The sequence below is a fragment of the Pseudomonas sp. LFS044 genome (genome assembly GCF_047978245.1).
GTDB lineage: Bacteria > Pseudomonadota > Gammaproteobacteria > Pseudomonadales > Pseudomonadaceae > Aquipseudomonas.
Window position 1 is genome coordinate 57,672 of the sequence record NZ_JBFPFX010000006.1, and the last position, 174,607, is coordinate 232,278.

The window sequence follows — 174,607 nt, forward strand, 5'->3', positions numbered from 1 at the left end:
GTACATGGACGGCGCCAACCTCAACGCCCAGGTCGGCCTGGCGCGGCCGGCGGACATCGGTGCCGACGTGTCGCACATGAACCTGCACAAGACCTTTTGCATCCCCCATGGTGGTGGCGGCCCTGGCATGGGGCCGATTGGCATTCGCGCCCACCTCACACCCTTCGTCGCCAGCCACCCGGTGGTGCCGGTACCGGGCCTGGACCCGAACAACACTGCGGTCAGCGCCGCCCCCTGGGGCAGCGCCAGCATTCTGCCGATCAGCTGGATGTACATCGCCATGATGGGCCCGCAACTGGCGGATGCCAGCGAAGTGGCGATTCTCTCGGCCAACTACCTGGCCAGCCAGCTGGGCGGTGCCTTCCCGGTGTTGTACCGGGGCCGCAACCAACGGGTGGCGCATGAGTGCATTCTTGACCTGCGGCCGCTCAAGGCACAGACCGGGATCAGCGAGGAGGATGTCGCCAAGCGCTTGATGGACTATGGCTTCCATGCCCCGACCATGTCATTCCCGGTACCGGGCACCCTGATGGTCGAGCCGACCGAGAGCGAGTCGAAGGCTGAGCTGGACAGGTTCGTCGAAGCGATGCTGGCGATCCGCGCGGAGATAGGCCAGGTGCAGGACGGCAACTGGCCGGCGGAGGACAACCCGCTGAAGCATGCCCCCCATACCCTGGCTGATGTGCTGGCACCGTGGAACCGGCCGTACAGCCTGGAGCAGGCCGTCGCCCCCAGCGCTCACGTACGCAAACACAAGTATTGGCCAGCGGTGAACCGGGTCGACAATGTGTATGGGGACAGGAACCTGTTTTGCGCGTGTGTGCCGGTGGAGGCGTATCGCTGATATCGGTGTTGGCGTCATCGCCGGCAAGCCGGCACCCACAGGTTCTGCACTGGATTTGAAGCGGCGGGGTTCTGTGGGAACGGGCTTGCGCGCGAAAAGGGCCGCGCAGTTATTCGGCTAACGAATTCTTGGCCAGAATGGCATTGGCCAGCTCCATGTCGCTGGCTTGCAGCCCTGGGTTCTCGGCCCGTACCTGGCGCATCGCTGCCTCAAGGTAGGGCCCGCGAATAGCGCCTTCGCTGGCCACGAAGCTGCCGGCGTCATCCTGCGCCGCGATGACCAGCTTGTGGTCCCTGGAGGTCAGGTAGGTCGATCCCGTGGTCGCGCCGGAAGAAATCACGTTGCGCCAGAAGGTGTCGGCAAAGGCGGAGCCAATGGGCAGCGAAAGCAGGGCAGCGGCTGCGATGGCGGTTTTGAGACGCATGATGAAACACCTCGAAGGGTGAGGGCTGATGTTGCCCGCTTTGATCGTGCCGGACGGGCGCAAGTTCCTTGTGCACAAGGGTTTTTCGCTCACGCGCAAACCCGCAACACCTCCTCGTAAAGGGTCAGCCCCCGAGCCACTTTGGCCTCGCCACAGCGGCGCAGATCCACTAAGCCTTCAGCCACGGCCTGTTGCCGCAAACTGGCCAGATCGACCCCGGCGCCGATTCGGGCACGCAGGTTTTCACTCGGCACCAGCAACTCGAACAGGCCTGTGCGGCCATGAAAGCCGGTACCCCGGCATAGCTGGCAGGGTTGGCTGCTGGCCGACGATGCGCTTCCCTGGCACTCACGGCACAGCAAGCGCACCAGGCGCTGGGCCATTACCCCGCCCAGGGTGGCCTTGATCAGGTAATCGGCCACGCCCAGTTCCAGCAGGCGGGTGATGGCGCCACAGGTATCGTTGGTGTGCAGGGTCGACAGCACCAGGTGCCCAGTGAGGGCCGCCTGCACCGCCACCAGGGCGGTTTCGCGATCGCGGATTTCGCCGATCATGATGATGTCAGGGTCCTGGCGCAGCAGGGCGCGCACGCCGTTGGCAAAGCCAAGGTCCAGCGCCGGTTGCACCTGCAGCTGGTTGAACGCCGGTTCAAGGCGCTCGATCGGGTCTTCGATGGTGCACAGGTTCACCTCGGGCGTGGCCAGCAGCTTGAGGCTGGCGTAGAGCGTGCTGGTCTTGCCCGAGCCGGTGGGGCCGGTGACCAGCAGGATGCCCTGGCGGCGCTGCAACAATGCTTGCCATTGCGCCAGTTGCTCACCTTCAAGGCCCAGGCGGTCAAAGTCTTCCTGCAGCTGCCGCGGATCGAACAGGCGCAGCACGATTTTTTCGCCGAAGGGAGTGGGCAGGGTCGACAGGCGCAGTTCTACTTGATTGCCACCTGGCAAGCCGGTGTTCACGCGGCCGTCCTGCGGGCGGCGTTTTTCCGCTACATCCATCCGCCCCAGGTGTTTCAAGCGGCTTACGACAGACAGCGTCACACTCGCCGGGAAGGCATAAACCGTGTGTAACAGCCCGTCTATGCGGTAGCGCAACCGGCCCTGCTCGCGGCGTGGCTCAAGGTGGATATCGCTGGCGCGCTGTTCGATAGCGTACTGCAGCAGCCAATCGACGATGTGCACGATATGCGCATCGTCGGCTGTCGCATCGCCCTGGCGTCTGCCGAGCTCCAGCAACTGCTCGAGCTCACCCAGGCTGGCCGACTGTTGATGCTGTGCGCCCTGCACTGAATAGGCCAGGCGGAACAGCGACTGGCCCAGCTGGCGCAGCTGCAGCGGGCTGGCCAGCACGCGTCGAATCGGTTTGCCCAGGCTGCGGGTCAGGTCGGTTTGCCAGTCGCACTGGTAGGGCTGGGCGCTGGCTACGGTGATGCCATCACTGTCGCTGGCCAGGATCAGAATGCCGTGGCGCTGAGCGAAGGCTGGCGATATCAGCCCGTTGATCTGGGACAGGTCGAGCTGCAGGGGGTCGATGCGTTGAAAGGGTTGGCCCACTTTGCTCGCAAGCCACTGGCACAGGGTGTCCAGATGCAGCCGTTGGCCGGTGCGCCGGCGGTCTTCGAGGTCAAGGGCAGCGATGGTTTCGAGGGGATGGCGGCCAGGGTGGGTGGTAGCCAGCTCCAGTACCTTGCCTGCGTCGCGGGCGCTCAGGTGCTGGTCGGCCTGCAGGGCATCCAGCAGGCGGTTGAGATCAAGGGATCGATCGTCGCAATTATGCATGGCGGCATCCGTGCCAGGTGATGAGTTCCTGGTGAAGGCTAGCCGGGGCAGCGTAAGCGCGCGCTGGTAAAGCGTTTCGGGATCTTGCCGAATGATGCTCAGGCGATTGCCAGTTCCACACGTGCCTGGTTCTCCAGGCTGACCTCTACGACGCACACCAGATTGCGCAATTTTTGCGCAATTACCTCGGCCCGATGCCAGCTCAACCCGCCGATACCGATTTCGACATCGAGCAGGTCTTCTTGTTGGCTCACTTGCACGCTGTGCGGTGTAAGAAACTGCAGGGCGAACAGGTTGAGTACGCGGCACAGGGTGTCTGGCTCGGCTTCGGCCTGCAGGTGATAACGCACGTTGCTGTGGCTGGCGTTGGCGGCCCAGACATCGGATCGGGGCAGGGGGCGTTCGAGTGCATTCATGCTGGTCTCCGCAATGGTGGGAGAAATTCTTGCACGTCCTTTCGGGCATTTTTTCGCTATGATTCAATCAATTTGCTTAGTACGCAGATTGATTGATTCGGTTAAGTGCGTTCAGAGGAATAAATAATGCAGGGCGAACTGGATGCTTACGATCGGCGCATTCTTGAACTGCTGCAAGAGGACGCTTCACTGTCCAGCGCACAGATTGCCGAGCGCGTGGGCTTGTCGCAGTCGCCCTGTTGGCGGCGGATTCAGCGGCTGAAGGAGGAGGGTGTGATCCGTGGCCAGGTCACCTTGCTCGACCGCAAGAAGGTCGGCCTGAACACGCAGATTTTTGCCGAGGTGAAACTCAACGCTCACGGCCGCTCCAACTTCACCGAATTCACCGAGGCGATCCGTGGCTTTCCGGAGGTACTGGAATGTTATGTGCTGATGGGTGCGGTCGACTTCCTGCTGCGTATCGTCACGCAGGATATTGAAGCCTATGAGCGGTTCTTCTTCGAAAAGCTGTCGAATGTGCCCGGGATTCAGGAGGTTAATTCGATAGTGGCGCTGTCGGAGATCAAATCCACCACCAGCCTGCCGCTGGGGCGCTGAAACTGGATGGAAGCAGCCTTGCCGGTCCGGGGGCCCGGCAAGGCTGCTCCTGCAGAGGCGGTCAAGCCTTCAACAAATGCTTCCAGCCACGGCTCTGATCAATCGCACGCGCCTGCTCGATACGGGCCTCCAGCAATTCGCCAGGCTCTTCGCCCAGTGGCAGCTCAGCCAGCTCATGCAGCTTTTTCAGGTCGCCATACAGGCGGTCCATCTGCGGCGCTTCAAGCACCTGGCGTGCATGGTGCAGCCAGGCGAGCAACTGCTCGATACGCGGCAGCTGTTCAGCCAGGTCTTCCGGGCGCTGGGTATACAGCGGCAACTTCAGTGCGCGCCCTTCTTCACCCAGCAGGTGTGCCAGCCAGCTGGCCAATTGTGCCTTGCCCTGGCGTTCGCCACGGCCCTTGCGCTCTGCGGTCCAGGCACGGGCCAGCAGCCAGCGCGAGGTTTCCAGCGAGAACTGGCCCCAGCGCACATCTTCGAGCTCTTCGAGGAATTGTTCGGGTGCTGCGCGACGGATGTCTTCATCGTCATTGCCGGCCTGCACCAATGGGCGCCAGTCTTCCAGCAGCGCGTCGAGGCTCGCGCGCAGGTCACGGGTGGTGGCGCGCGGCGCGGCCTGGCCAAGGCTGGCGACCAGGGCACGCAGTTCGGCCAGGGCCTGTACCCAATCCTGCAGCAGGCGCCAGTGGCCATTGTGGCGGTATTGCTCAGCCAGGCGCTGGCTGCTGCCGAGCAACTGCCAGGCCAGGGCGGTGAAGGCATCGTCCAGGGCCATTTCGGCGTCCAGTTCGGTGCTTGGCAGGCCCAGCTCGTAGCTGTCCGGCTGCAACAGGCGGTAGCCACGCTCGGCCTTGCTGATGTCGCACGGCATCAGCGGCAGGCTGGCAGCCAGCTCGGCAGCCAGTTCCAGCAGGGCTTCCGGGGCCCCTTCGCGCAGTTCCAGCTCCAGCTCGCAGATCTCTTCCTTGCGTTTACCAGCGATCACGAAGCCCTGGTCCAGCGCGGCCTCGATCACTACTTTGGATTTGCCACGGCCCCAGGCGATTTCAGCGAATTCGCGGGTGAAATCAGTGGTGAACAGCGGCTTGATGGTTTTCTTGTCTAGCTCACCCAGCTGCTCGGGCCAGCAGGTGGCGTCGAGCTTTTTCAGGTCGAGCTTGACCTTGTCCAGGTTCCACTCGAATTCGTTGCGCTCGGACAGCCCCGCGACGCTTTGGCCGCGGCATTTCAAGGTCTGGATGATTGCCTCGCCATCGCGGCGCAGGCGCAGCGCGACACGGGCGGCAGCAAGGTCGCGCTCCGGGGTGTCGAAGTACTGGTTGAGCAGTTCGCGGGTCTGCCAGCCGGACTTGTTGCGCTTTTTCAGCAGAGGGTGCTCGCGCAGTGCGGCCAGGGTGTCGCGGCTGGCGCGAAGCTTGAGTTCAGTTTCTTTGTGCATCGCAGGCTCGAAGGGAGGGCGTGATTGCCGTGCAGTCTACAGGACTGGGCCGGCTACGGTTTATTCCTTACGGCGGATGGCCCTATGATGGGCAACGCTTTCGAGGAGTACGCGCATGCCGTTGCCAACGCTGAAAGACCAGTTTGCCGCTTTGATTGCCGCGCCCTCGGTCAGTTGCACCCAACCCGCCCTGGACCAGTCCAACCGCCAGGTCATCGACCTGCTGGCCGGCTGGCTGGGTGACTTGGGGTTCAGCTGCGACATACAGCAGGTCAGCCCTGGCAAGTTCAACCTGTTGGCCAGCCGTGGCACTGGCCCGGGTGGGCTGGTGCTGGCCGGCCATAGCGACACGGTGCCGTATGACGAGCAGCTGTGGGCCAGCGACCCGCTCAAGCTGACTGAGGTCGACGGCCGCTGGGTGGGCCTGGGCAGCTGCGATATGAAAGGCTTTTTTGCGCTGGTTATCGAGGCGGTGATTCCACTGCTTGAGCATGATTTCAAGCAACCCTTGCTGATCCTTGCCACCTGCGATGAAGAAAGTTCGATGTCCGGCGCCCGCGCCCTGGCAGAGGCCGGCCAGCCGCTGGGCCGCGCCGCGGTGATCGGCGAGCCGACGGGCCTGCGGCCGATCCGCATGCACAAGGGCATTCTGATGGACCGCATCGATATCCTCGGGCGCAGTGGCCATTCGTCCGACCCCAGCCTGGGCCGCAGCGCGATGGAGGCCATGCATGAGGTGATGGGCGAGCTGATGGGCCTGCGCCGGCAGTGGCAGGAAACCTACCGCAACCCGCAGTTCACCGTGCCCACGCCGACCATGAACTTCGGCTGCATCCACGGCGGCGACAACCCCAACCGCATCTGCGGCCAGTGCGCCCTGGAATTCGACCTGCGCCCGCTACCGGGCATGGACGCCGAGCAACTGCGTGCCGCAATCCGTGAAAAATTGCGGCCGGTTGCCGAGCGCCATGAGGTGCGCATCGACTACGCGCCGCTGTTCCCCGAGGTGCCGCCGTTCGAGCAGGCGGCCGATGCCGAGCTGGTGCAAGTGGCCGAGCGCCTCACCGGCCATCGCGCCGAAGCGGTGGCGTTCGGCACCGAAGCGCCTTATCTTCAGCAGCTGGGTTGCCAGACCATCGTGCTTGGCCCAGGCGACATCGCCTGCGCCCACCAACCCGGCGAATACCTTGAAATGTCACGAATCGAGCCTACCGTGCGTCTATTGCGTGACTTGATCCGGCACTATTGCCTGAATTAAACGTCCACCTTGCTTATTCGTTCTTGCCTAGAGGAGACCGCGCGTGACCGCAAGCCTGTTCCGACGATGATCCTGAACGCCGTGTGATCCAACGTTCTCCGTCCACTTTATCCACAGGCCCTGTCATGCCCGATTACGTCAACTGGCTGCGTCATGCCTCCCCGTACATCAATGCCCATCGCGACTGCACTTTTGTGGTCATGCTCCCCGGCGATGGGGTAGAACACCCGAATTTCGGCAATATCGTCCATGACCTGGTGTTGCTGCACAGCCTCGGCGTACGCCTGGTGCTGGTGCATGGTTCGCGCCCGCAGATCGAGAGCCGCCTGGCGGCCCGTGGCCTGACCCCGCACTATCACCGCGGCCTGCGCATCACCGATGCGGCCACCCTGGACTGCGTGATCGACGCCGTGGGTGCCTTGCGCCTGGCCATCGAGGCTCGCCTGTCGATGGACATCGCGGCCTCACCGATGCAGGGTTCGCGCCTGCGTGTGGCCTGCGGCAACCTGGTGACGGCCCGCCCCATCGGCGTGCTCGAAGGGGTTGATTACCACCACACAGGCGAAGTCCGTCGCATCGACCGCAAGGGCATCAGCCGGCTGCTCGACGAGCGTTCCATCGTCTTGCTGTCGCCACTGGGCTACTCGCCAACGGGCGAGATCTTCAACCTGGCCTGCGAAGACGTGGCCACCCGTGCAGCCATCGAGCTGGGTGCCGACAAACTGCTGTTGTTCGGCGCCGAGCCCGGCTTGCTGGACGAGCAAGGCAAGCTGGTACGCGAGCTGCGTCCGCAGCACATCGCACCGCACCTGGCACGGCTGGGCAGCGATTATCAGGCTGAGCTGCTGGATGCCGCAGCCGAGGCCTGCAAGGGCGGCGTTGCCCGTAGCCACATCGTCAGCTACGCCGAAGACGGCGCGCTGCTCACCGAGCTGTTTACCCGCGGCGGTGGCGGCACGTTGGTGTCGCAGGAGCAGTTCGAGGTAGTGCGCGAGGCGACCATCGAAGATGTGGGCGGTTTGCTGGAGCTGATCAGCCCATTGGAAGAGCAGGGCATCCTGGTGCGGCGCTCGCGTGAGGTGCTGGAGCGGGAGATCGAACAGTTCAGTGTGGTCGAGCGCGAGGGCATGATCATCGCCTGCGCGGCGCTGTACCCGATTGCCGATTCGCAGGCCGGTGAACTGGCTTGTCTGGCGGTGAACCCGGAGTACCGCCATGGCGGGCGCGGTGACGAACTGCTGGAGCGGATCGAGAGTCGGGCGCGGCAGATGGGCCTGAATACGCTGTTCGTGCTCACCACGCGGACCGCGCACTGGTTCCGCGAGCGTGGTTTTGCGCCGAGTGGGGTGGAGCGGCTGCCGGCGGCGCGGGCTTCGCTGTACAACTACCAGCGTAATTCGAAGATCTTCGAGAAGACCCTGTAGGCGCGTGCCGGCCTATTCGCGGGCGACACCCATCCCAAGTAAAAACGCCGCCCCAGAGGGCGGCGTTTTCAGTTACACAGTATGCAGATACCAGTTGTACTCGAGGTCGGAGATCGAGTGCTCGAACTCTTCCAGCTCGCTCTCCTTGCACGCGACAAAGATGTCGATGTACTTCGGATCGATGTACTTGTTCAGGATCTCGCTGTCGTCCAGCTCGCGCAGGGCATCACGCAGGTTGTTCGGCAGGCTCTGCTCAAGCTGCTCATACGAGTTGCCTTCGATCGGCGCACCCGGCTCGACTTTGTTGGTCAGGCCATGGTGAACACCGGCCAGCACGGCCGCCATCATCAGGTACGGGTTGGCGTCGGCGCCGGCCACGCGGTGCTCCAGGCGTACGGCGTCTGCCGAACCTGTCGGCACGCGCAGGGCCACGGTGCGGTTGTCCAGGCCCCAGCTCGGCGCATTCGGCACATAGAACTGTGCGCCAAAGCGGCGGTACGAGTTGACGTTCGGGCAGAGGAACGCCATGGACGCTGGCAGGGTCTCGAGCACACCGCCGACAGCGTGACGTAGCGCGGCGTTCTGCTCGGGATCCTCGCTGGTGAAGATGTTGTTGCCATCCTTGTCCAGCACGGAAATGTGTACATGCAGGCCGTTGCCTGCCTGGCCCGGGTAGGGCTTGGCCATGAAGGTGGTGTCCATTTCATGGTCGTAGGCGATGTTCTTGATCAGCCGCTTGAGCAGCACTGCGTAGTCACAGGCCTTGAGCGGGTCGGCAACGTGGTGCAGGTTGACTTCGAACTGCGCCGGGGCGCTTTCCTTGACGATGGCATCGGCCGGAATGCCTTGCTCCTTGGCACCTTCGAGGATGTCCTGGAGGCAGTCGGCGTATTCGTCGAGGTCGTCGATCAGGTACACCTGGGTCGACTGCGGGCGCTTGCCCGAGATCGGCGAGCGGGGTGGCTGCGGGCGGCCATTCACGTTCTCCTGGTCGATCAGGTAGAACTCCAGCTCGAAGGCAGCGCAGATGGTCAGGCCCAGGTCGTCGAACTTGCTCACCACCTGACGCAGCACTTCACGCGGGTCGGCGAAGAACGGCTCGCCTTCGAGCTCGTGCATGGTCATCAGCAGCTGGGCGGTGGGGCGTTTCTGCCACGGCTCATTGCAGAGCGTGTCAGGGATCGGATAGCAGATGCGGTCAGCATCGCCGATGTCCAGGCCGAGCCCAGTGCTTTCGACGGTGGAACCGTTGATGTCCAGGGCGAAGAGGGAGGCCGGCAGGTTGATGCCTTTCTCGTAAACCTTGTGGAGGCTGGTGCGCTCAATGCGCTTGCCACGCACCACACCATTCATATCTGCAATCAGAAGGTCAACGTAGAGAACCTCAGGATGTTCCTTAAGGAACGCGTTCGCTTCGTTAAGCTGAACGGCACGCGGGGGTACCGACATGATGCAACACCTTTGTTGTTAAAAATATCAATCAAGGGGGGCTTGCAGGACCAGTCAATCGAAAAGCCCTACTGATGTCAAGCCAACCACATGATGCCCTGAAATGGCACATCTACGGCAGATTTGCTGCATATCGGGGCGTGCCATTATCCGCTATTTCCCTGTGAAAGGGCTATCTCCGACATGCCGTGTTTTATTTTTTACGGAGTGGTTGTGTAAAAAAATGAACAAGGCTAAGCTCGGTCACAACCCAAAACACAATAATACGAGGGTCACATGGTCCGCTTGTCGCGACCTGAAAGCACTGCCTTTGCAGTGTGCTCGGGCATCCCTGTCGTTCCTGCAAGCAGCAATCGCGCTGTGGCCGCCGTGGCCGCAATAATTGACGTTTTGCGCGCCTTGCCCACCCCTCGTAGCGCCGTTTCGCTTCCTTCGTTGTCTTGCTGCCCTCCACACTCATTTCGGACACGCTTGTTTTCAGTGTATCCACTGCGCTCCTGCGTGGGGGTTTTTGCTTTAGCAACTCACTCCATCCAGAATCAATGCGCGGACCACATTACCTCCTGAGGTATCTATGAGTAACAACCTCGACCAGCTCACCGATTGGTTGAAAGAGCACAAGATCACCGAAGTCGAATGCCTGATCAGCGACCTGACCGGCATCACCCGCGGCAAGATCTCACCGACCAACAAGTTCATCGCCGAAAAAGGCATGCGCCTGCCCGAGAGCGTGTTGCTGCAGACCGTGACCGGCGATTACGTCGATGACGACATCTATTACGAACTGCTCGACCCGGCCGACATCGACATGATCTGCCGCCCCGACGAGAACGCCGTGTTCCTCGTGCCGTGGGCCATCGAGCCGACCGCGCAGGTTATCCACGACACCTACGACAAGAAGGGCAACCCGGTCGAGCTGTCGCCGCGCAACGTCCTCAAGAAGGTCCTCCAGCTCTATAGCGAGAAGGGTTGGCAGCCGATCGTAGCGCCAGAGATGGAGTTCTACCTGACCAAGCGCAGCGAAGACCCTGACTTCCCGCTGCAACCGCCGGTTGGCCGTTCGGGCCGCCCGGAAACCGGCCGCCAGTCGTTTTCGATCGAGGCCGCCAACGAATTCGACCCGCTGTTCGAGGACGTCTACGACTGGTGCGAATTGCAGCAGCTGGACCTCGACACCCTGATTCACGAAGATGGCACGGCGCAGATGGAAATCAACTTCCGTCACGGTAACGCCCTGCACCTGGCCGACCAGATCCTGGTGTTCAAGCGCACCATGCGCGAGGCGGCGCTCAAGCACAATGTGGCCGCGACATTCATGGCCAAGCCGATGACCGGCGAGCCAGGCAGCGCCATGCACCTGCACCAGAGCGTGGTGGACGCGGTCACCGGCAAGAACATCTTCAGCAATGAAGACGGCAGCATGAGCGAGCTGTTCCTCAACCACATCGGTGGCCTGCAGAAGTTCATCCCCGAGGCGCTGCCGCTGTTCGCGCCCAACGTCAACTCGTTCCGCCGCTTCCTGCCCGACACCTCGGCGCCGGTGAACGTCGAATGGGGCGAGGAGAACCGCACCGTCGGCCTGCGCGTACCGGATGCCGGCCCGCAGAACCGCCGCGTTGAAAACCGCCTGCCCGGCGCCGATGCCAACCCCTACCTGGCCATCGCCGCCAGCCTGCTGTGCGGCTACATCGGCATGGTCGAAGGTATCGCTGCCAGCGCGCCGGTGCAGGGGCGTGGCTACGAGCGGCGCAACCTGCGCCTGCCGCTGACCATCGAAGATGCTCTGGAGCGCATGGAAGTCAGCCGCGCGCTGACCCAGTACCTGGGCAAGAAATTCATCACCGGCTACGTCGCCACCAAACGCGCCGAGCACGAGAACTTCAAGCGAGTCATCAGCTCCTGGGAGCGTGAGTTCCTGCTGTTTGCTGTGTGATCAACCCCTGAGGCCGCCCACCGGCGGCCTGTGGAACATGGAGAAGCACATGAGCGTCAAAAACCCGCAAACCCGTGAATGGCAAACCCTGAGCGGTGAGCACCACCTTGCACCTTTCAGTGACTACAAGCAGCTGAAGGAGAAGGGGCCGCGCATCATCACCAAGGCGCAGGGCGTGCATTTGTGGGACAGCGAGGGGAACGAGATCCTCGACGGCATGGCCGGCCTGTGGTGCGTGGCGGTCGGTTATGGCCGTGAAGAGCTGGTGCAGGCTGCCGAGAAGCAGATGCGCGAGCTGCCGTACTACAACCTGTTCTTCCAGACTGCCCACCCGCCCGCGCTGGAGCTGGCCAAGGCCATCGCCGACGTGGCGCCCGAGGGCATGACCCATGTGTTCTTCACCGGCTCCGGCTCTGAAGGCAACGACACCGTGCTGCGCATGGTCCGCCATTACTGGGCACTCAAGGGTAAACCCCACAAGCAGACCATCATTGGCCGCATCAACGGCTACCACGGCTCCACCTTCGCGGGTGCCTGCCTGGGCGGCATGAGCGGCATGCACGAACAGGGCGGCCTGCCGATCCCGGGCATCGTGCACATCCCGCAGCCGTACTGGTTCGGTGAAGGCGGCGACATGAGCCCCGACGAATTTGGCGTATGGGCTGCCGAGCAGCTTGAGAAAAAGATTCTGGAAGTCGGCGAAGACAATGTTGCTGCCTTCATCGCCGAGCCGATCCAGGGCGCCGGCGGCGTGATCATCCCGCCTGAGACCTACTGGCCGAGGGTGAAAGAGATTCTCGCGAAATACGACATCCTGTTCGTCGCTGACGAAGTGATCTGTGGTTTCGGCCGCACCGGCGAGTGGTTCGGCTCCGACTACTACGACCTCAAGCCCGACCTCATGACCATCGCCAAGGGCCTTACCTCCGGTTACATCCCCATGGGCGGTGTGATCGTGCGTGACAAGGTGGCCAAGGTGATCAGCGAAGGTGGCGACTTCAACCACGGCTTCACCTATTCAGGCCACCCGGTGGCGGCCGCAGTGGGCCTGGAAAACCTGCGCATCCTGCGCGACGAGAAGATCGTCGAGAAGGCCCGCACGGAAGTGGCACCCTACTTGCAAAAACGTCTGCGTGAGCTGCAGGACCACCCGCTGGTGGGCGAGGTACGCGGCCTGGGCCTGCTCGGCGCGATCGAGCTGGTCAAGGACAAAGCCACCCGCAGCCGTTACGAAGGCAAAGGCGTGGGCATGGTCTGCCGCAACTTCTGTTTCGACAACGGCCTGATCATGCGCGCGGTGGGCGACACCATGATCATCGCACCGCCTTTGGTGATCACCCATGCAGAGGTGGATGAGCTGGTGGAAAAGGCGCGCAAGTGCCTGGACCTGACCCTCGAAGCGATCCGGTGAGCCTTTGCTAGGCTAGCGTTGTGACATTAGTTGGTTACAAGGGGCTGCTTTCCTTGAAACAGCGCCTTGTAACTTGCCAGACTAGCGGCTGTTCCAGTCGCCCGGCGCTCTGCACCGTAGGTCCTGGCTGCTGAACAGATGGCTAAATAAAAATTCTGGAGCATGACGCATGAAGAAAATGGGCAAGACGTTGCTGGCCGCCGCCCTGATGGGTGCCATGGCCACCGCTGTACAGGCTGAAGACAAGGTGCTGAACGTCTACAACTGGTCGGACTACATCGCTCCGGACACCATCGCGAAGTTCGAAAAGCAGACCGGCATCAAGGTCAAGTACGACGTCTTCGACAGCAACGAAACCCTGGAAGCCAAGCTGCTGGCAGGCAAGTCGGGTTATGACGTGGTCGTACCGTCCAACAACTTCCTGGCCAAGCAGATCAAGGCTGGCGTTTACGAAGAGCTCGACCGCTCCAAGTTGCCGAACTGGAAAAACCTCGATGCAGACCTGCTCAAGGCCGTCGGTGACGCCAGTGACCAGGGCAACAAGCACGCCTTCCCGTACATGTGGGGTTCGATCGGCATCGGCTACAACCCCGAGAAGGTCAAGGCCGCACTGGGCGTGGACAAGATCGACTCGTGGGACGTGGTGTTCAAGCCTGAGAACATCGCCAAGCTCAAAAGCTGCGGCGTAAGCTTCCTGGATGCACCGACCGAGATGATCCCGGCCGCGCTGCACTACCTGGGCAAGCCGACCAACAGCACCACCAAAGAGGACCTGAAGGCCGCCGAGGACCTGTTCCTCAAGATCCGTCCTTCGATCACCTACTTCCACTCGTCCAAGTACATCGGCGACATGGCCAACGGCAACATCTGCGTAGCCGTCGGTTACTCGGGTGACCTGGAGCAGTCCAAGGCCCGCGCCCATGAAGCTGGCGACAAGGTCAAAGTGGACTACGTCATTCCGAAAGAAGGTGCAGGTACCTTCTACGACATGGTCGCCATCCCGAAAGATGCCGAGCACAAGGATGCCGCCTACCAGTTCATGAACTTCCTGCTGCAGCCGGAAATCATGGCTGAAATCACCAACGCCGTGCGCTTCCCGAATGGCAACGAGGCTGCTACCCCGTTGGTCGACAAGGCCATCACCAGCGACCCGAGCATCTATCCGCCGGCTGACGTGAAAAAACAACTGTACGCGATCGCCGCTCCCGAAGCTGCCGCCCAGCGTTTGATCACCCGCAGCTGGACCAAGATCAAGTCGGGCAAGTAAGCCTGATGCACAACCTCTGGGCCGGGGTTTTCCGGCCCAGAGCCAGTGAATGGCAATTGATGATTGCGGCATCGAGGCTGCGAAGGTAAGTTGCGCGCCGGTTTTGCCTCCGCCGCAGCGCTGCGCCGTTACCAAGGCACTGATTGTGAGGACACCCACTTGTCTATTTCTGTATTACGCAAAGCCTTGATGGCTGGAGCGGGCCTGACGCTGGCATGCAGCGTCCAAGCGGCGCCTACGGTGCATTTGTACAACTGGTCCGATTACATCGGCCCGACCACGTTGGCGGACTTCGAGAAGGCCACGGGGATCAAACCCGTGCAGGACGTTTTCGACTCCAACGAAACCCTGGAAGGCAAACTGTTGGCCGGCAACACCGGCTATGACGTGGTGGTGCCGTCCAACCATTTCCTCGGCAAGCAGATCAAGGCGGGCGCGTTCCAGAAGCTCGACAAGAACCTGCTGCCCAATTATTCCAACCTCGACCCAGCGTTGATGAAGCGCCTGGAGAAGAACGACCCGGGTAACCAGTACGCCGTACCTTACCTGTGGGGCACCAATGGCATCGGCTACAACGTCGACAAGGTGAAGGCCGCGCTGGGCGTGGACACCATCGACTCCTGGGCCGTGCTGTTCGAACCCGAGAACATGAAGAAGCTCTCCAAATGCGGCGTGGCCTTCCTCGACTCGGCGGACGAAATGCTGCCAGCGGTGCTCAACTACATGGGCCTCGACCCCAACAGCACCGACCCCAAGGATTATGCAAAGGCCGAGAAGAAGCTGCTGGCAGTGCGCCCGTACGTGACCTACTTCCACTCGTCCAAGTACATCACCGACCTGGCCAACGGCGATATCTGCGTCGCGGCAGGCTTCTCCGGTGATGTGTTCCAGGCCAAGGCCCGCGCTGAAGAAGCGAAGAAGGGCGTGAACCTGGCCTACGCCATTCCCAAGGAAGGCGGCAACCTCTGGTTCGACGTGCTGGCGATTCCCAAGGACGCCAAGAACGTCAAAGAGGCCCATGCCTTCATCAACTATTTGCTGAAACCTGAGGTTATCGCCCAGGTCAGTGATTACGTCGGTTACGCCAACCCGAACCCCAAGGCTGGCGACCTGATGGACCAGGCCGTGAGGACTGACGCCGCGGTTTACCCACCGCAGGAAGTGCTGGACAAGATGTTCGTCAACAGTGAGTTGCCGCCCAAGGTGCAACGTTTGATGACCCGCAGCTGGACCAAGGTCAAGTCGGGCAAGTAACAATCCAGGCCCGCCGCCAAAGCGGGGGCGGGCACACAAATCTTGTTGGGAGTTTCACTCATGGCAGTTGCCTCCGGTGCCTATAAGAAAGCCCTCGAGGGTGGCCAGCAACCCAAGCAGGTGCTGGTCAAGATCGACCGGGTCACGAAGAAGTTCGACGAAACCATCGCCGTAGACGATGTGTCGCTGGAAATCCGTAAAGGCGAGATCTTCGCCCTGCTGGGTGGCTCCGGTTCCGGCAAATCGACCTTGCTGCGCATGCTCGCCGGTTTCGAGCGGCCTACCGAAGGGCGCATCCTGCTCGACGGCGTCGACATCACCGACATGCCGCCTTACGAGCGGCCGATCAACATGATGTTCCAGTCCTACGCGCTGTTCCCGCACATGACCGTGGCGCAGAACATTGCCTTTGGCCTGCAGCAGGACAAACTGCCCAAAGCTGACATCGACGCCCGCGTGGCCGAAATGCTCAAGCTGGTGCACATGACCCAGTACGCCAAGCGCAAGCCGCACCAGTTGTCCGGTGGCCAGCGTCAGCGTGTGGCCCTGGCCCGTTCGCTGGCCAAACGCCCCAAGCTGCTGCTGCTCGACGAGCCGATGGGCGCGCTGGACAAGAAGCTGCGTTCGCAGATGCAGCTGGAGCTGGTCGAAATCATCGAACGCGTAGGCGTGACCTGCGTGATGGTGACCCACGACCAGGAAGAGGCCATGACCATGGCCCAGCGCATCGCCATCATGCACCTGGGCTGGATCGCCCAGATCGGCTCGCCTGTGGATATCTACGAGACGCCAACCAGCCGCCTGGTGTGCGAATTCATCGGCAACGTCAACCTGTTCGAGGGTGACGTGGTCGACGACGCCGAAGGCCACGCGATCATTGCCAGCCCGGAACTGGAGCGCAAGATCTACGTCGGCCACGGCATCACCACCTCGGTGGAAGACAAGCACATCACTTATGCGCTGCGCCCGGAAAAGCTGCTGGTAACCACCAAGCAGCCCGAGTTCGAGCACAACTGGTCGCGCGGCAAGGTCCACGACATCGCCTACCTGGGCGGCCACTCGGTGTTCTACGTCGAGCTGCCGAGCGGCAAGGTGGTGCAGTCGTTCGTCGCCAACGCCGAGCGCCAGGGCACGCGCCCGACCTGGGGCGATGAAGTGTACGTGTGGTGGGAAGATGACAGCGGCGTGGTACTGCGGTCATGAAACTGCGCAAGCTCAAGCGAGCCTTCCAGCGCTTGACCCCGGAGGGGCGGCACCTGGTGATCGGCGTGCCGTTCATCTGGCTGTTCCTGTTCTTCATGCTGCCGTTCTTCATCGTGTTGAAGATCAGCTTTGCCGAAGCCGACGTGGCGATCCCGCCGTATACCGAGATCTACAGCTACGTCGAAGACAAGATCCAGCTGGTGCTCAACCTGGCCAACTACGGCCTGTTGACCGAGGATGAGCTGTACATCTCGGCCTACCTGGGCTCGTTGAAGATGGCCTTCTTCAGCACCTTGCTGTGCCTGCTGATCGGCTACCCGATGGCCTACTCGATCGCCAACGCCAAGAAGGAAACCCAGACGGTTCTGCTGCTGCTGATCATGATGCCGACCTGGACCGCGATCCTGATCCGCGTCTATGCCTGGATGGGCATCCTCAGCAATAACGGGCTGCTCAACGGTTTCCTGATGTGGACCGGGCTGATCGACCAGCCGCTGCAGATCCTCAACACCAACCTGGCGGTGTATATCGGCGTGGTCTATTCGTACCTGCCGTTCATGATCCTGCCGCTGTTCGCCAACCTGGTGAAGCATGACCAGAGCCTGCTCGAAGCAGCATCGGACCTGGGCTCGAGCACCTTCAACAGCTTCTGGAAAATCACCGTGCCACTGTCGAAAAACGGCATCATCGCCGGCTGCATGCTGGTGTTCATCCCGGTGGTGGGCGAGTTCGTGATCCCGGAACTGCTGGGCGGCCCGGAAACCCTGATGATCGGTAAAGTGCTGTGGCAGGAGTTCTTCAACAACCGCGACTGGCCGGTGGCATCCGCCCTGGCGGTGGTGATGCTGGCGATCCTGATCGTGCCGATCCTGCTGTTCAACCGCAGCCAGGCCAAAGAAATGGAGGGCCGCGCATGAAACGCTTCAGTTTCTCCAAGCTGATGCTGGTGCTCGGCTTGCTGTTCATCTACCTGCCGATGCTGATTCTGGTGATCTACTCGTTCAACGCCTCCAAGCTGGTGACGGTGTGGGGTGGCTGGTCGATCAAGTGGTACGTCGGCCTGCTCGACAACACTCAGCTGATGGGTTCGGTGATGCGTTCGCTGGAAATCGCCTGCTATACGGCGGTGGCAGCGGTGGCGCTGGGTACCCTGGCGGCCTTCGTGCTGACCCGGGTCACCCGCTTCAAGGGCCGCACGCTGTTCGGTGGCCTGGTCACCGCGCCGCTGGTGATGCCCGAGGTGATCACCGGTCTGTCGCTGTTGCTGCTGTTCGTGGCGATGGCACAAATGATCGGCTGGCCGCAGGAGCGCGGTATCGTCACCATCTGGATCGCCCACACCACGTTCTGCGCGGCCTATGTGGCGGTGGTGGTGTCGGCGCGGCTGCGTGAGCTGGACCTGTCGATCGAAGAAGCTGCCATGGACCTGGGTGCCAAGCCGTGGAAGGTGTTCTTCCTGATCACCATCCCGATGATCGCGCCGTCGCTGGCAGCGGGCGGCATGATGTCGTTCGCCCTGTCGCTGGATGACCTGGTACTGGCCAGCTTCGTGTCCGGCCCTGGCTCGACCACCTTGCCGATGGAAGTGTTCTCGGCGGTGCGCCTGGGCGTCAAACCGGAAATCAACGCCGTGGCCAGCCTGATCCTGCTGTCGGTGTCGTTGGTGACCTTCTTCGTCTGGTTCTTCAGCCGCCGGGCCGAAGAACGTCGCCGCAAGGCGATCCAGCAGGCGATCGAAGAAGGTGCGGCGGCGAACGCCTCGCAGCCGCAGGTCAAGCGCCCGAGCCAGCTCACGGTTTCAGCGTGAGATAAAGCCTGTTCGCGGCCAGCCAGTGCCGCGAACAGGCCCGTGCAAGCTCCGCAATTGCCTGGCTCATACCCTCCAGTAAGTTTAGCGTCGTCGGCATATCATTATTGTCGACGCACAGTCGGCACCCTGGTGCTGAGCCAGCGTTGTCTGACGGTGTTACTAGTAGAGTTGGTAAAGGGTGAATTCAAAGCTCGGGCAGCGTCTACATAAGTGGGTGGGGGGACATCTAAAATTGGCGCTGGCTGAGCGCCATTAGACACAGAGCTATAAGGTGGAGGCATCTCATTGAGCCCGTACGCCGACCCTTCTGTATTCGAGAAACCCCAGCGATTAGTGACGTTATTGGACAGGCGTGGTTGGAGTTCCATAGATTGAGTGGGCCGAAGTCCGGCTGATTGACGTCGGAATGGTGAAAAATTGAATCTTCTTGCTGCAATGGCACCTCCCGTTAGAGCTAAACCGACGCCAGTTAAAACATAAGCTGCTATGGCCAAGTCCTTACGTGCTGTATCGGACTTTACAACATTCGCTGCAATTTCCAGTGCGGTTGCCGTTGCAAACGTGACCATTGATGCAGCGAATAAGAGCGTGTGGAAGGCAAAATGCCCCGAGGGATCAACGCGATTGACCGGATCCCCCGAGCAGTATCCATAAGCGTTCAGCCCGCCTTTATCGAACGGGCTAAGGTTATCAGCGTTGCAGAACCGCTTGAGCGTGGGGTTGAACAGGCGATAACCATTCCCCAACAAATAACCACCTGTTGCTGAGTCTAGTGGCTCGCCGTTGAATGCCAAGGGGTTATTCGCTTCGCTCTGGGGTGGGCGTCTGCCATAAGGGGTGTACGGGAACTGCGCCTTACCGGCAAGCCCCAACTCGGTGATGACCGTATTGGCGCTGTTCACCGCCATGATGGTATGCGTTGCCTCAGCACCTGATGTGGATTGTGCCAAGAGGCCATTTTTATGCTGGAAAACGGAGCGTGTTTCCGCGCCGCTGAGCTCGGTGGCTAAACGACCGTTTTGGTAAAAGCGGGAGGCTTTTTTAATGGTGGCCACGGGACTTTTCTCTCAGTCAAGGTCTGGCGAAAGAGCGCTTATCCAACGGTGCATTTGTCGAAGCGATCAGGTTGAGTAAATTGTGGAATGGCGGGCGACACCCGACTACTGGCAGAAATACTAGTTTTTCAATGACCTGACCTTGTTGGCGCTGCCTTGTGCCGGATGCACTGGCACCCCTCACCTCACGCACCCTCGCTCGTGATCTTTAGCGAACCCTGAACTACGCTGACTGTCGCATCTCACAAATCATTTGTGCGCAAGCTAGGAGCCTGCATGAGGGTGACGCGTCCACTGGTGCTGGCAGGCCTGAGTGTGCTGTACATGCTCACCGGCTGTGGCAAGCAAGAAACCCCCGAGACGCTGCCGCGGGTCGGCGTGCTGCAAGTACAACCTACTGACTTCGCGGCCAGGGTCACCCTGACCGGCGACGTACAGGCGCGGGTACAAACCGACTTGTCGTTCCGTGTCGGCGGCAAGATCATCTCGCGCAGCGTCGATGTGGGCGATCACGTCAAGGCCAACCAGGTGCTGGCGCGGCTCGACCCGAAAGACCTGCAGAACAATGTCGACTCGGCCAAGGCCGAGGTGTTTGCCGCCCAGGCACGTGTGACGCAGACCGCCGCCGCGTTTGTGCGCCAGCAAAAACTGCTGCCCAAGGGCTATACCAGCCAGAGCGAGTACGACGCCGCCGAGGCCGCGCTGCGCAGTAACCAGAGCGCGCTCAAGGCTGCCCAGGCGCAACTGGCCAACGCCAAGGAACAACTGAGCTATACCGCCTTGGTGTCCGAAGCCGATGGGGTGATTACCGAGCGCCAGGCCGAGGTCGGCCAAGTGGTGCAGGCCACCCAGCCGATCTTCGGCCTGGCCCGCGATGGCGACCGCGATGCGGTGTTCAACGTCTACGAATCGCTGCTGGTGGCACCGCCCAGCGACGCTGGCGTGATCGTCAGCCTGCTCGACGACCCCAAAGTGCAGGCCCAGGGCTTTGTCCGCGAAGTTACCCCGACGGTATCCGCGCAGAGCGGCACGGTGCAGGTCAAGGTGGCGCTGCGCAATGTGCCGCCAGCCATGCAGCTGGGCTCGCCCGTGACGGCCACGGCCAACGCCCAGGGGCGGCCTAGCATCGAACTGCCCTGGTCGGCCCTGACCAAGGAAGTGCACGCGCCGGCGGTATGGGTGGTGGGTGAGGGTGACAAGGTTGAATTGCGCAAGGTCCAGGTTACCCGCTACCTGACCGGCAAGATCGTCGTCGCCCAAGGCTTGAAAGGGGGCGAGACCGTTGTGGTCAGTGGTGGCCAGCTGTTGCATCCGGGCATGCAGGTTGAAAAAGTCGATGCCAAGGATGGAGGCTCCGCGCCATGAAACGACTATTGCTGATGTGCGCGGCCGGCTTGCTGTTGACCGCCTGTGGCAGCGAAGAAGAGCAACCCGAAGCCGTGCGCCCGGTGCTGTCGACCTTGGTCGAGGCCCAGGCGCAGTCACAACTGGGCCGCTTCGCCGGCACCATTCAGGCGCGTTTCGAAAGCACCTTGGGCTTTCGCGTATCCGGGCGCATCGCCCGGCGTTGGCTGGATGTCGGCGCCCAGGTGAAGCCCGGTGATACCCTGGCCACCCTTGACCCGACCGACCAGCAGAACCAGCTGCGCGCCGCCGAGGGCGACCTGGCCAGGGTTCAGGCGCAGTGGATCAACGCCCAGGCCAACGCACGCCGCCAGCAGCAGCTATATGACCGCGGCGTCGGCGCCCAGGCCCAGCTGGACATTGCCCAGACCGACCTGAAAACCACCGGTGCCAGCCTGGAGCAGGCCCGCTCGGCGGTCAGCCAGGCGCGCGATCAGCTCGATTACAGCACCTTGCGCAGCGACCATGCGGCGGTGATCACCGCCTGGCAGGCCGAAGCCGGGCAGACCGTCACGGCCGGGGAGGCCGTGGTCACCCTGGCCCGTCCAGACGTCAAGGAAGCGGTCATCGACCTGCCGATCAGCATCGCCGAAGCGTTGACCAAGGACCTTACGTTCACCGTTGCCTCGCAGCTGGATAGCAGCATCAACACCACGGCTACCCTGCGCGAGCTGGAACCCCAGGCCGACGCCGCAACGCGCACCCGCCGTGCCCGGCTGACCCTGGCCAGCACCCCGGCGGCGTTCCACCTGGGCACTGCGATCAGCGTAACCCTGACCTCGGCGATCACCCCACGCAGCGAACTGCCCCTGAGCGCGCTGCTCGAACGTGATGGCAAAACCCAGGTCTGGGTGATCGACCCACAACAGAAAACAGTCGCCACCCGTGACGTTACGCTTACCGAGCGCACTGGCGACAGCGTCCTGGTGAGCGCCGGCCTGCAACCCGGCGAGCGGGTGGTGACCGCCGGCGTGAACAGCCTCAAGCCCGGCCAGAAAGTTACATTCGACGAGGACGCGCAATGAAAGGAAGCTTCAACCTGTCCGAATGGGCGTTGCGCCACCAGTCCTTCGTCTGGTACCTGATGTTCGTCGGTTTGCTGATGGGGATTTTTTCCTATTTCAACCTGGGCCGTGAGGAAGACCCGTCGTTCACCATCAAGACCATGGTGATCCAGACCCGCTGGCCGGGTGCGACCCAGGACGAGACCCTCTACCAGGTCACCGACCGCATCGAGAAGAAGCTCGAAGAGCTCGACTCCCTCGACTACACCAAAAGCTACACCCGCCCCGGCGAGTCCACCGTCTACGTCTACCTGCGCGACACCACCAAGGCCGGCGACATCCCGGACATCTGGTACCAGGTGCGCAAGAAGATCCAGGACATTCGCGGCGAATTCCCCCAAGGCATCCAGGGGCCTGGTTTCAACGATGAATTCGGCGACGTGTTCGGTTCCATCTACGCCTTTACCGCCGACGGCCTGACTATGCGCCAACTGCGCGACTACGTGGAGCAGGCCCGGGCCGAGGTGCGCGAAGTCCCCAATATCGGCAAGATCGAACTGGTCGGCACCCAGGACGAGGTGTTGTACCTGAAGTTCTCCACCCGCAAGCTGGCGGCCCTGGGCATCGACCAGCGCCAAGTCATGCAGGCGCTGCAGCAACAGAACACGGTAACCCCAGCCGGGGTGATCGAAGCCGGGCCAGAGCGCATTTCTGTTCGTACAACCGGGCAGTTCGCCTCCGAGAAAGACCTGCAAACCGTCAACCTGCGGATCAACGACCGCTTCTTCCGCCTGGCCGATATCGCCGATATCGAGCGCGGCTACGTCGACCCGCCTTCGCCGATGTTCCGCTACAACGGCCAGTCCGCGATTGGCCTGGCGATCGGCATGAAGGCCGGTGGCAACATTCAGGTCTTCGGTGCCGCGCTGAAGCAGAAGATGGACAGCATCGTCAGCGAGCTGCCAGTTGGCGTAGGCGTGCACACCGTGTCCGACCAGGCGGTGGTGGTCAAGGACGCAGTGGGCGGCTTCACCAGCGCCCTGTTCGAGGCGGTGGTGATCGTGCTGGCGGTAAGCTTCGTCAGCCTGGGCGTACGCGCCGGGCTGGTGGTGGCCTGCTCGATCCCGCTGGTGCTGGCCATGGTCTTCGTGTTCATGGAATACAGCGGCATTACCATGCAGCGGATTTCGCTGGGGGCGCTGATCATTGCGCTTGGCCTGTTGGTGGACGATGCGATGATTACCGTCGAGGTAATGGTCACACGGCTGGAAATGGGCGAGAGCAAAGAGCAGGCGGCGACCTTTGCCTACACCTCTACGGCATTCCCCATGCTCACAGGCACCCTGGTGACCGTGGCCGGCTTCGTGCCGATCGGCCTCAATGCCAGTTCCGCCGGCGAGTACACCTATACCCTGTTCGCGGTGATCGCCGTGGCGTTGATCGTATCGTGGGTGGTGGCGGTTTTCTTCGCGCCGGTGCTCGGGGTGCATATTCTCAAGGCCGACAAGCTCAAGGCCCACGAGGCGGAGCCCGGCCGTGTCGGGCGGGCGTTCGAAGGCGGTTTGCTGTGGTGCATGCGCAACCGCTGGCTGACCATCATCGGCACCATCGTGCTGTTCGTCCTGGCGTTGGTCTGCATGCGCTTCGTGCAGAACCAGTTTTTCCCGTCTTCCGACCGCCCGGAAATCCTCGTCGACCTCAACCTGCCGCAAAACGCCTCGATCGAAGAGACGCGCAAAGTGGTCGACCGCCTGGAAGCCAGAATCAAGGACGACCCGGACATGGTGCGCTGGAGTACCTACATAGGCCAGGGCGCGATCCGCTTCTACCTGCCTCTGGACCAGCAACTGCAGAACCCGTACTACGCCCAGCTGGTCATCGTCAGCAAAGGCTTCGAGGAGCGCGCGGGCATGATGGCGCGCCTGCAGAAGTTGCTGCATGAAGAGTTCGTCGGCATCGGCAGCAATGTGCAGTCGCTGGAAATGGGCCCGCCGGTAGGCCGGCCGATCCAGTATCGCGTCAGCGGCAAGGACATCGACCAGGTGCGCAAGCACGCGATCGAGCTGGCCACATTGCTCGATGCCAACCAGCACATCGGCGAGATGATCTACGACTGGAACGAGCCCGGTAAGGTGCTGCGCATCGAAATCGCCCAGGACAAGGCGCGCCAGCTTGGGCTGTCGTCCGAAGACGTGGCCAACGTGATGAACAGCATTGTCAGCGGCGCACCGGTGACCGAGGTCAACGACAATATCTACCTGGTGGATGTGGTCGCCCGCGCCGTGGACAGCGAGCGGGGCTCGCCGGACACGCTGCAGAACCTGCAGATCGTCACCCCAAGCGGCACCTCGATACCGCTACTGGCCTTCGCCACCGTACGCTACGAACTGGAGCAGCCGTTGGTATGGCGCCGTGACCGCAAGCCGACCATCACGCTCAAGGCGTCGGTAAACGGGGACATCCAGCCCACCGACCTGGTGGCCCAGTTGAAGCCGAAGATCGATGAGTTCGCCAGCCAGTTGCCGGTCGGCTACGAAGTGGCCACGGGCGGTACGGTGGAGGAGAGCAGCAAGGCCCAGGGCCCGATCGCCAAGGTCATTCCGCTGATGCTGTTCCTCATGGCGACCTTCCTGATGGTCCAGCTGCACAGCGTGCAGAAGCTGTTCCTGGTGGTCAGCGTGGCGCCGCTGGGGCTGATCGGTGTGGTGCTGGCGCTGGTGCCGACCGGCACGCCGATGGGCTTTGTGGCGATTCTCGGGATTCTCGCCCTGGCCGGCATCATCATTCGTAACTCGGTGATCTTGGTGACCCAGATCGACGAGTTCGAAGCCCAGGGCTATTCACCGTGGGATGCGGTGGTGGAAGCTACCAACCACCGCCGCCGGCCAATTCTACTGACCGCCGCGGCAGCCAGCCTGGGCATGATCCCGATTGCCCGCGAAGTGTTCTGGGGCCCGATGGCCTACGCCATGATTGGCGGCATCATCAGTGCAACGTTGCTGACGCTGCTGTTCCTGCCGGCGCTGTATGTGGCCTGGTACAAAATCCGCGAACCTGAAAACGCTAGTAAAACCTGATTCTGAACCCTGTGGGAGCGGGCTTGCCCCGCGAATGCGATGGTGAATTCACCTAAGCATTCGCGGGGCAAGCCCGCTCCCACAAGTCTTCATGGCAAGTTTTTAAAATGGTTATATAAACATTCTTAAACAGTATTTTTAAGAATATCCGCGCCTCACTACTATTGCCCTCAAGCCAGGCGCAAACCCCTTCAAACCTCTGCCCGGCACCCTCACTCCAAGGAGAACGAGCATGAGTGCATCTCTGCGTAGCATCGACGGTCAGGACGAAGCCACCATTCTGCGTGAGATCCAGAGCGCCCTGCGCGATCTGCGTTTCGGTGCGGTGGAGATTACCGTGCATAACGCTCAGGTCGTGCAGATCGAGCGCAAGGAGAAGTTCCGCCTGCAACAGCCCGGCAACAAGCCCGGCTGATACCGCACCACACTCAAAACTAGAAAAATGCCAATCGGGAGCTTCACCATGTCCATCCGCCGTTATGCGCTCGCCGCCCTGGCCAGTGCCGTTTTTGCCGGTTCCGCCATCGCCAAGGACTACGAACTGTTGAACGTGTCCTATGACCCGACGCGCGAGCTGTATCAGCAGTACAACGCCGAATTCATCAAGCACTGGCAGCAAGCGCACCCGGACGACAAGGTGAAGATCCAGCAGTCCCACGGCGGCTCGGGCAAACAGGGGCGTGCGGTAATCGACGGCCTGCGCGCCGACGTGGTGACCCTGGCCCTGGCCGGCGACATCGACGAAATCGCCAAGCTCGGCAAGACCCTGCCGGAGAACTGGCAGACCCGCCTGCCGGACGCCAGCACCCCGTACACCTCGACCATCGTGTTCCTGGTACGCAAGGGCAACCCGAAAGGCATCAAGGACTGGGGCGACCTGATCAAGAAGGACGTCTCGGTCATTACTCCGAACCCTAAAACCTCCGGCGGCGCCCGCTGGAACTTCCTCGCAGCCTGGGCCTATGGCCTGAAGCAAGGTGGCGAAGCCAAAGCCACCGAATACGTGAAAGAGCTGTTCAAGCACGTGCCTGTACTGGATACCGGCGCCCGTGGTTCGACCATCACCTTCGTCAACAACGGCCAGGGCGATGTGCTGCTGGCCTGGGAAAACGAAGCGTTCCTGGCGCTGAAGGAAGACGGCGGCGCCGACAAGTTCGAAATCGTCGTGCCTTCGCTGTCGATCCTTGCCGAACCGCCAGTGGCTGTGGTCGACAAGAACGCGCAGAAAAAGGGTAACGAACAGATCGCCGAGGAATACCTCAAGCACCTGTACAGCCCGGCCGGCCAGAAAATCGCCGCCGAAAACTTCTACCGCCCACGTGACGCGAAAGTCGCTGCCGAATTCGGCAAGCAGTTCCCGAAACTGGATTTGGTAACCATCGACAAGGACTTCGGTGGCTGGAAGACTGCACAACCCAAGTTCTTCAACGACGGTGGTGTGTTCGACCAGATCTATCAGGCCCAGTAACTGGCCGAGGAAAAGCGGGGCCGCTTGGCGGCCCATCGCCGGCAAGCCAGCTCCTACAGGAATCGCGCAGCGCTCAGGCCTGTGGTAATCCTTTGGGAGCTGGCTTGCCGGCGAAGGGCTGCCCAGCTGCCCCGGGATTCAGAAGCTTGCACCAGCCCGGAATTATTTCCGGGCTTCGTGCGTTCAACCAGGGATATTTATGTCACGTCGCATTTCCCCCGTCATACCCGGCTTCGGGCTGACACTGGGCTACACCTTGGTGTACCTCAGCCTGATCGTGCTGATACCGCTCGCGGCCATGTTCATTCATGCCTCGCAGCTCACCTGGGAGCAGTTCTGGAACATCATCAGCGCGCCACGGGTCATCGCCGCGCTCAAGCTGAGTTTCGGCACCGCCCTGTTCGCCGCCATCATCAATGGCGTCATCGGTACCCTGCTGGCCTGGGTGCTGGTGCGCTATACCTTCCCTGGGCGCAAGATCATCGATGCGATGATCGACCTGCCGTTTGCCCTGCCCACCGCCGTAGCCGGTATCGCCCTGACCGCCTTGTATGCCCCTGCTGGCTGGGTGGGCCAGTTCGCCACCGACCTGGGCTTCAAGATCGCCTACACACCGTTGGGCATTACCCTGGCACTGACCTTCGTCACCCTGCCGTTCGTGGTGCGTACGGTGCAGCCGGTGCTGGCAGACATCCCGCGTGAAGTCGAAGAGGCTGCGGCCTGCCTGGGCGCAAAACCCCTGCAGGTGTTCCGCCACATCCTGGCGCCGGCTCTGTTGCCCGCCTGGCTCACCGGCTTTGCCCTGGCGTTTGCCCGAGGCGTCGGCGAGTACGGTTCGGTGATCTTCATTGCCGGCAACATGCCGATGAAAACCGAGATTCTGCCGCTGCTGATCATGGTCAAGCTCGACCAGTACGACTACACCGGCGCGACCGCCATCGGCGTGCTCATGCTGGTGGTTTCCTTCATCCTGCTGCTGCTGATCAACCTGCTGCAGCGCCGCATCGAAACCCCTTGAAGGAGGCCCGGCTATGTCCAGTTCATCCCTGAGCGCTACCGCCGCCGCCAACGCCGCACGGCGTGGCAGTGCCACCTCGCGGCGCATCCTGATCGGCCTTGGCTGGCTGGTGTTCGCGCTGTTCCTGTTGCTGCCGCTGGTGATTGTGGTGTCGCAGGCCTTGAAGAACGGCTTTGGTACGTTCTTCGAGGCGATCTTCGAGCCTGACGCGCTGTCTGCGCTCAAGCTGACCTTGCTCGCGGTGGTCATTTCCGTGCCGCTGAACCTGGTGTTCGGCGTAAGCGCTGCATGGTGCGTGAGCAAGTACACCTTCCGTGGCAAGAGCGTGCTGGTGACCCTGATCGACCTGCCGTTCTCGGTGTCGCCGGTCATTGCCGGCTTGGTCTACGTGCTGATGTTCGGCGCCCAGGGGCTGTTTGGGCCTTGGCTGCAGGACCACGATATCCAGATCGTCTTTGCCCTGCCGGGCATCGTGCTGGCGACCATCTTCGTCACTGTGCCATTCGTTGCCCGTGAACTGATCCCGCTGATGCAGGAGCAGGGCACCCAGGAGGAAGAAGCCGCACGCCTGCTGGGTGCCAACGGCTGGCAGATGTTCTGGCACGTGACCTTGCCGAACATCAAGTGGGGCCTGATCTATGGCGTGGTGCTGTGTACTGCGCGAGCCATGGGCGAGTTCGGCGCGGTGTCGGTGGTGTCGGGGCACATCCGCGGCGTCACCAACACCTTGCCGCTGCACGTGGAAATCCTCTACAACGAGTACAACCACGTCGCGGCCTTCAGCGTGGCCAGCCTGTTGCTGATCCTGGCGCTCTTCATCCTGCTGCTCAAGCAGTGGAGCGAGAACCGTATTAACCGCCTGCGCCATAGCGCCGCGGAGGAATGATTCATGTCGATCGAAGTTCGTAACGTCAGCAAGCGCTTCAACAGCTTCCAGGCCCTGGACAACATCAACCTGGATATCCACAGCGGCGAGCTGGTGGCCCTGCTGGGCCCGTCTGGCTGCGGCAAGACCACCCTGCTGCGTATCATCGCTGGCCTGGAAACGCCGGATGACGGCAGCATCGTGTTCCACGGCGAGGATGTGTCCGGCCACGATGTGCGTGATCGCAACGTCGGTTTCGTGTTCCAGCACTACGCGCTGTTCCGCCACATGAGCGTGTTCGACAACGTCGCGTTCGGCCTGCGCATGAAGCCCAAGGGCGAGCGCCCGAGCGAGAGCAAGATCGCCGAGAAGGTGCATGAGCTGCTGAACATGGTGCAGCTGGATTGGTTGTCCGACCGCTACCCTGAGCAGCTCTCCGGGGGCCAGCGCCAGCGTATCGCCCTGGCCCGTGCCCTGGCGGTGGAGCCCAAGGTGCTGCTGCTCGACGAGCCGTTCGGCGCCCTCGATGCCAAAGTGCGCAAGGAGCTGCGCCGCTGGCTGGCACGGCTGCATGAAGACATCAACCTGACTTCGGTATTCGTGACCCACGACCAGGAAGAAGCCATGGAAGTGGCGGACCGCATCGTGGTGATGAACAAGGGCGTGATCGAGCAGATCGGCTCGCCGGGCGAAGTGTACGAGAAGCCGGCCAACGACTTCGTCTACCACTTCCTCGGCGACTCCAATCGCCTGGCGCTCAGCGAAGGCAACCACGTGCTGTTCCGCCCGCACGAGGTGTCGTTGTCCCGCCATGAGACTGAAGGGCACCATGCCGCCGAGGTTCGTGATATTCGCCCGCTGGGGGCGACTACCCGGGTGACGTTGAAGGTGGAAGGGCAAAGCGAGTTGATCGAGGCCGAGGTGGTCAAGGACCACGACAGCCTGACTGGGCTGGCGCGGGGCGAGACGCTGTTCTTCAGGCCGAAGGTCTGGCAGAAGGTGGCGGATATCTGATCCCTCGGATCATCGAAAAGCCCGGGCATGGTCCCGGGCTTTTTTATTGCCCGTGTAAGAATCGCCGCCGCCCCCCTGTAGGAGCGGGTTTACCCGCGATCGAGGGCGCAGCCCTCGCGGCAAGCCGATGCCTTACAAGAATATTTTCCATGCCTGCAATGCATCGGTTTTGCGCTGCTATTACGAAACCCGCGAATCACGTGGCTTCCAAGCAACCACCCAAAACCAATATGCCTAAATGATCTAACTTTAATTTTAAACATTACTTTAAGAGATAAGCCTCTGGCCCCGATGATTCAGCCACACACCTGAATCAAGAACCCCAGGAGTTTGATCAATGGGTAATGTCCAGACGGCCGTCAGGGCCTACGACCAGCCATGGCGCCCGGCCCCGGGTGACCTGGTCGAGCTTGGACGGACACTTCGCCTGCCGCTGGGCCAGCTGCGGCTGCAACGCACGCCGGTCAGCGGCCTCAAGCGCCGCGACAAGCTGGCGTTGGGCTTGCTGGTGCTGGCCTTGCACGGCGCCGCCGCCTACTGGGTAAGCCAAGCCCCGACGCCTGAGCTGCCGGTAGTGCCGCCACAGATCCCACCCATGACCATCGAGTTCGCCGCACCTGCGCCGCCCGTGGTCGAGCCGCCACCACCGGCCCCGGCACCGCCGGTGGTGGAGCCACCGCCACCGGTCGTTGACGAGCTGGCCGCCAAGCCTAAACCCAAGCCAAAGCCGCTGCCCAAGCCCGTGGTCAAGCAGGCGCCCAAGCCGCCGCCCAAACCGGTCGAGGCACCACCCCCAGCGCCTGCGCCGGTGGCGGCCCCCGCACCGCCTGCGCCACCCGCGCCGGCGCCGGTAACGCCCGCTTCGGCCAACGCCGCGTACCTGAAGAACCCGGCGCCGGAGTACCCGCAGATGGCCCAGCGCCGCGGCTGGGAAGGCACCGTGCTGCTGCGAGTCGAGGTCTTGCCCAGCGGCAAGCCGGGGCAGATCCAGCTGCAGAAAAGCAGCGGTCGCGATGCCCTCGACGCCGCCGCCCTGGCTGCGGTCAAGCGTTGGAGTTTCGTACCCGCCAAGCAGGGCGATGTGGCCCAGGCCGGCTGGGTCAGTGTGCCGATCGATTTCAAGCTTCGTTGATTTTCGCCAGACCATTATTTGCAGAACATAGGAAGACACTCTCATGAGCCTGTTGGCATCCCCCCTCGAGTCCGTTGAAAGCGCAGTCATCTGGCTGCTGGTAGGTTTTTCTGTCGCTACCTGGGGCTTGGCCCTGGTCAAGGTCGTGCAGTTCGTGCGGCTGAAGAATCAGGACAAACGCTTCCACCAGCAATTCTGGGCAGCCTCGAGCCTGGATGCGGCGGCGCAAATCAGCCATGAGCTGCCTGGCCCGGCGGCCCGCGTTGCTCAGTCCGGTTATGCCGCGATTGCTGTCGGCGAGGCCCAGGCCAACGACCTGAGCCACGCGATCAACCACCAGGACCGCCTGGAACGTGCCCTGCGCCAGCAGATCGTGCGTGAGCGCCGCTCGCTGGAAACCGGCCTGGCCGTGGTGGCCAGTATCGGCAGCACCTCGCCGTTCATCGGCCTGTTCGGCACGGTGTGGGGCATCATGGAAGCCCTCAAGGGCATCAGCGCGGCAGGCTCGGCCAGCCTGGAAACCGTGGCGGGCCCCATCGGCGCGGCACTGGTCGCCACGGGTGTGGGTATCGCTGTCGCGGTGCCGGCGGTGTTGGTCTACAACTACTTCCTGCGCCGCCTCAAGCTGACCGCCGCCGACCTGGATGATTTCGCCCACGACTTCTATAGCCTGGCGCAGAAGAGTGCCTTCCGCGTACTGGTGCACCCCGCCGTGCAAAAGGCGCAGACCGGTTTCACCCAGCCGGTGAAGGAGGCGTCCTGATATGGCCTTTTCGACCCAGGACAACGACGAAGTCCTCAGTGAAATCAACGTCACGCCCCTGGTAGACGTCATGCTGGTGCTGCTGGTGGTGTTTATCGTCACCGCACCACTGCTGACCAACGCCATCCCCATCAACCTGCCCAAGACCGAGGCCGTGGCGCCGGTGGAGCAGAAGGACCCGCTGGTGGTGAGCATCGATGGCGGCGGCAAGCTGTTCATCAACAAGGACGAGATCCAGCCGGAGCTGCTGGAAACCAGCCTCAAGGCGGCCAAGGCCAAGGACGAACAAGTGCGTGTGCAGCTGCAGGCTGACGACGGCGTGAATTACGGCGAGGTGGCGCGAGCCATGGCCGCGATCGAACGTGCAGGCATCAGCAAACTGGCGGTGATCACCGCGCGCTGATCGGCAAACCCTCTTCAGGCAAGTGCTTATGGGCCTTATCTCTTGGCAGGGGTAGGCCCTTTTTTTATGGCAAATGAGTTTCCCAGAAATGCCTTATGGTTATTAATAAATAGCTTCTTATTCCTTTACGAATATAAACACCTCCCTATACTTGTCTCCAAGCACGCAAACTTACTGGAGGCGTCCCCATGCGCAATGAGTCGATTCGCTACCTGATTGTGCCGGGCTGGCAAGGATCGCCAGACAACCATTGGCAGAGTCACTGGCAGCGCACCTTGCCCAACAGCGCCCGGGTCGAGCAGCAGGACTGGCTGACTCCGCAGCGCCAGGACTGGGTGCAGGCGTTGGAGCAGGCGATCGCCGCTGAACGCTCGCCGGTGATTCTCATCGCCCACAGCCTGGGCTGCATCACGGTCGCCCACTGGGCCGAGCAGGCCAGCCCGGCCTTGCTGCGCCGAGTGCGTGGCGCGCTGTTGGTGGCACCGGCTGACGTCGAGCGGCCGACCTGCTCGCCCGCCTTGCGCAACTTCGCGCCGATCCCGCTGCAGGCGTTGCCATTCCCAAGCCAGGTGGTCAGCTCCGATAACGACCCGGCGGTGAACGTTCCGCGCGCGCTTTTCCTGGCCCAGGCCTGGGGGGCTGAAGCAGGGTTGTTGAGCAACGCCGGGCACATCAATGTGAAGTCTGGGCATGAACGCTGGGAGCAGGGCTTCGCCTACCTGTATCGCCTGCAAAGCCGGGTTGAGCAGCGCGCACTGCGCCGCGCCTGATCGGCCCTCCTGTTTATCGTTAGCCTGACGCCCGGCCGCTGGAGGCATGGGGCGGGAGTTCGTCATGACCTTTCAAAACCCGTTCGGCCAGCCCCTGCTGACCTTCCCTGAACTGGACAAGAGCCCACTGAGCATCCGTGCCAAGGCACTGGTGTTCATCGACCCGCGCTCGCAGCAGTTGCGCAAGGCCCTCGAGCGGTTGGCGCCGCAACCGCTGCCGGTGCTGATCCGCGGCGAGACCGGCACCGGCAAGGAGCTGCTGGCCCGGCAGATCCATCGCGCCAGCGACCGCGGCGGGCTGTTTGTTTCGGTCAACTGCGCGGCCATCAGCCACACCTACGCCGACGCCGAGCTGTTCGGCTACAGCGCCGGTGCTCACGGGGGAACTGCCAGCAGCCGTGCGGGTTGGTTCGGCTCGGCCAACGGCGGCACGCTGTACCTAGATGAGATCGCCGACTTGCCGTTGGCTATCCAGGGCAAGCTGCTGGCCGCACTGGAGAACCGCGAAGTCACCCGTGTCGGTGCGCAACAGCCGCAACCGGTAGATGTGCGCCTGGTGGCGGCGACCAGTATCGACCTGGCGCGGGTGGTGAAGGCCGGCAGGTTCAACGAACGCCTGTACCAGTACCTGCGCGAGGGTGCTTTGGAGCTGCCGCCGCTGCGTGAGCGCCGCGGCGATATCCTGCCGTTGGCTGAGTACTTCGTGGGTATCTACACCGCACGCCTGCAACGCCCGGTGCCACTGATCAGCGAAGCGGCCCAGCAGGTGCTGGAAGCCCACGCCTGGCCCGGCAACACTCGCGAGCTGGAGAACATCATCCACTTCGCCCTGCTGGTCAATGACAGTGACGAGATCCAGCCAGAAGACCTCGACCTGCCCAACCCCGCAGGCTAGACATCGCTCATAAGCAAAGTCGGTAATGGCAGTTTGTTTTTGGAATAAGTAGCTAATTAAAAGGTATTGTTGCGGAATAAAAAATCTCGGTATCTTCCGCCTCACGCCCGCTGATGAAACGGTTGGGCACCGACTTCGCCATCGCCGATGGCCAGAAACAGAACAAGGACCACCATGAAGAAGACCCTGCTGACCACGGCCCTGGCCGCCGCCCTGTCGTTCTCCGGCCTGGCTGCTGCCGCCGAGAAACTGGTGGTTGCCGCCACCCCGGTACCCCACGCTGAAATCCTCGAGCTGATCAAGCCGACCCTGGCCAAAGAGGGCGTGGACCTGGAAATCAAGGTCTTCACCGATTACGTGCAGCCAAACGTGCAAGTGGACCAGAAGCGCCTGGACGCCAACTACTTCCAGACCCTGCCGTACCTGAAGAGCTTCAACGAAGGTAAAGGCACCCACCTGGAAACCGTGATCGGCGTGCACGTGGAGCCATTCGGTGGCTACTCGAAGAAGATCAAGAACCTGTCCGAGCTGAAGGACGGCGCAACCGTTGCCATCCCTAACGAAGGCAGCAACAGCGGCCGTGCCCTGATCCTGCTGCAGAAGGCTGGCCTGATCACCTTGAAAGACCCGAAAAACGCCCTGGCCACCCCGAAGGACATTGCAGAGAACCCGAAGAAGCTGAAGTTCAAGGAGCTTGAATCGGCCATGCTGGCGCGGGTACTGGACCAGGTCGACCTGGACATGATCAACACCAACTACGCGCTGGAAGCTGGCCTGAACCCGGCCAAGGACGCGCTGGTAATCGAGGGTAGAGACTCGCCCTACGTGAACTTCCTGGTTGCCCGCCCGGACAACAAGGACAGCGAGGCTATCCAGAAGCTGGCCAAGGCCTTGACCAGCCCAGAGGTGAAGGAATTCATCGCCAAGAAGTACAGCGGTGCGGTGCTGCCGGCGTTCTGATTCGGCCCTGCATGAAAAACGCCGGCGCATTGCGTCGGCGTTTTTTTTGGTGCTGGCAGTGGTTGATGGGGTGGGTTCAGCGGCCCTTCGCGGGCAAGCCCGCTCCTACAGGCACCGCTTTGAGCGTACTCTGCGCCGGAATAACCCCCATCTGTGCCCGCTGGTACCGCCCCTCGATGTACCCCTCGGCCTGATCCGCATAGTGCCTGTCGAACGGCACCCCACTTTGCCCTACCGGGTTACTGGTCAGCGCCTGCCCGGCATCGGCAAAATCGATCAGCCGCCGGGTCGAAGGTCCATACGTCACTGGCCAGGGTGCCGGCCCGATCTTCGCCGACAGGTTATTGGGCACTTCATGAGTGCCGGGCGCCGCGAACGGCCCTACGTTGAACAGCAGGTTCAGCGGCTTCTTCACCCCCAGCGGATGGTTGTGCGTCAGCGTATGCGCCTTGCCCCATTGCCAGCTGGCCGGGTCTTTGCCGATGGTTTCACGCAGGTGCTTGAGCGTCTGCTGCCAGGCGTCACGCACGACGGCGGTGCGGTCGGTTGGTTGAGTGGCCCCGCGGGTGTTCCACCACGGCGATTCGGCATCGGCGGCCAGGCGTGGCAGGGCGGCGTCGATGGCGCGGGTGCTGATCAGCACCGGGAACCAGGTATCGCCGAGCTCGTCGTGCAGCGCGCCATACGCCAGCTGGTACAGGAACTGGTTGAACAGCGTGGCGCTGGTCGAGTCCAGCGGGTAGTCACCGCGCCAGGCTGCCAGTTGCTCGACCAGCTCCTTTTCCTCATCGCCCTGGGCGATGCCGCGCAGGGTCGCCAGTAACGGCGCCAGCGTGCGAGGGCCGTAGTCGTTGGCGGTGTCCAGTTGCAGCGCCTGGCTGTTTTCGGTGTCCCATTGCACATCCGGGTTGGCCAGCTGGCGGTCCAGCTGTCGGCCCCGGTCCGCAAGGTTGTAGTAGCCCGGTACCGGCACCACCGCTGGCGGCTGGTAGTTGGCCGAAACGATGTAGCCACTGGCCGGGTTTTCCTGCTGCGGGTTGACGCTGAAGGGGTAGAACCCCAGCTTGTCGGCCTGTGGGCTGGCACCCTCGAGGATGAAGGTCGGGTTGACGCCCTCCGGGCGGATCGGCAGTTGTGCCGCTGCCCACCAGCCGATATCGCCACGCGCGTTGGCCCAGACGAAGTTCAGCCCTGGCGCGTGTACCTTGGCGGCCGCCTCGCGCATCTTGGCCAAGGTGTCGGCGCGGTTGAGTTGGTAGAAACCTTCGAGGATCGGGTTGTGGGTCTCAAGGAATGCCCACCACATGGCGATGGGTGTGGCGCCGGCGGTTGCCCCTAGCACCTCGTTGACGATCGGCCCGTGAGGGGAGCGGCGCAGCTCGACGGTGACGGGCGGCTGGCCTTTGACGGCGATCTTCTGCTCGGTCTTTTCCAGGGTTCGCCATTGGCCATCGACCATGACCTGGTCGTTGTCGGCCGGGTTGACCTTCTCGGCAATCAGGTCCACATCGTCGTTCTGGAACATGGTCAGGCTCCAGCCGAAGTCGCGGTTGTGCCCGAGCAGCGCGAACGGGTTCAGCGCCTGGAAATAGCCATACAGGTTGAAGCCAGGCGCCGACAGCTCTGCCTCGTACCACACGGCCGGCACCGCGAAGCTGATGTGCGGGTCACCGGCCAGCAATGGCTTGCCGCTGCGAGTACGGCTACCTGCAATGGCCCAGGCGTTGCTGCCCTCGAACTGCGGGATACCGGCATCGCCAAGGGCCTCGTGGCTGAGCCGCGCCAGAGCTTCTAGGCTTTGCCAGTCTGCGGCGGCCAGTGGCGTGCGGATCGCACCGTCAGGGTGCCAGTCGAGGTCAAAGATTTTCAGGTACTGCGGGCCGAGCTGATCGCGGATGTAGGTGAGTGCAGGCTCGGTGCGGAACGCGGCAGCGAAGCTGTAGGCCAGGTAGCCGGCGATGCTCAAGGTGTCTTCGGCGGTGAACGGCCTGGGGGTGATGCCGATCAGGTCGAACTCCATGGGCTTGGGGTGGCTGGCCTGCCAAGCGTTGATGCCGTCAAGATAGGCTTGCAGGGCTTGCCATGCCGGTGACTGGCGGTCCAGCCGCTGCACCATCAAGGCAGCCTGGTCGCGGATGCGCAGGCTGCGAAACAGGGTGTCGGTGGGCAGCAGCTTGTCGCCCAGCACTTCGGCCAACTCGCCACGCGCCAGGCGGCGCATGATTTCCATCTGGAACAGCCGGTCCTGGGCATGCACGTAACCGAAGGCGCGGTACAGGTCCGCTTCGTTCTGCGCCTGCAGGTGCGGCACGCCGCGGGCGTCATAGCGCACGCTGACCGGGGCCTGCAGCCCGGCAATCGCCACCTCGCCGTCACGCTGCGGCAGCTTGCCATGCACGTACCAGTAACCAGCGCCGGCGGCCACGGCTACGACCACGGCCAACAGGGTCAGGCTGCGCTTCATCGAGACTCCTTGTGCATTCGAGCGGAAAATGTGGTCCGATCTTCGACGTATTCGCGAACAGAGCATAGCCCCCGACAGGAGATTCCAATGTTCCTCAGCGAAAAACAGAAAATGCTCAGCGGCCAGCCCTACCATGCCAGTTGCCCCGAGCTGCAGGCCGAGCAAATTGCCAGCAAGCACTGGATGCACCGTTACAACAGCAGCTTCGAGTTGCTCAATGGCCTTGGTTGACGGTTTTCTTGAGCTGGAACGCTCAAGTGGAAAATTGGAGTGGAGCGCCATCCTGCAGAAGATGGCGAGCGACCTTGGATTCTCGAAGATCCTGTTCGGCCTGTTGCCTAAGGACAGCCAGGACTACGAGAACGCCTTCATCGTCGGCAACTACCCGGCCGCCTGGCGCGAGCATTACGACCGGGCTGGCTACGCGCGGGTCGACCCGACGGTCAGTCACTGTACCCAGAGCGTACTGCCGATTTTCTGGGAACCGTCCATCTACCAGACGCGAAAGCAGCACGAGTTCTTCGAGGAAGCCTCGGCCGCCGGCCTGGTGTATGGGCTGACCATGCCGCTGCATGGTGCTCGCGGCGAACTCGGCGCGCTGAGCCTCAGCGTGGAAGCGGAAAACCGGGCCGAGGCCAACCGTTTCATAGAGTCGGTCCTGCCGACCCTGTGGATGCTCAAGGACTACGCACTGCAGAGCGGTGCCGGACTGGCCTTCGAACATCCGGTCAGCAAACCGGTGGTTCTGACCAGCCGGGAGAAGGAAGTGTTGCAGTGGTGCGCCATCGGCAAGACCAGTTGGGAGATATCGGTTATCTGCAACTGCTCGGAAGCCAATGTGAACTTCCATATGGGAAATATTCGGCGGAAGTTCGGTGTGACCTCCCGCCGCGTAGCGGCCATTATGGCCGTTAATTTGGGTCTTATTACTCTCTGAATGAAGCCCGCAACGGCTTGCTCGCCGAGCACTTCGGCCATGTGGGCGAGGGCACCGTGATTCGCCCGCCGTTCTTCTGTGACTACGGCTACAACATCAGTGTCGGCCGCAATACCTTCATGAACTTCAACTGCGTGATTCTCGACGTGCTGCCGGTGCGCATCGGCGATGACTGCCAGATCGGCCCGGCGGTGCAGATCTACACCGCCGACCACCCGCTTGACCCCGAGCAGCGCCGCAGCGGGCTGGAAAGCGGGCGGCCGGTGACCATCGGCGACAACGTGTGGATTGGCGGTGCGGCGATCATCCTGCCCGGGGTGACCATCGGCGACAACGCGGTGGTCGGCGCGGGCAGTGTGGTAACCCGCGATGTGCCGGCGGGCGCGGTGGTGGTGGGTAACCCGGCGCGGGTGCGTCAGCCGGCCCAAGGGCAGTAACAGCCAACTGCAAGCGTATTGGATGCGCTGACCTGGCGATCATCGAGCAGCGCTTTGAGGATCGGCTCGATGAAGCTGTTGCTGGCGTTGCACACCGCGCCTTCGCTGTAGGGGCCGAAATAGGCAAGGTTGCCCTGACGGTCCCAGATCGCCACGGCGGGGGAGGCGGGCAGCTGCTCGCTACCAGGCAGGTTGGCGATGGGTTGCAAGCGGGTGAGGTTGGCCGGCAACTGGCCCTGGCTACCGGGTTTTTGCACGAAGTGGAACGTGACATCAGCGCCTGCAAAGTGGCTGACCAGGTCGGCCAGATGCTGCTGGTTGCCGACATTGCAGGGGCAGGCCGGGTCCCAGAAATGCACCACGCGGATCGGGCCAGGGCCTGCGAGTGCCGCGGGCAGGCGCAACTGGCTGCCGTCGAACAGGGTGGCCTGGTTGTCGAAGGGGCGCAGGTAGCGGGACTGGAAATTGTCGTAGGCCCACCAGAGCACGGCGGCGCCGAGCAGCACCGCGGTGGCCATGATTACCCGTTTGATTGGCGTCTGCATGAAGAATTCGCTGTTGTTTTTGCTGGCCTCATCGCCGGCAAGCCGGCTCCCACAGGTACAGCGGCGGCTGTGGAGAACATGCGGTTCTTGTAGGAGCCGGCTTGCCGGCGATGAGGCCAGTTCAGGCAATAAAAGTGCCCAAGCTTGCCACGATGGAGCCAAGAGCTGAATATCCCAGATCAATACTCGCTTCGCTTTGGATGTACTTGATGCCTGTTGCTTTTCAGCCCGACCGCCTGCGCCCCACCCTCGAGCCCTTGAGCGCTCGCCAGCCCCTGTCTGCGCTGGCCCAGGACTACCAGCGTTTCTATGGCCTGGACCTGTCGGCGCAGAGCTGGCTGGGTGGCTTCCAGGCAGCGGGCTTCGAGCTGGTCGGGCAAGCCTGGCTGCCGCCGCAGCCTGTTGCGACGCTGTTTCTGCTGCATGGCTATTACGACCACATGGGCCTGTACCGGCATGTGATCGAATGGGCGTTGAAGCAGGGCTACGCAGTCATCAGTTGCGACCTGCCTGGGCACGGGTTGTCCAGCGGCGAGCGCGCCAGCATCACTGATTTCGCGCTGTACCAGCAGGTGCTGGACGCTTTGTTCGAGCAGGCGCGGAGCCTTGACCTGCCGCGACCGTGGCACATGTGCGGGCAAAGCACGGGCGGGGCGATTGCCGTGGACCACCTGCTGCACCAGGGCGCAAAAAGCCCGATCGATGGCCAGGTGATCCTGCTGGCGCCGCTGGTGCGCCCACGCGCCTGGCTGTGGTCGAAAGTCAGTTATCGGGTGCTGCGCCATTTCGTCAATGGCATCGAGCGGCGCTTCAGCGAAAACACCAACGACCCGGCGTTCCTGCCGTTTCTGCAGGCCGACCCGCTGCAACCGCGTCGCTTGCCGACCGCTTGGGTCGGCGCGCTGATGGCTTGGGTCAAGCGTATCGAAGCCGCACCGTGCAGTAAGCGGCAGCCTTTGATCGTTCAGGGGGAGGCGGATGGCACCGTGGACTGGCCCTATAACCTCAAGGTGCTCAAGGCCAAGTTCAGCGAACCGCAAATCCTCATGCTGCCCGAGGCTCGCCACCACCTGGCCAACGAGCTGCCGGGCATTCGCCAGCGCTACTTCGACTTCATCGATCAGCGCCTGGGCTGATTACTTGAGGTTGGCGCCGTTCTGGCCGACCGCCAGCCCTGCGCGCACGGCAGCCACGGCAGCCTGGTAATACGCCTTGCCTTCCGGCGATTCGGCAAAGGTGGCGAACTGCTCGAGTTCGGCGTCGGACAAGTCTCGGTAGACGTACAGCAAGGTGTTGTTGAGGTCCTCGCCAATCTGGCTCATCAGCCGCTGGCGCTGGCCGTCGAGCAGGCCCTGGGCCTGGCCGCCACCAAACAGGCCGGGGATCATCGAGCTCAAGCTGTCGGCAGCCACCCCGGCGATCGCCAGGCTGACCTCGGCACCCGCTTCGCGGGCCGGGAGTGCCTGGGCCAGGTGGCCGATGATCAGCAGGCGGTTGTCACTGGCCTGGATCTTCGGCAGGCCTTTGGCGTTCTTGGCCAACTGGTCCTTGCGCGTGGCCAGCAATTCGGCGGCGACGATCTTGCGCCCCAGCGGCGACTGGAAGAAGGCCAGCGCCGGCGCAGGGTTGGGCAAGGCGCTACGCAGCTGCGCCAGGGCACGGCGATCCATACCCTCGGCCTGGAAGCGCTGGTTGCTGTTGTTGACCAGCGCCTGGTAAACGGCAGGCGGCAGGCTGTTGCGGTAGCGCTGCTGGGCGGCGCTCACGGCATCATTGAAATGGGCGCGCTGGTCGGGCCAGCCGGCGGCCTTGTACAGTTGATCGAGGCTGTCTGCCCAGACAGGCATGGTGCAGATCATCAGCAGAAGCAGGGAAAACAGACGGCGCATTCAGGACTCCTGTCGGCAGATGGCTATTGTCCTTGGCTCGGCGTCGGTTTGTCGAGATACGCGCGTGATTCTCAGCCAAGTGGCGCTGTGCGAGTGCAGGGCTAATGGATATGATGCGCGCCATGCACATATCCCCTGAACACCCGATGCTTGCGGCCGTCGTCGACGATCTGGCCACCCATGGCTGGTCGCAGCAGGCCCTTTTTCTGCCTGGTGAACTGGTGCGTGCGCTAGCGGCCGAATGTCGGCGCCGTGATGCAGAAGGCCAGCTCAACCCTGCCGGGGTTGGGCGTGGCGTTTCCCAGGAGGTGCGCGAGGCGATCCGTGGCGACCAGATCGAGTGGATCGACCCCGGCCAGGCCGAGGCGTGTGACCAATACCTGGCGGCCATGGACCACGTGCGCCTGGCCATCAATCAGGGCTTGTTCCTCGGCCTTGAAGACTTTGAGTGCCATTTCGCCCTGTACCCACCGGGGGCGTTTTATCGCCGGCACCTGGACCGTTTTCGCGATGACGACCGGCGCATGGTTTCGGCGGTGCTCTACCTCAATGAGGACTGGCAGCCAGAGGATGGCGGCCAGTTGCGCATGTTCCTGGCTGACGATGTGGTGCACGACGTGCAGCCGGTGGCCGGCAGCCTGGTGATTTTCCTGTCGGGCGAGGTGCCGCACGAAGTCTTGCCGGCCGGACGCGAAAGGCTATCGCTGACAGGCTGGTTCCGGCGCCGTGGCAATGACCCGTTCTGACTTGCCCAGGGTGCTGGTCAGCGCCTGCCTGCTAGGGCAGCCGGTGCGTTATGACGGCCGAGCCAGCGGCCATCCTGATCTGTTGCAGCGCTGGCAGGCCGAAGGGCGTGTGGTGCCGTTGTGCCCGGAAGTGGCCGGCGGTTTGCCGACACCGCGCCCGGCGGCGGAAATCCCGGGTGGGCAGGGTGGCGCTGTGCTCGATGGTGGCGCGCAGGTAATCACGGTGAGTGGCGAGGATGTCAGTGCTGCGTTCCTGGCCGGTGCGCAGCAGGCGCTGGCGCTGGTGCGTCGGCATGGTATCCGGGTGGCGGTGCTCAAGGCTGGCAGCCCTTCGTGTGGCAACCGGTTGACCTACGATGGCACGTTTGCCGGGGTGAAGGTGCCGGGTGAAGGGGTGACTACGGCGCTGTTGCGGCGCGAGGGCGTGCTGGTGTTCAGCGAATTGGAGCTGGAAGAAGCGGAGCGAGCGTTGGCTGGGCTTTCAGCTTGATCCTGCTCCGCCCTCTTCGCGGGGCAAGCCCGCTCTCACAAATACCGCGCAATTCTGGGGAACTGTGACATATCTGTGGGAGCGGGCTTGCCGCGCGAAGAGGCCGGTACAGGCGACAAATCAGTTATTGCCCGGCAGCAGTCTCCTGCACACCCTTGAACCACTTCTGCTCAAGCTCTGCAGTACGGCCACTGTCCTTCAGCCGCTGCAGCGCGTTGTTCACTGCGCCCTCGAACGCGGGGTTGCCTTTCTGGAACGGGATCACCAGTTTCTTCTCGCCGAATGGCTGGCTGACATCGAACGGGGTGTCGGCCTTGGGTGCGCTGTCTGCCGGGGTCAGGGTGATGTCGTAGGTTCCACTTTGCACCCCTGGCAACGCTTCGGCGGCAGGGGTTTCGATGAATTCGGCGCGCAGGTCCAGCTCTTTTGCCAGCTCCTGGCCAAATTCGATGTCGAAACCGGTCAGGTGGTCGTTTTCCTTGAAGGCATAAGGCGAGTTGTCGGCCTGCACGGCAATGCGCAGTTCGCCCCGGTCGGCTATTTCGTCTATCAGCTCGGCTTGAGCCAATGGCGTGATGAGTACTGCCAGCAGTACGCCTATGGTCGAACGCATGTAAAGCCCCTTTCTTTGGCAAATGAATAACTTTCGCCACGACTTTCTTCCTCGTCGTGGTCGAGCGCAGCCTATGACCTTGAAGCCTTGGCGAGGTTTAACCCTAACTGAAATATTTCTCTTTGTGGGCTATGGTGAACGACCGCTGCCGTAGGAATTTTCTGGCGGCGGCTTTCAAGTGAATCACAGGAGAAGTGAATGAACAGCCTATTTTCGCGTGCTGCCGTTGCCGGTCTGCTGATGGGGGCCTCGCTATTGGCCACCGCTGCGGATGCGCTGAAGAGCCAGGAGCCGCCCAAGGATGCCAAGGTCTTCATCGTTTCCCCCGCCGATGGTGCAACGGTCGACAAGACCTTCACCGTCAAGTTCGGCATCGAAGGCATGGGGCTCAAGCCTGCGGGCGACCAGACGCCTCACACCGGCCACCACCACCTGCTGGTGGATGTCGACAAAGAACCGTTGGCTGACCAGCCACTGCCCACCAGCCTGATGCCCGAGAGCGGTGTTGCGCTGCCGGCGGGCCCACAGGTGCTGCACTTCGGCAAGGCACAGACCGAGGCCACCATTACCTTGACGCCGGGCAAGCACACCTTGCAGCTGGTGCTGGGCGACCAGTATCACGTGCCGTTCAAGCCAAGCGTCGAATCGAAGAAGATCACCGTTGAGGTGAAATAACCATCGCGAGCCTGTCTTCTGTAGGCGCGGCATTGCGTCGCGAAAGGCCTGCGAAGCGGGCCCAGGGCACAGAAGAACGAAAAAGGGAGGCCACCTGGGCCTCCCTTTTTTATGCAGCAATCACGCTCAGAACAGTACGCGCGAGCGGATGGTGCCTTTGACGTGCTGCAGTTTTTCTTGCGCCAGGTCGGAGTACTCGGCATCGACGTCGATGACCACGTAACCCACTTTCTCGTTGGTCTGCAGGAACTGACCGGAGATGTTGATCCCGTTCTCGGCGAAGACTTTGTTGATCTCGCTGAGCACGCCCGGGATGTTTTCGTGGATGTGCAGCAGGCGGTGCTTGCCTGGGTGCGCCGGCAGGGCCACTTCAGGGAAGTTGACCGAGGATACCGAGGTACCGTTATCGCTGTACTTGACCAGTTTCTCGGCCACTTCCAGGCCGATGTTGGCCTGGGCTTCGGCGGTGGAACCACCGATGTGCGGGGTCAGGATCACGTTATCCAGGCCGCGCAGCGGGCTTTCGAACTCTTCGTCGTTGGAACGCGGCTCGACCGGGAACACGTCGATGGCGGCGCCGATCAGGTGCTTGTCCTTGATCGCGGCGGCCAGGTGGTCCAGCTCGACAACGGTGCCACGGGCGGCGTTGATCAGGATCGCGCCCTTCTTCATCGCGCGGATTTCTTTCTCGCCGATCATCCACTGGGTGGATGGCAGCTCAGGCACATGCAGCGAAACGATGTCGGCCAGGCCCAGCAGCTCGTTGAGGCTCGCGACCTGAACGGCGTTACCCAGCGGCAGCTTGGTCAGCGGGTCGAAGAAGTACACCTGCATCCCGAGGTTTTCAGCCAGTACCGACAGTTGAGTACCGATCGAGCCGTAGCCGACGATGCCCAGCTTCTTGCCACGGATTTCGAACGAGTTGGCCGCGCTCTTGATCCAGCCGCCACGGTGGCAGGAGGCGTTTTTCTCGGGGATGCCGCGCAGCAGCAGGATGGCTTCGGCCAGCACCAGCTCGGCTACCGAACGGGTGTTGGAGTACGGGGCGTTGAATACGGCGATACCGCGCTCGCGGGCAGCTTCCAGGTCGACCTGGTTGGTGCCGATGCAGAAGCAGCCGACAGCGACCAGTTTCTTGGCGCAGTCGAAGATCTCTTCAGTCAGCTGGGTGCGCGAACGGATGCCGATGAAGTGGGCATCGGCGATCTTTTCCTTCAGCTCGGCTTCCGGCAGCGAACCCGTGAGGTATTCGATGTTGGTGTAGCCGGCAGCCTTGAGAGTATCGACCGCGTTCTGGTGCACACCTTCAAGAAGAAGGAAGCGGATCTTGCTCTTGTCGAGAGAAGTCTTGCTCATCTGCGTAAACCTGTATCCCGGAGAAAAATGGCGAGGGTGATGCTAGGCGCGGCGTGGGCCTTAGCATGAACAGCGGGAGGGCTATGCTAGCATACGCGACACAATCTGAGCTTATCCCGACAGGTGAAGAGTGCTCAGGGTGACTATGAATAAGTCGAGAGTTCCAGCGATGACCCACCCCGCTGTAATTGATGAACTGATGACCCTTGTCGACCCTGGCAAGGTCCTGACTGACGCGGCTTCCCTGGAAGCTTATGGCAAGGACTGGACCAAGCATTACCCGCCCGCACCCAGCGCCATCGTGTTCCCCAAAAGCGTGGAGCAGGTGCAGGCCATTGTCGGTTGGGCCAATCGCAATCACGTCGCGCTGGTGCCTTCCGGTGGCCGCACCGGGCTTTCCGGCGGTGCCGTGGCGGCCAATGGCGAGGTGGTGGTCGCCTTCGACTACATGAACCAGATTGTCGACTTCAATGCCTTCGACCGCACGGTGGTCTGCCAGCCAGGCGTCATCACCCGCCAGTTGCAGAACTTCGCCGAAGAGCAGGGCCTTTATTACCCGGTCGATTTCGCCTCCAGCGGCTCAAGCCAGATCGGCGGCAACATCGGCACCAACGCCGGCGGCATCAAGGTGATCCGCTATGGCATGACCCGCAACTGGGTTGCCGGCCTGAAGGTGGTCACGGGCAAGGGCGAGTTGCTGGAGCTGAACAAGGACTTGATCAAGAACGCCAGCGGGTATGACCTGCGCCAGCTGTTCATCGGCGCCGAAGGTACGCTGGGCTTCGTGGTCGAGGCGACCATGCGCCTGGACCGCGCCCCGCGCAACCTCACTGCGATGGTGCTGGGCACGCCGGACTTCGACTCGATCATGCCCGTGCTGCATGCCTTCCAGGGCAAACTCGACCTGACTGCGTTCGAGTTCTTTTCCGACAAGGGCCTGGCCAAGATCCTGGCCCGTGGCGACGTGCCGGCGCCGTTCGCCACCGACTGCCCGTTCTACGCTTTGCTGGAATTCGAAGCCAGCACAGAGGACGTGGCCAACGAAGCACTGGCCACCTTCGAGCACTGCGTCGAGCAGGGCTGGGTGTTGGACGGGGTGATGAGCCAGAGCGAGACCCAGCTGAAAAACCTGTGGAAGCTGCGCGAATACCTATCCGAGACCATCTCGCACTGGACGCCCTACAAGAACGACATCTCGGTCACGGTTTCCAAGGTGCCGGCGTTCCTGCGCGACATCGATGCCATCGTCAGCCAGCACTACCCCGACTACGAGGTGGTCTGGTACGGGCACATCGGCGACGGCAACCTGCACTTGAACATCCTCAAGCCCGAGCACATGAGCAAGGATGATTTCTTCGCCTCGTGCACCAAGGTCAACAAGTGGGTGTTCGAGATCGTCCAGCGTTACAACGGTTCGATCTCTGCCGAGCATGGCGTGGGCATGACCAAACGCGACTACCTGGGCTACAGCCGCTCGCCGGATGAAATTGCCTGCATGAAGGCAATTAAGGCCGTCTTCGACCCTAACGGCATCATGAATCCGGGTAAGATCTTCGCTCCTGAATAAAAAGCAGTAAGCAAAGGAGTCGGCCATGAGTTACCAGCACCAGTACGTAGACGGCACGCGCATTCACTTCCCGCTGGGCAAGGTGGTATGCATCGGCCGTAACTATGCCGAGCATGCCAAGGAACTGGACAACCCTATTCCGAGTGAACCGCTGCTGTTCATCAAACCGGGCAGCTGCGTGGTGCCGTTGGAAGGTGGGTTCAAGATCCCGACCGACCGTGGCTCGGTACACTACGAAGCGGAAATCGCCGTGCTGTTGGGCAAGTCGCTGTCTGCCCACGCCTCGGAAGAGGAAGTGCTGGATGCAATCTCCGGTTATGCCCCGGCGCTGGACCTGACCCTGCGCGACCTGCAGGCCAAGCTGAAGGAAAAGGGCCTGCCGTGGGAACTGGCCAAGAGCTTCGACGGTGCCTGCGTGCTGCCGCCGTTCGTATCGGCTGCCGCGTTCGAGGATGTGACCGATATCCCGGTGCGCCTGACCATCAACGGCGAAGTGCGTCAGGACGGTAATAGCTCGATGATGCTCAACCCGATCGTGCCGATCATCCAGTACATGGCCCGGCATTTCTCGCTGCAGGCGGGCGATGTGATCCTCACCGGTACGCCGGCAGGCGTCGGTCCGTTCAACGTCGGTGATGAGCTGGTGCTGGAATTGCCGGGTGTGAGCCGCTTCGAAAGCCGCGTGCTCTGATCTGATACCGCGCCCTTCGCGGGTAAACCCGCTCCTGCACGTACAGTGCCGCCTGTAGGAGCGGGCTTGCCCGCGATGAAGGCAACGCAATTTACCGATTTTTCACAACCCATCCGGATAATGCGCGAACCTTCGCTCAATCCTCAGGAACCCCTGCATGCCATCGCCTTCCACCGCTCCCGCATCCCCCAAGCGCCGCTTCTACCTGCGCTGGCCGTTTGGCCTGGCCGTGGCTGCGGTGATCGGCTATGGCGTGGCCGTGGCGATGCATTGGGACGACCGTGGCCTGCTGTGGATGAAAGAGAGCTTTGAAACCAGCGCCGAACGTAGCGAAAGCGTGTGGTTGCCGGATTACCAGGTCGACATCGATGCCAAGCCTATGCCCGGCATGGAAGATGACGAAGCCTCAGACGTAGCCTTCAACCCGCATACCCGCACCCTGTTCGTGGTAATGGGCAAAAACCCGTTCCTCGTCGAGCTGAACCTCGATGGCGATGTGTTGCGGCAGATCCCCCTGGTGGGCTGGAACAACCCGGAAGGTGTCGCCGTACTGGAAGATGGCCAGTTGGCAATCACCGATGAGCGCCTGCATGACCTGACCGTGGTCAAGGTAGATGCGCAGACCCGATCGCTGAACCATGCCGATTTCCCGAGCCATGACCTGGGCACGTCGGTAAAGAGCAACAAAGGCTTCGAAGCCATAGCCTGGGACCCGCTGCGCCAGCGCCTGGTGATTGGCGAAGAGCGCCCGCCGAAGCTCTACACCTGGAGCACCGATGGGCGCAGCCCACTCAAGGGTGGCAAGCAGGCGCTGGCCAGCGACGAACTCGACCTGCGCAACTTGTCGGCCCTGGGTGTAGACCCGCGCACGGGCCACCTGTTGGTGCTTTCGGCCGATTCCAACATGCTGCTCGAGCTCGATGAGCAGGGTCAGCAGGTCAGCTTCATGACGCTGCTGGGCGGCTTCAACGGCCTGAAGGACACCATCCCACGCGCCGAAGGCGTGGCCATGGATGACAAAGGCAACCTTTACATGGTCAGCGAGCCCGCGTTGTTCTACCGCTTCAGAAAAAACTGATATCAGAATCAGATCATTCTGATGCTGGCATTAAGCTTTACTTCAGTTGTTCGTGGTTAGATTCGCCGTCCTCAAACCGAGTCTGCCTTTATGCGTCGTTATGTCCGTCTGCCCCTTGTCCTGGCTGCCTGTGGCCTGCTCGCCGTGCTCGCTCTGGGCGTGGCCGAGCAGCAGTTTCGCTGGGCCGAGCGCGGCTGGTTCAACCTCAAGACCTGGTGGCAGCCTGCTGAGCAAAGCATGGGCCTGGACCGCTACCGGGTGGTGATCGAGGCGCAGCCGGTGGAAGGGCTGGACGATGATATTTCGGCACTGACCTACGACCCCGACCGCAAGACCTTGTTCACGGTCACCAACAAGCGTTCCGAGCTGATCGAACTGTCCCTGGACGGGCGCATTCTGCGCCGCGTTCCGCTGACCGGTTTTGGCGACCCGGAGGCGGTGGAGTATGTCGGCCCCAACAGCTTTGTGATCACCGACGAGCGCACGCAGCGGCTGATCCGCGTGCGCCTGGATGACGACACGTTGTTTCTCGATGCCCAGGATGCCGAGCAGCTGAGCCTGGGTATCGGCCTGAACGGCAACAAGGGCTTCGAGGGCCTGGCCTATGATTCAGCGGGCAAGCGCCTGTTTGTGGCCAAGGAGCGCGACCCGATGGTGATCTACGAGATTCACGGGTTTCCCCATTCCAACCCTCAGCAACCCTATGCGGTGCATGTGGTGCAGGATCGCAAACGTGATGCGCGGTTGTTCGTGAGGGATCTTTCGAGCCTGCAGTTCGACGAGCGCAGTGGGCATTTGCTGGCGTTGTCGGATGAGTCGCGGCTGGTGATTGAACTGGACGTGAAAGGCAAACCGCTGAGTACCCTGTCGTTGCGCAAGGGGTATCAGGGGCTGAAGCAGACTGTGCCGCAGGCGGAGGGGATTGCGATGGATGAAGCGGGGACCATTTATCTGGTCAGTGAGCCGAACCTGTTTTATGTGTTCAAGCAGCCGGTTGATTGAGTGTTCTTCTGGCCCCAATCGCCGGCAAGCCGGCTCCCACAGGTAATCCACAGTTATCAAAGGCTTTGGAGATCCGGTGGGAGCCGGCTTGCCGGCGATGGCTTTACTCGGCAGTAAGGTTCTTGACGCCTTCCGAAGTACCCAGCAGCAGCAAGTCCGCCGGCCGCGCCGCGAACAGGCCGTTGGTAACCACGCCGACGATCGCGTTGATTTGCGCTTCCAGCTCCACCGGGTTGGTGATCTGCAGGTTGTGAACGTCGAGGATGACGTTGCCGTTGTCGGTGACCACACCCTCACGGTAGACCGGGTCGCCGCCCAGCTTCACCAGTTGGCGCGCCACGTGGCTGCGGGCCATCGGGATGACTTCCACTGGCAGCGGGAAGGCGCCCAGCACCGGCACCAGCTTGCTCCCATCGGCGATGCAGATGAAGGTCTTGGCCACGGCCGCGACGATCTTCTCGCGGGTCAGCGCCGCACCGCCGCCTTTGATCAGGTTCAGGTGGGCGTCGCTTTCGTCGGCGCCGTCCACGTAGAACTCCAGCTCGCTGACGCTGTTCAGCTCGTAGACCGGGATACCATGGCCCTTCAGACGCTGGGCAGTGGCCTCGGAGCTGGCGACTGCACCGTCGAAGGCGGTCTTGTGCTGGGCCAGGGCGTCAATGAAGAAGTTGGCGGTCGAACCGGTACCGACGCCGACAACGCTCTTTTCATCCAGCTTGGGCAGAATGAAGTCGACAGCGGCCTGGGCGACGGCCTGTTTGAGTTGGTCCTGGGTCATGCGGGCTCCGAAAAGGGGCAGGGCGGTTTTCAAAGTTGCCTAGTATAACGGCTCGGGCGGCTTTGCTGTGGTCGCCCGACGTAGCGCTGGGGTAGACTCGCAGCCCTTGTCCCGCGGCCAGTGATGCTTTCCCGATGCTCGAACAGTACGTCAAGAAGATCCTCACCTCGCGCGTCTACGACGTCGCTGTCGAAACCCCGCTGCAGAACGCCGGGCAGCTGAGCAAGCGCCTGGGCAACCATATTCTGCTCAAGCGTGAAGACCTGCAGCCGGTGTTCTCCTTCAAGATCCGTGGGGCGTACAACAAGCTGGCGCAACTGAGCCCTGAAGAGTTGGCGCGTGGCGTGGTTACTGCTTCGGCCGGCAACCATGCCCAGGGCCTGGCCCTGGCCGCGCGTGAAATGGGCATCAAGGCCACCATCGTGATGCCCAAGACCACGCCGGAGATCAAGGTCGAAGGCGTGCGTTCGCGGGGCGGCAAGGTGGTCTTGCATGGCGATTCGTTCCCGGAGGCGCTGGCCTACTCGCTGAAGCTGGTCGATGAGAAGGGGTTGGTCTATGTCCACCCTTACGACGACCCGCACACCATCGCCGGCCAAGGCACCGTGGCCATGGAGATCCTGCGCCAGCATCCAGGCCAGCTGGACGCGATCTTCGTGCCGGTGGGCGGCGGCGGCCTGATCGCCGGCATCGCTGCCTACGTGAAATACCTGCGCCCGGAAATCAAGGTGATCGGCGTCGAGCCGGATGACTCCAACTGCCTGCAGGCGGCCATGGCCGCTGGCGAGCGCGTGGTACTGCCGCAGGTCGGGCTGTTTGCCGATGGCGTGGCGGTGGCGCAGATTGGCCAGCATACCTTTGATATCTGCCGGCTGTATGTGGATGACGTGGTGACTGTCAGCACTGACGAAATTTGTGCCGCAATCAAGGATATCTACGACGATACCCGCTCGATCACCGAACCTGCCGGCGCGTTGGGCGTCGCCGGTATCAAGAAGTACGTGGAGCTCACCGGTGTGAGCGGGCAGACGCTGGTCGCCATCGATTCGGGCGCCAACGTCAATTTCGACCGTCTGCGCCATGTCGCCGAGCGCGCCGAGCTGGGCGAGAAGCGCGAAGCAATCATAGCTGTGACCATCCCAGAGCGCCCGGGCAGCTTCAAGGCCTTCTGCGAGGCCATCGGCAAACGCCAGATCACCGAATTCAACTACCGCAAGCATACCTCCGACGAAGCCCACATCTTCGTTGGCGTGCAGACCCACCCGGAGAACGACCCGCGCGCTGCACTGGTGCAACAGTTGATCGATCAGGGTTTCCCGGTCACCGACCTGACCGACAACGAGCTCGCCAAGCTGCACATCCGCCATATGGTCGGCGGCCATTCGGCCGGTGCCAGCGACGAGATCGTGCTGCGCTTCGAATTCCCCGAGCGGCCGGGTGCGTTGTTCAACTTCCTCAACAAGTTGGGCGGGCGCTGGAATATCTCGATGTTCCACTACCGCAACCATGGCGCGGCTGACGGCCGTGTGGTCGCTGGGCTGCAGGTGCCAGAAGACGAGCGCCACCTGGTGCCGGCAGCGCTGGCCAAGATCGGTTACCCGTACTGGGATGAAACCGACAACCCGGCCTACCGGCTGTTCCTGGGTTAAGCGGCTAAGCTTGGGCTGATGGCCATTTTCGCGGGCTTACCCGCGAAAGAGGCGACGCGAAATAGCCTGCTGAAGGACAATTTGAAGATGGAACATCTGACCACCCTCAAGGCCCTGCACATCGTCGCTACCGCGCTGCTGCTTCTGGGCGCGCTGGGCCTGGCGATCTGGACCGTTCGCGCGCGCCGCCAGGGCGATGCCGAGGCCTATGCAAAACTGCTGCGTCGGCCGCTGGTGTTCGTCTGGCTGTTGATGGGCGCCTGCCTGGTGAGCATGCCCGTCACCGGCTGGTGGCTGGTGCACCTGGTGGGTTGGCCATTGGGGCAGACCTGGGTGCTGGCTTCAAGCGTCATCTATACGGTGGGCGCGTTTGCCGTGTGGTGGTTGCTGGTGCGCCTCAATCGGCTGCGCAAGGCCGAAGCGGTAGGGTTGCGGTTTACCCTGGCTTTGGCCGTTTTCAGCGGTGTTTGCTTTCTGTCCATTGCCGGGTTGATGGGCGCCAAGCCGGTCTGACAGCCTTCTGCTACACCGGCCGGCCTCTTCGCGGGGCAAGCCCGCTCCCGCAATGTCCTTGCAACACCGATCATTGTGGGAGCGGGCTTGCCCCGCGAAGAGGCCAGAACAGAACTGCCTCAATCTCTCAAAGAAACCACCGGCCAGCCGCGCCGTTCGGCCTCGGCCTGCAGGTTAGGGTCCGGGTCCACCGCCACCGCATGCGTCACGCGCTCCAGCAGGGGCAGGTCGTTCATCGAGTCGCTGTAGAAATAGCTGTCTTCCAGATCGAAGCCGTTCTCCAGCATCCAGCGCGCAAGCCGCGTCACCTTGCCTTCACGGAAACACGGTATATCGGTACTGCGCCCGGTATAGCGGCCATCGTGCATCTCGCATTCGGTCGCCAGCAGCACCCGCACGCCCAGGCGGCGGGCAATCGGTGCAGTGACGAAGCGGTTGGTGGCCGTAATGATCACCAGCTGGTCGCCGGCATCGCGGTGCTGCTGCAGCAAGGCCAATGCCTTGGGCAGGATGATCGGTTCGACGCAGTCACGCATGAAGTCGCGGTGCCATTGGTCGAGCTGGGCCGGCTCGGTCGCCGCGAGGATTTCCATGGAGAAGGCCAGGTAGGCCTGCAGGTCCAGGGTGCCGTTCAGGTAATCCTGATAGAAGGCATCGTTACGTTGTTTATAGGCGATCGGGTCCAGAATGCCCCGTTCGCACAAATAATCACCCCAGGCGTGGTCACTGTCGCCACCAAGGAGGGTATTGTCCAGGTCGAATAAAGCCAGGCGCATCGTGGTCACTCGCATCAGCCACAGGGTAGGCCCGCAGAATACGTAGTTTTCACCGCGCTGCACATAAGCTTGGTGGGCGCGTTGCTGCGCTCGCAGGCTTTGTGGAACAATGCGGTGACATGCGTTTGCGAGGTTGCTGCCGTGATCGACCCGGATGGTTTTCGCCCAAATGTCGGGATCATTCTCACGAATGATGCCGGGCAGGTGCTATGGGCTCGGCGGATCAACCAGGATGCCTGGCAATTCCCGCAGGGTGGTATCAACCCTGACGAGACGCCGGAAGATGCCCTGTACCGCGAGCTGAACGAAGAAGTTGGCCTTGAACGCGATGATGTGGAAATTCTTGCCTGCACCCGCGGCTGGTTGCGTTATCGTTTACCCCAGCGACTGGTCCGTACCCACAGCCAACCGCTGTGCATCGGCCAGAAGCAGAAATGGTTTTTGCTGCGCCTGGTGAGCAATGAGCAACGGGTGCGGATGGACCTGACCGGCAAGCCCGAATTCGACGGCTGGCGCTGGGTCAGCTATTGGTATCCGCTGGGCCAGGTGGTGACCTTCAAGCGTGAAGTGTACCGCCGTGCCCTGAAAGAGCTTGCACCGCGTCTTCTGACGCGCGACTGACGACGGAGTTCGACCCCGAGCCATGCTCAATACGCTGCGCAAGATCGTCCAGGAAGTGAACTCCGCCAAAGATCTCAAGACGGCGTTGGGCATCATCGTCTTGCGCGTGAAGGAAGCCATGGGCAGCCAGGTCTGCTCGGTCTACCTGCTCGACCCAGAAACCAACCGCTTCGTGCTGATGGCCAGCGAAGGCCTGAACAAGCGTTCCATCGGCAAGGTCAGCATGGCCCCCAACGAGGGCCTGGTCGGCCTGGTCGGTACCCGGGAAGAGCCGCTGAACCTGGAAAACGCTGCGGACCACCCGCGTTATCGCTATTTTGCCGAAACCGGCGAAGAAAAATTTGCCTCATTCCTCGGTGCGCCGATCATCCACCACCGCCGCGTGGTCGGCGTGTTGGTCATCCAGCAGAAAGAACGCCGCCAGTTCGACGAGGGCGAAGAAGCCTTCCTGGTGACCATGAGTGCTCAGCTCGCCGGGGTTATCGCCCACGCCGAGGCTACCGGCTCCATTCGTGGCCTGGGCCGCCAGGGCAAGGGCATCCAGGAAGCGCGCTTCGTTGGCGTGCCCGGCTCGCCGGGTGCCGCTGTCGGGCGTGCGGTGGTCATGCTGCCGCCGGCCGATCTGGAAGTGGTGCCAGACAAGACTGTCGAAGACATCGACGCCGAACTCAAACTGTTCAACAACGCCCTCGAAGGCGTGCGCGCCGACATGCGCAAGCTCTCGGCCAAGCTGGCTACCCAGCTGCGCCCCGAAGAGCGTGCGCTGTTCGACGTGTACCTGATGATGCTCGAAGACGCAGCCCTGGGCGGTGAGGTGACCGAAGTCATCAAGACCGGCCAGTGGGCGCAGGGCGCCTTGCGCCAGGTGGTTGGCGAGCACGTCAACCGCTTCGAATTGATGGACGACGATTACCTGCGCGAGCGCGCCTCGGACGTCAAGGACCTCGGCCGCCGCCTGCTGGCCTACCTGCAGGAAGCCCGCTCGCAGTCGTTGGTGTATGCCGACAACACCATTCTGGTCAGCGAAGAACTGACCCCGGCAATGCTCGGCGAAGTGCCGGAAGGCAAGCTGGTCGGCCTGGTGTCGGTGCTGGGTTCGGGCAACTCCCACGTCGCCATCCTGGCCCGTGCCATGGGCATTCCGACGGTCATGGGCCTGGTCGACCTGCCGTATTCCAAGGTCGACGGCATCGAGCTGATCGTCGACGGTTACAAGGGCGAGGTATTTACCAACCCCAGCGATGTACTGCGCAAGCAATACAGCGAAGTGGTCGAAGAAGAGCGCCAGCTGGCCCAGGGCCTCGACGCGCTGCGTGAGCTGCCGTGCGTCACCCTCGACGGCCACCGCATGCCCCTGTGGGTCAACACCGGCCTGCTCGCCGATGTGGCCCGTGCCCAGCAGCGTGGTGCCGAAGGCGTGGGCCTGTACCGCACCGAAGTGCCGTTCATGATCAACCAGCGCTTCCCCAGCGAGAAAGAACAGCTGGCGATTTATCGCGAACAACTGGCGGCCTTCCACCCGCTGCCGGTGACCATGCGCACCCTCGATATCGGCGGTGACAAGTCGCTGTCGTACTTCCCGATCAAGGAAGAAAACCCGTTTTTGGGCTGGCGCGGCATCCGCGTCACCCTCGACCACCCGGAAATCTTCCTGGTCCAGACCCGCGCCATGCTCAAGGCCAGCGAGGGCCTGAACAACCTGCGCATTCTGCTGCCGATGATCTCTGGCATTCACGAACTGGAAGAGGCGCTGCACCTGATCCACCGTGCCTGGGGCGAGGTGCGCGACGAAGGCACCGACGTGCCAATGCCGCCGGTGGGCGTGATGGTCGAAATTCCGGCTGCGGTGTACCAGACCAAGGAACTGGCGCGGCAGGTGGACTTCCTGTCGGTCGGCTCCAACGACCTGACTCAGTACCTGCTGGCAGTCGACCGCAACAACCCGCGGGTAGCCGACCTGTACGACTACCTGCACCCGGCCGTGTTGCAGGCCTTGAATACCGTGGTGCGCGATGCCCATGGGGAAGGCAAGCCGGTGAGTATTTGCGGCGAGATGGCCGGTGACCCCGCAGCGGCAATCCTGTTGATGGCCATGGGTTTCGACAGCCTGTCGATGAACGCCACCAACCTGCCGAAGGTGAAGTGGATGCTGCGCCAGATCAACATGAGCAAGGCCAAGGAATTGCTGGCCGATGCCATGAGCCATGACAACCCGCAGGTTATCCACAGCTCGCTGCAGCTGGCGCTGAAAAACCTTGGCCTGGCGCGGATGATCGGGCCTGGGGCCAACAAGACCCTTTGAGATCCCACTATGGCTCTGCCAACACCGAACATTGTGGGAGCGGGCTTGCCCCGCGAAAGGGCCGGAACAAACACCCTCAAACCCGCAGCTCTACCTCGCCAAGGTGCCCGCCAAACGGCCCGAAACTGCGTTCGGTCAGCCGTCGTTTCCCCTGATCATCCACAATCAGCACTGTACTGGCCCTTGTTCCATAGTTCTGACTGGCAATAAACACACTCGACAACAGCTTTTCCGTTGCCAGGCCCACGCCAGTTTCTGGCAGTTCCCCGTCCGACGCCGGCTCAGCATCAGCCAGCAGCGCCAGCAGTTGCTGCGGTTCAGCTGAGTCCAGCAACCTCTCCAGCCCACGGCGGGCCTTCACCAGTTTCGGCCACGGCGTATCCAGCCCGGCATTGGAAAGCCCGTACACCCCAGGCGCCAGCAGGCGCGGAGCCGCTTCGCGAGCATGCAGGTACCCCAGCTGGCGCCCATCGCCCACCAGCAGGTTGAACCCCGAATACTGTTTGCTGCGGCTTGCGACCTGGTCCAGGTAGGCCTCGACGCCAAGTTCACCCTGCAGATACCCGGCCACCAGTTCGCCGCGTGAGCGCGGACCCAAGGGTTGCCCCGGGTCGCGAATGTTGGTCAGCGCGGCAAACCGCCCCTGCGGCCCCACGCCCAGCCATGTGCCGCCAGCCTCCAGGTCGCGTCCGGCATGCACGCCGGGTGCATCTTCCCAGCCCGTCAGGGCTTGAGTGGGCCGGGCATAGAACTCGTCGCGGTTGGCCGCCACGATCAGCGGCAGGGCATGCCCCGGCCGCCAGGCGAATACGATCAGGCACATCGGTTGGGCCTCTGTGTTTTCTGCCACTCTACCCACTGCGGCGGTGGCGATCCATCCTGTCACAGAGTTCACTAGAGCCTCGTGCCCGGCTTCCGTTACCATGCCGGATTGTTTTTCTCGGGGACGACGAATGGAGTTCGCACTCTATCTGCTGTTGGGCGCCTGCGCAGGCGTGCTGGCGGGGCTGTTCGGCGTGGGCGGCGGCATCATCATCGTGCCGGTTCTGGTGTTCAGCTTCACCCTGCAGGGCTTCGACGCCTCGGTGCTTACCCACCTGGCGGTCGGTACTTCGCTGGCAACCATCGTCTTCACCTCCATCAACGCCGTGCTCGAGCACCATCGCCGGGGCGCGGTGCAATGGCCGATCTTCGCCTGGATGACCGTCGGTATCCTGCTCGGCGCCGGTGTGGGGGCCAAGACCGCCTCGCTGATCCAGGGCCCGCAGTTGCAGAAGATCATTGGCGTATTCGCGCTGATCATCGCGGCGCAGATGGCCTTGGACCTCAAACCCAAGGCCAGCCGTGGCATCCCTGGCAAGCCTGCGCTGATCGGTGCCGGTGGGGTGATCGGCTGGGCATCGGCGATCTTCGGTATCGGCGGTGGGTCGTTGACCGTGCCGTTCCTGACCTGGCGCAGCCTGCCGATGCAGCAGGCAGTGGCCACCTCGTCGGCCTGCGGCCTGCCGATCGCCATCGCCAGCGCCCTGAGCTTCATGTGGCTGGGCTGGCATGAAGAACACCTGCCTGCCCACAGCGTGGGCTACGTGTACCTGCCAGCGCTGGTCGGCATTGCCCTGACCAGCATGTTTTTTGCCCGCTTCGGCGCGCGCCTGGCGCACAAGTTGTCGCCGCGCCTGCTCAAGCGTCTGTTCGCCGCGCTGCTGTTCTGCGTTGGCCTGAGCTTTCTGATTTGAAACGAGAGGAATATGCATGCTGCCTTACCCGCAGATAGACCCCGTGGCCGTGGCCCTCGGGCCACTGAAAATCCACTGGTACGGCCTGATGTACCTGATCGGTATCGGCGGCGCCTGGTTGCTGGCCTCGCGCCGGCTCAACCGTTTCGACCCCACCTGGTCGCGTGAAAAGCTCTCCGACCTGGTGTTCTGGTTGTCGATGGGGGTGATCGTCGGTGGGCGTCTGGGTTACGTGCTGTTCTACGACCTGCACGCCTACTTGGCCAATCCGACGCTGATCTTCGAGGTGTGGAAGGGCGGCATGTCCTTCCACGGTGGCTTCATCGGCGTGATGCTGGCGGCGCTGTGGTTCGGCAAGCGCAACAACAAGTCGTTCTTCGAGCTCATGGACTTCGTCGCCCCGCTGGTGCCGATTGGCCTGGGTGCAGGGCGTATCGGCAACTTCATCAATGCCGAGCTGTGGGGCAAGGCAACCGACGTGCCGTGGGCGATGGTCTTCCCGCCGTTCAGCGACCCGGCCCAGTTGCCCCGTCATCCGTCGCAGCTGTACCAGTTTGCCCTGGAAGGTGTGGCATTATTCGTGATTCTCTGGTTGTACTCGCGCAAACCGCGCCCGACCATGGCCGTTTCCGGCATGTTCGCGCTGTTCTACGGGATTTTCCGGTTTATCGTGGAGTTCGTGCGAGTGCCTGACGCCCAGCTTGGCTACATCGCCTTCGGCTGGCTGACCATGGGTCAATTACTCTGCGTGCCGATGATCGCCGGTGGCCTGTTCTTGATCTGGTTGGCCTACAACCGCAAACCTACGGCAAAACCAGCCGTATGATTTTCACGGCAGGGGCGATCCCCCTGCCGTTCTTGTTACAGGAAAGTCATGAAACAGTATCTAGATCTGGTCCGCGACGTCATCGAAAACGGCACCCTGCAGGAAAACCGCACCGGCATCCGTACCATCAGCTTGCCAGGTGCCATGCTGCGTTTCGACCTGCAGAAGGGCTTCCCGGCCATCACCACACGCAAGCTGGCGTTCAAGTCGGCAATCGGCGAGATGGTCGGCTTCCTGCGGGGCGTGAAAAACGCCGGTGAGTTCCGCGAGCTGGGCTGCAAGGTCTGGGACCAGAACGCCAACGAGAATGCCCAGTGGTTGGCCAACCCGTTCCGCCAGGGCCATGACGACCTCGGCGAAATATACGGCGTGCAATGGCGCCAGTGGCCGGGCTACAAGCGCGTTCCGCTGAACAACCCGGCAGCTATCGCGATGGCTGAAAAAGCCGGCTTCCGCAAGATTGCCCAGGACGAGGAAGACGGCCAGGCGTTCGTCATCCTGTACAAGGCCATCGACCAGGTACGTCAGTGCCTGGACACCATCGCCAACGACCCGGGCAGCCGCCGCATCCTGTTCCACGGCTGGAACTGCGCCCAGCTGGACGAAATGGCGCTGCCGCCGTGCCACTTGCTGTACCAGTTCCACCCGAACGTCGAGACCAGGGAAATTTCCCTGACCCTTTACATCCGTTCCAATGACCTGGGCCTGGGCACGCCGTTCAACCTGACCGAAGGCGCTGCGCTGCTGTCGCTGTTCGGCCGCCTGACCGGTTATACACCGCGCTGGTTCACCTACTTCATCGGCGACGCTCATGTGTACGAGAACCATCTGGACATGCTCAACGAGCAGCTCAAGCGCGAGCCGCTGGAAGCGCCGAAGCTGGTGATCAGCGACCGCGTACCGGCGTTTGCCGAGACGGGCAAGTACGAGCCGGAGTGGCTGGAGAAGATCGAACCGAGCGACTTCAGCCTGGAAGGGTATGAACACCACGCGCCGATGACGGCGCCGATGGCGGTTTGATCGACACGCCGGCAGCCCATCGCCGACGGTGATGGGCTGCGGGGCATCCTTCAGAGCGGAATGTTCGGCCCTCGGATGTCATTCGGCGGCGGTACATCCGGCACGCGCGGCAAGTGCGGTGGCGGCACGTCGGGCTTGAGGGTCACCGGTGGAACCACCGGCATGATGGTCGCATCATGGCCGCCAGCGACCAGCTCCAGCTCTTCGCTGCTGAGCGTGCGTGGGGTAGGCAGGGTTTCGCAAGGCATGGTTGTCACTCCTGTGTGGTCAGAGGTCGCCGGTCCAACCGAACAGCTCGTCAGGCCATTCGGGAAACTGCAGCGGCGGGTCGCTGGGGCGGTGCTCGCCGCCGCTTGCCTGTTCGGCTTCCTCTTCGCTCAGTTCACGTAGTGCGCCAAGGGTTGTGCTCATCGGTAGTACTCCCTGTTGAGAAAAGCCCCCTGATTATCTGCCCATCCCCCACACGTGACTGTAGGGCTGATGCCCTAGAAGCACAGTGCTATCAGTGGCCGTGGCTGCGGCCGACATGGGAGGGCTCGCCCTCAGGCACCGTGACCGCGCCGTTGACCTCCAACTGCTGCAAGATTGCGCATTCTGTGCCCTGGGCATTGCAGCGCCGACGCAGTTCCACCAGTTGTTCCTGCAATGCGACCAACCCGTCGATGCGCGCCTGCACATGCTCGATGTGCTCGTCGATCAACGCATTGACGCTGCCGCATGAGCCTTCCGGGCTGTCGCGCAGGCGCAGCAGGCTGCGGATTTCGTCCAGGGTCATGTCCAAGGTGCGGCAGTTGCGGATGAAGGTCAGGCGCTCGACATGGGCCTGGGTGTACAGCCGATAGTTGCCGTCGGTGCGCGCCGGCTCCGGCAGCAGCTGTTCACGCTCGTAATAGCGGATGGTTTCCACGGCGCAGTCGGTGGCTTTGGCCAGTTCTCCGATCTTCATTGCGAAATCTCCAGCAAGTGGCTTGACCCTATAGTGGCTACAGGGTGTTCACTTGGCAACAGGCGCACATTAAGGATGACCCCATGAACCAGCCTGTCAGCCCCAACCATTCGCACGAGCACGACCACGACCACGCCCATGGCGGCGAGAGCCACTGCCACGACGCCCATGCTCACAGCTGCTGCGGCTCCAGTGCCGCACCGGCCCTCGTGCAACTGAGCGAAAAGGCCAGCGATACGGCCCGGCTCAGCCGTTTTCGTATTCAGGCAATGGACTGCCCCACCGAGCAGACGCTGATCCAGGACAAGCTGGGCAAGTTGGCCGGTATCGAGCAGCTGGAGTTCAACCTGATCAACCGCGTGCTCGGCGTTCGCCACACCCTGGCCGGCACCGTCGACATCGAGCGTGCCATCGACAGCCTGGGCATGAAGGCTGAACCCTTGGCCGATGATCAGGAAGACAGCGCTGCCGCGCCACTACCGGTCAAAACCCGTTGGTTGCAGCTGGCGCTGTCCGGCGCTGCGGCGGTCGCTGCCGAAATCGTCCACTTCAGCGCCCTGGCACCGGAGTGGGTGGTGGCGGCGTTGGCGCTGGCGGCGATCCTCGGTTGTGGTTTAGGCACCTACAAGAAGGGCTGGATTGCCCTGAAGAACCGCAACCTCAACATCAACGCACTGATGAGCATCGCCGTGACCGGCGCCGTACTGATCGGCCAGTGGCCGGAGGCGGCGATGGTCATGGTGCTGTTCACCATCGCCGAATTGATCGAGGCGCGCTCCCTGGACCGCGCGCGCAATGCCATCGGCGGGCTGATGCAGCTCACGCCGGACATGGCCACGGTGCAGCAGGCCGATGGCCAGTGGCGCGAGGTTGAAGTGCGCCAGGTGGCGCTCGGTGCGCAGGTACGGGTACGCCCCGGCGAGCGTATCGGCCTGGATGGCGAAGTGACCAGTGGGCAATCCAGCGTCGATCAGGCGCCGATCACCGGCGAAAGCCTGCCAGTCGAGAAGGCTGCAGGCGACAAGCTGTTCGCCGGCACCATCAACCAGGCCGGCGCGTTGGAATACCGTGTCACTGCTGCCGCAGGGCACTCCACCTTGGCGCGGATCATCAAAGCCGTCGAAGAAGCGCAGGGCGCTCGTGCACCTACCCAGCGTTTCGTCGATACGTTTTCGCGCATCTACACCCCGGTGGTGTTCGCCCTGGCTTTGGCGGTGGCGATCATCCCACCCCTGTTCCTGGCCGGCGCCTGGTTCGACTGGGTCTACCGCGCACTGGTACTGCTGGTGGTGGCGTGCCCGTGTGCGCTGGTGATTTCTACCCCTGTGACCATCGTCAGCGGCCTGGCTGCTGCCGCGCGCAAGGGTATCCTGATCAAGGGCGGCGTCTACCTGGAAGGGGGCCGCAAGCTGGACTTCCTGGCCTTGGACAAGACCGGCACCCTCACCCACGGCAAGCCGGTGCAAACCGATGCAAAGGTCCTCGACCCGCTGTTCGAAGGCCGCGCCCAGGCATTGGCGGCCAGCCTGGCCGACCGCTCCGACCACCCGGTTTCAGCTGCCATTGCCCAGTTTGGCAAGGCGCAGGGGCTGGCTCTGAGTGAGGTCAGCGGGTTCGCCGCCCTGGCGGGGCGGGGCGTGCGCGGCGACATCGACGGCCACACCTACCACCTGGGCAACCATCGCCTGGTGGAGGAGCTGGGCCTGTGCTCGCCGCAGCTCGAGGCGCAACTGGATGAACTTGAGCGTCAGGGCAAGACCGTGGTGCTGTTGCTCGACCGCTCTGGCCCGCTGGCACTGTTTGCCGTGGCCGACACGGTCAAGGACACCAGCCGCCAGGCCATCGCCGAGTTGCACGCGCTGGGCATCAAGACTGTCATGCTGACCGGCGACAATCCGCATACCGCCCAGGCCATCGCTGCCCAGGTCGGCATCGACCGGGCCGAGGGCAACCTGTTGCCTGCCGACAAACTGACCACCATCGAGCAGCTGTATGCCCAGGGCCACCGGGTGGGCATGGTGGGGGACGGCATCAACGATGCGCCGGCCCTGGCCCGTGCCGAGATCGGGTTTGCCATGGCCGCTGCCGGTACCGACACCGCCATCGAGACCGCCGACGTGGCGCTGATGGATGACGACTTGCGCAAAATCCCGGCGTTCGTCAGGCTGTCGCGCCAAAGTGCGGCGATCCTGACGCAGAACATCGTTCTGGCGTTGGGCATCAAGGCCATATTCCTGGCGATCACCTTTGCCGGCATGGCCACCCTGTGGATGGCGGTGTTCGCCGACATGGGCGTCAGCCTGCTGGTGGTGTTCAACGGTCTGCGCCTGTTGCGCAAATGAGGTCATGCAATGCTGAGCGCCGAGCTCAAAGCTTTCTACATGGTGGCCCGCCTGGGCAGCATCACCCTGGCGGCGAAGAAGCTTGGGCTCAGCCAGCCGACGGTGACCACGCAGGTCCGTAACCTGGAGAGCCAGTACGCGGTAGAGCTGTTCTACCGCGGTGGCCGGCGCCTGGTGTTGAGCGAGGAGGGCGTGCGCCTGCTGCCGATGGTCAAGGCGCTGCTGCAGCAGGAGGCCGACATCGAGTTCGAACTGCGCAACAGCGGCCACTCCCAGGGTAGCCTGCGTATTGCCGCCACCGCGCCTTATTACATCCTCGACCTGGTGAAGATCTTCCGCGAGCGCCTGCCCCAGGTGGAAGTGGCGGTTGAGATCGGCAACTCGCAGCAGGTGCTGGAGATGCTCGAGGATTACCGTGTGGATATCGCCGCATCGTCGCAGTTGCTTGAAGACGCCCGCCTGGTACGGCGCGTGCTGGGGACCGACCCGCTGGTGGTGGCCATGCATCGCAATCATCCGTTGGCGCACCGCCAGGCGGTGTCCATCGACGTGGTGGCGGGGCACTGCCTGCTGATGCGCGAAAAGGGCTCGACCACTCGCAAGCTGACCGAACAGATGATGGCGGATGCCGGTGTGAAGGCCTCGGCGTTGCTGGAGATCGGCAGCCGCGAGTCGATCCGCGAGGCGGTGTTGCGCAATATCGGCATCAGCGTAATTGCCCGGCACGAGGTGCCGCACAACCCGGAGTTGCGAGTGCTGACGCTGGATAATGCACCGCTGATGCACGAGTACCTGTACTGCCTGAAGGAGCGGCGCCAGGCCCGACTGCCGGCGGCTTTCCTAGGGGTGGCGCAGGAAGTGGTGGGTTCACGGTTCTAGATGTGCGGCGGCCCTGTCGCCGGCAAGCCCACTCCCACAGGTAGCCCACTGGCTTGGAGACCTGTGGTGAACCTGTGGGAGCCGGCTTGCCGGCGATAGGGCCTCCAGGCCACTACAAAGTCTGCCTATACCACTATCACCCGCTTTTGCCTGAACGCCACAGAACCTTCGCACAGCCTTCCTAGCATGGCCCCATCCGTTCGATGAGGCCTTGCCATGAACCCCGCTACCCCAGGCGCACACATGAAAGTGCGCGGCATCCACAAGCGTTTCGGCGCCTTCACGGCGCTGAACGATGTCTCCCTGGATATCGCCGCCGGCGAACTGGTCTGCCTGCTCGGCCCTTCGGGTTGCGGCAAGACCACCCTGCTGCGCTGCATCGCCGGGCTTGAGCGCCAGGACCGTGGTGAGCTGTACATCGGCGAGCGCGATATCTCCGAACTGCCGCCCCAGGCCCGTGACTACGGCATCCTGTTCCAGTCCTACGCGCTGTTCCCCAACCTCACCGTCGAGGCCAACATCGCCTACGGCCTGGCCGGCAGCAGCCGTTACCAGAGCCGCCAGCGTGTGGCCGAAATGCTCGAACTGGTGGGCCTGGCCGGCAGCGAAAAGAAGTACCCCGGCCAGCTCTCCGGTGGCCAGCAGCAACGCGTGGCCCTGGCCCGCGCGCTGGCTCCGTCGCCTTCGCTGCTGTTGCTCGATGAGCCGATGTCGGCGCTGGATGCGCGTGTGCGTGAGCACCTGTGCACCGAGTTGCGCCAGTTGCAGCGCCAACTGGGCATCACCACGCTGATGGTCACCCACAACCAGGACGAAGCCATGCTCATGGCCGACCGCATCGCGGTGATGAACAACGGCCAGGTCGAGCAATACGCCACGCCGCAGGAGATCTACGATCAACCGGCCACGCCGTTCGTTGCCGAATTCGTCGGCCAGGGCAACTGGCTACCGTTCCAGCGCAATGGCGATAGCCATGCCCAGGTTGGCGCGATGCGCATGCGCCTGGGCCCCGGTGCGCCGCGTGCCAGCAGCGGCCGCTTGTTCTGCCGCCCGGAGGCGATCACCGTCAACCCGGTTATGCACGAAGAAAACCTGTTCCCGGCCAAGGTCCACGAAATCACTTTCCTCGGTAACCGCTGCCGCATGAGCTTCGAGCTCGAAGCCCTGCCAGGGCATTCCCTGCTGGCCGAGCTGACCCCAGAAGCCATGCCGCGCCTGGGCTCGCAGGACATCTGGGTGGCGCTGCCGCCACAGAGCCTGCAGGTGTTTGCCTGAGATGGCCGCGCCAATGTCCCTGCCGCTCACCCAGGCCAAGCCCGCAGCGCGCAATGATGTCGCGCTGGGTGATCGGCTGTTCGTCGTCGGTGGCAAGAGCCTGCTGCTGATTCTGCTGCTGCTGGCGGTGTTGATGCCATTGCTGGCGATCTTCTGGCGTGGCTTCAGTGGCGACGCCGGCCAGGGCGGCGGCCTGCTAGCGGCCCGTGAACTGTTTGCCAGCGAGAACTTCCACTGGCTGCTCGGCAATAGCCTGGCGGTGGCCTCCACCGTTGCCGCGATTGTGGTACCGCTGGCGTATCTGTTCGCTTACGCCTTGCAGCGTACGCTGATCCCGGCCAAAGGCGTGTGGCGGGGGATCTCGCTGCTGCCGCTGCTGGCGCCATCGATGTTGCCCGCCATTGCGCTGGTCTATCTGTTCGGTAACCAAGGGCTGCTGCGCGGGCTGCTCAGCGACAACATCTATGGCTTTTGGGGCATCGTCCTGGGCGAAGCGATCTACACCTTTCCGCATGCGCTGATGATCCTGCTCTCGTCCTTGTCGCTGGCCGATGCCCGCCTGTTCGATGCTGCCTCCAGCATGGGCGCCGGGCCGTGGCGGGCGTTTCGCAGCATTACCTGGCCGGCTACGCGCCAGGCCGTGTTCGCGGCGTTCTGCCTGGTGTTCACCCTCACCATCACCGACTTCGGAGTACCTGTGGTGGTCGGTGGCGATTATCAGGTGCTGGCGCTGGAGGCCTATAAAGCGGTGGTCGGCCAGCAGCAGTTCGGCCGTGGCGCGTTGATCGGCATGGTGCTGCTGGTGCCCGCCTTGCTGAGCTTTGCCGTCGACGCCTGGCTGCGCCGCCGCCAAGGCGATGCCATGAGCGGCCGTGCCCAGGCGTTCGAGCCCAAGCCCTCGCGCAGCCGTGATGCCTGCTACCTGGCCATCGTGATGCTGGTATGCGCAGTGCTGCTCGGGGTGATCGGCATGGCGGTGTACTCGTCGTTGGTGACCTTCTGGCCCTACAACATGACCTTGTCGCTCAAGCACTACATGTTCGAGGACACCGCAGGGGGTGGCTGGCTGGCGTATCGCAACAGCGTGACCATGGCCATCGCCACGGCGCTGATCGGCAGCCTGGTGATCTTTGCGGGTGCCTACCTGATGGAGAAGACCCAGGGCCAGCGCCTGCTCAACCAAGCCCTGCGCCTGCTCAGCTTCATCCCCATGGCGGTGCCCGGCCTGGTGCTGGGGCTGGGTTATGTCTTCTTCTTCAACCTCAACGGCAACCCATTGCATGTGTTCTACGGCAGCATGGGGCTGCTGGTGGTGTGCACCATCGCCCATTACCTGACCACTGCGCAGATGACCGCCACCACCGCGCTACGCCAGCTCGACGGTGAGTTCGAGGCCGCCGCGCTGTCACTCAAGGCGCCGCTGTACAAGCACTTCGTGCGGGTCACCGTGCCGATCTGCCTGCCCGCGTTGCTGGACATCATCCGCTACCTGTTCGTCTCGGCGATGACCACCGTCTCGGCAGCGATCTTCCTGTACAGCCCCGACACCATCCTTGCCGCCGTCGCCGTGCTGAACATGGACGATGCCGGTAACGTCGGCGGCGCTGCCGCCATGTCCACCCTGATTCTGCTGACCAGCGCCACTGCCTCCTTGTTGCTGGCCGGTGCATCCCGCGGCCTGCTGCGCCGCTCCCAGGCCTGGCGCCAGCGCGCGCCTGGCCATTGACCGACTGCCCACACTGACAGGAACCGCATCATGTTCAAGCCCCTCGCACTTGCCGCTGCCGTATCCGCCGTATTCAGCCTGCAGGCTTCGGCCGCCAGCACGCAGCTGACCGTCTACACCGCCCTGGAAGCCGAGCAGCTCAGGAGCTACAAGCAAGCCTTCGAAAAGGCCAACCCGGACATCGAGATCAAGTGGGTGCGTGACTCCACCGGCATCATCACGGCCAAGCTGCTGGCCGAGAAAGACCGCCCGCAGGCGGACGCGGTGTGGGGCCTGGCTGCCTCCAGCCTGGCCATTCTCGACCAGAACGGCATGCTCGAAGCCTACGCACCGAAGGACCTTGGCAAGATCTCCGCCAACTACCGCGACGCCGCCAACCCGCCGGCCTGGGTCGGCATGGACGTGTGGGCGGCGACCATCTGCTTCAACACCATCGAGGCCGAGAAGCAGGGCCTGAGCAAACCGGTGAGCTGGCAGGACCTGACCAAGCCGGAGTACAAGGGCAAGATCGTCATGCCCAACCCGGCCTCGTCCGGCACCGGCTTCCTGGACGTGAGCGCCTGGCTGCAGACCTTCGGCGAACCGCAGGGCTGGGCCTACATGGACGCTCTGCACCAGAACATCGGCCAGTATGTCCATTCCGGATCCAAGCCGTGCAAGCTGGCGGCGGCGGGCGAATTCCCCATCGGTATTTCGTTCGAGTATCCGGCCGTGCAGCTCAAGCGCCAGGGTGCCCCGTTGGACATCGTATTGCCCAAGGAAGGGCTAGGCTGGGAGATCGAGGCGACCGCGCTGATCAAAGGCTCGCCGAAGGCCGAAGCCGCCAAGCGGCTGGCCGACTTCTCGGCAAGCCCTGCGGCCATGGAGCTGTACAAGGAAAACTTCGCCGTGCTCGCCGCCCCGGGCATCGCCAAGCCGCAGACCGAGCTGCCGGCCGACTATGAACAGCGGCTGATCAAGAACGATTTCGCCTGGGCCTCCAGGAACCGTGACGAGATCCTGGCCGAGTGGCGCAAGCGCTATGACGGCAAGTCGGAGAAGGTTGCTCAGCAGTAATTGGCCGATGGACGATATCCCGGCTGCCTGAGCCGGCCTCTTCGCGGGCAAGCCTGCGCCTGTAGGAGCGGGCTTGCCCGCGAAGAGGCCCTGACCGGCACCCTCAAATCTGCAAAACCAGTGCCTCCAGCTGTTCCTGCCGCTCAGCCTGATTCACCCGCGCCCCCGGGTTGAGCGTCGACCACTGCGGATGCGCCCGCGCCTTGTTCAAAGCCTCGGGCAGCTTGCCTTCGCGCCAGGCTTTTTCATCCAGCTCACCGAGGCGAATGCTGTTCTGCGCGGCATGCCCACGGGTGTCCAGCGCAGCCATCAACTGTTGCTGGCGCAGGGCCAACAGCCGCAGCACTGTATCGTCCACGGTCAGCTCTCGCTGCCCCTTCAGTTTGCCCATCAGCCGTGAGCCATAATTGCGTGCGGTCTGCAGCGCCCCCCCGGCAATGGCGCCGGCCAGCGCGGCAGCACCAAGCGTCAGGCCGCCGACCAGCAAGTCGACGCCTGCTCCGGCTGCAGCACCCGCCGCCACGCCGCTGCCCAGGCGCACGCCGAGCAACTTCAACGTTTCCGGGTTGAACAAGTCATCGCCCCAGCGCCCGTCCAGCAACGGCAGGTCAGCGGCATTGGCATCCTCGCGGCGGAACGCATAGAGCTTGAGCAACGCTTCTACACAGCGCTGTTCACGCTGGCGGACGTCCTGGCGCAGTGCTTCGATAGCCTGGGCCTCGGCAGCAGGTTCGGCTGCAACGCTGCGCCGGCAAGCGGCGCAGTCCAGCAGCAACTCGGCGATCAGCCGCTTGCCGCTTTGTTGGCGGGCGAGGCGTTGCGCCTGTTGGTCGTCGATCAACCGTTGCAGGGCCGGGCGGGCGTCCTCCAGCAGCAAGGCCAGGCTCTCGTAAAGGCGGCGTTCGCCATCTTCCGGGGGCGCCACGCTGTCGAACCGCACCAGCGCATGCAGGCCCAGGCGGGCCAGGGCATCACGCCATTCGGGCTCGCGGTGCTGGCTGCTGGCGACGAAGTTGAGCACCGGCAGCAGCGGTTTGCCGCAACTGGCCAGCACTTCCAGTTCGTCGCGGTACTTGGCCAGCACCGGCTCGCGGGCGTCGATCACATACAGGCCGGCGTTGCTGGCCAGCAACTGGCGCAGCACCTTGGCCTCCTGCTCGAAGCGCTGGCGCGCCTCGCTGCCTTGCAGAAAGCGCTCCAGGCGGGCCGGGCCGTCGAGGCGCTCGCCCGGGCGCTCCAGGCGCTCCAGGTAATCGAGCAGGGCAATGGCATCTTCCAGGCCAGGGGTGTCGTAGAGTTCGAGCAGCGCTTCGCCGTCCACCGACAGGCGTGCGCCTTCGACGTGGCGAGTGGTGCTTGGGCGATGGGACACCTCGCCGAAGCCCACATCGCGGGTAAGCGTGCGCAGCAACGAGGTCTTGCCGACATTGGTGTGGCCGACCACGGCCAGTTTCAGCGGCTCAGTCATGGCCATGCTCCAGCCAGGTCAGCGGTGAAGTGTCCGCGTGGGGCAGGCCGAGGCGGTCCAGTGCTTCGTGCCAGTCGCCCAGGCGCTCGGCGTCCAGGGCCTGGCCGGGTGCCGCCTGCAGTAACCAGATGCGCGTGGCCGCGGCGTTGCGCGCCAGCTCCGCCAGCAATGCCAGGCTGCCACGGTCGGGCGAGCGGCGGGGGTCGCAGGCGATGGCCAGGCGCGCCGGGGGGAAGCGGCTGAGCTGTTCCAGCAGGCGATTGCGCGATTCGCGGCTGTCGAGCACGCCGGCATCGGTCACACTTTTGGGCAGCGCAGGTGGCCAGGGGCGCTGGTCGTCCAGCTCCAGGCCGACCAGCAGGGCACCGCTGCTGCCGGTTTCCAACTGCCCGGCCTGGAACTGCGGCAGGGTTTGCGGGGCTGCGTCCTGCACGCCGATACGCTCACTGCGTGGCATCAGGGCTTCGCGCAGTTGGGCGTAACCGGGCAGGCTGAGGTCCAGGGCCAGGCGTTCACGGCCCTGGCGCCAGCGCCACAGGCACAGCCCGGCCAGTATCAGGCGCGGCAGCAGGCCATACACCAGTACCACGCCGAGCAACCAGCTGGCCCAGGCCTGGCGGGCCACATCCAGGGCCGGCAGGGTGTCGCCGCTGGTGCGGATCATGCTCTCGTCCGGCACGGCAAAGCCGAGCAGCGAGGGCAGCGCGCCGAGGGTTTGGGTCAGGTGCACAAAGGGCTCTGCAGCGAGCAGGGTAGTTTCCCAGACGAAGCCATAGCGCCGGGTGGCGAGCAGCGCCAGCAGCAGCGCCAGCGCACTGAGCATGGCCAGGGCCCATAAGCTGTGCACCAGCAGGCCCAACAGCCAACGGTTCAGGCGCTGGCGTTGCAACAGCACCAGCAGTGCTGGCGCCAGGTGCGCGGCCTTGGCATCGCGGGCAAAACGTTCGCTCAGCCACAACCACAGGCGCCCAAGGCTGGCGCCGTGTTCGCCGCTCAAGATGAGGCCCGCAGCCCAACCCAGCAGCATCAGCAGGTTCAGCCCGAGCAGGCTGCCCAACGCCCAGAATACGTTGACCGGGCGCTGCCCATCGCCAAGGGCGGCAAAGGCCAGGCCCGCGCCGCTGATCACGGCCAGCAGCAGCAATGCCAGCAGCGCCAGGCGCGCGCCTTGCTTCCAGTGAAGCAGGGCGGTGGTCATGCCGTCACGTTCGGCCAGGAACAGTGCGCGCGCCTCTATGCGCGTGGCCAGGTCGCCACCCTGTTGGCGTGCGTGGCGGTTGGCTTCCTGGTCCTCCAGGGGGCCGGCGTGTTCCTCGCGCAAGCGTACCGCTTCGGTGAGCCAGCGCGTGTCCAGTGGAGTCGGTCCAGTCACAAGGTCTTCCATTGCACGGTTCAGGGCAGAAGCATAACCCACACTGAAAAAGGGAGTGTTCGCAAGTGAGTTCTCGACGGTTAGCTAGATATCTTCACCGGGTTGTTTGGTATTCTCGCCACCATGAAAAAGCCACTACCCCTCTGCCTCATTGCTGCCATTGGTGCGAACCGTGTGATTGGCATCGAAAACCGTATGCCCTGGCATTTGCCGGGGGATTTCAAATTTTTCAAAGCTCAGACTATGGGCAAGCCGATCATCATGGGACGCAAAACTTGGGAGTCCCTAGGGCGGCCTTTGCCCGGTCGATTGAATATTGTTGTGAGTCGTCAACCGGGCCTCAATCTCGAGGGTGCGCAGGTGCAACCCTCATTAGCTGCGGCAATTGATTTGGCAGATCACTGGGCGAGAGAAACTGGTGTAGATGAGCTGATGCTTATTGGCGGGGCACAATTGTATGGCCAAGCCCTGGAGCAGGGTCTGGTAGATAGGATGTATCTGACTCAAGTCGACTATGCTCCAGAAGGAGATGCTTGGTTTCCTCGTGTCGACGATTCTGAATGGGAAATCACTTCTCAAGAGCATCAGCCTGCCGAAGCTGATGCTCCCAGTTACCACTTCGAGGTTTGGGAGCGACGTTAAATCAATTGGGGCCGCATTAGCGGCCCCAGCTGTTTCAGGAGTGGCTCAACTCGGCGTGCTCATCGTCAGCCAGCACAGCCTTGTCGGTCTCCTTGAGCAGTTGGCTGGTCACCACGCCTGCGGTCATCGAGCCATTGACGTTCAACGCCGTGCGGCCCATGTCGATCAACGGCTCGACCGAAATCAGCAAGGCCACCAGTTCTACCGGCAGGCCCATGGCTGGCAGCACGATCAGCGCCGCGAAGGTTGCACCACCGCCCACGCCGGCAACGCCTGCCGAGCTGAGTGTGACGATGGCCACCAAGGTTGCGATCCACAGCGGGTCGAAGGTGTCGATGCCCACTGCCGGGGCCACCATCACCGCCAGCATCGCCGGGTACAGGCCCGCGCAGCCGTTCTGGCCAATGGTCGTACCGAACGATGCGCTGAAGCTGGCGATCGACTGAGGCACGCCCAGGCGACGGGTCTGCGCCTCGATGTTCAGCGGGATGCTGGCCGCACTGGAGCGGCTGGTGAAGGCGAAGGTCAGCACCGGCCACACCTTGCGGAAGAAGCGCAGCGGGCTGACGCCGGTGGCGGCGAGGATGATGCCGTGCACCACGAACATCAGGCCCAGGCCGATGTACGACACCACCACGAAGCTGCCCAGTTTGAGGATGTCATCCAGGTTGGAGCTGGCCACGACCTTGGTCATCAGCGCCAGCACGCCGTACGGGGTAAGTTTCATCACCACGCGCACCAGGCGCATTACCCAGGCTTGCAGGGTGTCGATGGCCGACAGGGCGCGCTGGCCTTTCTCGGCATCGTCCTTGATCAGTTGCAGCGCGGCCAGGCCTACGAACACGGCGAAGATCACCACGCTGATGATCGAGGTTGGCTTGGCCCGTGCCAGGTCGCCCACCGGGTTGCTCGGGATGAACGACAGCAGCAACTGCGGGATGTTGAGGTCCGCGACCTTGCCCGCGTAATCACTGTGGATAACTTGCATGCGCGCGCTTTCCTGGGCGCCGGCGACCAAACCTTCGGCGCTAAGGCCGAACAGGTTGGTCAGCACGATGCCGATCAGCGCGGCGATGGCGGTGGTCAGCAGCAGCGTGCCGATGCTCAGCACGCTGATGCGGCCGAGCGATGAAGCATTGTGCAAGCGCGCCACGGCGCTGAGGATCGAGGCGAAGATCAGCGGCATGACGATCATCTGCAGCAGGCCGACGTAGCCGTTACCGACCAGGTCGAGCCAGCCGATGGTGGCTTTCAGCACCGGGTGGCCAGCACCGTAAATGGTGTGCAGCACCAGGCCGAAACCTACGCCCAGTGCCAGGCCGAGCAGGACCTTCTTGGCCAGGCTCCAGTCGGTACGGCGGGTTTGCGCCAGGCCCAGCAGCAGGGCCAGGAACGCCAGCAGGTTGAGAGACAGCGGCAGGTTCATTGAAGCTCCAGGAAAAAGCAGAAGAGGCATCGCCTCTGTGAGCGATTGCGAACGGAAATGCTAACAGCCTGAAAAGAAACGAATTTATACCCAAAAGTAATTTGCTTAGTCGTTTATGGAATAACAAGTTGTCGCAGATAGCAATGCACACGACGTTTACAACTTTATGAGCGTCGCTGTGGCGTCCCGCTTGGCTGAGACATTGGTCTAGTTTTTCCCGATCATTTCAGGAGATTCGCACATGACGTTCGCTCCGAAAGCCTTGGCCGTCGCTTTGTCGCTGCTGTTCAGTATCGAAACCTGGTCGACCGAACTTACCCATTGGCCTGCCGAGGCGGCCAAGCAGCTCGACACGATGATTGCCGCCAATGCCAACCAGGGTCACTACGCGGTGTTCGACATGGACAACACCAGCTACCGCTACGACCTTGAGGAAGCGCTGCTGCCGTTCATGGAAAACAAAGGGCTGCTGAGCCGGGACAAGCTCGACCCGTCGCTGAAGCTGATCCCATTCAAGGACACCGCGGAGCACAAGGAGAGTCTGTTCAGTTATTACTACCGCCTGTGCGAACTCGACGACATGGTCTGCTACCCGTGGGTTGCCCAGGTTTTTTCGGGTTTTACCCTCAAAGAACTCAAAGTTCAGGTCGATGAGCTGATGGCTTCCACCAGGCCAATCCCCACCACCTACTCAGAAGGGGATCAGGTCAAACCCATCGAAGTGCAGCCACCCAAGGTCTTCACCGGCCAGACCGAGCTGTTCAACAAGCTGATGGAGAACGGCATCGAGGTCTACGTGATCTCTGCTGCCTCCGAAGAGTTGGTGCGCATGGTCGCCTCGGACCCCAAATACGGCTACAACGTGAAGCCTGAGAACGTGATCGGCGTCAGCCTGCTGCTCAAGGACCGCGCCAGCGGCCAGTTGACCACGGCACGCAAGCAGATCACTGCAGGGCATTACGATGCCAAGGCCAACGAAGGCCTGGAGCTGACCCCTTACCTGTGGACTCCGGCGACCTGGATGGCGGGCAAGCAAGCGGCAATCCTCACCTACATCGATGAATGGAAAAAACCCGTGCTGGTTGGCGGCGACACCCCGACCAGCGATGGCTTTATGCAATTCCATGGTGTGGATGTGGACAAGGGCGGCATCCACCTGTGGATAAACCGCAAGGCCAAGTACATGGACCAGTTGAACGGGATGATCGCCAAGAACGCAGCGGCCCAGACGAAGGAAGGGTTGCCGGTGACGGCCGACAAGAACTGGGTGATCGTGACGCCGGAGCAGATTCAATAGGCCGTTTGCCGCCTGTAGCGGCCCCATCGCCGGCAAGCCGGCTCCCACAGGTAATCACAGTATTTGAAGGCTGTGGAGTACCTGTAGGAGCCGGCTTGCCGGCGATAGGGCCGGTACAGGCATAAAAAAACCGGCGCTCAGGGCGCCGGTTCTTCATTCACACCAGAAGTGCCTCACAGCCCTTCGAGCATCGCCTTGTTACGCACAGCACCCTTGTCGGCACTGGTCGCCAGCAGCGCGTAGGCCTTCAGTGCGGTGGTCACCTTGCGCGGGCGCACTTCGGCCGGTTTCCAGCCTTTTTTGTCCTGCTCGGCACGGCGCGCAGCCAGCTCTTCGTCGCTGACCTGCAGGTTGATCGAGCGGTTAGGGATATCGATCAACACCTTGTCACCGTCGCGCACCAGGCCGATGGCGCCGCCAGCAGCGGCTTCCGGCGAAGCGTGGCCGATCGACAGGCCGGAAGTTCCGCCCGAGAAGCGGCCGTCGGTGAGCAGGGCGCAGGCTTTGCCCAGGCCTTTGGATTTCAGGTACGACGTCGGGTAGAGCATCTCCTGCATGCCCGGGCCGCCCTTCGGGCCTTCATAACGGATGATGACGATGTCGCCAGCTTTGACTTCGTCGGCGAGGATGCCGCGCACAGCGCTGTCCTGGCTTTCGAAGATCTTCGCGTTGCCTTCGAACACGTGGATCGACTCATCCACACCGGCGGTTTTCACCACGCAGCCGTCGAGGGCAATGTTGCCGTACAGCACGGCCAGGCCGCCTTCTTGCGAATAGGCGTGCTCGAAGCTGCGGATGCAGCCGTTTTCACGGTCGTCGTCGAGGGTTTCCCAACGGGTCGACTGGCTGAAGGCCGTCTGGGTCGGGATGCCCGCCGGGCCTGCCTTGAAGAAGGTGTGCACGGCTTCGTCATCGGTCTGGGTGATGTCCCACTTGGCGATGGCTTCTTCCATGCTGGCGCTGTGCACGGTCGGCAGGTCGGTGTGCAACAGGCCGCCACGGGCCAGCGAGCCGAGGATGCTGAAGATGCCGCCGGCGCGGTGGACGTCTTCCATGTGGTACTTCTGGATGTTCGGCGCCACTTTGCACAGCTGCGGCACCTTGCGCGACAGGCGGTCGATGTCACGCAGGTCGAATGCCACCTCGCCTTCCTGGGCTGCGGCCAGCAGGTGCAGGATGGTGTTGGTCGAACCGCCCATGGCGATGTCGAGCATCATGGCGTTTTCGAACGCCTTGAAGTTGGCGATGCTGCGCGGCAGTACCGACTCGTCGTTCTCGCCGTAGTAGCGCTTGCACAGCTCGACGATGGTGCGGCCGGCAGTAAGGAACAGCTGCTCACGGTCGGCGTGGGTGGCCAGGGTCGAACCGTTGCCCGGCAGGGCCAGGCCCAGTGCTTCGGTCAGGCAGTTCATCGAGTTGGCGGTGAACATGCCCGAGCAGGAACCGCACGTCGGGCAGGCGCTGCGCTCGTACTCGGCTACCTTCTCGTCGGACGCCGTGGAGTCGGCGGCGATCACCATTGCGTCGACCAGGTCCAGGCCGTGGCTGGCCAGCTTGGTCTTGCCGGCTTCCATCGGGCCGCCGGAGACGAAAATTACCGGAATGTTCAGGCGCAGGGCGGCCATCAGCATGCCGGGGGTGATCTTGTCGCAGTTGGAAATGCACACGATGGCGTCGGCGCAGTGCGCGTTGACCATGTATTCCACGGCGTCGGCGATGATTTCGCGGCTGGGCAGGGAATACAGCATGCCGTCATGGCCCATGGCGATGCCGTCGTCGACCGCAATGGTGTTGAATTCCTTGGCCACGCCACCGGCGCGTTCGATTTCGCGGGCAACCAGCTGGCCCAGGTCCTTCAGGTGCACGTGCCCCGGGACGAACTGGGTGAACGAGTTGGCGATGGCGATGATCGGTTTCTTGAAATCGTCGTCCTTCATGCCGGTGGCGCGCCACAGGGCACGGGCGCCGGCCATGTTGCGGCCGTGGGTGGAAGTCTTGGAACGGTAATCAGGCATGAAGCACTCCTGGCGGCTTGATCTGGTCACAAAAAAGGGAAGTGAGCTTCTCTTGTCCTATGCGCCTTAGGCCGGTTGCCACTGGCACGGATGGGGCCGAAAACATCACGGGATCGCCGTGTGCTCGACCAGAGCTCATAAACCCGCCGGGGATGACTGGCGATGAATAGCCCGATTCTACACCGCTGGCGCGGCGAGGGAATGGCGATGTGTCTGGCGGTAGCTTTGGCCGCATGGCCGGTAGTGTGTAGGACGGTTCTGAAACGCTGTGCCAGGGGCTGACCTGCAGGCCCAAGCCTGACTATGATCCGCCCGCCGCATGTGCGGCTTCACGAGATACCACCTCAATGGACCTTCCCAGTTTCAGTTCATACCGAACTCGCAAATTGGCACTGAGCGCGCCGCCGCCAGGGCTTCCGAAGGCTTGAGCCCGCGTGGCTGAGGTTTGCGGGTGCCTGCGTCGGCGCCTGGAGAACTTCATGCAACATCTGTCCGACACCCTCGTTTCCCCACTCGACCTGCGCCAGGCTGCCCAGGCGCGACGCGACGATTGTCTTCACCCTGAAGGCTACCCCGAAGGCACGGCGGGTTACCTGATGACCAGCGAGTATTCCTGCCTGGACGCCGGCCTCAGCGCCAGCCAGGCCATCGACATGCTGCGCCGCGAGGCCGCCGATGCCGAAACCATCTATCAATCCTACGTGCTCGACGGGCAGCGCAACCTGCTGGGTACGCTGTCCCTGCGCGAGCTGATCCTGGCCGCGCCGGATGCACCGATCGAGCAGATCATGGTGCACAAGGTCATCTGCGTCTGTACCTCGACGCGCCAGGAGGAGGTGGCCCGGTTGATCCGCAAGCATGATCTGTTGGCCGTGCCGGTGCTGGACGAAGCCGGGCGGCTGGTGGGCCTGGTGACCTGCGACGATGCACTCGACGTGGTCGTCGAGGAGGCTACCGAGGACTTCCACAAGGGCGCATCCATTACCAGCCACGTCGGCAACCTCAGGCATGCCACTGTCAGCCTGCTGTACCGCAAGCGGGTGTTCTGGCTGGTGCTGCTGGTGTTCGGCAATTTGTTCTCGGGGGCCGGGATAGCGGCATTCGAGGACACCATCGCTGCGCACATCGTGCTGGTGTTCTTCCTGCCGCTGCTGGTGGATAGCGGCGGTAATGCCGGGGCGCAGTCGGCCACCTTGATGGTGCGGGGCCTGGCGACGGGCGAGGTGGTCATGCGTGACTGGCTGCGCATGCTGGGGCGTGAATGCGGCGTGGCGCTGGCGCTGGGCGGCACCATGGCGGTGGCAGTGGCATCGCTGGGTGCGCTGCGAGGCGGGGCGGACATTGCAGTGATCGTTGCCAGCAGCATGCTGGTGATCGTGTTGCTGGGCAGCCTGATTGGCATGAGCCTGCCGTTCATGTTCACCAAGCTCAAGCTCGACCCGGTGACGGCCAGCGGGCCGCTGGTGACCTCGATCGCCGACGCGGCGGGGGTGCTGGTGTACTTCGCGATCGCTTCGTACGTGCTGGATATCTGAGATGGCCCTGGGGCTGCACGGCAGCCCCAGGGTTCGCTGATCAGCTGTTGGGCAGCAACCGGCAGGTGATGCTCTTGATGTAGCGGGTTTCGGCGATCGCCGGGTGTACCGGGTGGTCCGGGCCCTGACCACCGCGCTCGAGCAACTGCAGGTTGCGGTCCAGGTGGCGGGCGCTGGTCAGCAGGATGTTGTTCAGGTCGTCCTCAGGCAGGTGCATGGAGCACGAGGCGCTGACCAGGATGCCGTCCTTGGTCAGCATGCGCATGGCCTGTTCGTTGAGGCGACGGTAGGCCGCTTCACCGTTTTTCAGGTCTTTCTTGCGCTTGATGAACGCGGGTGGGTCGGCAATGATCACGTCGAAGCGCTCTTCGGCGGCCTTCAGCTCGCGCAGCGCCTCGAACACGTCGCCTTCGATGCAGGTCACTCTTTCGCTGATGCCGTTGAGCGTGGCGTTGCGCTCGACGCCGTCCAGGGCAAAGCCCGAAGCATCAACGCAGAACACTTCGCTGGCGCCGAAAGCGCCGGCCTGCACGCCCCAGCCACCGATGTAGCTGAACAGGTCGAGCACACGCTTGCCCTTGACGTAGGGTGCCAGGCGCGCACGGTTCATGCGGTGGTCATAGAACCAGCCGGTTTTCTGCCCTTCGCGCACCGGGGCTTCGAACTTGACGCCGTTCTCTTCCAGCGCGACCCAGTCCGGCACTTCGCCATAGACGGTTTCGACATAGCGCGGCAGGCCTTCGGCATCCCGCGCGGCGGAGTCGTTCTTGAACAGGATGCCGCTCGGCTTGAGGACTTGGACCAGGGCGGCGATCACGTCGTCCTTGTGCAGTTCCATGGTGGCCGAGGCCAGCTGGACCACGAGAATGTCGAAGAAACGGTCGACCACCAGGCCCGGCAGCAGGTCGGAGTCGCCGTAGACCAGGCGGTAGCACGGCTTGTCGAACAGGCGCTCACGCAGCGACAGTGCGACGTTGAGGCGGTGCACCAGCAGCGACTTGTCCAGCGGCAGCTTGATGTCGCGCGACAGCAGGCGGGCGCAGATCAGGTTGTTCGGGCTCAGGGCCACGATACCCAGCGGCTTGCCGTTGGCAGCCTCGAGAACCGCCTGTTGACCGGCCTGGAAGCCTTGCAGCGGGGTCGCGGTAACATCGACTTCGTTGCTGTAGACCCACAGGTGGCCGGCGCGCAGGCGGCGGTCGGCATTGGCTTTGAGGCGAAGGCTGGGCAGGGACATGACGTCGCTCCGGGAAAAAAGAGCGGGAGTATAGCGTGTTGGCCTGTGGATCGGTGCAGGGCACGACAAAGTGCTGGCACCTGCGCTGGCAAGCGCGCGCTCACAGGGACTGCAGCACAGCCCCTGGGTTAGAATCCCCGGTCCCCAACGAGTGTGTACGCATGTCCCAAGAACTCAGCGCCGAACAGATCCAGCAAGCCTTGCAAGGCATTACCATTCCGCCGCAGCCGCAGATCATGGTCGACCTGCAGTTCGAGCAGTACATGCCCGACCCGGACCTGGAAACCATCGCCAAGCTGATTTCCCAAGACCCGGGCCTGTCCGGTGCACTCCTCAAGTTGGTCAACTCGCCGCATTTCGGCCTGGCCAACAAGATCGGCTCGATCCAGCGCGCAGTAAACCTGCTGGGCAGCCGCTCGATCATCAACCTGATCAATGCCCAGTCGATCAAGGGCGAGATGAGCGACGAGACCATCGTCACCCTCAACCGCTTTTGGGACACCGCTCAGGATGTGGCCATGACCTGCCTTACGCTGGCCAAGCGCACCGGCCTGCAGGCGGCGGACGAGGCCTACACGCTGGGGCTGTTCCATGACTGTGGCGTGCCGCTGATGCTCAAGCGCTTCCCCAATTACATGGAGGTGCTGGAAGAGGCCTACGCCAAGGCCGACGCGGATACCCGTGTGGTCGATACCGAGAACCGCACCTTCAACACTAACCATTCGGTGGTCGGCTACTTCACAGCCAAGTCCTGGCGCCTGCCGGAGCACATCAGCTCGGCCATTGCCAACCACCACAACGCCTTGGCGGTGTTCCGCGAGGAATCGTCGCGCAACGCCCAGAGCCAACTAAAGCACCTGCTTGCGGTGCTGAAGATGGCCGAACACATCTGTGCGTCGTACCGGGTGTTGGGCAACCAGGGCGTCGACCACGAATGGAACGCAGTCGGCCCACTGGTACTCGACTATATCGGTTTGTCGGAGTACGACTTCGAGAACCTCAAACAGAACATTCGCGAACTGGGCGGGCATTGATTCATGCCGGAATTACCTGAAGTCGAAACGACCCGGCGCGGTATCGCGCCGCATCTGCAAGGCCAGCGCGTCAGCCGTGTGGTGGTGCGTGATCGGCGCTTGCGCTGGCCGATCCCGGAAGACCTGGATATCCGGTTGTCCGGGCAGCGGATCGTCAGCGTCGAGCGGCGCGCAAAGTACCTGCTGATCAATGCCGAGGTGGGTACCTTGATCAGCCACTTGGGGATGTCGGGCAACCTGCGCCTGGTGGAACTCGGGGTGCCAGCGGCCAAGCATGAGCACGTCGACATCGAACTGGAGTCGGGGTTGATGCTGCGCTACACCGACCCGCGCCGCTTTGGCGCCATGCTCTGGAGCCTCGACCCGCTCAACCACGAGTTGCTGTTGCGCCTGGGGCCAGAGCCGCTGACCGACCTGTTCGACGGTGAGCGCCTGTTCCAGCTGTCACGCGGGCGTTCGATGGCGGTCAAGCCGTTCATCATGGATAACGCGGTGGTGGTAGGGGTGGGCAACATCTACGCGACCGAAGCCTTGTTTGCCGCCGGTATCGACCCGCGCCGGGAAGCGGGCGGCATTTCGCGGGCGCGTTACCTGAAGCTGGCCATCGAAATAAAGCGCGTGCTGGCAGCCGCCATCGAGCAGGGCGGCACGACCTTGCGCGACTTTATTGGCGGCGACGGGCAGCCGGGGTACTTCCAGCAGGAACTGTTCGTGTACGGCCGCGGCGGGATGCCGTGCAAGTTATGCGGGACGACCTTGCGCGAAGTGAAGCTGGGCCAGCGGGCCAGCGTCTATTGCCCGCGCTGCCAGCGCTGAAGCAACCGGCCCTGTCGTCGGCAAGCCGGTGACAGGGCCATCGCAAGCCAGAAGGGCTCAGTCCTTACCGGTAATCCGGCGGTACTTGGCCATCAGCTGTTCTTCGCTTTCCGGGTGCGCTTCATCCAGTGGGATGCAGTCGACCGGGCAGACCTGCTGGCATTGCGGCTCGTCATAGTGACCAACGCACTGGGTGCACAGGTTAGGGTCGATCACGTAGATCTCTTCGCCTTGGGAGATAGCCTCGTTCGGGCACTCGGGTTCGCAGACGTCGCAGTTGATGCAATCGTCGGTGATGATCAGGGACATGGGGACTCCGGCCGGGGCTCTTGGCCCGGGCATGTTCAACGCAATGGGCACAATTGTGCCGCATTCGCGCCCGCAGTGCACGCGGGCGCGATAATCAGCAGTCTGGCTTACTTCTTGAAGCGTTCAGTCAGTGCTTCAGCCACCACCGGGTGGACAAACTTGGTGATGTCGCCCCCCAACGCAGCAATTTCCCGGACCAGGGTCGAGGAAATGAACGAATAACGCTCCGACGGCGTAAGGAAGAGGCTTTCGACGTCGGGCGCCAGTTGCCGGTTCATGTTCGCCAGCTGGAACTCGTATTCGAAGTCGGACACCGCGCGCAGGCCACGAAGGAAGACGTTGGCGCCCTGTTCCTTGGCGAAATGCGCCAGCAGCGAAGAGAAGCCGATGACTTCGACATTGGGCAGGTGCTTGGTGACCTCACGGGCCAGCGCTACCCGTTGTTCCAGCGGGAACAGGGGGTTTTTCTTCGGGCTGGCCGCCACTGCGATGATCACGTGGTCGAACAACCGCGAGGCGCGCTCGACCAGGTCGCCATGGCCTTTGGTAATGGGGTCGAAAGTACCCGGGTACAACACTCGGTTCATCGCGTCATCCTGGCTTGGAGTGCGTTGGGGAGTCGGATGTTAGCGCAGCGATAGCGCCCGGCCAAGTCATGCGGCCAGCTGATCGCACTATAGACAGCGCGGGCATTTGTTGTCATGCACTGTGTGCCAGCCGTGCGAGCAGGGCGTCGGTGAGTGAGGCGCGGATGGTTGCCCCGGCCTTAGCGGATGAACAATTTGTAGACAAGACGCTGCAAGGCCTTGCCATACGGGGGGTAGATCAACCGGGCTGCATTCAGGCGCTGCTTGGCCAGCACCGCCTTGGCTTTGCTGAAGGTCAGAAAACCGTCGTGGCCGTGGTAGTGGCCCATGCCGGAGGGGCCGATGCCGCCGAATGGCAGGTCGTCCTGGGCCACCTGCAGCAAGGTGTCATTCAGGCAAACGCCGCCGGAGTGGCTGTGTTGCAGCACCTGTTCCTGCTCGGCGCGGTCGTAGCCGAAGTAATACAGGGCCAGTGGGCGTGGGCGCTGATTGATGTAGTCCAGGGCGCCATCGAGGCTGTCGTAGGGCACTACGGGCAGCAGCGGGCCGAAGATCTCGTCCTGCATTACCAGCATGCCATCGTTCACCTTCAGCAGCAGCTGCGGCGGCAGGCGCCGGCCCTGACGGACTTCGTCGGGGTACAGGTCGATGACTTGCGCGCCTTTGTCGCGGGCGTCGTCCAGCAGGTGCTGCAAGCGCTGAAGCTGCCTCGGGTTGATGATGGCGCTGTAGTCGGGGTTGTCGGCGATGCGCGGATACAGGCGGCGCACGGCATTGCGATAGGCATCGCAGAAGGCGCCCAGCCGCGCGCGGGGCACCAGCACGTAGTCAGGGGCGACGCAGGTCTGGCCGGCGTTCAGGGCCTTGCCGAAGGCGATGCGTTCGGCGGCGCTGGCCAGCGGCACGCAGGCCGACACGATGGCCGGCGACTTGCCGCCCAGCTCCAGGGTCACAGGTGTGAGATTTTGCGCTGCAGCCAGCATGACCTGGCGGCCGACGCTGGTGGCGCCGGTGAACAGCAGGTGATCGAAGGGCAGCCTGGCGAACGCCTGGCCGACCTCCACCTCGCCCAGCACCACACTGACCAGGTCATCCGGGAACACTCGCTCAAGCAGCGCTTTCAGCGCCAGGCCGGTGGCGGGCGTGGACTCGCTGAGCTTGAGCATGACCCGGTTGCCAGCGGCCAAGGCGCAAGTCAGCGGGCCGATGGCGAGAAACAGCGGGTAGTTCCACGGCACGATGATGCCAACCACGCCCAACGGCTGATACAGCACGCGCGCGCTGGCGGGCTGGAAGGCCAGGCCGACGGTACGCCTGGCCGGGCGCATCCAGCGTCGCAGGTGACGCTCGGCGTGGCGAATGCCCTGCACCGCGGGCAGCAGTTCGGCCAGCAGTGTTTCGTCGGCGCTGCGGCCAGCGAAATCCGCATCAATCGCCTCGATCAGCCGCTGCTGATCTGCCAGCAAGGCCTCGCGCAGGGTTGCCAGCCACTGCCGGCGTTGCGCTGCTGGCGGCATGGGGTTGCCTGCAAAGGCCTTGCGCTGCGTGGCGAACATGGCCGCCAGTTCGCTGTCGGAATGCATGAGAGGCAGGGCGGTGGGCGAGGTCACGGACGCTCCCTGAGTGGGCTGAGTATACCTCGAGCCTATACGCTAACTAGCACGATGGTGCGACTTTTTCACCTGTGCGAACCGTGCATCCAGGCCGCTTTACGCCGTAAGATGGGCCATTACCGCAAGCCTGCAGACTGGGAGCTGAGCATGGCCCCGCGCATGAAAACCCGAGAGCGCATCGTGCAGAACAGCCTGGAGCTGTTCAACCAGCAGGGCGAACGTAGCGTCAGTACCAACCACATTGCCGCGCACATGGAAATTTCGCCTGGCAACCTGTACTACCACTTCCCCAACAAGCAGGCGATCATCGCCGTTTTGTTCAACCAGTACGAAGAACTGGTGGACAGCTTTCTGCGCCCACCGCAAGGCCGCGCGGCCACGGTCGAAGACAAGCGTTTCTACCTCAAGGCGCTGCTTGCGGCGATGTGGAACTACCGCTTCCTGCACCGCGACCTTGAGCACCTGCTCGACAGCGACGCCGAGCTGGCCGCCCGTTACCGGCGTTTTTCCGAACGTTGCCTGCACCAAGGTCAGGCGATCTACCGCGGCTTCATCGAAGCCGGGATCCTGGCCATGGCGCCTGCGCAGATCGAATCGCTGACCATCAATGCCTGGATCGTCCTGACCTCGTGGGTGCGTTTTCTCAGCACCACCCGCGAGCATTCCGCCCATTTGGGTGAAGAAGCCTTCAAGCGCGGCGTCTATCAGGTACTGGTGCTGGAGCTCGGCTTCGTCACCGCCAAGGCCCGCAGTGCCGTGGATGCGCTGTGCCAGGAATTCCATGTTCCGTTCAACCAGGCCCTGGAGCAATAGCCCAGGGCCTTCGTGCCATCGATCAGGAGACTGTCATGCCCCTTGCGCAATTGATCACCCCGCAGCAGCTGGCCGAGCGTCTGAACTCGCCCAAGTTGGTGATCCTCGATTGTCGTTTTGCCCTGGAAGACGTGGATTACGGCCAACGCAGCTATGCCGAGGGGCATATCGCCGGGGCGCACTTTGCCGACCTGGAGCGTGATCTGAGTGGCCCGGTAAGCAAGGGCAGAACGGGGCGGCACCCGCTGCCTGATCCGCATGACCTGGTCGAGCGCCTGCGTGATTGGGGGGTGGATAACGACAGCGAAGTGGTGCTTTACGATGACGGTCCCGGTGCATTTGCCGCGCGTGCCTGGTGGCTGCTGGCCTGGCTGGGCAAGCGCAGCGGCGTAGCTATCCTCGACGGCGGCCTCAAGGCCTGGCACGCCGCGCACCTGCCATTGAGCCTGGATGCGCCAGCACGGCGTGAAGGCTCGTTCAGCGGCGTACCGGACGCAAAGTTGCTGATCGACGGCGAACACTTGGCCAAGCAGCTGGGCAAAGCGGAAATGACCCTGATCGATGCGCGCGCCTTGCCGCGATTCCGTGGCGAAGTAGAGCCGATCGACCCCGTGGCGGGGCATATTCCCGGGGCCCAATGTGCAGCGTTTACCGACAACCTTGGCCCCGATGGGCGCTTCTTGCCGGCGGACCAGTTGACGCAACGCTTTGCCGAGAAGCTGGCGGGGCGGGCGCCGGAGCAGCTGGTGTCTTACTGCGGGTCTGGAGTGACGGCTTGCCATAACCTGTTCGCGTTGGCGCTGGCAGGGTACCCTTTGGGCAAGCTGTATGCCGGGTCGTGGAGTGAGTGGATCAACAACCCCGCGCATGGCGTGGCCACCGGCGAGTAGCAGCTCGATTGCCCAAGGAGCGTGCCGGGGAGCCGGTTCGCTACTGGCCCTCGACCAACCACCGCGGAATGCGCCGCTCCAGGTAATACCCCGGGTTGCGCAGGCTGCCATCGACAAAGCCCACATGGCCGCCGTGGCTATGCAGTTCAAGGCGGGTCTGTGGGGCTAGTTCCCGGGCGGTAGGCAGGCTATGGCGGGCGACGAACGGATCATCGCTGGAGTGGATGATCAGCGTGGGTGTGCGGTTCTGGCCGAGGAAGAAATGGCTCGATGAGCGGCGATAGTAATCGTGCACGTCGCGAAAGCCGTTCAGCGGCGCAGTAACCTTGCCATCGAAGTCCCAGAACGTGCGTAAGCGGGTCAGCGGCCCCAGGCGAGTGAGCGCCTCCAGCCTTTCATGCTGACCGTTGTCGTTGAAGTGCCGCTGTTTGAGTTGCACATACGCCAGCATTTCACGCATGAAGTGCGCCTGGTAAACCTTGGAAAACCCCTGACCGATACGGTCGGCACAGTGGTCCAGGCGAAACGGCACCGATACCGCCACCGCCGCCTCCAGTCGGCTGGCGACACCAGTCTCGCCCAGGTACTTGAGCAGTACATTGCCACCCAGCGAATAACCCACCGCGTACAACGGCGCCAATGGGCGCTGGGCGCGCAAGTGGGTGATGATCTCAGCCAGGTCTTCGCTGGCCCCGGAGTGGTAACTGCGCGCCAGCAGGTTCGGTTCCCCCGAGCAGCCGCGCCAGTTCACTGCGACGCTGGCCCATCCACGGTGCTGTAACGCCTGTTGCAGGCCTTTGACGTAAGGCGAATGCGAGGAACCGGTCAGACCGTGCAGCACCAGCACCAGCGGTGCATCCGGCTGGTGCGGCCCATGCCAGTCGAGGTCAAGGAAATCGCCATCGGCCAGCCACAAGCGCTCCCGGTTGCGCTGCAGTGCCGGCAGCTTGCGCCACAGTGGCCCCCACAGCGTTTGCAGATGGGGGTTGGAAAGGCCGACGGCCGGACGGAAAGGGGCGCTGGTGCTGGGCATGCTGGGCGACTCGTGATGTGCCAGCCTAGAGTGCCATGAAACAGCGCCCTTGTGCATTGCCGCCAAGCCGAGCGATCACTCGAGAATATTGGCCGGCTGCCAGTTTGCTGCTGCCCTCGAAAATCAAATGCTCCAGAAGGTGGGACAGGTTGCTGTGGCCCGCAGGCTCATGGCTGAAACCCACGTGATACCAGAGTTGCACGGCGGCCATCTGGCTGCTGAAACCACAGATGCCAGTCCTGCCGAGACCTGATCGAGGCTTATTAGGAGGAGCTAAGGTCATCGCTGAAGTGCTCCGGTTGCAGTGAACCGCAGCAGCTTCAGCGATATGCCCATGCAGGCAGCGCTACATAGTTAGCCCCGCTGCCAGAGCGCGTAGTGCACCTGGCCGGTCTTCTTCTCGCGGTGCAGGCGCCAGTTGCCCGGTAGTTGCAGGGTCGACGGTGCCGCTTCGCTTTCGGTGTAGATCCAGGCTTGGTCGCGAAGCCATTGGTTCTGTTCCAGCAGGGTGCAGGTGTTGGCCAGCAGGTCCTTGTGGAACGGCGGGTCGAGGAACACGACGTCGAATTGCTGCTTGGCCGGGCCTTGCAGGTAGCGCAGGGCGTCCGTCTGCAGGATCTGCCCGCGCGGGCAGCGCAGGATTTCCAGGTTGTTCTTCAGGTTGCTGATTGCCGCTGCGTTGCTGTCAAGCGCCACGGCATCTTCGGCACCGCGGGACAACGCTTCAAGCACCAGAGCGCCGCTGCCGGTGAAGGCATCGAGTACCCTTGCGCCTTCGATGTAGGGCGCCAGCCAATTGAATACGGTTTCGCGCACGCGGTCGGTGGTCGGCCGCAGGCCGTCGCCTTCAGGCACCGCCAGGCGGCGGCTGCGCCACTCGCCGGCGATGATGCGCAGGTGACCCTGGCCCTTGCTTTGGCCCTGCTGCGGGCGGGCGGGAGGGGTGGATCTAGGCATTAATGCTCCGGTACGCCGAGCGCTTGCTCGGCGGGTTTGTCAGTGGGGGCCGGCAGCGGTTTCTGTGGCACGCTTGGGCCGACGGTAACGATCACCAGTTGATCGGCTGCCAGGTGCTTGTTCATCGCCGCCTTGACCTGCTCGACGGTCAGCGCCTGAGACTGTTGCATGAAGTCTTCCAGCCAGGTCAATGGCAGATTGTAGAAGCCAATGGCACCCAGTTGCCCGACGATACTTGCATTACTGGCGTTGGACAGCGGGAAGCTGCCGGCCAGTTCGCGTTTGGCATCGTCCAGCTCTTGCTGGGTCGGGCCGTTCTTCAGGTAGTCGGCGAGAATACCCTGGACCAGTTTCAGGGTGCCTTCGCTGAGCTCGGCGCGTGTCTGCAGGTTGATCATGAACGGGCCGCTTACCTGCATCGGGCTGAACACCGAGTATACGCCGTAGGTCAGGCCGCGCTTTTCGCGGACTTCGCTCATCAGGCGAGTACCGAAGGCGCCGCCGCCGAGAATCTGGTTGCCCAGCGACAGCGCAGGCCAGTCCGGGTCCTGACGGTCGATGCCCAGTTCGGCCAGCATCAGGTGGGTCTGTTTGGACGGGAAGTCGATGTGGCTGGCGCCCGCTTTCGGCTGAACCGGTTGGGCTGGCTTGGCCAGCGCCGGGCCTTTGGGCAGAGCGGCGGAGACTTGGGCGGCGACGGCCTCGGCCTCTTCGCGGCTGAGGTCGCCGACCAGGGCAATTACCGCGTTGCCAGCCGCGTAAGCCTTGGCGTGGAAGGCACCCAGCTGGTCCAGGGTAATGCCCGGGATGCTTTCGGCAGTGCCATCACTGGGTTGGCCATACGGGTGGTCGCCATAAAGCTTGGCGAACAGCGCCTTGCCAGCGATTTTGCCGGGGTTCTGCTTCTCGTATTCGAAACCGGCCAGCAGCTGGTTCTTGATGCGCTTGAGTGCGTCTTCCGGGAAGGTCGGCTTGCCAGCCACCTCCGCGAACAGTTTGAGGGCCGGTTCGCGCTTGTCTTTCGCGCTGAGGCTACGCAGCGAGGCCACGGCCATGTCGCGGTAAGAGCCATTGCCGAAGTCCGCACCGAGGCCTTCAAAGCCTTCGGCGATGGCGGTCACGTCCTTGCCGGCCACGCCCTCGTTGAGCATGGCGTTGGTCAGGGTGGCCAAGCCCGGCGTATTGCCGTCCTGGCTGCTGCCGGCGGCAAAGGTCACGCGCAGGTCGAACATCGGCAGCTCGCGGGCTTCGACGAACAGTACGCGCGCGCCTTCGGCGGTGGTCCAGTTCTGGATGTTCAGCTGGCGTCGGCTAGGCGCTTTGCCGTCCAGGTCGGCCAGCGACTGCAGGGTATTGGCCGGCCGCGCTGCGGTGCTGTCGGCCTCGGAATGGGCCGGGCGCGCGAGGACGGCGGCCACGACCACTACCAGCGCGATGAGGCCCGTGCCGATCAGGGTGTAGCGTGGTGCGCTGCGATCACTCATGAGCGGACTCCTCAGGCAGTACGTGGGCAACGCTCAGGCGTTCGCGGGTGAAGTAGGTGCGCGCGGCGTTCTGGATGTCTTCGGGGGTCACGCGCTTGAGCTCGTCCAGTTCGCTGTCGATCAACTTCCAGGACAGGCCGACTGTTTCCAGCTGGCCGATGGTGGTGGCCTGGCTGCTGATGGAGTCGCGGTCGTAGACCAGGCCAGCGATCACCTGGGCGCGGACGCGTTCCAGCTCTTCGGCGCTTGGCGGGGTGGTCTTGAGTTCGTCGAGCAGCTGCCACACGCCTTTCTCGACATCGGCGAGGGTCTTCTGCTTCTGCACGTTCGGGGTGGCCGAAACGAGGAACAGGCTGTCGCCGCGGGTGAAGGCGTTGTAGCTGGACGACGCGCCGGCCACCAGCTCCTCGCCACGCTCCAGGCGGGCCGGCAGGCGGGCGCTGTAGCCGCCGTCGAGCAGGGCCGAGATCAGCCGCAGGGCGTGCACGGTGCGTGGGTCTTTGGCGGTGGCCAGGCCTGGTACGTTGAAGCCGTAGATCAGGCTGGGCAGCTGGGTGCGTACGTGCAGGGTCAGCTGGCGCAGGCCCGGCTCGGCCAGTTCCAGTGGAAGCTTGGCGGGCGGCACGCTGCGCTTGGGGATGCTGCCGAAGTACTTCTGCGCCAGGCCTTTGACCTCGTCGGCAGTGACATCGCCTACTACCACCAGGGTGGCGTTGTTCGGCGCATACCAGGACTCGTACCAGTGACGGAGCTCCTCGACCTTCATGCGCTCGAGGTCGGCCATCCAGCCGATGGTCGGCGTGTGGTAGCCGCTGGCCGGGTAGGCCATGGCGCGGAACAGCTCGAAGGCTTTGGAGCTGGGCTGATCGTCAGTGCGCAGGCGGCGCTCTTCCTTGATCACCTCGATTTCGCGGGCGAACTCGTCGGCCGGCAGGCGCAGACTGGCCAGGCGGTCGGCCTCAAGCTCGAAGGCAACCGGCAGGCGGTCGCGGGCCAGCACCTGGTAATAAGCGGTGTAGTCATCGCTGGTGAAGGCGTTTTCTTCAGCACCCAGGTCGCGCAGGATGCGCGAGGCTTCGCCTGGGCCGATTTTGGCGCTGCCCTTGAACATCATGTGTTCCAGGGCGTGGGACAGGCCGGTCTGGCCCGGAGTTTCGTAACTCGAGCCAACCTTGTACCAGATCTGCGAAACCACCACCGGCGCACGGTGGTCCTCGCGAACGACGACCTTCAGGCCATTGTCGAGGATGAATTCATGGGTGGGTTGCACATCGGCGGCGAAAGCCGCGAGCGGCAGGCAGAGCGTGCTGAGCAACAGGCCAGCGGCGCGGCGGGCTAGAGCATTCATAAGGTGTTTAACCTGTTCGGCGGCCCGCTGGGTTTAGCGTCGGCGGGCCAGGAGGTGCTAGGATACTGATCCGGTTGCCTGGCGACCATGCCTGTCGCCGTTCTGGCCCACAGGTCTATCAAGACAAAACATTGCGCATGAACCAGCCGGATTCAAAATAGTCTGTTCTGCGTTAAGAGAATTCCCGATGTGCCGCTGCTGGCCCATCGCTACCCTGAGATAGCCGTCTTCCATGTTTGGTTCCAACGACGACAAAAAAGCGCCGGCAGAGGCTGGCGAGAAAAAAGGCCTGTTCAGCTGGTTTCGCAAGAAGCCGCAGCAACCTGTCGCCGAACAGCCACAAGCCCCCGATGAGCAGGCTGCAGAGCCGCTAGCGCCGCAGCCGGCCGTCGAGCAGCCTGAAGCTGCTCCAGCCGAGCCGCAGGCCGCCCAAGCCCCTGCGCCAGCCGCCGAGGCCCCACGCCCCGTTGAGCCTGCGCCAGCGCCCGAACCCGCCGCTGCTCTTGAGCCTACCCCGGCCCCAGAGCCTGTTCCGGACCCCGAGGTTGTACGGGTCCCAGAACCGGCCCGGGCCCCCGAGGCTGTACGGGTTCCTGAGCCTACCCCGGCCCCTGTGGGGGCGGGCTTGCCCGCGAATGCCGAGTCTGCCGCCCCACGGCTCGAGAGCCATGCTCCAGTACCCGTAGCCCTTGAGGCCCCGGTAATCGAAGCCGTCGAGCCCCCGGTCAGCAACCTGGTCCTGCCCGTAGCCGAAGAGCCTGTCGCCCTGGTCCCGGACCTGGAACCCAAGGCCCCGCCAGCGATCCCCGAGCGCCCGGCGCCAGAGCCTGCCACAGTCTCAAAGCTTGTCGAGCCAGAGCCAGAGCCAGAGCCAGAGCCAGAGCCAGAGCCAGAGCCTGAAGCCCAGCCAGCCGTGGTCGTTGCCCCCCCGGCCGCCAGCGAACAGGCCAAGCCCGGCTTTTTCGCCCGCCTCAAGCAGGGCCTGTCGAAGACCAGCGCCAGCATTGGCGAAGGCATGGCCAGCCTGTTCCTGGGCAAGAAGGTCATCGATGACGACCTGCTCGACGAAATCGAAACCCGCCTGCTGACTGCCGACGTCGGTGTGGAGGCAACCTCGATCATCGTCCAGAACCTGACCCAGAAGGTCGCCCGCAAGCAGCTGGCAGACGCCGATGCCCTGTACAAGTCACTGCAGGACGAACTGGCCGCGTTGCTGCGCCCGGTCGAGCGCCCCTTGAAAATCGAAGCGCAGAACAAGCCCTACGTGATCCTCGTGGTGGGCGTGAACGGCGCCGGCAAGACCACCACCATCGGTAAGCTGGCCAAGAAACTGCAGCTTGAGGGCAAGAAGGTCATGCTGGCAGCAGGCGACACCTTCCGTGCCGCTGCCGTCGAACAGTTGCAGGTCTGGGGTGAGCGCAACCAGATCCCGGTGATCGCCCAGCACACCGGTGCCGATTCCGCGTCGGTGATCTTCGATGCCGTGCAGGCCGCCAAGGCGCGTGGTGCCGACGTGCTGATCGCCGATACCGCCGGCCGTCTGCACACCAAAGACAACCTGATGGAAGAGCTGAAAAAGGTTCGCCGGGTCATGGGCAAACTCGACGCCGAGGCGCCGCACGAGGTGCTGCTGGTGCTCGATGCCGGTACCGGCCAGAACGCCATCAGCCAGGCCAAGTACTTCAACCAGAGCGTCGAGCTGACCGGCCTGGCCCTGACCAAGCTGGATGGCACCGCCAAGGGCGGGGTGATCTTTGCCCTGGCCAAGCAGTTCAATATCCCGATCCGCTTCATCGGTGTCGGTGAAGGCATCGACGACCTGCGCACCTTCGAAGCCGAGCCGTTCGTCAAGGCTCTGTTCGCCGAGCGAGAGCATCCATGATCCGATTCGAACAGGTTGCCAAGCGCTACCCCAACGGCCATGTCGGCTTGCATGAGCTGAGTTTCCGGGCGCGCCGGGGCGAATTCCTGTTCGTCACCGGCCATTCTGGCGCCGGCAAGAGCACCTTGCTGCGCCTGTTGCTGGCCATGGAGCGCCCGACCAGCGGCAAACTGCTGCTGGCAGGGCAGGACCTGGGCCAGATCAGCAACGCGCAGATCCCGTTCCTGCGTCGGCAGATCGGCGTGGTGTTCCAAAACCACCAGTTGCTGTTCGACCGTACCGTTTTCAACAACATTGCGCTGCCATTGCAGATTCTCGGCCTGTCCAAGGCCGAGATCGCCAAGCGGGTGGATTCGGCGCTGGAGCGTGTGTCGCTGGCAGACAAAGGTGAGCTGTTCCCGGCCGACCTGTCCACCGGCCAGCAACAGCGTGTCGGTATCGCCCGTGCCATCGTCCACCAGCCGGCCTTGCTGCTGGCCGACGAACCGACCGGTAACCTTGACCCGCGCCTGGCCGCCGAGATCATGGGCGTGTTCGAAGACATCAACCGCCTGGGCACCACGGTATTGATCGCCAGCCACGACCTGGCACTGATCGCGCGCATGCGCCACCGCATGCTGACCCTGCAGCGCGGCCGACTGATCGGCGATGGGGAGGCCGGGCAATGAGCACTACACGTACACCCAAGGTTTCCGAGCGGGTTGCGCCCAAGGCCGCCGACGCCGATACCCGGAAAAAACGCGGCGAGCATGACGATGACGGTCCTGACTTCCGCACGCTGCTCAATGCCTGGCTGGAGAGCCATCGCGCCAGCCTGGCCGACAGCCTGCGCCGCCTGGGCAAACAGCCGATCGGCAGCTTCTTCACCTGCCTGGTCATGGCCGTCGCGCTGAGCATGCCCATGGGGCTGTCGCTGCTGCTGAAGAATGTCGAGGTACTGGGCGGCTCCTGGCAGCGCGCGGCGCAGATTTCGCTGTACTTGAAGCTCGATGCGGGCAGCAAGGAGGGCGAGGCGCTGCGCGAAGAGATCAAGGGCATGCCCGGCGTGGCCGACGCGCTATACGTCAGCCCTGGGCAGGCACTGGCGGAGTTCCAGCAGCAGTCCGGGTTGGGCGAGGCCTTGCGTGAGCTGCCCGACAACCCGCTGCCTGGCGTGGTAGTGGTGACCCCGACAGAAGTCGACAAGCCGGCCCTGGAAGCCTTGCGTCAACGCCTGGCTGAATTGCCACGGGTAGAAAACGCCCAGCTCGATCTGGTGTGGGTGGAGCGCCTCGCAGCCATCCTCAAACTGGGCGACCGGTTCGTCTTCGGGCTGGCTGTGATGCTTATTTCTGCCTTGCTGTTAGTAATCGGTAACACAATTCGTCTACATATCGAAAACCGCCGTACCGAGATCGAAGTGATCAAGCTGGTTGGCGGCACCGACAGCTACGTACGCCGGCCTTTCCTGTACATGGGCGCCTTGTACGGCCTGGGTGCGGGCTTGTTGGCCTGGGGTATTCTCGCATTCGGCCTGAACTGGCTGAACGAGGCCGTGGTAGGGCTGTCCGGGCTGTATGGCAGTGACTTCGCCCTGGGCGGGGTGCCAGCATCCGATGGTCTGTCGCTCTTGATCGGGGCGGTGCTGTTGGGGTATATCGGTGCATGGATCGCGGTCGCTCGTCACTTGAACGAGTTGGCACCACGATAGTTTTTCTGTGCCAGCATTGACATTTTTTTCATTTTGGAACTTGTACCGTCGTTCCGGGTCAATGTTGGCAGTGCTCACAAGGCGCGAGTTTAGTAAGTCGGAGGTTCTTGAATGACCACATCGTTGCAACCTGCCTATGCCCTGGTACCCGGTGCAAACCTGGAAGCCTATGTGCACACGGTCAACAGCATTCCGCTGCTGACTGTCGAGCAGGAGCGTGATCTGGCCGAGCGTCTCTATTATGAGCAGGATCTCGAGGCCGCTCGGCAAATGGTGATGGCCCACCTGCGTTTCGTCGTACACATCGCCCGTAGCTATGCAGGCTATGGCCTGGCCCAGGCCGACCTGATCCAGGAAGGCAACGTCGGCCTGATGAAGGCAGTCAAGCGCTTCAACCCGGAAATGGGTGTGCGCCTGGTGTCCTTCGCCGTGCACTGGATCAAGGCTGAAATCCACGAATTCATCCTGCGCAACTGGCGCATCGTCAAGGTGGCTACCACCAAGGCCCAGCGCAAGCTGTTCTTCAACCTGCGCAGCCAGAAGAAGCGTTTGGCTTGGCTGAACAACGATGAAGTGCATCGTGTGGCCGAAAGCCTCGGCGTCGAGCCGCGTGAAGTGCGCGAGATGGAAAGCCGTCTGAGCGGCCAGGACATGGCCTTCGACCCGGCAGCCGAGGCTGACGACGACAGCGCCTTCCAGTCCCCTGCGCATTACCTGGAAGACCACCGTTACGACCCGGCTGTGCAGCTCGAGGACGCTGACTGGAGCGACAATTCCACCAGCAACCTGCATGAAGCCCTGCAAGGCCTGGACGATCGTAGCCGCGACATTCTCTACCAGCGCTGGTTGGCTGAGGAAAAAGCGACATTGCATGAGCTGGCGGACAAGTACAGCGTTTCAGCTGAGCGTATTCGTCAGCTGGAGAAGAATGCGATGAACAAGGTCAAGGCGTTGATAGCCGCCTGATTGGTGCTTGGCTGAATTTAAAAACCGTGCCCTGCAGGGCACGGTTTTTTATTGCCTGCGTGAAGCATCCAGCTGCATCAGGTAGCTTGGCCCGCCCAGCTGGCTCATCTGCCGCCGAATCCACCCGGCCCGGCTGGCGACATAGGCGCTTGGCCGGCTGGCGCTCCACTTGATCGGGCTGGGCAGCACCGCCGCCAACTGAGCGGCCTGCTGGCGGCTCAGCCGGCTGGCATCGGTGCCGAAGTGGTAACGCGCCGCCGCCTGGGCGCCAAATACGCCCTTGCCCCACTCGGCGCTGTTCAGGTACACCTCAAGGATGCGCTCCTTGGACCAGAACAGCTCGATCAGCGCCGTGAACCAGGCCTCCAGCCCCTTGCGGAACCAACTGCGGCCCGACCACAGGAACAGGTTCTTGGCGACCTGCTGGGTCAGGGTGCTGGCACCTCGAATGTTGCCGCCACGCTCGTTGTAGGCGAGCGCCGCCTGAATAGCCGGGATGTCGAAGCCCCAGTGGTTGGCGAACTTCTGGTCCTCGCCGGCGATGACTGCCACCTTGAGGTCATCGGAGATCTTTTCCCACGGTTCCCAGTCGCGCTGCAGGTCGATAGGTTCGCCGCTGAACCACGACTGCACCTTGCGCTCGGCCATCAATGCCGTGCCGGGCGGTGGGACCCAGCGGAACACCAGCACCACGACGATGCTGCCGGCAGCGAACCAGAGCAGGGCGCGAGCGAGGCGACGGAGAAGGGATGACAGCATGGCGATGGCTTGGCCGGACCGTTGGAACGGGCCATTATACAGACCCGATACAAGGAGTCGTCCCATGCTTCGCAGCTTCCTGATGCTCGCCGCCTTTTTCGGCTTTACCGGTGTCGCCCTTGGCGCATTTGCCGCCCACGGCCTGAAAAACCGCCTGACAGCCGACTACCTGGCGATTTTTCACACCGGCGTGACCTATCAGCTGGTGCATGCGCTGGCAATCTTCGGTGTTGCGCTGCTCGCTGCGCATTTGCCGGGGCGCCTGGTGGGCTGGGCCGGCGGTCTGTTCGCCGTGGGGATCGTATTGTTCTCCGGGAGCCTGTACCTGTTGACCCTGAGCGGGCTCAGCAAGCTTGGCATCATTACCCCCATCGGCGGCTTGTGCTTCCTCGCCGGCTGGCTGTGCCTGGGCCTGGCAGCCTGGCGCTTGGGCTGACCAACCGGTCCACAATCGCGACTAATGGCGCGCACCGCCCTTGGGTTAACGCGTTGATCGGCGCTAGAATGCGGGCCCGAAAAGCATAATGGTGGCCGTGCGCATGCGCATTCAACTGAACGGTGAGCCTTACGAATTGCCCGCTGGCGAAAGCGTCGCGGCCCTGCTGACCCGCCTGGAGCTGGCAGGGCGCCGGGTGGCGGTGGAACTCAACCTGGATATCGTGCCGCGTAGCCAGCACGACAGCACGCAGCTGAATGACGGCGACCAGGTCGAAGTGGTCCACGCCATCGGTGGCGGTTGATTCCGCCCTGGCGATTCATTTGAAGCCCAGCAATCTTTCCCGAGGAACAACGATGAGCAACGTTCGTAGCGACAAGCCCTTTATCCTGGCCGGGCGCACTTTCCAGTCGCGCCTGCTGGTCGGTACCGGCAAGTACCGTGACATGGAAGAAACCCGCCTGGCCACCGAGGCCTCGGGTGCCGAAATCGTCACTGTCGCCGTGCGCCGCACCAACCTTGGCCAGAATGCGGGCGAGCCGAACCTGCTCGACGTGCTGTCACCCGACAAGTACACCATCCTGCCGAACACTGCAGGCTGTTTTGACGCGGTCGAAGCGGTCCGTACCTGCCGCCTGGCCCGCGAGCTGCTCGATGGCCGCAAGTCGCATGAAGAGCGGACGCTGGTGAAACTGGAAGTCCTGGCCGACCAGAAGACCCTGTTCCCGAACGTGATTGAAACCCTCAAGGCCGCCGAAGTGCTGGTCAAGGACGGTTTCGACGTAATGGTCTATACCAGCGATGACCCGATCATCGCCCGTCAGCTGGCCGAAGCGGGCTGCATCGCGGTCATGCCGCTGGCTGGCCTGATCGGCACCGGCCTGGGTATCTGCAACCCGTACAACCTGCAGATCATCCTGGAAGAATCCAAGGTGCCAGTGCTGGTCGATGCCGGCGTGGGCACCGCCTCCGACGCCACCATCGCCATGGAAATGGGCTGTGAGGCCGTGCTGATGAACTCGGCCATTGCCCACGCCCAACAACCTGTGATGATGGCCGAAGCCATGAAGCACGCAATCCTCGCCGGGCGCATGGCCTACCTGGCCGGCCGCATGCCGAAGAAACTCTATGCCAGCGCCTCTTCGCCGCTGGATGGTCTGATCAAGTAAGAGCCCCTGATGACTGAATCGCAAGATACGCCGACCACCACCGACGGCGAAGCGCGCCCACACCGCCGCATCAAGAGTTTCGTGATGCGCGCCGGGCGCATGACCGAGGGCCAGCAACGCGGCCTGGACCAGGGCGGCCCGCTGTACATCCTGCCGCTGGCCGAGAGCCCGGTGGACTACGACCAGGTGTTCGGCCGTTCGGCACCGCGCACCCTGGAAATCGGCTTCGGCATGGGCCATTCCCTGCTGGAAATGGCCGCTGCCGCGCCGGAGCAGGACTTTATCGGTGTTGAAGTGCACCGTCCGGGTGTTGGCGCGCTGCTCAACGGCGTGCTGACCCAGGGCCTGAAGAACCTGCGGGTATACGACTGCGACGCCATCGAGGTGCTCAACCGCTGCGTGGCCGACAACAGCCTCGACCGCTTGATGCTGTTTTTCCCCGACCCATGGCACAAGGCGCGCCACCATAAGCGCCGCATCGTGCAGCTGGAGTTTGCCGAGCTGGTACGGCGCAAGCTCAAACCGGGTGGCGTGTTCCACATGGCGACCGACTGGGAACCCTATGCCGAGTACATGCTGGAAGTGATGAGCGCTGCGCCGGGTTACCGCAACCAGGCGGCGGATGGGGCTTATGTGCCGCGTCCCGAAGAGCGTCCGATCACCAAGTTCGAGCGCCGTGGCGAGCGCTTGGGGCATGGGGTGTGGGATTTGAAGTTCGAGAAGGTGGGTTGATTGGCTTATTGAGCCTTTGATGCACCGACGTCTGCGGTTATGCAGGCGAAAAAAAAACCGCCTTGAGAGAGGCGGTTTTTTTTGAAGCGATAGGGTTGAGGACCCTTCGCTTCGGACTTTCACTGAAAGATCCACACGGTTCGGAGATCATAGGCAGCGCTAGGCGATGCATCAATGTCTCGAAATATGTGGCATTAAGTGTTCTCCAGGGCAGCTTTTAGCTATCTCATCCCCGCCGATCAGCCACCACGCCGATCAACACCAGCACCACCAACAGCACCGGTGCCAGCGCATAGTTGTTGAACTGGCTCAGCCCCTTCACCACCCACGGTGTGGCGTAGATCAGCGCCGCGCCACTGCCGATCATCACCAGCACCGCCATGAACGGAACGCGCAGGGCGCCGGCCAGGCCGCCCAGGCGTTGCTCCACCCAGGCCTTGATATCGGTGCCGAACAGCACCAGCAGGCAGCCTACCAGGGCCAGGGAAATCTCAGACAGGTTGCTACGGCTCCAGCGGGAAACCGTCGCCAGCAGATCAAGTACCAGATCCATGGGTCATCCTTAGGTCAAGAAATACTGCAGCAGGTCATTGAGGAACAACTGGCCGCGCGGCGTGGCCGCCAATCGATCCGGTTCGACCTGCAAAAGGCCCTTTTGTTCGGCTGCACGGCGTGCCTCGGCGAGTTGCGCGAGTGGCAAACCGGTGCGCTGGCTGAACAACTCGGCTTCCACGCCATCGGTAAGGCGTAGTGCATTCATCAGGAATTCGAACGGCAGCTCGTCGACCGGCAGCAATTTCTCGCCAGCCTTGAACGGCTTGGCCAGGTTCAGGTAGTCCTTGGGCAGGCGGGTCTTCCAGGTGCGCAGAATACGGCCGTCGGCGAAGGTCAGCTTACCGTGTGCGCCGGCGCCGATGCCGATGAAATCGCCAAAGCGCCAGTAGTTGAGATTGTGCCGGGCAGGGCGGCCTGGCTGGGCATAGGCCGAAACTTCGTACTGCTTGAAGCCGTTCGCCGCCATCAGTGCCTGGCCGGCTTCCTGGATGTCCCACAGGATGTCGTCTTCGGGCAGCTCCGGCGGCTGGTTCCAGAACACCGTGTTCGGCTCCACGGTCAGCTGGTACCAGGACAGGTGAGTAGGCCCCAGGTCGATGGCCTGGCGCAGGTCGCCCAACGCGTCGTCCAGCGACTGGTCAGGCAGACCGTGCATCAGGTCCATGTTGAAGTTGTCGAAACCTGCCGCGCGCGCCATGCCGGCTGCGCGAATCGCCTCGTCGCCATTGTGAATGCGGCCCAGCGCCTCGAGCTTGGCTGGCTGGAAGCTCTGCACGCCGATGGACAGGCGATTGATGCCGGTTTGCCGGTAGGCCTTGAACTTATCCTGCTCGAACGTCCCGGGGTTGGCTTCGAGGGTGATCTCGATATCCGGTGCGAACGCAATGCGCTGCTCCACACCGCGCAGCAGCCTGCCAAGCGCATTGGCGCTGAACAGGCTCGGGGTACCGCCGCCGAAGAATATCGACGAAATCGGCCGGCCCTGAACCGCTGGAAGCTCCTGGTCGAGGTCGGTCAGCAGGGCATCGACATAGGCCTCTTCCGGCAGCTCAGGCCCGGCAGCGTGGGAATTGAAGTCGCAATAAGGACATTTGCGCACGCACCACGGAATGTGGATATACAGCGACAAAGGCGGCAGCGTGGCGAAACCCGCCACGCCTGGCTGGCGCGGCTGGGTGGACAACGTTTCGATCATGCCAGGCCCAGACGTTGGCGCAGCAGGGCCATGGCGCGGGCGCGGTGGCTGAGCTGATTCTTGTCGGCCGGGGCGAGGTCGGCGCTGGAGCAGCTGCGTTCAGGCACCCAGAACAGCGGGTCATAGCCGAAGCCATGTTCGCCGCTGGCTGCGGTCATGATGCGCCCGTGCCACAGCCCTTCACACAGGATCGGCAGCGGGTCGTCGGCATGGCGTACCAGCGCCAGCACGCAGACGAACTGAGCGCCGCGTTGATCTTCCGGCACGTCCTTGAGTGCTTCGAGCAGCTTGGCGTTGTTCGCTGCGTCGCCCTTGCCATCGGCATAACGCGCCGAGTAGATGCCCGGTGCGCCGCCCAGGAAGTCCACCGCCAGGCCCGAATCGTCGGCCAGTGCCGGCAGGCCGGAAATACGTGCGGCATTGCGTGCCTTGAGGATGGCGTTCTCGACGAACGACAGGCCGGTTTCTTCAGGCTCTACCTGGCTGAATTCGCCGATCGAGCGCAGTTGCACGGCCTGGCCGAGCATGGCCTGGAGTTCCTTGAGTTTGCCGGCGTTGTGGCTGGCCAATACGAGTTGCTGGAAATTCATCATTCGCCTGGGAACACTTCCTGGTTGAAGCTGAGTTTATGGCTGACCCCGCCGGTTTCGACATTCAGGTCGAAGGTCAGCGTCTCGGCCTGTTCGATCTTGAACTGGGCGATATAGTACACCGCACCCCGATCGGTAATTTGCCTGAACGACAGCGGGTTGCTGCGCCCGGTGAGGTCCTGCACCGTGCCACTGACCACTGCCATCGCGGGCCTGCTGGCCTTGAGCACGGCAACATTGAGCACCCCCTGGTTCTTGCTGCGGGTCAGCCCCGTGGCGGCGGCGATATCCGGCTGCAGCATGCTTGAGGTGAAGGCGCTGTAGTGCACCGTCACGTCGCCGAAAACTTCCTTGCGCTCGGGTTTGGCGGCATCGGCAGCCAGTACCGGCAGGGCCAGGCACAGGCTGATCAGGAACAGGGTTAGGCGACGCATGGTGCGATTCCTCTGCTGAGCGTCAGACCGCCAGTTGGTGCTCCTGCAAGCCTGGGCTGCTGACGCGGTAAATGCCGATTTCACCCAGAAGATTAGGCCAAAGCCGGCCGCCCCACCCGTTGCGGTGCAAGTGGTCGACAGCCAGGCGGTCGAGGACCTTGGCGTGGCGCTCATGGCACAGCTCTTCGAAGTCGGCGAAGGTACAGAAGTGAATGTTCGGCGTGTTGTACCAGGTGTACGGCATGAAGTCCGAAACCGGCATCCGGCCTTTGGTCGCCAAGTACCAACGGCAGCGCCAGTGGCCAAAATTCGGGAAGGTGATGATGCACTGGCGGCCCACCCGCAGCATCTCGTCGAGGATGCGGTCAGGGTACTCCACGGCCTGCAGGGCCTGGGTCATGATCACCACGTCGAAGCTGTTGCTGGCGAAGTTGCCCAGGCCTTTGTCGAGGTCTTGCTCGATGACGTTGACGCCTTTGGCCACGCACGCGGCGATATTGTCGGCGTCGATCTCCAGGCCGTAGCCGGTGACCTGCTTGCGATCACGCAGCGAAGCCAGCAGCTCGCCACTGCCGCAGCCCAGGTCGAGTACCCGGCTGCCGGCGGGAATCCAGTCGTGGATGATTTCCAGGTCGGCTCTCATGCTGTCCTCAGATGGCGATGCGGTTCATGTAGTTCGAGAAACCCTGCATGTAGCGAGGCGTGGGAATCAGGAAGGCATCGTGCCCGTAAGGCGAGTCGATCTCCAGGTAGCAGACGTTCTTGCGTGCTGCCATCAGGGCGTCGACGATCTCGCGCGAACGGGCCGGCGAGAAGCGCCAGTCGGTGGTGAACGACATGATGCAGTAGTCCGCCGTGACGTTGGCCAGGGTTGCGGCCAGGTCCCCGCCATTGGCCGCGGCCGGGTCGAAGTAGTCCAGCGCCTTGGTCATCAGCAGGTAGGTGTTGGCGTCGAAGCGGCCGGAGAACTCTTCGCCCTGATAGCGCAGGTAGCTCTCGACCTGGAATTCGACGCTGTGGAAGTCGTAGTTGAGCTTGTCGCTCTTGAGCTCACGGCCGAATTTTTCACCCATCGAGTCGTCGGACAGGTAGGTGATATGCCCGACCATACGCGCCAGCATCAGGCCGCGCTTGGGGATCACACCCTGGTCCTGGAACGAACCGCCGTGGAATTCGGGGTCTGTGAGGATTGCCTGGCGTGCCACTTCGTTGAAGGCGATATTTTGCGCTGAAAGCTTGGGCGCCGAGGCGATATCCACGCAATGGCGCACGCGGTCGGGGTAGGTCATGGTCCACTGCAGGGCCTGCATGCCACCCAGGCTGCCGCCGACGATGGCGGCCCATTGCCGGATGCCCAGACGATCGGCCAGGCGCGCCTGGCTGTGCACCCAGTCCACCACGGTCAGTACCGGGAAGTCCGCGCCATAGGGTTTGCCGGTGGCGGGGTTGACGCTGCTCGGGCCAGTGCTGCCGTTGCAGCCGCCGAGGTTGTTCAGGCTGACCACGAAGAAACGGTTGGTGTCGATCGGCTTGCCTGGGCCGATGCAGCTGTCCCACCAGCCCGGCTTGCGGTCGGTGGCGGCATGGTAGCCGGCGGCATGGTGGTGGCCAGACAGGGCATGGCAGATCAGCACGGCATTGCTCGCGCTGGCGTTCAGGGTGCCATAGGTTTCGTAAACCAGCTCGTAGCTGGCCAGCGAACGGCCGCAGGCCAGGGCCAGCGGTTCATCGAATTGGGCTGTTTGCGGTGTAACCAGACCGACGGAATCTTCGGGAAGGACAGTGGACATCGACCCTGCTCACGCTTGACGGAGGCGTAAGTCTAAAGAGCGCTACCCCCAGCGGCAAGCAAAGGCTTGCCGCCGGGAACAACAGGGGTCAGATCATCCGCCACAGTTCTTGTGGCATACCGGCGTAGGCGGCCAGCGGGGGCATGACGAACGACTGGATCACCTGGATCGCCAGGAAGGCGAAGATCGGCGAGATGTCCATGCCGCCCAGGTTAGGAACCAGGCGGCGGAACGGCGCCAATACCGGTTCGCTGATCTGGTAGGCCAGCTCGGCTGCCGGGTTGTGGCTGTTCGGCGCCACCCAGGAAACGATCACCATGACAATCATCGCCACCCAGAAGATCTTCAGGAACAGCGAGGTGATGCCGATGATCGCCCACATCAGCAGGTGCAGGACGTCGCCGAAGGTGCCGTAGGTGACCATCAGCACAAAGCCCATCAGCAGTGCCTGGATGACCACCGCCAGCAGCAGCGACGAGGTGTCGAGGCCGCCGACGCTTGGGATGATGCGCCGGATTGGCTTGAGCAGCGGCTGGGTGGCGCGGACTGCGAACTGGCACAGCGGGTTGTAGAAGTTGGCTTTTACCAGCTGCAGTACGAAGCGCAGCAGGACGATCACCAGGTACAGGCTGACCAGGGTTTGCACCACGAAGATCGCGGCGCCGGACAGTGCATTCATCTGGAACTCCTTATTTGCCCAATTGCTCGGCCAGCTCGGCGGAACGCGTCGCCGCTGCTGCCAGTGCCTTATCTACGATGGCTTCGAAACCGTTAACCTGGAACGACTTGATGGCTGCCTCGGTAGTGCCGGCCGGCGATGTCACGCGGCGGCGCAGTTCGGCGGCGTCGACATCACTGGCCACGGCCATGTGTGCGGCACCCAGCGCAGTCTGCAGGGTCAGCTTGGAGGCGGTCTCGCGCGGCAGGCCGAGTTTTTCGCCAGCGGCGGTCATGGCCTCGATCAGCAGGAAGAAATACGCTGGGCCACTGCCGGAAACGGCGGTCACTGCATCCAGTTGTTGTTCTTCATCCAGCCACAGGGCGGTGCCGACAGCCGACAGCAGCTGCTCGGCCTGCTCGCGCTGTGTGCTGGAAACCTCGGCAGTGGCATACAGGCCGCTCACGCCCTGGCGCAGCAGCGCCGGGGTATTGGGCATGCAGCGCACCACCGGGCGGGCGCCGAGCCAGGTTTGCAGGCTGGCACAGGTAATGCCGGCAGCGATGGACACGAGCAGCTGGCCATCCTGCAGGCTTGGCTGCAGCGTTTGGCAGACGGCCTTCATTACCTGCGGCTTGACCGCCAGGACGATTACATCGGCCCCGGCGATGGCCTGCGCGTTGTCTTCGAAAACCTCGATACCATGTTCGGCCTGAACCCGGGTGCGGGTATCGGCGCCAGGGTCGCTGGCGCGGATCTGCGCGGCGTCCAGGCCCTGGGCGCGCAGGCCGCCGATCAGGCTGGCGGCCATGTTGCCGGCGCCGATGAAGGCAATACGTGTCTTGCTCATGTCAGGTCCTTGAGGGAAAGAGTGAGTAAAGCATGGAATCAGACGGGGCCGTAGTTGCGCGCCCCGAACAGGGCGGTGCCGATGCGGACCCAGGTCGCGCCCTGTGCAATCGCGGCTTCCAGGTCGTGGCTCATGCCCATGGACAAGGTGTCCAGGCCGAGATTCAGGCTGTCTTGCAACTGGCGCAGAGTGGCAAAGGCGGCCTCTTGCTCGGCGCGGTCTTCGCTCGGCTCGGGGATTGCCATCAAACCGCGCAGGCGCAGGTTGGGCAGAGCGGCCACGGCATGGGCCAGCGCGGGGAGGTCGGCCGCAGCGCAGCCTGACTTGCTGTCTTCCCCGCTGACGTTCACCTGCAGGCAGATGTTCAGGGGCGGCAAGCCCTGGGGGCGCTGTTCGGACAGGCGTTGGGCGATCTTCAGGCGGTCCACGGAATGTACCCAGTCGAAATGCTCGGCAATGGCTTTAGTCTTGTTCGACTGAATGGGGCCTATGAAGTGCCAGATCAAGGGCAGGTCGCCCAGCGCTTGCTGTTTGCCCAAGGCTTCCTGCAGGTAGTTTTCGCCGACATCGCGCACCCCTGCTGCATGAATTTCGCGGATGGCACTGGCCGGTTTGGTCTTGCTCACCGCCAGCAAGTGGACGCTGGCCGGGTCGCGCCCGACGGCCTCGGCTGCACGTTGAATGCGGGCGGCGAGGGCGGAAAGGTTGTCTGCTATGGTGGACATGGATCGATGCCGTCGGCTCTGGGGTCTGCGGCATTCTACCTGCTTGATGGCCGTTGGGGAGTCTCATGGACGTGACCGACCTGTTGGCCCGGGCTGGCGATGCAGGGGCGAGTGACCTGCACCTGGCCGCGGGCGAGATACCGATGCTGCGCGTGGATGGCGAGCTGCGGCGCATGGACTTGCCGCGCGTGATGCCAGCTGCATTGACCGATGCCCTGGCGCCGCTGCTTGATGACAGCCAGCGCCACCAGTGGGCGCAAGGTGATGAGCTGGATCTGGCGTTGGAGCTGCCGTCACTTGGCCGCTTTCGCCTGAATCTGTTTCGTCAGCTCAATGGCCCGGCGGCGACCCTTCGCCTGATCCCAAAACGAATCGCCACACTTGAAGAACTCGACCTTGAAGAAGTGTTTCGAGCTGTTGCGCAGTGCGCTGATGGCCTGATTCTGATCGGCGGCCCCACTGGCAGTGGTAAAACCAGCACCTTGGCAACGCTGATCGATCAGCTCAATCGCCGGCGCTCTGCGCACATCATCACGCTTGAAGACCCTGTTGAAGTTATCCACAGCAGCCAGCGCAGCCTGGTCAACCAGCGCGAGATCGGTCGGCATTGCCGCGACTTTTCCCAGGGCTTGCGCAGCGCGCTGCGTCAGGACCCGGACGTGATCATGATTGGCGAATTGCGTGATCTGGAGACGATTCGCCTGGCACTGCGGGCCGCTGAAACGGGGCACCTGGTGCTGGCGACGGTGCACACGCGTTCGGCGGCGGGGAGCATCGACCGGCTGGTTGAAGTGTTTGCCGCTGAGGAGAAGCCGTTGGTGGCGGCGATGTTGGCGGAGTCGCTGCGCATGGTGGTGGCGCAGGTGTTGGTCAAGCGCGTAGGTGGTGGGCGTATGGCTGCCAGGGAGGTGCTGGTGGTGACGCCTGCGGTGCGCAACCTGATCCGCGAGGGGCGGATGGCGCAGTTGTGTTCGGTGATGCAGACGGGGGCGGCGCAGGGGATGCGGACGATGGAAGGCGCGATGCGGGGGTTGAGGGATAAGGGATTGATCGAGCCCTCACTTTGACTGTTGGGGCCTCTTCGCGGGCAAGCCCGCTCCTACAGGGGCATCACTATGCCTGTGGGAGCGGGCTTGCCCGCGAAGAGGCCCCAACGATCAGCGCTTGGCCAGTGCCAACTGCTGCTGTTCCTTCGGCAACACCCGCTTGGCCACCACATAGTGCTTCTGCCAGTAGGGCTTGCTCAGGTTGTCGATGCTCACCCGCTTGCCGCGGCGCGGTGCGTGGATGAAGCGGTCGTTGCCCAGGTAGATGGCAACGTGGTTTACCCGGCGGCTCTTGATGTTGAAGAAGATCAGGTCGCCCGGCTTGAGGTCACTTTTGGCCACCTTCACGCCGTGGCCCTGGGCCATGGCATTGGAGGTGCGCGGCAGGTCGACATCGGCCACGTCGTTGAAGGCGTATTTGACCAGCCCGCTGCAGTCGAAGCCTTTTTTAGGGCTGCTGCCGCCCCAAACATACGGGGTACCGAGCACATTGACGGCGCGGCTGAGCACGTCGCTGCTCTGCTTCGGCGACATGGCCGCCACAGGCAGGTTGTGAGCCTTGGCAGCGCTGCTGCTTGGGCGTGCGCGTAGCGTGCTGTGCTTGCTGGGCGCGTGTTTCACCGAGGCATTGGTGGTATAGCCGGTGAAACCGTTGGGAAGACGTTGCTCACGGTTGGTGGCGTGGGCGGCCAGGGGCAATAATAGGCAGAGGGTCAGCCATGTCTTGAACAAAGGCGGCATAGATGAAGCTCTTGTGAAGTTTTGATTTTGGTTTTGGTGTTGGCGCGCAACTTTATAACAGCTTTTTGATCAATTTCTGATCCGTTGGTCGATTGTCATGCTGCCGTACGTCGGCCTTCGCCAGAAAAGTCACATTTTTTTTTAGAAAATTTTTGGATAACCCATGAGGGCTACGAATGAACAGTTATGAACAGGGGGCGCCGCTGCACGACACCCACAGCAAGGTCATCGGCTATCTGCTGTGGATTTTCGGCTTCACAGGCTCGCACCGTTTCTACTACGGCAAGCCCATCACCGGGACCATCTGGTTCTTCACCCTGGGCCTGCTCGGCATCGGCTGGCTGATCGACCTGTTCCTGATCCCGGCCATGGACCGGGAGGCTGATCTACGCTTCCATTCCGGGCGCATCGATTACAACATTGCCTGGGTTCTGCTGACCTTCCTGGGCATTTTCGGCGTGCATCGGCTGTACCAGGGCAAATGGATCACCGCGATCATCTATTTCTTCACCGGTGGCTTGTTCCTGGTGGGCGTGCTGTATGACTTCTGGACCCTGAACGGGCAGATCTCCCAGGCCAACGCCGAGCGCCGCTGAGGCACAAAAAAGGCCTTGTCGCGCTGAGCGGCAAGGCCTTTTCAGTTACTGACGGGTCTGTCGCTGCTGCAGCAGCAGGTTGCTGAACCCTGCCCCCGCCAGCTGCTTCTGCGCCCCGGTCAGCTGTTCGCGATTGCTGAACGGCCCCACCAGTACGCGGTACCAGGTTTCATCCTTGACGGTCCCCGACTCCACCTTCACCGCCTGGCCGAGCAGGATGATCTGCGCGCGCACCTTGTCGGCATCGGCCTGCTTGCGGAACGAGCCGGCCTGCAGGAAGAACTGCGTGGTGGCTGCAGGCTTGATCACCGGCGGCGCAGGCGGTGGCGTTTGCCCCAGCAGGGCGGCCTGGGCACGGGCCGTGTCGATCTTCGCCGCTTCCGCTGGCGTCACCGGGGTCACCGGTTGTGCAGGCACAGGTGGCGTCTTCTCAGGCACTGCCTCGGGTGGCACGATCACTTCCGACTCTGGCAGCAGGGTGTAGAAGTCGTACTTCGGCTTCACCGGTTGCTGCACGGTGGCAGGCGTTGATTTGCTGGCCTCGGCGACCTTCTCCGGCTTCTGCTGCTCGGGCTTGGTGCGCTTGATATCGCCACCCCCCGGCTCGAGTTTCATCAGGAAGACGATGAACGCGCCGACGGTCAGGCCGACCGCCAACCATACCCAGCCTGGGATCGGCTGTTTGGCCGGTGCCTGAGTGCGGCTGGCGCCGCGCTTGGGTGCTGGTTTTTTCTTGGCTGCCAACTTACATGCGCTCCAGGGTTTCCAGGCCGAGCAGTTCCAGACCTTGTTTGAGGGTGCGACCGGTCAGGGCAGCCAGGCGCAGACGGCTCTGCTGCTGCTCTGGGGTTTCGGCGGCGAGGATCGGGCAGTTCTCGTAGAAGCTGGAGAACAGGCCGGCCAAGTCGTAGAGGTAAGTGCACAGCACGTGCGGGGTGCCTTTGTCGGCAACGCTGTTGAGCACTTCGCCAAATTGCGCCAGGCGTGCGGCCAGGTCCAGCTCGTGGGCCGCTTGCAGGACGATATTGCCCTCGACTTGGTCGAAGCCCTTGCCCAGCTTGCGGAATACGCCGGCCACGCGGGTGTAGGCGTACAGCAGGTACGGCGCGGTGTTGCCTTCGAAATTGAGCATCAGCTCGAAGTTGAAGCTGTAGTCACTGGTGCGGTGCTTGGACAGGTCGGCGTATTTCACCGCGCCAATGCCAACCACTTCACCGATGTGGCGCAGTTCGTCTTCGGTCAGGCTCGGGTTCTTCTCCTTGACCAGGGCATAAGCGCGCTCCTTGGCCTCGGTGAGCAGGTCGATCAGCTTTACGGTGCCGCCGTCACGGGTCTTGAACGGGCGGCCGTCGGCGCCGTTCATGGTACCGAAGCCCATGTGCTCCATCTGCATGGGGTGGCCGACGAAACCGGCGCGGCGCGCTACTTCGAACACCTGGTTGAAGTGCAAGGCCTGGCGCTGGTCGACGAAGTACAACGCGCGGTCGGCCTTGAGCACGTTGCTGCGGTAGCGTACGGCAGCCAGGTCGGTGGTGGCGTACAGGTAGCCGCCGTCAGCCTTCTGCACGATCACCGGCAGTGGCTCGCCTTCGCTGTTCTTGAATTCCTCGAGGAACACGCACTGCGCGCCCTGGTCTTCGACCAGAAGGCCCTTGGCCTTGAGGTCGGCAACCACGTTGGCCAGGTCAGCGTTGTAGGCGCTCTCACCCATCACGTCGGCCATGGTCAGCTTGACGTTGAGCAGCTCGTAGGTCTTCTGGCAGTGGGACAGGGAAATATCCTTGAAGCGCGTCCACAGGGCCAGGCAGTCGGGGTCGCCAGCCTGCAGCTTGACCACCAGGCCGCGGGCGCGGGTGGCGAACTCTTCCGATTCGTCGAAGCGCTTCTTCGCCGCACGGTAGAAGTTTTCCAGGTCCGACAGCTCGTCGCTGGTGATCGGGTTTTCCTGCAGGTAGGCCATCAGCATGCCGAACTGCGTGCCCCAGTCGCCCACGTGGTTCTGGCGGATGACGTTGTCACCGAGGAACTCCAGCACGCGCGCGACGCTGTCACCAATGATGGTCGAACGCAGGTGGCCGACATGCATCTCTTTGGCCAGGTTCGGCGCCGACATGTCGATCACGACTTTTTCGCTGGGGCCGGCCTTGCGCACGCCCAGGTGGCCGTCGGCCAGGGCTGCGTCCAGGCGGTTGGCCAGGGCGTCGGTGTTCTGGAAGAAGTTGAGGAAGCCGGGGCCGGCGATCTCGACCTTGCTGATGTCGGCGCTGGCCGGCAGGGCGTTGATCAGTTTTTCGGCCAGGTCGCGCGGCTTCATGCCGGCCGGTTTGGCCAGCATCATGGCAATGTTGCTGGCGAAGTCGCCGTGGGTCTTGTCCCGGGCGTTTTCCACCTGGATCGCCGGCGACAGCCCTTCAGGCAGCACACCGTCGGTGACGAGTTGGGTGAGGGCTTGCTGGATCAGCTGGCGAATGGTGTCTTTCATGGGGATCTCTTTTCGACCGCTAGCGCGGTGGAGCGCCTGGGTGCGCAGGTGGAAAAACTGGGCATTATCCGTTTCCGGGGCCGGGTTGCCAACCTTTGGGCGGCAAGCTCAATAAAGGTCGACTGGGTCGACGTCCAGCGACCAGCGTACTTGCCGCCCGCTTGGCAGCTGCTCCAACACTAGCAACCAGGCACTGATCAGTCGATGCAAGGGTGCCCGGGTGTTGGCCTGGATCAACAGTTGCGCGCGGAAGCGCCCGGCCTTGCGCTCCATCGGAGCAGGCACCGGGCCCAACAGTTCAATACCGGGCAGGCGCTGCTCGGCTACCAGCTGTTCCGCTGCGTTGCAGGCCTCGTCGAGGAAGCCCTCGGCCTGCCCTGGCTTGTGCGCTTCGGCGCGCAGCAGGGCGAGGTGGGAAAAGGGCGGCAGGCCGGCGGCGCGGCGCTCGTCCAGAGCCTGCTCGGCAAAGGCGAAGTAGCCTTGCTCGGTCAGTTGTACCAGCAATGGATGGTCGGCCAGGTGGGTCTGGATCACCACCTTGCCGGGCTCTTCGGCCCGCCCGGCGCGCCCCGCCACCTGCACGATGAGCTGGGCCATGCGCTCGGTGGCGCGGAAATCGCCGGAGAACAGCCCACCATCGGCATCGAGGATGGCGACCAGGGTGACCCGCGGGAAGTGGTGACCCTTGGCCAGCATCTGGGTGCCGACCAGGATGCTGGGCTGGCCACGCTGGATGGTGCTGAACAGGTTGTGCATGGCGTCCTTGCGCGACGTGCTGTCACGGTCCACCCGCAGAATCGGGTAGTCCGGGAACAGCACCTTCAGCCGTTCCTCGGCACGTTCGGTGCCCGCGCCCACCGCGCGCAGGTCAACGTGGCTGCACTTGGGGCACTGGTGCGGCAGGCGTTCGTCGTAGCCGCAGTGGTGGCAGCGCAGCACCCCGGAGCGCTGGTGCACGGTCATGCGCGCGTCACAGCGCGGGCATTCCGAAAGCCAGCCGCAGTCATGGCACAGCAAGGTCGGCGCGAAGCCGCGACGGTTGAGGAACACCAGTACCTGCTGGCCGGCCTCCAGGGTCTGGCGAATGGCCTGCTGCAGCGGGCCGCTGATACCGCTGTCCAGCGGCAGGCTTTTTACATCCAGGCGGATCATCCGCGGCGGCCTTGCACCGCCGGCGCGCTGGTTCATGCGCAGCAGGCGGTAGCGGCCGGTCAGGGCGTTGTGCAGGGTTTCCAGCGACGGGGTGGCCGAGCCGAGCAGGATCGGGATGTTTTCCTGATGGGCACGCACCAGCGCCAGGTCGCGGGCGTGGTAGCGCAGGCCTTCCTGCTGTTTATAGGAGCCGTCGTGCTCTTCGTCGATGATGATCAGGCCGGGGTTTTTCATCGGCGTGAACAGCGCCGAGCGCGTGCCGATGATGATATCCGCCTCGCCATCACGCGCCGCCAGCCAGGCGTCGAGGCGCTCGCGGTCATTCACCGCCGAGTGCAGCAGGGCGATACGGGCGTTGAAGCGCTGCTCGAAGCGCGCCAGGGTCTGTGGGCCGAGGTTGATCTCGGGGATCAGCACCAGCGCTTGCTTGCCGGCTTCCAGGGTTTCGCGAATCAGCTGCAGGTAGACTTCGGTCTTGCCGCTGCCGGTGACGCCGGCCAGCAGGAAGGCATTGAAGCTGTCAAAGCCTTCGCGCACGGTATCGAAGGCTTCGCGCTGTTCGTCGTTGAGCGGCAGCTCCGGCTGGGCCAGCCAATGCTCATGGCGCTGCGCCGGCAGGTGGCGACGTGTTTCGAGCCGAACCAGGTCCTTGGCCAGCAGCAGGTCGAGGCTGTCCTTGTTCAGGTTGAGCTTGCTCAGCAGGCTGTGCGCCACGCCGTGTGGGTGCTGGGCCAGGGTCTTGAGGGCGTCGCGCTGGCGCGGCGCGCGGGCGATGCGTGGGTCTTCGATACGGGCATCGGGGGCGACGTGCCAGAAGCGCTCCTGGCGCATCTCGGCTGGCTCGCCCTGGCGCAGCAAGGTGGGCAGGGCCCAACTCAGGGTGTCGCCGAGGCTGTGCTGATAATACTGGGCAGTCCACAGGCACAGCTTGAACAGTGACGCCGGCACCGGTGAAACCGGGTCGAGCAGGGCGCTGGCCGGCTTGAGCTTGTCGGCTGGGACCTCGCTGTGGTCGCACACCTCGACCAGTACGCCGATCATCTCGCGACGGCCGAACGGTACGCGGATGCGCATGCCCGGGGTGAGTGCCTGGCGCGCCATGCTCGCCGGCGCCCGATAGTCGAACAGGCGACGCAGCGGGGAGGGCAGGGCAAGGCGCAGAATGACGTCGGACACGCGGAAGGTCTCGCAGGGCGTTACAAATGAGTGGCGAGCCTAGCAGACGACGGTCGGTGCAAGCGACAACTTGCGTTGGAGTGAAGCTCTGGTATTATTTGCCGCCTAATTACGTGCGGTATTCAACAATTGGTGTTGGGTGGCGGCACGCAGCTCGAGGAAGTGACCATGAAAGCTGATATTCATCCGAACTACGAAGCGGTTGCAGTGACTTGCAGCTGCGGCAACAAATTCGAAACGCGTTCGACCCTGGGCAACACCCTGGCGATCGACGTTTGCAACCTGTGCCACCCGTTCTACACCGGTAAGCAGAAAGTCCTGGACACCGGTGGTCGCGTACAGAAGTTCGCCGATCGCTTCGGTATGTTCGGTACCAAGAAGTAATCATGCGCATGGCGAACCCTTCGGGCTTCGCATTGTTGCTGAAAAAGGCGCCCCTTGTGGGCGCCTTTTTTGTGGGCGCGATCTGGCAGGCGTCGGCGCTGGCGTTCTGCCCGCTGCCGGTCAAGCCGCAGCAGGTGGCTGTGCGTCAGGTGGTGGATGGCGACACGCTACGCCTTGTCGATGGCCGCAGTGTGCGCATGATCGGCATCAACGCGCCGGAAATCGGGCGCAAGGGGCGCACCAGCGAGCCCTACGCCGAGGCCGCCAAGCAGCGCCTGCAAGCCTTGGTCAAAGCCAGTGACGGCCGGGTCGCGCTGGTGCAGGGCGTCGAGGCCAAGGACAAATACGGGCGCACGCTGGCCCATATGTACGGCCGCAATGGCGACAATCTTGAGGCGCGCTTGCTCAGCGAGGGCCTTGGCTACCGTGTCGCGGTGGCACCCAATGTGCGCTTGGTGGCTTGCCAGCAAGTGGCCGAGCAGTCGGCGCGCAAGGCCAGGGCCGGGCTGTGGCGCAACTCGCCGGTGCTGCGCGCCCGCGAGGTCAGGCAATCGGGGTTCGCGGTTATCGGTGGCAGCATTCAGAGCGTTGCACGCAATCGCGGGGGCGTCTGGCTGGCGCTGGAGACCGGCGTGGTGTTGCAGGTTCCCGCTCGTCTGCAACGCAACTTCCCTGCAGGCTTCTTCGATAACCTCAAAGGACGCCAAGTCGAGGCGCGCGGTTGGGTGCTGGATCGTTCCCGCAAGGGTGGGCTCAAGCCGGGGCAGCGACGTTGGGTGTTGCCATTGACCGATCCGAGCATGCTGGAGCGCATTTCAGGCTGAAAAGATGTAGACATTTCGCTATTGGATTGTACACACTGGTAGCTCCAATGCCCCCGTGTGTTATAGCGTAAAGTCGTAGGCTAAAGGCCTTGACACAAGTGACCGGCCAGTCTTGTGACTCCCCGGCTCTTTGCGTATCCTCGGCGGTCCGTCAGAACAGTAAATAGCGGAATGCCCACCATGTCAGACCTGAAAACCGCCGCTCTCGAATATCACGCTCAACCTCGTCCGGGGAAACTGAGCGTCGAGCTCTCCAAGCCCACCGCCACCGCCCGTGATCTCGCCCTGGCCTACAGCCCAGGCGTTGCAGAACCTGTGCGTGAAATCGGCCGTGATCCTGAGCTGGCCTACAAATACACCGGCAAGGGCAACCTTGTTGCAGTGATTTCCGATGGCACCGCCATCCTCGGTCTGGGTGACCTCGGTCCACTGGCTTCCAAGCCGGTCATGGAAGGCAAGGGCGTTCTGTTCAAGCGTTTCGCCGGTATCGACGTATTCGACATCGAAGTCGAATCGGAAAGCCCACAAGCTTTCATCGACACCGTTCGCCGCATCTCGATTACCTTCGGTGGCATCAACCTCGAAGACATCAAGGCGCCTGAGTGCTTCGAAATCGAACGCACCCTGATCGAGCAGTGCGACATTCCAGTGTTCCACGATGACCAGCACGGCACCGCGATCGTTACCGCCGCCGGCATGATCAACGCCCTGGAAATCGCTGGCAAAAAACTCGAAGACGCCAAGATCGTCTGCCTGGGTGCCGGCGCTGCTGCCATCTCGTGCATGAAGCTGCTGGTCAGCATGGGTGCCAAGGTCGAGAACATCTTCATGATCGACCGCAGCGGCGTGATCCACGCTGGCCGCGACGACCTGAACCAGTACAAGGCCCAGTTCGCCCACGCCACCGACAAGCGCAGCCTGGCTGATGCCCTGGAAGGTGCTGATGTGTTCGTTGGCCTGTCCGGCCCGAACCTGCTGAGCCCGGAAGGCCTGAAGTCGATGGCTGCCAACCCGATCGTGTTCGCGTGCTCGAACCCGGACCCGGAAATCTCGCCAGAGCTGGCTCATGCCACCCGCAACGACGTGATCATGGCCACCGGTCGTTCCGACTACCCGAACCAGGTCAACAACGTTCTCGGCTTCCCGTTCATCTTCCGTGGTGCCCTGGACGTTCGCGCCAAGCGCATCAACGAAGAAATGAAGATCGCCGCCGCCATCGCCCTGAAAGACCTGGCCAAGCTGCCAGTGCCCAAGGAAGTATGCGAGGCCTACGGCGTCGAAGGTCTGGAATTCGGCCGTGAGTACATCATTCCGAAGCCGCTGGACGCTCGCCTGATCACCGTCGTTTCCGACGCAGTGGCCAAGGCCGCCATCGAATCCGGCGTGGCTACCCTGCCGTATCCGAAGCACTACCCGCTGAACAGCGTGGATGAAGTGTTCAACGGCTGATCCTCAGGCCGTAGCAACACAAAAAAGCCCCGGCTCGTATGAGTCGGGGCTTTTTGTTTGCCTGCTGATTGGTCGGTGGCCTGTCAGGGCCCTATCGCCGGCAAGCCAGCTCCTACAGGTACCGCACAACGCTCAGGGTTGGTGCTGACTCTGTTGGAGCCGGCTTGCCGGCTATAGGCCTCGCTGCAAAGTCACTGTCAGAACAGATCCATCGGCGCTGCTTCATCCGCTGGCAGCGGGCTGCCAGGTGCTGCACCATTGCCCAGCTCATCCACCGACGGTGGCGAGTCTTCAGCCTTGAACAGCTCGAAGTACGCGTTCGGCGTGCTCGGCGAGGCTGCGCGGCCGCTGACTGGGTCGACCCGCAGGCTGAGGATGCCTTCCGGCTCTGCAGGGGCGTGGTTTGGCTTGTCCTTGAGCGCCGCGCCCATGAAGCTCATCCAGATCGGTAGCGCCGCAGTGCCGCCGTATTCGCGGCGGCCCAAGGTTTCCGGCTGGTCGAAGCCGACCCAGACGGTAGTCACGTAATCGGCGTTGTAGCCCGAGAACCAGGCATCCTTGGACTCGTTGGTGGTGCCGGTCTTGCCTGCCAGGTCAGTACGGCCCAAGGCCAGCGCCCGGCGCCCGGTACCGCGCTTGATCACGTCCTGCAGCATGCTGGTGAGGATATAGGTGGTGCGGCCATCGATGATCTGCTCGGCGATCACCGGCGCTTGCGGTGCCGGCGCTATCTGGCCGAAGGCCGACGGTGCCTCGCCGGGCATTGCCGCGGTGCTGAAAGGCTGCTCCGGTGCGGCCAGGCCTGCATGGTCTTCGGCGCCTTGCGGCACGCGTGCCGGGTTGGCGGTGAACAGGGTTTCGCCGCTACGGCTTTCGATGCGCTCGATCAGGTACGGGTTGACCTTGTAGCCGCCGTTGGCAAAGGTGCTCCACCCGGTGGCGATTTCCATCGGCGTCAGCGTTGCGGTGCCCAGCGCCAGCGACAGGTTGCGCGGCAGGTCCTGCTTGTTGAAGCCGAACTTGGCGATGTAGTCGATGGTGCGGCCTACACCCATGGCCTGCAGCAGGCGGATCGATACCAGGTTGCGCGACTTGTACAACGCTTCGCGCATGCGGATCGGGCCAAGGAAGGTGTTGGTGTCGTTCTTTGGCCGCCATTCCTTGTCGAGGTACTCGTCGACGAACACGATCGGTGCATCGTTGACCAGGCTGGCGGCGGTATAGCCGCTGTCCAGCGCGGCGCTGTAGATGAACGGCTTGAAGCTCGAGCCCGGCTGGCGCTTGGCCTGCATGGCGCGGTTGTAGTTGCTCTGCTCGAACGAGAAGCCGCCCACCAGCGCACGAATGGCACCGTTGTAAGGGTCCAGGGTTACCAGCGCACTCTGGGCACCGGGCACCTGGCTGAATTTGAGCTTGCCGTCGTCCAGGCGCTGCAGGCGTACCAGGTCGCCGACCTGGGCCACGTCAGCCGGCGATTGCGGCGCGCGCCCCTGGGAGTTGCTGTTGATGAACGGGCGCGCCCACTTCATGGTGTCCCAGGCAACGTCTTCTTCTTTGCCGCTGCGGGTCAGCACCTTGATGCCAGTCTTTTCGACATGGGTAACGATGGCCGGCTCCAGCCCGCCCAGGGTGCGCTGCTTGTTCAACTCCTGCAGCCAGGCGGCCTGGGTCTTGCCCGGGAAGCGTGCGTCCGGGCCGCGGTAGCCATGGCGTTCGTCATAGTCCGACAGGCCGTTGAGGACTGCCTTGTTGGCCATTTCCTGCATGTCGCTCGGCACCGTGGTGGTGACGCGGAAGCCTTCGGTATAGGCCTCGCTGCCATAGCGGCCGACCATTTCGGCGCGGGCCATCTCGGCGATGTACGGCGCGTTCACTTCAGGTGTCGGCACGTGGTAGCTGGCGTTGAGCGGCTCGGCCAGTGCGCTCTGGTAGCTGGCTTCGTCGATCTTGCCGAGCTTGTACATGCGGCCCAGGATCCAGTCGCGGCGCTCTTTCGCACGCACCGGGTTGGCCAGCGGGTTGAATCGCGACGGCGCCTTGGGCAGGCCGGCGATCATCGCCATCTGCGCCAGGCTCACGTCCCGGATCGATTTGCCGTAGTACACCTGCGCGGCGGCGTCGATGCCGTAGGCTCGGTTACCCAGGTAGATCTTGTTCACGTACAGCTCGAGGATCTCGTCCTTGGTCAGCTCACGCTCGATCTGCAGGGCCAGCAGAATCTCGTTGGTCTTGCGCGAGAAGCTGCGCTCGCTGGTCAGGAAGAAGTTCTTCGCCACCTGCATGGTGATGGTGCTGCCGCCGGTCTGGATGTGACCGGTTTTAACCAGCTGGGTCGCGGCGCGCATGAGGCTGCTCGGATCGACACCGTAGTGGTTAAGGAAATTGTCGTCTTCGGCTGACAGAAGCGCCTGAATGAACTGCGGGGGGATTTCCGCGAAACGGATTGGCGAGCGGCGCATTTCGCCGAACTCGGCAATGAGCTTGCCGTCGCTGCTGTACACCCTCAGGGGGATCTGCAACTGGATGCTTCTGAGCGAATCGACCGACGGCAGGTTGGGACTAAGATACAGAAACGCACCGCTCACACCGAGTACGAGCGCGCAGATGACTGCGACGAAAGACCACCAGAAGAACTTCAGCAGGCGTATCAAGGCTTTTGGGTGTCCAGGTTGAGGGGTGAGTTGCGCACGGAGCCGGCGGACGAAAAAAACGCTGGGCATTATAAGCATTTTTCGCCTCGCCGGGTGACCGGCCAGGCGGCCCGCTGCACCGCCTGGCCTTCCAGGGACTGGCGATGCAGCGGGTTTACGGTTGCCACAAGGGAACAACGATGCTTGGACGCATGGGCAAGGATGCCGGTTCACTGCTGGGGGTGGAAATTGCCTCCGATTCTGTACGGGTGCTGCAGTTGCGGCGGCTAAAGGGGCGCTATGAGCGGGTTGCGTGGGCGCTGGAACGGTTCGAGCCGTTTACCGCTGGCGACTGGTGGCAGGCACCGGATCGCGTTCTGGCGGCATTGAGTAGCGCCTATCGGCGCAGCGGTAGCCGCCAACGCCGGGTGGCGGTGGCACTGCCTGCTTCGCAGGTGATCTGCAAGTTGTGGCAATTGCCGCCCAGCCAGTCTGAAACCGAGCTGGAGGCGAAGCTGCTGGCCGACGCGGACAGGCTGTTCCCATTTCCGCTGGAAGAGTTGGTAATGGATTTTCAGGTAATGGGCGCTTCACAGGTTCAGGCAGGGGCACGGGATGTCATGGTGGCCGCCTGTCGGCAGGCTGTGCTGACCCCCCTGGAGGCGCTGTTCGAGGCGGCCGGACTACAGCTTGAAGCGGTGGAGGTCGACAGCATCGCTTTGCGGCGGCTTCTGCCTCAGCCGCGTGCAGAAGGCTCGGCGTTGCTGCGACTGGAGCCGTGTAGCGCGACGCTGCATTGCTGGTCCCCAGATGTACTGCCCCAGCGGCGCGAAATGCCCTTGGATCGGCTGTGCGAGTTGTTTGCCGATTGTCCCTTTCTGAATGATCTGGTGGTGACCAGCACGCCGACACTCCATCAGGCTCGGCTGCAACAACTGGCTGACAGCCTGAGTGTGCAATGCCGGCCATTGCCCCCGGTGGCCGGCATCGATTGTCACGACAACAGCATGACACTGGCGTGCGCGCTGGCATTGGGAGGTTGGCGCTGATGTTGCGTATCAACCTTCTACCCTGGCGCGAGCAGCAGCGCCTGGCGGCCCTGCGGCGCTTGCGCCTGATGCTGGTCGGCGGTGTGCTTCTGGCGTTATGCGTCGTGTTGTTGATGGACCAGCTGGCGCGGCAAAGGGCGCAGCAGCAGGCGATGGCCAATGTCAGTCAACAAGCGGTGATTGCTGGGTTGGACGCTCAGCTGGAGCGGCTTGAAAGCGCCAGGGAAACGCTTGATTCGGTGCGTGCTCAAGCTGACATGCTGGCCGCTCTGCACGCTGATAGAGGGCTTCTGGTCGCACTTTTCGCCGACCTGGAGCGTGCACTGCCTGAGGGTGTTCAGGTAGTCGAGCTGAAGCTTGAAGGCGACCGCCTGCATATCGTCGGGCTGGCTGTTTCCGGGGCCGTGGTGGCGCAGTTCATGCGCGACCTGGGGCGCTCCAGTGTGGTGCTGGACCTGGAGCTCAAACGCTTGAAAAGTCTGCCGGCTGGCGATGAGTTCTTGATGCTGGGGCGCATGTCGGCGTCGTGGTCGTGAGCGTTCTCTACCGCCTGGATTGGCTGGTGCCGGTCGTTCGCTCACCTTTGCTGAGCTATGCCCTGCCGATTTCTGTCGCGCTTGCAGTGCTTGCGCTGGGTTGCCTTGTTCGCCTGCCGGAGTGGCGGCAGCTCCAGCAGCTAGAACAGGCACAGGGCAGGCAACTGAGCGAGGAGCAGGAAGCCAAAACCGCTCGAGTGCTGGCGAGTGAGTCCATACGGGAAGCCACTGGCGAGGCCGAGCTGGAACTGCTAGACCACCGCTGGCGCCTTGCGGCAGGGGGCGACATCAGCGACTTGCTCGACCAGCTGGCAGCCTCCGGGCATGCGCATGGGCTGCACTTCGAGCAACTGGATGTACAGGAGGAGGTGAAGATGCCCGGCTTTCGCCGGACACCGCTCGATGTGCTGGTGGTTGGCCGCTATGCGTCGCTGCGCATGTGGCTGGACGATTGGCTGGGTCAGGTTCGCCTGCTGCGTGCTGGCGACCTGTATCTGGCCAGCGCAGCTGGCAAGCCTGGCTTGCTCCGCTTGCGCCTGCGGGTCAACGCCTTCCAGGCCGATGGGCCGGTGCCGGAGCCAGGCTCGCTGGCCCTGACCCCCGCCCGCGCTGACGTTCTGCCCCCTGTTCTCGACCCGTTTTCAGCCTGGTCGACCCGCGTTGCCCGCGAAGGGCTGGCCAACGTTCCACTGGCTCAGCTTGAAATGGTCGGCAGTTTGTCGCGCGGCCTGGAATACCAGGCAGTGCTGTCGTCTGCAGGTAGGTTGTACCGTGTGCGCGCCGGTGACGCGTTAGGGCGCGATGAGGGCGTGGTGAGCCATGTCGGCGAGAGGCAGGTCGAGGTGCGTGAACGGTTGTTCGTGGGTGGCAGGTGGCGGGAACGCAGCACATTGCTAACGCTCAGGAAGGGCGTGGACAGGGAGGTCAGGGAAGATGATGAAAGGCTTGATGACGTGGCTGATGTTGGCCGTGCTGCCGATGCCATTGATGGCCGCGCCACCTCATCGGGGTGAGCCGATTTCGTTGAACTTCCAGGATGTGGAAGTGCGCTCGGTGCTGCAGGTGCTGGCCGATTACGCCGGTATCAATCTGGTTGCCAGTGACACGGTTCAGGGCAACATTACCCTGCGCCTGCAGGGCGTGCCTTGGTATCAAGCCCTGGAGCTGATCTTGCGCAGCAAGGGGCTGGCGCGAAGGGAGGAAGGCAATGTGCTGCTGGTGGCACCAGCGGCCGAACTGGCTGAACAGTCACTTGGCGCGCGCCTGGGGCAGGAGCTGGACGCTCAACTGCAACCTTTGCGCCGGGAGTTGCTGCGGATCCATCACGCCGAAGCGTCCGAACTTGCCGAGTTGCTGCTGGCAACGCTGGCCGACGACGGTATCCTCACCGGCCGCGGGAGCTTGAGTGTCGATACCCGCACCAATACCTTGGTGGCGCACCAGCCTGAAGATCGACTCGCCGAGTTGCGCCAGTTGGTGGCGCAACTGGACGTGCCGGTGCGCCAGGTGGCGATCGAGGCGCGCATTGTCGAAGCCAATCTCGACTACGAGAAGAGCCTGGGGGTGCGCTGGGGGCGGCGGCTTTATGGCGAGACCCCACAGTTAGGGAAGGATGTGTTCGTCGATCTGGGTGTGGAGCGGGCCGGTTCCAGCATCGGCCTTGGCCTGCTGCGCGGAGGTGTGCTGCTGGACCTGGAGCTCAGCGCCATGGAAAAGACCGGCAACGGCGAAATCATTTCCCAGCCCAAGGTCGTCACCGCTGACAAAGAGACAGCCCGCATACTCAAGGGCACCGAGGTGCCTTACCAGGAGACGACCAAAAGCGGTGCTACGTCTGTCGCCTTCCGTGAAGCGTCGCTGTCTCTGGAGGTCACCCCGCAGATCACCCCGGACGGCAAGGTCATCATGACGGTCAAGGTGACCAAGGATGAGCCTGATTTCGTCAATGCCTTGAATGATGTGCCGCCAATCCGCAAGAACGAGGTGAATGCCAAGGTTCGGGTGGCCGATGGCGAGACAATCGTCATTGGGGGTGTGTACTCGACCACGCAAAACAATGTGGTCGACAAGGTGCCATTTTTTGGCGATCTGCCGTATGTTGGGCGGCTGTTTCGACGCGATGCATTACAAGAGAAAAAATCCGAGCTGCTGGTCTTCCTGACTCCGCGTATCATGAGTGACCAGGCGATTGCTGTGAGTCGTTGATTCTGTGCGAAATTTGATACTTGTAGGGCCCATGGGCGCTGGTAAAAGCACCATCGGACGCCTGTTGGCCAAAGAACTGCGCCTGCTGTTCAAAGATTCCGACAAGGAAATCGAACTGCGGTCCGGCGCCAATATCCCGTGGATCTTCGACAAGGAAGGCGAACCGGGCTTTCGTGACCGTGAGGAGGCGATGATCGCCGAACTCTGCGCGCTCGATGGCGTGGTCGTGGCGACCGGTGGCGGCGCAGTGATGCGCGAGGCCAATCGCCGGGCGTTGCACCGGGGCGGCCGGGTGATCTACCTGCATGCCTCGGTGGAGCAGCAGGTCGGGCGCACCGCGCGCGATCGCAATCGCCCGTTGCTGCGTACCGCCAACCCGGAGGCGACGTTGCGCAACCTGCTGGAAACGCGCGACCCGCTCTACCGTGAGATTGCTGACCTGGTGGTGGAAACCGACGAACGGCCGCCGCGCATGGTCGTGCTCGACATTCTCGACCGCTTGCAGCAGTTGCCGCCCCGGTAAGCCGGGACTATTCTCGGCCAGCGCCGAGGCGAGGTTCAACGATACCGCGTGGGTCGCTCAGCCGACGCCGCGCCCAAGTACATTGTGGGGATACATGCAGACACTAAAGGTCGACCTGGGCGAGCGCAGCTACCCGATCTACATTGGCGAAGGCCTGCTTGACCAGCCCGAGTTGCTGGCGCCGCATATTGCCGGCCGGCAGGTTGCCATCGTTTCCAACGAGACCGTCGCGCCCCTGTATCTCGAACGTTTGAGCAAGACCCTCGGTGCCTATTCGGTGCTGCCCGTGATCCTTCCAGACGGCGAAGCCTTCAAGAATTGGGAAACCCTGCAGCTGATCTTCGACGGCCTGCTGACTGCCCGGCACGACCGCCGCACCACGGTGGTGGCCCTTGGCGGTGGCGTGATCGGTGACATGGCCGGTTTCGCAGCGGCCTGCTACCAGCGCGGCGTCGATTTCATCCAGGTGCCGACCACGCTGCTGTCCCAGGTCGACTCCTCGGTCGGCGGCAAGACTGGCATCAACCACCCGCTGGGCAAGAACATGGTGGGTGCCTTCTATCAGCCCAACGCGGTGCTGATCGATACCACCAGCCTCAAGACCCTGCCCGAGCGTGAGCTGTCGGCGGGCCTGGCCGAAGTGATCAAGTACGGCCTGATCTGCGACAAACCCTTCCTCGGCTGGCTCGAAGACAACATCGAGGCCCTGCGCGCCCTGGAGCCTGCTGCCCTGACCGAAGCGATCCGCCGCTCCTGCGCGGCCAAGGCCGCAGTGGTGGGTGCCGATGAGCGCGAATCCGGCGTGCGCGCCACTCTCAACCTGGGGCATACCTTCGGGCATGCCATCGAAACGCACATGGGCTACGGTGTCTGGTTGCACGGCGAAGCCGTGGCAGCGGGCACGGTGATGGCCCTGGAAATGTCCATGCGCCTGGGCTGGATCGACCAGCCCGAGCGCGATCGCGCAATCCGCCTGCTGCAGGATGCAGGTTTGCCGGTGGTGCCACCACAGGAAATGACCCCGGCGCATTTCATGGAGCATATGGCGGTCGATAAAAAGGTGATCGATGGGCGTCTGCGTCTGGTGCTGCTGCGCCAGATGGGTGAAGCCGTGGTCACCGACGACTATCCGAAAGAGATTCTTCAGGCCACGCTGTCGGCGGATTACCGCGCGATCGTGGCCCAGCTTTGAGGTTGTGACAGCGCAATGACCAGTTTGCATGCCGATGAGGCGTTTCTCGACCACTACCAGTTGAGCCACGATCCGTTCGCGCCGCGTGTGCCCGGCTTCAAGTTCTTCCCTGCCCAGCGCAAGCCCGTGCTCGGCCAACTGCATCACTTGGCCCGCTACAGCCAGCTGATGCTGGTGGTTACAGGCCCGGTAGGCAGCGGCAAGACACTGCTGCGCCAGGCCTTGGTGGCCAGCACCAACAAACAGTCGGTGCAGAGCGTGGTGGTATCGGCCCGCGGTGCCAGCGATGCGGCCAGCGTGCTGGCCCAGGTGGCCCAGTCGCTGGAAGTAGCCCAGCCCGAAGTCCAGGCGATTCTGTCCAAGGTGGTACAACTCGCCCTCACCGGGCAAGAAGTCTACTTGCTGGTGGACGATGCGGAACAACTCGACGAGTCGGCACTCCAAGCGTTGCTGGAACTGGCGGCAGGTGTCCCGGAAGGGCGCCCGCACGTGTTCCTGTTCGGCGAACCCTCGCTGATCGCAGGGTTGGAGGAGATCCATGTCGAGGAAGAGCGTTTCCACGTCATCGAACTCGCCCCCTACAGCGAGGAAGAGACCCGCGAGTACCTGGAACAGCGCCTTGAAGGTGCCGGCCGGGGCATCGATGTGTTCACCCGTGAGCAGCTCGTCGATATCCATGAAAACTCCGACGGTTGGCCTGGCAACATCAACCAGGTCGCCCGCGATACCTTGATCGAAGCCATGATCGCCAGCCGCACGACGGCCAAGCGACCAACCATGGGGTTCAAAATGCCTAAGAAACACGTGCTCGCGTTGTCCGCTGTCGTCGTGGTCGCCGTTGCTGCCGCGGTTCTCATGCCCAAGAAAGGCGACAAGGCGCCAACCGATGCGCCAGCAGCCCAGGCCCAGCTGCCGCTGGGGGACGGCAAGTCGAACGACCCTTCCATCGAGTTCTCCGGCTCTTCGCAGCCGATGCCACTGCCGCTGGTTGGCCAGTCGCAGCCGGTGATGCGTGAGCCGCTGGCCCAGGCCGCGGGCATGGGCGATGGCGAGGAAGGCGGCCCGGCGGGTAACACCGCGTTGCAGCCTGGCAACCCGCCGACGGTCACCACCACCGCACCACCGCAAGGTGTGGCTGCCGGCCCGGCACCGACCATGGCGCAAGCCACCACCAGCCCTGCTCCGGCTCAGCCAGTAGCACCTGCGCAGAAGCCTGTTGCAACCCAGCCGGCCAAGCCGGTAGCGCCTGCCAAGCCTGCTCCGGCACCGACCCAGGTGGCCACCGCCAAGCCCGCTGCCAAACCTGCTGAAAAAGCAGCCGCTGGTGGCAGCACCGGTGGTTGGTACGCTGGCCAGAAGCCCGGCAATTATGTGGTGCAGATTCTCGGCACCAGTTCCGAAGCGTCGGCCCAGGCCTTCGTCAAGGCGCAGGGTGGCGACTATCGCTACTTCAAGAAAAACCTGCAGGGCAAGCCGCTGTACGTGGTCACTTATGGCAGCTTCGCCAACCGCGATGCAGCGGTTGCGGCAATCAAGAACTTGCCAGCGAAGGTCCAGGCTGGTAAACCTTGGCCACGTACCGTCGGCAGCGTCCAACAAGAGCTGGCCACGGCTCGCTGATTACCTTCCGGGCGGCATCACCCCGCCGCCCAGTTGCTGAGCGAAACTGACTTTCGTCTAGCCTGCTGCGCTCGAGCGCGGCAGGCTTTTCTGTCCCAGACTGCCGGCCACAAGCCAATCTTGCAGTCATGGCTGAAACGCTTCAGACTCTAGCCAAGCCGCTATCACGGCGCATGGCGCAAAAACATTCAAAATTGCGACATAAATTTTCAATGGTGAGACATGAAAATTTGTGGGCATCGCTGTCGCTGTGCAACAATGGTTTTCCATGGCCACCGCAAAAAAGCTGGCATTTGATCGGCGTGGATGGTAAGTGGTTGTTAAAAAAGAGATTTGCCTCCGGTTGAGAGGTGAACCTGGTGAGATAGTGTCTATGAAAACAGGTCTGTACCATCCCGAAGAATTCAAGGACAACTGTGGTTTTGGCCTGATCGCCCATATGACGGGTGAACCCAGCCACCACCTTCTGCAAACCGCCATGCAGGCACTGACTTGCATGACCCACCGCGGCGGAATCAACGCCGACGGCAAGACCGGCGACGGTTGCGGCCTGCTCATGCAGAAGCCTGATCAATTCCTGCGTGCCATGGCCCAGGAGCACTTTGCGGTCGAACTGCCCAAGCAGTACGCCGTCGGCATGGTGTTCTTCAATCAGGACCCGGTTAAAGCCGAAGCTGCTCGCGCCAACATGGATCGCGAAATCCTTGCCGCCGGTCTTACGCTGGTGGGCTGGCGTAAAGTGCCGATCGACACCAGCGTGCTCGGCCGCCTGGCCCTGGAGCGTCTGCCGCAGATCGAACAGGTGTTCATCGGCGGTGAAGGCCTGAGCGATCAGGAATTCGCCATCAAGCTGTTCAGTGCCCGTCGCCGTTCGTCCGTGGCCAACGCCCACGACGCCGACCACTACATCTGCAGCTTCTCGCACAAGACCATCATCTACAAAGGCCTGATGATGCCGCGCGATCTCGCGGCCTTCTACCCGGACCTGGATGACGAGCGCCTGCAAACCGCGATCTGCGTGTTCCACCAGCGCTTCTCCACCAATACCCTGCCGAAATGGCCGCTGGCGCAGCCGTTCCGCTTCCTCGCCCACAACGGCGAAATCAACACCATCACCGGCAACCGCAACTGGGCCATGGCCCGTCGCACCAAGTTCGCCAACGACCAGATCCCCGACCTCGAAGAGCTCGGCCCGCTGGTCAACCGCGTCGGCTCCGACTCCTCGAGCATGGACAACATGCTCGAGCTGATGGTCACCGGCGGCATCGACCTGTTCCGTGGCGTGCGCATGCTGGTACCGCCAGCCTGGCAGAACGTCGAGACCATGGATGCCGACCTGCGCGCCTTCTACGAGTACAACTCCATGCACATGGAGCCGTGGGATGGCCCGGCCGGTATCGTCATGACCGAAGGCCGCCACGCGGTCTGCCTGCTCGACCGTAACGGCCTGCGCCCGGCGCGCTGGGTGACCACCACCAATGGCTATATCACCATCGCTTCGGAAATCGGCGTATGGGGCTACAAGCCTGATGAAGTCGTTGCCAAGGGCCGCGTCGGCCCGGGTCAGATCCTGGCTGTCGACACCGAGACCGGCCATATCCTCGACACCGACGCCATCGATAACCGCTTGAAGTCGCGCCACCCGTACAAGCGCTGGCTGCGTCAGCACGCCCTGCGCATTCAGGCGACGCTGACCGATGACCAGGGCGCTGCCAGCTACGACAGCGACCAGCTCAAGCAATACATGAAGATGTTCCAGGTCACCTTCGAGGAGCGTGACCAGGTACTGCGCCCACTCGGCGAGCAGGGCCAGGAAGCGGTCGGCTCCATGGGCGACGACACGCCGATGGCCGTGCTGTCGCAGCGCGTGCGTTCGCCGTACGACTTCTTCCGCCAGCAGTTCGCCCAGGTAACCAACCCGCCGATCGACCCGCTGCGCGAAGCGATCGTCATGTCGCTGGAAATCTGCCTGGGCGCCGAGCGCAACATCTTCCAGGAATCCCCGGAGCACGCCTCGCGGGTGATTCTCAGCTCGCCGGTCATCTCGCCCGCCAAGTGGCGTTCGCTGATGAACCTGGAGCGCGAAGGCTTCGACCGCCAGCTGATCGACCTCAACTACGAGGAAAGCATCGGCCTGGAAGCTGCCATCCGCAACATCGCCGACCAAGCTGAAGAAGCGGTGCGGGCCGGCAAGACCCAACTGGTGCTGAGCGACCGTTACATCGCCCCGGGCAAGCTGCCGGTGCACGCTTCGTTCGCCGTCGGCGCAGTGCACCACCGCCTGACCGAAAAGGGCCTGCGCTGCGACAGCAACATCCTGGTCGAAACCGCCACCGCCCGCGACCCGCACCACTTCGCCGTGCTGCTGGGCTTCGGCGCCTCCGCCGTGTACCCGTACCTGGCCTATGAAGTGCTGGCCGACCTGATCCGTACCGGCGAGGTGCTGGGCGACCTGGATGAAGTCTTCAAGTACTACCGCAAAGGCATCTCCAAAGGCCTGCTGAAGATCCTGTCGAAGATGGGTATCTCCACCGTTGCCTCGTACCGTGGCGCGCAGCTGTTCGAAGCCGTGGGCCTGGCCGAGGAAGTGGTTGGCCTGAGCTTCAAGGGCGTTTCCAGCCGCATCAAGGGGGCGCGCTTCGTCGACCTCGAGGGCGACCAGAAGCTGCTCGCCGCCGAAGCCTGGAGCGCGCGCAAGCCGATCCAGCAAGGCGGCCTGCTCAAGTTCGTTCACGGTGGCGAATACCACGCCTATAACCCGGACGTGGTCAATACCCTGCAGGCTGCCGTGCAGCAGGGCGACTACGCCAAGTTCAAGGAATACACCTCGCTGGTCGACCAGCGCCCGGTGTCGATGATCCGCGACCTGCTGAAAGTGAAAGTGGCCGACGAGGCTCTGCCGCTGGAGCAGATCGAGCCGCTGGAGGCGATCCTCAAGCGCTTCGACTCGGCGGGTATCTCGCTGGGTGCACTGTCGCCAGAGGCCCACGAAGCGCTGGCCGAGGCGATGAACCGCCTGGGCGCGCGCTCCAACTCCGGTGAGGGCGGTGAAGACCCGTCGCGCTACGGCACCGTCCGCAGCTCGAAAATCAAGCAGGTCGCCACCGGCCGCTTCGGTGTGACCCCGGAATACCTGGTCAATGCCGAAGTGCTGCAGATCAAAGTTGCCCAGGGCGCCAAGCCCGGTGAGGGCGGCCAGCTGCCAGGCGGCAAGGTCAACGGCCTGATCGCCAAGCTGCGCTATGCGGTACCGGGCGTGACCCTGATCTCGCCGCCGCCGCACCACGACATCTATTCGATCGAAGACCTGGCCCAGCTGATCTACGACCTCAAGCAGGTCAACCCGCAGGCCCTGGTATCGGTCAAGCTGGTGGCAGAGGCGGGCGTTGGTACCATCGCCGCTGGCGTGGCCAAGGCCTACGCCGACCTGATCACCATCTCCGGTTACGACGGCGGCACCGGCGCTTCGCCGCTGACCTCGATCAAGTACGCTGGCGCCCCGTGGGAACTGGGCCTGGCTGAAACCCATCAGACCCTGCGCGGCAACGACCTGCGCGGCAAGGTGCGGGTACAGACCGACGGCGGCCTGAAAACCGGCCTCGACGTTATCAAGGCAGCCATCCTCGGCGCCGAAAGCTTCGGCTTCGGCACCGCGCCAATGATTGCCCTGGGCTGCAAGTACCTGCGCATCTGCCACCTGAACAACTGCGCCACCGGCGTAGCGACCCAGAACGACAAGCTGCGCAAGGACCACTACATCGGCACCGTCGACATGGTGATCAACTTCTTCACCTTCGTCGCCGAAGAAACCCGCGAGTGGCTGGCCAAGCTGGGCGTGCGCAGCCTGGGCGAGCTGATCGGCCGTACCGACCTGCTCGACGTGCTGCCGGGTGATACCGAGCGCCAGCAGTACCTGGACCTGTCGCCGCTGCTGGGCAGTTCGCACATCCCGGCGGACAAGCCGCAGTTCTGCGAGGTCGACAAGAACCCGCCGTTCGACAAGGGCGAGCTGGCCGAGAAGATGGTCGAAATGGCCCTGCCGGCCATTCGCGACCAGGCCGGTGGCGAGTTCGCGCTGGACATCTGCAACTGCGACCGTTCCATTGGTGCGCGCATCTCCGGCGAAATCGCCAAGCTGCACGGCAACCAGGGTATGGCGGCGTCGCCGATCACCTTCCGCTTCAAGGGCACTGCAGGCCAGAGCTTCGGCGTGTGGAACGCCGGTGGCCTGAACCTGTACCTGGAAGGTGACGCCAACGATTACGTCGGCAAAGGCATGACCGGTGGCAAGGTGACCATCGTGCCGCCTGCCGGCAGCCCGTTCGAAACCCAGCACAGCGCCATCGTCGGCAACACCTGCCTGTACGGCGCCACGGGCGGCAAGCTGTTTGCCGCCGGCACCGCGGGCGAGCGCTTCGCTGTGCGTAACTCCGGCGCCCACGCGGTGGTCGAGGGTACGGGTGATCACTGCTGTGAATACATGACCGGCGGCTTTGTCTGCGTTTTGGGCAAGACCGGTTACAACTTCGGTTCTGGCATGACTGGCGGCTTCGCCTACGTGCTCGACATGGACAACAGCTTCGTCGACAAGCTGAACCACGAACTGGTGGAAATCCAGCGCATCAGTGGTGAAGCGATGGAAGCCTACCGCAGCCACCTGGCGCGGGTCCTTGGCGAATACGTGGAAGAGACTGGCAGCGAGTGGGGGCGTGAGCTCTTCGAGAACCTGGACGACTATGTGCGGCGCTTCTGGCTGGTCAAGCCGAAAGCGGCCAACCTCAAGCAACTGCTGTCCAGCACCCGTGCCAACCCGCAGTAAAAACAGCTGCAAGTGGCAAGCCTCAAGCTGCAAGTCAATGCAGTTCGAGGTTTGCCCGGCTTAAGTGATCGTCTTGCGGCTTGCAGCGCGTAGCTTGCAGCTGCTGTTAAGAGGTTTTGAAAAATGGCTGAACGTCTGAGTAACGACTTCCAGTTCATCGAAGTGGGCCGCAAGGACCCGAAGAAAAAGCTGCTGCGCCAGCGCAAGAAGGAGTTCGTGGAGATCTACGAACCCTTCAAGCCCCAGCAGTCCGTAGAGCAGGCGCACCGTTGCCTGGGCTGCGGTAACCCGTATTGCGAGTGGAAGTGCCCGGTGCACAACTTCATCCCCAACTGGTTGAAGCTGGTTTCCGAAGGCAACATCCTGGCCGCCGCCGAGCTGTCGCACCAGACCAACACCCTGCCGGAGGTCTGTGGCCGCGTGTGCCCGCAAGACCGTCTGTGCGAGGGCGCCTGCACCTTGAACGACGGCTTCGGCGCCGTGACCATCGGCTCGGTGGAGAAGTACATCACCGATACCGCCTTCGCCATGGGCTGGCGCCCGGACATGTCCAAGGTCAAACCGACCGGCAAGCGCGTCGCCATCATCGGCGCCGGCCCGGCGGGCCTGGGCTGTGCCGACGTGCTGGTGCGTGCTGGGGTGACCCCGGTGGTGTTCGACAAGAACCCGGAAATCGGCGGCCTGCTGACCTTTGGCATCCCCGAGTTCAAGCTGGAAAAGACCGTGCTGAGCAACCGCCGCGAAGTCTTCACCGGCATGGGCATCGAGTTCCGCTTGAACACCGAGGTGGGTACCGACATCACCATGGAGCAGCTGCTCGCCGAATACGATGCCGTGTTCATGGGTATGGGCACCTACACCTACATGAAGGGCGGTTTCCCGGGCGAAGACCTGCCGGGTGTGCATGACGCACTGGACTTCCTGATCGCCAACGTCAACCGCAACCTGGGCTTTGAAAAGTCGCCGGAAGACTTTGTCGACATGCAGGGCAAGAAGGTCGTGGTACTGGGCGGTGGCGACACCGCGATGGACTGCAACCGCACCTCGATCCGCCAGGGCGCCAAGTCGGTGACGTGTGCCTATCGCCGTGACGAGGCCAACATGCCCGGCTCGCGCAAAGAGGTGAAGAACGCCAAGGAAGAAGGCGTGAAGTTCCTCTATAACCGCCAGCCCATTGCGATTGTCGGCGAAGACAAGGTCGAAGGCGTGAAAGTCGTCGAGACCCGTCTTGGCGAGCCGGATGCCCGCGGCCGCCGCAGCCCCGAGCCGATCCCCGGCTCCGAAGAGATCCTGCCGGCCGACGCCGTGGTGATCGCTTTCGGCTTCCGCCCAAGCCCGGCACCGTGGTTCGAGCAGCATGGCATCCAGATGGACAGCCAGGGCCGCGTGGTGGCACCGGAGAAAGGCAAGTTCAAGCACCAGACCAGCAACCCGAAAATCTTCGCCGGTGGCGACATGGTGCGCGGTTCGGACCTGGTGGTAACCGCCATCTTCGAAGGCCGCACGGCCGCCGAAGGTATCCTGGATTACCTCGAAGTCTGAGGTTGTACTGGGTTTTGTATACAAAATCTATTGATCCAGGACATACCGATAGACAAAAGGCACGGCAATCAGCCGTGCCTTTTCTTTGTGCGTCTGAGAAAATGCCTGCACTTTTTTGCCGGATGCCGACATGACTGCCCTGAAGAACGATCGTTTCCTGCGTGCACTGCTCAAGCAACCCGTAGACGTCACCCCGGTGTGGATGATGCGCCAGGCCGGCCGCTACTTGCCGGAATACCGCGCCAGCCGCGCCAAGGCCGGCGACTTCATGAGCCTGTGCATGAACCCGCAGTTCGCCTGCGAGGTTACCTTGCAGCCGCTGGACCGCTACCCGCTGGATGCGGCGATCCTGTTCTCGGACATCCTCACCATCCCCGACGCCATGGGCCTTGGCCTGTACTTCGAGACCGGCGAAGGCCCGCGTTTCAAGAAGGTCATCAGCACACCGGCCGACATCGAGGCGCTGCAGGTACCTGATCCGCAGAAAGACCTCGGTTATGTAATGGACGCGGTCAGCACCATCCGTCGCGAGCTCAATGGCCGCGTGCCGCTGATCGGCTTCTCCGGCAGCCCTTGGACCCTGGCCACCTACATGGTCGAAGGCGGCTCGTCCAAGGACTTCCGCAAGACCAAGGCGATGGCCTACGACAACCCGCAAGCCCTGCATATGCTGCTGGACAAGCTGGCCCAGTCGGTCACCAGCTACCTCAACGGCCAGATCCTTGCGGGTGCCCAGGCAGTGCAGATCTTCGACACCTGGGGTGGCAACCTGTCGGCGGCGGCCTACCAGGAGTTCTCCCTGGCCTACATGCGCAAGATCGTCAGCGGTCTGATCCGCGAGCACGAAGGGCGCAAGGTGCCGGTGATCCTCTTCACCAAGAACGGCGGCCTGTGGCTGGAAAGCATTGCCGAAGCCGGTGCCGACGCCCTGGGCCTGGACTGGACTTGCGAAATCGGCGACGCCCGCCGCCGTGTGGGTGACAAGGTGGCCCTGCAGGGCAACATGGACCCGACCGTGCTGTATGCCAAGCCAGAGGCCATCCGCCAGGAAGTCGCGCGTATCCTCGCCAGCTACGGCAAGGGCACCGGCCACGTGTTCAACCTGGGGCACGGCATTACTCCGGAAGTCGATCCGGAGCACGCAGGTGTGTTCATCAATGCTGTGCACGAACTGTCGGCGCAATACCACCAGTGATCTGATGTCCCAACAACGAACCGGCCTGAGTGCCGGTTTTTTTTGCGTTAAGCTTCAATTCAGCGATCGTCGCTAATCTGGTCCCATCGAAACCCAAACAGGACCCGATCATCATGAAAACTCGTTACCTAGCACTGATCCTCGCCCCTTTCTTGAGCACCGCAGCCCTGGCGGCCGGCTACACCGGCCCGGGTGCCCAATCGGTCACCACCGTTGCCGCTGCCAATGATGCAGCCGATGACACTCCGGTAGTGCTGCAAGGCTTTGTGACCAAGAAGATCAACAACGACGACAAGTACGAATTCAAGGACAACACCGGCACCATCACCGTCGAGATCGACGATGAAGACCTGCCACCGACGCCGTTCAACGACAAGACCAAGGTCAAGCTGACCGGTGAGGTGGAGAAGCACCTGATGAGCCGTGAAGTGGATGTGGATATTGTCGAGATCATCAACTGATCTGAGGGCCCAATCGCCGGCAAGCCGGCTCCCACAGGGTGGACTGCCTCCAAGAAGTTGGACACTAATCCAACACTTGGGCGCAGTCGAAATTGTGGGAGCCGGCTTGCCGGCGATGGGCTGCATGGCAGCCCCGTATCAGGCAGTCTTTGGTGCAAGCCTGCTCAACTTCATAGCCACCAGCAACGCCACCGCCAGCAAGCTGCCAATGAACAGCCCGATCCCGTTCCAGCCCCACTGGTGCCAGAACACTCCACCGGCCGTCCCGGCCACACTCGACCCTGCGTAATAGCAGAACAGGTACAGCGACGAGGCCTGCCCTTTGGCCTTCAGCGCCCGGCGCCCAATCCAACTGCTGGCCACCGAATGCGCGCCAAAGAAGCCGAAGGTGAACACCAGCATGCCGAGGATCACCAGCACCAGCGGTGATGCCAAGGTCATCAGCAAGCCGCCCGCCATTACCAGGATACTGGCCCAGAACACCTTGCGCCGGCCCAGTTTGTCAGCCAGGGCGCCGACTTGCGCCGAGCTGTAGATACCCGACAGGTAGACCACCGAGAGCAAGCCGACCAGCGCCTGGTTCATGTGGTAGGGCTCTGCCAGCAGGCGGTAGCCGATGTAGTTGAACAGTGTGACGAAGGCGCCCATCAGCAGGAAGGCTTCGAGGAACAGCCAGGGCAGGCCGGCGTCCTTGAAGTGCATGACGAAGCCGTCCAGCAGGCTGCGCGGGTGCAGCGTCTGGGCGCGGAAATTGCGCGATTCGGGCAGCACTTTCCAGAACACCAGTGCCGCGCCCAAGGCCAGGCCACCGATGGTCAGCATTGCCGTGTGCCAGCTGACGAAATCGATCAGTACGCCGGTGATCAGCCGGCCGCTCATGCCACCAATGGCGTTGCCACCAATGTACAAACCCATGGCCAGGCCGATGTGCTGTGGGTGGATCTCTTCGCTCAGGTAGGTCATTGCCACTGCCGCCAGCCCGCTTAGCGACAGGCCGACCAGCGCCCGTGCGGCGAGTACACCTTCCCAGGTTGGCATCACCGCGCTGACCATGGTCGATAACGCCGCGCAGAGCAGCGCGAACACCATCACCGGCTTGCGCCCGATGCGGTCGGAGATCGGCCCGGTGACCAGCAAACCGAATGCCAGCATCCCGGTCGATACCGACAACACCAGGCTGCTCTGGGCGGCATTGATCGAAAACTCCTGCGACAGCAACGGCATCATCGGCTGTACGCAGTACAGCAGGGCGAAGGTGGCGAAGCCGCCGCTGAACAGGGCCAGCACGGTTTTCATGAAGGCAGGGGTGCCTTTTTCGATCCAGATGTCGTGCAACGGAGCAGGGTCGGGGTCGGCGGGGAGGGTGGATACAGCAGTTTTCACGGGCGGGTACCTCTGGCGCAATGAAAAAAGCATATAGCTGGCTAATGATTACATCCAATATATTGTTCGACCTATTTAAGACGTTTCACGACCTGTTCCGGAGGCAGACATGGAACTGCGCCACCTGCGGTATTTCATCGCGGTTGCCGAAGAGCTGCATTTTGGCCGCGCGGCCCAGCAGCTGGGCATTTCCCAGCCACCCCTGAGCCAACAGATCCAGGCCTTGGAGCAGGAGCTGGGGGCACGCCTGTTCGAGCGTACCAACCGTCGGGTCGAACTGAGTGAGGCCGGCCGGCTGTTTCTGGAGGAGGCGCGCCAGGTGCTGGCGCAGGTGGAGAAAGCCGCTGATGTGGCGCGCCGAGCGCAATTGGGCGAGCTGGGCGAGATGAAGATCGGCTTTACCTCGTCGGCGCCGTTCACCTCGAAAATCCCCAAGGCTATCCATGCGTTTCGCCAGCGCTTCCCGGCCGTGCACCTGAACCTCAAGGAGATGAGCAGCCGCGACGTGGCCGAAGGCGTGTTCGACGAGTCCATCGAGGTCGGGCTGATGCGGCCCATGCCGCTGCCCGATGGCCTGGTGGCCACCGAACTTTTCCGCGAGCCGCTGGTAGCGGTGATCAATGCTTCGCATCCGCTGGCCGAGGGCACCGAGCACGGTGTACACATGGCGGCGCTGGCCCATGAACCGTTCGTGTTCTTCCCGCGCAGCTATGGCAGCGGGCTGCACGCGCAGCTGTTGAGCCTGGCCCGGCAGGCGGGTTTCAGCCCGCATTTTGCTCAGGAGGCAGGCGAGGCGATGACCATCATCGGTCTGGTGTCGGCGGGGTTGGGGGTTTCGGTGTTGCCTGCCTCGTTCCAGCGCATGCGCATCGAAGGGGTGGTGTACCGCACCTTGCTGGATGAGGGCGCAATGTCGGCGGTGTGGCTGGTGCAGCGAGAGCGCGGCGCATCGACGATGGCCAAAGCCTTCGCCGAGCTGCTTACCGGGTTGATGACCAGCTGACTCACGCCCAGCGACGGAAAATCAGCGAGGTGTTCACCCCGCCAAAGGCGAAGTTGTTGTTCATCACATACTCATTGCTCATCACGCGGAAATCACCCATCAGGTAGTCCAGTTCGCCGCACAAGGGGTCGACCTGATCGAGGTTGAGGGTGTGCACGTAGCGGTCGCTGTTCAGCATTTCGATGCTGAACCACGACTCCAGCGCCCCGCAGGCTCCCAGGGTATGGCCGAGGAAGCTCTTTTGCGAGCTGATTGGCATGCGTGGGCCGAACAGGCTGCTGGTGGCCTGGGTTTCGGCAATGTCGCCCTGCTCGGTGGCGGTGCCATGGCCGTTGACGTAGCCGATGGCCTCGGCGGCCAGCCCAGCATCGTCCAGTGCCAGTTGCATGGCCCGGCCCATGGTGACCTGCTCGGGCCGGGTGATGTGCTGGCCGTCGGCATTGCTGCCGAAACCGACCACTTCGGCATGGATCTTCGCCCCCCGGGCCAGCGCGTGCTCGAGTTCTTCCAGCACCAGCATGCCGCCACCTTCACCGATCACCAGCCCATCCCGGCCGACGTCGTAAGGCCGCGGGGTCAATTGCGGCGTGTCGTTTTTCAGGCTGGTGGCGTACAGCGCATCGAACACCATCGCCTCGGTGGGGCATAGCTCCTCGGCCCCACCGGCAAGCATTAGCGGCAGGCGGCCGTACTTGATCGCCTCGTAGGCGTAGCCCACGCCTTGGCTGCCGCTGGTGCAGGCGCTGGACGTAGGGATCAGGCGCCCGGTAAGGCCGAAGAAGATGCTGATGTTGGCCGCCGTGGTGTGCGGCATCATGCGCACATAGGAGTTGGCGTTCAGGCCATCGGCCACCGAGTTCATCAGCATGTTGCCGAACGTCTTGATCTCGTCGGTGCTGCCGGTGGACGAGCCACAGGCCACGCCCATGCGCCCGTCGCGGATACTTGGGTCGTCCAGCAGGCCGGCGTCGGCCAGGGCCCGTTCGGCGGCGGCAACCGCCAGGCGGGAGACCCGGCCCATGCTGCGCAGCTGCTTGCGGGTCCAGTGGCTGGGCACTTCAAAGCCGTCGATCGGGCCGGCCAGGCGAGTATTGAGCTCGGCAAAGCGGTCCCACTCATGCATGCGGCGGATGCCGCTGCGCTGCCCGGCAAAGTGCCCGGCGATGGTGGCCCAGTCGTTGCCCAGGGCCGTAATGCCGGCCATGCCGGTGACCACGACGCGGCGCATCAGCACAACCCCCCATTGACCGCCAGCACCTGGCGGGTGATGTAGGCCGCCTCTGGCGACATCAGGAAGTTCACCGCGCCGGCCACTTCTTCAGGGGTGCCCATGCGCCCGGCGGGGATCATCTTCAGTAATTCGTCCACGGGCACGTGCTCGTCGAGCATGGCGGTGTCGATCAGCCCGGGTGCCACGCAGTTGACGGTGATCCTGCGTTTGCCCAGCTCGATCGCCAGCGCCTTGGCCGCGCCGATCAGCCCCGCCTTGGAGGCGCTGTAGTTGACCTGGCCGCGGTTGCCAATCAAGCCGGACACCGAAGTGATACAGACGATGCGGCCGGGGGCGCGGCGGCGGATCATCGGCATGGTCAGCGGCTGCAGCACGTTGAAAAAACCATCGAGGTTGGTCCGCATCACCAGGTCCCAGTCGTCTTCGCTCAGCCCCGGAAACGCGCCGTCACGGGTCAGGCCTGCGTTGCACACCACGCCGTAGTAGGCCCCGTGGCTTTCCACATCCTGCTCCAGGATGGCCTTGCACGCTGCGCGGTCGGCGACATCGAACTGCAGTACCCGTGCCTGCTGGCCCAGTTCGCCAATTTGCGCAGCGACGGCATCGGCTTCGGCGCGGCCGCTGCGGCAATGCAGCACCAGGTCGTAGCCGGCTTGTGCCAGGCGCAAGGCGATGGCCCGGCCGATGCCTCGGCTGGAGCCTGTGACCAGAATGGTGTCAGTCATGGGTTGGATCCTCAGGGCCGGCTTCTGCCAGAAAACGGGCAGGTTGCGGCGGGGTATAGACATTCAGCCGGGCGCTGGCGTGGACGCCTGGGCCGCGCAGGTGGCATTCGAACACACCCATGCCGTTGTCGTCTTCCAGCGAGCGGATGGCGTGCACGTGCAACTCGGCACCGAGCGGAAAGTGTTCCACATCGCATTGGTATTTGCGCGTGCCGAGCAAAAAGCCCAGCGCGACCGGCTGGCCGTTGCGGCGCGCGCGGCAACCGGCAAAGGCCGCCACGCTTTGCGCCATCAGTTCGATACCGAACCAGGCCGGCAGGCTGCCGTCGGCGCGGTTGAACAGGCCGCCCTGGCGCACCATGGTACGCGTGTGGATCTGCTCGTCGTCGCAGCTGTCCACCTGATCGATCAGGATCATCTCGCCGGCGTGGGGCAACAGCTCGGCCAGTGGCCAGGGGATCATGGTGCATCTCCGAGAATCAGGCTGACATTGTTGCCGCCGAAGGCGAACGAGTTGCTCATCAACCGGCGCGGCCGCTCAGTGGCCAGACGATGCTGCGCAGTCACCAGTTCGAGTGCCGGCAGCAGCGGGTCGGCCTGGCCGTCCCACACATGCGGCGGCAGCAGGCCAAGCGGGTTATGCCCGCTGAGTATCAACCAGCAGAATGCCGCTTCCAGTGCGCCCGCAGCCCCCAGGGTATGGCCGGTCAGGGGTTTGCTCGAAGAGCATGGCAAGCCGGCACCGAACAGGCGGTGCACAGCGTGGCTTTCCATGGCGTCGTTGTGCGCCGTGGCGGTGCCGTGCAGGTTCAGGTAGCCGATCTGCGCAGGTGTGAGGCCTGCATTGTCGAGGGCTTTGGCCATGGCTTGCAAGGCGCCGTTACCGGTGGGGTCCGGTGCCGAAATGTGGTGGGCATCGGAGCTGGCGCCGGCGCCCAGCAAGGCCACGGACGGGCCGTTTGCATGGCCTTCGCGGGCCATCAGGAACAGGGCTGCCGCTTCACCGATGTTGATCCCGTCGCGGTTGGCCGAGAAGGGGTTGCAACGTTGCTCGCTGACCGCTTCCAGGGCGCTGAAACCGTTGAGCGTCAGGCCGCACAGGGTGTCCACGCCACCGCACAGCACGGCATCGCACACCCCCAGTTGGAGCAGCCGGCGTGCGCTCATCATGGCCCGGCCACTGGACGTGCAGGCGGTGGAAATGACATAGGCCGGCCCGCTCAGCTGCAGCCAGTCGGCGAGAAACTCGGCAGGTGCGCTCAGCGCCTGCTGGTCGTAGCGGTAGTGCGCGGGAAACTGGCCGGCTTGCAGGTAATGGGCGATATCTGCGCTGGCCTCGTCGATGCCCGAGGTGCTGGTGCCGAGGACCACGGCGATGCGGTGTGCGCCATGACGCGCGATGGCTGCCCGGATGGCCGGCTCTATCTGCAAGGCTGCGGCATACAGCAGCTGGTTGTTGCGGCTGTGATGGTCAGCCAGTGGCAGTGCAGGGAGTGCAACGCGCACCGCACCGACCGGTGGGCAGCGCCCGGGAACCCAACCGGCATCGGCTTGCATGCCTGAGCAATCGCCGGCCAACAGGCGGGCGGTGATTTCGGCCTGGCCGCGACCAAGCGCACAGACCAGGCCCAAGGCATTGAGGTAGGGGGTCATGGCGTGTGCTCGCTGGGCATGGGGTCGACTTGATAACTCAGGCCCTGGTCGAGGTTCAAGTCGAACCCGTGCGCGGTCCGGTAATTGACCTGCCAGCGCTCCCCCAGCCAGCGGCGCTGGCCCTGCTGGCGCGCACCGGGGTAGAGCTGTGGCAACTGCGCGGCGGGCGTCAGGGCGAATAGCACGGCGGCGAACAGCTCCCGTGCGGCCGGGTTGGGGGGTAGCAGGCCGTCGGCCTGCCACTGCTGGCTGTCGAGCAACTGGCGTGCCTGGGGAATGCCCAGCAGGTCGAGCAGCGACCAGCGCAGGCGATGGTCTTCGCGCTGTATCACCAGCAGCCAGTCCTGACGCTGCCCGGCCTGCTCACGCAGCACATGCAACTGCTGTGGCAGTTCGAGCGTCGGCGCCTGTGTCGGCAGGGGGGGATGAGCGGCGCAGGCACCGAGCAACAGGCACAGAGCGAGGGTGGTCAGGTATTTCATTTGCGCTCCTGTTTGGCATGCGCCTTATCGCGTTGAGCGGCCCAGGGCGCCAGCAGGAAGCTGAACGCCAGGCCCAGGCTTACCGCCAGGCCGAAGTTGCTGACGGCTGGCGTGGCAGACAGCGCCAGCAGGCCAAATGAAAGCCAGGTGGTGAGTGCTGCCAGCAGCGTGCCGAGCAGGCTCACGGCAGGCCCACCGATATGTTCGTGCATGAGGATGGCGTAGTCGACGCTGATGGCCGTCACCAACAGCAGGCCGAACAGGCTGAACAGGGTCAAGGGGTGGCCCAGCCAGCCCAGGCACGCCAGGCTGCACAGCGCCGCCAACAGCGGCAGGGCGACAATACGCAGTGCGCCGCGCAGGCCGAACGGCAGCACCAGCAGCACCAGGATCAGCACGCAGGACAACAGCTTGAGCTCGGCGGCACTCACCTGGGTGGCGGCAAACAGTTGGTTCAGCTCGCCCAGACGGTCCACCAGTTGCACGCCGTCGAGGTCTTCGACCTGCAAGCGCAACAACGCCGTGTCGCCCAGGCCCTGCAAGCTGACGATGGCCGCCACGCCAGCGCCGTCTTCGCCCAGCCACAGCGGCCGCCACGCCTCACCCAAAGGCCCCGCCAGCAGCTGTTCGATGCGCTGCGTTGGCAATTGCTGCAAGTGTTGCAGCTCGGCCTGCAACGCCGCTTGTGGCACGCCCAGGTTCAACAACGGCTGCCAATGCTGTGGCAGCACCGCCAAGGCCTGGCGTGCCTGGGCCTGTTGTGCCGGGCTGGCGGCCAGCTGGCCGAGGCTCATGTAGCCCTTCAGCTTGCCCAGTTCGACCAGCTCATCGAGCTTGGCCGACAGCAGGCTCAGGCGTTCGAGCAACTGTTGCTGATCGGCGCCACGCACCAGGTAGAACTGGCTGGTGGGCTGGTAACCGGTAATGCGCGCAACGGCCTGCGCTTCTTCCAGCAACTGCGGGGGGCTGGCAACCCATTGGCGGATGTCGTTATGGCTGCCCAGGCGCAACAAGCCGGCAGCACAGAACCCCATCAGCAGCCCCAGCAGCACACCACTGGGCACTCTGCGCAGCAGCCGTTCGCGCCAGCGGGTGAGCGTTTCGGCAACTTGCAGGGGCCAGTGTGGCGGGTGCAGCTGCACGCCGGCGAGCAGCGCCGGTAGCAGGCACACCGCGCTCAGGTAGGCACCCACCAGGCCTGCGGCCGAGAAGGCGGCTATCTGCGTCAGTGCTGGGAACGGTGTGAACGCCAAGGCCAGGTAGCCGATGCAGCTGGTCGCCAGGCTCAGGCTCATGCCTGGCAGGGTCAGGCGTACGGCCTGCCAGCTGCGCCATGGCTTCAGGCTCCAGCTCTTGGACAGGTAGTGCAGCGGGTAATCCACCGCCACGCCGATCAGGCTCGAGCCCAGGACCAGCGTCATCACATGCATCTGGCCGAACAGCGCCACGCACACCACCGAACCGAACAGCATGCCCACCAGCACCGGCACGAATGCCAGCAGCGCCTGCCAGCGGCGCAAGGCCAGCAGCAACAGCAGCACGATGCCCAGGGTCGCCCCCCCGCCGACCCAAGTGATTTCACGGCTGGCCTGCTGCTGGCCGGCTGCCGCATGCAGCAGGCCACTGGCGGCCAGCAGGTGTGCACCGGCCTGGCCGGCCTGCGCGCGGGCGGTGGCGAGCAGGTCGGCGACCTGCAGCGGCAAGTGGAGGTCGAAGGCATTGCCCAGGGTGCGTGCGCGCAGCAGTACCCAATGCTGGCCCTCAGCCTCGGCGATCAGCGCACCGCTGGCAGTGTCCAGCGTCACGTTGGCAGGCTTGGGCTGGCTGTTCTGGATACGCCCTGTCAGGCCCAGCCAGTCATCCTGGCTGGGCACCAGGCTGAAGCCGGCGAAGGGGTCGAACAGGCTTTGCACGCGCTGTTCGACAAAGGCGTCGGGTTGTTCGATCAGCTGCTGGCGATCGGCGGCCGCAAGCATCGCCAGCCGGCCTTGCAGCAGCTGGTCGCGCACGGCCTGCAGGTCGGTCTGCAGGCTCCACTGGACTTTCTCGAACAGCCCGCTGGCCTGCCATTGCCCCGCCAGTGTCTGCGCCACGGCCAGCGCCTGCTGGCGGTCGCGGTGGCCTACCAGTACCAGCAGCTCGCGGTTGAGCGGCTCCTGCATGCGTTGTTCGGCACGCTTGAGTAGCGGGTCCTCGGTGGCGCCGGGGACCAGTGTCATTAGGTCGGCCGACAAGGGCGCCGCGCGGTGCCACTGCCAGCCGGCGATGACGAGCATGACCAGTAGCAGCCCCACGAAGAGGCGCGGCAACAGGCGTTCAGTCGGCAAAGTCACTGCGCTCCGCATCGCTCAGCGCGGCGGCGCTGCGGCTTTCGGGCATGCGCAGCACGGTGCTGTCGCCCTGGGTTTCGCTCAGTTCGATGCGTTCGACAAACTGCCCGCCGCTGATATCGATGCGTGTGAATACCTGCCTGAGCAGCAGCGAACGCGGCGTCAGCTGCAGTTGCCACTGCTGCGCGGTACCCGTCAGGGCCAGCTCGAAGTCCCGTTGCAGGCCACTGCTGTCGCCTTGCAGCACGGCGAAGAACAAGCGGTTCTGCTCGGCCCCGGCGCTGCGGCTTGGCAGCGTTTGCCAGCCACTGGGGTCACGCCGGGCGATGCCGTTGGCATCGATGCGGTAATCCTGGCGCAGCGGTGTTTGCAGCAGCCACAGCAGGCCATGGTCGCGGGCGAGCACGAAGCGGCCCTTGCTCAGCAGCGGCTGGGGCAGGGCGCGCAGGTGTTTTTCCTGGATGAACGGGCCGCTGACCACGGCGGGTTTGCTGAGCTGCTTTTGCAGGTCTTCGAGGCCGAAGGCGAAGGTCAAGGGGCTTATGAGCATTAACAGCAGTGCACAGAAAAACGGGCCTACGCTGCAGGCCATCGCTGGCAAGCCGGCTCCCACAGGTACTGGGGTGCTCTTGAAGGCGGTGATCCGGCGATGACTTCGGTAAGCGTTCATGTAAGCACCTTGCGCACGGCATCGAGCATCACCTGCGGCGAGGCCAGCTGCATCTCGCCGCTTGCGATGTGCACGGCCACCTGCACGGTGCTGGCGCGGGTCATGCGTTCGCCGGTGTCGGCGTCGCTGATCAGGTAGTGGATCTTCAGGCGGTTCTCCCATTCCACCAGGCTGGCGCGAACGCTCAGGCGCTGGCCGAAGCTGGCGCCGCGGATATAACGCAGCTGCAGGTCGATCACCGGCCAGGCGTAACCGCTGGCCTGCATCTGCAGGTAGTTGTGCGCCAGGCGGTCGAGCAGCGCGCAGCGGGCGACTTCCAGGTATTTGACGTAGTGCCCGTGCCAGACGATGTGCATGCTGTCGACATCGAAAAAGGGCACGACGATTTCGCTGTCGACATGGAACACGCCGGGGTTACGCATGCAGCCTCCAGTGGCGTTCGCCGATGCGCTGCAGGCACAGGCGCAGGTCGCTTTCCAGGGCGCGGTCTTCGATGACCGGGGCAAAGTCTTCAAGCAAGGCTTCGTGCATCTTTGCCAGCGCGGGCGGCAGGGCGTGTGCCTGGCCTTGCCGGGTGCGCAGCCAGACGCCCTGGTTGGCAGCCAGCAGGCTGGCGGCGGCGACCTGCTCGGTCAACTCCAGCACGCGCAGGGCATCGCGCGCGGCGATGGTCCCCATGCTCACCTTGTCCTGGTTGTGGCACTCGGTGGAGCGCGAGAACACGCTGGCCGGCATGGTCTGTTTGAGGGCCTCGGCTGTCCAGGCGCTGGCGCCGATCTGCACGGCCTTGAAGCCATGGTTGAGCATCGCCCGGTCTGGGTTGGCACCGGACAGGTTGCTCGGCAAACCATGGTTGTAGCGGGTGTCGACCAGTAGCGCGAGCTGCCGGTCGAGCAGGTCGGCGACGTTGGCCACCAGGGTCTTGAGGCTGTCCATGGCGAAGGCGATATGGCCGCCGTAGAAGTGCCCGCCATGCAGCACCCGCTCGGCGTCGCCGTCGATGATCGGGTTGTCGTTGGCGCTGTTGAGTTCGGTTTCGATGAAGCCGCGCAGCCAGCCCAGGCTGTCGGCCAGCACGCCCAGCACATGTGGCGCGCAGCGCAGCGAGTAGCGGTCCTGCAGGCGGTGCAGCGGCGGCAGCGGGGCGTCGATGGCGAGGTCCTGGCGCAGCCAGGCGGCGACCTGGGTCTGCCCGGGGTGCGGTTTGGCGGCGAACAGGCGTTCGTCGAAGTGCTCCGGGTTGCCCTGCAGGCCGATGACGTTCAGCGCGGTAATGCGCGTGGCCAGTTGCAGCAGATAGTCGGCGCGGGCAAAGGCCAGGCAGGCCAGGCCGGTCATCACTGCGGTGCCGTTCATCAGCGCCAAGGCTTCCTTGGGCCGCAGCACCAGCGGCTGCCAGCCCAGTTCGCGGTGCACATCGGCACTGCTGCGGCGCTGGCCTTGGTACATCACTTCGCGCTCGCCGGACAGGGTTGCGGCAACGTAAGACAGCGGCGTCAGGTCGCCACTGGCCCCCACCGAGCCCTCTTCGGGGATCAGCGGCAGGATGTCGTAGGCCAGAAAGTCGCGCAGCCGCTCCAGTAACTCCAGGCGCACGCCCGATACGCCGTGGCTCAGCGAGCGCAGGCGGGCAGCCAGCACGGCGCGGGTGGCTGGGGCTTCAAGCAGCTTGCCCAGGCCGCAGCCATGGAAGGTGTACAGGTGCCGTGGCAGGGCCTCGACGTGCTCCAGCGGCACGGCCACCACGCACGAGTCGCCATAGCCGGTGGTCACGCCGTAGATCACCCCTTCCTTGTCGAGCAAGGTGTCGAGAAAGCGTGCACCACGGGCGATGCGCTCGCGGTAGGCGGCGTCATCCTGCAGGCACACCGTGGCACGGCGTTCGGCCAGGGCCAGGACATCTTCGATTGCCAGCGGCGACTCGCCGAACGTTACAGGCTCATGCGGATGCATCGTCATCGGTCTTCCAGAAGGGGTAGAAATTGAACCACTGCAAAGGCGCTTGGGCACAGTAATGGCCCAAGCGTTCGGCATAGCGCCCGGCCCACTCGGCGACCACCTGATCGCGTTGGCTGCGGCGCCACTGCAGGCGCTCGGCAAAGGGTTCGAGGGTGATGCGGTAGCGGCCCTGGTGCTTGAGGCAGAACAACAGGTTGAGCGGGCATTCGAGCATGCCAGCCAGCAGCCAGGGGCCCTGCGGGAAGGCGGCCGGGTGGCCGAGGAAATCCACTTCGACCGTGCGCGCGCCATGCAACGGCACGCGATCGCCGGCGATCGCCAGCCACTCGCCACGCTCCAGGCGCTCGGCCAGTTGCAGCATGATCGCCGGGTCCAGCTCGCTGACCTGGATCAGCCGTACATTGCTCGCTCCGGCTTCACCCAACAGGCGGTTGAAGCGCTCGGCGTGGCGGGTATGCACCAGCACGTTCATCGGCACTTGCTCGCCGAGTTCGGCCAGCGCGCGGCATACCTCGAGGTTGCCCAGATGTGCGCCCACCAGCATTTGCCCCCGTTCACCGCGCAGCTGCTGGCGCAGCTCGCCCGGGTCGTCGATGTCGATGTCGGCCAGGCGCAGTTTGCCGTGCCACACGTCGAGCTTGTCCAACAGGGCATCGGCGAAGGCCATGAACTGGCGAAACACCTGCCAGTGGCTGGGGCGTGCGGTCTGCCCGCCGCTCCACTGGTGCAGGCGCTGCTGGTACTGCCAGGCGCTGCGCCGGGCGCGGCGGCCAAACAGGAAAAAGTAGGCGACGATCAGGTGAATCAGCGGGCTCAGCGCACGACGGCCGAGCAGGCGCAGCAGTGCAGCGGTCAGCTTCATCAGCCAGAAGCTGCCGCGTTCCTGTTGATCGGCCCAGTGTCGCTCGCTCATCGGCACCACCTGCGCCAGAGGATTCGAGGGGCGCGCACGAGCATGCCGAAGAACAGCTTGGCGTGCATTTTCGAGATCAGGGCGTTGTCGTGGACCAGGCGGAAATGCGAGCGGCCATCCTGCGGGTAGTGCACCCGTGTCGGCAGCCAGCGCATGGGCTGTTCGCGCCACGCCAGGCGCACCAGGATCTCGGGGTCGAAGTCCATACGCCTGCCCAATGCGACGCTGTCGATCAGCGCCAGGGTGGCGGGCAACGGGTAGACCCGAAAGCCGCACATCGAATCGGGGATCTGCAACGACAGGCTGTTGATCCAGACCCACACATGGGTGAGGTAGCGGGCATACAGGCGGCCTTTCGGCACGCTGGCATCGTATTGTGGATAACCGCACACCAGCGCTTGTGGATAAGCCTGCGACTGGGCCAGGAACAGGCTGACGTCGGCCAGATCGTGCTGGCCATCGGCGTCCACCTGCAAGGCATGGCTGAACCCCAGCCGCGCCGCCTCACGCAGCCCGGCCATGACGGCGCCGCCCTTGCCCTGATTGGTGTTGAGGGTGACCAGGTGAACCTGCTCCTGTTCGGCCAACTGCTGCAATACCTGGGCGCACGGGGCATGGCTGGCGTCGTCGACCAGCACGCAGGGCAGGCCGGCATGCAACAGGTCGGCGACCACGGCGGGTATGGCCTGCTCGTGGTCGTACACCGGGATCACTGCGCAAGGCTTATGCACCATCAGCCTCCAGCAGGATACGGCCGCTGGAGCAGACCTGCCCGGCGCAGTGGTAGTTGAAGTACAGCTTGCTGCGTTCGGCGTCGAAGCGCAGCGTCAGCACCAATTCATCGCCTGGGCGCACCACGTGTTGGAACTTGAGCACTTCCATGCCGGCGAAACGATGAGCGGGGGTGAGCCGCTCACTGGCCAGGGCAATTACCCAGTCGATCTGCACCACGCCAGGCAGCACTGGGGTCTGTGGGAAATGGCCGGGGAAGCAGGCGAGGTCTGGCGGCACAGCCAGGCGCAGCTGCAGTTCATCGCCCTCCACGCTTTGACCCAGCACATCAGGTGCCATGCTGCGAGCGGCCAGCAGCAGCGCTTGCACCTCCGCCTGGGGCAGCTTGCCCTGGGCGTTGAGCGGTAGCTGGCGCAGCAGGCGCCAGCGCCGTGGCAGGGCGGTGGGGTCGCAGTGCCCATGCAGGTGCTCGCGCAAGCCAGCGATCAGGGCGCGCCGGCCTTGATTGCGCAAGGCGTGCAAGCCTGCAGGCGACAGCACCAGCAGGGCACCGAGGTAAGCCCGGCCTTGCTCGACCACGCCCAGGCGCGCTTCGCTGACCCAGGTGTGCTCGCACAGCAGTTGTTCGAGCAGGGGCAGGGAGATGCGTTTTTCTTCCAGTTTGACGATGCGGTCGAGGCGGCCGAGCAAGGTGAAGCGCCCGTCGGAGGTGATGTCGGCAGCATCGGCGCTGCATTCGACATGCCCGGCCGGCAAGTACGGTGAGGCGATGCACAGGGCGCCTTGTTCATCCTGGCTCAGTTGCACATCGGCAAACGGCCGCCACAGTGCTTCGCCCTGGCGCCAGGCGATACCGCCGGTCTCGGAGCTGCCCAGAATTTCCGTGGGCCATTGGCCCAGGCGCTGGTAAAGCTGTTGCGCCGCTTCGCCAGGCAGTTCGCCGCCCGAGGAGAACACTTTTTGCACCTGGCTCAAGGCCGGCCAGTCGAGGTTTTCGCCCATGCGCTTGAGCAGCGCCGGGCTGGCTACCCAGGCGAAGGCCGGGTGCGCTCGGCTGGCGCGTTGCAGGTCTTCGGGGAAGGGCAGTTGGCGCCGCTCGAAACCGCGCCCGGCACACAACGGCCAGAGCACGCGGAACAGCAGCCCGTAGATGTGCTGCGTGGCAACACTGCCGATGATCCAGGCCTGGCCCAGCGCCTCGCCCCACAAGCGCTCCAGCGCCAGGACCTCATTGGCCAGTTGGCGCAGTTGCTTGTCGATCCGCTTGGGCTCGCCGCTGGAGCCTGAAGTGCACAGGCTGATGCGACAGTGCTCCAGGTCCAGGTCGGCTGGGGCCAGTGGCGTGGCCTGCAGCTCGGCAATCGTCGTGTCGCCTGGCCTATCACTGAGCCACAGGTCGACCTGAGCGCTCCAGCGTGCGCGGGTGCCTGGCTGCAGGTCTGCCGGCAACAACACCTCGATGCCCGCGCGCCAGGCGCCGAGCAGTGCAATCGCCAGGTGCGCAGCGTCTTCCAGGTGTACCGCAATGCGCTTTACGCCGCGCTGCTGCAGGCCGCCCGCCAGGCGCAGGGCCTGCTCGCACAGTTCGGCATGTGCAAGCTCCGGCGCTTGGGTGATCAGGCGCGGCGCTGGCGAAGGCTGCAGCAGCTGTTCGAGGTTGATCCAGTTCATGGGCGCGCTCGCACACGTTGTCGGATTCGCCATTCGACGGCAAACAGCAGGCCCATGGCGGCATACGCAATCAGGCCGTTATACAGGGTCCACCAGCTCAGTGGCGCCCACAGGGTCAGGCCGGCGGCGATCAGGCCGTTGACCAGAAAGAAACCGCACCACACCTGGGTGACGCGCCGGGTGTAGCGCACCGCCCGGGGCGGCAACCGCGGTTCACGCAGGCGTGCCAGCCGTTCGGCCATCGGCATGCCGCGCAGCAGGCTGCTGCCGAACAGGGCCAGCAGGAAGCTGTTGACCAGCACCGGGTACCAGCGCAACAGCTGCGGGCTGTCGAACAGCCCCAGCAGCGCGCAGAAGCTCAGCGCCGCGACGGCCATCCATTGGCTGCCCGGGCGGCGGCTGCTCAGCGCACGGGCCAGCCATAGGGCGCCAAGCAGCAGGCCGAACTGCCACGGGGCGAAGTGGGCCATGCCGAAGTAGACGGCAAACGGATACAGCACACCGGCCAGCAGCAGGCCGAGGCCGACCAGGCGCTTCATGCCGCCGGGTTGACCAGGCGGAACACGGCTTCGACCACGTCATTGACGGTGCGCACCGACTTGAAGTCTTCGGCGGCGATTTTCTTGCCGGTCTGGCGCTTGATGTGGTCGAGCAGGTCGATGGCGTCGATGCTGTCGATTTCCAGGTCCTGGTACAGGTTGGATTGCAGGCTGATGCTAGCGGGGTCGAGTTCGAACAGTTCGACCAGGGCGTCGCTGAGGATGTGGTAGATGTCTTCGCGGGTTTGCATGGTGCGGTCTCAGGCGGCCTGGCGGGCGGTGACGAACGCGGCCAGGGTGGCGACGTTGGTGAAGTGGTTACGGGTGTCCTTGGCGTCGGCATCGATCTTGATGCCGTAGCGTTTCTGCAGGGCCAGGCCCAGCTCCAAAGCGTCGACCGAGTCCAGGCCCAGGCCTTCGCCGAACAGCGGTTGCTGGTCGTCGATGTCCTGCACGCTGATGTCTTCGAGGCCCAGGGCGTCGATGATCAATTGTTTGAGGTCACGGTTGAGGTCTTGTAGTGGCACGCTCATCGGTGGCGAGCTCCTTGATGTAGTACTGGTGCAGGTAGTCGTTGAGTTTGCGCGACGCTTGCGGCGCAGGCCCCTGCGCGGCGAACGCCTGGGGGTCGATATCGGCGCCGACGTTCAACGTGAAATGCACGCGGCGTCTGGGGATGCGGTACCAGGGTTCGTTCTTGGTCAGTGTGGTGGGGCTGACCGTGATCGTTACCGGCGTGATGATTTTCGCACCGCGCAGGGCAATCGCCGCAGCGCCGCGATGAAAGGCCGGCGCCTGGCCGGGCGGTGTGCGCGTGCCTTCAGGGAAAATGATCAGCGACTGGCCCTGGCGCAGCGAGGCTACGGCATTGTCGAGCATGTCCATGCTGCCGTCATTGCCAATGTACTGAGCTTCGCGGATCGGGCCACGGGTAAAGGGGTTGCCGAACAGGCTGTGCTTGACCACGCAGTTGGCGTGGCGCACCAGGCCGATAAGGAACACCACGTCGATCAGCGAAGGGTGGTTGGCGATGATCAGCTGGCCTGGGCGGCCCAGGCGGTCGGCGCCGTCGATTCGATACGTGAGTACGCCAAGGCCGCGCATCAGGCGAATGAAGCGCCAGAACAGCCAACTGATGGTATGGCGGGCACGCTGGCGATGGCGCACCGCGCCGCCAGGCAGGCAGGCCAGCAGGGGGAACACCAGCAGCCCGAGGCACAGGCTGCCCAGGCCGAACACGCAAAAGCTCACGGCGGTGGCCAGCAGGCGCCAGTAATACGCATCGCGAAACCTGCTCACGGCTGTCGTTGCCAGTTCCATGCGCGGCGCTTCCACGAGTGAGTGAAGGTATTCCGCCCATTGAGTGTGGCGTGCAGCCAGCTCAAGGCATGCGGCAGTTCGGTCGGTTGAGCAGACGAGGAGGGCTGGGCTGCCAGGCGCCACTGCGTGCCAGGGGTCAGCAACAGGCCCACCGCGTAGGTGAACGGCACATCATCGATCCATGGCCGGTAAACCTCGGCCGGCAGTTCCTCGGTCACGATCAGCAGTACCGCCGGCGCGCCTTCGGCCAACAGCGCGGCAGCCTCGAGCACACCTTGCTCGAAGCCGTCGCCGGCAGCGGCCAGGGCGGTCATCTCGCTGGTCTCGCCGCGCAGGATCGACCACAGGCCTGGCACTGCGTTGTGAACCGAAAGGCTGAACTGGGTAGGCGACAGCGGCTGCTGCTCGGCCAGTTCGCAGAGCATGGAAAAGGTGCGGGGGGTTTCACCATGACGCGAGACGAATACCAGCGGCAATGCTTCGCGCCCTTCGGCCAGCGGCCAGCCCACGGCGAAGGCCATGCGTGCCAGGTGGCTGAGGCGACGACGCTGCAGGGCCGGCAGGAACGACACGTCCGGCGCCGGCCCGTCGCCCTGAGGGCGCAGGCTGCCTTGCGCCCAGGCCTGCCAGTCGGCAGGCGTCTGCAGGCCTGGGGCCCAGGCGCGCCATTGGCTGATATCGAAGGTGATCACGATGTTTTCTGACTTCCCGCCCTATGGGTTTCCTGCGCAGGGAGCAACGCGAAACCGGGTTGGCGCATTTGCCGAATGGCGCGCGATTATCCCGGTGCCGGGGGTGTGTAGCAAACACAGGTTACATGATTGCCATCAGACAATGGCTATGCCTGAATGCGTCAATATCGGTATCTGCTGTAGGTGATTTCCGATGGACGGTGCGGGACGGTTACTGGTCGCCGTTTGCTTGTGTTGCGGCAAGAGTTGCTGGCCAATGCCGTTGCGCCGCCACATACTCGGGCATTCGTTGATACACGGAGGTCTCTCATGCGGCGCGTGGTGTTCAATCAGAAAGGCGGTGTTGGCAAATCGAGCATCGCTTGCAACCTGGCGGCGGTGAGCGCCAGCGAAGGTTATCGGACCTTGTTGATCGACCTGGATGCCCAGGCCAACTCGACCCAGTACCTGACCGGCCTGACCGGCGATGACATCCCCATGGGCATCGCAGATTTCTTCAAGCAAAGCCTGTCCAGCGGGCCGTTCAGCAAGAAGAACAAGGTCGATATCTACGAAACCCCGTTCGACAACCTGCATGTGGTGACTGCAACGCCAGAGCTGGCCGATTTGCAACCCAAGCTCGAGGCCAAGCACAAGATCAACAAGCTGCGTAAGTTGCTCGACGAGTTGGACGAGGACTATGAACGCATCTACATCGATACGCCGCCTGCGCTTAATTTCTATGCGGTTTCTGCATTGATTGCAGCGGATCGCGTGCTCATTCCCTTTGACTGCGACAGCTTTTCGCGCCAGGCGCTTTATGGCCTGCTGGCTGAAATCGAGGAGTTGAAGGACGACCACAACGAAGACCTGATGGTCGAAGGCATCGTGGTCAACCAGTTCCAGTCCCGCGCCAGCCTGCCGCAGCAGATGCTCGACGAGCTGCTGGCTGAGGGTTTGCCGGTGTTACCGGTGTACCTCAACAGCTCGGTGAAGATGCGCGAGTCGCATCACGCCAGCTTGCCGCTGATCCACCTGGAGCCACGGCACAAGCTGACCCAGCAGTTTGTCGAGTTGCACTCGCTGCTTGAGGAGAATGGCTGACGGCCTGGCTTGGGATCTTCAGCGCCCATGAGATCGAGCGCCGCGCGGGCGGCGCTCGATCTCATGGGCACAGAACAACTCAAGGCATGCACCTCCAAGCCATCACGAAGAACAGCTGATTTCCAGGTGCTTGCCCCATTCCGGCGGCCGTTCGGCGTAGCCCTCCATGCCGGCTTGTTCCTCGAATGGCGTGCTCAGCACCTGATGCAGCCGCCGCACTGCGCTGTAATCCCCCGCTTCAGCCGCTTCGATGGCCTTTTGCGCCAGGTAGTTGCGCAGCACATACAGCGGGTTCACGGCATGCATCCGCTCACGGCGGCCTTCTGCGTTGCCGGTTTCGCGCTCGCAGCGCGCCAGGTAGTCCGCGCCCCAGGCATCGAAGCCGGCCAGGTCGATGAAGTCCTCGCGTACCACCTTCAGCGCTTCGGCGGCCGGCTGCTCGCCCAGCTTGCGGAAGAACAGGTTGTAGTCCACACCACCGCTCTGCATGCGCTGCAGCAGGCGCTCGACCAGCGCCATGTCGTCGTCCTCGGCGGTGGTAAGGCCCAGTCGCCGGCGCATCAAGTCCAGGTAATGCGCCTGGTACAGGGGCAGGAACAGCCCCAGCGCCTCCTTCAATGGCTCGACCTCGATCACCGTGGTCAGTGCCTGGGCCAGGGCGCTCAGGTTCCAGTGGGCGATCGGTACCTGGTTGGCGTAGCTGTAGCGGCCGCGATCATCGGAATGGTTGCAGATGAAATTGGCGTCGAAGTCGTCGAGGAAAGCGTAAGGGCCGAAATCGAAAGTGATGCCCAGGATCGACATGTTGTCGGTGTTCATGACCCCGTGGCAGAACCCGTAGGCCTGCCAACGCGCTATCAGCTCGGCGTTGCGCTCGACGATGGTGCGGAACATGGCCAGGTATGGCTGCTCGGCCGCGCGGCACTCGGGGTAGTGTTGTTCCAGCACATGGTCGATCAGCACACGCTGCTGTTCTGGCTGCTTGGTGTAGTAGAAGTATTCGAAATGGCCAAAGCGCACGTGGCTCTGCGCAACGCGGGTGAGCATGGCGGCACGCTCTTGGGTTTCGCGCCATACCGGGGTGCTGGAGCCGATCACGCACAACGCCCGGCTGCTGGGGATGCCCAGGGCATGCAGGGCTTCGGAGGCAAGGAATTCACGAATCGACGAGCGCAGCACGGCGCGGCCGTCACCCATGCGTGAGTACGGCGTCTGGCCGGCGCCCTTGAGGTGCAGGTCCCAATGCTCGCCCGCTTCGTTGAGCACCTCGGCCAGCAGCAAGCCGCGGCCATCGCCCAGGCGTGGGTTGTATGAGCCGAACTGGTGGCCGGAATAGACCATCGCGCGCGGGTCGGCCTCTTCCCAGAGTTTCTGGCCGCTGAACACTTCAGCGAACAGGGCCGAATCGGCCTGGGTTGGGTCCAGGTCGAGCAAGGCCATGGCCGACTCGCTTGCCACCACCAGGCGCGGCTCTGCGATGGGTTCGGGCAGGACCTGGGTGGAGAACGCATCGCCCAGGCGGGCGAAGCGGTTGTCGAAGGTGAGTTGGTCGAGGGCTTTCACGGGCTGCTCCTGGGGTTCAGCACAGAATAAAGCATTCGAGCCCACTCAGGCCTGTGCAGTGCCATCGGGTTTTGGCTGTTCCACAGGTATCAGCTGCTGCTTGCCACCTTTGGTGTCCATCAGGAACACCTCGACCTGGCGCACCGAGATCTTGATGTCGTGGGCCTTGAACTCGCGGTTGATGTAGCGGTTGATCTCGTCGAGCGTCGGGTTGCGGTCGCCCAGGTCGCGTACGTGCATGCGCAGTTCGTGGTCCAGCGAGCTTTCGCCGAAGTTGAGGAAGTACACGATCGGCTCCGGGTCCTTGAGCACCCTTGGGTTCTCATGGGCGCCCTTGAGCAGCAGGTCGCGCACCAGGTCCAGGTCGGAGCCGTAGTCGATGCCCAGCTTCAACGTCACCCGGGTGACCGTGTCGGTCAGCGACCAGTTGATCAGCTGGCCGGTGATGAAGGTCTTGTTGGGGACGATGATGTCCTTGCGGTCGAAGTCGGTGATGGTGGTGGCGCGGATGCGGATCTTGCTGACCGTACCGGACAGGTTGCCGATGGTGATGGTGTCGCCGATGCGCACCGGGCGCTCGAACAGGATCATGATGCCGGAGATGAAGTTGGCGAAGATCTCCTGCATGCCGAAGCCCAGGCCCACCGACAGCGCTGCTACCAGCCACTGCAGCTTGTCCCAGCTCACCCCCAGGGTCGACAGGGTGCTGACGATACCGATGCCGACGATGGTGTACGACAGCAGCGTGGTAGTGGCGTAGGCGCTGCCTTGGGCCAGGTTCAGGCGTGACAGCACCAGCACTTCAAGCAAGCCGGGCAAGTTGCCGGCCAGGGCAAAGGTAATGCCGACGATCACCAGCGCGCCGAGCAGGTCGCCGAGGCTGATCGGCACCATGCTGGCGGCGCTGCCGGTGCCGCTGGTGTACTCGTACAGGGTGAAGTTGTTGAGGTATGAGAACACCGAGATCAGGTCCGACCATACCCAGTACAGGCCAGCAATGAAGCCGCCGAGCAAGGCCAGGCGGATCAGGCGCAGCGACTGCTGGTTGACCTGCTCGATGTCCAGCGTTGGCTCTTCGGTGATGACTTCGCCATCCAGCCCTTCCTTGGCTGCCGCACGTTTGCTCAGGGCGCGCTGGTAGGCCAGGCGCCGTGCGGCCACCGACAGCCCACGCACGAACGCGGCCTCGATCACCAGCCAGAACATCAGCAGGTACAGGGTGTAGATGAGGCGGTCGGTGAGCTTGAGCGCGGTGTAGTAGTAGCCGAAGCACACCGCCACGAACAAGGCGATCGGCAAGGCGGTGAAGGCGACCCCGACGGCCCTGCGGAATAATGAGGTGTCGCGGTGCGCCGGGCTGCTGGCCAGCAGGCGGCTGAGCAACCAGGCCATCAGGGCATAGCAGGTGAGCACCACGCCGATACCCAGCACGTCCTCGGCAAGCGCCGAAGGCTGATGTTCAGCCACCGCCACTACGCCGACCAGAGCCAGCACCACGGTGCCCAGCCGGCGTACCCAGCCTCGCAGGAACTCGACCTGCGGCTTGTGCCAGCGGAAGTGGATCTCCGCCACGCCGCCGGGGGCAAGGATGCGATAGGCGGTATAGAACACCAGCCAGGCCTGCGCCAGCTGCCACAGTGCAGCGCCCAGGTTGGCGTTCTGCCCGCGGGCGTCGATCTGCAGGGCGTAGCTGCACAGCGCCAGGCCGAGGCTCACCGGCATCGCCAAGAGAATGTTGATCAGGATGGCCTGCGGCGTGTGCCACTGGCTGTCACGGCGGAAATGGCCGATGTCCTGGTGCACCTTGCTCAGCCGCTGGTACAGGTATTTGCGGCGCCACAGCAGGGCGCCGATCACCAGCAGCAAGGGCAGGAACAGCAAGGGGCGCTGGCTCAGGCCGTCGCCCAGCTCCTTGAGGCCCGAGCCCCAGGGCAGGTCGGCTACCTGTTTGGCAAAGCGTTCCGGGACATATTTCAACCAGTCCCAGTCCAGCGGCTTGTTGCTGGGGATCCAGAACATCTGCTCGTCGAGGGTGGTGCGCAGGCCTTGCGCGGTGCCGAGCAGCTGCTTCTGGTTGAGCTGCAGGGTGATCGATTCGTTGAGCAGCGCCGACAGTTCACGGTTCAGGCGTTCGAGCAGGTCGCTGCGGGTAATCGCCACTTCCAGCAGGGCTTTGCGCAGGGCAGGGGTGACGTCTTCCTGCGGCTGGCTGGCCAGCAGCTTGTCGACATAGGTCACCGGGCTGCTCATCTGCTCGCGCTGCTGGTTGATCTCGAACTGGTACAGGCGGATATCGGCAATCTGGTCAGCCAGGTCGCGGTCGAGCTTCAGGTGCGGCAGCGCCTGCTTTTGTTTGTAGAGGATCTTCGACAGCAGCAGGCTGCCCTTGAGCACGCTGATTTGCTCGTCCAGCGCCTGGTCTGCCTGGGTCAGGCTGTCGAGCTGCTGTTTGGTGCGCAGGTTCTGCTGGGTCAGCTCGTTGAGGCGGTCGGTGCTCTTGAGCAGGTAATCGGACAGCTTCAGGTTGGCCGCGCTTTCACTGGCCAGCAGGCTGCTGCCGCCGGCTTTCTGGGCTTCGATCGACTGTTGGGTGACCGTCTGCTGCGATTGCGCCAGGCGCTTTTCGTTGATCAGCGTCTGCAGGTCCTGGATTTCCTGTTCCAGGCGGGCGGCGCGTTCGACCAGCAGGTCATGGCGGGCATTGCCGAGGTCTTGCAGCAGGCCGTTGCCGGCCAGTTCCTGGCGGCGTAGCAGGGTCACCGCGTTGATTGAGGCCAGTTCGGCAGCAAGCTGGTTGCGCTGGTCGGCATTGATCGATTTGCCGCCGTCCTTGCCGCTTTTGAGGATGTTGTTGATCTGCTGGCTGCGCGTCTGGTTGTTGCTGATTTCAGCCTGGGCGCGTTCGGGGCGTGTCTGCGAATTGATGATCAGGCTGTTGGCATCCGACAGCGCCTTTTGCAGCTCGCCCTGCTGGGTGTTGCGCTCGCTGAGCATCTGCTCCAGCTGCGGCACGTTGAGGCTGGCGTAGCGCTGGGCGACCGGTTGCGGTTTGCTGTCCTTGAGCTTGGCCAGCTCCTTTTGGCTGTCGCTGGTCTCTTTCGGCGCGCCGGCCAGCTGCTGCTTGAGCGCAGCCAGCTTCTTCTCGCTGTCTTCCTTGTTGGCGAGCAGGCTCAGCGTCTGTTCGAGTACCTGTTGCAAAGCCTTCTGATCGGCTTCGGGCAGCTTGCGTTCGGCGATCTTGTCGAGGCTGTGCTGGATGCTGGCAGCGGTAGGTGCTTCGGCGGCGGTAGCCGCGAACGAAAGGGACAGACACAGCCCGAACAGGGCTGTGCGAAGGTACACGCGCAGGGACATAGGCAGACTACTTGTGGATCAGGCGGTAACGGAGTTTAGAGGAACAATCCTGGTCCGGGTCGCGTTCCTTCGGGGAATCTGACGCCCACTTTCTGGATCTTGTTCCCGTCCATGGTCGCCACGGTCCAGATCGTGCCGTGCCATTCGACCTGGTCGCCTACTACTGGAGCGCCTCCGACCTTCTGTCGGATGAACTGCGCCAGCGGCATTTTCGCGTCCAGGCCGTCGAGTTTCAGGCCGTAAAGCGCAGCCACAGCACCCAGTTCAGCATCGCCTTCGAGCACGAAGTCGCCGAAGAAGCGCAGGTCCAGGCCGCGCTGCGGCGCCTGGCTGAACAGCTTGCCCAATGCCGGCAGGTTGTGTTCGTGGCCGATTACGCAAAGCATGTCGCCCACCTCGAGCACGGTACTGCCCGAGGGGTGCAGCAACTGCTCGCCACGGAACAGCGCAGCGATACGGGTGCCCTCGGGCATCTTCAGCTCGCGCAGGGCGGCGCCGATGCACCACTTTTCCGCACCCAGGCGGTAGACGAACAGCTCCCACTCGCTGGTGATGTGCACCTCAAGCGCAGAGCGCGAAATGGGCGCAGGGTCCGGCGGTACCGTGACCTTCAGCAGCTTGGCCATCCAGGGCAGGCTGGTGCCCTGCACCAGCAGCGAAACCAGCACGATGAAGAACGCCAGGTTGAAGAACAGCTGCGCGTCTGGCAGCCCGGCCATCAGCGGGAACACTGCCAGAATGATCGGTACCGCACCGCGCAGCCCTACCCAGGAAATGAAGCCTTTTTCGCGGCCGTGGAAGGCCTTGAACGGCAGCAGGGCGGCTACCACCGACAACGGCCGGGCAATCAGGATCATCCACAGCGCCAGGCCCAGCGCCGGCAGGGCGATGGGCAGCAAATCGTGCGGGGTGACCAGCAGCCCCAGCACCAGGAACATGCCGATCTGTGCCAGCCAGGCCATGCCGTCGAGCATGTGCAGGATGCCGTGGCGGCTGCGGATCGGTTTGTTGCCCAGCACCAGGCCGCACAGGTAAACGGCGAGGAAGCCGCTGCCATGCAGGGCGTTGGTCAGCGAGAACACCACCAGGCCACCGGCGACCACCAGGATCGGGTACAGGCCGCCGGCCAGGTTGATCCGGTTGACCAGCTGCAGCATCAGCCAGCCGCCGCCCAGGCCGAGCAGGCCACCGATGCCGAATTCGCGCAGCAGGTGGGTCAGCAGGCTCCAGTGCAGGCCGGTCTGGCCGCTGGCGATCATGTCGATCAACGTGACCGTGAGGAATACGGCCATCGGGTCGTTGCTGCCCGATTCGATTTCCAGCGTGGCGGTAACCCGTTCGTTCAGGCCTTTGCCGCCGAGCAGCGAGAACACCGCCGCAGCGTCGGTGGAGCCGACGATCGCGCCGATCAGCAGGCCCTGTATCAGGCTGAGGTTGAACAACCAGGCGGCAACCAGGCCGGTGAGGGCGGTGGTGATCATCACCCCTACCGTGGCCAGCGAAAGGGCCGGCCACAAGGCCACGCGGAAGCTGGCCACCCGCGTGCGCAGGCCGCCGTCCAGCAGGATCACTGCAAGTGCCAGGTTGCCCACCAGATAGGCGGTCGGGTAGTTGTTGAAGATGATGCCGCCACCGTCCACGCCGGCGACCATGCCGACGGCCAGGATGATGACCAGGATCGGGATGCCCAGGCGCGACGACAGCGAACTGACCAGGATACTTGCGCCCACCAGCAATGCGCCGATCAAGAACAGGCTGTTGATGGTGCTTGCATCCAAAGGCAGGTACTCCGGGACAGCGCGGGGAAAAGGGACTTGCTGGAAAGGTCTAGCAGGTCGCGTGCCAATCGATTCTAACCTGATGAATTGGCAGCATGTAAAGCGTTTCTGCAGATGTAGAAAAGGCACCGCGGTGGGTGCCTTTTCTTGTGTTGCGTATGCGCGCCCCATCGCCGGCAAGCCGGCTCCCACAGGATGATCACAGGCCAGAGGGCGGCGCTGTACCTGTGGGAGCCGGCTTGCCGACGATGAGGCCGGTGCTGATCAGCCCTGCTTCACTTCACGCATCGGCTTGCCCTTCACCGGCGCACCGTTGGCCACGTAGTACTTGGCGGTGCTGCGCGGTAGTGGCTTGCGGCCACGGATCTTGTCCGAAATCTTCTCGGCAATCATGATCGTGGTGGCGTTGAGGTTGCCGGTGATGATGATCGGCATGATCGAGGCATCGACCACACGCAGGCCCTGCATACCGTGCACGCGGCCTTCGCCATCGACCACCGCCATGTCGTCGGTGCCCATCTTGCACGAGCAGGACGGGTGGAAGGCGGTTTCGGCGTGCTCGCGGATGAACTTGTCCAGCTGCTCGTCGGTTTGCACATCGGCGCCCGGGCTGATCTCGCGGCCACGGTAGGGGTCCAGCGCTGGCTGGGCCATGATTTCCCGGGTCAGGCGGATACCGTCACGGAACTCCTGCCAGTCCTGCTCGGTGGCCATGTAGTTGAACAGGATGCTCGGGTGCTGGCGCGGGTCCTTGGACTTGGCCTGGATGCGGCCACGGCTTGGCGAACGCATCGAGCCCATGTGCGCCTGGAAGCCATGCTCCTTCACGCCATTGGAACCGTTGTAATTGATCGCTACCGGCAGGAAGTGGTACTGGATGTTCGGCCACTCGAATTCAGGGCGGGTACGGATGAAACCACCGGCCTCGAACTGGTTGCTGGCGCCGATGCCTGTGCCGTTGAACAGCCACTCGGCACCAATGGCCGGCTGGTTCCACCACAGCAGCGACGGGTACAGCGACACCGGCTGGGTGCAGGCGTACTGCAGGTACAACTCGAGGTGGTCCTGCAGGTTTTCGCCGACGCCCGGCAGGTCGTGCACAACCGGGATGTCGAGGCTTTCCAGCAGGGCGCGCGGGCCCACACCGGAGCGCTGCAGCAGTTGCGGCGAAGCGATGGCGCCGGAGCTGACGATCACTTCCTTGCGGGCACGGGCTTCGACGCGCTCTTCGCTGTCGCCAACCAGGTAGGTCACACCAACGGCGCGCTTGCCGTCGAACAGTACGCGGTCGCTCAGGGCGTGGGTGACGATGGTCAGGTTAGGGCGCTTCTTGGCCTGGTCCAGGTAACCGCGTGCGGTGCTGGAACGGCGACCGTTCTTGGTCACCGAACGGTCCATCGGGCCGAAACCTTCCTGCTGGTAGCCGTTCAGGTCTTCGGTGCGTGGGTAACCGGCCTGTACGCCGGCCTCGACCATGGCGTGGAACAGCGGGTTGTTGCCGGCCTTTGGCGTAGCAACGCTGACCGGGCCTTCGCCGCCGTGGTAGTCGTTGGGGCCGATGTCACGGGTTTCCGCTTTGCGGAAGTACGGCAGGCAGTCAAGGTAGGCCCAGTCTTCCAGGCCTGGCAGTTCTGCCCAGCCGTCGAAGTCCATGGCGTTACCGCGGATGTAGCACATGCCGTTGATCAGCGAAGAGCCACCCAGGCCCTTGCCGCGGCCACATTCCATGCGGCGGCCGTCCATGTGCGGCTCTGGGTCGGTCTCGTAGGCCCAGTTGTAGCGGCGGCCCTGCAGCGGGAAGGCCAGTGCGGCTGGCATCTGGGTGCGGAAGTCGAAGCGGTAGTCGGGGCCACCGGCTTCGAGCAGCAGTACGGTGACGCTGGCGTCTTCGGTCAGGCGGGTGGCCAGGGTGTTACCGGCGGAGCCGGCACCGACGATGATGTAATCGAATTCTTGGGACATGTAAGTACCCTCGTTTGCGGTGTGATCAGGGAGCGGAAACGCCCGTGCGCAATGGCACGGGCGTGGCTAGACAGGGTTTAGAAAACCGAGTTGTAGCCGCCCAGCTCGACCTGGACCGACTTGATGCGAGTGTATTGAGCCAGCGAGCTGACGCCGTTTTCACGGCCCACGCCCGACTGCTTGTAGCCACCAACCGGCATTTCGGCCGGCGATTCACCCCAGGCGTTGATCCAGCAGATGCCGGCTTCAAGCTTGTGGATGATGCGGTGGGCGCGGGTGATGTCGTTGGTGCACACGCCAGCGGCCAGGCCGTAATCGGTGTCGTTGGCGCGGCGGATGACTTCTTCTTCGGTTTCGTAGCTCAGGATGCTCATCACTGGGCCGAAGATCTCTTCCTTGACGATGGTCATGTCGTCGGTGCAGTCGGTGAATACGGTCGGGGCCACGAAGGCGCCCTTGGCCAGATCACCTTCGGTCAGACGCTCGCCACCGCACAGTACGCGGGCACCTTCTTCCTTACCCTTGGCGATGTAGCCCAGCACGCTTTCCATGTGCTGGAAGCTGACCAGCGGGCCGAAGTTGGTGTTTTCGTCTTCAGGGTTGCCAATACGGATGCGCGCTACGCGCTCGGCGATCTTGGCTTCGAAGGCGGCTTTCATCTCGGCAGGGATGAACACGCGGGTGCCGTTGGTGCAGACCTGGCCGGAGCTGTAGAAGTTGGCCATCATGGCGATGTCGGCGGCCTTGTCCAGGTCGGCGTCGGCGCAGATGATCAGTGGCGACTTGCCGCCCAGTTCCATGGTGACTTCCTTGAGCGAGGAGCTCGAGGCGCTGGCCATGACTTTCTTGCCGGTGGTGGTGCCGCCGGTGAAGGAGACTTTCTCGATGCGCGGGTGCTCGGTCAGCCAGGTGCCGACTTCGCGGCCGCTGCCGGTCAGCACGTTGAACACGCCGTCCGGCAGGCCGGCTTCGGTGTAGATCTCGGCGAGTTTCAGGGTGGTCAGCGAGGTGACTTCCGAAGGCTTGAAGATCATCGCGTTGCCGGCAGCCAGGGCTGGAGCGGATTTCCACAGGGCGATCTGGATCGGGTAGTTCCAGGCGCCGATACCGACGGTCACACCCAGCGGCTCGCGGCGGGTGTAGACGAAGGAGCTTTCACGCAGCGGGATCTGCTCGCCTTCGATGGCCGGTACCAGGCCTGCGTAGTACTCCAGCACGTCGGCGCCGGTGACGATGTCGACGTAGCGGGTTTCCGAGTACGACTTGCCGGTGTCCAGGGTTTCCAGCTGGGCCAGTTCGTCGTTGCGCTCGCGCAGGATGTCGACGGCACGGCGCAGGATGCGCGAACGCTGCATGGCGGTCATCGCGGCCCAGATTTTCTGGCCGCGCTCGGCGCTTTCGACGGCTTTTTCGACGTCGGCCTGAGTGGCGCGCTGCACATGGGCGAGGACTTCGCCGGTGGCCGGGTTGATGGCTTCGAAGGTGGCGTCGGTGCCAGCGTCGACATAACCGCCATCAATGTAGAGTTTTTGCGTTCCGAAACGGGCCATAGTGTCCTCGCAAGTGCAGTGTGTGGTTGGCTTGCGCGTCACGCTCCTGCCGTGTTGGCAAGGGCCGTGCGCGCTTGTTCAGCGGCCTGGTCCGATGTGTCCAGGGTGTGCTGTTTAGCCAGTTGTAGATCCATGTATTCGTATGCAATCCGTATCGCCTGGTCGGTGTCGAATGCATCTCCCGACAGGGCGCCACGCAGCCACAAGCCGTCGATCAGGGCCGCCAGGCCGCGGGCGGCCTTGCGCGCATGGTATAGCGGCAGGACGCGGCGGAACTGGCAGCACAGGTTGGAGTAAAGGCGGTGATCGTTGATCCGCTGCAACCTGTGCAAATCGGGCTGGTGCATGCTGGAAGCCCAGAAGGCCAACCAGGTTTTCATTGCCGGGCCGTTCACCTGGCTGGCATCGAAGTTACCTTCGATGATCACCTTCAGGTGGGCGCGCGGGCTGTCGTCCGTCAGGGCCTGGCGACGTGCTCTAACGCCTTCGTTGAGCATGTTCATGATGTAACCCATCGTCGCTGCGATCAGGCCGTTCTTGTCCCGAAAGTAGTGACTGATGATGCCGTTCGACACGCCGGCCAAACGGGCAATGAGCGCAATGCTGGCATCTCCCAGCCCCACCTGATCGACCGCTAGCAGGGTGGCTTCGATCAATTGCTGGCGGCGGATGGGTTGCATACCGACCTTGGGCATCTTGCATTCTCCTCAGGCCTGACAAGCAGACGACAAGCGGCTGACTCGGCGAAGGCCAGTCTATTTTGTTTTGATTGAACGTTCAATCAATAAAGAATAAGCTCTGCGACAATTTGTGCCATTGACAGTTTTTCAGGCTGCTTCGAGCGCACGGATTGACACCCCAGGAAATCGCGTAACCCCCGGAATACAAGGCGTTGACGGGCATGAGCGATGCGAAATGCAGATTCTGCCGAACGGTCATCGACCTGCGGCGGGCCCTTGGAGCGGGCGGGGTGCTCTGTGACGAATGCGCGCACCACGCTGTTGAGTGCGGCATTTATTGCAGACCACCTGTCTGTTTTTTTGCAACGTATCGATTCGGGATCACGGTTTCCAGGGTGCTTTTATAACACCTGACGCAGTGGGGGTATTCCACCAATTGCTCGGGAAAAGACTGATTAGCCTCCATAAGCCGTACTGCCCGGAGCATTCGTGCAATGAGTTCTGCCTCCCTAACCAAACCCCCCGCCGAGAGGGTACGGGTCAATCGCGTGGTGTTCTTCACCTCCGCGCTGATGATCCTCGTTCTGACTGCCTTGCTGATCGCTGTACCCGATACTGCCGGCCAAGTGCTGGGCGTAGCCCAGAAGTGGCTGACGCGCACCTTCGGCTGGTACTACATGCTGGTGATCTGCGGCTACCTGCTGTTTGTGGTTTTCCTGGCGTTCTCCGATTACGGCAAGCTCAAGCTTGGCGGCAAGGACGACCAGCCCGACTTCAGCTACGGGGCCTGGGCGGGCATGTTGTTCTCCTCTGGTATCGGTATCTCGCTGCTGTACTTCGGCGCCTCCGAGCCGCTGGACCACTACTTCAACCCACCTGAAGGCACGCCAGCCAGCCTCGAGGCCGCGCGCCAGGGCCTGCAGCTGACCTTCCTGCACTGGGGCCTGCACGGCTGGGCGATCTACGCCCTGGTCGGCCTGGCCGTGGGTTACTTCGCCTACCGCCACAATCAGCCGCTGGCACTGCGCTCGGCGCTGTACCCGCTGGTGGGTGAGCGCTGGGTCAAGGGTGCTGCCGGCAACGCGGTGGACATCTTCGGCATGTTCGTTACCCTGCTGGGCCTGGTAACCAACCTGGGTATCGGCTCGATGCAGGTGTCTTCGGGCCTGGAATACCTGTTCGGCATGGACCACAGCAAAACCAACCTGCTGGTAGTGATCCTGGTCATGGCCGGTGTGGCGACGGTGGCTGCGGTGTCGGGCGTGGAGAACGGCATTCGCCGCCTGTCCAACCTGAACATCATGCTGTTCAGCGGCCTGCTGATCTTCGTGCTGCTGGGCGGCGAAACCCTGCACTTGCTCAACGGCCTGGTGCAGAACGTCGGCGACTACCTCAATGGCATCGTGCTGAAGACCTTTGACCTGTACGTCTACGAAGGCGAAGCCGGCAAGTCCGAGCGCTGGCTTGGCCTGTGGACCGTGTTCTACTGGGCCTGGTGGATCTCCTGGGGCCCGTTCGTCGGTATGTTCATCGCGCGTATCTCCAAGGGCCGCACCGTGCGCCAGCTGGTCATGGGCGTGCTGCTGATCCCGCTGGGCTTCACCCTGGCCTGGCTGTCGATCTTCGGCAACACCGCGCTGGACCTGGTGATCAACCAGGGCGCTGTGGAGCTGGGCAAGACCGCCCTCGAACAGCCTTCGATGTCGATCTACCAACTGCTGGAATACTTCCCGGCTGCCAAGATCGTGATCGGTGTGGCGGTGTTCGTCGGCTTCGTGCTGTTCCTTACCCCGGCCGACTCCGGTGCGGTAATGATGGCCAACCTGTCGTGCAAAGGCGGCAAGGTGGACGAAGACGCGCCGCACTGGATGGTGGTGTTCTGGTCGGTGATCATCACCCTGGTTACCATCGGCCTGCTGTTCGCCGGTAACTTCGAAGCCATGCAGACCATGGTGGTACTGGCCGGCCTGCCGTTCTCGGTGGTGCTGGTGTTGTTCATGTTCGGGTTGTACAAGGCCATGAAGCAGGATGTGGCGGTCGAGCAGGAGCGCGCCGAGCTGGCCGCCCGTGGCCGCCGCGGCTTCAGCGAGCGCCTGAGCCAGCTGGACCTGCAGCCCACCCAGGCCGTGGTGCAGCGCTTCATGGACAAGCACGTCAGCCCGGCGTTGAAAGAAGCCGCTGCACAGCTGCAGGGCTTGGGCTTCGAAGTGGAAACCCGCTTTGGCCAATCGCGCAACCTGATGGGCTTGCGGGTGATGATGGAAGAGGGCAACCCGTTCGTCTACGAAGTGAGCCTTGACGGCTACACGGCCGCGCCCAGCGAAGCGCCGGTCGACGGTGAGCCTGAGCTACGCCAGCGCTTCTACCGCGCCGAGGTCTACCTGCACGACGGCAGTCAGGAGTACGACCTGATGGGCTTTGCCCCGGAGCAGATCGTGCGTGATGTGCTCGACCAGTTCGAGAGCCATCGCCAGGTGCTGGGGCGTGTGTATAGCTGACCGGCGTACTGGGGTCGCAGAGCGGCCCCGGCATTCTTGAGTGCACAGCATTATGCCCCCACAGCGGGGCTTTTTATTGCGCACTGATTTAGATACCCCCAGCCCCGGCAGGCACCTGCTCATCCTCATGGATCACCTCGTCCAAGGAGCTTGCCCATGCCTACACCTCTGCCCCCCTCGACCGGCTACCACGCGGCCGTGCGCATCGAGTTCGCCAACCGCCCCACGCTTCGTCAGGTGGCCGATAGACAACTGCTGGTCACGCTAACCGAGCATTTGCCGCTCCTCGCCAGCGCTGACCTGCCCTCAGCGGCATCACTGTTGCTGCAGGTCCCCAATGACAACGCTTCGATGCCGGTCCCCTACCTCAGCTGGACGCCCAGGCCTCTCCTCGACTGCGTGATGGAGGTGATGCAGCAAGGGCGGACCCTGGCCTCACTGGCCCCGCCGCAGGGTGAGTTCCAGCTCAGCGTCCAGGCGCCGTATACCCTGCGTGGCGCTGATGGCCAGGCCATGCCGTTCACCGCGCTGAGCCTCACGGCGACCCTGCCGGCGCTCGAGGCGTTGTTATTGGCATTGCCGGAGTACTTTTGCCAGGCACAAGTCGACTACTGGACCCAGCCGGGCAGCCTCGGCGTGCCGCGTGAACGCTGGCTGAGCCAGCTGATTCGCTCGGCGTTGCTCCACAACTTGCCGCTTCAAGCGCTGGACAGGCTGCAACAGGGTTGTCTGCTTGGCTTGCTGAGCGGCGGCGCGCAACAGCCATCGGTCGCTGCGGTGGAGGTTCGTCTCAGCTATGGCCGCCAGTCATTCTCGCTATTGCTGCCAGAGCTGTTGGTCGAGGGCGAGCTGGATGAAGGCAAAGCCATTCTCTGGTGCTCACCCTCCAGTGTCATCCAGGCATTCACGTCACTGGATGACTTCGCTACAGGACTCTGCAAGTCATTGGCGCAGCAATACGATTTTGACACGATGGATTGGAGCCGCTATGCGCTGGAGGGAGACTGTTTTGCACAGCAATGTACGTTGCTGCTGGAAAACATGTTCGATTCTGCCCGCCGCCTGCGCTACGTGACCTTCGCAGACGTGGCGGCCATGGAGCAGGCCTACGCTGCCACGGTCGAGCCCGCACAATGGTTCATCGAAGGCTATCAAGCGATCGACGACGTCGGGTTCGATTTGCCACCTGGGCTTACTGGGGCAGGGCCGGCGCACAGCTTTGCCTACCAGGCCGGAATGTTCGAATTGGCGCTGGCCCAGGCACAGTCGGGGGGCCGCGGAGCATTGGACGGCATTCTCGATCTGCACAGCTACGCCAGTCGGGAGCTGCGTGCGCAAATGCTGCTGGACTTCCCCGACGATGCCAATTACTTCTCCGACGACCTGAAACTGAAGCTCATCGTCGCCCGGGGCAACCCAGGGGGCGCCGGTGCCAGCGTGGGCGGTGGCCTGGTGGACCCACCTCGCTATATCAGCCTGACCGAGTTCGCCATCGGCAACCTGGTCTCGCTGCAGGGTGCGACCTTGCACTCCATAGAACATCGCCGTGGCCAGCTGATCATGGACTGGATGACGCCGGCCTATGTAAAGTCACTGGTCGAGCGGGTGGATATCGGCGCGCACTACCCCATGTATGTGGCCCGGCAACTGGATGACGCCGAGCGCCGTCCGCTGCGCGTCCGGCATTTTGCGCGTGAGTGGCGCTGCTCGCTATTGTTCAGTGCGCTATCGGCGAGCCTGGCCGGTACCTTGAGTGACGCCGCGCTGCAGTGCGTCACCGACTACTGTCGTGGGTTGCTGGATCCCAACCTGCCTGCCAGCGTGCTGATGCCCCTGGCGTTCAGTCGCGAGCCAGGCGCTAGCCAAGCGGATCAGGTAACGGGCATGTACGTCCTGTTTTGCACTGCGCCTTCTACCGTGCTGCTTTACCGCCCGCTCTATGGCAAAGCGGCGCTCAGTGAATTCGCCAGCCTGACGCAGATGATGGAGGCCATCCGCACGCCGGGCATGTTGCAGGACAGTATTCTGGCCTGGTTACCCGACCGCGCACGGGCCGTGTACGACAACGGCGGTTTTATCGAGCCCCACCTGCAGCGTCCGATCATCGACACGTCCGTGTTGCCGGAACCGGTACAGCCGCCTCGCTTCAAGGCCCAGTTCTGGCGGGTGGATGTCGATGCCTATCTATTCAAGGCCAATCGGGACCTGCTGATGGAGTTGGCTGACCGGCAGACGATCTCCAATGCTCAGAGCCGCTGGGCGATCCTGCTCGAAGGTGCCTGGTTGCTGTTCAATGTGGCAACCGTGTTGCTGCGCGGCCCGGTGGCTACGGTGGCGTGGCTGGTGCTGGCGTTCAAGGGGCTCAAGGACGATCTACCGGCGCTGCGCAGTGGTACTGATTTCGAGCGTTCGGCTGCAGTCGTCGACCTGCTGTTGAACGCCTCGATGGCGCTCATGCACCTGCGGCTGCCCACCCCCATCAGCCCCGCTAAGCCGCTTGCCGTCGTACGCCCGCAGCGGGTTGGGCTGCCCGCGGCCCGGGCGCTCAAAGACCTTTCCGCAGCGCAGGCCGTGCAGGGCAAGGTCGGCCTGCCAGGGGCGCTGGGCTCGCAGGTGCGCACACAGCTGGATTTCAGCTGGCGTGGCCTGCAGGGCTTCAACATGCTTGAACCAGAGCAACGCAAGGCGCTGAGCGACTTGCGCTCGCCGGCCTCGTTAAACGGTCTTCAGCCGCTTCAAGCAGGGCCGCACCGAGGGCTGTATGAAATAGCTGGGCGCTACTACGTGGGGCTGGCCGGGGATATTTACGAGGTAACGGCGGGCACCGACGGTGTTCGTGTGGTGGGGGGCGAGGGGCACAGCGGGCCATGGCTTGCGTTCGAGCATGGTCAGTGGCGCGTCGATGCCGCCTTGCGTTTGCGGGCCGGTATGCCCAAGACCCGGCGTGAGTTGCTGAGGGCGCAGAACGAGCAGCGGCTGGAGGCATTGCGCGCCGAGGAAGTACAGTGCGCCAGGCAGCACAATACCAAGGCCGAGTTGCTTAACAAGCACCGCGAGTTGTTGAAGGAGAAGGACAACCGGATCAAGGAGCTTGAGGCGAGCGAAGCACCTGACGAATTGACACGGCGGGAACTCGACCTGACCCGACGGCTGACAAAGCAGATCCGCCTCAAAGTTATTTATGAGCTCAAGGACGTGATCGACACCGACCTGGCGCACGACAATGTCATGGCCAAGCTCTACGGAATGCGGTTGGAGGATAAGCACTTTGTCACTGTCATGGTGGAACAACGCAGCACTATTCGCCAATACCTGATCGATAGCGTCTCCGCGTTTTACAACGAGTTGGCGAGCGTCATCAACAACGAAGGGCTCGATGACCTGGGCGAGCACATCAGCGTGCACCCTGAGGGCGAGACCGAAACAAGCCGGTACAAGCAGTTTCGCAGCACGCTGGAGACGGTGGTCAAGTGGGAAACCGACCTCGTCGAGATGTCCCAGGTCCTGGATCGGTTGGTAGAGCAAACCCTCAAGGATGATTCGATTCAATTCAAGAGCGAGCAGACCGGCGCGCGTATCAACAAGGACATCGAACTCAAGGAGATCATCGCCAAGCGGCGGTTGTCAGCGATCGACCTCGAGTTCCGGCTGCTCCAGGACCTCGGCGAACTCTGCCTGGACCGGCTTGCCGATGTCGATGAGAGCGTGTTGCGTGATTATCATGATTATCTGGTCGGCGACGGCCTGAGAAGCGCAGGCAACGCCCATGGCGACCTCCACGGCAGCTCTCTGACACTTCCACAGCGGATGGAAGTACTGACCGGAGTTCTGGAAGCGTACGAAGAAGCCTTCACCATGGCCAGCTACCTGCGTAGCGTGGGTGGGGCGGCCGTACGCGTCGAGCAATTGCAGGCGTATCAAAAGGTGCTCGCCGAGCTGAAGAACGCCGCAGAAAAAGACTTGGCACAGCTGGTGAGGGAGAAAGAGCTGGAGGCCCCGCAGCTTTCCAAACCTTCGGTCTTTGCGCCCAGGGGCGGGCGGCGGCATCTGGTGCGCACCAGCAGGGGGCGCAGCGTGTTGGCGGAAGAAGTCGATGTCGACGGTGTTGCTGTCGTGCAGCAGCGGGACTTTCGCACCCAGCATGTGCTCAAGACGTTTCGTCAGCAAGGCCAGGAATGGGTAGAGGACGCTACACGGGCCGCTGAACAGGCCGGCTCACCCTCGTCGCCCCGAGAGCCAGCGGTCAGTCCCGCCCGTGCCCGCGCCTTGATTACCCAGGCGGATTCGGTGATCTCGCTGGCCCGCAGTTATGTCAAGGACAACGAGCCACTCAACCTGTCGACGGTCATCGACGGGCATGTCCAGAAACTTGAGCAGGTCAAGGCGACGCTCAAGGCAGCGGGTTCGGACAAGGAGTTGCTCGATGATCTACAACATGCCATCTCTCACCTGCAAGCAGTCGAGCGTGACTTGCTGACCAGTCTCTACCTGTCGACCAACCGCCCCAATGCCAACAGCCTGCGCTATCTGGTCAAGGAGAACAAAGTGAGCATTCACCGGGCTGGTCCGCGCAAGGCACTGGCCGGGGGCGACTACCTCGATATCTACGAAGTGCGGCGGCTGCCGCGTGAGGGCCAGGCAACCGGCGAGGGATTGTGGGAGGTGCATTTCCACTATCCGGCTGCCACAACACCTGTCAGCGAGTTCAGCCGGGGGCATCTGAAGCTCTGGTCGCAGCGCAAACTAGGGCGACAGGCGCAAATGCGCGCTGCCACTTCGGGCCGGGAGTTACTGGATATCTACCGTGCCGAATTGCGCTTGCGCGACATCGAAGGCGTCATTGAACTGAGCTGATCCGTCAGCGATTGCTGTAGCGGCCATGCCGGCCATGGGCCGGCATGGCTTGATTGGAACGCTCGCCGATCATCTGCTGCAGCGTGATCAACTCAATGCCCTGGCTTCGCAGGCGGGGCATTTCCCGTTCCAGCACGGCCAGCGTCTGTGGATAAGGATGGCCGATCAGCACGGCCGAACCCTGCCGTCGAGCCAGTGCCACGCCTTCCTGTAACTGAGCGGTGATGGCCTCGGTGGTACGCACATCGTCGAGAAACACATCGCGCGATACATTCGCCAGGCCGATGCGTTGGGCCTCGGCTGCGGCGACCGTGGCCGCACTGGTACGGCTGTCGACAAAGAACAGATGACGTTGCTGCAGCTCGCCCATCAGCCAGGCCATGGGCTGGCGTTGCGCGGTCATGCGGCTGCCCATGTGGTTGTTGATGCCGGCGGCGTAGGGCACCTTGGCCAGCGCAGCGTCGAGCCGCCTGGCCAGCTCCGTCAGCGCAACCTCCGGGTGCCAGGCATACGGGCCGGTGGCCGGGTCCATGGGCATGTGCAGGATCACCGTCTTGCCGGCCTTGTGCGCCTGGCGCGCGAAAGCAGTGGCGTGCGGCGTGTCGGGCATGACCGCCATCGTCACCGGGCCGGGCAAGGCGAGGGTGCGGGTGTCACGCTCGCTGCTCTGGCCCAGGTCGTCGATGATGATGCTCATGTAGGCCTTGTTGGCCGGCGCCGCTTGGGCAGCACCGGCCAACAGGCAGACCAGCAGGCACAGCAGATAACGCATGGGGTGGGTCATTTGCCCGAGGTGATGTTCAAGCCCTTGAGCAGGCTCAGGGCCTGGCTCAGCTGGAAGTCATCGTCCTGTGGGCGTTCCTTGCGCTTGCTGCTGCCGGTCGGGCGGTCGGCGCCGCCGTTGCCGTTGCCCAGGTGGCCCTGCAGGTCGGCTTCCTTGAAGTTGTCGGTGTCAATTTCGGCCGTGAGTTTGGCCGGGCGCACTTCGATGTCCGGCACGATGCCCTGGGCCTGGATCGAACGGCCGTTGGGGGTGTAATACAGCGCGGTGGTGAGCTTCAGGGCGCGGTCGTTGGCCAGTGGCAGCACGGTCTGCACCGAGCCTTTGCCGAAGCTGTCGGTGCCCATCAGCACGGCGCGTTTCTGGTCCTGCAGGGCGCCGGCGACGATTTCCGAAGCCGAAGCACTGCCACCGTTGATCAGCACCACCAGTGGCACGCCTTCGCTGGCGTCGGCCGGGTCGGCCGAGAAGCGCAGCTCGGAGTTGGCGATACGGCCCTTGGTGTAGACGATCAGGCCTTTGGTCAGGAAGTGGTCGGCCACTTCCACCGCCGACTGCAGCACGCCGCCGGGGTTGTTGCGCAGGTCCAGGACCACGCCGCGCAGTTTTTTGCCGTTGTCCTTGCGCAACTTGGCCAGGGCCTTGCCCACTTCTTCGCCGGTTTTCACCTGGAACTGGGTGATGCGGATGTAGCCGTAGTCGTTTTCCAGCAGCTGGCTCTTCACGCTCTTGACCTGGATTACCGCACGGGCAAGGGTCACGTCGAACGGGTTGCCGCCGTCACGCACCAGGGTCAGGGTGATTTTTTCGCCGATCTTGCCGCGCATCTTGTCCACGGCTTCGGTCATGGTCTGACCACGAGTAGGGGCGCCGTTGATCTTCACGATGAGGTCGCCTGCCTGCACGCCGGCACGCGAGGCCGGGGTGTCGTCAATGGGCGAGACCACCTTGATGAAGCCGTCTTCCTGGCCCACTTCGATGCCCAGGCCGCCGAATTCGCCGCTGGTGCTTTCCTGCAGCTCCTGGAAGTCCTCGGGGCCAAGGTAGGCCGAGTGCGGGTCCAGGTTGCTGAGCATGCCTTTGATGGCGTTTTCGAGCAGGGTCTTGTCGTCAACCGGTTCGACATAGGCCGCCTTGATGCGGTCCATCACCTCGGCGAAGGTGCGCAGCTCTTCGAGCGGCAGCGGCGCCTTGGCGGTCACCTCGGTGGCCGGCACCGCGGCTGGCTTGGCGGCCTTGGCGGGCGCCGGTTCGGCAGCGAGGGCCAAGGGCGCGCCGACCGCCAGGGCGATGGTCAGGGCCAGCTGGGTGAGACGAGGCGAGTGCAGCATGTCGAACGAACTCCTGATCCTGTAGGCGCTCCCGGGGGAGCATCGGTGCAGCGCCGGGCGCTACGCCGTAAAAAGTGAACTAACCTCGGCACCACTGCGACGGGTCGGTAGGCCGGCCCTGCTGGCGGATGGCGAAATACAAACCTGCGGCATCCTGGCCGCCGCTGTCGCCAACGGTGGAAATGGCCTCGCCGGCCTTGACGATGTCCCCGGCGCTCTTGAGCAGGCTCTGGTTGTGGCCGTAGAGGCTCAGGTAACCATTACCATGGTCGAGAATGACCAGAAGTCCAGCACCGCGCAACCAGTCGGCGAACACCACGCGCCCGCCGTGTACGGCGCGTACCTGGGTGCCGGGGTTGGCGCTGATCATCACCCCGTCCCACTTGGCGCGGGCATCGCTGCCACGGGCATCGCCGAAGCGTGCCAGCAATCGACCATTGACGGGCCAAGGAAGTTTTCCCCGTGCGGCAGAAAATGCACCGCCATAGCTCGCGCTGTCGCTGGAAACCAGCGGGCCAAGGGTGGTGCGGGCCTTTTTCGGCGGCTCGGTGATTGCTTCACGTTTGGCCAGGGCTTCCTGCTGGCGGCGCTTCTCGGCCTCCTGCTGGGCGAGCAGGGCCTTCTGGCGCGCTTCCTCGGCTTCGCGGGCCTGGCGGGCCAGGGTTTCCTCGATGGTCTTGAGCACCTTGGCCAGGTCTGCCTGGTCCTGCTCGCGGGCCTGCAGCTTTTGGTCGCGGTCTTTCATGTCGGTGTTGAGCTTGGCCAGCACCTGCTGGCGCTTGCCGCGCTCGGCTTCGAGGGCCTGGCGGCGGCTGTCGAGGTCGGCGCGCTGGGCCAGCAACTGTTCCTGCTGGCGGGAGATGTCCTGTTCGACATTGGCCAGCTGGCGCAAGGTCTCGTTGAAGGCGCGCAGTTGCTCCATGCGGGCCTTGCTCAGGTAGTCGTAGTAACTCAGCGTGCGGGCAAATTTCTCGGGGTTCTGCTGATTGAGCAGCAGCTTGAGGTATTCCTCGCGACCGTTGTTCTGGTAGGCCGACCGCGCCTGGATGGCGATCAGGCGCTGTTGTTCAACGCGGGAGCTCTGGAGTTTTTTTTTCTCGGTATCAAGGCGCTCCAGATCGCCCTCGGTCTTTTTTAGTTCTTGTTGCAGGGCCTCCACCTGCTTTTCGAGGTTGCCGATGTCGGTCTCGGTGGCTTTGAGGTCTTTCTGCACGCCGGCCTTTTCTTCCTGGAGCTTGCCCAGCTTCTTCTTGAGCTCGGCGATGTCCTGGCGGGTGGCGTCCAGTTGTTGCTGGGTCTGCACGCGCTCGTCGGCGAAAGCCGGGCTGAGCAGGCAAGACAGGGCTAGGAGGATCAGGGCGCGAAGCATGAGGTTGGGCGTACCAAGGATGGAGACTGGCCTAGTATGCCCGCCTGTGCCTGCAAAAAAAACGCCTCGCTGCGGGTGCAGAGGGGCGTTGGTCCGGAATTCATGTGCAATTGGGGCCGCTTCGCGGCCCATTCGCGGGGCAAGCCCGCTCCCACAGAAGTTGCGTCAACTTCTAGAAATGTCAGACGGTTGCCCCAAAAAAGCTGCGCTAGCCCCTGTGGGAGCCGGCTTGCCGGCGAAAGGGCCGCAAAGCGGCCCCTGGTTTCAGGCGTCTACCAGAATCGAAGTACCCGTCATTTCGGCAGGCTTTTCCAGCCCCAGCAGCTTGAGCATGGTCGGTGCCACGTCGGCCAGCACGCCGCCCTCGCGGACCTTGACCGGGCGCTTGCCCACATAGATGAACGGCACGGGCTCGGTGGTGTGAGCGGTGTGCGCCTGGCCGGTGCAGGCGTCTTCCATCTGCTCGACGTTGCCGTGGTCGGCGGTGATCAGCGCTTCGCCGTCTACCTTCTCCAGCGCTTCGACAATGCGCCCGACACAGGTATCCAGCGCTTCGACCGCTTTCACCGCCGCTTCGAACACGCCGGTGTGGCCGACCATGTCGCCGTTGGCGTAGTTGACGATGATCACGTCGTAGCGCTGCTGCTCGATGGCCTCGACGATACGGTCGGTAACCTCGGGTGCATTCATTTCCGGTTGCAGGTCATAGGTGGCGACCTTAGGCGACGGGATCAGAATGCGCTCTTCGCCTTCGAACGGCTCCTCGCGGCCTCCGGAGAAGAAGAACGTGACGTGCGCGTACTTCTCGGTCTCGGCGATGCGCAGCTGGGTCTTGCCGTTCTTGGACAGGTACTCGCCCAACACGTTGTCCAGGCTGGAAGGCGCGAAGGCTGCTGGTGCCGGGATTTTCGCCGAGTATTGGGTCAGGCCGATATAGGCGGCCATCTTCGGCAGCCGCGCCCGGGGGAATTCGTTGAAGTCCGGCTCCACGAATGCACGCGACAGTTCGCGGGCACGGTCGGCGCGGAAGTTCATGAAGATCACCGCGTCGCCGTCTTCGACCTTTACGGCCTCGCCAATGCGCGTGGCTTTGACGAACTCGTCGCTTTCGTCACGGGCGTAGGCCGCTTCCAGGCCGGCCTGGGCGGTGTCGGCGGTGTACTCGGCGGCGCTGTCGACGATCAGGTTGTAGGCGGCGCTGACACGGTCCCAACGGTTGTCGCGGTCCATGGCGAAGTAGCGGCCGATAAGGCTGGCGATGCGGCCCTTGCCCAGCTTGGCGAAGGTGGCGTCGATCAGTTCGATGGACGACTGTGCGCTGCGTGGCGGGGTATCGCGGCCGTCAAGGAAGGCGTGCAGGTAGATCTTTTCTGCACCGCGCTGCGCAGCCAGTTCGGCCATTGCAACCAGGTGGTCCTGGTGGCTGTGCACGCCGCCATCGGACAGCAGGCCGAGGATGTGCACGGCCTTCCCGGCACCGGCGGCCTTGTCCACTGCGCCGGTCAGCACCGGGTTGCTGAAGAAGTCGCCATCGCGGATGGCCTTGGTGACGCGTGTGAAGTCCTGGTAGACGACACGGCCCGCCCCCAGGTTCATGTGACCGACCTCGGAGTTGCCCATCTGCCCGTCCGGCAGGCCGACATCCATCCCTGAGCCAGAGATCAAGCCATGTGGCTGGGTAGCGCGCAGGCGATCATAGACCGGTGTGTTGGCGGCATAGATGGCGTTGTATTCGGGGCTTTCGCTGTGGCCGAATCCATCCAGGATGATCAGGACCAGGGGTTTGGGCGTGCTCGTCATCAATCAAACTCACGGTTGTTCAAAGATGATAAAGACACGCATTTTAGGGCAAATGCGCCATCCGCGGCGAATATTCGTCCTGTTCCCTGACCAGCGCGGCCCTCGCGGCAACATGAAGGTAGCTTTCCGGCCCGCCCGTCGGGCTTTGGTGGCACTGGGGGGCTGTGTATACTGGCCGGCATTTTCAATCGCCTGGAACACCGCTGATGGTTGCTCACCTGATTCAATTCGCGACAGATCACTACATCCTGGTTGCGATCTTCGTTGTTCTGCTGGTCCTGCTGCTTCTCAATGAAATCCGCCGCGGCGGCCAGAGCCTGAGCAATGGCCAGTTGACCGCCCTGGTCAACGCCGACAAGGGCCTAGTCGTCGACATACGCACGCCCAAGGAATACTCCGCCGGCCACATTGTCGGTGCGATCAACATTCCTCAAGACAAGCTGGTAGCCCGCATGAGCGAGCTGGACAAGCACAAGGAAAAGACCCTGATCGTCGTCGACGCAATGGGCCAGCAGTCCGGCACCCTGTGCCGCGAGCTGCTCAAGGCTGGCTACACCGCCGCCAAGCTGAGCGGTGGCGTTTCCAGCTGGAAAGCCGATAACCTGCCCCTGGTGAAGTGATATGAAGCCTGTCATCGTCTATTCCAGCGACTACTGCCCCTACTGCATGCGCGCCAAGTACCTGCTCGAGAGCAAGGGCGTGGCCTTCGAAGAAATCAAGGTCGACGGCAAACCGCAGTTGCGCGCCGAGATGAGCCAGAAGGCCGGCCGTACGTCGGTTCCGCAGATCTGGATCGGCAGCACCCATGTCGGTGGATGCGATGACCTCTACGCCCTGGAGCGCGCCGGCAAGCTCGACGCGCTGCTGGCGGCCTGATTTGCACTGCATTCAAAAACATTAGGATAAGGACCTGCCATGACAGACCAACAGACCAACGGCGCAGCCGCTGAAGACAACAGCCCTCAGTTCTCCATGCAGCGCATCTACGTGCGCGACCTGTCGTTCGAGGCCCCTAAAAGCCCGCAGATCTTCCGTCAGACCTGGGAGCCGAGCGTTGGCCTGGACCTGAACACCAAGCAGAAAGCCCTGGAAGGCGACTTCCATGAAGTGGTGCTGACCCTGTCGGTGACCGTCAAGAACGGTGACGAAGTGGCGTTCATCGCCGAAGTTCAGCAGGCCGGTATCTTCCTGATCAAGAACCTCGACGCGGCTTCGATGAGCCACACCTTGGGTGCGTTCTGCCCGAACATCCTGTTCCCGTACGCTCGCGAGACCTTGGACAGCCTGGTGACCCGTGGTTCGTTCCCGGCCCTGATGCTGTCGCCGGTCAACTTCGACGCCCTGTACGCGCAAGAAATGCAGCGCATGCAGGAAGCCGGCGAAGCGCCGACCGTGCAGTAATCGCTGCCGGTATCAATAAAGCGCCTCTCGGGGCGCTTTTTTGTTGCCTGCTCCGGCCTCATCGCCGGCAAGCCGGCTCCCACATTGAACTGTGTACGCCAAACC

General features: G+C 63.2%; 157 protein-coding genes and 2 pseudogenes (1 of these 159 running past the window's edge). 86 read left to right on the forward strand and 73 right to left on the reverse strand.

The genetic code is table 11. From position 1 onward, the window contains the following. A protein-coding gene (gene gcvP, locus ACNQPL_RS06675) for an aminomethyl-transferring glycine dehydrogenase (protein WP_346615258.1) crosses the window boundary here: on the forward strand, window positions 1-844 show its 3' portion. 2,030 nt of this gene lie to the left of the window's left edge; 844 of the gene's 2,874 nt are visible here — the last part of the coding sequence; the start codon falls outside the window, past its left edge; the stop codon is at window positions 842-844. A 109-nt stretch (window positions 845-953) separates the two neighbouring features. Here the strand turns inward: gcvP and ACNQPL_RS06680 are convergent, their stop codons facing one another. The 3 genes from ACNQPL_RS06680 to ACNQPL_RS06690 form a co-directional block, all read right to left on the reverse strand. After that, window positions 954-1,268, reverse strand: a complete 315-nt coding sequence (locus ACNQPL_RS06680) for a DUF2388 domain-containing protein (RefSeq protein ID WP_346615259.1) — start codon at window positions 1,266-1,268, stop codon at window positions 954-956. An 89-nt stretch (window positions 1,269-1,357) separates the two neighbouring features. Then, on the reverse strand, window positions 1,358-3,043 hold the full coding sequence (locus ACNQPL_RS06685) for a GspE/PulE family protein (protein ID WP_346615260.1): 1,686 nt from the start codon (window positions 3,041-3,043) through the stop codon (window positions 1,358-1,360). Between the two features lie 98 nt (window positions 3,044-3,141). Next, window positions 3,142-3,459, reverse strand: a complete 318-nt coding sequence (locus ACNQPL_RS06690) for a hypothetical protein (RefSeq protein WP_346615261.1) — start codon at window positions 3,457-3,459, stop codon at window positions 3,142-3,144. Window positions 3,460-3,585: 126 nt separating this feature from the next. Here ACNQPL_RS06690 and ACNQPL_RS06695 point away from each other — a divergent pair, with 126 nt between their 5' ends. After that, the gene (locus ACNQPL_RS06695) at window positions 3,586-4,056 is read left to right on the forward strand and encodes an Lrp/AsnC family transcriptional regulator (RefSeq protein WP_346615262.1); all 471 of its coding nucleotides are present in this window, start codon (window positions 3,586-3,588) and stop codon (window positions 4,054-4,056) included. A gap of 61 nt (window positions 4,057-4,117) precedes the next feature. On the opposite strand, the gene ACNQPL_RS06700 is transcribed toward ACNQPL_RS06695, so the two are convergent. Next, window positions 4,118-5,494, reverse strand: coding sequence for an inorganic triphosphatase (locus ACNQPL_RS06700; RefSeq protein ID WP_346615263.1), 1,377 nt, complete (start codon window positions 5,492-5,494; stop codon window positions 4,118-4,120). 115 nt (window positions 5,495-5,609) lie between these two features. Between ACNQPL_RS06700 and argE the strand changes: the two genes are divergently transcribed. Both argE and argA read left to right on the forward strand, forming a co-directional pair. Then, complete coding sequence (gene argE / locus ACNQPL_RS06705) at window positions 5,610-6,752, forward strand: acetylornithine deacetylase (RefSeq protein WP_346615264.1); 1,143 nt, start codon at window positions 5,610-5,612, stop codon at window positions 6,750-6,752. Window positions 6,753-6,877: 125 nt separating this feature from the next. Further along, window positions 6,878-8,176, forward strand: coding sequence for an amino-acid N-acetyltransferase (gene argA / locus ACNQPL_RS06710; protein ID WP_387522941.1), 1,299 nt, complete (start codon window positions 6,878-6,880; stop codon window positions 8,174-8,176). Window positions 8,177-8,248: 72 nt separating this feature from the next. On the opposite strand, the gene ACNQPL_RS06715 is transcribed toward argA, so the two are convergent. Further along, entirely contained in the window at window positions 8,249-9,625 is a 1,377-nt protein-coding gene (locus ACNQPL_RS06715; protein WP_346615266.1) for a glutamine synthetase family protein, read from the reverse strand. A 574-nt stretch (window positions 9,626-10,199) separates the two neighbouring features. On the opposite strand from ACNQPL_RS06715, the gene ACNQPL_RS06720 reads away from it, so the two are divergent. The 7 genes from ACNQPL_RS06720 to ACNQPL_RS06750 all read left to right on the forward strand — a co-directional run bounded on the left by ACNQPL_RS06720 (window position 10,200) and on the right by ACNQPL_RS06750 (window position 18,500). Next, the gene (locus ACNQPL_RS06720) at window positions 10,200-11,558 is read left to right on the forward strand and encodes a glutamine synthetase family protein (RefSeq protein WP_346615267.1); all 1,359 of its coding nucleotides are present in this window, start codon (window positions 10,200-10,202) and stop codon (window positions 11,556-11,558) included. A 49-nt stretch (window positions 11,559-11,607) separates the two neighbouring features. Then, window positions 11,608-12,969 (forward strand): aspartate aminotransferase family protein, encoded by a 1,362-nt coding sequence (locus ACNQPL_RS06725; RefSeq protein ID WP_416466267.1) that lies wholly within the window; start codon window positions 11,608-11,610, stop codon window positions 12,967-12,969. Window positions 12,970-13,138: 169 nt separating this feature from the next. Further along, window positions 13,139-14,236 (forward strand): polyamine ABC transporter substrate-binding protein, encoded by a 1,098-nt coding sequence (locus tag ACNQPL_RS06730; RefSeq protein ID WP_346615269.1) that lies wholly within the window; start codon window positions 13,139-13,141, stop codon window positions 14,234-14,236. A gap of 159 nt (window positions 14,237-14,395) precedes the next feature. Beyond that, complete coding sequence (locus ACNQPL_RS06735) at window positions 14,396-15,490, forward strand: polyamine ABC transporter substrate-binding protein (RefSeq protein ID WP_387522936.1); 1,095 nt, start codon at window positions 14,396-14,398, stop codon at window positions 15,488-15,490. A gap of 60 nt (window positions 15,491-15,550) precedes the next feature. Beyond that, entirely contained in the window at window positions 15,551-16,693 is a 1,143-nt protein-coding gene (potA, locus tag ACNQPL_RS06740) for a polyamine ABC transporter ATP-binding protein (RefSeq protein ID WP_416466268.1), read from the forward strand. Beyond that, window positions 16,690-17,610, forward strand: a complete 921-nt coding sequence (locus ACNQPL_RS06745) for an ABC transporter permease subunit (RefSeq protein ID WP_346615272.1) — start codon at window positions 16,690-16,692, stop codon at window positions 17,608-17,610. Before potA ends, ACNQPL_RS06745 begins: the two co-directional genes overlap by 4 nt. After that, window positions 17,607-18,500 (forward strand): ABC transporter permease subunit, encoded by an 894-nt coding sequence (locus ACNQPL_RS06750; RefSeq protein WP_346615273.1) that lies wholly within the window; start codon window positions 17,607-17,609, stop codon window positions 18,498-18,500. The genes ACNQPL_RS06745 and ACNQPL_RS06750 overlap by 4 nt, the downstream gene beginning before the upstream one ends. A gap of 104 nt (window positions 18,501-18,604) precedes the next feature. Here the strand turns inward: ACNQPL_RS06750 and ACNQPL_RS06755 are convergent, their stop codons facing one another. Beyond that, window positions 18,605-19,558: an RHS repeat-associated core domain-containing protein gene (locus ACNQPL_RS06755; protein WP_416466269.1), complete on the reverse strand. Its 954-nt coding sequence runs from the start codon at window positions 19,556-19,558 to the stop codon at window positions 18,605-18,607. Window positions 19,559-19,834: 276 nt separating this feature from the next. On the opposite strand from ACNQPL_RS06755, the gene ACNQPL_RS06760 reads away from it, so the two are divergent. The 14 genes from ACNQPL_RS06760 (at window position 19,835) to ACNQPL_RS06825 (ending at window position 34,331) form a co-directional block, all read left to right on the forward strand. Further along, the gene (locus tag ACNQPL_RS06760) at window positions 19,835-20,923 is read left to right on the forward strand and encodes an efflux RND transporter periplasmic adaptor subunit (RefSeq protein WP_416466270.1); all 1,089 of its coding nucleotides are present in this window, start codon (window positions 19,835-19,837) and stop codon (window positions 20,921-20,923) included. Continuing rightward, complete coding sequence (locus tag ACNQPL_RS06765) at window positions 20,920-21,987, forward strand: efflux RND transporter periplasmic adaptor subunit (protein ID WP_416466272.1); 1,068 nt, start codon at window positions 20,920-20,922, stop codon at window positions 21,985-21,987. The genes ACNQPL_RS06760 and ACNQPL_RS06765 overlap by 4 nt, the downstream gene beginning before the upstream one ends. Further along, a complete protein-coding gene (locus ACNQPL_RS06770) occupies window positions 21,984-25,043 on the forward strand; it encodes an efflux RND transporter permease subunit (protein ID WP_416466273.1) in 3,060 nt (1,019 codons plus the stop codon). Before ACNQPL_RS06765 ends, ACNQPL_RS06770 begins: the two co-directional genes overlap by 4 nt. Before the next feature lie 232 nt (window positions 25,044-25,275). After that, window positions 25,276-25,458, forward strand: a complete 183-nt coding sequence (gene oscA, locus ACNQPL_RS06775; RefSeq protein WP_003248957.1) for a sulfur starvation response protein OscA — start codon at window positions 25,276-25,278, stop codon at window positions 25,456-25,458. Window positions 25,459-25,506: 48 nt separating this feature from the next. Next, window positions 25,507-26,511 carry a sulfate ABC transporter substrate-binding protein gene (locus ACNQPL_RS06780; protein ID WP_346615278.1) on the forward strand — a complete coding sequence of 335 codons (1,005 nt, stop codon included), beginning with the start codon at window positions 25,507-25,509 and terminating at the stop codon, window positions 26,509-26,511. Window positions 26,512-26,710: 199 nt separating this feature from the next. Next, complete coding sequence (gene cysT, locus ACNQPL_RS06785) at window positions 26,711-27,529, forward strand: sulfate ABC transporter permease subunit CysT (RefSeq protein WP_012274724.1); 819 nt, start codon at window positions 26,711-26,713, stop codon at window positions 27,527-27,529. A gap of 13 nt (window positions 27,530-27,542) precedes the next feature. Beyond that, window positions 27,543-28,415: a sulfate ABC transporter permease subunit CysW gene (gene cysW / locus ACNQPL_RS06790; protein WP_346615279.1), complete on the forward strand. Its 873-nt coding sequence runs from the start codon at window positions 27,543-27,545 to the stop codon at window positions 28,413-28,415. Between the two features lie 3 nt (window positions 28,416-28,418). Then, complete coding sequence (locus ACNQPL_RS06795; RefSeq protein WP_346615280.1) at window positions 28,419-29,408, forward strand: sulfate ABC transporter ATP-binding protein; 990 nt, start codon at window positions 28,419-28,421, stop codon at window positions 29,406-29,408. 337 nt (window positions 29,409-29,745) lie between these two features. Continuing rightward, entirely contained in the window at window positions 29,746-30,540 is a 795-nt protein-coding gene (locus ACNQPL_RS06800; protein WP_346615281.1) for an energy transducer TonB, read from the forward strand. Between the two features lie 43 nt (window positions 30,541-30,583). Then, complete coding sequence (locus ACNQPL_RS06805; RefSeq protein WP_346615282.1) at window positions 30,584-31,303, forward strand: MotA/TolQ/ExbB proton channel family protein; 720 nt, start codon at window positions 30,584-30,586, stop codon at window positions 31,301-31,303. 1 nt (window position 31,304) lies between these two features. Then, entirely contained in the window at window positions 31,305-31,706 is a 402-nt protein-coding gene (locus ACNQPL_RS06810; RefSeq protein WP_416466274.1) for an ExbD/TolR family protein, read from the forward strand. 188 nt (window positions 31,707-31,894) lie between these two features. Next, a complete protein-coding gene (locus ACNQPL_RS06815; RefSeq protein ID WP_346615284.1) occupies window positions 31,895-32,476 on the forward strand; it encodes an alpha/beta hydrolase in 582 nt (193 codons plus the stop codon). A 64-nt stretch (window positions 32,477-32,540) separates the two neighbouring features. Then, entirely contained in the window at window positions 32,541-33,371 is an 831-nt protein-coding gene (locus ACNQPL_RS06820; protein WP_346615285.1) for a sigma 54-interacting transcriptional regulator, read from the forward strand. Window positions 33,372-33,545: 174 nt separating this feature from the next. Then, window positions 33,546-34,331 (forward strand): MetQ/NlpA family ABC transporter substrate-binding protein, encoded by a 786-nt coding sequence (locus tag ACNQPL_RS06825; protein WP_416466275.1) that lies wholly within the window; start codon window positions 33,546-33,548, stop codon window positions 34,329-34,331. A gap of 76 nt (window positions 34,332-34,407) precedes the next feature. On the opposite strand, the gene ACNQPL_RS06830 is transcribed toward ACNQPL_RS06825, so the two are convergent. Further along, window positions 34,408-36,795, reverse strand: coding sequence for a penicillin acylase family protein (locus ACNQPL_RS06830; RefSeq protein WP_416466276.1), 2,388 nt, complete (start codon window positions 36,793-36,795; stop codon window positions 34,408-34,410). A gap of 87 nt (window positions 36,796-36,882) precedes the next feature. Here ACNQPL_RS06830 and ACNQPL_RS06835 point away from each other — a divergent pair. From ACNQPL_RS06835 to ACNQPL_RS06845, 3 genes and pseudogenes are all read left to right on the forward strand, one after another. Next, window positions 36,883-37,014 (forward strand): annotated as a pseudogene (locus ACNQPL_RS06835) (maltose acetyltransferase domain-containing protein); the annotation flags it as partial. After that, a complete protein-coding gene (gene lasR, locus ACNQPL_RS06840; protein WP_347032980.1) occupies window positions 37,013-37,732 on the forward strand; it encodes a transcriptional regulator LasR in 720 nt (239 codons plus the stop codon). The pseudogene ACNQPL_RS06835 and the gene lasR, both read left to right, overlap by 2 nt. Beyond that, on the forward strand, window positions 37,729-38,169 hold the full coding sequence (locus ACNQPL_RS06845; protein WP_416466334.1) for a sugar O-acetyltransferase: 441 nt from the start codon (window positions 37,729-37,731) through the stop codon (window positions 38,167-38,169). The genes lasR and ACNQPL_RS06845 overlap by 4 nt, the downstream gene beginning before the upstream one ends. Here the strand turns inward: ACNQPL_RS06845 and ACNQPL_RS06850 are convergent. Further along, window positions 38,148-38,714 carry a DUF6436 domain-containing protein gene (locus ACNQPL_RS06850; protein WP_416466277.1) on the reverse strand — a complete coding sequence of 189 codons (567 nt, stop codon included), beginning with the start codon at window positions 38,712-38,714 and terminating at the stop codon, window positions 38,148-38,150. The genes ACNQPL_RS06845 and ACNQPL_RS06850 overlap by 22 nt on opposite strands. A 209-nt stretch (window positions 38,715-38,923) precedes the next feature. Between ACNQPL_RS06850 and ACNQPL_RS06855 the strand changes: the two genes are divergently transcribed. Next, window positions 38,924-39,850 carry an alpha/beta hydrolase gene (locus tag ACNQPL_RS06855; protein ID WP_416466279.1) on the forward strand — a complete coding sequence of 309 codons (927 nt, stop codon included), beginning with the start codon at window positions 38,924-38,926 and terminating at the stop codon, window positions 39,848-39,850. On the opposite strand, the gene ACNQPL_RS06860 is transcribed toward ACNQPL_RS06855, so the two are convergent. Continuing rightward, complete coding sequence (locus ACNQPL_RS06860) at window positions 39,851-40,603, reverse strand: DUF2059 domain-containing protein (protein WP_346615291.1); 753 nt, start codon at window positions 40,601-40,603, stop codon at window positions 39,851-39,853. A gap of 110 nt (window positions 40,604-40,713) precedes the next feature. Between ACNQPL_RS06860 and ACNQPL_RS06865 the strand changes: the two genes are divergently transcribed. Further along, the gene (locus tag ACNQPL_RS06865; RefSeq protein WP_346615299.1) at window positions 40,714-41,349 is read left to right on the forward strand and encodes a 2OG-Fe(II) oxygenase; all 636 of its coding nucleotides are present in this window, start codon (window positions 40,714-40,716) and stop codon (window positions 41,347-41,349) included. Beyond that, window positions 41,336-41,839: a DUF523 domain-containing protein gene (locus ACNQPL_RS06870; RefSeq protein ID WP_416466280.1), complete on the forward strand. Its 504-nt coding sequence runs from the start codon at window positions 41,336-41,338 to the stop codon at window positions 41,837-41,839. Before ACNQPL_RS06865 ends, ACNQPL_RS06870 begins: the two co-directional genes overlap by 14 nt. A gap of 124 nt (window positions 41,840-41,963) precedes the next feature. Here the strand turns inward: ACNQPL_RS06870 and ACNQPL_RS06875 are convergent, their stop codons facing one another. Further along, window positions 41,964-42,452, reverse strand: a complete 489-nt coding sequence (locus ACNQPL_RS06875; RefSeq protein WP_346615293.1) for a substrate-binding periplasmic protein — start codon at window positions 42,450-42,452, stop codon at window positions 41,964-41,966. 198 nt (window positions 42,453-42,650) lie between these two features. Between ACNQPL_RS06875 and ACNQPL_RS06880 the strand changes: the two genes are divergently transcribed. Beyond that, entirely contained in the window at window positions 42,651-43,127 is a 477-nt protein-coding gene (locus ACNQPL_RS06880) for a DUF4399 domain-containing protein (RefSeq protein WP_346615294.1), read from the forward strand. Window positions 43,128-43,253: 126 nt separating this feature from the next. Here the strand turns inward: ACNQPL_RS06880 and serA are convergent, their stop codons facing one another. Then, window positions 43,254-44,483, reverse strand: coding sequence for a phosphoglycerate dehydrogenase (gene serA / locus ACNQPL_RS06885; protein ID WP_346614215.1), 1,230 nt, complete (start codon window positions 44,481-44,483; stop codon window positions 43,254-43,256). Window positions 44,484-44,652: 169 nt separating this feature from the next. Here serA and ACNQPL_RS06890 point away from each other — a divergent pair, with 169 nt between their 5' ends. From ACNQPL_RS06890 to ACNQPL_RS06905, 4 genes are all read left to right on the forward strand, one after another. Further along, window positions 44,653-46,050 carry an FAD-binding oxidoreductase gene (locus tag ACNQPL_RS06890; RefSeq protein ID WP_416466281.1) on the forward strand — a complete coding sequence of 466 codons (1,398 nt, stop codon included), beginning with the start codon at window positions 44,653-44,655 and terminating at the stop codon, window positions 46,048-46,050. Between the two features lie 25 nt (window positions 46,051-46,075). Further along, window positions 46,076-46,741: a fumarylacetoacetate hydrolase family protein gene (locus ACNQPL_RS06895; RefSeq protein WP_346614213.1), complete on the forward strand. Its 666-nt coding sequence runs from the start codon at window positions 46,076-46,078 to the stop codon at window positions 46,739-46,741. A gap of 157 nt (window positions 46,742-46,898) precedes the next feature. Continuing rightward, window positions 46,899-47,819 (forward strand): SdiA-regulated domain-containing protein, encoded by a 921-nt coding sequence (locus ACNQPL_RS06900; RefSeq protein ID WP_346614212.1) that lies wholly within the window; start codon window positions 46,899-46,901, stop codon window positions 47,817-47,819. A 90-nt stretch (window positions 47,820-47,909) separates the two neighbouring features. Next, window positions 47,910-48,821, forward strand: a complete 912-nt coding sequence (locus tag ACNQPL_RS06905; RefSeq protein WP_346614211.1) for an SdiA-regulated domain-containing protein — start codon at window positions 47,910-47,912, stop codon at window positions 48,819-48,821. Between the two features lie 103 nt (window positions 48,822-48,924). Here the strand turns inward: ACNQPL_RS06905 and rpiA are convergent, their stop codons facing one another. Next, entirely contained in the window at window positions 48,925-49,599 is a 675-nt protein-coding gene (rpiA, locus tag ACNQPL_RS06910) for a ribose-5-phosphate isomerase RpiA (protein ID WP_387522894.1), read from the reverse strand. 134 nt (window positions 49,600-49,733) lie between these two features. Here rpiA and ilvA point away from each other — a divergent pair, with 134 nt between their 5' ends. Next, window positions 49,734-51,248, forward strand: a complete 1,515-nt coding sequence (ilvA, locus tag ACNQPL_RS06915; RefSeq protein WP_387522892.1) for a threonine ammonia-lyase, biosynthetic — start codon at window positions 49,734-49,736, stop codon at window positions 51,246-51,248. Window positions 51,249-51,335: 87 nt separating this feature from the next. Then, complete coding sequence (locus ACNQPL_RS06920; RefSeq protein ID WP_416466282.1) at window positions 51,336-51,761, forward strand: DUF2269 domain-containing protein; 426 nt, start codon at window positions 51,336-51,338, stop codon at window positions 51,759-51,761. 119 nt (window positions 51,762-51,880) lie between these two features. Here ACNQPL_RS06920 and ACNQPL_RS06925 read toward each other — a convergent pair whose 3' ends face one another. Beyond that, window positions 51,881-52,537, reverse strand: coding sequence for an HAD family hydrolase (locus tag ACNQPL_RS06925; RefSeq protein WP_416466283.1), 657 nt, complete (start codon window positions 52,535-52,537; stop codon window positions 51,881-51,883). A gap of 141 nt (window positions 52,538-52,678) precedes the next feature. Here ACNQPL_RS06925 and ACNQPL_RS06930 point away from each other — a divergent pair, with 141 nt between their 5' ends. Beyond that, a complete protein-coding gene (locus ACNQPL_RS06930; RefSeq protein WP_003249017.1) occupies window positions 52,679-53,158 on the forward strand; it encodes an RNA pyrophosphohydrolase in 480 nt (159 codons plus the stop codon). A 22-nt stretch (window positions 53,159-53,180) separates the two neighbouring features. Then, window positions 53,181-55,460, forward strand: a complete 2,280-nt coding sequence (ptsP, locus tag ACNQPL_RS06935) for a phosphoenolpyruvate--protein phosphotransferase (protein ID WP_346614206.1) — start codon at window positions 53,181-53,183, stop codon at window positions 55,458-55,460. A gap of 76 nt (window positions 55,461-55,536) precedes the next feature. On the opposite strand, the gene ACNQPL_RS06940 is transcribed toward ptsP, so the two are convergent. Next, window positions 55,537-56,283, reverse strand: a complete 747-nt coding sequence (locus ACNQPL_RS06940; RefSeq protein WP_346614205.1) for an NRDE family protein — start codon at window positions 56,281-56,283, stop codon at window positions 55,537-55,539. 130 nt (window positions 56,284-56,413) lie between these two features. On the opposite strand from ACNQPL_RS06940, the gene ACNQPL_RS06945 reads away from it, so the two are divergent. Genes ACNQPL_RS06945 through ACNQPL_RS06955 form a run of 3 tightly spaced genes read left to right on the forward strand, consistent with a single transcriptional unit; the run spans window position 56,414 to window position 59,042 of the window. Then, on the forward strand, window positions 56,414-57,196 hold the full coding sequence (locus ACNQPL_RS06945) for a sulfite exporter TauE/SafE family protein (protein WP_346614204.1): 783 nt from the start codon (window positions 56,414-56,416) through the stop codon (window positions 57,194-57,196). A 16-nt stretch (window positions 57,197-57,212) separates the two neighbouring features. Then, window positions 57,213-58,022, forward strand: coding sequence for a prolipoprotein diacylglyceryl transferase (gene lgt / locus ACNQPL_RS06950; RefSeq protein WP_346614203.1), 810 nt, complete (start codon window positions 57,213-57,215; stop codon window positions 58,020-58,022). Window positions 58,023-58,070: 48 nt separating this feature from the next. Continuing rightward, on the forward strand, window positions 58,071-59,042 hold the full coding sequence (locus tag ACNQPL_RS06955) for a thymidylate synthase (RefSeq protein ID WP_387522881.1): 972 nt from the start codon (window positions 58,071-58,073) through the stop codon (window positions 59,040-59,042). Between the two features lie 50 nt (window positions 59,043-59,092). Here ACNQPL_RS06955 and ACNQPL_RS06960 read toward each other — a convergent pair whose 3' ends face one another. The 3 genes from ACNQPL_RS06960 to cadR form a co-directional block, all read right to left on the reverse strand. Then, window positions 59,093-59,290 (reverse strand): hypothetical protein, encoded by a 198-nt coding sequence (locus tag ACNQPL_RS06960; RefSeq protein WP_346614201.1) that lies wholly within the window; start codon window positions 59,288-59,290, stop codon window positions 59,093-59,095. Window positions 59,291-59,309: 19 nt separating this feature from the next. Continuing rightward, window positions 59,310-59,453 carry a hypothetical protein gene (locus tag ACNQPL_RS06965; RefSeq protein ID WP_387522879.1) on the reverse strand — a complete coding sequence of 48 codons (144 nt, stop codon included), beginning with the start codon at window positions 59,451-59,453 and terminating at the stop codon, window positions 59,310-59,312. 91 nt (window positions 59,454-59,544) lie between these two features. Beyond that, the gene (cadR, locus tag ACNQPL_RS06970) at window positions 59,545-59,988 is read right to left on the reverse strand and encodes a cadmium resistance transcriptional regulator CadR (protein ID WP_387522878.1); all 444 of its coding nucleotides are present in this window, start codon (window positions 59,986-59,988) and stop codon (window positions 59,545-59,547) included. An 83-nt stretch (window positions 59,989-60,071) separates the two neighbouring features. Here cadR and ACNQPL_RS06975 point away from each other — a divergent pair, with 83 nt between their 5' ends. The 5 genes from ACNQPL_RS06975 (at window position 60,072) to ACNQPL_RS06995 (ending at window position 67,266) form a co-directional block, all read left to right on the forward strand. Then, entirely contained in the window at window positions 60,072-62,330 is a 2,259-nt protein-coding gene (locus ACNQPL_RS06975; RefSeq protein ID WP_416466284.1) for a heavy metal translocating P-type ATPase, read from the forward strand. A 9-nt stretch (window positions 62,331-62,339) separates the two neighbouring features. Beyond that, window positions 62,340-63,209 (forward strand): LysR family transcriptional regulator, encoded by an 870-nt coding sequence (locus ACNQPL_RS06980; protein WP_346614197.1) that lies wholly within the window; start codon window positions 62,340-62,342, stop codon window positions 63,207-63,209. A gap of 216 nt (window positions 63,210-63,425) precedes the next feature. Continuing rightward, the gene (locus ACNQPL_RS06985; protein WP_416466285.1) at window positions 63,426-64,484 is read left to right on the forward strand and encodes a putative 2-aminoethylphosphonate ABC transporter ATP-binding protein; all 1,059 of its coding nucleotides are present in this window, start codon (window positions 63,426-63,428) and stop codon (window positions 64,482-64,484) included. Between the two features lies 1 nt (window position 64,485). Next, the gene (locus ACNQPL_RS06990) at window positions 64,486-66,210 is read left to right on the forward strand and encodes a putative 2-aminoethylphosphonate ABC transporter permease subunit (RefSeq protein WP_346614195.1); all 1,725 of its coding nucleotides are present in this window, start codon (window positions 64,486-64,488) and stop codon (window positions 66,208-66,210) included. Between the two features lie 30 nt (window positions 66,211-66,240). Further along, on the forward strand, window positions 66,241-67,266 hold the full coding sequence (locus ACNQPL_RS06995; protein ID WP_416466286.1) for a putative 2-aminoethylphosphonate ABC transporter substrate-binding protein: 1,026 nt from the start codon (window positions 66,241-66,243) through the stop codon (window positions 67,264-67,266). Between the two features lie 103 nt (window positions 67,267-67,369). Here the strand turns inward: ACNQPL_RS06995 and ACNQPL_RS07000 are convergent, their stop codons facing one another. Then, on the reverse strand, window positions 67,370-68,734 hold the full coding sequence (locus tag ACNQPL_RS07000; protein WP_416466287.1) for a GTPase/DUF3482 domain-containing protein: 1,365 nt from the start codon (window positions 68,732-68,734) through the stop codon (window positions 67,370-67,372). Next, window positions 68,727-70,118: a DUF2868 domain-containing protein gene (locus ACNQPL_RS07005; protein ID WP_416466288.1), complete on the reverse strand. Its 1,392-nt coding sequence runs from the start codon at window positions 70,116-70,118 to the stop codon at window positions 68,727-68,729. Before ACNQPL_RS07005 ends, ACNQPL_RS07000 begins: the two co-directional genes overlap by 8 nt. A 111-nt stretch (window positions 70,119-70,229) precedes the next feature. Between ACNQPL_RS07005 and ACNQPL_RS07010 the strand changes: the two genes are divergently transcribed. Further along, on the forward strand, window positions 70,230-70,748 hold the full coding sequence (locus ACNQPL_RS07010) for a dihydrofolate reductase (RefSeq protein ID WP_416466289.1): 519 nt from the start codon (window positions 70,230-70,232) through the stop codon (window positions 70,746-70,748). 34 nt (window positions 70,749-70,782) lie between these two features. Here ACNQPL_RS07010 and ACNQPL_RS07015 read toward each other — a convergent pair whose 3' ends face one another. Next, a complete protein-coding gene (locus ACNQPL_RS07015) occupies window positions 70,783-72,174 on the reverse strand; it encodes an L-cystine transporter (protein WP_346614190.1) in 1,392 nt (463 codons plus the stop codon). Between the two features lie 241 nt (window positions 72,175-72,415). On the opposite strand from ACNQPL_RS07015, the gene ACNQPL_RS07020 reads away from it, so the two are divergent. Beyond that, a complete protein-coding gene (locus tag ACNQPL_RS07020) occupies window positions 72,416-73,471 on the forward strand; it encodes a haloacid dehalogenase-like hydrolase (RefSeq protein WP_416466290.1) in 1,056 nt (351 codons plus the stop codon). A 173-nt stretch (window positions 73,472-73,644) separates the two neighbouring features. Here the strand turns inward: ACNQPL_RS07020 and ilvD are convergent, their stop codons facing one another. Continuing rightward, window positions 73,645-75,486, reverse strand: a complete 1,842-nt coding sequence (gene ilvD / locus ACNQPL_RS07025; RefSeq protein WP_346614188.1) for a dihydroxy-acid dehydratase — start codon at window positions 75,484-75,486, stop codon at window positions 73,645-73,647. Window positions 75,487-75,965: 479 nt separating this feature from the next. Between ilvD and mgtE the strand changes: the two genes are divergently transcribed. After that, complete coding sequence (gene mgtE, locus ACNQPL_RS07030; RefSeq protein WP_416466291.1) at window positions 75,966-77,021, forward strand: magnesium transporter; 1,056 nt, start codon at window positions 75,966-75,968, stop codon at window positions 77,019-77,021. Window positions 77,022-77,061: 40 nt separating this feature from the next. On the opposite strand, the gene ACNQPL_RS07035 is transcribed toward mgtE, so the two are convergent. Further along, on the reverse strand, window positions 77,062-78,258 hold the full coding sequence (locus ACNQPL_RS07035) for a class I SAM-dependent rRNA methyltransferase (protein ID WP_346614186.1): 1,197 nt from the start codon (window positions 78,256-78,258) through the stop codon (window positions 77,062-77,064). Window positions 78,259-78,473: 215 nt separating this feature from the next. Between ACNQPL_RS07035 and ACNQPL_RS07040 the strand changes: the two genes are divergently transcribed. Both ACNQPL_RS07040 and mutM read left to right on the forward strand, forming a co-directional pair. Then, entirely contained in the window at window positions 78,474-79,292 is an 819-nt protein-coding gene (locus tag ACNQPL_RS07040) for an HDOD domain-containing protein (RefSeq protein ID WP_416466336.1), read from the forward strand. Between the two features lie 3 nt (window positions 79,293-79,295). After that, window positions 79,296-80,108 carry a bifunctional DNA-formamidopyrimidine glycosylase/DNA-(apurinic or apyrimidinic site) lyase gene (gene mutM, locus ACNQPL_RS07045; protein ID WP_346614185.1) on the forward strand — a complete coding sequence of 271 codons (813 nt, stop codon included), beginning with the start codon at window positions 79,296-79,298 and terminating at the stop codon, window positions 80,106-80,108. A gap of 57 nt (window positions 80,109-80,165) precedes the next feature. On the opposite strand, the gene ACNQPL_RS07050 is transcribed toward mutM, so the two are convergent. The 3 genes from ACNQPL_RS07050 to ACNQPL_RS07060 form a co-directional block, all read right to left on the reverse strand. Further along, window positions 80,166-80,417, reverse strand: coding sequence for a YfhL family 4Fe-4S dicluster ferredoxin (locus tag ACNQPL_RS07050; protein ID WP_016502084.1), 252 nt, complete (start codon window positions 80,415-80,417; stop codon window positions 80,166-80,168). A gap of 107 nt (window positions 80,418-80,524) precedes the next feature. Continuing rightward, window positions 80,525-81,004: a pantetheine-phosphate adenylyltransferase gene (gene coaD, locus ACNQPL_RS07055; RefSeq protein WP_119146559.1), complete on the reverse strand. Its 480-nt coding sequence runs from the start codon at window positions 81,002-81,004 to the stop codon at window positions 80,525-80,527. A 179-nt stretch (window positions 81,005-81,183) separates the two neighbouring features. Beyond that, entirely contained in the window at window positions 81,184-82,614 is a 1,431-nt protein-coding gene (locus ACNQPL_RS07060; RefSeq protein WP_416466292.1) for a coniferyl aldehyde dehydrogenase, read from the reverse strand. 150 nt (window positions 82,615-82,764) lie between these two features. Between ACNQPL_RS07060 and ACNQPL_RS07065 the strand changes: the two genes are divergently transcribed. Next, window positions 82,765-83,430 (forward strand): TetR/AcrR family transcriptional regulator, encoded by a 666-nt coding sequence (locus ACNQPL_RS07065; RefSeq protein ID WP_346614183.1) that lies wholly within the window; start codon window positions 82,765-82,767, stop codon window positions 83,428-83,430. Window positions 83,431-83,465: 35 nt separating this feature from the next. Beyond that, window positions 83,466-84,320, forward strand: a complete 855-nt coding sequence (locus tag ACNQPL_RS07070; protein ID WP_416466293.1) for a sulfurtransferase — start codon at window positions 83,466-83,468, stop codon at window positions 84,318-84,320. A 40-nt stretch (window positions 84,321-84,360) separates the two neighbouring features. On the opposite strand, the gene ACNQPL_RS07075 is transcribed toward ACNQPL_RS07070, so the two are convergent. From ACNQPL_RS07075 to ACNQPL_RS07095, 5 genes and pseudogenes are all read right to left on the reverse strand, one after another. Then, window positions 84,361-85,353, reverse strand: a complete 993-nt coding sequence (locus ACNQPL_RS07075) for a hydrolase (protein ID WP_416466294.1) — start codon at window positions 85,351-85,353, stop codon at window positions 84,361-84,363. A 55-nt stretch (window positions 85,354-85,408) separates the two neighbouring features. Further along, a pseudogene (locus ACNQPL_RS07080) lies at window positions 85,409-85,564 on the reverse strand (insulinase family protein); the annotation flags it as partial. 143 nt (window positions 85,565-85,707) lie between these two features. Further along, entirely contained in the window at window positions 85,708-86,310 is a 603-nt protein-coding gene (gene rsmD, locus ACNQPL_RS07085) for a 16S rRNA (guanine(966)-N(2))-methyltransferase RsmD (protein WP_346614180.1), read from the reverse strand. Then, the gene (locus tag ACNQPL_RS07090; RefSeq protein WP_416466295.1) at window positions 86,310-87,794 is read right to left on the reverse strand and encodes a M16 family metallopeptidase; all 1,485 of its coding nucleotides are present in this window, start codon (window positions 87,792-87,794) and stop codon (window positions 86,310-86,312) included. The genes rsmD and ACNQPL_RS07090 overlap by 1 nt, the downstream gene beginning before the upstream one ends. Beyond that, on the reverse strand, window positions 87,787-89,142 hold the full coding sequence (locus ACNQPL_RS07095; protein ID WP_416466296.1) for a M16 family metallopeptidase: 1,356 nt from the start codon (window positions 89,140-89,142) through the stop codon (window positions 87,787-87,789). The genes ACNQPL_RS07090 and ACNQPL_RS07095 overlap by 8 nt, the downstream gene beginning before the upstream one ends. 232 nt (window positions 89,143-89,374) lie before the next feature. Here ACNQPL_RS07095 and ftsY point away from each other — a divergent pair, with 232 nt between their 5' ends. From ftsY to rpoH, 4 genes are all read left to right on the forward strand, one after another. Next, window positions 89,375-91,024 carry a signal recognition particle-docking protein FtsY gene (gene ftsY / locus ACNQPL_RS07100; RefSeq protein ID WP_416466297.1) on the forward strand — a complete coding sequence of 550 codons (1,650 nt, stop codon included), beginning with the start codon at window positions 89,375-89,377 and terminating at the stop codon, window positions 91,022-91,024. Beyond that, window positions 91,021-91,692: a cell division ATP-binding protein FtsE gene (gene ftsE, locus ACNQPL_RS07105; RefSeq protein ID WP_060480077.1), complete on the forward strand. Its 672-nt coding sequence runs from the start codon at window positions 91,021-91,023 to the stop codon at window positions 91,690-91,692. The genes ftsY and ftsE overlap by 4 nt, the downstream gene beginning before the upstream one ends. Next, on the forward strand, window positions 91,689-92,714 hold the full coding sequence (gene ftsX, locus ACNQPL_RS07110; protein WP_416466298.1) for a permease-like cell division protein FtsX: 1,026 nt from the start codon (window positions 91,689-91,691) through the stop codon (window positions 92,712-92,714). Before ftsE ends, ftsX begins: the two co-directional genes overlap by 4 nt. A 111-nt stretch (window positions 92,715-92,825) precedes the next feature. Next, a complete protein-coding gene (gene rpoH, locus ACNQPL_RS07115; RefSeq protein ID WP_346614175.1) occupies window positions 92,826-93,680 on the forward strand; it encodes an RNA polymerase sigma factor RpoH in 855 nt (284 codons plus the stop codon). 48 nt (window positions 93,681-93,728) lie between these two features. Here rpoH and mtgA read toward each other — a convergent pair whose 3' ends face one another. After that, window positions 93,729-94,439 carry a monofunctional biosynthetic peptidoglycan transglycosylase gene (mtgA, locus tag ACNQPL_RS07120; RefSeq protein ID WP_416466299.1) on the reverse strand — a complete coding sequence of 237 codons (711 nt, stop codon included), beginning with the start codon at window positions 94,437-94,439 and terminating at the stop codon, window positions 93,729-93,731. A gap of 64 nt (window positions 94,440-94,503) precedes the next feature. On the opposite strand from mtgA, the gene ACNQPL_RS07125 reads away from it, so the two are divergent. The 4 genes from ACNQPL_RS07125 to trmB all read left to right on the forward strand — a co-directional run bounded on the left by ACNQPL_RS07125 (window position 94,504) and on the right by trmB (window position 96,776). Next, entirely contained in the window at window positions 94,504-94,875 is a 372-nt protein-coding gene (locus tag ACNQPL_RS07125) for a DUF423 domain-containing protein (protein ID WP_346614173.1), read from the forward strand. 103 nt (window positions 94,876-94,978) lie between these two features. Continuing rightward, on the forward strand, window positions 94,979-95,179 hold the full coding sequence (thiS, locus tag ACNQPL_RS07130; protein ID WP_313297868.1) for a sulfur carrier protein ThiS: 201 nt from the start codon (window positions 94,979-94,981) through the stop codon (window positions 95,177-95,179). 52 nt (window positions 95,180-95,231) lie between these two features. Next, complete coding sequence (locus ACNQPL_RS07135; protein ID WP_346614172.1) at window positions 95,232-96,044, forward strand: thiazole synthase; 813 nt, start codon at window positions 95,232-95,234, stop codon at window positions 96,042-96,044. Window positions 96,045-96,053: 9 nt separating this feature from the next. Next, window positions 96,054-96,776: a tRNA (guanosine(46)-N7)-methyltransferase TrmB gene (gene trmB / locus ACNQPL_RS07140; RefSeq protein WP_346614171.1), complete on the forward strand. Its 723-nt coding sequence runs from the start codon at window positions 96,054-96,056 to the stop codon at window positions 96,774-96,776. A gap of 226 nt (window positions 96,777-97,002) precedes the next feature. Here trmB and ACNQPL_RS07145 read toward each other — a convergent pair whose 3' ends face one another. The 9 genes from ACNQPL_RS07145 to ACNQPL_RS07185 all read right to left on the reverse strand — a co-directional run bounded on the left by ACNQPL_RS07145 (window position 97,003) and on the right by ACNQPL_RS07185 (window position 103,573). Continuing rightward, entirely contained in the window at window positions 97,003-97,329 is a 327-nt protein-coding gene (locus tag ACNQPL_RS07145) for a DUF3392 family protein (RefSeq protein ID WP_346614170.1), read from the reverse strand. Between the two features lie 9 nt (window positions 97,330-97,338). Next, a complete protein-coding gene (hemW, locus tag ACNQPL_RS07150) occupies window positions 97,339-98,526 on the reverse strand; it encodes a radical SAM family heme chaperone HemW (RefSeq protein WP_416466300.1) in 1,188 nt (395 codons plus the stop codon). Then, window positions 98,523-99,119 (reverse strand): RdgB/HAM1 family non-canonical purine NTP pyrophosphatase, encoded by a 597-nt coding sequence (gene rdgB, locus ACNQPL_RS07155; protein ID WP_346614168.1) that lies wholly within the window; start codon window positions 99,117-99,119, stop codon window positions 98,523-98,525. Before rdgB ends, hemW begins: the two co-directional genes overlap by 4 nt. Next, window positions 99,116-99,550, reverse strand: coding sequence for a DUF4426 domain-containing protein (locus ACNQPL_RS07160; protein ID WP_416466301.1), 435 nt, complete (start codon window positions 99,548-99,550; stop codon window positions 99,116-99,118). Before ACNQPL_RS07160 ends, rdgB begins: the two co-directional genes overlap by 4 nt. Window positions 99,551-99,572: 22 nt before the next feature. Continuing rightward, window positions 99,573-100,193, reverse strand: a complete 621-nt coding sequence (metW, locus tag ACNQPL_RS07165) for a methionine biosynthesis protein MetW (RefSeq protein ID WP_008092977.1) — start codon at window positions 100,191-100,193, stop codon at window positions 99,573-99,575. Between the two features lie 7 nt (window positions 100,194-100,200). Further along, a complete protein-coding gene (gene metX, locus ACNQPL_RS07170; protein WP_346614166.1) occupies window positions 100,201-101,340 on the reverse strand; it encodes a homoserine O-succinyltransferase MetX in 1,140 nt (379 codons plus the stop codon). Between the two features lie 88 nt (window positions 101,341-101,428). Continuing rightward, window positions 101,429-102,019 carry a YggT family protein gene (locus ACNQPL_RS07175; RefSeq protein ID WP_012053960.1) on the reverse strand — a complete coding sequence of 197 codons (591 nt, stop codon included), beginning with the start codon at window positions 102,017-102,019 and terminating at the stop codon, window positions 101,429-101,431. Window positions 102,020-102,029: 10 nt separating this feature from the next. After that, window positions 102,030-102,848: a pyrroline-5-carboxylate reductase gene (gene proC / locus ACNQPL_RS07180; protein ID WP_416466302.1), complete on the reverse strand. Its 819-nt coding sequence runs from the start codon at window positions 102,846-102,848 to the stop codon at window positions 102,030-102,032. A gap of 38 nt (window positions 102,849-102,886) precedes the next feature. Continuing rightward, window positions 102,887-103,573 carry a YggS family pyridoxal phosphate-dependent enzyme gene (locus ACNQPL_RS07185; protein ID WP_416466303.1) on the reverse strand — a complete coding sequence of 229 codons (687 nt, stop codon included), beginning with the start codon at window positions 103,571-103,573 and terminating at the stop codon, window positions 102,887-102,889. A 65-nt stretch (window positions 103,574-103,638) separates the two neighbouring features. On the opposite strand from ACNQPL_RS07185, the gene ACNQPL_RS07190 reads away from it, so the two are divergent. Next, window positions 103,639-104,640: a PilT/PilU family type 4a pilus ATPase gene (locus ACNQPL_RS07190; protein WP_346614163.1), complete on the forward strand. Its 1,002-nt coding sequence runs from the start codon at window positions 103,639-103,641 to the stop codon at window positions 104,638-104,640. Between the two features lie 90 nt (window positions 104,641-104,730). On the opposite strand, the gene ACNQPL_RS07195 is transcribed toward ACNQPL_RS07190, so the two are convergent. Then, complete coding sequence (locus ACNQPL_RS07195) at window positions 104,731-105,360, reverse strand: C40 family peptidase (RefSeq protein WP_346614162.1); 630 nt, start codon at window positions 105,358-105,360, stop codon at window positions 104,731-104,733. Window positions 105,361-105,536: 176 nt separating this feature from the next. Here ACNQPL_RS07195 and ACNQPL_RS07200 point away from each other — a divergent pair, with 176 nt between their 5' ends. Further along, window positions 105,537-105,956 carry a TM2 domain-containing protein gene (locus ACNQPL_RS07200; protein WP_346614161.1) on the forward strand — a complete coding sequence of 140 codons (420 nt, stop codon included), beginning with the start codon at window positions 105,537-105,539 and terminating at the stop codon, window positions 105,954-105,956. A 45-nt stretch (window positions 105,957-106,001) separates the two neighbouring features. Here ACNQPL_RS07200 and ACNQPL_RS07205 read toward each other — a convergent pair whose 3' ends face one another. From ACNQPL_RS07205 to ACNQPL_RS07215, 3 genes are all read right to left on the reverse strand, one after another. Further along, window positions 106,002-106,700, reverse strand: a complete 699-nt coding sequence (locus ACNQPL_RS07205; protein ID WP_346614160.1) for an SPOR domain-containing protein — start codon at window positions 106,698-106,700, stop codon at window positions 106,002-106,004. Window position 106,701: 1 nt separating this feature from the next. After that, window positions 106,702-108,438, reverse strand: coding sequence for an arginine--tRNA ligase (gene argS, locus ACNQPL_RS07210; RefSeq protein WP_416466305.1), 1,737 nt, complete (start codon window positions 108,436-108,438; stop codon window positions 106,702-106,704). A gap of 108 nt (window positions 108,439-108,546) precedes the next feature. Beyond that, the gene (locus ACNQPL_RS07215; protein WP_416466307.1) at window positions 108,547-110,766 is read right to left on the reverse strand and encodes a primosomal protein N'; all 2,220 of its coding nucleotides are present in this window, start codon (window positions 110,764-110,766) and stop codon (window positions 108,547-108,549) included. 168 nt (window positions 110,767-110,934) lie between these two features. Here ACNQPL_RS07215 and rpmE point away from each other — a divergent pair, with 168 nt between their 5' ends. From rpmE to ACNQPL_RS07230, 3 genes are all read left to right on the forward strand, one after another. Beyond that, on the forward strand, window positions 110,935-111,150 hold the full coding sequence (gene rpmE, locus ACNQPL_RS07220) for a 50S ribosomal protein L31 (RefSeq protein ID WP_054891182.1): 216 nt from the start codon (window positions 110,935-110,937) through the stop codon (window positions 111,148-111,150). 2 nt (window positions 111,151-111,152) lie between these two features. Continuing rightward, window positions 111,153-111,974 carry a thermonuclease family protein gene (locus tag ACNQPL_RS07225; RefSeq protein WP_416466308.1) on the forward strand — a complete coding sequence of 274 codons (822 nt, stop codon included), beginning with the start codon at window positions 111,153-111,155 and terminating at the stop codon, window positions 111,972-111,974. 180 nt (window positions 111,975-112,154) lie between these two features. Next, window positions 112,155-113,423, forward strand: coding sequence for a malic enzyme-like NAD(P)-binding protein (locus ACNQPL_RS07230; protein WP_346614156.1), 1,269 nt, complete (start codon window positions 112,155-112,157; stop codon window positions 113,421-113,423). Window positions 113,424-113,620: 197 nt separating this feature from the next. Here the strand turns inward: ACNQPL_RS07230 and ACNQPL_RS07235 are convergent, their stop codons facing one another. Next, a complete protein-coding gene (locus ACNQPL_RS07235; RefSeq protein ID WP_416466337.1) occupies window positions 113,621-116,071 on the reverse strand; it encodes a penicillin-binding protein 1A in 2,451 nt (816 codons plus the stop codon). 182 nt (window positions 116,072-116,253) lie between these two features. On the opposite strand from ACNQPL_RS07235, the gene pilM reads away from it, so the two are divergent. The 11 genes from pilM to ACNQPL_RS07290 all read left to right on the forward strand — a co-directional run bounded on the left by pilM (window position 116,254) and on the right by ACNQPL_RS07290 (window position 131,195). Further along, the gene (gene pilM, locus ACNQPL_RS07240) at window positions 116,254-117,102 is read left to right on the forward strand and encodes a type IV pilus biogenesis protein PilM (RefSeq protein ID WP_416466309.1); all 849 of its coding nucleotides are present in this window, start codon (window positions 116,254-116,256) and stop codon (window positions 117,100-117,102) included. Continuing rightward, window positions 117,102-117,638 (forward strand): PilN domain-containing protein, encoded by a 537-nt coding sequence (locus tag ACNQPL_RS07245; RefSeq protein WP_416466310.1) that lies wholly within the window; start codon window positions 117,102-117,104, stop codon window positions 117,636-117,638. Before pilM ends, ACNQPL_RS07245 begins: the two co-directional genes overlap by 1 nt. Next, window positions 117,635-118,651: a pilus assembly protein PilP gene (locus ACNQPL_RS07250; RefSeq protein WP_416466311.1), complete on the forward strand. Its 1,017-nt coding sequence runs from the start codon at window positions 117,635-117,637 to the stop codon at window positions 118,649-118,651. The genes ACNQPL_RS07245 and ACNQPL_RS07250 overlap by 4 nt, the downstream gene beginning before the upstream one ends. Then, window positions 118,575-119,843, forward strand: a complete 1,269-nt coding sequence (locus ACNQPL_RS07255; RefSeq protein ID WP_416466338.1) for a type IV pilus secretin PilQ — start codon at window positions 118,575-118,577, stop codon at window positions 119,841-119,843. The genes ACNQPL_RS07250 and ACNQPL_RS07255 overlap by 77 nt, the downstream gene beginning before the upstream one ends. Window positions 119,844-119,847: 4 nt before the next feature. Further along, a complete protein-coding gene (gene aroK / locus ACNQPL_RS07260) occupies window positions 119,848-120,366 on the forward strand; it encodes a shikimate kinase AroK (protein ID WP_346614151.1) in 519 nt (172 codons plus the stop codon). A gap of 94 nt (window positions 120,367-120,460) precedes the next feature. Then, window positions 120,461-121,558, forward strand: coding sequence for a 3-dehydroquinate synthase (gene aroB / locus ACNQPL_RS07265; RefSeq protein WP_346614150.1), 1,098 nt, complete (start codon window positions 120,461-120,463; stop codon window positions 121,556-121,558). A 15-nt stretch (window positions 121,559-121,573) separates the two neighbouring features. Next, window positions 121,574-123,178 carry an AAA family ATPase gene (locus ACNQPL_RS07270; protein ID WP_416466312.1) on the forward strand — a complete coding sequence of 535 codons (1,605 nt, stop codon included), beginning with the start codon at window positions 121,574-121,576 and terminating at the stop codon, window positions 123,176-123,178. 373 nt (window positions 123,179-123,551) lie between these two features. Beyond that, on the forward strand, window positions 123,552-127,997 hold the full coding sequence (gltB, locus tag ACNQPL_RS07275) for a glutamate synthase large subunit (RefSeq protein ID WP_416466313.1): 4,446 nt from the start codon (window positions 123,552-123,554) through the stop codon (window positions 127,995-127,997). A gap of 123 nt (window positions 127,998-128,120) precedes the next feature. Beyond that, window positions 128,121-129,539, forward strand: coding sequence for an FAD-dependent oxidoreductase (locus ACNQPL_RS07280; protein ID WP_099430676.1), 1,419 nt, complete (start codon window positions 128,121-128,123; stop codon window positions 129,537-129,539). A 130-nt stretch (window positions 129,540-129,669) separates the two neighbouring features. Continuing rightward, window positions 129,670-130,734 carry a uroporphyrinogen decarboxylase gene (hemE, locus tag ACNQPL_RS07285; protein ID WP_346614146.1) on the forward strand — a complete coding sequence of 355 codons (1,065 nt, stop codon included), beginning with the start codon at window positions 129,670-129,672 and terminating at the stop codon, window positions 130,732-130,734. Window positions 130,735-130,847: 113 nt separating this feature from the next. After that, window positions 130,848-131,195: a NirD/YgiW/YdeI family stress tolerance protein gene (locus ACNQPL_RS07290; protein WP_346614145.1), complete on the forward strand. Its 348-nt coding sequence runs from the start codon at window positions 130,848-130,850 to the stop codon at window positions 131,193-131,195. Between the two features lie 138 nt (window positions 131,196-131,333). Here the strand turns inward: ACNQPL_RS07290 and ACNQPL_RS07295 are convergent, their stop codons facing one another. Next, entirely contained in the window at window positions 131,334-132,578 is a 1,245-nt protein-coding gene (locus ACNQPL_RS07295) for an MFS transporter (protein WP_416466314.1), read from the reverse strand. Window positions 132,579-132,687: 109 nt separating this feature from the next. Between ACNQPL_RS07295 and ACNQPL_RS07300 the strand changes: the two genes are divergently transcribed. After that, on the forward strand, window positions 132,688-133,581 hold the full coding sequence (locus ACNQPL_RS07300) for a LysR substrate-binding domain-containing protein (protein WP_416466315.1): 894 nt from the start codon (window positions 132,688-132,690) through the stop codon (window positions 133,579-133,581). A gap of 1 nt (window position 133,582) precedes the next feature. Here ACNQPL_RS07300 and ACNQPL_RS07305 read toward each other — a convergent pair whose 3' ends face one another. From ACNQPL_RS07305 to ACNQPL_RS07385, 17 genes are all read right to left on the reverse strand, one after another. Beyond that, entirely contained in the window at window positions 133,583-134,809 is a 1,227-nt protein-coding gene (locus tag ACNQPL_RS07305; RefSeq protein WP_346614143.1) for a beta-ketoacyl-ACP synthase, read from the reverse strand. Further along, window positions 134,809-135,537: a 3-oxoacyl-ACP reductase FabG gene (fabG, locus tag ACNQPL_RS07310; protein ID WP_346614142.1), complete on the reverse strand. Its 729-nt coding sequence runs from the start codon at window positions 135,535-135,537 to the stop codon at window positions 134,809-134,811. The genes ACNQPL_RS07305 and fabG overlap by 1 nt, the downstream gene beginning before the upstream one ends. Beyond that, window positions 135,530-136,000, reverse strand: a complete 471-nt coding sequence (locus ACNQPL_RS07315; protein ID WP_346614141.1) for a hotdog family protein — start codon at window positions 135,998-136,000, stop codon at window positions 135,530-135,532. Before ACNQPL_RS07315 ends, fabG begins: the two co-directional genes overlap by 8 nt. Then, window positions 135,997-137,190, reverse strand: coding sequence for a beta-ketoacyl-[acyl-carrier-protein] synthase family protein (locus ACNQPL_RS07320; protein WP_416466316.1), 1,194 nt, complete (start codon window positions 137,188-137,190; stop codon window positions 135,997-135,999). Before ACNQPL_RS07320 ends, ACNQPL_RS07315 begins: the two co-directional genes overlap by 4 nt. Continuing rightward, the gene (locus tag ACNQPL_RS07325) at window positions 137,187-137,672 is read right to left on the reverse strand and encodes a hypothetical protein (protein WP_346614139.1); all 486 of its coding nucleotides are present in this window, start codon (window positions 137,670-137,672) and stop codon (window positions 137,187-137,189) included. The genes ACNQPL_RS07320 and ACNQPL_RS07325 overlap by 4 nt, the downstream gene beginning before the upstream one ends. Further along, window positions 137,669-140,017: an MMPL family transporter gene (locus ACNQPL_RS07330; protein WP_416466317.1), complete on the reverse strand. Its 2,349-nt coding sequence runs from the start codon at window positions 140,015-140,017 to the stop codon at window positions 137,669-137,671. The genes ACNQPL_RS07325 and ACNQPL_RS07330 overlap by 4 nt, the downstream gene beginning before the upstream one ends. Continuing rightward, on the reverse strand, window positions 139,989-140,594 hold the full coding sequence (locus ACNQPL_RS07335; RefSeq protein WP_416466339.1) for an outer membrane lipoprotein carrier protein LolA: 606 nt from the start codon (window positions 140,592-140,594) through the stop codon (window positions 139,989-139,991). Before ACNQPL_RS07335 ends, ACNQPL_RS07330 begins: the two co-directional genes overlap by 29 nt. A gap of 74 nt (window positions 140,595-140,668) precedes the next feature. Beyond that, on the reverse strand, window positions 140,669-141,094 hold the full coding sequence (locus ACNQPL_RS07340) for an acyl-CoA thioesterase (protein WP_416466318.1): 426 nt from the start codon (window positions 141,092-141,094) through the stop codon (window positions 140,669-140,671). Continuing rightward, window positions 141,087-142,631, reverse strand: a complete 1,545-nt coding sequence (locus tag ACNQPL_RS07345) for an HAL/PAL/TAL family ammonia-lyase (RefSeq protein WP_416466319.1) — start codon at window positions 142,629-142,631, stop codon at window positions 141,087-141,089. The genes ACNQPL_RS07340 and ACNQPL_RS07345 overlap by 8 nt, the downstream gene beginning before the upstream one ends. After that, window positions 142,612-143,544 carry a glycosyl transferase gene (locus ACNQPL_RS07350; RefSeq protein ID WP_416466320.1) on the reverse strand — a complete coding sequence of 311 codons (933 nt, stop codon included), beginning with the start codon at window positions 143,542-143,544 and terminating at the stop codon, window positions 142,612-142,614. The genes ACNQPL_RS07345 and ACNQPL_RS07350 overlap by 20 nt, the downstream gene beginning before the upstream one ends. Continuing rightward, a complete protein-coding gene (locus ACNQPL_RS07355) occupies window positions 143,541-144,275 on the reverse strand; it encodes a glycosyltransferase family 2 protein (RefSeq protein ID WP_346614221.1) in 735 nt (244 codons plus the stop codon). The genes ACNQPL_RS07350 and ACNQPL_RS07355 overlap by 4 nt, the downstream gene beginning before the upstream one ends. Then, a complete protein-coding gene (locus ACNQPL_RS07360; protein WP_416466321.1) occupies window positions 144,268-145,947 on the reverse strand; it encodes an AMP-binding protein in 1,680 nt (559 codons plus the stop codon). Before ACNQPL_RS07360 ends, ACNQPL_RS07355 begins: the two co-directional genes overlap by 8 nt. Next, window positions 145,944-146,486, reverse strand: coding sequence for a hypothetical protein (locus tag ACNQPL_RS07365; protein ID WP_416466323.1), 543 nt, complete (start codon window positions 146,484-146,486; stop codon window positions 145,944-145,946). The genes ACNQPL_RS07360 and ACNQPL_RS07365 overlap by 4 nt, the downstream gene beginning before the upstream one ends. Next, window positions 146,483-146,737, reverse strand: coding sequence for an acyl carrier protein (locus ACNQPL_RS07370; protein WP_346614131.1), 255 nt, complete (start codon window positions 146,735-146,737; stop codon window positions 146,483-146,485). Before ACNQPL_RS07370 ends, ACNQPL_RS07365 begins: the two co-directional genes overlap by 4 nt. A gap of 9 nt (window positions 146,738-146,746) precedes the next feature. Next, window positions 146,747-147,019 carry a phosphopantetheine-binding protein gene (locus ACNQPL_RS07375; protein ID WP_346614130.1) on the reverse strand — a complete coding sequence of 91 codons (273 nt, stop codon included), beginning with the start codon at window positions 147,017-147,019 and terminating at the stop codon, window positions 146,747-146,749. After that, window positions 146,988-147,806, reverse strand: a complete 819-nt coding sequence (locus ACNQPL_RS07380; RefSeq protein WP_346614129.1) for a lysophospholipid acyltransferase family protein — start codon at window positions 147,804-147,806, stop codon at window positions 146,988-146,990. Before ACNQPL_RS07380 ends, ACNQPL_RS07375 begins: the two co-directional genes overlap by 32 nt. Beyond that, window positions 147,782-148,498 (reverse strand): beta-ketoacyl synthase chain length factor, encoded by a 717-nt coding sequence (locus ACNQPL_RS07385; RefSeq protein ID WP_346614128.1) that lies wholly within the window; start codon window positions 148,496-148,498, stop codon window positions 147,782-147,784. Before ACNQPL_RS07385 ends, ACNQPL_RS07380 begins: the two co-directional genes overlap by 25 nt. A 309-nt stretch (window positions 148,499-148,807) precedes the next feature. Here ACNQPL_RS07385 and ACNQPL_RS07390 point away from each other — a divergent pair, with 309 nt between their 5' ends. Beyond that, window positions 148,808-149,581 (forward strand): ParA family protein, encoded by a 774-nt coding sequence (locus ACNQPL_RS07390; protein WP_346614127.1) that lies wholly within the window; start codon window positions 148,808-148,810, stop codon window positions 149,579-149,581. A gap of 102 nt (window positions 149,582-149,683) precedes the next feature. Here ACNQPL_RS07390 and selO read toward each other — a convergent pair whose 3' ends face one another. From selO to betI, 6 genes are all read right to left on the reverse strand, one after another. After that, window positions 149,684-151,144, reverse strand: a complete 1,461-nt coding sequence (gene selO, locus ACNQPL_RS07395) for a protein adenylyltransferase SelO (RefSeq protein WP_416466324.1) — start codon at window positions 151,142-151,144, stop codon at window positions 149,684-149,686. A gap of 45 nt (window positions 151,145-151,189) precedes the next feature. Then, a complete protein-coding gene (gene mscK, locus ACNQPL_RS07400) occupies window positions 151,190-154,498 on the reverse strand; it encodes a mechanosensitive channel MscK (protein WP_346614125.1) in 3,309 nt (1,102 codons plus the stop codon). Window positions 154,499-154,533: 35 nt separating this feature from the next. Further along, window positions 154,534-156,276, reverse strand: a complete 1,743-nt coding sequence (locus ACNQPL_RS07405; protein WP_346614124.1) for a potassium/proton antiporter — start codon at window positions 156,274-156,276, stop codon at window positions 154,534-154,536. Window positions 156,277-156,540: 264 nt separating this feature from the next. Beyond that, a complete protein-coding gene (gene betA, locus ACNQPL_RS07410) occupies window positions 156,541-158,238 on the reverse strand; it encodes a choline dehydrogenase (RefSeq protein WP_416466325.1) in 1,698 nt (565 codons plus the stop codon). 77 nt (window positions 158,239-158,315) lie between these two features. Then, window positions 158,316-159,788 carry a betaine-aldehyde dehydrogenase gene (gene betB, locus ACNQPL_RS07415; RefSeq protein ID WP_346614122.1) on the reverse strand — a complete coding sequence of 491 codons (1,473 nt, stop codon included), beginning with the start codon at window positions 159,786-159,788 and terminating at the stop codon, window positions 158,316-158,318. A 38-nt stretch (window positions 159,789-159,826) separates the two neighbouring features. Beyond that, the gene (gene betI, locus ACNQPL_RS07420) at window positions 159,827-160,483 is read right to left on the reverse strand and encodes a transcriptional regulator BetI (RefSeq protein WP_346614121.1); all 657 of its coding nucleotides are present in this window, start codon (window positions 160,481-160,483) and stop codon (window positions 159,827-159,829) included. Window positions 160,484-160,962: 479 nt separating this feature from the next. Between betI and ACNQPL_RS07425 the strand changes: the two genes are divergently transcribed. After that, entirely contained in the window at window positions 160,963-162,966 is a 2,004-nt protein-coding gene (locus ACNQPL_RS07425) for a BCCT family transporter (protein WP_416466326.1), read from the forward strand. Between the two features lie 513 nt (window positions 162,967-163,479). Next, window positions 163,480-167,820: a dermonecrotic toxin domain-containing protein gene (locus ACNQPL_RS07430; protein WP_416466327.1), complete on the forward strand. Its 4,341-nt coding sequence runs from the start codon at window positions 163,480-163,482 to the stop codon at window positions 167,818-167,820. 4 nt (window positions 167,821-167,824) lie between these two features. Here ACNQPL_RS07430 and ACNQPL_RS07435 read toward each other — a convergent pair whose 3' ends face one another. The 4 genes from ACNQPL_RS07435 to gpmI form a co-directional block, all read right to left on the reverse strand. After that, the gene (locus tag ACNQPL_RS07435; RefSeq protein ID WP_416466328.1) at window positions 167,825-168,592 is read right to left on the reverse strand and encodes a divergent polysaccharide deacetylase family protein; all 768 of its coding nucleotides are present in this window, start codon (window positions 168,590-168,592) and stop codon (window positions 167,825-167,827) included. Window positions 168,593-168,600: 8 nt separating this feature from the next. Beyond that, window positions 168,601-169,932, reverse strand: coding sequence for a S41 family peptidase (locus ACNQPL_RS07440; RefSeq protein WP_346614118.1), 1,332 nt, complete (start codon window positions 169,930-169,932; stop codon window positions 168,601-168,603). 79 nt (window positions 169,933-170,011) lie between these two features. Then, a complete protein-coding gene (locus tag ACNQPL_RS07445) occupies window positions 170,012-171,301 on the reverse strand; it encodes a peptidoglycan DD-metalloendopeptidase family protein (protein ID WP_416466330.1) in 1,290 nt (429 codons plus the stop codon). Window positions 171,302-171,565: 264 nt separating this feature from the next. Further along, window positions 171,566-173,101 carry a 2,3-bisphosphoglycerate-independent phosphoglycerate mutase gene (gene gpmI, locus ACNQPL_RS07450; RefSeq protein ID WP_416466331.1) on the reverse strand — a complete coding sequence of 512 codons (1,536 nt, stop codon included), beginning with the start codon at window positions 173,099-173,101 and terminating at the stop codon, window positions 171,566-171,568. Between the two features lie 206 nt (window positions 173,102-173,307). Here gpmI and ACNQPL_RS07455 point away from each other — a divergent pair, with 206 nt between their 5' ends. From ACNQPL_RS07455 to secB, 3 genes are read left to right on the forward strand one after another with little or no spacing between them, the layout of a single operon-like run. Further along, a complete protein-coding gene (locus ACNQPL_RS07455) occupies window positions 173,308-173,721 on the forward strand; it encodes a rhodanese-like domain-containing protein (protein ID WP_346614115.1) in 414 nt (137 codons plus the stop codon). 1 nt (window position 173,722) lies between these two features. Then, window positions 173,723-173,977, forward strand: a complete 255-nt coding sequence (grxC, locus tag ACNQPL_RS07460; RefSeq protein WP_110995319.1) for a glutaredoxin 3 — start codon at window positions 173,723-173,725, stop codon at window positions 173,975-173,977. Window positions 173,978-174,016: 39 nt separating this feature from the next. Next, a complete protein-coding gene (gene secB / locus ACNQPL_RS07465) occupies window positions 174,017-174,502 on the forward strand; it encodes a protein-export chaperone SecB (RefSeq protein WP_346614114.1) in 486 nt (161 codons plus the stop codon). Window positions 174,503-174,607: the final 105 nt, after the last annotated feature.

Excerpts from the sequence above, each read along its gene's own strand:
- ACNQPL_RS06680 (WP_346615259.1), bottom strand. The coding sequence starts at position 1,268 with ATGCGTCTCAAAACCGCCATCGCAGCCGCTGCCCTGCTTTCGCTGCCC.
- ACNQPL_RS06685 (WP_346615260.1), bottom strand. The coding sequence starts at position 3,043 with ATGCATAATTGCGACGATCGATCCCTTGATCTCAACCGCCTGCTGGAT.
- ACNQPL_RS06690 (WP_346615261.1), bottom strand. The coding sequence starts at position 3,459 with ATGAATGCACTCGAACGCCCCCTGCCCCGATCCGATGTCTGGGCCGCC.
- ACNQPL_RS06695 (WP_346615262.1), top strand. The coding sequence starts at position 3,586 with ATGCAGGGCGAACTGGATGCTTACGATCGGCGCATTCTTGAACTGCTG.
- ACNQPL_RS06700 (WP_346615263.1), bottom strand. The coding sequence starts at position 5,494 with ATGCACAAAGAAACTGAACTCAAGCTTCGCGCCAGCCGCGACACCCTG.
- argE (WP_346615264.1), top strand. The coding sequence starts at position 5,610 with ATGCCGTTGCCAACGCTGAAAGACCAGTTTGCCGCTTTGATTGCCGCG.
- argA (WP_387522941.1), top strand. The coding sequence starts at position 6,878 with ATGCCCGATTACGTCAACTGGCTGCGTCATGCCTCCCCGTACATCAAT.
- ACNQPL_RS06715 (WP_346615266.1), bottom strand. The coding sequence starts at position 9,625 with ATGTCGGTACCCCCGCGTGCCGTTCAGCTTAACGAAGCGAACGCGTTC.
- ACNQPL_RS06720 (WP_346615267.1), top strand. The coding sequence starts at position 10,200 with ATGAGTAACAACCTCGACCAGCTCACCGATTGGTTGAAAGAGCACAAG.
- ACNQPL_RS06725 (WP_416466267.1), top strand. The coding sequence starts at position 11,608 with ATGAGCGTCAAAAACCCGCAAACCCGTGAATGGCAAACCCTGAGCGGT.
- ACNQPL_RS06730 (WP_346615269.1), top strand. The coding sequence starts at position 13,139 with ATGAAGAAAATGGGCAAGACGTTGCTGGCCGCCGCCCTGATGGGTGCC.
- potA (WP_416466268.1), top strand. The coding sequence starts at position 15,551 with ATGGCAGTTGCCTCCGGTGCCTATAAGAAAGCCCTCGAGGGTGGCCAG.
- ACNQPL_RS06745 (WP_346615272.1), top strand. The coding sequence starts at position 16,690 with ATGAAACTGCGCAAGCTCAAGCGAGCCTTCCAGCGCTTGACCCCGGAG.
- ACNQPL_RS06750 (WP_346615273.1), top strand. The coding sequence starts at position 17,607 with ATGAAACGCTTCAGTTTCTCCAAGCTGATGCTGGTGCTCGGCTTGCTG.
- ACNQPL_RS06760 (WP_416466270.1), top strand. The coding sequence starts at position 19,835 with ATGAGGGTGACGCGTCCACTGGTGCTGGCAGGCCTGAGTGTGCTGTAC.
- ACNQPL_RS06765 (WP_416466272.1), top strand. The coding sequence starts at position 20,920 with ATGAAACGACTATTGCTGATGTGCGCGGCCGGCTTGCTGTTGACCGCC.
- ACNQPL_RS06770 (WP_416466273.1), top strand. The coding sequence starts at position 21,984 with ATGAAAGGAAGCTTCAACCTGTCCGAATGGGCGTTGCGCCACCAGTCC.
- oscA (WP_003248957.1), top strand. The coding sequence starts at position 25,276 with ATGAGTGCATCTCTGCGTAGCATCGACGGTCAGGACGAAGCCACCATT.
- ACNQPL_RS06780 (WP_346615278.1), top strand. The coding sequence starts at position 25,507 with ATGTCCATCCGCCGTTATGCGCTCGCCGCCCTGGCCAGTGCCGTTTTT.
- cysT (WP_012274724.1), top strand. The coding sequence starts at position 26,711 with ATGTCACGTCGCATTTCCCCCGTCATACCCGGCTTCGGGCTGACACTG.
- cysW (WP_346615279.1), top strand. The coding sequence starts at position 27,543 with ATGTCCAGTTCATCCCTGAGCGCTACCGCCGCCGCCAACGCCGCACGG.
- ACNQPL_RS06795 (WP_346615280.1), top strand. The coding sequence starts at position 28,419 with ATGTCGATCGAAGTTCGTAACGTCAGCAAGCGCTTCAACAGCTTCCAG.
- ACNQPL_RS06800 (WP_346615281.1), top strand. The coding sequence starts at position 29,746 with ATGGGTAATGTCCAGACGGCCGTCAGGGCCTACGACCAGCCATGGCGC.
- ACNQPL_RS06805 (WP_346615282.1), top strand. The coding sequence starts at position 30,584 with ATGAGCCTGTTGGCATCCCCCCTCGAGTCCGTTGAAAGCGCAGTCATC.
- ACNQPL_RS06810 (WP_416466274.1), top strand. The coding sequence starts at position 31,305 with ATGGCCTTTTCGACCCAGGACAACGACGAAGTCCTCAGTGAAATCAAC.
- ACNQPL_RS06815 (WP_346615284.1), top strand. The coding sequence starts at position 31,895 with ATGCGCAATGAGTCGATTCGCTACCTGATTGTGCCGGGCTGGCAAGGA.
- ACNQPL_RS06820 (WP_346615285.1), top strand. The coding sequence starts at position 32,541 with ATGACCTTTCAAAACCCGTTCGGCCAGCCCCTGCTGACCTTCCCTGAA.
- ACNQPL_RS06825 (WP_416466275.1), top strand. The coding sequence starts at position 33,546 with ATGAAGAAGACCCTGCTGACCACGGCCCTGGCCGCCGCCCTGTCGTTC.
- ACNQPL_RS06830 (WP_416466276.1), bottom strand. The coding sequence starts at position 36,795 with ATGAAGCGCAGCCTGACCCTGTTGGCCGTGGTCGTAGCCGTGGCCGCC.
- lasR (WP_347032980.1), top strand. The coding sequence starts at position 37,013 with ATGGCCTTGGTTGACGGTTTTCTTGAGCTGGAACGCTCAAGTGGAAAA.
- ACNQPL_RS06850 (WP_416466277.1), bottom strand. The coding sequence starts at position 38,714 with ATGCAGACGCCAATCAAACGGGTAATCATGGCCACCGCGGTGCTGCTC.
- ACNQPL_RS06855 (WP_416466279.1), top strand. The coding sequence starts at position 38,924 with ATGCCTGTTGCTTTTCAGCCCGACCGCCTGCGCCCCACCCTCGAGCCC.
- ACNQPL_RS06860 (WP_346615291.1), bottom strand. The coding sequence starts at position 40,603 with ATGCGCCGTCTGTTTTCCCTGCTTCTGCTGATGATCTGCACCATGCCT.
- ACNQPL_RS06865 (WP_346615299.1), top strand. The coding sequence starts at position 40,714 with ATGATGCGCGCCATGCACATATCCCCTGAACACCCGATGCTTGCGGCC.
- ACNQPL_RS06870 (WP_416466280.1), top strand. The coding sequence starts at position 41,336 with ATGACCCGTTCTGACTTGCCCAGGGTGCTGGTCAGCGCCTGCCTGCTA.
- ACNQPL_RS06875 (WP_346615293.1), bottom strand. The coding sequence starts at position 42,452 with ATGCGTTCGACCATAGGCGTACTGCTGGCAGTACTCATCACGCCATTG.
- ACNQPL_RS06880 (WP_346615294.1), top strand. The coding sequence starts at position 42,651 with ATGAACAGCCTATTTTCGCGTGCTGCCGTTGCCGGTCTGCTGATGGGG.
- serA (WP_346614215.1), bottom strand. The coding sequence starts at position 44,483 with ATGAGCAAGACTTCTCTCGACAAGAGCAAGATCCGCTTCCTTCTTCTT.
- ACNQPL_RS06890 (WP_416466281.1), top strand. The coding sequence starts at position 44,653 with ATGACCCACCCCGCTGTAATTGATGAACTGATGACCCTTGTCGACCCT.
- ACNQPL_RS06895 (WP_346614213.1), top strand. The coding sequence starts at position 46,076 with ATGAGTTACCAGCACCAGTACGTAGACGGCACGCGCATTCACTTCCCG.
- ACNQPL_RS06900 (WP_346614212.1), top strand. The coding sequence starts at position 46,899 with ATGCCATCGCCTTCCACCGCTCCCGCATCCCCCAAGCGCCGCTTCTAC.
- ACNQPL_RS06905 (WP_346614211.1), top strand. The coding sequence starts at position 47,910 with ATGCGTCGTTATGTCCGTCTGCCCCTTGTCCTGGCTGCCTGTGGCCTG.
- rpiA (WP_387522894.1), bottom strand. The coding sequence starts at position 49,599 with ATGACCCAGGACCAACTCAAACAGGCCGTCGCCCAGGCCGCTGTCGAC.
- ilvA (WP_387522892.1), top strand. The coding sequence starts at position 49,734 with ATGCTCGAACAGTACGTCAAGAAGATCCTCACCTCGCGCGTCTACGAC.
- ACNQPL_RS06920 (WP_416466282.1), top strand. The coding sequence starts at position 51,336 with ATGGAACATCTGACCACCCTCAAGGCCCTGCACATCGTCGCTACCGCG.
- ACNQPL_RS06925 (WP_416466283.1), bottom strand. The coding sequence starts at position 52,537 with ATGCGCCTGGCTTTATTCGACCTGGACAATACCCTCCTTGGTGGCGAC.
- ptsP (WP_346614206.1), top strand. The coding sequence starts at position 53,181 with ATGCTCAATACGCTGCGCAAGATCGTCCAGGAAGTGAACTCCGCCAAA.
- ACNQPL_RS06940 (WP_346614205.1), bottom strand. The coding sequence starts at position 56,283 with ATGTGCCTGATCGTATTCGCCTGGCGGCCGGGGCATGCCCTGCCGCTG.
- ACNQPL_RS06945 (WP_346614204.1), top strand. The coding sequence starts at position 56,414 with ATGGAGTTCGCACTCTATCTGCTGTTGGGCGCCTGCGCAGGCGTGCTG.
- lgt (WP_346614203.1), top strand. The coding sequence starts at position 57,213 with ATGCTGCCTTACCCGCAGATAGACCCCGTGGCCGTGGCCCTCGGGCCA.
- ACNQPL_RS06955 (WP_387522881.1), top strand. The coding sequence starts at position 58,071 with ATGAAACAGTATCTAGATCTGGTCCGCGACGTCATCGAAAACGGCACC.
- ACNQPL_RS06960 (WP_346614201.1), bottom strand. The coding sequence starts at position 59,290 with ATGCCTTGCGAAACCCTGCCTACCCCACGCACGCTCAGCAGCGAAGAG.
- ACNQPL_RS06965 (WP_387522879.1), bottom strand. The coding sequence starts at position 59,453 with ATGAGCACAACCCTTGGCGCACTACGTGAACTGAGCGAAGAGGAAGCC.
- cadR (WP_387522878.1), bottom strand. The coding sequence starts at position 59,988 with ATGAAGATCGGAGAACTGGCCAAAGCCACCGACTGCGCCGTGGAAACC.
- ACNQPL_RS06975 (WP_416466284.1), top strand. The coding sequence starts at position 60,072 with ATGAACCAGCCTGTCAGCCCCAACCATTCGCACGAGCACGACCACGAC.
- ACNQPL_RS06980 (WP_346614197.1), top strand. The coding sequence starts at position 62,340 with ATGCTGAGCGCCGAGCTCAAAGCTTTCTACATGGTGGCCCGCCTGGGC.
- ACNQPL_RS06985 (WP_416466285.1), top strand. The coding sequence starts at position 63,426 with ATGAACCCCGCTACCCCAGGCGCACACATGAAAGTGCGCGGCATCCAC.
- ACNQPL_RS06990 (WP_346614195.1), top strand. The coding sequence starts at position 64,486 with ATGGCCGCGCCAATGTCCCTGCCGCTCACCCAGGCCAAGCCCGCAGCG.
- ACNQPL_RS06995 (WP_416466286.1), top strand. The coding sequence starts at position 66,241 with ATGTTCAAGCCCCTCGCACTTGCCGCTGCCGTATCCGCCGTATTCAGC.
- ACNQPL_RS07000 (WP_416466287.1), bottom strand. The coding sequence starts at position 68,734 with ATGACTGAGCCGCTGAAACTGGCCGTGGTCGGCCACACCAATGTCGGC.
- ACNQPL_RS07005 (WP_416466288.1), bottom strand. The coding sequence starts at position 70,118 with ATGGAAGACCTTGTGACTGGACCGACTCCACTGGACACGCGCTGGCTC.
- ACNQPL_RS07010 (WP_416466289.1), top strand. The coding sequence starts at position 70,230 with ATGAAAAAGCCACTACCCCTCTGCCTCATTGCTGCCATTGGTGCGAAC.
- ACNQPL_RS07015 (WP_346614190.1), bottom strand. The coding sequence starts at position 72,174 with ATGAACCTGCCGCTGTCTCTCAACCTGCTGGCGTTCCTGGCCCTGCTG.
- ACNQPL_RS07020 (WP_416466290.1), top strand. The coding sequence starts at position 72,416 with ATGACGTTCGCTCCGAAAGCCTTGGCCGTCGCTTTGTCGCTGCTGTTC.
- ilvD (WP_346614188.1), bottom strand. The coding sequence starts at position 75,486 with ATGCCTGATTACCGTTCCAAGACTTCCACCCACGGCCGCAACATGGCC.
- mgtE (WP_416466291.1), top strand. The coding sequence starts at position 75,966 with ATGCAACATCTGTCCGACACCCTCGTTTCCCCACTCGACCTGCGCCAG.
- ACNQPL_RS07035 (WP_346614186.1), bottom strand. The coding sequence starts at position 78,258 with ATGTCCCTGCCCAGCCTTCGCCTCAAAGCCAATGCCGACCGCCGCCTG.
- mutM (WP_346614185.1), top strand. The coding sequence starts at position 79,296 with ATGCCGGAATTACCTGAAGTCGAAACGACCCGGCGCGGTATCGCGCCG.
- ACNQPL_RS07050 (WP_016502084.1), bottom strand. The coding sequence starts at position 80,417 with ATGTCCCTGATCATCACCGACGATTGCATCAACTGCGACGTCTGCGAA.
- coaD (WP_119146559.1), bottom strand. The coding sequence starts at position 81,004 with ATGAACCGAGTGTTGTACCCGGGTACTTTCGACCCCATTACCAAAGGC.
- ACNQPL_RS07065 (WP_346614183.1), top strand. The coding sequence starts at position 82,765 with ATGGCCCCGCGCATGAAAACCCGAGAGCGCATCGTGCAGAACAGCCTG.
- ACNQPL_RS07070 (WP_416466293.1), top strand. The coding sequence starts at position 83,466 with ATGCCCCTTGCGCAATTGATCACCCCGCAGCAGCTGGCCGAGCGTCTG.
- ACNQPL_RS07075 (WP_416466294.1), bottom strand. The coding sequence starts at position 85,353 with ATGCCCAGCACCAGCGCCCCTTTCCGTCCGGCCGTCGGCCTTTCCAAC.
- rsmD (WP_346614180.1), bottom strand. The coding sequence starts at position 86,310 with ATGCCTAGATCCACCCCTCCCGCCCGCCCGCAGCAGGGCCAAAGCAAG.
- ACNQPL_RS07090 (WP_416466295.1), bottom strand. The coding sequence starts at position 87,794 with ATGAGTGATCGCAGCGCACCACGCTACACCCTGATCGGCACGGGCCTC.
- ACNQPL_RS07095 (WP_416466296.1), bottom strand. The coding sequence starts at position 89,142 with ATGAATGCTCTAGCCCGCCGCGCCGCTGGCCTGTTGCTCAGCACGCTC.
- ftsY (WP_416466297.1), top strand. The coding sequence starts at position 89,375 with ATGTTTGGTTCCAACGACGACAAAAAAGCGCCGGCAGAGGCTGGCGAG.
- ftsE (WP_060480077.1), top strand. The coding sequence starts at position 91,021 with ATGATCCGATTCGAACAGGTTGCCAAGCGCTACCCCAACGGCCATGTC.
- ftsX (WP_416466298.1), top strand. The coding sequence starts at position 91,689 with ATGAGCACTACACGTACACCCAAGGTTTCCGAGCGGGTTGCGCCCAAG.
- rpoH (WP_346614175.1), top strand. The coding sequence starts at position 92,826 with ATGACCACATCGTTGCAACCTGCCTATGCCCTGGTACCCGGTGCAAAC.
- mtgA (WP_416466299.1), bottom strand. The coding sequence starts at position 94,439 with ATGCTGTCATCCCTTCTCCGTCGCCTCGCTCGCGCCCTGCTCTGGTTC.
- ACNQPL_RS07125 (WP_346614173.1), top strand. The coding sequence starts at position 94,504 with ATGCTTCGCAGCTTCCTGATGCTCGCCGCCTTTTTCGGCTTTACCGGT.
- thiS (WP_313297868.1), top strand. The coding sequence starts at position 94,979 with ATGCGCATTCAACTGAACGGTGAGCCTTACGAATTGCCCGCTGGCGAA.
- ACNQPL_RS07135 (WP_346614172.1), top strand. The coding sequence starts at position 95,232 with ATGAGCAACGTTCGTAGCGACAAGCCCTTTATCCTGGCCGGGCGCACT.
- trmB (WP_346614171.1), top strand. The coding sequence starts at position 96,054 with ATGACTGAATCGCAAGATACGCCGACCACCACCGACGGCGAAGCGCGC.
- ACNQPL_RS07145 (WP_346614170.1), bottom strand. The coding sequence starts at position 97,329 with ATGGATCTGGTACTTGATCTGCTGGCGACGGTTTCCCGCTGGAGCCGT.
- hemW (WP_416466300.1), bottom strand. The coding sequence starts at position 98,526 with ATGATCGAAACGTTGTCCACCCAGCCGCGCCAGCCAGGCGTGGCGGGT.
- rdgB (WP_346614168.1), bottom strand. The coding sequence starts at position 99,119 with ATGATGAATTTCCAGCAACTCGTATTGGCCAGCCACAACGCCGGCAAA.
- ACNQPL_RS07160 (WP_416466301.1), bottom strand. The coding sequence starts at position 99,550 with ATGCGTCGCCTAACCCTGTTCCTGATCAGCCTGTGCCTGGCCCTGCCG.
- metW (WP_008092977.1), bottom strand. The coding sequence starts at position 100,193 with ATGAGAGCCGACCTGGAAATCATCCACGACTGGATTCCCGCCGGCAGC.
- metX (WP_346614166.1), bottom strand. The coding sequence starts at position 101,340 with ATGTCCACTGTCCTTCCCGAAGATTCCGTCGGTCTGGTTACACCGCAA.
- ACNQPL_RS07175 (WP_012053960.1), bottom strand. The coding sequence starts at position 102,019 with ATGAATGCACTGTCCGGCGCCGCGATCTTCGTGGTGCAAACCCTGGTC.
- proC (WP_416466302.1), bottom strand. The coding sequence starts at position 102,848 with ATGAGCAAGACACGTATTGCCTTCATCGGCGCCGGCAACATGGCCGCC.
- ACNQPL_RS07185 (WP_416466303.1), bottom strand. The coding sequence starts at position 103,573 with ATGTCCACCATAGCAGACAACCTTTCCGCCCTCGCCGCCCGCATTCAA.
- ACNQPL_RS07190 (WP_346614163.1), top strand. The coding sequence starts at position 103,639 with ATGGACGTGACCGACCTGTTGGCCCGGGCTGGCGATGCAGGGGCGAGT.
- ACNQPL_RS07195 (WP_346614162.1), bottom strand. The coding sequence starts at position 105,360 with ATGCCGCCTTTGTTCAAGACATGGCTGACCCTCTGCCTATTATTGCCC.
- ACNQPL_RS07200 (WP_346614161.1), top strand. The coding sequence starts at position 105,537 with ATGAACAGTTATGAACAGGGGGCGCCGCTGCACGACACCCACAGCAAG.
- argS (WP_416466305.1), bottom strand. The coding sequence starts at position 108,438 with ATGAAAGACACCATTCGCCAGCTGATCCAGCAAGCCCTCACCCAACTC.
- rpmE (WP_054891182.1), top strand. The coding sequence starts at position 110,935 with ATGAAAGCTGATATTCATCCGAACTACGAAGCGGTTGCAGTGACTTGC.
- ACNQPL_RS07225 (WP_416466308.1), top strand. The coding sequence starts at position 111,153 with ATGCGCATGGCGAACCCTTCGGGCTTCGCATTGTTGCTGAAAAAGGCG.
- ACNQPL_RS07230 (WP_346614156.1), top strand. The coding sequence starts at position 112,155 with ATGTCAGACCTGAAAACCGCCGCTCTCGAATATCACGCTCAACCTCGT.
- pilM (WP_416466309.1), top strand. The coding sequence starts at position 116,254 with ATGCTTGGACGCATGGGCAAGGATGCCGGTTCACTGCTGGGGGTGGAA.
- ACNQPL_RS07245 (WP_416466310.1), top strand. The coding sequence starts at position 117,102 with ATGTTGCGTATCAACCTTCTACCCTGGCGCGAGCAGCAGCGCCTGGCG.
- ACNQPL_RS07255 (WP_416466338.1), top strand. The coding sequence starts at position 118,575 with ATGAAAGGCTTGATGACGTGGCTGATGTTGGCCGTGCTGCCGATGCCA.
- aroB (WP_346614150.1), top strand. The coding sequence starts at position 120,461 with ATGCAGACACTAAAGGTCGACCTGGGCGAGCGCAGCTACCCGATCTAC.
- ACNQPL_RS07270 (WP_416466312.1), top strand. The coding sequence starts at position 121,574 with ATGACCAGTTTGCATGCCGATGAGGCGTTTCTCGACCACTACCAGTTG.
- gltB (WP_416466313.1), top strand. The coding sequence starts at position 123,552 with ATGAAAACAGGTCTGTACCATCCCGAAGAATTCAAGGACAACTGTGGT.
- ACNQPL_RS07280 (WP_099430676.1), top strand. The coding sequence starts at position 128,121 with ATGGCTGAACGTCTGAGTAACGACTTCCAGTTCATCGAAGTGGGCCGC.
- hemE (WP_346614146.1), top strand. The coding sequence starts at position 129,670 with ATGACTGCCCTGAAGAACGATCGTTTCCTGCGTGCACTGCTCAAGCAA.
- ACNQPL_RS07290 (WP_346614145.1), top strand. The coding sequence starts at position 130,848 with ATGAAAACTCGTTACCTAGCACTGATCCTCGCCCCTTTCTTGAGCACC.
- ACNQPL_RS07300 (WP_416466315.1), top strand. The coding sequence starts at position 132,688 with ATGGAACTGCGCCACCTGCGGTATTTCATCGCGGTTGCCGAAGAGCTG.
- ACNQPL_RS07305 (WP_346614143.1), bottom strand. The coding sequence starts at position 134,809 with ATGCGCCGCGTCGTGGTCACCGGCATGGCCGGCATTACGGCCCTGGGC.
- fabG (WP_346614142.1), bottom strand. The coding sequence starts at position 135,537 with ATGACTGACACCATTCTGGTCACAGGCTCCAGCCGAGGCATCGGCCGG.
- ACNQPL_RS07315 (WP_346614141.1), bottom strand. The coding sequence starts at position 136,000 with ATGATCCCCTGGCCACTGGCCGAGCTGTTGCCCCACGCCGGCGAGATG.
- ACNQPL_RS07320 (WP_416466316.1), bottom strand. The coding sequence starts at position 137,190 with ATGACCCCCTACCTCAATGCCTTGGGCCTGGTCTGTGCGCTTGGTCGC.
- ACNQPL_RS07325 (WP_346614139.1), bottom strand. The coding sequence starts at position 137,672 with ATGAAATACCTGACCACCCTCGCTCTGTGCCTGTTGCTCGGTGCCTGC.
- ACNQPL_RS07330 (WP_416466317.1), bottom strand. The coding sequence starts at position 140,017 with ATGCGGAGCGCAGTGACTTTGCCGACTGAACGCCTGTTGCCGCGCCTC.
- ACNQPL_RS07335 (WP_416466339.1), bottom strand. The coding sequence starts at position 140,594 with ATGGCCTGCAGCGTAGGCCCGTTTTTCTGTGCACTGCTGTTAATGCTC.
- ACNQPL_RS07340 (WP_416466318.1), bottom strand. The coding sequence starts at position 141,094 with ATGCGTAACCCCGGCGTGTTCCATGTCGACAGCGAAATCGTCGTGCCC.
- ACNQPL_RS07345 (WP_416466319.1), bottom strand. The coding sequence starts at position 142,631 with ATGACGATGCATCCGCATGAGCCTGTAACGTTCGGCGAGTCGCCGCTG.
- ACNQPL_RS07350 (WP_416466320.1), bottom strand. The coding sequence starts at position 143,544 with ATGAGCGAGCGACACTGGGCCGATCAACAGGAACGCGGCAGCTTCTGG.
- ACNQPL_RS07360 (WP_416466321.1), bottom strand. The coding sequence starts at position 145,947 with ATGAACTGGATCAACCTCGAACAGCTGCTGCAGCCTTCGCCAGCGCCG.
- ACNQPL_RS07365 (WP_416466323.1), bottom strand. The coding sequence starts at position 146,486 with ATGAAGCGCCTGGTCGGCCTCGGCCTGCTGCTGGCCGGTGTGCTGTAT.
- ACNQPL_RS07370 (WP_346614131.1), bottom strand. The coding sequence starts at position 146,737 with ATGCAAACCCGCGAAGACATCTACCACATCCTCAGCGACGCCCTGGTC.
- ACNQPL_RS07375 (WP_346614130.1), bottom strand. The coding sequence starts at position 147,019 with ATGAGCGTGCCACTACAAGACCTCAACCGTGACCTCAAACAATTGATC.
- ACNQPL_RS07380 (WP_346614129.1), bottom strand. The coding sequence starts at position 147,806 with ATGGAACTGGCAACGACAGCCGTGAGCAGGTTTCGCGATGCGTATTAC.
- ACNQPL_RS07390 (WP_346614127.1), top strand. The coding sequence starts at position 148,808 with ATGCGGCGCGTGGTGTTCAATCAGAAAGGCGGTGTTGGCAAATCGAGC.
- mscK (WP_346614125.1), bottom strand. The coding sequence starts at position 154,498 with ATGTCCCTGCGCGTGTACCTTCGCACAGCCCTGTTCGGGCTGTGTCTG.
- betA (WP_416466325.1), bottom strand. The coding sequence starts at position 158,238 with ATGTCCCAAGAATTCGATTACATCATCGTCGGTGCCGGCTCCGCCGGT.
- betB (WP_346614122.1), bottom strand. The coding sequence starts at position 159,788 with ATGGCCCGTTTCGGAACGCAAAAACTCTACATTGATGGCGGTTATGTC.
- betI (WP_346614121.1), bottom strand. The coding sequence starts at position 160,483 with ATGCCCAAGGTCGGTATGCAACCCATCCGCCGCCAGCAATTGATCGAA.
- ACNQPL_RS07425 (WP_416466326.1), top strand. The coding sequence starts at position 160,963 with ATGAGTTCTGCCTCCCTAACCAAACCCCCCGCCGAGAGGGTACGGGTC.
- ACNQPL_RS07430 (WP_416466327.1), top strand. The coding sequence starts at position 163,480 with ATGCCGTTCACCGCGCTGAGCCTCACGGCGACCCTGCCGGCGCTCGAG.
- ACNQPL_RS07435 (WP_416466328.1), bottom strand. The coding sequence starts at position 168,592 with ATGCGTTATCTGCTGTGCCTGCTGGTCTGCCTGTTGGCCGGTGCTGCC.
- ACNQPL_RS07440 (WP_346614118.1), bottom strand. The coding sequence starts at position 169,932 with ATGCTGCACTCGCCTCGTCTCACCCAGCTGGCCCTGACCATCGCCCTG.
- ACNQPL_RS07445 (WP_416466330.1), bottom strand. The coding sequence starts at position 171,301 with ATGCTTCGCGCCCTGATCCTCCTAGCCCTGTCTTGCCTGCTCAGCCCG.
- gpmI (WP_416466331.1), bottom strand. The coding sequence starts at position 173,101 with ATGACGAGCACGCCCAAACCCCTGGTCCTGATCATCCTGGATGGATTC.
- ACNQPL_RS07455 (WP_346614115.1), top strand. The coding sequence starts at position 173,308 with ATGGTTGCTCACCTGATTCAATTCGCGACAGATCACTACATCCTGGTT.
- grxC (WP_110995319.1), top strand. The coding sequence starts at position 173,723 with ATGAAGCCTGTCATCGTCTATTCCAGCGACTACTGCCCCTACTGCATG.
- secB (WP_346614114.1), top strand. The coding sequence starts at position 174,017 with ATGACAGACCAACAGACCAACGGCGCAGCCGCTGAAGACAACAGCCCT.